This window comes from uncultured Mucilaginibacter sp. (genome assembly GCF_913773635.1).
GTDB lineage: Bacteria > Bacteroidota > Bacteroidia > Sphingobacteriales > Sphingobacteriaceae > Mucilaginibacter.
In genome coordinates, this window is the sequence record NZ_CAJYGQ010000006.1 from 1 (window position 1) to 230,686 (window position 230,686).

The 230,686-nt window shown below is 40.3% G+C and carries 211 protein-coding genes, 4 tRNA genes, 1 other RNA gene, 1 pseudogene and 1 riboswitch (1 of these 218 cut by a window edge); of the genes and pseudogenes, 117 read left to right on the top strand and 100 right to left on the bottom strand.

Annotated elements, in window-relative coordinates:
• Nucleotides 1–219: 219 nt before the first annotated feature.
• The 3 genes from QZ407_RS05345 to pdxH all read right to left on the bottom strand — a co-directional run bounded on the left by QZ407_RS05345 (nt 220) and on the right by pdxH (nt 2,613).
• On the bottom strand, nt 220–1,404 hold the full coding sequence (locus tag QZ407_RS05345; RefSeq protein WP_295768378.1) for an NADH-quinone oxidoreductase subunit D: 1,185 nt from the start codon (nt 1,402–1,404) through the stop codon (nt 220–222).
• A 67-nt stretch (nt 1,405–1,471) separates the two neighbouring features.
• Nucleotides 1,472–1,969: an NADH-quinone oxidoreductase subunit C gene (locus QZ407_RS05350; protein WP_295768380.1), complete on the bottom strand. Its 498-nt coding sequence runs from the start codon at nt 1,967–1,969 to the stop codon at nt 1,472–1,474.
• Entirely contained in the window at nt 1,966–2,613 is a 648-nt protein-coding gene (gene pdxH / locus QZ407_RS05355; protein WP_295768382.1) for a pyridoxamine 5'-phosphate oxidase, read from the bottom strand. Before pdxH ends, QZ407_RS05350 begins: the two co-directional genes overlap by 4 nt.
• A 97-nt stretch (nt 2,614–2,710) precedes the next feature.
• Here pdxH and QZ407_RS05360 point away from each other — a divergent pair, with 97 nt between their 5' ends.
• Nucleotides 2,711–3,274, top strand: a complete 564-nt coding sequence (locus QZ407_RS05360) for a YqgE/AlgH family protein (protein ID WP_295768386.1) — start codon at nt 2,711–2,713, stop codon at nt 3,272–3,274.
• Nucleotides 3,275–3,342: 68 nt separating this feature from the next.
• On the opposite strand, the gene purE is transcribed toward QZ407_RS05360, so the two are convergent.
• The gene (gene purE / locus QZ407_RS05365; RefSeq protein ID WP_295768389.1) at nt 3,343–3,864 is read right to left on the bottom strand and encodes a 5-(carboxyamino)imidazole ribonucleotide mutase; all 522 of its coding nucleotides are present in this window, start codon (nt 3,862–3,864) and stop codon (nt 3,343–3,345) included.
• A gap of 94 nt (nt 3,865–3,958) precedes the next feature.
• On the bottom strand, nt 3,959–5,098 hold the full coding sequence (locus tag QZ407_RS05370) for a 5-(carboxyamino)imidazole ribonucleotide synthase (RefSeq protein WP_295768391.1): 1,140 nt from the start codon (nt 5,096–5,098) through the stop codon (nt 3,959–3,961).
• Between the two features lie 122 nt (nt 5,099–5,220).
• On the opposite strand from QZ407_RS05370, the gene QZ407_RS05375 reads away from it, so the two are divergent.
• Nucleotides 5,221–6,681, top strand: coding sequence for an isocitrate/isopropylmalate family dehydrogenase (locus QZ407_RS05375; protein WP_295768393.1), 1,461 nt, complete (start codon nt 5,221–5,223; stop codon nt 6,679–6,681).
• A gap of 77 nt (nt 6,682–6,758) precedes the next feature.
• On the opposite strand, the gene QZ407_RS05380 is transcribed toward QZ407_RS05375, so the two are convergent.
• The 4 genes from QZ407_RS05380 to QZ407_RS05395 form a co-directional block, all read right to left on the bottom strand.
• Nucleotides 6,759–7,463 carry a DUF4932 domain-containing protein gene (locus QZ407_RS05380; protein ID WP_295768395.1) on the bottom strand — a complete coding sequence of 235 codons (705 nt, stop codon included), beginning with the start codon at nt 7,461–7,463 and terminating at the stop codon, nt 6,759–6,761.
• Nucleotides 7,464–7,646: 183 nt separating this feature from the next.
• A complete protein-coding gene (locus QZ407_RS05385) occupies nt 7,647–8,405 on the bottom strand; it encodes a DUF4932 domain-containing protein (RefSeq protein WP_295768400.1) in 759 nt (252 codons plus the stop codon).
• Nucleotides 8,406–8,551: 146 nt separating this feature from the next.
• A complete protein-coding gene (locus QZ407_RS05390) occupies nt 8,552–9,034 on the bottom strand; it encodes an NADH-quinone oxidoreductase subunit B family protein (protein ID WP_365334837.1) in 483 nt (160 codons plus the stop codon).
• A complete protein-coding gene (locus QZ407_RS05395; RefSeq protein WP_295768404.1) occupies nt 9,012–9,632 on the bottom strand; it encodes an NADH-quinone oxidoreductase subunit A in 621 nt (206 codons plus the stop codon). Before QZ407_RS05395 ends, QZ407_RS05390 begins: the two co-directional genes overlap by 23 nt.
• On the opposite strand from QZ407_RS05395, the gene QZ407_RS05400 reads away from it, so the two are divergent.
• Complete coding sequence (locus tag QZ407_RS05400; RefSeq protein WP_295768407.1) at nt 9,631–10,845, top strand: NAD(P)/FAD-dependent oxidoreductase; 1,215 nt, start codon at nt 9,631–9,633, stop codon at nt 10,843–10,845. The genes QZ407_RS05395 and QZ407_RS05400 overlap by 2 nt on opposite strands.
• 68 nt (nt 10,846–10,913) lie before the next feature.
• Nucleotides 10,914–12,122, top strand: a complete 1,209-nt coding sequence (locus QZ407_RS05405; protein ID WP_295768410.1) for a glycosyltransferase family 87 protein — start codon at nt 10,914–10,916, stop codon at nt 12,120–12,122.
• On the opposite strand, the gene QZ407_RS05410 is transcribed toward QZ407_RS05405, so the two are convergent.
• Nucleotides 12,123–12,812 (bottom strand): hypothetical protein, encoded by a 690-nt coding sequence (locus QZ407_RS05410; RefSeq protein ID WP_295768413.1) that lies wholly within the window; start codon nt 12,810–12,812, stop codon nt 12,123–12,125. It lies immediately after the preceding gene.
• A 38-nt stretch (nt 12,813–12,850) separates the two neighbouring features.
• On the opposite strand from QZ407_RS05410, the gene QZ407_RS05415 reads away from it, so the two are divergent.
• Together QZ407_RS05415 and QZ407_RS05420 are read left to right on the top strand one after the other, a co-directional pair.
• Nucleotides 12,851–13,864, top strand: a complete 1,014-nt coding sequence (locus QZ407_RS05415; protein ID WP_295768416.1) for a GntG family PLP-dependent aldolase — start codon at nt 12,851–12,853, stop codon at nt 13,862–13,864.
• Nucleotides 13,865–13,950: 86 nt separating this feature from the next.
• Nucleotides 13,951–15,036, top strand: a complete 1,086-nt coding sequence (locus tag QZ407_RS05420) for a DNA topoisomerase IB (RefSeq protein WP_295768419.1) — start codon at nt 13,951–13,953, stop codon at nt 15,034–15,036.
• A gap of 25 nt (nt 15,037–15,061) precedes the next feature.
• Here the strand turns inward: QZ407_RS05420 and QZ407_RS05425 are convergent, their stop codons facing one another.
• Both QZ407_RS05425 and QZ407_RS05430 read right to left on the bottom strand, forming a co-directional pair.
• Entirely contained in the window at nt 15,062–16,876 is a 1,815-nt protein-coding gene (locus tag QZ407_RS05425; protein WP_295768422.1) for a M56 family metallopeptidase, read from the bottom strand.
• Between the two features lie 5 nt (nt 16,877–16,881).
• Nucleotides 16,882–17,244 carry a BlaI/MecI/CopY family transcriptional regulator gene (locus tag QZ407_RS05430; protein WP_295768425.1) on the bottom strand — a complete coding sequence of 121 codons (363 nt, stop codon included), beginning with the start codon at nt 17,242–17,244 and terminating at the stop codon, nt 16,882–16,884.
• A 141-nt stretch (nt 17,245–17,385) separates the two neighbouring features.
• Between QZ407_RS05430 and QZ407_RS05435 the strand changes: the two genes are divergently transcribed.
• From QZ407_RS05435 to QZ407_RS05450, 4 genes are all read left to right on the top strand, one after another.
• Nucleotides 17,386–18,243 (top strand): SDR family oxidoreductase, encoded by an 858-nt coding sequence (locus QZ407_RS05435; RefSeq protein ID WP_295768427.1) that lies wholly within the window; start codon nt 17,386–17,388, stop codon nt 18,241–18,243.
• A 95-nt stretch (nt 18,244–18,338) separates the two neighbouring features.
• Nucleotides 18,339–18,830 (top strand): c-type cytochrome, encoded by a 492-nt coding sequence (locus QZ407_RS05440; protein ID WP_295768429.1) that lies wholly within the window; start codon nt 18,339–18,341, stop codon nt 18,828–18,830.
• 236 nt (nt 18,831–19,066) lie between these two features.
• The gene (locus QZ407_RS05445) at nt 19,067–21,700 is read left to right on the top strand and encodes a valine--tRNA ligase (RefSeq protein WP_295768431.1); all 2,634 of its coding nucleotides are present in this window, start codon (nt 19,067–19,069) and stop codon (nt 21,698–21,700) included.
• A gap of 61 nt (nt 21,701–21,761) precedes the next feature.
• A complete protein-coding gene (locus tag QZ407_RS05450) occupies nt 21,762–23,603 on the top strand; it encodes an ATP-binding protein (RefSeq protein WP_295768434.1) in 1,842 nt (613 codons plus the stop codon).
• On the opposite strand, the gene QZ407_RS05455 is transcribed toward QZ407_RS05450, so the two are convergent.
• Nucleotides 23,588–24,064, bottom strand: coding sequence for a type I restriction enzyme HsdR N-terminal domain-containing protein (locus QZ407_RS05455; RefSeq protein ID WP_295768436.1), 477 nt, complete (start codon nt 24,062–24,064; stop codon nt 23,588–23,590). The genes QZ407_RS05450 and QZ407_RS05455 overlap by 16 nt on opposite strands.
• A gap of 51 nt (nt 24,065–24,115) precedes the next feature.
• On the opposite strand from QZ407_RS05455, the gene holA reads away from it, so the two are divergent.
• On the top strand, nt 24,116–25,138 hold the full coding sequence (holA, locus tag QZ407_RS05460) for a DNA polymerase III subunit delta (RefSeq protein WP_295768438.1): 1,023 nt from the start codon (nt 24,116–24,118) through the stop codon (nt 25,136–25,138).
• Between the two features lie 21 nt (nt 25,139–25,159).
• Here the strand turns inward: holA and QZ407_RS05465 are convergent, their stop codons facing one another.
• Nucleotides 25,160–25,363: a hypothetical protein gene (locus tag QZ407_RS05465; protein WP_295768442.1), complete on the bottom strand. Its 204-nt coding sequence runs from the start codon at nt 25,361–25,363 to the stop codon at nt 25,160–25,162.
• A gap of 172 nt (nt 25,364–25,535) precedes the next feature.
• On the opposite strand from QZ407_RS05465, the gene QZ407_RS05470 reads away from it, so the two are divergent.
• Together QZ407_RS05470 and QZ407_RS05475 are read left to right on the top strand one after the other, a co-directional pair.
• The gene (locus QZ407_RS05470) at nt 25,536–27,305 is read left to right on the top strand and encodes a PAS domain-containing sensor histidine kinase (RefSeq protein ID WP_295768443.1); all 1,770 of its coding nucleotides are present in this window, start codon (nt 25,536–25,538) and stop codon (nt 27,303–27,305) included.
• Between the two features lie 86 nt (nt 27,306–27,391).
• On the top strand, nt 27,392–28,603 hold the full coding sequence (locus tag QZ407_RS05475) for a lipase family protein (protein ID WP_295768445.1): 1,212 nt from the start codon (nt 27,392–27,394) through the stop codon (nt 28,601–28,603).
• A gap of 50 nt (nt 28,604–28,653) precedes the next feature.
• Here the strand turns inward: QZ407_RS05475 and QZ407_RS05480 are convergent, their stop codons facing one another.
• From QZ407_RS05480 to QZ407_RS05500, 5 genes are all read right to left on the bottom strand, one after another.
• The gene (locus QZ407_RS05480) at nt 28,654–29,415 is read right to left on the bottom strand and encodes an SDR family oxidoreductase (RefSeq protein ID WP_295768447.1); all 762 of its coding nucleotides are present in this window, start codon (nt 29,413–29,415) and stop codon (nt 28,654–28,656) included.
• Between the two features lie 72 nt (nt 29,416–29,487).
• Nucleotides 29,488–29,874, bottom strand: coding sequence for a helix-turn-helix domain-containing protein (locus QZ407_RS05485; RefSeq protein WP_295768450.1), 387 nt, complete (start codon nt 29,872–29,874; stop codon nt 29,488–29,490).
• Between the two features lie 28 nt (nt 29,875–29,902).
• Entirely contained in the window at nt 29,903–30,331 is a 429-nt protein-coding gene (locus QZ407_RS05490; RefSeq protein ID WP_295768452.1) for a hypothetical protein, read from the bottom strand.
• Nucleotides 30,332–30,363: 32 nt separating this feature from the next.
• Complete coding sequence (locus QZ407_RS05495; RefSeq protein ID WP_295768454.1) at nt 30,364–30,783, bottom strand: response regulator; 420 nt, start codon at nt 30,781–30,783, stop codon at nt 30,364–30,366.
• Nucleotides 30,770–33,013, bottom strand: coding sequence for an ATP-binding protein (locus tag QZ407_RS05500; RefSeq protein ID WP_295768456.1), 2,244 nt, complete (start codon nt 33,011–33,013; stop codon nt 30,770–30,772). The genes QZ407_RS05495 and QZ407_RS05500 overlap by 14 nt, the downstream gene beginning before the upstream one ends.
• A 309-nt stretch (nt 33,014–33,322) precedes the next feature.
• Between QZ407_RS05500 and QZ407_RS05505 the strand changes: the two genes are divergently transcribed.
• On the top strand, nt 33,323–35,188 hold the full coding sequence (locus tag QZ407_RS05505) for a PAS domain-containing sensor histidine kinase (protein WP_295768458.1): 1,866 nt from the start codon (nt 33,323–33,325) through the stop codon (nt 35,186–35,188).
• A gap of 108 nt (nt 35,189–35,296) precedes the next feature.
• Complete coding sequence (locus QZ407_RS05510; protein ID WP_295768461.1) at nt 35,297–35,650, top strand: YtxH domain-containing protein; 354 nt, start codon at nt 35,297–35,299, stop codon at nt 35,648–35,650.
• 94 nt (nt 35,651–35,744) lie between these two features.
• Here QZ407_RS05510 and QZ407_RS05515 read toward each other — a convergent pair whose 3' ends face one another.
• Nucleotides 35,745–36,254, bottom strand: coding sequence for a DUF892 family protein (locus tag QZ407_RS05515; RefSeq protein ID WP_295768463.1), 510 nt, complete (start codon nt 36,252–36,254; stop codon nt 35,745–35,747).
• A 109-nt stretch (nt 36,255–36,363) separates the two neighbouring features.
• Between QZ407_RS05515 and QZ407_RS05520 the strand changes: the two genes are divergently transcribed.
• Nucleotides 36,364–36,648 (top strand): hypothetical protein, encoded by a 285-nt coding sequence (locus QZ407_RS05520; RefSeq protein WP_295768466.1) that lies wholly within the window; start codon nt 36,364–36,366, stop codon nt 36,646–36,648.
• A gap of 63 nt (nt 36,649–36,711) precedes the next feature.
• Here QZ407_RS05520 and QZ407_RS05525 read toward each other — a convergent pair whose 3' ends face one another.
• Together QZ407_RS05525 and sucC are read right to left on the bottom strand one after the other, a co-directional pair.
• Nucleotides 36,712–37,245, bottom strand: coding sequence for a YceI family protein (locus QZ407_RS05525; protein ID WP_295768468.1), 534 nt, complete (start codon nt 37,243–37,245; stop codon nt 36,712–36,714).
• A 247-nt stretch (nt 37,246–37,492) separates the two neighbouring features.
• A pseudogene (gene sucC, locus QZ407_RS05530) lies at nt 37,493–38,686 on the bottom strand (ADP-forming succinate--CoA ligase subunit beta); the annotation flags it as partial.
• Between the two features lie 238 nt (nt 38,687–38,924).
• Here sucC and QZ407_RS05535 point away from each other — a divergent pair.
• The 4 genes from QZ407_RS05535 to QZ407_RS05550 all read left to right on the top strand — a co-directional run bounded on the left by QZ407_RS05535 (nt 38,925) and on the right by QZ407_RS05550 (nt 42,055).
• Nucleotides 38,925–39,575 (top strand): ABC transporter ATP-binding protein, encoded by a 651-nt coding sequence (locus QZ407_RS05535; protein WP_295768470.1) that lies wholly within the window; start codon nt 38,925–38,927, stop codon nt 39,573–39,575.
• Nucleotides 39,576–39,583: 8 nt separating this feature from the next.
• Nucleotides 39,584–39,886 carry a hypothetical protein gene (locus tag QZ407_RS05540; RefSeq protein ID WP_295768472.1) on the top strand — a complete coding sequence of 101 codons (303 nt, stop codon included), beginning with the start codon at nt 39,584–39,586 and terminating at the stop codon, nt 39,884–39,886.
• On the top strand, nt 39,879–40,490 hold the full coding sequence (locus QZ407_RS05545; protein ID WP_295768475.1) for an HAD hydrolase-like protein: 612 nt from the start codon (nt 39,879–39,881) through the stop codon (nt 40,488–40,490). The genes QZ407_RS05540 and QZ407_RS05545 overlap by 8 nt, the downstream gene beginning before the upstream one ends.
• A gap of 65 nt (nt 40,491–40,555) precedes the next feature.
• Nucleotides 40,556–42,055 (top strand): S41 family peptidase, encoded by a 1,500-nt coding sequence (locus tag QZ407_RS05550; protein ID WP_295768477.1) that lies wholly within the window; start codon nt 40,556–40,558, stop codon nt 42,053–42,055.
• Between the two features lie 3 nt (nt 42,056–42,058).
• On the opposite strand, the gene smc is transcribed toward QZ407_RS05550, so the two are convergent.
• The 8 genes from smc to lpdA form a co-directional block, all read right to left on the bottom strand.
• Entirely contained in the window at nt 42,059–45,601 is a 3,543-nt protein-coding gene (smc, locus tag QZ407_RS05555; RefSeq protein WP_295768480.1) for a chromosome segregation protein SMC, read from the bottom strand.
• Between the two features lie 214 nt (nt 45,602–45,815).
• Complete coding sequence (locus tag QZ407_RS05560) at nt 45,816–46,601, bottom strand: PhzF family phenazine biosynthesis protein (protein ID WP_295768482.1); 786 nt, start codon at nt 46,599–46,601, stop codon at nt 45,816–45,818.
• A gap of 11 nt (nt 46,602–46,612) precedes the next feature.
• On the bottom strand, nt 46,613–47,263 hold the full coding sequence (locus tag QZ407_RS05565) for an ATP-binding cassette domain-containing protein (RefSeq protein ID WP_295768485.1): 651 nt from the start codon (nt 47,261–47,263) through the stop codon (nt 46,613–46,615).
• 2 nt (nt 47,264–47,265) lie between these two features.
• Nucleotides 47,266–47,571, bottom strand: a complete 306-nt coding sequence (locus tag QZ407_RS05570) for a hypothetical protein (protein ID WP_295768488.1) — start codon at nt 47,569–47,571, stop codon at nt 47,266–47,268.
• Between the two features lie 98 nt (nt 47,572–47,669).
• Complete coding sequence (gene nfi, locus QZ407_RS05575) at nt 47,670–48,374, bottom strand: deoxyribonuclease V (protein WP_295768491.1); 705 nt, start codon at nt 48,372–48,374, stop codon at nt 47,670–47,672.
• 63 nt (nt 48,375–48,437) lie between these two features.
• Nucleotides 48,438–49,298, bottom strand: a complete 861-nt coding sequence (locus tag QZ407_RS05580; protein ID WP_090466905.1) for an RNA polymerase sigma factor RpoD/SigA — start codon at nt 49,296–49,298, stop codon at nt 48,438–48,440.
• 173 nt (nt 49,299–49,471) lie between these two features.
• Nucleotides 49,472–50,362, bottom strand: a complete 891-nt coding sequence (locus QZ407_RS05585; protein WP_295768507.1) for an MBL fold metallo-hydrolase — start codon at nt 50,360–50,362, stop codon at nt 49,472–49,474.
• 73 nt (nt 50,363–50,435) lie between these two features.
• Nucleotides 50,436–51,827, bottom strand: a complete 1,392-nt coding sequence (lpdA, locus tag QZ407_RS05590) for a dihydrolipoyl dehydrogenase (protein ID WP_157540951.1) — start codon at nt 51,825–51,827, stop codon at nt 50,436–50,438.
• Nucleotides 51,828–52,192: 365 nt separating this feature from the next.
• Here lpdA and QZ407_RS05595 point away from each other — a divergent pair, with 365 nt between their 5' ends.
• Nucleotides 52,193–55,522: a carboxypeptidase regulatory-like domain-containing protein gene (locus tag QZ407_RS05595; RefSeq protein WP_295768510.1), complete on the top strand. Its 3,330-nt coding sequence runs from the start codon at nt 52,193–52,195 to the stop codon at nt 55,520–55,522.
• Nucleotides 55,523–55,685: 163 nt separating this feature from the next.
• Here the strand turns inward: QZ407_RS05595 and dnaJ are convergent, their stop codons facing one another.
• From dnaJ to QZ407_RS05620, 5 genes are all read right to left on the bottom strand, one after another.
• The gene (gene dnaJ / locus QZ407_RS05600; protein WP_295768512.1) at nt 55,686–56,855 is read right to left on the bottom strand and encodes a molecular chaperone DnaJ; all 1,170 of its coding nucleotides are present in this window, start codon (nt 56,853–56,855) and stop codon (nt 55,686–55,688) included.
• 95 nt (nt 56,856–56,950) lie between these two features.
• Nucleotides 56,951–57,574: a nucleotide exchange factor GrpE gene (locus QZ407_RS05605; RefSeq protein ID WP_295768514.1), complete on the bottom strand. Its 624-nt coding sequence runs from the start codon at nt 57,572–57,574 to the stop codon at nt 56,951–56,953.
• A gap of 166 nt (nt 57,575–57,740) precedes the next feature.
• Nucleotides 57,741–58,421 (bottom strand): ATP-binding cassette domain-containing protein, encoded by a 681-nt coding sequence (locus QZ407_RS05610; RefSeq protein WP_295768517.1) that lies wholly within the window; start codon nt 58,419–58,421, stop codon nt 57,741–57,743.
• Between the two features lie 6 nt (nt 58,422–58,427).
• Nucleotides 58,428–58,631: a fructose-6-phosphate aldolase gene (locus QZ407_RS05615; RefSeq protein WP_157540963.1), complete on the bottom strand. Its 204-nt coding sequence runs from the start codon at nt 58,629–58,631 to the stop codon at nt 58,428–58,430.
• A 21-nt stretch (nt 58,632–58,652) separates the two neighbouring features.
• Entirely contained in the window at nt 58,653–59,675 is a 1,023-nt protein-coding gene (locus tag QZ407_RS05620) for an acyl-CoA reductase (RefSeq protein ID WP_295768521.1), read from the bottom strand.
• Between the two features lie 108 nt (nt 59,676–59,783).
• Between QZ407_RS05620 and QZ407_RS05625 the strand changes: the two genes are divergently transcribed.
• From QZ407_RS05625 to QZ407_RS05635, 3 genes are all read left to right on the top strand, one after another.
• Nucleotides 59,784–60,137 carry a 4Fe-4S dicluster domain-containing protein gene (locus QZ407_RS05625; protein ID WP_295768523.1) on the top strand — a complete coding sequence of 118 codons (354 nt, stop codon included), beginning with the start codon at nt 59,784–59,786 and terminating at the stop codon, nt 60,135–60,137.
• A gap of 297 nt (nt 60,138–60,434) precedes the next feature.
• A complete protein-coding gene (locus QZ407_RS05630) occupies nt 60,435–60,845 on the top strand; it encodes a DUF3885 domain-containing protein (RefSeq protein ID WP_295768525.1) in 411 nt (136 codons plus the stop codon).
• A gap of 19 nt (nt 60,846–60,864) precedes the next feature.
• The gene (locus QZ407_RS05635) at nt 60,865–61,629 is read left to right on the top strand and encodes a C40 family peptidase (protein WP_295768527.1); all 765 of its coding nucleotides are present in this window, start codon (nt 60,865–60,867) and stop codon (nt 61,627–61,629) included.
• Between the two features lie 247 nt (nt 61,630–61,876).
• Here QZ407_RS05635 and QZ407_RS05640 read toward each other — a convergent pair whose 3' ends face one another.
• The 9 genes from QZ407_RS05640 to hisG form a co-directional block, all read right to left on the bottom strand.
• Nucleotides 61,877–62,779, bottom strand: coding sequence for a WD40 repeat domain-containing protein (locus QZ407_RS05640; RefSeq protein ID WP_295768529.1), 903 nt, complete (start codon nt 62,777–62,779; stop codon nt 61,877–61,879).
• Nucleotides 62,780–62,842: 63 nt separating this feature from the next.
• Nucleotides 62,843–63,460, bottom strand: a complete 618-nt coding sequence (gene hisIE, locus QZ407_RS05645) for a bifunctional phosphoribosyl-AMP cyclohydrolase/phosphoribosyl-ATP diphosphatase HisIE (protein ID WP_295768532.1) — start codon at nt 63,458–63,460, stop codon at nt 62,843–62,845.
• A gap of 172 nt (nt 63,461–63,632) precedes the next feature.
• Nucleotides 63,633–64,427, bottom strand: a complete 795-nt coding sequence (hisF, locus tag QZ407_RS05650) for an imidazole glycerol phosphate synthase subunit HisF (protein ID WP_295768534.1) — start codon at nt 64,425–64,427, stop codon at nt 63,633–63,635.
• Between the two features lie 142 nt (nt 64,428–64,569).
• The gene (locus tag QZ407_RS05655) at nt 64,570–65,319 is read right to left on the bottom strand and encodes a 1-(5-phosphoribosyl)-5-[(5-phosphoribosylamino)methylideneamino] imidazole-4-carboxamide isomerase (RefSeq protein ID WP_157540986.1); all 750 of its coding nucleotides are present in this window, start codon (nt 65,317–65,319) and stop codon (nt 64,570–64,572) included.
• 3 nt (nt 65,320–65,322) lie between these two features.
• Nucleotides 65,323–65,988 carry an imidazole glycerol phosphate synthase subunit HisH gene (hisH, locus tag QZ407_RS05660; RefSeq protein ID WP_295768537.1) on the bottom strand — a complete coding sequence of 222 codons (666 nt, stop codon included), beginning with the start codon at nt 65,986–65,988 and terminating at the stop codon, nt 65,323–65,325.
• Between the two features lie 36 nt (nt 65,989–66,024).
• Entirely contained in the window at nt 66,025–67,170 is a 1,146-nt protein-coding gene (gene hisB / locus QZ407_RS05665) for a bifunctional histidinol-phosphatase/imidazoleglycerol-phosphate dehydratase HisB (protein WP_295768539.1), read from the bottom strand.
• Nucleotides 67,167–68,213: a histidinol-phosphate transaminase gene (gene hisC / locus QZ407_RS05670; protein WP_295768541.1), complete on the bottom strand. Its 1,047-nt coding sequence runs from the start codon at nt 68,211–68,213 to the stop codon at nt 67,167–67,169. The genes hisB and hisC overlap by 4 nt, the downstream gene beginning before the upstream one ends.
• A 99-nt stretch (nt 68,214–68,312) precedes the next feature.
• On the bottom strand, nt 68,313–69,602 hold the full coding sequence (hisD, locus tag QZ407_RS05675) for a histidinol dehydrogenase (RefSeq protein ID WP_295768543.1): 1,290 nt from the start codon (nt 69,600–69,602) through the stop codon (nt 68,313–68,315).
• Between the two features lie 145 nt (nt 69,603–69,747).
• Nucleotides 69,748–70,599, bottom strand: coding sequence for an ATP phosphoribosyltransferase (gene hisG, locus QZ407_RS05680; RefSeq protein WP_295768545.1), 852 nt, complete (start codon nt 70,597–70,599; stop codon nt 69,748–69,750).
• 376 nt (nt 70,600–70,975) lie between these two features.
• On the opposite strand from hisG, the gene QZ407_RS05685 reads away from it, so the two are divergent.
• Nucleotides 70,976–73,330: a PAS domain S-box protein gene (locus QZ407_RS05685; RefSeq protein ID WP_295768548.1), complete on the top strand. Its 2,355-nt coding sequence runs from the start codon at nt 70,976–70,978 to the stop codon at nt 73,328–73,330.
• A gap of 3 nt (nt 73,331–73,333) precedes the next feature.
• Here QZ407_RS05685 and QZ407_RS05690 read toward each other — a convergent pair whose 3' ends face one another.
• Entirely contained in the window at nt 73,334–73,825 is a 492-nt protein-coding gene (locus QZ407_RS05690; RefSeq protein WP_295768550.1) for an HAD family hydrolase, read from the bottom strand.
• A gap of 238 nt (nt 73,826–74,063) precedes the next feature.
• Here QZ407_RS05690 and gltB point away from each other — a divergent pair, with 238 nt between their 5' ends.
• Nucleotides 74,064–78,587, top strand: a complete 4,524-nt coding sequence (gltB, locus tag QZ407_RS05695; protein ID WP_295768552.1) for a glutamate synthase large subunit — start codon at nt 74,064–74,066, stop codon at nt 78,585–78,587.
• 8 nt (nt 78,588–78,595) lie between these two features.
• The gene (locus tag QZ407_RS05700; protein ID WP_295768553.1) at nt 78,596–80,068 is read left to right on the top strand and encodes a glutamate synthase subunit beta; all 1,473 of its coding nucleotides are present in this window, start codon (nt 78,596–78,598) and stop codon (nt 80,066–80,068) included.
• A gap of 252 nt (nt 80,069–80,320) precedes the next feature.
• On the opposite strand, the gene ctlX is transcribed toward QZ407_RS05700, so the two are convergent.
• Together ctlX and QZ407_RS05710 are read right to left on the bottom strand one after the other, a co-directional pair.
• A complete protein-coding gene (gene ctlX, locus QZ407_RS05705) occupies nt 80,321–81,250 on the bottom strand; it encodes a citrulline utilization hydrolase CtlX (RefSeq protein ID WP_295768555.1) in 930 nt (309 codons plus the stop codon).
• Between the two features lie 74 nt (nt 81,251–81,324).
• Complete coding sequence (locus QZ407_RS05710) at nt 81,325–83,496, bottom strand: glutamine synthetase III (protein WP_295768557.1); 2,172 nt, start codon at nt 83,494–83,496, stop codon at nt 81,325–81,327.
• A 369-nt stretch (nt 83,497–83,865) separates the two neighbouring features.
• Here QZ407_RS05710 and QZ407_RS05715 point away from each other — a divergent pair, with 369 nt between their 5' ends.
• The 5 genes from QZ407_RS05715 (at nt 83,866) to QZ407_RS05735 (ending at nt 89,144) form a co-directional block, all read left to right on the top strand.
• Entirely contained in the window at nt 83,866–85,209 is a 1,344-nt protein-coding gene (locus QZ407_RS05715; RefSeq protein WP_157541013.1) for an ammonium transporter, read from the top strand.
• A gap of 184 nt (nt 85,210–85,393) precedes the next feature.
• Nucleotides 85,394–86,506: a porin gene (locus QZ407_RS05720; RefSeq protein WP_295768560.1), complete on the top strand. Its 1,113-nt coding sequence runs from the start codon at nt 85,394–85,396 to the stop codon at nt 86,504–86,506.
• A gap of 56 nt (nt 86,507–86,562) precedes the next feature.
• The gene (locus tag QZ407_RS05725; protein WP_295768563.1) at nt 86,563–87,144 is read left to right on the top strand and encodes a hypothetical protein; all 582 of its coding nucleotides are present in this window, start codon (nt 86,563–86,565) and stop codon (nt 87,142–87,144) included.
• Nucleotides 87,145–87,368: 224 nt separating this feature from the next.
• Nucleotides 87,369–88,229: an energy transducer TonB gene (locus QZ407_RS05730; protein WP_295768565.1), complete on the top strand. Its 861-nt coding sequence runs from the start codon at nt 87,369–87,371 to the stop codon at nt 88,227–88,229.
• A gap of 153 nt (nt 88,230–88,382) precedes the next feature.
• Nucleotides 88,383–89,144: a hypothetical protein gene (locus QZ407_RS05735; protein WP_295768567.1), complete on the top strand. Its 762-nt coding sequence runs from the start codon at nt 88,383–88,385 to the stop codon at nt 89,142–89,144.
• Between the two features lie 52 nt (nt 89,145–89,196).
• Here the strand turns inward: QZ407_RS05735 and QZ407_RS05740 are convergent, their stop codons facing one another.
• Entirely contained in the window at nt 89,197–90,003 is an 807-nt protein-coding gene (locus QZ407_RS05740; RefSeq protein WP_295768569.1) for a universal stress protein, read from the bottom strand.
• Nucleotides 90,004–90,461: 458 nt separating this feature from the next.
• Here QZ407_RS05740 and QZ407_RS05745 point away from each other — a divergent pair, with 458 nt between their 5' ends.
• Nucleotides 90,462–91,379, top strand: a complete 918-nt coding sequence (locus tag QZ407_RS05745; RefSeq protein WP_295768571.1) for a glutamate--tRNA ligase family protein — start codon at nt 90,462–90,464, stop codon at nt 91,377–91,379.
• A gap of 92 nt (nt 91,380–91,471) precedes the next feature.
• On the opposite strand, the gene QZ407_RS05750 is transcribed toward QZ407_RS05745, so the two are convergent.
• The 5 genes from QZ407_RS05750 to QZ407_RS05770 all read right to left on the bottom strand — a co-directional run bounded on the left by QZ407_RS05750 (nt 91,472) and on the right by QZ407_RS05770 (nt 99,000).
• Complete coding sequence (locus QZ407_RS05750; protein WP_295768573.1) at nt 91,472–92,257, bottom strand: TlpA disulfide reductase family protein; 786 nt, start codon at nt 92,255–92,257, stop codon at nt 91,472–91,474.
• Between the two features lie 332 nt (nt 92,258–92,589).
• The gene (locus QZ407_RS05755) at nt 92,590–93,651 is read right to left on the bottom strand and encodes a glycoside hydrolase family 43 protein (protein WP_295768575.1); all 1,062 of its coding nucleotides are present in this window, start codon (nt 93,649–93,651) and stop codon (nt 92,590–92,592) included.
• Between the two features lie 254 nt (nt 93,652–93,905).
• A complete protein-coding gene (locus QZ407_RS05760; protein WP_295768577.1) occupies nt 93,906–96,941 on the bottom strand; it encodes a GH92 family glycosyl hydrolase in 3,036 nt (1,011 codons plus the stop codon).
• Between the two features lie 85 nt (nt 96,942–97,026).
• On the bottom strand, nt 97,027–97,803 hold the full coding sequence (locus tag QZ407_RS05765) for an amidohydrolase (protein ID WP_295768579.1): 777 nt from the start codon (nt 97,801–97,803) through the stop codon (nt 97,027–97,029).
• Between the two features lie 54 nt (nt 97,804–97,857).
• Complete coding sequence (locus QZ407_RS05770; RefSeq protein WP_295768581.1) at nt 97,858–99,000, bottom strand: methionine aminotransferase; 1,143 nt, start codon at nt 98,998–99,000, stop codon at nt 97,858–97,860.
• Between the two features lie 91 nt (nt 99,001–99,091).
• On the opposite strand from QZ407_RS05770, the gene QZ407_RS05775 reads away from it, so the two are divergent.
• From QZ407_RS05775 to QZ407_RS05795, 5 genes are all read left to right on the top strand, one after another.
• On the top strand, nt 99,092–100,066 hold the full coding sequence (locus QZ407_RS05775) for an ABC transporter substrate-binding protein (RefSeq protein ID WP_295768583.1): 975 nt from the start codon (nt 99,092–99,094) through the stop codon (nt 100,064–100,066).
• Complete coding sequence (locus QZ407_RS05780; protein WP_295768585.1) at nt 100,066–100,938, top strand: ABC transporter permease; 873 nt, start codon at nt 100,066–100,068, stop codon at nt 100,936–100,938. The genes QZ407_RS05775 and QZ407_RS05780 overlap by 1 nt, the downstream gene beginning before the upstream one ends.
• Complete coding sequence (locus QZ407_RS05785; RefSeq protein ID WP_295768588.1) at nt 100,931–101,680, top strand: ATP-binding cassette domain-containing protein; 750 nt, start codon at nt 100,931–100,933, stop codon at nt 101,678–101,680. The genes QZ407_RS05780 and QZ407_RS05785 overlap by 8 nt, the downstream gene beginning before the upstream one ends.
• A 45-nt stretch (nt 101,681–101,725) precedes the next feature.
• Nucleotides 101,726–102,019, top strand: a complete 294-nt coding sequence (locus tag QZ407_RS05790; RefSeq protein ID WP_157541045.1) for a hypothetical protein — start codon at nt 101,726–101,728, stop codon at nt 102,017–102,019.
• A 207-nt stretch (nt 102,020–102,226) separates the two neighbouring features.
• Nucleotides 102,227–103,750 carry a choice-of-anchor I family protein gene (locus tag QZ407_RS05795; protein ID WP_295768591.1) on the top strand — a complete coding sequence of 508 codons (1,524 nt, stop codon included), beginning with the start codon at nt 102,227–102,229 and terminating at the stop codon, nt 103,748–103,750.
• A gap of 60 nt (nt 103,751–103,810) precedes the next feature.
• On the opposite strand, the gene uxuA is transcribed toward QZ407_RS05795, so the two are convergent.
• The gene (gene uxuA / locus QZ407_RS05800) at nt 103,811–104,998 is read right to left on the bottom strand and encodes a mannonate dehydratase (protein WP_295768593.1); all 1,188 of its coding nucleotides are present in this window, start codon (nt 104,996–104,998) and stop codon (nt 103,811–103,813) included.
• A 270-nt stretch (nt 104,999–105,268) separates the two neighbouring features.
• On the opposite strand from uxuA, the gene eat reads away from it, so the two are divergent.
• The 7 genes from eat (at nt 105,269) to QZ407_RS05835 (ending at nt 115,457) form a co-directional block, all read left to right on the top strand.
• A complete protein-coding gene (gene eat / locus QZ407_RS05805) occupies nt 105,269–106,591 on the top strand; it encodes an ethanolamine permease (RefSeq protein ID WP_295768596.1) in 1,323 nt (440 codons plus the stop codon).
• Nucleotides 106,592–106,671: 80 nt separating this feature from the next.
• Nucleotides 106,672–109,311: an alanine--tRNA ligase gene (gene alaS, locus QZ407_RS05810; RefSeq protein WP_295768598.1), complete on the top strand. Its 2,640-nt coding sequence runs from the start codon at nt 106,672–106,674 to the stop codon at nt 109,309–109,311.
• Between the two features lie 477 nt (nt 109,312–109,788).
• A complete protein-coding gene (gene mqnE / locus QZ407_RS05815; RefSeq protein WP_295768600.1) occupies nt 109,789–110,982 on the top strand; it encodes an aminofutalosine synthase MqnE in 1,194 nt (397 codons plus the stop codon).
• A gap of 5 nt (nt 110,983–110,987) precedes the next feature.
• Complete coding sequence (locus QZ407_RS05820; RefSeq protein ID WP_295768603.1) at nt 110,988–111,608, top strand: histidine phosphatase family protein; 621 nt, start codon at nt 110,988–110,990, stop codon at nt 111,606–111,608.
• Between the two features lie 8 nt (nt 111,609–111,616).
• Nucleotides 111,617–112,360: a menaquinone biosynthesis protein gene (locus QZ407_RS05825; protein ID WP_295768606.1), complete on the top strand. Its 744-nt coding sequence runs from the start codon at nt 111,617–111,619 to the stop codon at nt 112,358–112,360.
• 234 nt (nt 112,361–112,594) lie between these two features.
• The gene (locus QZ407_RS05830; protein WP_295768608.1) at nt 112,595–113,098 is read left to right on the top strand and encodes a hypothetical protein; all 504 of its coding nucleotides are present in this window, start codon (nt 112,595–112,597) and stop codon (nt 113,096–113,098) included.
• Between the two features lie 169 nt (nt 113,099–113,267).
• Complete coding sequence (locus QZ407_RS05835) at nt 113,268–115,457, top strand: bifunctional alpha,alpha-trehalose-phosphate synthase (UDP-forming)/trehalose-phosphatase (protein WP_295768611.1); 2,190 nt, start codon at nt 113,268–113,270, stop codon at nt 115,455–115,457.
• A gap of 112 nt (nt 115,458–115,569) precedes the next feature.
• Here the strand turns inward: QZ407_RS05835 and QZ407_RS05840 are convergent, their stop codons facing one another.
• Nucleotides 115,570–115,824: a helix-turn-helix transcriptional regulator gene (locus tag QZ407_RS05840; RefSeq protein WP_295768614.1), complete on the bottom strand. Its 255-nt coding sequence runs from the start codon at nt 115,822–115,824 to the stop codon at nt 115,570–115,572.
• Between the two features lie 191 nt (nt 115,825–116,015).
• A complete protein-coding gene (locus QZ407_RS05845) occupies nt 116,016–116,525 on the bottom strand; it encodes a DinB family protein (protein ID WP_295768617.1) in 510 nt (169 codons plus the stop codon).
• A gap of 203 nt (nt 116,526–116,728) precedes the next feature.
• Between QZ407_RS05845 and msrB the strand changes: the two genes are divergently transcribed.
• Nucleotides 116,729–117,250 carry a peptide-methionine (R)-S-oxide reductase MsrB gene (gene msrB / locus QZ407_RS05850; RefSeq protein ID WP_295768620.1) on the top strand — a complete coding sequence of 174 codons (522 nt, stop codon included), beginning with the start codon at nt 116,729–116,731 and terminating at the stop codon, nt 117,248–117,250.
• A gap of 55 nt (nt 117,251–117,305) precedes the next feature.
• Nucleotides 117,306–117,677: a DUF2200 domain-containing protein gene (locus tag QZ407_RS05855; RefSeq protein WP_365334703.1), complete on the top strand. Its 372-nt coding sequence runs from the start codon at nt 117,306–117,308 to the stop codon at nt 117,675–117,677.
• A 51-nt stretch (nt 117,678–117,728) separates the two neighbouring features.
• Here QZ407_RS05855 and QZ407_RS05860 read toward each other — a convergent pair whose 3' ends face one another.
• The 4 genes from QZ407_RS05860 to QZ407_RS05875 all read right to left on the bottom strand — a co-directional run bounded on the left by QZ407_RS05860 (nt 117,729) and on the right by QZ407_RS05875 (nt 122,019).
• The gene (locus tag QZ407_RS05860; protein ID WP_295768622.1) at nt 117,729–118,208 is read right to left on the bottom strand and encodes a DUF4625 domain-containing protein; all 480 of its coding nucleotides are present in this window, start codon (nt 118,206–118,208) and stop codon (nt 117,729–117,731) included.
• 82 nt (nt 118,209–118,290) lie between these two features.
• The gene (locus QZ407_RS05865; RefSeq protein WP_295768625.1) at nt 118,291–119,007 is read right to left on the bottom strand and encodes a DUF4625 domain-containing protein; all 717 of its coding nucleotides are present in this window, start codon (nt 119,005–119,007) and stop codon (nt 118,291–118,293) included.
• Between the two features lie 42 nt (nt 119,008–119,049).
• Entirely contained in the window at nt 119,050–121,485 is a 2,436-nt protein-coding gene (locus QZ407_RS05870; RefSeq protein WP_295768627.1) for a TonB-dependent receptor, read from the bottom strand.
• Between the two features lie 195 nt (nt 121,486–121,680).
• Nucleotides 121,681–122,019, bottom strand: coding sequence for a hypothetical protein (locus QZ407_RS05875; RefSeq protein WP_295768629.1), 339 nt, complete (start codon nt 122,017–122,019; stop codon nt 121,681–121,683).
• 233 nt (nt 122,020–122,252) lie between these two features.
• Here QZ407_RS05875 and QZ407_RS05880 point away from each other — a divergent pair, with 233 nt between their 5' ends.
• The 3 genes from QZ407_RS05880 to QZ407_RS05890 are packed head-to-tail and all read left to right on the top strand — an operon-like array spanning nt 122,253 to nt 123,720.
• A complete protein-coding gene (locus QZ407_RS05880; protein WP_295768631.1) occupies nt 122,253–122,846 on the top strand; it encodes a class I SAM-dependent methyltransferase in 594 nt (197 codons plus the stop codon).
• Nucleotides 122,843–123,346, top strand: a complete 504-nt coding sequence (locus tag QZ407_RS05885; protein WP_295768634.1) for a hypothetical protein — start codon at nt 122,843–122,845, stop codon at nt 123,344–123,346. The genes QZ407_RS05880 and QZ407_RS05885 overlap by 4 nt, the downstream gene beginning before the upstream one ends.
• A 14-nt stretch (nt 123,347–123,360) precedes the next feature.
• Complete coding sequence (locus tag QZ407_RS05890) at nt 123,361–123,720, top strand: diacylglycerol kinase family protein (protein ID WP_295768637.1); 360 nt, start codon at nt 123,361–123,363, stop codon at nt 123,718–123,720.
• A gap of 77 nt (nt 123,721–123,797) precedes the next feature.
• Here the strand turns inward: QZ407_RS05890 and QZ407_RS05895 are convergent.
• From QZ407_RS05895 to QZ407_RS05910, 4 genes are all read right to left on the bottom strand, one after another.
• A tRNA-Gly gene (locus tag QZ407_RS05895) sits at nt 123,798–123,870 on the bottom strand.
• 41 nt (nt 123,871–123,911) lie between these two features.
• Nucleotides 123,912–123,997 (bottom strand) — tRNA-Leu (locus QZ407_RS05900).
• A 49-nt stretch (nt 123,998–124,046) separates the two neighbouring features.
• Nucleotides 124,047–124,122: transfer RNA gene (locus tag QZ407_RS05905), tRNA-Gly, on the bottom strand.
• Between the two features lie 101 nt (nt 124,123–124,223).
• Complete coding sequence (locus tag QZ407_RS05910) at nt 124,224–124,715, bottom strand: regulatory protein RecX (RefSeq protein WP_295768639.1); 492 nt, start codon at nt 124,713–124,715, stop codon at nt 124,224–124,226.
• Nucleotides 124,716–124,836: 121 nt separating this feature from the next.
• Here QZ407_RS05910 and QZ407_RS05915 point away from each other — a divergent pair, with 121 nt between their 5' ends.
• Both QZ407_RS05915 and QZ407_RS05920 read left to right on the top strand, forming a co-directional pair.
• On the top strand, nt 124,837–127,305 hold the full coding sequence (locus QZ407_RS05915) for a bifunctional UDP-N-acetylmuramoyl-tripeptide:D-alanyl-D-alanine ligase/alanine racemase (protein WP_295768641.1): 2,469 nt from the start codon (nt 124,837–124,839) through the stop codon (nt 127,303–127,305).
• A 14-nt stretch (nt 127,306–127,319) separates the two neighbouring features.
• Complete coding sequence (locus QZ407_RS05920) at nt 127,320–127,916, top strand: DUF502 domain-containing protein (protein WP_295768643.1); 597 nt, start codon at nt 127,320–127,322, stop codon at nt 127,914–127,916.
• A gap of 115 nt (nt 127,917–128,031) precedes the next feature.
• Here QZ407_RS05920 and QZ407_RS05925 read toward each other — a convergent pair whose 3' ends face one another.
• The 8 genes from QZ407_RS05925 to QZ407_RS05960 all read right to left on the bottom strand — a co-directional run bounded on the left by QZ407_RS05925 (nt 128,032) and on the right by QZ407_RS05960 (nt 134,675).
• Nucleotides 128,032–128,448, bottom strand: coding sequence for a cytochrome c (locus QZ407_RS05925; protein WP_295768646.1), 417 nt, complete (start codon nt 128,446–128,448; stop codon nt 128,032–128,034).
• Nucleotides 128,445–129,101: an SCO family protein gene (locus QZ407_RS05930; protein ID WP_295768648.1), complete on the bottom strand. Its 657-nt coding sequence runs from the start codon at nt 129,099–129,101 to the stop codon at nt 128,445–128,447. Before QZ407_RS05930 ends, QZ407_RS05925 begins: the two co-directional genes overlap by 4 nt.
• Nucleotides 129,098–129,502: a hypothetical protein gene (locus QZ407_RS05935; protein ID WP_295768650.1), complete on the bottom strand. Its 405-nt coding sequence runs from the start codon at nt 129,500–129,502 to the stop codon at nt 129,098–129,100. Before QZ407_RS05935 ends, QZ407_RS05930 begins: the two co-directional genes overlap by 4 nt.
• A 14-nt stretch (nt 129,503–129,516) precedes the next feature.
• Nucleotides 129,517–129,714 (bottom strand): heavy metal-binding domain-containing protein, encoded by a 198-nt coding sequence (locus QZ407_RS05940; RefSeq protein ID WP_295768652.1) that lies wholly within the window; start codon nt 129,712–129,714, stop codon nt 129,517–129,519.
• Between the two features lies 1 nt (nt 129,715).
• A complete protein-coding gene (locus QZ407_RS05945) occupies nt 129,716–131,170 on the bottom strand; it encodes a PepSY-associated TM helix domain-containing protein (RefSeq protein WP_295768654.1) in 1,455 nt (484 codons plus the stop codon).
• A gap of 3 nt (nt 131,171–131,173) precedes the next feature.
• Nucleotides 131,174–133,504: a TonB-dependent receptor gene (locus tag QZ407_RS05950; protein WP_295768656.1), complete on the bottom strand. Its 2,331-nt coding sequence runs from the start codon at nt 133,502–133,504 to the stop codon at nt 131,174–131,176.
• Between the two features lie 294 nt (nt 133,505–133,798).
• Nucleotides 133,799–134,170 carry a hypothetical protein gene (locus QZ407_RS05955; protein WP_295768658.1) on the bottom strand — a complete coding sequence of 124 codons (372 nt, stop codon included), beginning with the start codon at nt 134,168–134,170 and terminating at the stop codon, nt 133,799–133,801.
• Between the two features lie 52 nt (nt 134,171–134,222).
• Entirely contained in the window at nt 134,223–134,675 is a 453-nt protein-coding gene (locus tag QZ407_RS05960) for a DinB family protein (protein WP_295768660.1), read from the bottom strand.
• A 112-nt stretch (nt 134,676–134,787) separates the two neighbouring features.
• Here QZ407_RS05960 and lysA point away from each other — a divergent pair, with 112 nt between their 5' ends.
• From lysA to folB, 3 genes are all read left to right on the top strand, one after another.
• Nucleotides 134,788–135,966 (top strand): diaminopimelate decarboxylase, encoded by a 1,179-nt coding sequence (lysA, locus tag QZ407_RS05965; protein ID WP_295768662.1) that lies wholly within the window; start codon nt 134,788–134,790, stop codon nt 135,964–135,966.
• Between the two features lie 233 nt (nt 135,967–136,199).
• Entirely contained in the window at nt 136,200–137,555 is a 1,356-nt protein-coding gene (locus QZ407_RS05970; RefSeq protein ID WP_295768663.1) for a GH1 family beta-glucosidase, read from the top strand.
• Nucleotides 137,556–137,602: 47 nt separating this feature from the next.
• The gene (gene folB / locus QZ407_RS05975) at nt 137,603–137,962 is read left to right on the top strand and encodes a dihydroneopterin aldolase (RefSeq protein WP_295768666.1); all 360 of its coding nucleotides are present in this window, start codon (nt 137,603–137,605) and stop codon (nt 137,960–137,962) included.
• On the opposite strand, the gene QZ407_RS05980 is transcribed toward folB, so the two are convergent.
• The gene (locus QZ407_RS05980; RefSeq protein ID WP_295768669.1) at nt 137,959–138,408 is read right to left on the bottom strand and encodes a thioesterase family protein; all 450 of its coding nucleotides are present in this window, start codon (nt 138,406–138,408) and stop codon (nt 137,959–137,961) included. The genes folB and QZ407_RS05980 overlap by 4 nt on opposite strands.
• 144 nt (nt 138,409–138,552) lie before the next feature.
• Between QZ407_RS05980 and QZ407_RS05985 the strand changes: the two genes are divergently transcribed.
• Entirely contained in the window at nt 138,553–138,993 is a 441-nt protein-coding gene (locus QZ407_RS05985; protein ID WP_295768671.1) for an Hsp20/alpha crystallin family protein, read from the top strand.
• A gap of 189 nt (nt 138,994–139,182) precedes the next feature.
• On the opposite strand, the gene QZ407_RS05990 is transcribed toward QZ407_RS05985, so the two are convergent.
• Complete coding sequence (locus QZ407_RS05990) at nt 139,183–139,674, bottom strand: YajQ family cyclic di-GMP-binding protein (protein WP_157541147.1); 492 nt, start codon at nt 139,672–139,674, stop codon at nt 139,183–139,185.
• A 151-nt stretch (nt 139,675–139,825) separates the two neighbouring features.
• Here QZ407_RS05990 and ppk1 point away from each other — a divergent pair, with 151 nt between their 5' ends.
• The 14 genes from ppk1 (at nt 139,826) to QZ407_RS06060 (ending at nt 153,421) form a co-directional block, all read left to right on the top strand.
• On the top strand, nt 139,826–141,883 hold the full coding sequence (gene ppk1 / locus QZ407_RS05995; RefSeq protein ID WP_295768676.1) for a polyphosphate kinase 1: 2,058 nt from the start codon (nt 139,826–139,828) through the stop codon (nt 141,881–141,883).
• Nucleotides 141,880–142,761 carry an ethanolamine ammonia-lyase reactivating factor EutA gene (locus QZ407_RS06000; protein ID WP_295768679.1) on the top strand — a complete coding sequence of 294 codons (882 nt, stop codon included), beginning with the start codon at nt 141,880–141,882 and terminating at the stop codon, nt 142,759–142,761. Before ppk1 ends, QZ407_RS06000 begins: the two co-directional genes overlap by 4 nt.
• Nucleotides 142,762–142,916: 155 nt before the next feature.
• On the top strand, nt 142,917–143,477 hold the full coding sequence (locus QZ407_RS06005) for a UbiX family flavin prenyltransferase (RefSeq protein ID WP_295768682.1): 561 nt from the start codon (nt 142,917–142,919) through the stop codon (nt 143,475–143,477).
• A gap of 212 nt (nt 143,478–143,689) precedes the next feature.
• Nucleotides 143,690–145,615, top strand: a complete 1,926-nt coding sequence (gene thrS, locus QZ407_RS06010) for a threonine--tRNA ligase (protein ID WP_157541159.1) — start codon at nt 143,690–143,692, stop codon at nt 145,613–145,615.
• A 1-nt stretch (nt 145,616) separates the two neighbouring features.
• Nucleotides 145,617–146,183: a translation initiation factor IF-3 gene (gene infC / locus QZ407_RS06015; RefSeq protein WP_157541162.1), complete on the top strand. Its 567-nt coding sequence runs from the start codon at nt 145,617–145,619 to the stop codon at nt 146,181–146,183.
• Nucleotides 146,184–146,256: 73 nt separating this feature from the next.
• Entirely contained in the window at nt 146,257–146,457 is a 201-nt protein-coding gene (gene rpmI, locus QZ407_RS06020) for a 50S ribosomal protein L35 (protein WP_295768686.1), read from the top strand.
• 77 nt (nt 146,458–146,534) lie between these two features.
• On the top strand, nt 146,535–146,882 hold the full coding sequence (gene rplT / locus QZ407_RS06025) for a 50S ribosomal protein L20 (protein WP_157541168.1): 348 nt from the start codon (nt 146,535–146,537) through the stop codon (nt 146,880–146,882).
• A gap of 123 nt (nt 146,883–147,005) precedes the next feature.
• Complete coding sequence (locus QZ407_RS06030) at nt 147,006–148,331, top strand: MFS transporter (RefSeq protein WP_295768689.1); 1,326 nt, start codon at nt 147,006–147,008, stop codon at nt 148,329–148,331.
• 13 nt (nt 148,332–148,344) lie between these two features.
• Nucleotides 148,345–149,073, top strand: a complete 729-nt coding sequence (locus QZ407_RS06035; protein WP_295768692.1) for a (Fe-S)-binding protein — start codon at nt 148,345–148,347, stop codon at nt 149,071–149,073.
• Between the two features lie 11 nt (nt 149,074–149,084).
• Nucleotides 149,085–149,579, top strand: a complete 495-nt coding sequence (locus tag QZ407_RS06040) for a DUF6265 family protein (RefSeq protein ID WP_295768694.1) — start codon at nt 149,085–149,087, stop codon at nt 149,577–149,579.
• 86 nt (nt 149,580–149,665) lie between these two features.
• Nucleotides 149,666–150,985 (top strand): tRNA (N(6)-L-threonylcarbamoyladenosine(37)-C(2))-methylthiotransferase MtaB, encoded by a 1,320-nt coding sequence (gene mtaB, locus QZ407_RS06045; protein ID WP_295768696.1) that lies wholly within the window; start codon nt 149,666–149,668, stop codon nt 150,983–150,985.
• A gap of 28 nt (nt 150,986–151,013) precedes the next feature.
• Entirely contained in the window at nt 151,014–152,186 is a 1,173-nt protein-coding gene (locus QZ407_RS06050; protein ID WP_295768698.1) for a prolipoprotein diacylglyceryl transferase family protein, read from the top strand.
• Nucleotide 152,187: 1 nt separating this feature from the next.
• Entirely contained in the window at nt 152,188–152,652 is a 465-nt protein-coding gene (locus QZ407_RS06055; protein WP_295768701.1) for a GtrA family protein, read from the top strand.
• Nucleotides 152,633–153,421, top strand: coding sequence for an inositol monophosphatase family protein (locus QZ407_RS06060; RefSeq protein WP_295768702.1), 789 nt, complete (start codon nt 152,633–152,635; stop codon nt 153,419–153,421). Before QZ407_RS06055 ends, QZ407_RS06060 begins: the two co-directional genes overlap by 20 nt.
• Nucleotides 153,422–153,538: 117 nt before the next feature.
• Here the strand turns inward: QZ407_RS06060 and QZ407_RS06065 are convergent, their stop codons facing one another.
• The 3 genes from QZ407_RS06065 to QZ407_RS06075 all read right to left on the bottom strand — a co-directional run bounded on the left by QZ407_RS06065 (nt 153,539) and on the right by QZ407_RS06075 (nt 156,642).
• Complete coding sequence (locus tag QZ407_RS06065; RefSeq protein WP_295768704.1) at nt 153,539–154,090, bottom strand: NifU family protein; 552 nt, start codon at nt 154,088–154,090, stop codon at nt 153,539–153,541.
• Nucleotides 154,091–154,175: 85 nt separating this feature from the next.
• The gene (gene purB, locus QZ407_RS06070) at nt 154,176–155,519 is read right to left on the bottom strand and encodes an adenylosuccinate lyase (protein ID WP_295768706.1); all 1,344 of its coding nucleotides are present in this window, start codon (nt 155,517–155,519) and stop codon (nt 154,176–154,178) included.
• Nucleotides 155,520–155,589: 70 nt separating this feature from the next.
• Nucleotides 155,590–156,642 (bottom strand): zinc-binding dehydrogenase, encoded by a 1,053-nt coding sequence (locus tag QZ407_RS06075; protein ID WP_295768708.1) that lies wholly within the window; start codon nt 156,640–156,642, stop codon nt 155,590–155,592.
• 320 nt (nt 156,643–156,962) lie between these two features.
• On the opposite strand from QZ407_RS06075, the gene QZ407_RS06080 reads away from it, so the two are divergent.
• Both QZ407_RS06080 and QZ407_RS06085 read left to right on the top strand, forming a co-directional pair.
• Nucleotides 156,963–159,176, top strand: a complete 2,214-nt coding sequence (locus QZ407_RS06080) for a hypothetical protein (protein WP_295768710.1) — start codon at nt 156,963–156,965, stop codon at nt 159,174–159,176.
• Nucleotides 159,177–159,188: 12 nt separating this feature from the next.
• On the top strand, nt 159,189–159,947 hold the full coding sequence (locus tag QZ407_RS06085; protein ID WP_295768712.1) for an OBAP family protein: 759 nt from the start codon (nt 159,189–159,191) through the stop codon (nt 159,945–159,947).
• A gap of 17 nt (nt 159,948–159,964) precedes the next feature.
• Here QZ407_RS06085 and QZ407_RS06090 read toward each other — a convergent pair whose 3' ends face one another.
• Genes QZ407_RS06090 through QZ407_RS06100 form a run of 3 tightly spaced genes read right to left on the bottom strand, consistent with a single transcriptional unit; the run spans nt 159,965 to nt 165,714 of the window.
• Nucleotides 159,965–161,029, bottom strand: coding sequence for a LamG domain-containing protein (locus tag QZ407_RS06090; RefSeq protein ID WP_295768713.1), 1,065 nt, complete (start codon nt 161,027–161,029; stop codon nt 159,965–159,967).
• A gap of 16 nt (nt 161,030–161,045) precedes the next feature.
• Nucleotides 161,046–162,506, bottom strand: a complete 1,461-nt coding sequence (locus QZ407_RS06095) for a RagB/SusD family nutrient uptake outer membrane protein (protein ID WP_295768715.1) — start codon at nt 162,504–162,506, stop codon at nt 161,046–161,048.
• 4 nt (nt 162,507–162,510) lie between these two features.
• The gene (locus QZ407_RS06100; protein WP_295768718.1) at nt 162,511–165,714 is read right to left on the bottom strand and encodes a TonB-dependent receptor; all 3,204 of its coding nucleotides are present in this window, start codon (nt 165,712–165,714) and stop codon (nt 162,511–162,513) included.
• Between the two features lie 816 nt (nt 165,715–166,530).
• On the opposite strand from QZ407_RS06100, the gene cls reads away from it, so the two are divergent.
• Entirely contained in the window at nt 166,531–167,988 is a 1,458-nt protein-coding gene (cls, locus tag QZ407_RS06105; RefSeq protein ID WP_295768721.1) for a cardiolipin synthase, read from the top strand.
• 3 nt (nt 167,989–167,991) lie between these two features.
• Here cls and QZ407_RS06110 read toward each other — a convergent pair whose 3' ends face one another.
• From QZ407_RS06110 to QZ407_RS06120, 3 genes are read right to left on the bottom strand one after another with little or no spacing between them, the layout of a single operon-like run.
• On the bottom strand, nt 167,992–168,582 hold the full coding sequence (locus tag QZ407_RS06110) for a hypothetical protein (protein ID WP_295768724.1): 591 nt from the start codon (nt 168,580–168,582) through the stop codon (nt 167,992–167,994).
• Nucleotides 168,569–169,066, bottom strand: a complete 498-nt coding sequence (locus QZ407_RS06115; protein WP_295768727.1) for an RNA polymerase sigma factor — start codon at nt 169,064–169,066, stop codon at nt 168,569–168,571. The genes QZ407_RS06110 and QZ407_RS06115 overlap by 14 nt, the downstream gene beginning before the upstream one ends.
• A 52-nt stretch (nt 169,067–169,118) precedes the next feature.
• A complete protein-coding gene (locus tag QZ407_RS06120; RefSeq protein ID WP_295768729.1) occupies nt 169,119–169,643 on the bottom strand; it encodes a hypothetical protein in 525 nt (174 codons plus the stop codon).
• A gap of 63 nt (nt 169,644–169,706) precedes the next feature.
• Here QZ407_RS06120 and QZ407_RS06125 point away from each other — a divergent pair, with 63 nt between their 5' ends.
• The 6 genes from QZ407_RS06125 (at nt 169,707) to QZ407_RS06150 (ending at nt 173,645) form a co-directional block, all read left to right on the top strand.
• Entirely contained in the window at nt 169,707–171,080 is a 1,374-nt protein-coding gene (locus tag QZ407_RS06125; protein WP_295768731.1) for a dicarboxylate/amino acid:cation symporter, read from the top strand.
• A gap of 65 nt (nt 171,081–171,145) precedes the next feature.
• Complete coding sequence (locus QZ407_RS06130) at nt 171,146–171,640, top strand: hypothetical protein (protein WP_295768734.1); 495 nt, start codon at nt 171,146–171,148, stop codon at nt 171,638–171,640.
• A 119-nt stretch (nt 171,641–171,759) separates the two neighbouring features.
• A complete protein-coding gene (rplU, locus tag QZ407_RS06135; protein WP_157541222.1) occupies nt 171,760–172,068 on the top strand; it encodes a 50S ribosomal protein L21 in 309 nt (102 codons plus the stop codon).
• 51 nt (nt 172,069–172,119) lie between these two features.
• On the top strand, nt 172,120–172,539 hold the full coding sequence (gene rpmA, locus QZ407_RS06140; protein WP_295768737.1) for a 50S ribosomal protein L27: 420 nt from the start codon (nt 172,120–172,122) through the stop codon (nt 172,537–172,539).
• Between the two features lie 68 nt (nt 172,540–172,607).
• Nucleotides 172,608–173,168, top strand: coding sequence for a Crp/Fnr family transcriptional regulator (locus QZ407_RS06145; protein WP_295768739.1), 561 nt, complete (start codon nt 172,608–172,610; stop codon nt 173,166–173,168).
• An 87-nt stretch (nt 173,169–173,255) separates the two neighbouring features.
• Nucleotides 173,256–173,645, top strand: coding sequence for a RidA family protein (locus tag QZ407_RS06150; protein WP_295768741.1), 390 nt, complete (start codon nt 173,256–173,258; stop codon nt 173,643–173,645).
• Nucleotides 173,646–173,703: 58 nt separating this feature from the next.
• On the opposite strand, the gene QZ407_RS06155 is transcribed toward QZ407_RS06150, so the two are convergent.
• Nucleotides 173,704–173,964, bottom strand: coding sequence for a hypothetical protein (locus QZ407_RS06155; RefSeq protein WP_295768743.1), 261 nt, complete (start codon nt 173,962–173,964; stop codon nt 173,704–173,706).
• A 139-nt stretch (nt 173,965–174,103) separates the two neighbouring features.
• On the opposite strand from QZ407_RS06155, the gene QZ407_RS06160 reads away from it, so the two are divergent.
• Together QZ407_RS06160 and QZ407_RS06165 are read left to right on the top strand one after the other, a co-directional pair.
• Nucleotides 174,104–175,039 (top strand): MBL fold metallo-hydrolase, encoded by a 936-nt coding sequence (locus QZ407_RS06160; RefSeq protein WP_295768746.1) that lies wholly within the window; start codon nt 174,104–174,106, stop codon nt 175,037–175,039.
• A gap of 14 nt (nt 175,040–175,053) precedes the next feature.
• Nucleotides 175,054–175,287 carry a DUF3820 family protein gene (locus QZ407_RS06165; RefSeq protein ID WP_295768748.1) on the top strand — a complete coding sequence of 78 codons (234 nt, stop codon included), beginning with the start codon at nt 175,054–175,056 and terminating at the stop codon, nt 175,285–175,287.
• An 8-nt stretch (nt 175,288–175,295) separates the two neighbouring features.
• Here the strand turns inward: QZ407_RS06165 and corA are convergent, their stop codons facing one another.
• Nucleotides 175,296–176,426: a magnesium/cobalt transporter CorA gene (corA, locus tag QZ407_RS06170; protein WP_295768751.1), complete on the bottom strand. Its 1,131-nt coding sequence runs from the start codon at nt 176,424–176,426 to the stop codon at nt 175,296–175,298.
• A gap of 5 nt (nt 176,427–176,431) precedes the next feature.
• A complete protein-coding gene (locus tag QZ407_RS06175) occupies nt 176,432–177,043 on the bottom strand; it encodes a WbqC family protein (protein WP_365334722.1) in 612 nt (203 codons plus the stop codon).
• A 38-nt stretch (nt 177,044–177,081) separates the two neighbouring features.
• On the opposite strand from QZ407_RS06175, the gene QZ407_RS06180 reads away from it, so the two are divergent.
• Together QZ407_RS06180 and QZ407_RS06185 are read left to right on the top strand one after the other, a co-directional pair.
• Nucleotides 177,082–177,975 carry a lysophospholipid acyltransferase family protein gene (locus tag QZ407_RS06180; RefSeq protein ID WP_295768754.1) on the top strand — a complete coding sequence of 298 codons (894 nt, stop codon included), beginning with the start codon at nt 177,082–177,084 and terminating at the stop codon, nt 177,973–177,975.
• Nucleotides 177,968–179,020, top strand: a complete 1,053-nt coding sequence (locus tag QZ407_RS06185; RefSeq protein WP_295768757.1) for a glycosyltransferase family 2 protein — start codon at nt 177,968–177,970, stop codon at nt 179,018–179,020. Before QZ407_RS06180 ends, QZ407_RS06185 begins: the two co-directional genes overlap by 8 nt.
• On the opposite strand, the gene QZ407_RS06190 is transcribed toward QZ407_RS06185, so the two are convergent.
• Nucleotides 178,989–181,487 (bottom strand): mechanosensitive ion channel domain-containing protein, encoded by a 2,499-nt coding sequence (locus tag QZ407_RS06190; protein WP_295768758.1) that lies wholly within the window; start codon nt 181,485–181,487, stop codon nt 178,989–178,991. The genes QZ407_RS06185 and QZ407_RS06190 overlap by 32 nt on opposite strands.
• 148 nt (nt 181,488–181,635) lie before the next feature.
• Nucleotides 181,636–182,055: a type II 3-dehydroquinate dehydratase gene (gene aroQ / locus QZ407_RS06195; protein ID WP_295768759.1), complete on the bottom strand. Its 420-nt coding sequence runs from the start codon at nt 182,053–182,055 to the stop codon at nt 181,636–181,638.
• Nucleotides 182,056–182,096: 41 nt separating this feature from the next.
• Here aroQ and xerD point away from each other — a divergent pair, with 41 nt between their 5' ends.
• On the top strand, nt 182,097–182,996 hold the full coding sequence (xerD, locus tag QZ407_RS06200) for a site-specific tyrosine recombinase XerD (RefSeq protein ID WP_295768760.1): 900 nt from the start codon (nt 182,097–182,099) through the stop codon (nt 182,994–182,996).
• Nucleotides 182,997–183,009: 13 nt separating this feature from the next.
• Here the strand turns inward: xerD and QZ407_RS06205 are convergent, their stop codons facing one another.
• Nucleotides 183,010–183,423 (bottom strand): OsmC family protein, encoded by a 414-nt coding sequence (locus tag QZ407_RS06205; protein ID WP_295768763.1) that lies wholly within the window; start codon nt 183,421–183,423, stop codon nt 183,010–183,012.
• Between the two features lie 170 nt (nt 183,424–183,593).
• Nucleotides 183,594–183,706, top strand: a riboswitch (SAM riboswitch).
• A gap of 89 nt (nt 183,707–183,795) precedes the next feature.
• Between QZ407_RS06205 and QZ407_RS06210 the strand changes: the two genes are divergently transcribed.
• The 4 genes from QZ407_RS06210 (at nt 183,796) to QZ407_RS06225 (ending at nt 186,347) form a co-directional block, all read left to right on the top strand.
• Entirely contained in the window at nt 183,796–184,932 is a 1,137-nt protein-coding gene (locus tag QZ407_RS06210) for a cysteine desulfurase family protein (protein ID WP_295768766.1), read from the top strand.
• Nucleotides 184,933–184,966: 34 nt separating this feature from the next.
• Nucleotides 184,967–185,602: a peroxiredoxin gene (locus tag QZ407_RS06215; protein ID WP_295768768.1), complete on the top strand. Its 636-nt coding sequence runs from the start codon at nt 184,967–184,969 to the stop codon at nt 185,600–185,602.
• Nucleotides 185,603–185,685: 83 nt separating this feature from the next.
• Complete coding sequence (locus tag QZ407_RS06220; RefSeq protein WP_295768770.1) at nt 185,686–186,021, top strand: DUF2185 domain-containing protein; 336 nt, start codon at nt 185,686–185,688, stop codon at nt 186,019–186,021.
• Nucleotides 186,022–186,155: 134 nt separating this feature from the next.
• The gene (locus QZ407_RS06225) at nt 186,156–186,347 is read left to right on the top strand and encodes a cold shock domain-containing protein (RefSeq protein ID WP_157541264.1); all 192 of its coding nucleotides are present in this window, start codon (nt 186,156–186,158) and stop codon (nt 186,345–186,347) included.
• 129 nt (nt 186,348–186,476) lie between these two features.
• On the opposite strand, the gene QZ407_RS06230 is transcribed toward QZ407_RS06225, so the two are convergent.
• A complete protein-coding gene (locus QZ407_RS06230) occupies nt 186,477–187,562 on the bottom strand; it encodes a mannose-1-phosphate guanylyltransferase (RefSeq protein WP_295768774.1) in 1,086 nt (361 codons plus the stop codon).
• 238 nt (nt 187,563–187,800) lie between these two features.
• Here QZ407_RS06230 and recQ point away from each other — a divergent pair, with 238 nt between their 5' ends.
• Nucleotides 187,801–189,993, top strand: coding sequence for a DNA helicase RecQ (gene recQ / locus QZ407_RS06235; protein ID WP_295769513.1), 2,193 nt, complete (start codon nt 187,801–187,803; stop codon nt 189,991–189,993).
• A gap of 153 nt (nt 189,994–190,146) precedes the next feature.
• Here the strand turns inward: recQ and gap are convergent, their stop codons facing one another.
• A complete protein-coding gene (gap, locus tag QZ407_RS06240; RefSeq protein ID WP_295768775.1) occupies nt 190,147–191,142 on the bottom strand; it encodes a type I glyceraldehyde-3-phosphate dehydrogenase in 996 nt (331 codons plus the stop codon).
• Between the two features lie 10 nt (nt 191,143–191,152).
• A complete protein-coding gene (locus QZ407_RS06245; RefSeq protein ID WP_295768777.1) occupies nt 191,153–192,001 on the bottom strand; it encodes a hypothetical protein in 849 nt (282 codons plus the stop codon).
• Between the two features lie 242 nt (nt 192,002–192,243).
• On the opposite strand from QZ407_RS06245, the gene QZ407_RS06250 reads away from it, so the two are divergent.
• Nucleotides 192,244–192,945: an NUDIX domain-containing protein gene (locus QZ407_RS06250; protein ID WP_157541278.1), complete on the top strand. Its 702-nt coding sequence runs from the start codon at nt 192,244–192,246 to the stop codon at nt 192,943–192,945.
• Between the two features lie 40 nt (nt 192,946–192,985).
• Here QZ407_RS06250 and QZ407_RS06255 read toward each other — a convergent pair whose 3' ends face one another.
• On the bottom strand, nt 192,986–193,837 hold the full coding sequence (locus QZ407_RS06255) for an N-acetylglucosamine kinase (RefSeq protein ID WP_295768780.1): 852 nt from the start codon (nt 193,835–193,837) through the stop codon (nt 192,986–192,988).
• Nucleotides 193,838–194,079: 242 nt separating this feature from the next.
• Here QZ407_RS06255 and QZ407_RS06260 point away from each other — a divergent pair, with 242 nt between their 5' ends.
• The 18 genes from QZ407_RS06260 to QZ407_RS06345 all read left to right on the top strand — a co-directional run bounded on the left by QZ407_RS06260 (nt 194,080) and on the right by QZ407_RS06345 (nt 214,645).
• A complete protein-coding gene (locus QZ407_RS06260) occupies nt 194,080–195,414 on the top strand; it encodes a nucleotide sugar dehydrogenase (protein ID WP_295768782.1) in 1,335 nt (444 codons plus the stop codon).
• 141 nt (nt 195,415–195,555) lie between these two features.
• Nucleotides 195,556–196,656: a UDP-galactopyranose mutase gene (gene glf, locus QZ407_RS06265; RefSeq protein ID WP_295768784.1), complete on the top strand. Its 1,101-nt coding sequence runs from the start codon at nt 195,556–195,558 to the stop codon at nt 196,654–196,656.
• Between the two features lie 63 nt (nt 196,657–196,719).
• Nucleotides 196,720–197,574 carry a polysaccharide biosynthesis/export family protein gene (locus QZ407_RS06270; RefSeq protein ID WP_295768786.1) on the top strand — a complete coding sequence of 285 codons (855 nt, stop codon included), beginning with the start codon at nt 196,720–196,722 and terminating at the stop codon, nt 197,572–197,574.
• A gap of 12 nt (nt 197,575–197,586) precedes the next feature.
• On the top strand, nt 197,587–199,959 hold the full coding sequence (locus QZ407_RS06275; protein ID WP_295768788.1) for a polysaccharide biosynthesis tyrosine autokinase: 2,373 nt from the start codon (nt 197,587–197,589) through the stop codon (nt 199,957–199,959).
• A gap of 41 nt (nt 199,960–200,000) precedes the next feature.
• Complete coding sequence (locus QZ407_RS06280; protein ID WP_295768790.1) at nt 200,001–201,044, top strand: FAD-binding oxidoreductase; 1,044 nt, start codon at nt 200,001–200,003, stop codon at nt 201,042–201,044.
• A gap of 9 nt (nt 201,045–201,053) precedes the next feature.
• Entirely contained in the window at nt 201,054–201,824 is a 771-nt protein-coding gene (rfbF, locus tag QZ407_RS06285; RefSeq protein WP_295768792.1) for a glucose-1-phosphate cytidylyltransferase, read from the top strand.
• A gap of 1 nt (nt 201,825) precedes the next feature.
• Complete coding sequence (rfbG, locus tag QZ407_RS06290) at nt 201,826–202,914, top strand: CDP-glucose 4,6-dehydratase (protein WP_295768794.1); 1,089 nt, start codon at nt 201,826–201,828, stop codon at nt 202,912–202,914.
• Nucleotides 202,902–203,804, top strand: coding sequence for an NAD-dependent epimerase/dehydratase family protein (locus QZ407_RS06295; protein WP_295768797.1), 903 nt, complete (start codon nt 202,902–202,904; stop codon nt 203,802–203,804). The genes rfbG and QZ407_RS06295 overlap by 13 nt, the downstream gene beginning before the upstream one ends.
• Nucleotides 203,785–205,035: a lipopolysaccharide biosynthesis protein RfbH gene (gene rfbH, locus QZ407_RS06300; protein WP_295768799.1), complete on the top strand. Its 1,251-nt coding sequence runs from the start codon at nt 203,785–203,787 to the stop codon at nt 205,033–205,035. Before QZ407_RS06295 ends, rfbH begins: the two co-directional genes overlap by 20 nt.
• Nucleotides 205,036–205,039: 4 nt before the next feature.
• Nucleotides 205,040–206,401, top strand: coding sequence for a hypothetical protein (locus tag QZ407_RS06305; RefSeq protein ID WP_295768801.1), 1,362 nt, complete (start codon nt 205,040–205,042; stop codon nt 206,399–206,401).
• A gap of 3 nt (nt 206,402–206,404) precedes the next feature.
• Nucleotides 206,405–207,427, top strand: coding sequence for a glycosyltransferase family 2 protein (locus QZ407_RS06310; RefSeq protein ID WP_295768803.1), 1,023 nt, complete (start codon nt 206,405–206,407; stop codon nt 207,425–207,427).
• Between the two features lie 24 nt (nt 207,428–207,451).
• On the top strand, nt 207,452–208,357 hold the full coding sequence (locus QZ407_RS06315; RefSeq protein WP_295768805.1) for a glycosyltransferase family 2 protein: 906 nt from the start codon (nt 207,452–207,454) through the stop codon (nt 208,355–208,357).
• A gap of 14 nt (nt 208,358–208,371) precedes the next feature.
• Entirely contained in the window at nt 208,372–209,526 is a 1,155-nt protein-coding gene (locus tag QZ407_RS06320; RefSeq protein ID WP_295768807.1) for a glycosyltransferase family 4 protein, read from the top strand.
• Nucleotides 209,527–209,531: 5 nt separating this feature from the next.
• Nucleotides 209,532–210,782 carry a hypothetical protein gene (locus QZ407_RS06325; protein ID WP_295768809.1) on the top strand — a complete coding sequence of 417 codons (1,251 nt, stop codon included), beginning with the start codon at nt 209,532–209,534 and terminating at the stop codon, nt 210,780–210,782.
• A 3-nt stretch (nt 210,783–210,785) separates the two neighbouring features.
• Nucleotides 210,786–211,856: a glycosyltransferase family 1 protein gene (locus QZ407_RS06330; RefSeq protein ID WP_295768811.1), complete on the top strand. Its 1,071-nt coding sequence runs from the start codon at nt 210,786–210,788 to the stop codon at nt 211,854–211,856.
• A 1-nt stretch (nt 211,857) separates the two neighbouring features.
• Nucleotides 211,858–212,397, top strand: a complete 540-nt coding sequence (locus tag QZ407_RS06335) for a serine acetyltransferase (protein WP_295768813.1) — start codon at nt 211,858–211,860, stop codon at nt 212,395–212,397.
• The gene (locus QZ407_RS06340; RefSeq protein ID WP_295768815.1) at nt 212,394–213,452 is read left to right on the top strand and encodes an acyltransferase; all 1,059 of its coding nucleotides are present in this window, start codon (nt 212,394–212,396) and stop codon (nt 213,450–213,452) included. The genes QZ407_RS06335 and QZ407_RS06340 overlap by 4 nt, the downstream gene beginning before the upstream one ends.
• Nucleotides 213,453–213,502: 50 nt before the next feature.
• A complete protein-coding gene (locus tag QZ407_RS06345) occupies nt 213,503–214,645 on the top strand; it encodes a glycosyltransferase (RefSeq protein WP_295768818.1) in 1,143 nt (380 codons plus the stop codon).
• On the opposite strand, the gene QZ407_RS06350 is transcribed toward QZ407_RS06345, so the two are convergent.
• Together QZ407_RS06350 and QZ407_RS06355 are read right to left on the bottom strand one after the other, a co-directional pair.
• The gene (locus tag QZ407_RS06350) at nt 214,635–215,528 is read right to left on the bottom strand and encodes a beta-1,6-N-acetylglucosaminyltransferase (protein ID WP_295768821.1); all 894 of its coding nucleotides are present in this window, start codon (nt 215,526–215,528) and stop codon (nt 214,635–214,637) included. The two genes, QZ407_RS06345 and QZ407_RS06350, sit on opposite strands and share 11 nt — an antisense overlap.
• 7 nt (nt 215,529–215,535) lie before the next feature.
• Nucleotides 215,536–217,224: a gliding motility protein RemB gene (locus QZ407_RS06355; RefSeq protein WP_295768823.1), complete on the bottom strand. Its 1,689-nt coding sequence runs from the start codon at nt 217,222–217,224 to the stop codon at nt 215,536–215,538.
• Nucleotides 217,225–217,411: 187 nt separating this feature from the next.
• Here QZ407_RS06355 and rfaE1 point away from each other — a divergent pair, with 187 nt between their 5' ends.
• The 5 genes from rfaE1 to QZ407_RS06380 all read left to right on the top strand — a co-directional run bounded on the left by rfaE1 (nt 217,412) and on the right by QZ407_RS06380 (nt 223,215).
• Nucleotides 217,412–218,359 carry a D-glycero-beta-D-manno-heptose-7-phosphate kinase gene (rfaE1, locus tag QZ407_RS06360; RefSeq protein WP_295768826.1) on the top strand — a complete coding sequence of 316 codons (948 nt, stop codon included), beginning with the start codon at nt 217,412–217,414 and terminating at the stop codon, nt 218,357–218,359.
• 12 nt (nt 218,360–218,371) lie between these two features.
• Complete coding sequence (gene gmhA / locus QZ407_RS06365) at nt 218,372–218,935, top strand: D-sedoheptulose 7-phosphate isomerase (protein WP_295768828.1); 564 nt, start codon at nt 218,372–218,374, stop codon at nt 218,933–218,935.
• Nucleotides 218,936–219,215: 280 nt separating this feature from the next.
• The gene (locus QZ407_RS06370) at nt 219,216–220,613 is read left to right on the top strand and encodes an undecaprenyl-phosphate glucose phosphotransferase (RefSeq protein ID WP_295768830.1); all 1,398 of its coding nucleotides are present in this window, start codon (nt 219,216–219,218) and stop codon (nt 220,611–220,613) included.
• Between the two features lie 103 nt (nt 220,614–220,716).
• A tRNA-Leu gene (locus tag QZ407_RS06375) sits at nt 220,717–220,798 on the top strand.
• A gap of 113 nt (nt 220,799–220,911) precedes the next feature.
• Nucleotides 220,912–223,215, top strand: coding sequence for a sialate O-acetylesterase (locus tag QZ407_RS06380; RefSeq protein WP_295768832.1), 2,304 nt, complete (start codon nt 220,912–220,914; stop codon nt 223,213–223,215).
• 67 nt (nt 223,216–223,282) lie between these two features.
• On the opposite strand, the gene QZ407_RS06385 is transcribed toward QZ407_RS06380, so the two are convergent.
• Nucleotides 223,283–224,020, bottom strand: coding sequence for an SRPBCC family protein (locus tag QZ407_RS06385; RefSeq protein ID WP_295768834.1), 738 nt, complete (start codon nt 224,018–224,020; stop codon nt 223,283–223,285).
• A gap of 168 nt (nt 224,021–224,188) precedes the next feature.
• On the opposite strand from QZ407_RS06385, the gene QZ407_RS06390 reads away from it, so the two are divergent.
• Nucleotides 224,189–224,779, top strand: a complete 591-nt coding sequence (locus QZ407_RS06390; protein ID WP_295768836.1) for a DUF6580 family putative transport protein — start codon at nt 224,189–224,191, stop codon at nt 224,777–224,779.
• On the opposite strand, the gene QZ407_RS06395 is transcribed toward QZ407_RS06390, so the two are convergent.
• From QZ407_RS06395 to QZ407_RS06410, 4 genes are all read right to left on the bottom strand, one after another.
• Complete coding sequence (locus QZ407_RS06395; protein ID WP_295768838.1) at nt 224,755–225,726, bottom strand: YpdA family putative bacillithiol disulfide reductase; 972 nt, start codon at nt 225,724–225,726, stop codon at nt 224,755–224,757. The two genes, QZ407_RS06390 and QZ407_RS06395, sit on opposite strands and share 25 nt — an antisense overlap.
• 16 nt (nt 225,727–225,742) lie before the next feature.
• Complete coding sequence (locus tag QZ407_RS06400; protein WP_295768840.1) at nt 225,743–226,024, bottom strand: GNAT family N-acetyltransferase; 282 nt, start codon at nt 226,022–226,024, stop codon at nt 225,743–225,745.
• 128 nt (nt 226,025–226,152) lie between these two features.
• Nucleotides 226,153–226,251: signal recognition particle sRNA small type (ffs, locus tag QZ407_RS06405), an RNA gene on the bottom strand.
• A gap of 88 nt (nt 226,252–226,339) precedes the next feature.
• Complete coding sequence (locus tag QZ407_RS06410; protein WP_295768843.1) at nt 226,340–226,894, bottom strand: 2'-5' RNA ligase family protein; 555 nt, start codon at nt 226,892–226,894, stop codon at nt 226,340–226,342.
• Between the two features lie 73 nt (nt 226,895–226,967).
• On the opposite strand from QZ407_RS06410, the gene dinB reads away from it, so the two are divergent.
• The 3 genes from dinB to QZ407_RS06425 form a co-directional block, all read left to right on the top strand.
• Nucleotides 226,968–228,155 (top strand): DNA polymerase IV, encoded by a 1,188-nt coding sequence (gene dinB / locus QZ407_RS06415; RefSeq protein WP_295768845.1) that lies wholly within the window; start codon nt 226,968–226,970, stop codon nt 228,153–228,155.
• Nucleotides 228,156–228,216: 61 nt separating this feature from the next.
• A complete protein-coding gene (locus QZ407_RS06420; RefSeq protein WP_295768848.1) occupies nt 228,217–229,122 on the top strand; it encodes a DUF1338 domain-containing protein in 906 nt (301 codons plus the stop codon).
• A gap of 5 nt (nt 229,123–229,127) precedes the next feature.
• Nucleotides 229,128–230,686: the 5' portion of an FAD-binding and (Fe-S)-binding domain-containing protein gene (locus QZ407_RS06425; RefSeq protein ID WP_295768851.1), read on the top strand. Its footprint extends 1,348 nt past the window's final position; only the first 1,559 of its 2,907 coding nucleotides appear in the window; the start codon lies at nt 229,128–229,130; the stop codon falls past the right edge of the window.

Genomic DNA, 230,686 nt, shown 5'->3' on the forward strand with positions numbered 1-230,686 from the left:
GGCATGAGCATCAAAGGCCATGCGTACACCGAGGGTGTGATCTTTGCAGGTATGCAACAACAATCAGCTCAAAGCACTCCTGCACAGGTACTGGCCAGCAGAGAATAAGCTGCAAGTAGCAAAGCCCCTGAATAGCTTATTAAATAGATTGTGAAGTAGGATAGGCCGCATCATTGATGTGGCCTGTGTTGTTTCAAAGCTTCAATAGTATTGTTTGAGTTACCTATCTAGCTCTCCTAATACAAAATCAATTGAACCAACTATTGCAATCAGGTCAGCAATCATTACACCTTTTGATATTTCTGAAATGACCGATAGGTTATTAAAGCTCGGTCCGCGTGCTTTAACCCTGAACGGAATCTCTGATTTACCTGTAGGATCGGTGATGAAATAAAATCCTAATTCGCCCTTTGAGCATTCGCCACGCATATAGTAGTCTTGAGCTTTAGGCGCCAGGCGGCGTGGAAGTTTGGCACGAGGATCAAATTCAGGCGTACGTTTTAACTCTTTTTGTAAGCGGTCGAGGCACTGTTCTATAATTTTTAGTGATTCCCCAATTTCATCAACCCTAACTTTGTTACGGTCCCAGCAATCACCTGTAGTACCCATAGCACCGGTGCCAATTGGTACCTCAAAATCAAGCTCACCGTAAACCGAATAATTATCAATACGTCTTAAATCCCACTTAAGGCCCGAACCGCGCAGCATTGGTCCTGAGCAACCGTAATTTATGGCAACATCCAATGGTAGTACACCAACGTTAGCTGTACGACTAATAAATATTTGATTGTTGGTTAAAAGCTCGTTGAGCTCGGTCATTTTGGGCTTAAAGTACTCAACAAATTCGCGGCAGCGTTCTTCAAAGCCAACCGGCAGGTCAAAGAACAGGCCACCAATCCAAATATAGTTATACAACATGCGCGAACCTGATGCCCATTCAAGCATCCCCATAATATGTTCACGATCGCGAAAGCACCATAAAAACGGCGTAAAGGCGCCAATGTCAATTCCGTATGTTCCTATAGATATCAAATGCGAAGCAATGCGGTTCAATTCACACACCAAAACACGTATATATTCCACACGTTTTGGTATATCCTTATCAATGCCCAGCATTCTTTCAACGCCCATTACCCAAATGTGGCTGTTGTTCATTGATGAAAGGTAATCAAGCCTGTCGGTAAACGGGATGGTTTGCTGGTAGGTTAGGTTTTCGGCGTGTTTGTCAAAACACCGGTGTAAATAACCCGCATGTGGAATCACCTCTTTAACTATTTCACCATCGGTAATTAATTCCAAACGCAAAACCCCATGGGTTGACGGGTGTTGTGGCCCCATATTCAGGATCATATCCTGAGTAGCTGCTTCAGCAATTTTTCTATGATATCTTTCTAATGGGGTCATTTTGAGGTTTGAGTGTTGGAATATTGAGTTTGATCTTTCCGGTTAAAGTCTATGAAATGGAAGTAAATCAATCAACCTTTATTCCTTTATAATATTCTGCCGCTTTGTAATCTTTTCTTAATGGGTAACCTTCCCAGTCGTCAGGTAATAAAATGCGCCTTAAATCGGGATGCCCTTCAAAGTAAATTCCTACCAGGTCATAAGCTTCCCGTTCGTGCCAATCGGCTGTACGATAAACGTTTGAAAGGGTAGGAAAGGAGGGTAAGTCGTTAATGTCTCGCGTATGTTCTTTATTTACTTTTAGCGTAAGCTGAGTTTGGTAGGGTATAGATGCTAAATGGTAAACTACCCCAAAGCGGTTAGAAGTTACACCATAATCAATACCCGATAAGCACGACAAAAAATCGAAATAAGTAGCCGGGTTGTCCCTAAGTTCAAGACAAACATCAGCAATTTGCTCCGGGTTGATTAATAGGGCAGGTTGCAAGCCTGAAGTTTCCTCCCCTATAATTACTCCATCGCCAAAGCGGGCACTTAGTATTTCTTTAACGCTGTCTAAAATCATGGCGCTAACCTTACTTTTTTCCAGTTGTTTTTATCAGCTTTTTTGTACAAAATACGATCATGTAAACGGCTGCTGCGGCCTTGCCAAAATTCAACAAGTTGTGGTTTAAGTACGTAGCCACCCCAATAAGCAGGTTTTGGAACTTCTTTGCCCTCATATTCTGCTTCCAGTTGCTGCCATTTTTTTTCAAGTGCATCACGGTTGGCAATTTCCTGGCTTTGCGGCGATGCGACAGCACCAATTTGGCTACCTACCGGTCTTGAATGAAAATACGCCTCCGACTGCTCTTTGCTTAACTTTTCAATGGTGCCTTCAATACGTACCTGTCTTTCTAAATCGCCCCAAAAAAATACTAACGCCGCATGCGGATTCTTAGCTATTTCCTTGCCTTTTCTGCTCAGGTAATTGGTGTAAAATATAAAGCCTTTTTCGTCAAACCCTTTTAATAAAACAACTCTTGCTGATGGCCGGCCATCATGTGTAGAGGTTGCCAGTGTCATGGCGTTAGGCTCATGTATCTCGGCTTTTACAGCTTCGTTAAACCAGGCCTCAAATTGTTTTACAGGGTTGGCGTGTGTGTCGGCTTCGTGAAGCGAACTGGCTTTGTAGTCCTGTCTTAAGTTTTGTATGTCTGTTGCATCCATTGTTGCAAACTTACTAATTGCTGTTATTAATTAACGTGGGTTTTACTCAAAATGAACATAATCGGACAGTTCACGTTATAATTATAAAAATATAACTATGCTAAGTACTATTGCACCTGCCGCCGGACGACTTTTAATTTCAGAACCGTTTATGATGGATCCGAATTTTAAGCGCTCGGTAATACTACTGGCCGAACATTCTGAAGATGGTACTTTAGGCTATGTATTAAATCATATTAGCGAATATAATATAAGTGACGTGTTGCCCGATGTGGCCTACTCAGAAATGCCGGTTTACATTGGAGGCCCCGTTGCCAACAACACACTGCATTTTATACATCGTTGTCCTGATAAAATTGAGGGTGGTGTTGAAATATGGGATGGTATACATTGGGGCGGAAATTTTGACCAGGTAAAAGAACTTATAAATACCTATCAGTTAACCGAAGATGAGATTCGCTTTTTCATGGGTTACTCAGGCTGGAATCCCGCTCAACTGGATATGGAAATAACTGAAGATACTTGGATTGTAGCTAATAAATTCAATCCCGAATTGCTCTTTATGCACGATGAACAAAATCTTTGGCGTGAAGTGGTAATTAGTCTTGGGCAGCGATATGCACACATCGCTAATTTTCCCGAAAATCCAACACTTAATTAAACAACAAACCCTTCCTGAAAGGGAAGGGTTTGTTGTTATGTTAAAACCTAAGTTATCAACTATAAATTTTAAGCACTGTAACCTATTGGTAAGCCCTCGGCCTGCATATCATTGGCCGAGTCTAATACTTTTTGCGCTAATTCCTGCTTATAATTAATTAACGCCTGGCATAAATTCTCATCGGCTGTTGATAGTATTTGTGCAGCCAGTAAACCTGCATTCTTTGAAGCATTGAGCGCTACAGTTGCAACAGGAATGCCGTTTGGCATTTGTAGTATGGATAATACAGAATCCCATCCATCAATAGAGTTGCTTGATTTTACAGGAACGCCTATAACAGGTAAATGAGTTAAAGAAGCAACCATGCCGGGTAAGTGAGCCGCACCTCCGGCACCCGCAATAATTACTTTCAATCCGCGGTTGGCAGCTGTTTTGGCATAATCAAAAAGCCTGTCGGGCGTGCGGTGGGCCGATACTACTGTTATTTCAAAGGCAACGCCTAATTCGGTGAGTATATCGGCAGCATCCTGCATTACAGGCAGATCTGATTTGCTGCCCATTATAATTCCTACTTTATATTCCTGGTTCATAGTTTATGGGTTATGGTTCATGGGCAAAAATCCATGGTTGCGTTTGTATAGCTAAAGAGCTGTTATGAACCATGAACTATCAGTTATGAACTGCTTAGCTAACTACCTTCAATGTGTTTTGCACGTAACGCGCTTTTTCAATTGCTTTTTCCCTGTCAACATCAACAATGGTAACATGACCCATTTTACGAAAAGGTTTAGTTAAAGCCTTGCCATAAAGGTGAACATAAACGCCCGGGCAATTTAAAACTTTTTCAATGCCTTGATAAACAGCCGGACCTTCGTGGCCCTGCTCGCCCAATACATTAATCATTATAGCGTTACTCAGGCTTTCTGTATTACCTAAAGGTTGGTTGAATATTGCGCGCAAGTGCTGCTCAAATTGTGATACCACGTTGCCCTCAATAGTTTGGTGACCACTGTTATGGGGGCGAGGAGCAAGTTCATTAACCAGTATTTTACCGCTTTTATCTAAAAACATCTCAACTGCCAGTAAGCCAACTATGCGCAGGCTTTCGGCAATTTTTTTGGCTATGGTTGCGGCCTCTTGCTGTACTTCAAATGAAAGGGTAGATGGAGAAATTAAAAACTCAACCAAATTAGCTTCAGGGTTGAACTCCATTTCAACCATTGGAAAAGTTTCAATATCGCCTTTTTCATTGCGGGCAACTATTACAGCTATTTCTTTTTCAAAATCAACCCAGCGTTCAATCAAGCTTGGCTCTGTAAAGGCATTTTCCAGGTAACTTTGGTCAACTACCTTATAAACGCCTTTGCCATCATAACCGTCGCGACGCAATTTTTGAATGTATGGAAAAGGCATTTGAGCCTGCTCTAAATCTTTTGCGTTGCTGATGATTTGAAATTCGGCTGTGGGTATTTCGTTTTCTTTAAAAAACTGTTTTTGTAAGCCTTTATCCTGTATAAGTCTTATAACGCGTGGCTGCGGATATACAATTACACCCTCACGCTCCAATTGCTCAAGCGCATCAACGTTAACCTTTTCAATTTCGATGGTAAGCAGGTCAACCTTTTTGCCAAAATTATATACGGTTTCATAATCGCTCAATGAGCCGGTTACAAACTCATCGCATAGCTTGCGACAGGGAGCGTCGCGGTCGGGGTCTAAAACTTTAACGGTTACGTTATAATTAATGGCTTGCTGTATAAGCATGCGGCCCAACTGCCCGCCGCCTAAAATTCCAAGCCTTAAATCGCCATAAAATGCCTTCATAATTTCAGTACGCAAATTAAGCCCAAATCTTTCAAAAAGCCTAAATCAAAATTTAACCAAATCAATTATGCATGTTTAGCTGTATATTTGCCGAAGGTTATTAACTAAATACATTACCCTTAATGAAGACAAGAATAGCAGTAGCCAAAGGCGATGGTATAGGTCCCGAAATTATGGAGGCCGTACTAAATATTTTTGAGGCGAACGAAGTACCTCTTGAGTATGAGTTTGTAGAAATGGGAAAATCTTATTTCGATGCAGGGCACTCAACCGGTATGACCGAAGCAGCAAAAGCCACCATCGAAAATTTGGGCATCTTGTTTAAAGGCCCTATGGAAACCCCTAAAGGCAAGGGTGTAAAAAGTATAAACGTTACCGCGCGTAAAGTTTGGAACACTTATGCTAACCAGCGCGATTTTCGTACCCTTAACGGCGTACAAACCGTGTTTTCAAAAGCAGGTATCCAAATCAATATGACCATCATTCGTGAAAATATTGAGGATACTTACGGTGGTATTGAGCACATGATTACTAATGACGTAGCGGTTGGTCGTCGTATAATTACACGTCCGGGTTCGGCACAGGTTATACGTTACGCATTTGAAATGGCCCGCCGTAAAGGTTTAAGAAAACTTGCCTGTGGCCACAAAGCCAACATCATGAAACTTACTGACGGTTTGTTCCTTGAAACGTTTTATGAGATAGCAAAAGATTATCCTGAAATACAAGCTTCAGATATTATTGTTGATGACCTTTGTATGAAACTGGTTAGTCATCCCGAAATGTTCCAGGCAATTGTATTAACCAACCTGCAGGGCGACATCGTATCTGACCTTTGTGCCGGTTTGGTTGGAGGCCTGGGTTTTGCACCATCAGCAAACATTGGTGATAACATTTCAATTTTTGAAGCTGTGCATGGTACCGCTCCTGATATTCAGGGCAAAAACATAGCTAACCCAACGGCGCTGTTATTATCAGGTATATCAATGCTACGTTTTCTTGGCTTAACAGGCCATGCCGCAACTATTGAAAATGCATTACTTTACACACTGGAGAAAGGTGTGCATACAGGTGATTTTGGCGACCGTGCAACCAAATCATCAAACACCACTGAATTTGCTGAGTATATCATTGCTAACTTAGGTAAACACCCATCAGTAGGTGGTGCTCATGGCCAGCCTAATTTCGAATGTAAAACCAACTCCGATTTTACTCCTGAAAAAAACAAGATAACCGTTACCGATCCTAACATTAAAGAGGAAATATTAGGTGCCGATATTTTTGTTGAGTTCACCGGTCAACCATCGGAGTTAGCTGAAATAGCAAAAAGCAAGTTGAACGACAAGTTTGAACTTATTATGATCTCAAACCGTGGCACACAGGTTTGGCCAACAGGTTCGGTTTATACCGAGTTGGTAAATCAGTTCCGCATACGTTATGAAAAGGTTGATAACAGCGAGCTAACGCAGCGCGATATTTTTGATTTAGCTGCTCAGGTATCTGATGCCGTAAAAGTTGGCTCGGTAGAGTTTTTGATGAAGTTTGGCGATAAGATAGGTTACTCTCTTGCCCAGGGCCAATAATACAATCTGTAGTAGAAACATAAAAAAAGGCTGTTCAAACTAAGTTTTGAACAGCCTTTTTTATTGAAGCGAATTTCTTATTTAGCTTGCTTGTAAACAAGGGATGATGGGGTAAGGTAAGGAAACACAACACATTCATTAAAATTCATTCCCTTAATATCCATTGTGCCGGCAAAGCCTTTCATTAACGGCGATACTACGATATGAAAGCTGTTTGCATCTTTATTTAAAGTACTTTTCAGGTTGTCAAAATTTACTAAGCCTTCTGCTTTTTGTCTCATTTGGCTATAAGTGCTTTGATGCGCACTGTAAAAACCTTCAAAATTGCTGTCGCGATAAAAATCTTCAAATAATATAGCATATCGTTTAAACTGTATTTTGCTATTGTCAATTCGGTAATTTTCATTAAGCGCAAAACGGCCATCTATAAGTCTGAAAGCAAATAACCCGTTGCGGAATTGCTCAACCATTTTAGCTGATGTTAAACCGGCATTGAGTTGAACAACTGCTTTGTGGCTTTTGTATTTATCAAAGTAGGCTTTAAAATTCCTGTAATAATCGGTATTGGTGTTAATTAATGATGTGTCGCGACCGGCAAGTTCGGTTAAGGCTAAAATAGATAGGCCCAGTTCGTAAGCTTCCGGCGTTACAACGGCAAGCTTACCGGTATTTGAAGCTATGTATCGCGGCGTATACCTCGATGTTACGTCATAACTTTTGCAGCCGCCAATAGTGATAAGTATGGCAAGGCCAATTAAGGTGTGGTAAAGTTTAATGTGCATGGTGTTGTTAGTGATGAGTGAAAGTTGCTTACTAAACATATAAAAGCAATACGTGTTTGTTGCAATATTAGTAATAATAAGGCACAAGAATTGTAATTTGCATACTTATCGTTCAACTCGAATTTTAAGCCACAAAAAAGCCCGGCTCAATGAACCGGGCTGAATATATTGTTGTAAACGCTACTATCTGTTTTCAGCAGTTTCGTTATTAGCAATTCTGTTTGCTGAAGCTAAAACCTTGTCGGCCGATTCGGCAAAAATCAGGCACTCGCTAAAGCCACGACCGCTAACGCTTAAAGTACTGGTTTCACCTTTCATTAAAGGCGACACAATTACCTGGTAGCTTTGAAACGGTTTAGTGTATTTTTTATTCTGACCTACCGAATTCCATGCAGCAGTCATTGTAAGATTTTGATTTTGAGCAGCTTCAATTTTGCTGTAAAAATCTTTATGCGCCGTATAGAACTCACGGAATTTTGAATCTTCCATAAAATCGTTCAGTGCGCTGGTATATCGTCTAAAGTCAACGCGGTTAAGATCTATACGGTAATCGGTTTTTAAAACCACCTTATCATGCTTATTAACCGTAAAGGCGTACAATCCATTACGGAAATGACTGAAAAACTCAGGGTTCTCCTTTAAGTCTTCATTAAGCATTTCAACAACCTTATGATTTTTAAAGGTGCTGAAGTGTTTAACCACCTCATCATAATAAGGGCTGTTAGTGTTTACGTAGTTACTTCCGGCTTCGGTAAGTGCCAGTACAATATAACCCAACTCTCCCGTTTCCGGAATTTGAGTTTTAACCAAATTTTTATTGGCTTTAATATGCTTTGAGCTGTAATGCGAGGCTATGTCGTCATAGCTTTTGCAACCGGTGTTAAATGTTACGGCACCCAGCAGCACACTTCCAATTAGAGGGGCTTTGTAAATTATTTTCATGTATATAATGTATTTAACTTTTAGACGAGATTGATCTACAAATAGTTACGATAAATATTAAATAATTTCAATAAAAATAAATAAGCGATTTGAACTTTGAAAAAAAATAAAAAGTTCAATCAATGGTTAAGAAAATCGTGATTTTTTTAAGCGTTGAGCAAGCTTTCCTGCTCAATTTTCTTTTGAAGCTCAATTATTGCCCCAATGAGAGCTTCCGGGCGGGGAGGGCAGCCTTGCACATACACATCTACAGGTATGATACGGTCAACACCTTTAACCACATGGTAGCCATGTTGCCAGTACGGACCGCCGCAATTTGAGCACGATCCCATAGAGATAACATAACGAGGTTCAGGCATTTGTTCGTATAAGCGTTTTATACGCTCTGCCATTTTAAAAGTTACGGTACCTGCAATAATAATAACATCAGCCTGCCTTGCCGATGGACGCGGAAATACACCCAGGCGGTCAACATCGTAAGTGGAAGCGTACATGCCCATCATTTCAATTGCACAACAGGCAATGCCAAAGCTTAACGGCCATAATGATGACAAGCGCGACCAGTTCAACAAATCGTTCAACTTGGTTACAATTACCCCCCCTTCTTCATTCATTCCCTGCATCGTCAGCTTGCTTTTTAAAAGATGGCTTAAACATGGGCTTACGCACTGGTTGTGCTGCAACAGCTGTTTGCTGGGTGGCCGTTACCGGCTCGTTATCATGTTTAATTGAAAATTCTTTAGGCTTAAACGCAGCCTGGCGGCTGTTTAGTATCTCATATGCCGAAAAAGGTATATTTACGCTGGTTTGAGGTATTGCCTGCTTAGGTTTTATCCATTCAAGGTCGCCTTTACGCCACACATATACCAGGCCTAGTATTAAAATGCCTGCAAATACAAACATCTCTGTAAGCGAGAAAATCCCCCAGCGGTTATCAGTAGCTATTAAACTGGAGTTGGCATAAACTGTTGCCCACGGAAAAATGAAAACCATTTCAACGTCAAACAACAAAAAAATAAGCGCAATTACGTAAAAGCGGGTATTGAAGGGAATCCAGGCGCTGCCTACGGGTTCTTCGCCACACTCGTATGAAGTAAGTTTTTCGGGGTTAGGTTTATTAGGTGATATGAGCTTGTTTAAGAAAACAGTAACGCCCACCATAACAAAGCCCACAATTAAGAAGATGAATATCTTTCCAAATTCCGATATTTGCGAAACTTCGTTCATGGATGCAAATCTAATAAAACAATCAAATTTTGATGCTATAATTATTGGCGGCGGTGCCTGCGGTTTAATGTGCGCCGTACAAGCCGGCTTCCTGGGTAAAAAAACACTTGTTATAGAGCGTAATAACCGTCTGGGCGCCAAAATATTAATTAGCGGCGGCGGACGATGTAATTACACCAACCTTCATACTTCGGCACATCAATTTCTATCGGGTAACACACATTTCAGCAAGTCGGCCTTATCACAATGGACGGTTGATGATACGATAAACTTCTTTGAAACATATGGTATTTACGGACAGGAAAAAACACTAGGCCAGCTATTTCCTACCACTAATAAGGCCAAAGATATTGTAGACGTATTTAGCAGCTTGTGCGATGATTTGCAGCAAAAAGTTTGGCTTGATACCGAAGTAACATCAATTCAAAAGGAAGGCGATCAGTTTATAGTTACTTACCAGGGTAATAGGGGTAAAGGTGCACTACGTGTACCAAAGGCAGTAATAGCCTCGGGTGGGTTACCGGTACAAAAGCTGGGAGCCAGCGATTTTGGTTTGCGTACCGGAAAAGCTTTTGGCTTGAACGTTGTAAAGCCTATGCCAGCCTTAGTGCCTTTAACAATTACAGGTAAAGATCAATCATGGTATGAGCAATTATCAGGAAACAGTATTTTTTGCCGCGTTTGGAACGACAGAATCAGCTTTGAAGAAAATATTTTGTTTACCCACTGGGGTTTAAGCGGTCCGGCCGTGTTGCAAATATCCTCATATTGGCAGGCAGGTGAGGTATTTTATATTGATTTGCTCCCGCAGCAAAGAATGAGTGATGTGATAGCTGCCGAAAAGGTAAGCAATCCTAAAAAAACGCTCTTAAATTTACTGGCCACACTATTTACTCGCAAGTTTGCCGAGGCATTATCAGGTAGCTTGCCTGTTCAAAAAAACATTTCATCGCTTAGTAAAGTTGATGCTGAATTGGTTGAGCAGCTTGTTCATCAATTTAAAGTTAAGCCTGCAGGAGACAAAGGCTACGACAAAGCCGAAGTAATGCGCGGCGGTGTTGACACAGCCGAATTATCATCAAAAACGTTAGAGGCAAAAAAAGTGCCCGGACTATATTTTGGAGGTGAATGTGTTGATGTTACAGGCTGGCTTGGTGGTTATAATTTTCAATGGGCTTGGGCGTGTGGTTTTGTAATTGCACAACAAATCTAACGCATATCTAATCTCCAATATTTTATAAGCGTTTAGAAAATATTATATTTGTAACCCCTTTGTTACAAATGAAACGCAGATTAAACCAATTATCGGCCTATACATTAGTTAGTGGTCTTTACTTTTTAGTATCCTTTTTTAGCTGGCTTTTTAAGTACTTTAACAACCGCTACAATAATTATTCAATTTTTAAGTACGTGTACTACCATACCGTACAGCAAAAAAATCTCTACAATTACTATCCTGCCGAATATGGTGACAGCAATCACTACGGCGTAGTTTTTAGTTTGATAATAGCTCCGTTTGCCTTGCTGCCCGATGGAGCTGGCTTTCTTCTTTTTTGTGTTTTAAACGCTGCACTTATTGTGTTAGCCATACGCATGTTGCCGTTGCCCAGCAAGCACAAAATGTTTATCATGTTGTTTAGTGTAATGGAGTTTGCCAATGCATCCCATTATATTCAATTTAACGCCGTAATTACAGCCATCATAATATTTAGCTTTTTACTGGTTGAGGACGAAAAGGATGAATGGGCAACGTTATTTATTGTACTTGGAACGTTAATCAAACTATATCCCATTGTTGGAATCACATTTTTCTTATTCTCGAAGCATAAGGTGAAGTTTGTGATTTGGGGTTTTATTTGGACGGGCGTTTTTCTGGCATTGCCAATGTTAATTTCGAGCAGGCAATTTGTTCTTCAATGTTATATTGACTGGTACGAATCACTACATGCTAAAAACATAGAAAACCTTGGGCTTAATAGTTCGCAAGACATATCGGTTATGGGAACGGCAAGGCATTTAACACGTAATATAAACATACCCAACTGGCCTTTTTTACTGTTAGGCGTAATGGGCTTTGGTTTACCGTTATTAAGGCTTAAACAGTATGCTTTTCAACGTTTCAGATACCAGGTGCTGGCTTCAGCATTAATGCTTATTGTATTGTTTAGTACCGGTTCAGAGCATCCCACTTATATAATTGCGGTAGTGGGCGCTACGCTGTGGATTTTTATGAAGGAGAAACCATTTACGCGTACAAATATTGTGTTACTGGTTTTGCTTGTATTAATAACCGGTTTAGGGCCTACTGATGCATTTCCTAAATATATAAGGCATGAATTCATTAATAAATATGTAATGAAAGCATGGCCTTGCATTGCCGTTTGGTGTATAATTACCTATGAATTGATGTTTAAGAATTTTGCCAATGCAGGTGCTTTAACGCAAAAGAAGCAGCAAATAAATACTGAACCCGAACTTGTTCTAGTATGATTATTGTTTAGACCTGGCGCTTTTTAAGGCATTGTAGTATTTAATAAGGCCTTCCATTTTTGTGATGTTGAATTTACCTTGTTGAATAGCTTCAACCGCTTGTGGCTCATCGGCCATTATATCGGTCATCACATCTACAAAATTCATGGGTGTAACCTGCGACATGCCTGATACGCTTTCGCCAAAATAGTAGGTTGCACCCTTTGAACCGCCACGGCCGCCACCACTACCTAAACTTATACCAACACCGCCGCCGCCATATCCTCCAAAACCACCAGTACCTATACCGCCCGAAAAGCTTGGTGAAACCTTAAAGCCACCGCCGCTGCCATTGCTTCCGCCATAATAAGTATACAGCTTAAGCGGCTCATCTAATTCAACCTTAACAAAGTCAATTTCTGCTTTGGGCCACGTTTCGTATGATGGTGGGTGAGCAACAATAAAGCTATCTCTGCCCATTACAAAATATTTTATATCGCTGGCGCTTAGCTTAATTTCATTGGCTTTAGCATTTTCTTTATAAAAAATAAATCCTTCATTTTTTATAGGCCCTTTGCCGCTTTGCCCGGGTTGTATAAAGCCAATAACTTTATTGCCTTTAGTGTCATAAAAATAGCCGGGTTGCCACTTTTGTGAAAAAGCCGATACATAACCAAGCATCAGGAATAAAATGATTAAAATTGAGCGCATAACTTTTATATAACAAATAACGCTATTTTATTGAATATATGATGACCGTTGATTTACGCAGCGATACTGTAACCAAACCAACTCCCGGCATGCTCGAAGCTATGTGGAGTGCAAAAATAGGCGATGATGTTTTTGGTGAAGATGAAAGCATAAATGAGTTAGAGGCTAAATGTGCAGCCATATTTGGTATGGAAGCGGCGTTGTTTTGTCCATCGGGCACCATGACAAATCAAATTGCCATCAAATGTTTCACACAGCCTTTGGATGAACTTATTGCCGATCAAACGGCGCACGTTTACCGTTACGAGGGTGGGGGCATAGCCTTTAACTCAGCCGTATCAACCCGCTTGCTTAACGGCGAACGCGGAATTTTGACGGCCGACATGATAGCACCGGAAATAAATGAAGAAAATATACATTATCCAAACACCAGTTTGGTTGTATTGGAAAATACTGTAAATAAAGGCGGCGGTAAATGCTACACGCTTGAGCAAATTGCGCCCATAGCCGAACTTTGTAAGCAACGCGGGCTTAAATTGCATTTAGACGGGGCCCGCATATTCAACGCTCTTACGTATACAAAAGATAAAGCTATTGATTACAGTAAATATTTTGATGGTATATCGATTTGTTTATCAAAAGGTTTGGGTGCACCGGTTGGCTCTGTGTTACTGGCTAATAAAGCAACTATTAAGTATGCACGTCGGCTGCGCAAGGTACTGGGTGGCGGTATGCGCCAGGCAGGTTTTTTAGCGGCTGCAGGTATTTATGCGTTGGATAACCATGTTGAGCGTTTAAGTATTGATCATAATCATGCCCGTACTTTAGCCGATGAGTTAAAGAGTTGTTCGTGGGTAAGTAAGGTGGTTGATGTTGAAACCAATATTGTATTGTTTGACACCGTGGATCCGGCCGAGTTGGTTGTGCAAAAACTTGCAGGCAGGGGAGTAAAATGTAACAGTACCGATGCCAACCGTGTACGTTTTGTTACGCATTTAGATGTAAGTGAATCACAGGTTGGATATACTTTGGAGGCTTTAAAAGGATTATAAATAAACCGGCTTCTTTTTATGCTATAAGGGTATTGTATGGCGTGCAAAAACTTAAACATTATTAAAATGTTGTAAGAAAAACGCCTATGAACCGCCTGCTTAAGAAACTTGAAAAAATTGGTCGCGATCCAAAAATAACCGCTAAGGCTGCCGGATTGCGCTACGTTGCTGATACCTCACCTGGCTACACGCGGAAGCCATCGGGTAAGGGATTTAGTTACTATGATGCAGATGGTAATCTTGTTAAAGACAAGGAGCTTATACAGCGCTTTAACAAAATGGTTATTCCGCCGGCTTATACCAACGTTTGGATATCGCCTATTGAAAATAGTCATCTTCAGTTTACCGGAACCGATGCTGCCGGGCGTAAACAGTACCGTTACCATGCCAACTGGAACAAATTGCGCAATCAGTCAAAGTATCACCGTTTGCAAGCATTTGCCGCACATTTGCCCGCAATACGTAAGAGGGTAGATGATGATTTGCAGCGCCGTAATCTTGATCATGATAAGGTGTTGGCGCTTGTGGTTCGTTTAATGGAACTTACCAGCATCCGTATTGGTAATGAGTCATACAAAAAGCTATATGGCTCATACGGGTTAACCACTATGCTGGATAAGCATGTTAAAATTGACGGCTCGAAGATTAATTTCGAATTTAAGGGTAAAAAAGGCGTTTACCATAAAATTGCATTACAAAGTAAAAAGCTGGCCCGTCTTGTAAAGCAGTGCCGTGATATACCAGGCAAAGAGCTTTTTCAGTTTTTTGATGATGATGGAAAACGTTGTACCGTTGACTCGGGCGATGTAAACGACTACCTGAAACAAATTACCGGCGAAGACTTTACCGCAAAGGATTTCCGCACCTGGGCTGGAAGTGTAAGTTCACTATATGCGTTTAAAGAGGCGGGTGAATACGAAAATCAATCGCAATGCAAAAAAAATATCATCAGCGTGCTTGATAACGTTGCTCTAACTTTAGGTAACACGCGTACGGTTTGCAAAAAATATTACGTGCACCCTACCATTATCAAAAGCTATGAAGATGGTACATTATCTAAATACATTGAAGACCTTGATGAGGATAAGGATATTACTGCGTCAGAACTGAACACCGCTGAAAAAGCATTGCTAAATATTCTTGAACACGAAAAGCTGGCAGAGGCCAGCTAATCGTGCTTTTTGAAAACTTGTAAACTCAATTAATTTTCTTTGGAGCGGCGGGCTTACCGGCTTTTTTGGTCTTAATGAATATAACGCCTCCAGCACCTTTATCGCCATAAGTTGTTGTTGCTTTGTCTTTGTGTACATCAATGCTTTCAATCAAATCAGGGTTTAATGCTTCGTAACCGCTTTGCGTTGAAGCTTTGCCGTCAATAATCCACAATGTTTCAGGGCCTTTTTCTTTTACCTTAATGGTGATCGGAACCTTGGTTTTTTCTTTTATTTCAATTTTGGGCAACGCTGCAACTTCATTTTTTATTTCATCGGTTATAACTTTATCGATACTGTCGCGCTTTTTTACTAATTCACTCACCCTTGGAGATGTGCTTCTCAAAGTACCCAATAACGCCAATACGTCGCCGTCATTATTATTTCCCTGAATGTTTTTACCAGTACCAATAGGAACGATGCTGATTTGTGCTTTATTTGATGCTGATTTATTTTCTGCACTTAGTTCCTTAAGCGCTTGCTGCAGTTGTTGAATTGTTCCGCCTTCTTTCAATTTTCTGGAATACATCACCACTGCCTGTTTATAAGCTCCGGCACCTATAGTTTTCAATGCATCAATATTCTTTAATATATCAATGCTTTCAATTTCAGACATATTGATGTTTTTGAAATCGGCATCAGTCCTTAAAGCAATGCCATCAAGTAGATATAATACCGTATCAGACTTTACAATATTGATTTTAGGGACAATTTTTATTTTAGGTGTATCAACACCCTTTACAGATGCGTTGCTCACAACGGTTGATTTCAATGCTAGCTGCTCAATGGGTTTAGTTGATGGAGCATTTTCTTTACTTGCAGTGTCAACTACTAGATATTTAGAAGCAGATTGATCAGCGCTAAAATCATTGAGTATATCGTTTGTATTACTTTGTACTTTCTCTATTGTTTTGCGTATAAAAGCAGCTTTGGTCGTGCCGAAGATTAACACAAGGCAAAGCGCAATAAGGCCAACAAACCCATAGCGGGCAAGACCAAACCTTGAAGATTTTTTTGAGTTCATCATCATAATTCGTTTTTTAATGGTTGATATATTAAAATGGTTAACTACGGCGTTGGGGGAGGAATTTAAACTTGCATACAATAGACTGTACTGATAGCTTTTTGCATCGGTGCCTTGTTGCAGTATACTTCGGTCGGTTATAAACTCAAGATTTTCGGCAACGGCTTTCTTCATCATCCAAACGCCTGGGTTAAACCAATGAAAAATTAAGCTTAGTTCGGCTAATAAAATATCAAGCGTATGCCATTGCTTAACGTGAATATGTTCATGAGCTACAATTGAATGAAGCTCTTCATCAGCATAATGGCGGGGATTGACATATATGCTTTGCCAAAATGAAAAAGGGTTAACTTTTACGTCAATTACACGCACTGGTATGCCAAAGATGTTTGCAGGCTTTGATTTGAAGTGTATGTTAAACAGCGACCAGAACTGGATAAGCAATCTTACACACATTACCGCAACTCCCACCCAAAACGTAGCTATAAGCCAATTCCAGTAATGATGTTCAACAGGGTTAGCAACATATATAACTGTATTGCTCATTCCGTTAACAACAGCCTTTAAGGGCTGCAATGGCACCGCAAGCTTTTCATTACCTTGTATAAGCCAATCAATATTTACAAATGGGTAAGCGGTAGAGAATAATATGGCCGCTACAAGGTATACACGGTTGAGCGTATAAAACGTGAGTTTACGTAGCACACCGTAGTAGCCAATGCAAAACAGCACCAGCGCCACATTTACTTTTAATAAGTATATTATTAAAGCCGGCATACAGGTTATGGTTTTTGGTTTTCAATCAGGTTAATTATTTCCTTCAATTCTTCGGCACTTATCTTCTTGTCTTTTGCAAAAAAGGTTACCAACTCTTTGTAAGAGTCCTGGAAATAGTTACTTACAAAGCCTTTCATAAAGCGCTTTTTATAGTCTTCCTCCTTAATTACCGGGAGGTACTTAAAGCTGTTACCCTGTTTAATGCTTTTAACAAATGCTTTGCGTTCTAAATTTTTTACCGTTGAGGCCAAAGTGGTATAGGGCGGTTTAGGTTCGGGTATTAAATCCAAAAAATCCTTAATAAAACCTTCGCCGGCCTGCCATACTGCCTGCATAGCATCTTCTTCTTGTTGTGATAATTTTTCCATTATTCTACGATAACTTCGTAAATCTACGAAAGTTTCGTAGATAGTAAAATTTATTTTATTTTTTCTGATATGGTTTTGACCTGACCTTAACAATACTCCGCGTTTAACTAAGTAAGTTTGTGATTATACATTAAACTGCTTATGCCCTTTAGAACAACTGTTATTACCGGAGCAACATCAGGAATTGGAAGAGAAACAGCTTTAGCGCTTGCCAAAATAGATCATGCACTGTATTTGCTTGTGCGTGATGTTGAAAAGGGGGAGGCGTTAAAAAGAGATTTAGTTGCTCAATCAGGTAACCGCAGCATATTTGTTATTTACTGCGATTTAAGTGATATGCAAACCGTAGTTGATGCTGCAAACGAACTTAAGGGCAAGCTCTTTGCGATTAACGTTCTCATTAATAATGCCGGTGGTGTAAACAATACCCGTAAAGAAACTAAAGACGGTATTGAACTTACATTTGGCATGAACCATCTAGGGCATTTTTTGCTTACTCAAAGCCTTATGCCGTTGCTACGCAAAGGGCAAGCACGTATCATTAACCTCAGTTCAGAGGCTCATAAGATGGCGAGGCCGCAGTTGTTGAATGATGTACAATTTAAATCAGATTATTCGGGTTGGAAGGCTTATGCACTGGCAAAGCTCTGCAATATATATTTCACCAAGGCGCTGACCGAGCGTTTTGCACAGGATGGAATTACATCATACGCGGTACACCCGGGAGTAGTCAAAACCGATTTTTGGGCGGGCATGAACGGCTTAAAGAAGTTTTTGCTCATGTTTATGAATCCTTTCATGATTTCAGCAGAGCAGGGTGCCAAAACATCCATTTACCTGGCCGGCGCAGCTAAATTGAGCCCTAAACTTAACGGGCAATACTTTAAGAAGGGCAAACCGGTAAAACCAACACTTGCAGCGCAGAATGCGTCGGCACGAAACAAATTGTGGCAAATAAGTGAAAGACTAACCGAAAAATTCACCCTCGGGGCTTATTAGTAACTGATAAGAAAGTGTTGTAACATTTTACTGTCATAATAATGTAATGTTGGCTGTTTGGTTTATATTTACATCAAAACCAATTTGCTATTGTTATGACCATCAAGAAAAATTTTGTTGTTGCTTTAGGAATGCTTGCCAGTGTCGTTTTTATTTCAACCACTGCAATGCGAGCCGAAAATGTTCAGGACGAGAAGAAGTTCAAGAACTTAAAAGTTCTTCCTAAAAATATTTCTGAAAAGCAGCTTGATGGTGTGATGGATGAGTGGGCGGCTGCTTTGGGGGTAAGATGTAATTTTTGTCATACCCGTAACGAGGAAACCAAACGCATAGATTTTGCTTTAGATAGCAAGCCGGAGAAAGAAATGGCTCGCAAAATGTATCGCATGACGGCCACTATCAACAAGAAGTATTTTGATGCAGGTAAAGATTCTATAGGCCGGGTGATGGAACTAGGTGTTAATTGCAACACCTGTCATAAAGGCTCATCGCACCCCGAACTTAAAGCAGCTTATGTACCGCGTGCCCGTAGGCCACAAACTCCGCCACCGGCACAGCAACCAGCCCAGGCGCCGGTTCAAAATTAGTGATAACAGTATTTGATACTAACACTCACAGCACGCTTTCAATTATAGGTAGCCCTTACATTCAACTGTTAAGGGCTTTTTTATTAATGTATAAACTGATTTAAACCATGTTTAAATACGCGTTCAAACTGAATAAAGTATTATGTTATAAGATGGGTAGCAATGCGCTGATTATCAAAATTTCGTTTATGCTTTAGTATGATGGTTATTGCCGCAAAACATTATTTTTGTAGGCTATGAGTATTTCAAAAACCTATCAGTTTAGTGAAGTTGAAGATAAATGGTATAGCTATTGGCTTGAGCACAAATTTTTTAAATCGGTGCCGGATGAACGCGAACCATACACTATAGTTATACCCCCGCCCAATGTTACAGGTGTGTTGCATATGGGCCACATGTTAAATAATACCATTCAGGATGTATTGATACGCCGCGCCCGTATGAAAGGCAAAAACGCCTGCTGGGTTCCTGGTACCGACCATGCCAGTATTGCCACCGAAGCTAAGGTGGTAAACATGCTTAAAGAACGTGGTATTGCCAAGGCAGATTTATCACGCGAAGACTTTTTAAAGTATGCCTGGGAATGGAAGGAAAAATACGGCGGTATAATACTTGAGCAACTCAAAAAATTAGGTGCATCATGTGACTGGGACCGTACCCGGTTTACCATGGAAGAGGATATGTCTGAAGCGGTAATTGACACGTTCATTCATCTTTATAAAAAAGGCTGGATTTACCGTGGCGTACGCATGATTAACTGGGATCCGAGAGGATTGACTGCCGTATCTGATGAAGAAGTAATTCGTAAAGAAGTAAACCAAAAGCTTTATTACATTAAGTATACCTTGACTGAGGCTGAAGGAGATGCTACGCATATAATGATAGCTACCACGCGCCCTGAAACCATAATGGCTGATAGTGCCGTATGTATAAATCCAAATGACGAGAGGTATACACATTTGCATGGCAAAACAGTTAAGGTTCCGCTTATTAACCGTGAGATACCTGTAATACTTGACGAGTACGTTACCATGGATTTTGGTACGGGTTGCTTAAAGGTTACGCCTGCGCATGATTTGAATGACTACGAGCTGGGGCAAAAACATAACCTGCCAGTAATTGACATTTTAAATGATGACGGTACACTTAACGATAAGGCCGAGATATTGATTGGTGAAGACCGTTTTACTGCCCGTAAAAAAATTACTGTGCTGCTTGAAGAGGCTGGTGCGCTAGAAAAGGTAGAAGAGTACCGTTCACAAGTTGGATTTTCTGAACGTACCGACGCGGTTATAGAACCTAAACTTTCAATGCAATGGTTTTGCAAAATGAAAGAAATGGCACAGCCAGCGTTAGATTACGTTTTAAATGGCGAGGTAAAGCTTATACCTGATAAATTTATTAATACTTACCGCCATTGGATGGAAAACGTGCGCGACTGGAATATTAGCCGCCAGTTGTGGTGGGGACAGCAAATACCTGCGTGGTACCTGCCAAATGGCCAGTTTGTAGTAGCAAAAACCTTGGAGGAGGCGCTTACCGAAGCAAAAAGCATTGATGCAACGCTTACCGCCGCCGATTTACGTCAGGATGAAGATGTGGTAGATACCTGGTTTTCATCGTGGTTGTGGCCTATATCGGTATTTGACGGTTTCAAAAATCCTGACAACGCCGATATTAATTACTACTACCCAACCAATGATCTGGTCACCGCACCCGAAATATTGTTCTTTTGGGTGGCGCGTATGATTATGGCCGGTCATGAATTTAAGGGTAAAGCCCCTTTTAAAAACGTTTACCTTACCGGTATAGTTCGTGACAAGTTAGGCCGGAAAATGTCTAAGTCGTTAGGTAATTCGCCTGACCCCATTGACCTGATAAAAAAATATGGCGCTGATGGTGTTCGTGTAGGTATGCTGCTTTGTTCGCCTGCCGGAAACGACCTTATGTTCGATGAAAGCTATTGTGAGCAGGGCCGTAATTTCGCCAACAAAATATGGAATGCTTTCCGTTTAGTAAAAGGATGGGAGGTTGATGCAACTTTGCCTGCAACCAATGCAATAGCTATAAATTGGTTTAACAGTCGTTTCAATGAAGCGCTTGCCGAAATTGAAGATTTGTTTGCACAATATCGCCTTTCGGAAGCCATTATGGCAGTTTACAAGCTGGTGTGGGATGATTTCTGCGCCTGGTTCCTTGAGATGGTAAAACCTGCCTACCAACACCCAATAGATGCCGAAAGCTTTAACGCTACTGTTAAGTTTTTTGAAAACATACTCAAGTTGTTGCATCCGTTTATGCCGTTTTTAAGCGAGGAGTTATGGCATGATGAGCTTTTTGGGGAGCGCAATGCGCAAGACTGTTGTATAGTTGCTCAATTACCCGAAATTGAGCAAACCAATACACAGTTGCTTGCTGATGTTGAAAAACTGAAACAAGTAATTACAGAAATACGTAATACGCGGAACACAAAACAATTATCACCTAAAGAAGCTTTAGAACTGCATGTAAAACAAAGTTCAGCTGTAGATTATCAATCGTTTGTGCCCGTTATAAGCAAGTTAGGAAACATCAGCTCAATTAACTTTGCTGATGATAAAATTGCAGGTGCAGCAAGCTTTATGGTATCAACAGATGAGTTTTTTATACCATTAGCCAATAATATTGATGCAGACGCAGAAATTGCTCGTTTACAAAAAGATAAAGAATATTTAGTAGGCTTTTTAAAGTCGGTAAATGCTAAGCTATCTAACGAGAAATTTGTGAATAATGCTAAACCTGAAATTATCGAAAATGAAAGGAAGAAGCAGGCAGACGCCGAGGCTAAGCTTCAGATCATTGAAGAGAACCTAAAGTTTTTGGCAATTTAATTGCAAGGTGTAAACCAGTTAATACCCGATACATTAGAATACTTTAACTTACCAATAAGTGATGAGCACAGCAGCAGGTTTTTTAAACCTCTCTATAAAGAATATCTTGTCTGACGAGCAAACGATGCTCGCTCAGGCACGTATTCGCTTATTGTATTACGGGTTAGGGTTGGTGTTTGTAGCGGTGTTTGCTGTCTTTTTAAGTGTTTTGTTTATCGACCAAACACCGCTCATTGTAATAGCTGGCGGGGTGCTGGTACTTATTGCAGGTTTGTTTAAATATCTTACCTGGAAAGCCGACTGGAAAACGGTTTCGCACGCACTGCTTGCTGTAGGAACCATTATTAATTTGGCTGATGCCTTCATTATATTCCAAAAGGTTGATATCCTGTCCATTCAATTAGTATTACTCTTCATCATCTTTGGTTTTTACATGTTAGGGCAAAATTGGGGTTTATTTTACTCCCTTGTTAATTTGCTGCCTATTGTACTGCTTATGATTTACTCATATAGTAATTTGTATATCATAGGCATACGCCCCGAAAAGTTAGACCAATCAACATTGATTATAAGTGTGCTCACCAATTTTATTATGATGGTGTACATTCATAATCACTTTTACAATGCATTTTTAAAGAACATAGTTCAGTTGAAGAAAACAGGTGAAGAACAATTCCGCCTGAACATAAACCTTGAACAAGCTATTGATAAGGCCGAAAAGTCTTCACATGCTAAGTCGGAGTTCTTGTCTACCATGTCCCATGAAATACGCACGCCTTTAAATGCGGTTATTGGTATGAGTAATTTGCTGATGATGGGCAACCCGCGGCCTGACCAGCAGGAGAATCTTGAGATACTAAAGTTTTCGGCTAATAACCTTTTGGCCATCGTTAATGATGTTCTCGACTTTAATAAAATTGAGTCGGGTAAAGTGGTTTTCGAAAACATACGGTTTAACCTGGCCGAATTGATGCACAACATTTGCGGCGGGCAAATTATTAAAGCGAACGAGAAAGGACTTATTTTTAAATTAAAGATTGACGACGTCTTTCGTAATAAGACCGTTATTGGAGACCCAACCCGTATAACCCAAATAATATTTAACCTGGTAAGTAATGCCATTAAGTTCACCAGGCAGGGTTATGTTGAAGTTAAAGTAAACTGCATTGAAGACAGGCACAATCAAGTAGTTGTACGCTTTTCTGTAAAGGACTCCGGCATTGGTATTGAAGGTGACAACCTCACCGCAATTTTTGAACCTTTTACACAAGAATCAGTAACTACAACCCGCCAGTATGGTGGCACAGGATTAGGCCTTGCTATTGTTAAACGCTTGTTAGAACTTAAAGGCGTTCAAATGGAGGTTAAAAGCAAGCCAGGACAGGGATCAGAGTTCTTGTTCAGCCTTGAGCTTCCTGTTGCGACAGATAAGCCCGAGGAACATGCCGATAAGCCAAGAATTGCTCCGCAGCACGATTCGGAGTTAAGTAATCTGCATATACTTGTTGCCGAAGACAATATGGTTAATACTATGCTGATGAAGAAATTCTTCAGTAAGTGGCAGGTACAATCTTCATTTGCCGAAAATGGAGAGCGAGCTGTGGAAATGATGCAGTATGGCAATTTTGATATTGTGTTAATGGACTTGCAAATGCCTGTAATGAATGGCTTTGAGGCCGCAATGGAAATAAGAAAGCTGCCAGACGGCGTAAAATCATCAGTGCCAATCATTGCCTTAACAGCATCGGCCCTTACCGATATAAGGGAAAAGGTATTCAGTGCCGGAATGAATGATTATGTATCTAAGCCATTTAAGCCCGATGAGTTGAAAGAAAAGATTGTTACTTTGGTTAAACGTAAAGCCTCGGTAACATCAGCAACTTTTAATCAACCTGCATTATAATCGGGCAAATCTTCAAGAAACGAGTGGGTGTTATCATCAAAATTTATACTGCAGTAGTAATGCTGTAGTCCATTAGTAACAACCAGTAATTTTATCCGATGAGTTATGTTGTACCGGGCTATCTGATCAAATACCTTCTGGTCAATTTTCACACCCGGGGCCTTGCACTCAACCATCAGTAATTTGCTTGCATTGGTGGAATATACCACAATGTCTGACCGCCGGGCCATTCCGTGTAGCTTTAACCCGCCTTCAAGTTTAATTAATCCTTTAGGATACTTTTTAACGTTTATTAAGTACTGCACAAAATGCTGGCGCACCCATTCTTCGGGTGTAAGCATAATTTTTCGTTTTCTTATTTCATCAAAAACGTACAGCTGATTATTTTCATCGGTTATTTTAAAAGGATAGGGAGGAAGGGCTAAGGGCTGTAACAAATCCATCGGGGCTAAATTCATCATTATATCTGCCAAATCCTAACCGCTTATTCGTAAATTTACGGCCTGTAATCAATGACTGCTAACGACATTATTAAAGACATAAAGAGCCGCAAGTTTAAGCCATTATATTTGCTTCATGGCGATGAACCTTATTTCATTGACCTTGTGGGCAATTATATGGAAAGCCATATACTGTCTGACGCTGAAAAAGGATTTAATCAAACAGTACTTTATGGAAAAGATACTGATATAATGACGGTGCTAAACGCTGCCAAGCGTTACCCTATGATGGCTGATTACCAGGTTATCATTATTAAAGAAGCTCAGGATATGAAATGGGGTAAGGAAGATGCTGATAAAAAAGGTATCAACCCAGTTTTGAGCTACTTCGAAAATCCGCTCAATACTACAATTCTTGTTTTCTGTTACAAGTATGGCAAATTTGATAAGCGTAAAAAGGCATACAAGTTTATCGAAAAAAACGGATTGGTATTTGAGTCGGCATCAATGTATGATAACAAAATACCAGGCTGGATAGAAAGCTACGTTACTGAAAAAAACTATCAAATTAGTGCGCAGGCAGCGGCTATGCTGTGCGAATATTTAGGTAATGATTTATCTAAAATTGCTAACGAGATAGATAAGTTGATGCTTAACATATCTGAAGGGCAGGAAATCAACCTTAAGCATATTCAAGATAATATTGGTATTAGTAAAGAGTACAATGTTTTTGAGCTGCAATCGGCTTTAATTAAAAAAGACGTATTGAAAGCCAATCAAATTGTTAATTACTTTGAAGCTAACCCCAAGGCCAATCCAATAGTGCTTATACTGGGAAACTTAAATAACTTTTTTTCAAAGGTGCTGATGTATCATTATGTGAAAGATAAAACGCCTAAAAGTGTGGCCAGCGAACTGGGTGTTAATCCATACTTCATTAAAGATTATGAAGCTGCTGCGCGAGGGTTTGACTATTACAAAACAACGCTTATTATAGGCTGGCTGAGAGAGTATGATTTGAAAAGCAAAGGAATGAACTCCAACGCTTCACATGGAGAGTTATTAAAAGAGCTGGTGTTTAAAATATTGCATTAATCACCAGCTTTCAATTTAAGTTTACAAGGTATCGTCAGCCGGTGGTTGCGGTGCGTAATCCTCATCAAACGCAAGTTCATCTTCGCTAAACATCCGTACTTCGCCAGATTGTAGCTCAACTTCAACCATACTGCCCTCTTCGGTTTGGTTAATGTTTACTGTACCTTTTTCGTCTGTTTCGTTAATAACAACCTGATCGCCGTATTCAAAAAGTCCGTTTCTCATAATCCAAGTTTATTTAATTAACTTTTAGTTTCGGCCTTTGTTTGTATGATAGATAAATGTTAGCTTGAAAAATATCGTATTAGCAAGCATTGCAACAAAATAGTATTTATTTCACATTGGATGCGATTTATAATTGTAACTTTCATGCTTTATTGTTACGCGTATTACATTAATGAACTTTCATCTACTGCTTGATGCTGAAGGACGGTTTGTACAGGTAAGCAAAGGTTTTGAAAATTGGTTAACATTACCATTTTCAAATCTTGAGGGAAGGTTTATTACGGAATTTATTCGCTCGGCTCATCTGCGCAATCTTAATAATCTTATAAGTCAAAATATTCCGGGTGACAGCCTTGAGTTAAACAAGGCAGTTTTTAAAGGCACCGGAGAAATACTTAAATGGGCTGATTTAACTTTTTCAATACTTCAACCCAATAGCACTACTACTAACATAATGGTTAGCGTGCGCCCTATTGATGATAGTGGTGCAGCTGCAATTGATAAGCTTAAGCAAGCTAATTCTAACTTTTTTAATGCCCATCCTCACGGTATTATCAATATTGATATTGATGGCAGCGTTTTACACAGCAATGCCCAGATAACACATGACACCGGATTTTCCATGGAAGTGTTGCAGCAACACGGTTTGTTAAACCTGGTGACCGCTAAAAATCGTATAGAAGCTATACGTGGTTTCATAGCAGCTACCAGGCAAGCAAAGTCATCGTCGTTAGACGTACAAGTATATACTGAGCGCCAGGAATTACTTTTTGTAAACTTAACAATTGTTCCGGTAGTGTTTGAGGGGCAAACGGTTGAACTGTATGCTATTGTAAAAAATATAGGTGAACATATAGCATTACAGCAAACACTTAAAAAGCTTTCTATAGTTGCCAATAAAGCTACCAATGGTGTAGCCGTATTAGATAGTGATTTCAGAATTGAACTTATTAATGACGTTTTTCTTAAAATGTGCGGACACCCACGCGATTACATTATAGGTAAGCGCCTGAGCGATTTAATAACCCGTGAGGAAGTTGATTATATAGTACTTGAAGAGGGGAGAGCAAACTTGCTGAACGGTGTGGCTATTGAACGTGAGCTTGAGTGCTTCCGGAGCGATGGATCAAGCTTTTGGAATTTCATCAAGCTTACGCCTATTATGAGCAGCGAAGGCAAAATGGAGATGTGCATAACTGTGCATACCGACATTACCGATAAAAAGAAGGCAGAATTGGAACTGCGCATGCTGGCAGACGATCTATATCGTCAAAATAAGGAGTTACACCAGTTTGCTTACATTGTGTCGCATAACATGCGTTCACCTGTGGCTAATATTGTTGGGTTGGCAAATTTGCTTGAATTATTTAAAGATGATCCTGAAACGCAGTCGCAAACACTTAAAGAGTTAACGAAATCGGTAAATAACCTCGATACTGTAATAAAGGATTTAAGTTATATACTTACCATCAACAACGCCAACAAGGAACTCCTTAAAGAACCTGTCATTCTGCAGGATTTGCTGCAGCAGGTAATGGTTGATTTGCAGCCCCAGATACTGGTAACCGATGCTGATATTTCAATTCAAACCAAACCACTGGTTTTACGCACAAATCGCGCTTATATTTACAGTATCTTTTATAACCTTATCAGCAACGCTATAAAGTATAAATCGCATCTACGACCATTTATCAAAATAGATTTTTACCAGACAGAATCACATACCGTGTTATATGTAGCTGATAACGGTAAGGGGATTGATATAGAAAAGCACGCGCACGATTTATTTAAGCCTTACAAACGTTTTGATTTCAAAGTTGAAGGTAAGGGCCTAGGCTTGTTTTTGGTGAAAAGTCATGTTGAGGCTTTGGGTGGCAGCCTAACAGTTAAGAGTGAGTTAAACAAAGGCTCCACATTCTACATCAAAATACCATTTGCTTAATGGATTGTAAACAATTGATTATTTGGTAGTTGCTTTTGAAAGAATTTAGTTTATTTTTAAGCAAAAAACCATTACCCATAAAAAAAATGAAAATTAATTTACGTGTTATAGGCGTTGTACTGATTGCATTATTTGTTGCCACCGGATGCAAAAAAGATAAGAAAGAAGAGCAAACCGAGGAAGATGCTGGCAAGGAGCTTTTTGTATCAGCTAACCCGTTGCAATCATTAACAAAAGTGCAATTGCAAACCGCCGCTTCCGTAATGGGATTTGGTTCTTTTTCATCAGCCCTGCAATATGATGTAGATTTTTATAGATTTATTTACAACACTACTTTTAAAGGCAGTAAAATACAGGCATCAGGTTTGCTTTGTGTACCTAAAGGAGTGAGTGGTACACCTGCAATCTTAAGCGCTCAGCACGGTACCATATTCGCGGATTTCCAGGCGCCATCAGCTTTTAACTTTCCGGGAAGCATGACCGGATTTGAATTGTTTGCCTCAACCGGTTACATAACCGTAATACCCGATTTTATAGGTTATGGTGTCTCTAAAGATATTATCCACCCTTATTATGATATGCAGTCATCAGGTCAGGCTGTAGTTGATATGATTAAGGCGGCTAAGTACTATTTAAAATCACAAAACAGAAGTATAAGTGAAAAGCTGTTTTTAATTGGATACTCAGAGGGTGGTTATGTAACTATGGCAGCCGAGCGCGAAATTGAAACCAACGCCAGCCATAAACTTACCGTAACCGCGGCTGCCGAAGGCGCCGGAGGTTATGACATCAGCGGTATGCTTACTACTGTGGCTACAAAAGCAAGCTACCCCGATCCGTCTTTCTTTGCCCTGTTCATCCAAAACTATAACACACTTTATGGTTTCAATCGCCCGTTAACTGATTATTTCAAAGAGCCTTTTGCAGGCAGAATAAATATGCTACTTGACGGAACCTTAAAAGGCGACCAGATTAACGCTCAGCTAACAACCAGTTTAAGAGACTTATTTAATACTAACTTTTTTAACAGCCTTAACAACGCCGGGGCCGAAGCGGCTTTTAAAGCTAAGGTTGCCGAAAATAGTTTTCCTAACTGGGCTCCAAAAAGTGCTACACGTTTATATCATGGCACTGCAGATGAGAATGTTTACTACCAAACATCTGAGAGTACATATAACCGCTTTTTACCGGTAACGGGTTCTGCCAAATTATCATTAATACCTATTCCAGGAGGAAATCACGGGTCAAGCGTAGTACCAATGATGGGAGATGCTTTGCAGTGGTTCAGCACATTTTAAACGCAAAAAAGCCCGGTATTCAATGCCGGGCTTTTTTGTGTTTGCTTGTTTTATAAATGTATACCGCCAGATACCTCAATGCGTTGTGCGTTTACCCATTTGGCATCATCCGTACATAAGAAAGCTACTACGCTGCCAATATCATCAGCTTTGCCAACCCGACCTAGTGCTGTTTGTGAAGCAATCATTTTATTTAACTGCTCATTATCACGCACAGCGCCACCGCCAAAATCAGTTTCTATTGCACCCGGGGCAATAACATTTACCCTTATCTGGCGCGAACCCAATTCAAGTGCCTGGTAGCTTGTAAGCGTTTCAATAGCACCTTTCATAGCCGCGTAAGCACCATAACCTGCAAGACTAAAACGTGCTAAGCCGGTGGATATATTTACTATGCCACCGCCATCGTTCATTAGCTTTAGTGCTTTTTGAGTTAAGAAGAATGTGCCTTTAAACTGAATGTTTAATAAATCATCAAACTGTTGCTCGGTTGTTTCGGCGAAAGGGGCGTATAGGCCAACACCGGCATTATTTATCAAGTAATCCAGCTTATCGGTACCAAATGTGTTTTTGAGTGCTGATGTTACCTCTTCAAAAAAACTGTCCAAACTACCGGTTTTTCCTACATTGAGTTGTAGTGCAGCGGCCTGTTGCCCTAAGTTTTCAATCTCTTTAACCGTTTGGTCTGCTTCTTCTTTTTTGCTGTTATAGGTTAATATAACGTTCAAACCCTTTTTCGCAAGATTGATGGCCATGTCTTTACCTAAGCCGCGGCTGCCGCCGGTTACAAGTGCAATTTTTGATCGTGTCATAGATGTTTGTTGTTTGCTATAACACAAAATTATGCGAGGTGCAGCTCTAAAAAAGGTGTACACTTCAGAATTTTACAGAGCCGATGATAATTTTTGCTTTCGGTACTGCCTTGGCGTAATACCCGTCATTCCCTTAAAGAATTTTGTGAAGTTGGTTGGATCATCATACGCAAATTTGTAACCTATTTGCGCAACCGATAAGTCAGACTCAGCAAGCAGCTTTTTTGCTTCGTTAACAATGCGCTGCTCCATGTAATCACAAGGCGACCTGCCCGTTGTAAGTTTAAGCGTATTGGTCAAATGTCTCGAATCGATAAACAGCAAATTGGCGAAGGTTTTAGCCGCATAGCGTTTACGGTGTTCACCGCTCATCAACTTGCTTACATGGTCTTCATACAAAGCGAGGAAATCACGGGTAATTTCGTCTTTACGTGTGAGGATGGTTTGAGGTAAATCCATCACCAAAGCTAATTAACAGGTTGTGTTTTTACAACCTGTCTATATCTATCTGGTCGGGGCCGTTAAGCTTGGCTACATGGCAGGCACATTTTCCGCCTGATATTTTATAGTTTACCTTCACTACTTTACCATCATTACGGGTAATTTGTAGCTGTATATCAGTACCTTTCTCCGAAAAATTTCGTCGTTGGCTGTCGTCGGCTACAATCAGCGTTTTTGCATTATCAGGGGTGTTGGGTAAATCATTGCTTAGCTTTATTTCTTTGCCGCCCGCAACATCCATAATTTTGTATGATTTAAATTCAGCTTCGGTACCTGAGGTTGATATAATCTTTACAGGTATCATCTTAAATTCTTCGGTACACATTACAGTAGGGCAACCTGAAGCTGAACCAGGTTGTTGTGACTTACACGCGGCTGTTAGCAGTAAAACAGCAAGTATGGGCTTTAAATTCATAATGTTGTTAACTGTTATTAAACAGGTATGTTTTACGCTACTGATATGGTATTTAGCCAAAAGTCTGAGATAGAGTTGAGGCACTTAACCACGTTGTTATAACCCATAGGTTTGGTAACAAACGCATTTGCTCCATATTCTAACGATGTCCGTATATCAACAGGGTTGTCAGAAGTTGAAAATATTAGGGCAGGTACGTAGCGCAACGCAGGTGTTTCCTTTATCTTTCTTAACAAATCTAATCCTGACAGGCCCGGTAAGTTCAAGTCAATAAGTATCAAACGCGGTTTAACTTTGTTTTCAACCAGCGTATCTAATGTATTCAATGCCAACGTGCCATCTTCAATTACATGAAGTTTGGTTTTGCCACCATTTATTTGGCCAATGGCACGCTCAACAACGTCAATAAAATCTTCGTTGTCTTCAATATATAATATATCAGGCGCTCCCATTTCCACTCTTTCTAAATGCTACATAAAATATCGTGCCAACCCCCAGTTCGCTTTCCACCCAAATGCGGGCGTTATGCTTTTCAATAATCCTTTTTACTATAGCTAGGCCAACCCCCGTACCTTCGTAAGTACGCACATTGTCCATGCGTTTAAATAAATCAAAAATACGATTATAGTAGTTTAGGTCAATGCCAACGCCGTTATCCGAAACTTCGTATACAATTTCATTATTTACCTCTTTGCCACTTACTTTTACCGTTGGCGGATTTGATTTTGCAGAATACTTAACTGCATTATTTAATAGGTTAGCAAATACCTGCGCAATCATGGTGCGGTCTCCTAAGAGGGGAGGCGTGTCACCTAAAGAAAATTCTAAATTTGGTACATTAAGAGCTACAACCAGGTCACTTTTTATATCCTTTAGCAGCTTTCCCATATCAATTTGGGTATACTCCATCTCTGCGCGACCAACGCGCGAGTAGTTCAAAACCTCTTTAATCAGGAAATTGAGTTTATCCGCTCCGCCTATCACCTTTTTCAATATACGGCGGGCATCATCGTCAAGGCTGGTATTTGACTCCAACAACAGCTCCGAATAGTTTTTGATAGTTGATAGTGGTGTACGTAAATCGTGCGAGATGGTAAAGCTGAAAGTATCAAGCTCCTCATAAGCTTGTTTAAGTTTTTCGTTCAGCGTGCGTATCTCGTTAGCCTGACGGTTTATAGCATAAACAACATCCTCGCGCAATTTCAATACGGTTGCAATCTCTTCGCGGGTCCAGCGGTCTGATGTGTTTTTGACCGTTTGTGACCACACATCAAATGATTTGCGTGGCGACAGGATTAATTGCCCGTGCTCATCAATTTCAGCGGGCTTGTCGGGGTTGCCAGCCCAATTAATGGTAGTAATTTGCTCAGGCTTAAACCACATCATCAGTTCGCCCATTTCTTTCGATAAAGTACAGGCAAGCAGGCCACTGGCTACATCACTGTATTCTTTGGCCTGGCTGTGTAGCTCAGGAAGTTGATGTGTATGAAATACCCTGTCTTGCATGTTGCGTTTTAACCACGCATTTAGCTCCTTCAACTGTTCATCGTTGGGCGTTTGGCCAAGCTTAATCACTTGGTCTTCAAAAACAAGAACGGCACCGGTTGCGTCACAAACATCAAGTATAGTTGAATTTTGCTCAGTAATTATAGATGATACGCTGCCGCTTTTGCGCAGTTGCCGTGATAGCGAATCGTATGCTGCTTTATAATCTTCGCTGCGTGCAAGTAATTCTTCATCCTGCTTAAACTCAAGTGCAGAAGATATAATTTGTCCAATAAGCTTTGAAGCCTCGCGAGCTTTGTAATTTATGAAACGCGGACTATAATTATGGCATGCAATCAATCCCCAAAGCTCATCACGGTACATGAGCGAAATACTGAAGCTTGACGCAACCCCCATATTTTTTAAATATTGAATATGAATAGGGGATACAGCTCTTAAAGTTGAATGTGTTAGATCCAGCGCATGAGCTTCGCCATTATTAGGCAGCGTTAATATAGGAGAAGCCTCGGCATTAACATCTGCAATGATGCGGGTAAGGTTAATTTTATAAAGCTCACGGGCCTGTTTTGGTATGTCACTTGCAGGGTAATGCAAGCCCAAAAATGGGTCAAGATGGTCTTCCTTTACTTCGGCTACAACTTCACCATGGCCATCGTCAGAAAACTTGTAGATCATTACCCTATCATAACCAATCAAAGTTTTTATCTGCTCTGCAGCGTTATTAAGCAGGTGCTTTAGTTGCTTACCCGAAAGCATTTCCGTAACCGACCTTCCGATGGTTTTTTGTATGTCAATTTCGGTGGCACTACTTGTGGGCTCAAACTCCAACATGTAAAAGTTGGCAATCTGAGACATAATGAGGTTATAACTCAAATTTCCTACATCAATACGGTAAGGATTGATTGTCTCGAAGTTTTTGGCATGCTTACCCAATTGCAGCATTTGATTTATGAGGCCCGGTGTTTCACCTGGTAATAAAACCTGCTCAAGGACTTTTAAATCATTACCTAATAAATCTTTAGCTTTCAGCGGTAAAAAGCTGCTAATATTTTCGCTCAGATAGGTAATAATGCACTTACTATCAACAGCAACTAAAAATCCATGCGCTTGCACCTTGCCCGGTATATGGATAGGTTCTTTATCGCAGTTGGTTAAATCTACTTTATAATCACTCATTTATATGTTTTCACAGGTTGTTGACTGAGTAAACGGTAGAGTTTACTTAAACATGGCATCATTCAAGCGCTTTAACGTTTAATCAAAGTTAAAGTTATAGCTATGCCTGTCAGTCAATCGTCAACGTTAAGGTAAAAATATTAAATACATTAATAGGTTGGTTTAAATAGGTGCAAAAAATGTACCTGTAAAACCAGCTTGTTTGTTTTTCTTTATTTGGTATGGTTATAACTAGCGTTAGGCTAGTAAATGAAATAATTTTTGCTATTTGATTAATTAATGGTGAGATTAGTTTATAACATCTGTTTTATGCTACCATCAACTCATGAAAACGATTTTTCCGGCGGTTTTTATCAAACCGACGGGCAGTTGAAGAGTTTGTTTATGCAAACTCCCGGCTTAATAGCAATGTTGCGCTGGCGCGATGGCATATGCGAGTTGGTAAACCCTGTTTTCAGAAAGTTATGGCACAATCGCGATGTGTTAAACAAACCCATGAGGCAAGCCTGGCCTGAGTTGGGAAATGAGTTTTACCAAAAAGTTGAGCAGGTATACGATAGCTGTAAGGCTGCCAATAGTTATGATTACAACGTAACAATAGCGGGCGAGGATGGTCTCATAAGTGACTACTACTTCGACTTTGTTTACTCGCCATATTGTAATCATCAGGCCGAAATGGACGGTGTAATGATTATGGGCTTTGATGTAACGGCAAGAAACATTGCCCGCCAGGAGCTCGCAGAACAGCAGTTATTATTTAAGGATATTACTGATGCAGCTGCTACCGCTTTATGGACCGTTGATCAGCGTGGTAACATTACTTTTGTTAATCAAACCTGGATTGACTGGACCGGCCAACCTTACGAGGCTCACTTAGGCCGCGGGTGGATTGATTTTGTTGTTAACGATGATAGGGAACGTGTAATAAGTGACTACCTGCGAAGCATAGATAATAAAAGCCCTTTACATTCAGATTTCAGAATACAGCGTAACGATGGAAAGATGCAATGGGTAGCCGTTTCGGGTAAGCCACGCTATCATAGCAGCGGGGAATTTGCCGGTTATGTGGGTTCATGCATGGATATAACCGAGCGGAAGAAAACTGAGCAAATGCTGCAGGATAGTGAAGAGCGGTTTAGAAGTATAGCAGATTCGGCACCGGTACTTATTTGGATGACTGGTGCTGACAAACGTACCACATTTTTAAATCAAAGCTGGATGCAGTTTGCCAATGTTGTTGAGCTGCTATCAGATACCGGTTACCTGCAAAGCAACTTACTTCATCCTCAGGATGCTGAGGCAGTGCTTGATATTTATAACAGAGCTTTTGACAAACAAGAGGCCTTTTACGTTGAGTACCGCATGAAACGAACATACGATGGTGTGTACAGGTGGATTGGTATGAAGGGAGTGCCCAGGTTTGAAGGCGAGGATGATGTATTTGCCGGTTATATAGGTTCGGGGATGGATATTACCGAAATGAAAGAGCATGAGCAAATAAAGAATGACTTTATTGGTATGGCAAGTCATGAGCTTAAAACACCAATAACTTCTATAAAAGCTTATATACAACTGCTACTTACCATATATAGTAAACGCGAGCATGACGAATTCCTAATAAAATCTTTAACCACCGTAAATAAGCAAATTAACAAGCTAACGCGTTTAATAACCGATTTGCTCGACGTTTCAAAAATGGAAAGCGGGCGTTTAAGTTTGAATAGCGAAGAGTTTCTACTGCATGACCTCATTAAAGAAACGGTTGATGAAGTGCAGCATACCGCATCGCATCATGATATTGTATATACAGGTAAATCTGATGTGTCCATATACGCAGATCGCGACCGCATAGCGCAGGTTATTACTAATTTTTTAACCAACGCCATTAAATACTCACCCGAATCAGACCGTGTGGATATTAATGTTTCTTTGGGTGACACGGAGGTTGTAATAGCTGTACAGGATTACGGCATTGGTATAAACCAAGAAGAACAGGCTAAAATATTCAATCGCTTTTATCGTGTGGAAGGGCGTAACGAGCAAACGTTCTCTGGCTTTGGTATTGGCCTTTATGTAGCCGCCGAAATAATTAAAAGACATAACGGCCGTGTTTGGGTAGTAAGTGAAAAGGATAAAGGTGCTGCATTCCATTTCTCACTGCCACTGCTTAATTAAATAATTACACTGTTGTTTAACTGTATTAGTCTTTTTTGAAAATTATTTAAACAGTATGTGCATGTGAGTGTTAATCAATCATAAAACATCTGCTAAAAAGAAGTAAAAATGAAAGATCAAACTAAAATTATTGCAGCACTTTTAGTGGGTGCTGCTGCCGGTGCAGCTATTGGCTTACTACTTGCTCCAGAGAGTGGTTCGGAATTAAGAGAAGATATTGCCGATTACGTAAATGACCTGGTAGACAAAACTAAAAGCAAAGCTCAAACTGCTGCTAACGACTTGAAAGAGTATGGCAATGATGTGGCCGATAAAGCTAAATCAAAATGGAATAGCGTTGTAGGTGCAGCATCAGACTATAAAGACCAGGCTGAAGAGTATGCCTCAGGTGCATATGATGAAGCAAAATCAAGAGTAAAAGGTGAGGCTGATGATTTAAATACTTCAATTCAAAACGCCTAATTTAGCATAGTATAAAAAAAAGCGGTCATTATTAAATGACCGCTTTTTTTGTGCTTATAATTTTCCTTACTGGTAGTAAAGGGTGAACGTACAATCAATTTGTTCTTAAATACTCATCAGCAATCATTTGAAAAAGCCTGTCGTCATCACGTGATTCATCAAAGCTTTCAATAAGTAATTGCTCGGCGTTTTTATATTGAAGTGCAGACGCTAGTATCTTCAACATACGGTATGATGTTATATTTATATGTTCCAGTAGTTGGAGGTAAAGAATAATGTCAATGTCGTTAAGTAAACAAGTTCCATCGCCATAATCGGGTGTTTCAAATGCATCCTTAAAAATAGCGATAATTGGAACGCAGTTTTCATGATCTGGCTGCGCATCAATATCATTATAAATTTGCTCAATACGGTTAACCTGGTTATTCACACTCTCAATTACCTCTTCAATTGCAAAACGTAATTTTTTGAAAGATGCTAATGATGTGAGGCCAGGCAAGTGTTGCTGCAAATATTTTTTACCAAAGTAAACGCGGTTTAAATGGTGTACAAAATGCTTTTTCATTACATCGGCGCTGGCCGAATATACCAGGGGAGATTCCATAAAGTGAAGATGTGTAGTGAGGATAATGTATGTTGGTAACAGGATGTTACAAAATTTGTTTAGGATTTATTTAAGCAAACCAAATTAACAACACGGTTGTAATAAATTTATGCAGCAAGACGAATTTGATTTTGATGAGTTTGATAACTCGGCCGATGAAGGCGCATTTCATATTGAACTGGATTTTTACGACAGTGACAACCTCATAAGCATGTTGGTAATTCCATGCAATGACGCTTACATAGTGGTATCCAACAATGAGCATTTATGCACCCTGGTGCATACCTGTAAAGAAATTGAATGCTGGGAACAGCAGGAAGGTACATTAGATGATGAACTGGTAGAAAAAGTAGGCGCGGCCATCCAAGGTGCCAGGCCTGAAGATTTTCGATAAAACACAAAAAGCTGCCTTATGTAAGGCAGCTTTTTATATTTAATGCTTGTAGCTATAAGCGTTTTACGCTTGCTTGGTAAATTGCGCGTTTATAATAAGCTTAACGTCTTCACCAACTACAATTGAGCCGGCTTCGGTAACGCCATTCCAGGTTAAACCGAAGTCTTTACGGTTTATTTTACCGGTAATTTCAAATCCGGCTTTAGTTTGACCGTAAAAGTCATCTGCCGAACCGCCGAATTCCACATCAAGGCTTACCGGTTTTGTCACGTCTTTTATAGTAAGATTGCCCTCAAGTTTATATTCGTCGCCACTAACTTTTTTCAGCGACGTTGACTTAAAACTGATCTTCGGATAAGTTTCAGCATCAAAAAACTCTGCTGATTTCAGGTGCTGATCGCGTGCTTCCTGCGTTGTGTCAATGCTGTCAACGTCAAGTGAAAAATCAATTTCTGAATCTGCAAAATCGTCGCTTTCGGTTACAACTTCACCTTCAAATTTGCGAAACGAACCTGTAACGGTCGAAATTACAAGGTGTTTTATTTTAAATTGTACTTCTGAGTGCATTGGGTCCATTACCCATTTTGTTGTTGCCATAATCTTATAATTGTTAATGTTGCTTTTACAAGTATAATCATTTAAATGTTTAAACATATAAATGATTATTTTAAAATTTTATAATACAAATGTAGTACGGCTGAAATAAATTGGTATTGATATTTATCAAGAAATGTAGACAATAATTATCAAACCATACAGGTATAAAAGCAAAAAAGCTGCATCGTTAAAATGCAGCTTTTGTATAACAAATCACCCTTTAAGTAGGGTGAGTTTTTTTCTAAAATTATGCTAATACTTCTTTAACGCGCTCAGCAGCTTCTTTTAATAGGATAGCAGAGAACACTTTCAAGCCTGAATTATCAATCAGTTCTTTAGCTTCTTTAGCATTAGTACCTTGTAAACGTACAATAATAGGCACCGGAATGTCACCAATTTCCTGGTAAGCATCAATAACACCCTGAGCAACACGATCACAACGAACAATACCACCAAAGATGTTAATAAGGATAGCTTTTACGTTAGGATCTTTTAAGATAATGTTAAAGGCAGCCTTAACAGTTTGAGCGTTAGCAGTACCACCTACGTCTAAAAAGTTTGCAGGCTCACCACCGGCAATCTTAATAATATCCATGGTAGCCATTGCTAAACCAGCACCGTTAACCATACAACCAACGTTACCGTCAAGTTTTACATAGTTAAGGTTTGATAAGCTTGCCTCAACCTCCATAGGGTCTTCCTCGTTGGTATCACGCATATCGGCATAATCTTTATGACGGTAAAGCGCGTTATCATCAAGGTTTACTTTAGCATCAACAGCTAAAATTTTGTTATCAGAAGTTTTTAATACCGGGTTTATTTCAAACTGAGATGAATCGGTAGCATCATAAGCTTTGTATAAAGCAGTGATGAATTTCACCATGTCTTTAAATGCATCGCCTGATACGCCCAGGTTAAAGGCAATTTTACGTGCCTGGAAACCTTGTAAACCAACTTTTGGATCAATTTCTTCTTTATGAATAAGGTGAGGAGTAGAGTGTGCTACCTCTTCAATATCCATACCGCCCTCAGTAGAGTACATGATAATGTTACGGCCAGTTGCACGGTCTAACAATACGCTCATGTAAAATTCTTTGGTTTCGCTTTCGCCAGGATAGTAAACATCTTGTGCAATTAACACTTTATGTACTTTTTTACCTTCTGGGCCGGTTTGCGGAGTTACCAGTTGCATACCTAAAATAGCGCCTGCTCTTTCCTTAACCTCATCAAGGTTTTTAGCAAGTTTAACACCACCGCCTTTACCACGGCCGCCGGCATGAATCTGGGCTTTTACAACCACCCAGTCCGAACCGAAATCTTCTTTCATTTTTTGGGCGGCTTCAACAGCCTGTTCTACAGTATCGGCTACAATGCCTTCCTGTACCCTTACGCCAAAGCTTTTTAGTATTGCTTTGCCCTGATATTCGTGAATATTCATGTCTTGTGAAGAATTTGCGGTAAATCTACAATTTCAGTTGGAGTATTAAAACTTGAACGGCTTTTTTATGAAATAATTGAGGTTTTTAAGTGTAACACGCATTGCTAAACATGCAAAAACTTTAGCATCAATTTATAGAAAACTGCTATGTGATACAATTGTTATTCAACCTCATCTGTGGTAACAGGTTTCAGGGGCAATTGCTCCGCAGCTAAATCAACTAATTCAATTACATTTGTACATGCTTAAAGCGCTCGATATAAAAAAAACGTACGGTAGTCTTCAAATACTGAAAGGCGTAAACCTTAATGTTAATAAAGGCGAAATTGTTACTATCGTAGGCGCATCAGGAGCGGGTAAAAGTTCATTGCTTAATATAATAGGCACTTTAGACAAGCCCGACTCGGGACGCTTGTATTTAAATGATACTGAAATTAGTAAATTGAACAGTAAGCAGCTAAGTCATTTTCGTAATACCCAAATTGGTTTCATTTTTCAGTTCCATCACTTGCTTGCCGAATTTAATGCACTCGAAAATGTTTGCATCCCTGCATTTATAGCGGGTAAGCCCAAAGCACAGGCCGAAAAACGTGCCGCAAGCTTACTGGAAATGCTCGGTTTAAGCAGCCGAATTCATCATAAGCCAAGCCAGCTATCGGGCGGTGAGCAGCAACGTGTGGCAGTAGCGCGTGCGCTCATAAATGAACCTGCACTTATTTTAGCTGATGAACCTTCAGGTAATCTTGACTCGGCAAATGCGCGCGATTTACATGAGTTGTTTATCAATCTGCGTAACAACTTTAATCAAACCTTTATCATCGTAACTCACAATGAAGACCTTGCCGATCTCAGCGACCGTAAGGTGACCATGAAAGACGGCTTAATAGTTTAATAATATACGTGTATACGCTAATAACTGCTGCAAGCTCAGCAAAGGCTTACCAGCTGAAAAATCAAAAAGGGGGGGAGCATGTACTTTTGGGTGATTACCTCGAATTACCCGAAATTATGTTGAAGAACGGTTCAATGATCAAATTGCCCCGCCCCGAAAGTGAAACTTATCCTCATCAAATGCTGGCCTTGTGCCTTGATCACAGCATTAGTACCGTGTATTTGCTCAATACACAGGAAAACAATGCACTCAGCCCGGCTTTGCAATTATTTGAGGAATATGGTATAACCTTGATAAACGTGCATGATTAAGTATTCAGATATTGATAAGCACATCAATGCATTTGTTTTTGAGCTTGATAATGTGCTTTACCCTGAAAAGGATTACTTATACCAGGTATATTACTTGTTTGCAGGGTTTTTAGAATACACAGAGCTGCTTGATGCCCAGGTACTGGTAAAGCTTATGGTGCAAACTCATGAGGAGCAGGGTGCCGATGCTGTATTTAACGTGGTGCAAGAACGTTTTAAGCTCGATGAAAAGTATAGGTTCAACTTTGCTCATTTACTTATAAATGCGCAGGTACCGTTAAAGCTATTACTTTATCCGGAAATGCTTTCGATGCTGCAGGAAATTGTAGTAGACAGGAAGCAAATTTTCATTGTTACCAACGGAAACCCGCAACAGCAGCTTAATAAAATAAAGCATGCCGACTGGCAGGAGCTGGAAAAATACTTGACCTGTTACTTTGCAGAGGAAATTGTGGCCAAACCTGAGCCTGATATGGTAGATATGCTCATTAAAAAACATAACCTTCAACGGCGAGAAATAGTAATGATCGGTGCATCAGAAACTGACCAGCTTTGTGCCCAGGCATGTGGCATTGATTATATTGATGCACACAAAAACTATTGATTAATTTATTACGTAATAAAATAAAATATTTGTACGTTAATTGCCTGATTTAGAACCGTGAAGGAATGAGAAAAAACTTACTTTATTTGCTATTGCTGGCAGTAGCATTTACATCCTGCAAAAAGGATAAAAACAAAGATGGCGACAATCTAGATTTGTTGCGCGATTCGGTTTACATGTATGCCAAGGAGGTTTACTTATGGAACGATGGTTTGCCGTCTACAGAGGCATTTAATCCCCGAAGATTTACGGGCAGTTCAGACCGAGCTGCACTGCAGGCAGAAGTAGATGCGCTGTCACAAATTAAAATAAACACATCAACAGGAAAGCCTTATGAGTATGATATTAACGATCCGGGAACGGCCAAGTATTCATACGTTGATGAGGGACAGGCGGCAACCTCAATTGGCGGAACCGGCGGTGATTTTGGTTTTGCCTTAACTTACACTGCAGCCGATGATTTACGTATAAGATATGTATATCCTGGTTCCTCAGCATCTCAACAAGGCCTTACCCGGGGCGACCGTGTTACAGCCATTAATGATCAATCAGTAACGTTAACTACCGGTACCAATTCCGACCCAGCATTCCAGCGCGTTTCATCTGCCTTGGGTAGCAGTTCGGTTAAGCTGAACCTTACTCGCCGCAATGGTACAACTTATACCGCAACTGTAGCCAAAACATCATATACTATCAATCCTGTTGCTAAGTTCACTACCATTACAACCAATACGGGTAAAAAGGTAGGTTATTTTGCATTCAGCCGTTTTACGGTAATGAGTAACGCCAAGGCAAAAATTGATGAAGCGTTTAACAAATTCACTGCCGACGGTATAACTGAACTTGTAGTTGATTTGCGTTACAACGGAGGCGGTGCCGTTGAAACTTCGCAATACTTGGCAAACTATTTAGTGCCATCAAGCCGCAATGGTGGCTTAATGTTTAATGAGTACTTTAATACTAAACTGCAAAGCAACATTTATCCATTGCTGGCCCGTAAATTTAAAATTGATCCGGGTGATTTTACTACAGCTAATAACACGTTCAATTTCAGTAAAGTTGGTAGTTTAAACCTAAACCGAGTGTTTTTCCTGGTTACAGGTAGCACAGCATCGGCAAGTGAATTGCTGATAAACAACCTGCAACCAGTATTACCGCAGGGTGTACAATTGGTTGGAAAAACATCATACGGCAAACCGGTTGGCTTTTTTGCCATTCCGTTGGGTAATGCATCTCAGTTTGATTTATACCTGGCCGAGTTTGAAAGCCGGAACGCAGCAGGTAAAGCCGATTTTTATCAGGGTATGATTCCCGGCGGTAACTTTCCGGGTGTTATTGTGGAAGATGATGTAACCAAAGATTTTGGAGATCCTACCGAAGCAATGTTTGCACGTGCATTAAATTTTATAGATAAAGGCACTTACACTGTAGCAGGGCTTACTAGTACGTTTTCTGAAAAAACTCAGGAAAATCAAATGCTACGTAAAGCCAACCAATTGATTGATGTTAAACAACAATTCAATGGCGCTATACACGAGGGACGTTTAAAGCGCCTTAAACACTAAAATCTAGTCGGCCAGTTGGCGAAGGTCAACCGGAACCACACGGGATATTCCCTGCTCAACCATAGTCACACCATACACAACATCGGTGCTGGCTATGGTTCTTTTGTTATGTGATACAATGATAAATTGCGAGTCGGAAGAAAATTTGCGAATAATATTGTTGAATTTATCAATGTTCGTATCATCCAGCGGCGCATCAACCTCATCAAAAATACAGAAAGGCGCAGGTTTCAACAGGTAAAGCGAAAACAGTATAGCCGTAGCCGTTAATGTTTTTTCACCTCCGGAAAGCTGGTTAATTGATAGCGGGCGCTTGCCCTTAGGTTTGGCAATAATGTCAATATCCGATTCCAGGGGACGGTCAGGGTCGGTCAAGACAAGGTCGCATGAATCTTCCTCGTTAAATAATGAACGAAAAACTTTGATAAAGTTCTCACGCACCATCATAAACGAACCCATAAACTTATCTTTAGCCGTATCATCAATTTCCTGAATGGTTGAAAGCAAAGAGGCCTTAGCTTCCATAAGATCCTTTTTTTGGCTTTGAATAAATTCGTAACGCTCATTCATTTCCTTAAATGCTTCTAAAGCCATTGGGTTAATGGCTCCAAATTCATCTAACTGGCGTTTAAGCTTCTCTGTTTTATCACGCAAGTCTTCTTCATTTTCTTCTGCCGGCACTTCTGTTTCCAGCAAGTCGTTTATATCAAGGTTAAACTCCACAGACAGGCGCTCTTTTAAGGCATTAAGCTCAAGCTTTAAATTAGTACGCTTGTCCTTTAGTTCATTTTCAATAAGGTCGGCCTGGTCTTTTTGCCGGCGTAGCTGTGTAACTGCGGCTTCCGTTTCGGTTATATGCCCACGCATTTCATAGTACTCCTGTTCGGCTGCCTTGGTGGCTTTTTCCAATTCCTCGCGCTGGCTGTACATCTCCAGTAACTCGTCGTCTGAAAAATCAGTATGCTTAAGCGTTTCCAGCAATGCCACCTGAACCTTTTCCATTTCGGCGTTATTGTTTCGAATGCGGGTTTCAAGGCTTTCCTGCTGTGTTTCCCGGTATTCCAAATCTTTCAGTAAACCCGATACTTTGTTTTGCTGCTGATGAAAGCGAATATTCTCCTGGTTATACGCGTTACTTTGAACAGTAGTATACTCATTCAACTCATTAAAAGCTTGCTGTTTATCAAGCAGCAAATCGCTTTGTATTTCCTTTTGTGTTTTAAGTTCGGCAATCTGAGGAATCAGCTTGTGTTCATCCTCTTGTATAGTAGCAATTTTGCGCGCTATATCCTCCTTACGGTTACGACTGTTAGTAATAAAGGTTTGATATTGCTCGCGGCGCGTAGTAACGGTTACCAGCTCGGTGTTGAGGCGGTTAAGCTCCAGTTGTTTTTGCTGTATTTCGGCTGCTTTACCTGATGCTTTTAAGGCAACATGCTTGCTTTGCATGGTTTCCTGATGGGCTTTAAGTGCAGCAATTTCCTGTTCGCTTTGCTTTATTTCTTTTGCCAGGTTTTCGAGGTTTTTAGCCCGGCCAATACGCTTGCCTTCAAATAACCCTACCGAGCCACCGGCCATGCTTAATACTGATTTGCTAAACTTACCACTTTTACCTAACAGCACAACACCCTCGGGAACCACTGAGTTGTTAAGCGATGCCTCTGAAGTATCATCAATTAAATAAACATTACGTAACAGGTAATTACACAAAGGGCGGTAGCGTGTATCAACCTCAATTACGTCAAGTGCAGGTACCCATCCTGTATTAAAATCATCAGTTTGAATGGATGTTAACGAAGTATAGTGATTTAAAATGAAGAACTGAGCTCGCCCACGTGACGCATTACGTAACAGGTTTATTGCCTTGATAGCATTATCATAATCTTCCACCACAAAATAATTCATTAGTGGTTCGAGGTAATTTTCAATGGCAATACGGAACTCCTCACGACAGAAAAGAATGTCGCTGAATAGAGTTATGCTTTTTGCCCAATCAGTATGTTTTTTTAAGAACCGTATTGACTCGGGAAAGCCTTCAAGATTATCAACCATGCTTTTGGTAAGGTTGTACTCATTTTGTTTGGCATCGAGTTGCCTGCCCAGGCGAGATATGCGGTCTTTACTGTCATTAATTGCCGCCTCGGTATCTTTAATTTGTTCCTGTAACTGAGTTTCAAACTCCACAGCCGCACGTTGTTCAGCTTCGGCCGTTTCCGTACGGTTTTGCAGCTCGGCTACTAATTGGTTAAAGTGCGACAGCTCCACCTCACGGCTTGCTGTGTCTTCCATATTACGCTGGCTTTCCTGTTCCAAAGCTTGTTGCTGTATGCGTAATATGTCAAGGTCTTTTTCGGTTTGATAGATTTGATTTTGCAGCCGGTTATTAATACTGGTAAGCTCATTCAATTCAGCCCGCGCAGCTGTTTGGTCCTGACGTAGTTCGTCAACAGCCTGTTTTAAATCGGCTACTTTATTAAGTACGCTTTCAAGATTTTCATCTTCCTGTACCTTTTCTTCGCTCAGGCGTTTAATGTTATACAGTACGTGGTTAAGTTGATTTTTATCCCGTTCCAACTCTTCTTTTAAACGGGCTTCCTTATCACGCTGAAACTTTAGCTGCTCGTTCTTGATTTTCTTTTCGCTTTCGTAAGCACGTATTTTGCTTACATACTCGTTGGTGGCTTTTTGCTGAATAGACAGGTTCTTCTCCTTGGTAATGTTATCAAGTTTCTGCTGCTGTAAGGCGGCTTCAAGGGTATCAATCTTTGTGGTAATGCCCGAGCGTTCTTCCCTGTGCTTTTGTTCTTGTTCCTCAATACGCTGCAATGAATCACTGAATGATACAATACGGAAGGACGCCAGCATAACACTCAGCGTTTTGTACTGTTCTTTTAAACGATAGTAACGTTCAGTTTTTTTTGCCTGATTTTCGAGTGTTTTTAGATTCTTTTCAATTTCAAAAAGCAAATCCTGTACACGTTCTAAATCAGCTTCGGTATCTTTCAGCTTATTGAAGGTTTGCTTTTTGCGCAGTTTGTATTTGGAAATGCCTGAAGCTTCCTCAAACAAGTTGCGCCGCGAACCTTCTTTATTGGTAATGATTTCATCTATCATCTTTAATTCGATGATAGAGTAGGAGTCGGATCCTATGCCCGTGTCTAAGAAAAGGTCGGTTATATCTTTCAGGCGGCACTGTACATCATTCAGTCGGTATTCGCTTTCACCTGTACGGTATAGCTTACGGGTAAGCGTTACCTGCGAAAACTCGGTAGGAAGTACATTTTTAGTATTATCAAACGTTAACGAAACTTCGGCCAGGTTGGCGGGCTTACGGCTGCGGGTGCCATTGAAAATGATGTTTTCCATTTTCTCTGACCGTAGAGCCCTGGTACTTTGCTCCCCTAAAACCCAACGTATGGAATCAACAACGTTTGATTTGCCGCAACCATTAGGGCCAACGATAGCGGTAACCCCTTCGTTAAAATTAATGCTTATTTTATCGCCAAAGCTTTTAAATCCTTTGACCTCTAATTTAGTTAACTGCATTTGCCAGCCAGCGTACCTTCAATAGTTTTAATCTTCAAAGTAACGAAAAATATAGAAGATTTATGTTGCCTGGCATTTGCAGATCGGATAGTGACTCAATTGTAAGAGAAACCTGTATTTGAGCAGATTTCATTTGGTCACCCGATTGCGGACCTTCACTTTTTATCTAATCACAAACAGCTAATCTTACAATTAGCAATAAGGCTTACACAACTTAAATATAAATCTCCCCCTTTAAATAAGTCACGGCATTGCCGCTCATCAGCACTCTTTCACCCTTATGCTCGCACCAAAGCTCGCCTTTGCGGGCTGATAGCTGGTATGCGTGCAGTTGAGTTTTGCCTAAACGCTCGGCCCAATAGGGTATAAGGTTGCAATGTGCCGAACCGGTCACCGGGTCTTCAGGCACACCTGCGCCCGGAGCAAAAAAGCGTGAAACAAAATCTACATCCTTACCCGGTGCGGTTACAATAACACCAATGGTGTCAACCTTTGCAAGTGCCAGGTGATCAGGTTGCATCTCAATAATATCCTGCTCGTTTTCATATACCAAAAAGTAATCGCGTGACCGTAAAACAGCTTTGGGAATTTTTCCATTTACACCTTCCAATAATCCATCAGGCATTTCGGCAGGGTGGGGCGGGCGCGAAGGGAAATCAAGCGTATAACGTTCACCATTTTTTGAAACTGTAAGTATGCCTGCTTTTTCTGTTTCAAAATGTATCAAGCTCTCGGTGTAATTTAATTGAGTGAAAATGATATGAGCTGCAGCAAGCGTTGCATGTCCGCACAAATCAATTTCCAACTCGGGTGTAAACCAGCGTAAGTGATAGCCATTTGGTGTTTTAACAAAAAATGCTGTTTCGGCCAGGTTATTTTCTGCTGCAATATTTTGCATTGTTGCGTCGGGTAACCATCCATGCAGCGGGCAAACAGCTGCGGGGTTACCGCCAAACAAATCGCTGGTAAAGGCATCAACCTGGTAAATAAGTATTTTCATAATGTAGGTATTTAAAGGCTGCTAAGATATCCGTAGGTAACTAATTCATCGTTACTGGTAATTACCTTGGTAGTGCCATTGCTCAATAATACAATTTTATCGCTTACTTCTAATATATTTCGGTATTGATGATCGGTGATTATTATACCTTTAAAAGTTGACCGTTTCCTGATAATGGCTTTAATTTCATCGGCTTGTATAGGCGATATGTGGGTAAAAGGCTCGTCGAGTAAGATATAATCTGCCTTGCTGTATAATATAATTAAGGTTTCTAGTTTGCGGAGCTGACCACCTGAAAGCTCACTTGGTTTTTTGTTACTGTTTTCTTGAAAAATGTCGTACGCAGCAAACTCGTCCCAGTCTTCTTTACTAATTAGTGATTTTGCCAGTTCAATAATTTTAATGTGTTTGGGTAAATAATTGTGCTGTGGCAAGTAAGCAATTTTGCCGGTTGAGTAACCATTGCTTATATAATTGCCATTAACATTGATGTACTTGTAGGCAGGCTTCAACACACCGAATATGATGCGCAGCAAGCTCGACTTGCCGCAGCCATTACGCCCTAATAAGCCGGTTACCTCACCGGGCCTGCAATCAATGTATATGTCCTGAAGGATTTTGCGGTTATCAAACTCAAGTAATACGCTGTCAACTTTAAGCATGACTAGTTTTTTAAGCCTAAATAAAATGTAACAGCGGTGATAAACAATAGCATATCAATTGCAAAAGTAAGCATAAACAAACTTCGTATAGTAACACCCGCATTGCGATAATAAAAGAACTCTTGTGAGGCAAAGAACGTTTGGTAGGCAAACATACCAAGGTAGCCGGCAAGCTTAAGTGGTATTGCAAGTATTAACGCAACCAAACCACCACCAACTATAATATACAAACCAAGAACAGTAAAAATGAAGTGGTAAAGCCAGAAAGGCTTTGTAAAATGTATAAAAAGCCTGAGGAGGTTTTGCATTGAAGTGAATAGTAATAAAGGTTAATTACTTAACTCATGCGCCAGGTTTTTAGTATAAGCAGATCAATTTAAGAAAATTTGTATAAGAAGGTTTTTTGTTAAAACATGCTTAACTGTGCATTTGCATTATCTTTATGGGCCAGTCGTACTTGGTTCACAAAGTTGTGGGCGTGCCGGGTTGGCTCGGGTATACGGTAACCACGTATGCAGTGCTTTATAATATCTATGCTTTGCTGCATATCAACCTTGTGTCCCGGCGATACAAAGATGGGTTTGCAGTTTTTCTTGCTGCGTAATGCTACACCAATCACATCATTTTGATCATACAGATAGCTTTGAGCAAAGTGTTCATTTGCTGGTTCATCGTATTTGCCATTAAGCCGGTTTTTAGCACTTCCTATTGATGGTACATCAGTTAGTAAGCCAAAATGTGTTGCCAGGCCCATGCGCTGCTCGTGAGCTATTCCCTGGCCGTCAAGTATCATCAAGTCTGGTTTAATTTCAAGCTTATTCCAGGCTTCAAGCAAGGCTGGCACTTCACGAAAAGCTAGCAGTCCCGGTATGTATGGGAAAGATGTACGCCATACAGCTGATGTTTGGCTGATAATCTTTAACTCTGGATAGCTAAATAATACGATGCCAGCGTACTGTGTTTCTTCGTGCTTATTTGTTGATATATCTGCACCGCCAATAATGCTTATTGGCTTATTGAGATGACTAATATTGATATGCTTGCGCATATCCTGATGACAAGCAATGGCCTGGGCAGGTGTGAGGCGTTCATAATCGGCAGGAAGCAGCATAAAAGCATAAAACAAAAAAGCCTCCAATTGTTCATTGAAGGCTCTGTATGCATCAGGTGTTTATTAACCTAAGTATGATTTTAATATTTTGCTACGTGAAGTGTGACGTAAGCGCTGCAATGCTTTGTCTTTAATTTGACGTACACGCTCGCGGGTTAAGTTGAACTTCTCGCCAATTTCTTCTAACGAAAGCGGATGATTTGTGCCTAAGCCAAAGAATAGAACAATGATTTCTCTCTCGCGTTCGGTTAAAGTAGAAAGTGAACGTTTAATTTCTTCAGATAAAGACTCGTTGATCAGGATTGAGTCGGTATTTGGCTCCTGATTTTCAAGCACGTCTAACAATGTGTTCTCTTCACCTTGTACAAACGGCGCATCCATTGATACATGACGACCTGAGTTGCTCAGCGTATCAGATATTTTGTCAACGGTGGTTTCCAAAATGTCAGCCAATTCCTCAGGTGATGGCTCGCGCTCGTACTCTTGCTCTAATTTAGAGAAAGCCTTGCTTATCTTACTTAACGAACCTACCTGGTTTAACGGTAAACGCACAATACGAGATTGCTCGGCAATAGCCTGCAAAATTGATTGACGAATCCACCAAACGGCGTATGAAATAAATTTGAAACCTTTGGTTTCGTCAAAACGTTTAGCTGCTTTAATTAAACCCAGGTTACCTTCGTTAATTAAATCGCCCAGCGTTAAACCTTGATTTTGATATTGTTTGGCTACCGATACCACAAAACGCAGGTTGGTTTTGGTTAGGCGCTCTAGAGCAGCCTGGTCGCCTTCGCGTATTTTTTGTGCTAGTATTACTTCTTCTTCGGCAGTTATCAGGTCAACCTTACCAATTTCGTGTAAGTATTTGTCTAACGACTGCGACTCACGGTTGGTAATGGATTGGGTTATTTTGAGTTGTCTCATTAATTATTACCTCGATTCTTGTTTTAGAATTGAACGTGCAAAGGTACACAATGTTGCTGAAATTTACTACTCTTATTTGATAATTACAAAATTATTACTATCGCAACATTTCCAGCACATGTTCAATATTTATAATAACTTATCATAAGTTATACCAAACTGCTGATATCCACTTAAATATCTGTCAGTTTAAATACATCTTTCACACGTATTCCTTTTTCTGATTCTTTTACGGTACAGCATTCATTAACTGCATCGTGTTCCAGAAACAATACGTAATTGTTTACTAAAGCCTGCTGCAAAAATGTCTTTTTTTCTGCCATAGCCTGCAACGGAAACATGTCATAAGATGCCACATAGGCTACAGGCAGGTGACCGGCGGTAGGTACTAAATCGGCAATGAATAACACTTCGCGATTTTTGTAATTTACAAGAGGCAGCATCATGGCTTTGGTGTGGCCCGACACAATAAACAATTTTATGTTACGGCTGAATTGTACACCATCACATACCTCAATAAATTTTAGTCTGCCACTGTTTTTTAAAGGCTCTAAGTTATCCTTAAGGAAGGATGCTTTTTCGCGCTCATTAGGATTGATGGTTGCCCAGTTCCAATGCTCCTCATTTGTCCAGTAGGTAGCATTTTTAAACGCCGGGGCTAAGGCGCCGTTGTCATAGTCAACAGCACCGCCTACATGGTCTAGATGTAAATGGGTGAGGAGTACATCCGTAACGTCATCACAAGTGAAGCCATGCTTGGCTAAGGAATGATGTAGCGTATCAGTGCCGTGCAGGTGGTAATAAGGTTTTACCTTTTCGCTTAACTTGTTGCCAATGCCGGTATCAATCAGAATAACACGGTCTTCATCTACAACAAGCAGGCAACGCATAGCCAGCGTACACAAATTGTTTTCATCTGCCGGATTGGTTTTGCTCCATATGGCTTTTGGTACAACGCCGAACATTGCACCGCCGTCAAGCTTGAAAAAACCGGTATCAATAGTGAAAAGTTTTGCCCCGATGCTTTTTGATGATTGCATAGGGTTTAACAGGTTGGTAGACATTAGAGCAAATATAAAAGCCCTTCCGGCTTTTTTGTAGCAGAAGGGCTTTTTATTTTAAGCGTTGTTATGTGTATTATAAGTGAATTACTTCGCCATAAGCTTCAGCAGCGGCTTCCATAATTGCTTCGCTCATGGTAGGGTGAGGGTGTACCGATTTAATGATCTCATGACCGGTAGTCTCTAGTTTGCGAGCAACTACTACTTCTGCAATCATTTCAGTAACGTTGTTACCTATCATGTGCGCACCCAAAAACTCGCCATACTTAGCATCAAAGATAACTTTGACAAAGCCGTCTTTAGCGCCTGCTGCACTGGCCTTACCTGACGCAGAGAATGGGAAACGACCAATTTTTAATTCGTAACCAGCCTCACGTGCGGCTTTTTCAGTGTAACCTACAGATGCAACTTCAGGAGAGCAGTAAGTACAACCAGGGATGTTGTTATAGTTTAAAGGTTCAACATGCTGGCCTGCGATTTTCTCAACGCAAATAATACCTTCTGCTGATGCTACGTGTGCCAAGGCTTGTCCTTTAACAATATCACCTATGGCATAAACACCCTCAACATTGGTTTTGTAAAAATCATCAACCAATACTTTGCCTTTATCGGTTTTCACACCTGCTTCTTCAAGGCCTATACCCTCAAGGTTAGTAGTTACACCAACAGCCGAAAGCACAATTTCAGCTTCAAGTGTTTCAGTGCCCTTAGCTGTTTTAACGCTTACTTTACAAAGATCGCCGCTGGTATCAACAGACTCAACGGTTGAGCTGGTCATGATGTTGATGCCTTGTTTCTTTAAAGTACGGTTAAGTGCTTTTGACACTTCTTCATCCTCCAAAGGAACAATGTTATCTAAAAACTCAACTACGGTTACTTTGGTACCCATAGCATTATAGAAGTAAGCAAACTCAATACCTATAGCGCCTGAACCTACAACCACCATTGATTTTGGTTGCTGAGGTAAAGCCATAGCCTGGCGGTAACCAATAATTTTTTTACCGTCCTGCTTAAGGTTTGGTAACTCGCGTGAACGGCCACCGGTAGCTACTATAATATGTTTAGCTGTGTGCTCGGCTTTTTTACCATCGGCAGCAGTAACCTCAACAGTACCTTTGCCTTTAAGCTTGCCAAAGCCCATTATAACGTCAATTTTATTTTTCTTCATTAAAAACTGAACGCCTTTGCTCATGCCTTCGGCTACGCCACGGCTGCGTTTAACCACAGCGCCAAAATCAGGCTCACCTTTAACGTCAACGTTAATACCGTAATCGGCAGCATGTTTAATATATTCAAAAACCTGGGCACTTTTTAATAAAGCTTTAGTAGGTATACAGCCCCAGTTAAGGCAAATACCGCCTAATGATTCTTTTTCGATGATGGCTGTTTTCATTCCAAGCTGTGAAGCGCGGATTGCAGCTACATAACCACCCGGACCAGATCCGATAACAATTAAGTCGTAGTTCATTATGTTATGTTTTACTTTTTCAGATTTTGGTGCCAAAGCTAACTAAAAAGCGTGATAGTAAAAACAGATGGAGGGTGTGGTGCAGACCATTTTAAAAACTGGTTTACACTAACTTAACATTAATTTGGAAAATTTATTAATAACAGAATTAAATATTGCAACAAATTGGCTTGTTTATCAGCTTATTTTAAAAAATTGAAGCAATTATTCGCCTAATTCTTAATGAAATTTAAAAAATGAGAGAAAATGTTAAAAAAATCTAATATTTATTAACACTGACTTAACATTGATATGGAAGGCAGTATTTATCTTTGTGCCGATTATTTAAAAACTATTTTAAACGTTCATTAAACAAAACAAAAAGTATGAGGAAATTTCTACTTCTCAGCATGACATTTTTGTTAGCTACAGTGGCTGCCTTTGCACAGGTAACCACCAGTAGTATGACAGGATTGGTCAAAGACTCAAAGGAACCTTTAGTGGGTGCCACTATTAAAGCCACATTTGTTCCGGCGGGTACTGTTTATTCTACTTCAACCCGTGCTGATGGCCGATTCAGTATCCCAAACATGCGTGCGGGCGGTCCTTACACCATTGAAGTTACTTACATTGGCTTCGAGCCTCAAAAATTCACCGACGTTACATTGAAATTAGGTGAGCCTTTTGTTCTTAACGCAGTACTTGCGCAAACAGGTACTCAGCTTGCAGCAGTTAATATTGTTGCTTCAAACCCACGTTCGGTATTAAACTCTGACCGCTCAGGTTCAACAACCAACATCAGCAAAAGAGACATTTTAAACCTTCCAAGCGTACGTCGTAATATCAACGACCTTGTGCGCGTAACCCCTCAGGCAAGTGCCGATGGTCAGTCAATTGGTGGTGGTAACTATCGTCAAAACAACATTACAATTGACGGTGGTAACTTTAACAACCAATTTGGTATTGGTACTAACTTACCAGGTAATGGTAACCCAATTCCATTAGATGCGTTAGATGAGATTACTGTTAACGTAAACCCAACAGACGTTAGACAATCAGGCTTCATTGGTAGTGCTATTAACGCTACTACCCGTTCTGGTACTAACGAATTCAGCGGTTCTGCTTACACCTATTTCCGTAGCGAAAAACAACAAGGTACTAAAGTTAGGAACTACCCTGAACTTGTTCCGGCTGATTTAAACATCAAGATTTACGGTGCACGCGTTGGTGGTCCAATTATTAAAAACAAATTATTCTTCTTCGCAAACTTTGAGAAAGCTGAAGAGCCAGGTATAAACTCACGTTTCAGAGCTTCTTCTGCATCTGAGCCTTTCCCGGCAACTCCAAACGTTAACCGTCCAACGGTTACAGAAATGGATGCTATCAAAGATTATTTGGTACAAAAATATGGATACAACCCCGGCGATTACCAAAACTATGGTTACAAAAGCACCCGTACCAATATTGTTGGTAGGATTGACTGGAACATAAGCGACAAACATCGCTTCAACGTTCGTTACAGCCGTTTGGAAAGCCAGGTGCCTTCTTTTGTAAGTACCTCTACAAACCCACTTACAAGCTCTGTAATTTATCCTAATGGTGGAAATCGTAGTGATAATAATTCACTTACTTTCAGTAATTCAAACTACTACACCAACTACAATTTTTATTCATTGTCAGCTGAGTTGAACTCTACGTTCTTTTCAAGGTTAGCAAATACTTTCCGTTTTACTTATAACAATCAAAACGAGCCAAGAAGCTCAACAGGAGGTTCTGCTTTCCCGTTTGTTGACATATTAAAAGATGGTCGTCCGTTTGCATCATTTGGTTCAGAACCGTTTACAACCGGAAACTTGCGTGACGTTAACTCATTGTCATTTGTAGATTATGTTCAATACAGCTTTGGTAAACACAATCTTTTAGGCGGTGTTCAAGCTGATATCAGCACTACTAAAAATGGTTTCCAACGTTTTGCAACCGGTTACTATGTATTCAATAGCTTTGATGATTTTAAAAATAATGTGAACCCTCGTGCTTTTGCCCGTACCTTCTCATTAAATAACGATTACTCGCAAGCATTCCCAACATTTAAAAATCAAACTTACTCTATCTACGCTCAGGATGATTATAACGTAAACGAAAAACTACGTTTATCATTTGGTGTAAGAGCATCTTTATACAGATACAGCCAGGACGCTATAACTCATCCATTGGTAGCAGGTTTAACATTTGCAAATGGCGAAAGACTTAATACCGGATCTTTACCAAAGTCTGCGTTTTTAGTATCTCCGCGTGCCAGCTTCAATTATGATGTTAAAGGTGATCGTAGCCTTCAGTTAAGAGGTAGTGCAGGTATTTTCTCAGGCGGTATTCCAAATGTTTGGATAGTTAGCCAGGTTGGCGATGCAGGTATGATTCAATTTACCCAAACTGCAGTTACTCCATCTGAAGTTTCAGCTATTGCTGGTCCGTTTGATCCAAACCCAAGAGCATATTTACCAGCTACTCCTCCTGCAGCAGGTACAACAATTCCTACGGCTCTTTCTTTCATCGATCCAAAGATTAAAGCTCCTCAAACGTTCAAATCTAACTTAGCTTTAGACGCAAGATTGCCTTTCGGCTTTACTGCAACAGTTGAGGCTATTTACAACCGCGATTTCAGAACAGTATTATTCAGAAATCCAAACTTAGTAGAAGGACAGCCATTAAACGTTGCAGGTTATCCTGACAACCGTTTAATTTATCCTTCAACAAATGGTGCTAAATACTACAACGTTTTAAGCGCAGCCGGCTTACCTGTTGCCAACAACACGTCAGGAGCTGCAGGTTTAAATACATATGTATTAGATAACGGAACAAAAGGTCACTACTTCTCAATTGCAGGGACCATCCAAAAGCAATTCAGCAAAGGTCTGTCTGCATCGTTATCTTACATTCATAGCCAAGCAAGAACACAATTTGATGGCAACGGAGATCAGCCATCAGGATCATGGCAAAATACTTACTCTGTGAACGGTTCAAACAATCCGGAGATGGGTTATGCTGGTTACGTATTGCCTAACCGTATAGTTGCTAGCTTCACATACCGTAAAGAGTATTTGAAACACTTAGCAAGTCAACTTACCTTATTCTACAACGGTTCTAACCAAGGTCGTATATCTTATACTTACAGTACCGATCTTAACCGTGATGGTGGTAACTCAGACTTGATTTATGTACCTAAAGACCCAAGCGAAATTACATTTACACCGTTTACTATAGGTACTGGTGCTAACGCTGTAACTTACACTGCACAGCAACAAAGCGATATATTCTTCCGCTTTATTGAGCAAGATCAGTACTTGCAAAGCCGTAAAGGTAAATATGCTGAACGTAATGGCGGTTTGTCTCCTTGGTTTAACCAGGTTGATTTACAATTCCAACAAGATTTGTTCCAGAACATAGGTGGTAAACGCAACACTTTGCAGTTTAACCTTACCATATCAAACTTTGCAAACTTTGTAAACAAAAACTGGGGTGTTCGTCAGGTTATTACACAGTCAAACGTGTTAGTGCCAACCAATGCAAACAACCTTACACCAGGTGGAACAACACGTCCTACTTTCAGATTGCAATTTGACGGCAACTTGCCAACAAATGCAGTTAGAACCCGTGACGATGTGAGCTTTGCCTCAACTTACACTATGCAATTCGGTTTACGTTACATCTTCAACTAAGATATTCGTAACTTAATCATAAAGCCGGTTGCAAATAATGGAACCGGCTTTTTTGTTGATGTTAAGTTATTCCTTCAATCTACCCAAAGCAACACTACGTAAAAACAACAAAGGCTGCCTCATAGTTAATGAGGCAGCCTTTGTAATAATATTTAAAGCTTGCTTATTCGAAGTATTCTTTCATACGCTCAAAAAAGCTTTTCTCGTTTTTACCCGGACTTGGTTTAAAGTTGGGTGAGTTTTGCAGCTTTTCTAAAAGGTCGCGCTCTTCGCGGCTTAATGCCTTAGGAGTCCATATATTAATGTGTACCAATTGATCGCCGCGGTGGTATGAATTAACCTCAGGCACGCCTTTGCCTTTAAGGCGTAGTATTTTACCGCCCTGGGTACCTGGTTCAATTTTAATCTTTGCTTTACCGTCAATAGTTGGCACTTCAACGCTGGTACCTAATGCCGCATCAACAAAGTTAATGTGCATATCGTAAATAACGTTGTTACCATCGCGTTTCAGGGTCTCATGTGGGACTTCTTCAATAAGAATAATCAAATCGCCCGGAACGCCACCACGCGGGGCTGCATTACCCTTACCGCTCATGCTTAACTGCATACCTTCGCTTACGCCGGCAGGTATATTAATGCTTATAGTTTCTTCACCGCGCACAACACCATCACCATGGCATACGTTACATTTTGACGTAACGGTACTGCCTTCGCCATTACAGGTAGGGCAGGTACTGGTAGTTTGCATTTGGCCCAAAATTGTATTGGTTACCCTGCGTACTGCTCCAGAGCCTCCACATGTTTTACAGGTTTGTACCGATGTTTTATCTTTAGCACCGCTACCATCACAAGTGCCGCATGGTACCTGCTTATTTACCTTTATTTTCTTTTCAACGCCGTTGGCAATTTCCTCTAAGGTAAGGCGTACTTTGATACGAAGGTTGCTGCCACGGGCCACTCTGCGACCACCGCCTTGCTGCCTGCCGCCACCGCCGCCACCAAAAAATCCCTCAAACGGACTACCGCCGCCAAATATATCACCAAACTGACTGAATATGTCATCCATATTCATGCCGCCACCGCCGTAGCCGCCGCCGTTGGCCGATTGTGCGTTAGCGGCATGACCGAATTGGTCATAACGTTGGCGCTTATCAGGTTTGCTTAACACCTCGTAAGCCTCAGCAGCTTCTTTAAAAGCTTCCTCAGCGGCCTTATCGCCAGGATTTTTATCCGGGTGATATTTGATGGCCATTTTACGGTATGCCTTTTTTACCTCGTCTTCACTCGCCCCGCGCTGTACGCCTAATACGTCGTAATAATCTCTTTTTGACATGTTTGTATGTTAAGGAGTAGATGACTGAATGAGCGAATAAGTGATTTATACATTCACTCATTCGCTCATTCAAACATTACTCATTCTCTTTCAAATTACGCTCCAACAATAACTTTAGCATAGCGAACAACCTTGTCGCCCAAGTAGTAACCTTTTTCAAGCTCATCAACTACTTTGCCTTTAAGATCATCAGTAGGAGCCGGGATATTGGTGATAGCTTCATGAATGTCAGCATCAAAGGTTGTTCCTTTGGCTTCCATTTCTTTAAGGCCTTTTTGTGTTAAAATATTTTTAAGCTTTGACTGTACCAGTGCAATTCCTTCTTTAACTGCACTTACATCAGTAGCTGTTTCAGTAGCTTTAATGGCACGCTCAAAATCATCAAGCACAGGTAGTAATGATACAATCACCTCTTTACCGGCAGTTTGTAACAGCTCAACCCTTTCTTTGGTAGTGCGACGTTTAAAATTATCAAACTCAGCATACAGACGTAAGTATTTATCATTAGCCTGAGCCAAATCATCTTTTAATTTAGCTTCTGCGCTTATTTCAGTTTTTACTTCTTCGCTGCTTACGTTAAGTTCGTCTGCCAATGGATTTTCAGCTTGTTCGGCAGCAGCTGCGTTTTCTTCTGGAGTAGTATTTTCAGTATTCACGTCGTTTAATTCTTCGGGTGTATCCTGTTTGTTTTTTTTATTAAACATGTCTTTAAAGTTCATGATGATTGTGCAAAACAAGTACCTTGCCATAGCCGCAAAGCGGTCAGGCTGTCAGTTAGTTGTTAATTCGATGAGTAAAATTGTCAATAGTGTGTTGTCAGCTGTCAGACATCAGGGGTCGAATATTTCTATCTTTAACTGATGGCTTGAAGTTTTGACAGTTACACTAAATAGCTACATCCTGTAAAACCTTACCCGATTCGCATTTTACTATGCGCGATGGGAACTGGCGGATGATATGATAATCATGCGTTGCGCATACTACTGCGGTTCCCGATAGGCTGATCTGTTTCAATAGCATAACAATCTCTTCTGAGGTATCAGGGTCAAGATTACCGGTAGGTTCGTCAGCCAGTATAATTTCAGGATCATTAAGCAGGGCACGTGCAATTACTACACGTTGCTGTTCACCACCCGAAAGTTCATGCGGCATTTTCTTGATTTTCGAGCGCAAACCAACTTTCTCCAGTACATCGCGGATGCGTTCGGCAATCAGATTTTTGTCTTTCCAACCTGTGGCCTTCATTACAAACTGCAGGTTTTGCTCAATGGTACGATCGGTAAGTAACTGAAAATCCTGGAAAACAATGCCCAGTTTACGTCTTAAATATGGCACATCCCTGCTGGCAAGTTTGCGCAAATCATAACCACCTGCATGGCCTTCACCGTTTGTAATGTTGAGGTCTCCGTAAATAACCTTCAGCAAACTGCTTTTGCCTGAACCTGTGAGGCCAATCAGCCAAACAAAGTCGCCTTTGTCAATATGCAGGTTTACGTCAGATAGTACGAGGTGCTTTTGCTGAAATATATCAACACCTTGCAGTTTTATAATGGAGTTTCCTATCATTTTTAGTTACAGTTCGAGTTTTAAAATCTGGCCAAAAGGCAGGTCTTTAATCAGACCCATAATATAATCGGCCTTATCGGCCAGTCCTACCTTGTCAAGCGATTTGTCGGGCCTGTCAACCCTAAAATAAGCTAGTAGGGTAAACTGCTCATCGCGCAGCTGCACATAGTCAGGTATTTTGGCAACGCCTTTTACTTTAATAATATACATGCCCTTCAAAAGTACGTAAAATTAAAGATTTGCCAAGAAACGCAACGTGTCAATTCCATCAGCGTAATCCCAAAGTGCCGGGCACTGGCTTTGTCCGAAATCAACTACCTGGTTGTTGGCTTTAATGTTGGCTGATGTAACAATACACTGTATGTTTTCGCTTTGTTTGCTTAAGTTGTCTTGTGCCAACGTCAAATCAGCGTATTCTTCATAGAAAATCACAGCAAGGGGAGAAGCCAGGCGCTCGTCTTGCTTCAATAGCAAAAATCCGTTGTCTAAATGCTTGTCGCGGTTAACAAGGTATATGGCTTTATTATAGTCGTAATTATTATGATACTTGCTATGCTGAATAACAGGGTAGTAATCTTCAATGGCTTCAAAAAAAGGTACAAAATCATACCCTGTAGGAACTAGTAGTTTTGAAACGTTCCGGCATCCAAGACCGAAGTATTCAAATATATCTTTGCCAAGGTCATGCAGTTGTTCTTTGCTTTCATTGCCGGTAAGCAGGGCCACGCTGTTTCGGTTTTTGCGTATGATGTTTGGTACTTTGCCAAAGTAATAGTCAAAATAGCGAGATGTATTGTTGCTTCCTGTTGCTATGATGGCGTCAAACCCTTCCAGCTTATCAGTAAAAATAAAGTATTGTGCCAGCCCCGGTTCAATATCAGTTAGCAATTTGAGCACATATTTTATAAGGCGGGCATCTTGCGATGACGCTTTAATGAGTGCAATGTTGCCGCTCAGCAATACACATAGTACATCATGAAAGCCAACCAACGGAATATTACCTGCCAGTATCAGACCTACTTTCTTAGGCTCGTGATCGGCAAATTGATAGGCTGAAAGCCATTGCTCCAAATTCTCTTGCGTAAGTGATTGTGCTATTGCATCAAGAGCTTGATTTACACTTTGGGGAGTAAACCAGGCATTGTAATGATGTTCGGTTTGTATAATTTGCTGCAGGTTATCATCCCGAGTAGCTAATTGTCTACCTAATTGAGTGATTATCTGGATTAAATATGAATTGCTGAATTTTGACATACGTATAGTATCAACTGAAACCCAAAAGCGATTTTTTTGTTATATTTGTGGGCTTTTTAAAACGAGGCAAAGTTAAACAAGAATATAAGATTTTAGCGATACAGATATATGGCAATTATAATCACCGACGAATGTATTAATTGCGGAGCTTGCGAACCCGAATGCCCGAATAACGCTATTTACGATGCGGGAGCATCTTGGCGCTTTTCGGACGGTACCGAGTTGCGCGGCGTTATCGACTTTGGCGATGGCAACACCCTGAATGCTGAAGAAGCACAGGCTGCAATTTCAGATGATATTTACTACATCGTTCCTGATAAGTGTACCGAGTGTGTTGGTTTTCATGATGAACCGCAATGTGCTGCTGTTTGTCCGGTGGATTGCTGCGTTGATGATGAAAACGTACGCGAAACCGAAGATGAATTGATAGCCAAAAAGGAATGGCTGCACATGGAAGGATAGTATCCATTTAAAATATTTCAAAAAGGGGCACCCAAAAGGTGCCCCTTTTTGTTTATATTGTAACGTGGCTCTTTTTAAACAACTTGAAGATATTCTTTCAAATTTTTTCAATGGGTTGAAGTTAATTCGACCTTTATTCCAAAATGAAGTTCCGGCAATTAGGTTCGAACTACACTCCGGAAAGTTTGATATTGGAAACAATGAATATATGCTGGAGGTTGCGGAGCGTATAAACAAAGTAAGCTCCTTGGTAATGAGTAATGATGATCAAATATATCTTTACTACAACCTTTATTCTTGGAAAAGAGAAAGATAAGAAAGCGGGGATATCTATTTAATCAGCTTCGACATAGTACAAAACTTGAATACGAATTTCGTAAACGTAAGTATACCTCATACAATCACGCTTTTAGTAAAGCGGAGGGGGCTTGCCAGTTAATTGTCAAGGATAAGGCTTGTAATATAAATTTCAAAAACATTTTCACAAGTATTGCTAATAACGACTTCTTTATAATACCAAGAATTGAAGGAGAACTCTATATTGTTAATGAATCAAAAAAATGCATCCTATTAATGTACGATGATAGGGGATGCGACTTAACTTCTTATGATATACCTTTTCTGCAAAATGTTTATACTGAATGTTCTCAAATTGTATTAGAAGCAAATAGAGAAGAAATTAAAAGGCGCTTGTTAACAAATGGATGATTAAGATTACATTAGCAGCATGGAATACGGTATTTCACAGTTAGCCATAATACCCGTTAGGGGAGAAGCAAGCGAGCGGGCCGAAATGGTAACGCAACTTTTATTCGGCGAAACATTTCAGATTTTAGAGACGCAAGAGAAATGGGTTAAAATTAAAACTGCATACGATGATTATGAAGGCTGGATTAGCAAAGTGCAGCTAACCACGTGTGCTATGCTGGATTACGAAGTTTTTGAGGAGCAGATAGCATTACCGTTGACCAGTAAGCCGCTAACCGAAGCTGTGAAGGTGTCTGATCAAAGCAAAATATACCTGCCGGCCTGTAGTGCCTTGCCATACTGGAATACCAACACCTGTAAAATAAATACCGAGCTATACGAGGTAGCCGATCATGACTTTACCGTTGCTGATTTAATGACAACTGCCAAAAGCTATCTAAACACACCATACCTGTGGGGTGGTCGTACACATTTCGGTATTGATTGTTCCGGATTTACGCAGGCTGTTTTAAAACTGCATGGCATCAAAATAAAACGTGATGCGAGTCAGCAAGCAGAGCAAGGTAGCGTTGTAGATTTTTTACCTGCCGCACAACCCGGCGACCTGGCTTTTTTTGATAATGACGAAGGCCGTATTGTACACGTTGGCATTATGCTCAGTACCGATCAAATTATTCACGCCTCAGGCCGCGTAAAAATTGATAAGATAGACGGACAAGGGATATATTCGGAAGAATTGAAGAAACATACCCATAAATTGAGGATAGTGAAGCGGTATGTATAGTTAATTTCGTGTGTAACCTCTAACAAACGTGAGAGATCTTAAATACTTTTCTTGTAACAGAATCGGTCTAAATTTCTAGAGAATTATAGAAATAAGTATTAATAGCTAACTCTGTGAATAGTTAAAACCGTGTAATTCAGTTTTTATTCGTTGGGGCGTTGCCTCCGGCCGGGCTATCCGCTGCAAGTCCTCACTTCGCTATGCTGCATTGCGGGCTTTACGCTACTATCCCTAACGCAAACTGCCACTAAAATTCAACATCCCAAGCAATAATGAGCTTATCGTCACCTGTCGATAGCAGTTGGTTGCCATTCCATGCCAATTTATTTATTGATAGTTGGTGTGAAGCATAGCCCTTTTCGCGACTAATGATTTTATAAAGTTTAAAATCATCGGCACCCCAAATTTTAATGCTTTTATCCATACTGGCCGATGCAAAGTAAGGCTGAGTAGGGTGGAATAAAACGTGGTTTACGGCAAACATGTGCGCCGGTACACTTTGCTTTAGTGATTGGGTAGCAATATCCCAAACCTTAATTTGAGCATCGCGTGCGCCCGAAAGTAGGTGTTGCCCATCTGGCGAGTATTGAACCGTGAAAACGGCCATAGTATGGTCTTTCAAAGCACCCGCATAACTGTAGTCAGAAAGGTTATAAAGCTGCACTGAATTGTCGCGACAGCCGAAAGCCACCTGCTTTTCATCAGGCGAAATGCTGATACTGCGAACCGTATCGTGTGATACCTGTATGGAATGAAGCAGCTGCAATGTATCTAAGTTCCAAACGCTTACTTTACCATCTTCCGATGCTATTAGCAACTCCTTTTTGCCAGGTACCGATTTTATATCAAATATGGGCTTACCATGTTGTTTAAGCGTATGGGTTACCCTTTGCTCAATAAAGTTGAACACCAGTACGTCACCATTACGCATACCCGTAAACATTAAAGGATAACCTACCGGGCAATGAACTGCATAAACTGAAGCGGCAACCGGAAACATAACTTTGATAAATGCCCGTTTTTCCAGGCTCCATTCCACAACGCCCTTATCGTTACCTGCACTGAACAATATACCCGGCTTTTGAGAAAGTTCCAACGCAAAAATAGGGTTGCCGTGCCCGGTAAGTTCAAATGATTTTCTTACTTCCATAAGTCCCATTTTCCTGAGTGGAGTTTGTATTTAATAGTTACAGGGATTTAGTGCAATCATCCTCTAAGATACTGTATCATCTGAGGGCTTCGGAGCATGCCTGCCTTCCAGGTTTTTTGCTATTGTTTCAATACTTAAACCTTTTTCCTTGAGTAACACTAACAGGTGGAATACAAGGTCTGATGCTTCATTAATAAGATCTGTTTCCGTTTCAGCAAGGGCAGCAATAACAGTTTCAACGCCTTCTTCTCCAACCTTTTGGGCTATTTTGTTTAATCCTTTATTGCGAAGCTTATTAATATAAGATCCTTCTTGCGGATTGGTATAACGATCTTCAATTATACTTTCCAGTTCCAATATGAAATTTTGGTTGTAAGTGGTTTTAAAGCAGCTACGTTCACCGGTATGGCAGGTTGGACCATCGGGTTTGGCTTTTATTAAAACGGTATCGTTATCACAATCAATATGAATGCTTTTTACGTGCAAAAAGTTGTTGCTGGTTTCGCCCTTGGTCCACAAGCGGTTTTTAGAACGCGAGTAAAAAGTAACAACGTTGTCTTGTACTGTTTTATCATAAGCCTCCTGGTTCATGTAGCCCAGCATGAGCACCTCTAAAGTTTGCTCGTCCTGAATTACTACAGGTACCAAGCCATCCGGAGATTTGGTGAAATCTATTTGCATTTCAGTGTATATTTTACCATGTTAAAGTCTCGCGACTACAACATTAAACTGTTCAAATTATCATTTTTGGGCGTTGCCCTTGGCCCGGACTATGTGCTGCAAGTTCTTACTTCGCTAGGCTTCGTCCCGGGCTTTTCGCTTCTATACCTAACGCAAACTGCGAATGGCAATATTATCTAACCTCTATATTATTCGCCCGCAATACATTCTTTAAATCAGGTATCAATATTTCCCCATAATGAAATACCGAAGCTGCCAATGCGGCGTCAACATTGGTTTGCTCAAACACATCTACAAAGTGCTCCACGCTACCTGCACCTCCTGATGCTATAACCGGGATATGCACAGCATTATTAACCGTTTTGAGCAAAGTATTATCAAACCCTGCCTTGGTGCCGTCATGATCCATGGAGGTAAGCAGTATTTCGCCCGCGCCGCGGCTTTCGGCTTCTTTAATCCAACTCAGCGTTTCTAGTTCGGTAGCTATGCGGCCGCCGTTGAGGTGGACGATATTTTTATCGTCAATACGGCGGGTGTCAACCGCTACTATAACAAATTGTACTCCAAATGCTTTTGCTAACTCGTCAATTAATTCAGGGTTACGAACTGCTGCAGAATTAATGCTGATCTTGTCGGCACCAGCATTTAATAGCGCATCGGCATCGCCAATTTCGTTAATGCCTCCTCCAATAGTAAACGGTATGTTAATTTGCCTCGCTACTGATTTAACCAGCTCAACCATGGTTTTACGGCGTTCGTGCGTGGCAGTAATGTCCAAAAACACCAGCTCGTCGGCACCTTGCTGCGAGTAATTCCAGGCCAGTTCAACCGGGTCGCCGGCATCACGCAAATCAACAAAGTTTACGCCTTTAACCGTGCGGCCATCTTTAACGTCGAGGCAGGGAACGATGCGTTTGGCGAGGCCCGAGCCGGGGAAAGGTAATGTAGTGTTATGCAATTGTTCCAAAGCTTTTTGTGCTTTATAAAAATAGAAATGTCATTTCGAACGATAGTGAGAAATCTTGTTCATACTGCAAAGATGTTCGCTATAACAAGATTTCTCGTTCCTCGAAATGACAGGTTGGGTATTACTGCCCCTTCGGGACCATTTATATCGAAATCAAAGATTTTAAATTCCAGTTCTTAACATCCTCAATAGTAATGCGATCCTCATAGATGGCTTTACCAACTACGCAGCTTTCAACCTTAATTTTGCGTAACTCTTCAATATCGTTCATTGAACTTACACCACCTGAGGCAATAAGTTTAATGAAAGGGGAGTGGTCAAGCAGCTTTTGATAAAGTTCTACTCCTGCGCCGCCAAGTTTACCGTCTTTATTGATATCTGTACATAAAAAGCGGTAGAAACCTAAGTGCAGGCAACGGTCAACGTAGTCGATAAGTTTTATAGGAGAGCTTTCCATCCAGCCCGAGTATTTAATAACCTCGTCAAGCACATCAATGGCTACCACAATTTTGTCGGCACATTTGGTGCTTCCGCACATGGCTTTGCTCAATTCATCTAAAAAAGTAGGATTGCTGATGGCCTGTGTACCAACAATAACGCGGGCAATACCGGCATCGGTCAATTCCTGAACCTTTTCAATACTGCGGATACCTCCGCCATACTGAATTTTCATATCGGTTTTTTTGATTACATCAAACAGGTATTGCTGGTTGCTGAAATCGCCTTTGGCGCCGTTCAGGTCAATAATGTGAATAAGTTCGGTACCTATCGACTGGTACTTATCGATCATTTCTTCCAAACTTACCTCGTAATTGGTAACCTGGTTATAGTCGCCCTCGCGAAGACGGACAACCTTTTTGTTCAGAATATCGATAGCAGGAATAATATACATGCTTTAAATTTTTGAAAAATTAGCTAAAAGTGTTTCGCCATACACGCCCGATTTTTCGGGGTGAAACTGAACACCGTAAAAGTTATTATGCCAAATTGATGCCGAATATGGCAAACTGTAATTCGTTGAGGCTAAAGTATATAATTCGTTATACTCTATGTAATAGGAATGCACAAAATAAAAGTGTGCATCATTAGGTATACCGTTAAACAGAGGGTTTTCCTTTTGCTGGCTAACCCGGTTCCAGCCGGTGTGTGGCACTTTATAGTGCTCGCTGTCTTTAAACCGCAGCGTTTTATTCGGGAAAATGTTCAATAAGTTGGCATCACCCTCTTCAGAATATGCTGTCATTAATTGCATACCCACGCAAATGCCTAAGGTGGGCTTTTTTAACGCCTTAATGGCAGGTACCAATCCGGTTTGCTCCAGTTTGTTCATGGCAGCACCGGCATGCCCAACACCCGGAATAATATAACGGTCGAACCTGGCCAAATCTTCTTCGGTATGCACCATGCCATAGGCAATGCCCAACCTGTCTAACGCCGAGGTAAGCGAAAATATGTTGCCTGCACCGTAACGGATAATTCCTAACTCCCCAGCCCCCTGAAGGGGGAGTTCATTGTCTTGGGGGAGGGCTTGTGTATTATCTTTTGTATCGTTTCCTTCCATTTTGTATAGCAGCTCCCCCTTCAGGAGGTCGGGGGGTTAAAGTACTCCCTTAGTACTTGGTAAAACCATATTATTTACATCGCGCCTTACGGCCATTTTTATGGCTTTGGCAAAGGCTTTAAATATAGCTTCTATTTTGTGATGTTCGTTATAGCCTTCCGCTTTTATGTTAAGGTTGCTTTTTGATGCATCGGTAAACGACTTGAAAAAGTGGTAAAACATCTCTGTTGGCATATCGCCCACCTTTTCGCGTGTAAAATCGGCTTCCCAAACTATCCAGTTGCGACCGCCGAAGTCGATGGCTGCCTGGGCCAGGCAATCATCCATAGGCAGGCAAAAACCGTAACGCTCAATGCCACGTTTGTTGCCTAATGCTGTAGACATAGCTTCGCCCAGTGCAATGCCGGTGTCTTCAATGGTGTGATGTTCGTCAATATGTAAATCGCCTTTGGCAATAACTTCAAGGTCAATACTGCCGTGACGGGCTATCTGATCGAGCATATGATCGAAGAAATGCAGGCCTGTGTTTACCTTTGCTTCACCGGTGCCATCAAGGTCTATTTTTATAAAAATATCGGTTTCTTTAGTGGTACGGCGGTGTTCTATAACACGCTTGCCCACTTTTAAAAACTCATATATTTTTTTCCACTCGGTGGTTTTTATAGCAACTGTGGCGTTTATGGCTTCCAACTGCTCGGCTGTAAATTCGCCCGCACCCATGCCTAAGCCGCTGTTAAGCCAAATGGCTTTAGCACCTAAGTTTTTAGCCAGCAATACGTCGTTCAGGCGGTCGCCAATTACAAATGAGTTCTTGAGGTCGTATTTTTCGGTGTCAAAATACTCCGTTAACATGGCTGTGCCCGGTTTGCGGGTAGGAGCACCGTCTATAGCAAAAGTGCGGTCGATGAAGGATGCGACGAAGCTTACACCCTCGCCTGCAAAGGTTTTTATCACCAGCTCGTGTACCGGGAAAAAATTTTCTTCGGGATGAGAAATGGTACCTAAACCGTCCTGGTTGGTTACTAGTACAAGTTCATAATCCAGTTCTTTTGCTATGCGTGGTAGGTAGGTGAGTGCGCCGGGATAAAACTCAAGCTTGTTGAACGAGTCTATCTGCTCATCGGCACACTCTTTAATCATGGTGCCGTCGCGGTCTATAAATAAAACTTTTTTTGCGCTCATTTAAAGTTAGTTAACGTATTAATGAGGGTGATATTTTCTTGAGGTGTACCAATAGTTACGCGCAAAGCACCTTCACATAGCTCAACCTTGCTACGGTCGCGCACTATTATCCCATGTTCAACCAGGTAATTGTAAATGCCTTTCGCATCAGTGGTTTTAACTAATATAAAGTTAGCGTCAGATGGGTAAATGTCAACCACAAAATCAAATTCCTTAAGCTTGAGTACTAAATTATCACGTTCGGTAAGGGTTTCTTTTATCCAGCCATTTACCTGCTCAACGTTTTGTAAGGCTTCTAAAGCCAGTTGTTGAGAGGCTTCGTTAATGTTATATGGCGGCTTAACCTTATTCATTACTTCAATGATCTCCTCGCTGGCAAAGGCCATGCCTACACGTAAAGCCGCAAGTCCCCATGCTTTAGAAAGGGTTTGCAGTACTACCAAATTGGCGTATTCGGTAAGTTCCTGAATGAAAGTCTTTTGACGGCTGTAATTAATATAAGCTTCATCAACCACTACTAAACCTTTAAAATTTGCCAGCAACGTTTCAATATCATCACGATTGATGGAGTTCCCGGTTGGGTTATTTGGCGAACAAACAAAAATGAGCTTTGTGTTCTTATCAATAGCTTCGGCAATGCCTTCCAAATTAAGTTGATATTCGTCGGTTAGGTTTACGCGCTTAATGGCTATATCATTTATATTGGCCGATACCTCGTACATGCCGTAAGTTGGCGGCACTAATATCACATTATCGACTCCAGGGTTACAAAAAGAGCGAAATAGGATATCAATAGCTTCATCGCTGCCATTACCCAGGAATATGTTACGCGCCGGTACACCCTTAATTTCGCTTAAACGCATTTTAACGGCGTATTGAAGCGGGTCGGGGTAGCGGTTGTAATCTTTATTTAAAGGTGAGCCAAATGCGTTCTCATTAGCATCGAGGTAAACGCTGGCATCACCCTTAAACTCATCACGCGCCGATGAGTAAGGCTTTAAGTTTTTTATGTTTTCCCGAAGGATGTTGTTGATATTAAACATTGTCTTTACTTTTTTCTCACTGCAAATACTAAGTGAACTTTTATTACTAAAAGTAAAGTTTGAATAGCAATTGCTTATTCTTTGCAATGATTTCTTAAACTATTGTTGAGTTCTCACGCTAACTGCATTTCTGTGTGCATGTAAACCTTCCAAATCGGCCAATATCTCCACATGCGGACCAATATTCTGAATTCCTTCTTTAGTTAGATGCTGAAACGTAATCTTCTTTACAAAAGAATCTACAGATACACCCGAATAGGCCTTGGCATAGGCACTGGTTGGTAGGGTATGGTTAGTGCCCGATGCATAATCGCCCACACTTTCGGGGGTTTGATTGCCCAGGAATACAGAGCCTGCATTGATAATGCTGCCGGTAATTTGTTGCCAGTTTTCGGTGGCCAGTATTAAATGTTCGGGAGCGTAATGGTTGCTGAACTGCATAGCCTCGTCCAAACTGTTCACGACCACGGCATATGAATGTTCAATAGCTTTAGCGGCAATTTCTGCCCTTGGGAGTACGGGTAATTGCTTCTGGAGCTGAGAGATGGTTTGTTCAACCAATGTAGCCGATGTGGCTACCAGTATCGCCTGGCTATCAATGCCATGTTCAGCCTGTGCCAGCAAATCGGCGGCTATGTAGGCGGGGTTAGCTGTTTCGTCGGCAATAACCAATACTTCTGATGGGCCTGCAGGCATATCAATAGCCGTAATAGTTGTGCTTTGAATAATGGTTTTGGCCTTTGTTACAAACTGGTTGCCCGGACCAAATATTTTGTCAACCTTGGTGATGCTTTCGGTACCGTAAGCCATAGCGGCTATGGCTTGGGCGCCGCCAACAAGGCAAATGCGGTCAACATCAAGCAACTGGGCAACGTATGCTATAAAGGCGTTTATCTTACCATTTTTACCCGGAGGCGAGCATACTACAATTTCTTTACAGCCTGCAATGCGGGCAGGAATACCCAGCATTAAAAATGTGCTTGGTAAAACGGCCGTCCCACCCGGAATGTATAAGCCAACTTTTTCAATAGGCCGTAACTCGCGCCAGCAGGTAACGCCGGGCATAGTTTCAACCTTATCTTCGGTTTTAAGCTGGCTCTCGTGAAACTTCCAGATGTTTTTGTAAGCTATCTCAAGGGCCGTCTTCTGTTCGGGTAAAAGGGCGGTGGCAATTTGTGACAGTTCGGCCTTATCCAAATAAAGCTTATCAAGCTGTACCTGGTCAAACCGCTGGGCAAAATCAAAAAGGGCACGGTCGCCTTGTTGTTGCACAGTGTCAATAATAGTTTCAACAACTGTACGTATTTCGTTGGCCGCATCAACATTGCGCTGCACAAGGTTGTTTACCTCGGCAACAGATAAATTGGCGTAATTATAGGTTTTAAGCATATTATAATTATTAATGCCTGATAATCCCAAACCACTTCGTCATTTCGACCATCGGGAGAAATCTTGTTCATCGTGCAAAATTGAACGCCTAGAACAGGATTTCTCGTTCCTCGAAATGACACGGGTTTATCAAATAGGCCCTGCTTTACAATATAATCTTCTCAATAGGCATTACAACAATGCCCTGTGCACCGGCTTGTTTAAGCTGGCTTATGCGGCTCCAAAAGTCGCGCTCGGGTATTACTGTATGTACCGCCACCCAATCTTGCTCCGCTAGTGGCACTACTGATGGGCTTTTAACACCCGGCAAAAGTTCAAGTATCTTTGGTAAATTCGCACGCTCGGCATTTAATACAACGTATTTAGTCTCTTTAGCACGTAATACCGATTGTATACGCTGAATTAACTCCTGAATCAAATCATCATTTTCTGATCCAGGTCTGCCTATCATCACCGCCTCGCTCGACATTACATCGGCAAACGGTCTCAGTCCGTTACTTTTTAACGTTCCACCGGTTGATACCAAATCGCAAATAGCATCACTCAATCCTAAGCCCGGCGAAATTTCAACCGAACCTGATATGGTTCGAATTTCGGCGTTAATATTAAGGTTTTTTAAGTATTTGCTGAGGATGGCAGGGTAGGTGGTGGCTATGGAGCGGCCGTTGAGGTCGGTAACACTTTCGATGCTGGTATTGTTGGGTACTGCTATTTTAAGCGAGCATTTACCAAAACCCAGGCGTTGCAAGTAACTTACTTCAACTTCTGTTTCCTGTATTACGTTTTCGCCCACTATGCCCAGGTCGGCAATGCCATCCTGTACGTATTCGGGTATATCATCGTCGCGCAAAAACAGAATTTCCAGCGGGAAGTTAGATACCGGCGATATTAACGAGCTTTTATAATTTTCGAAGTTAAGGCCGCAATTCTTCAGCAGCTCTACAGATTTTTCATTGAGCCTTCCAGACTTCTGGATAGCAATTTTAAGTGTTTTCACAAAGTTGGGGGTATTAAACTATAAAATAAACGGAGGTTTGTTATTTCACGTAGAAACATACATCAATATTATCGCCACAGGGGGCGATGGATATGCAGATGATGTTTGTTGAAACCGTTCATTTTTTATAGCTAACGTTTTGATGAGCTGGCGCAAATATAAATAGTTATTTAAAATTTCAAAATGAAAGTTTAAATGTTGATGCATTTTAAGGCATTACAGCTTTACTCGCCTGCGTAAAGCGTTGGGCCATTGTGTGGAAATAAAATCGTTAGCAGCTGTGATATTTATCAAATTTTAATATTTAATACACTATCTTAGGCATCCAAGCCCATAGCCTAAAATTAATTAATTGCCGTTAACCAAACCTTTACCTATGAAATTAGGAGCAATACGTATAGCCATTATTTATATAGTGCTTGGCATAATTTGGATAGCCGTAAGCGATAGATTGCTCTCTGTATTTCAGGATGACTTTTCTCCGGCTGCATATCATTTTATAAACTTAGTAAAGGGGATACTTTATGTTTTGATAACAGGTGTATTGCTTTGGAAACTCATTAAAAACGATGACCAACGTTTAACCGAGAGCGAAAAGCAATACAGGGAAATTTATGCAGGAAATCCGTTACCGATGTGGATTTATGATATTGAGACATTCAAATTTGTGTCAGTAAACAAAGCGGCCGTACTTAACTATGGTTACTCTGCACAAGAGTTTTTGAATATGACCATCTTTGATATTCGCCCACCTGAAGAACGGGATAAAGTTCTGCAATCGGTTAAGAAGGTTTCAAAAGAGATCAGGCATTCAGGTACATGGATACATAAAAAGGCGAATGGCGAACTAATTTACGTAAATATCACTTCGCAGCAGGTGACCTTTAGCGGCAAAATGCACGTTATAGTTATAGCGCAAGATGTGAATAAGCATGTTTTATATGAGCAGCATCTTAGCCGTTTAAACGCCGAATTGCTAAATAAGCAAGGTAAACTCACCGAAACACAGTTGATTGCAAAGGTGGCGGGGTGGGAGTACTATCTGAAAGAAAAACAGATGGTTTGGAGCGATGAACTTTTTGTTTTGACAGAAAGGACGCCATTGCCCAACCAAAATTTATGGGAAACGTATTTGAATTTAATACACGCGGAAGACCGGGATAAGTTGAGCCAGGCAATTGAAAAGCTCATTGATACAGGAGAGGAGATAAATATTACATTTCGCATTACACCGGTTGATAATAAAATATGTTATGTACGGCAACAGGCTAAGCTGGAATTTTTAAACGGTGAAGCGCATAAAATAACAGGCACCATGCAGGATATAACTGAATATAAGGTGCTGGAAATTGAACGCAATAAATATCAGTTTAATCTTGAAGATACCCTCAATTCTATGAGCGAAAGCTTTTTTGCTTTGGATGCTGAACTTAAGTTTGTGAAGGTTAACGCAAAGTTTGAGGAAGAAACAGGATTTACTTCTGCAGAGGTTGCCGGAAGGTATTTGCTTGATGTATTTCATGAAGATAAGGAGGAAAGTGCCTGCAAGCAATTCAAAGATGTTTTAGCTAATAAGCAATCGCGCCGGTTTGAAGATTATGTAGAAAGTTTAAAAAAGTGGTTGTTCTTTTCCGTTTACCCAACAGAAGACGGACTTGCCGTATATTTTCAGGATATCACAACTCAAAAAAAGAAAGACATTCAACTCAAGCAGGCCTTGGAGCGTTATCACATAGTGCTTAAAGCCACCAATGATGTTATTTATGATTATGACATGGTTCATAACAACATCATTTACAACACAAGTTTAACCCACCTGATAAAGTGCGATCTGCGTAAAATAAACTATGACTTGCACTGGTGGCGTTCGCTCATTCACCCTGATGATTTACCTTCAGTTGTAAGCAGTCAGAACAAGGTGCTCAAAAACAAGGAGACCAACTGGTGGTGTGAATACCGCATTGATTGCGGCAACGGTGAATACAAGTATGTTTACGATCAGGGATATTTTGTATATAACGATGGAGCGCCCGTAAGGCTGATAGGCGCCGTAAAAGATATTGATGAGTTAAAACGATCGAACGAGGAAAACAAACGCCTAGCCGATATTATCACTAAAGTTAACAACATGGTGATAGTAATGGATGCCGATAACCGCATTGGCTGGGTAAACAAGGCCTTTGAAGATTATGCAAACCTGCCTGTGGAGAAGCTCCTTAATAACAATGCCGATGATGTGCTGAATGCCTTAGGAGTATCACGCGATACTATCACAATGATTAATGATCGGAAAGCAAAACTTGAATCTTTTTTTGTTGAAATAGCCCATTATTTGCCTGGTGCAGGCAATCAATGGCTGGAAATCGAATACACGCCTTTGTTTGATCATACGCAAAAGCACAAAGGTTATATTGCCGTGCAGCAAAACATTACCAGCCGTAAGGAAAAAGAAGAACGTGTAAGCAAACAGAATAAAATATTGCAGGAGATTGCCTGGCTTAGCTCGCATGAGGTGAGGAGGCCTGTTGCCTCCATACTAGGATTAGCTTATCTGGCAAAAGATGCGCTCAGTAAGGAAGAGCGCGACGAGATTATTAACATGATAAACCAATGTGCCGGCGAACTGGACAGCATTGTTCACGTAATTTCTGCAAGGGTAAACGAGGATGCCGACCTTACCTCCGCCGCCGGCGCTTCCTCTGGTGGTGGCGAAACAAATTCGCTCAAATAGTTTCTACTTTATAAGATTTAAAACTTCGCTTAGGGGCTGGTCGCTGTTTATTAATATACCTGTAACGCCCGCTGCTGTTCCTGCTTCAACATCGCGCTCGCGGTCGCCAATAAAGTAAGATAGGGAAGGATCAATATTATATTGCTCAATGCCTCGCAGCAGCATACCAGGCTGTGGTTTGCGGCAATCGCAGGCACCCGTAAAGTTTGGATGATGCGGGCAGTAATAAATATCAGTAAACTTAACGCCATGCGGGGCATAAGTGTCTTTAAGGCGTTGGTGCATTTGCGATAAGGTGTCTTCACTATACCAACCCTTGGCAAGTCCGCCCTGGTTAGTTGCAACAATAAGTAAATAACCACGATCTTGCAGTTCTTTAAGCGCTGCAAAGTTATCAAGCACTTTAAAGTCTTCGAGGCGGCAAACGTAATCGCCCAACTCTTTATTCAACACCCCGTCACGGTCTAAAAATACTGCCTTGTTTTTAGTGTTCATTATAATATTGTGTATTTATCAGCAAATATAAGCCTTTAGCACCGGTTTGCCTTTTTGTTTATGATTTAGGCAATGGAATATGCCTATTAGCTATAAAAACGTTATGAATATGGTAATTACGGACTATCAGGAGTTATAAAATTTTGAAAATTCTAAAAAAAGCAATTTTTATTTCGTAAAAAAATCAAAAACAGTATATTCGTAATCCAAGCCCTACTTTATACTATATTAAACAAACATGAATCAAACAGAAAGTGAACAGCAAGGCCTTTACAGGTCTGAATTTGAGCACGACTCTTGTGGTACCGGCTTTATCGTAAATATTAACGGTATTAAGTCAAACCAAAACATTCATGATGCCCTTACAATGCTCGAAAACATGGAGCATAGAGGTGCCTGCGGATGTGATCCCGACTCTGGCGATGGCGCAGGTATATTGATACAATTGCCTCATGAATTTTTAATGGAAGAGTGCTCAGATATTGAGGTGAGTCTGCCCCAGTTAGGTGAGTATGGAGTGGGTATGATCTTTTTCCCTAAAGATTCTACCCTGAAGAAAGCATGCCGCAACGTGATTGTTGCCGCCACTGAAAAGCTGGGCATTACCCTGCTCGGTTTCCGTAAAGTGCCGGTAAATCCATCGGTAATAGGCGAAACTGCCCGCAGTGCCGAACCTGATGTTGAACAGGTTTTTGTACTGCGCCCTTCAAACGTTACCAACGCTGATGATTTTGAACGTAAGCTGTATGTTCTACGTCGTTATATTAATAAAACGGTAAACGAAAACTTAGCAGCCGTTGGCGACAACTTTTACTTTACTTCGTTTTCTTGCAAAACCATCATTTATAAAGGACAGGTTACAACCTTCCAGTTACGTCAGTATTACAGTGATCTGGCTGATCCGCGTTTGGTATCATCTTTCGCACTTATACACTCGCGTTTCTCCACCAATACATTTCCTTCATGGAAACTTGCTCAGCCGTTCCGCTTAATAGCTCACAACGGTGAAATTAACACCCTTACCGGTAACCTTAACTGGTTTTTCGCAGGTGTAAAATCACTGGCTTCAAGCTATTTCAGCAGTGAGGAAATGGAAATGCTGTTGCCGGTTATTGACAATAACCAGTCCGACTCGGCGTGTTTAGATAACATCATTGAAATCTTGCTTCACTCGGGGCGTTCATTACCGCACGTAATGATGATGCTGGTGCCTGAAGCCTGGGATGGTAACGAGCAAATGGATCCTATTAAAAAGGCATTCTACGAGTATCATGCCACCATTATGCAGCCATGGGATGGTCCGGCAGCAATTAGCTTTACCGATGGTAAACTGGTTGGTGCGGTATTAGACCGTAATGGTTTACGTCCTTTGCGTTACACCGTAACTAAAGACGGCCGTGTAATCGCCGCTTCAGAAACCGGTGTTTTAGCCATTGATGAAAAGTTAGTGGAAAGCAAAGGTCGCCTGCAGCCGGGTAAAATGCTGTTAATTGATACCGAGCAGCATAAAATTATTACCGACGAAGAAATTAAGCAAAAGATAACAACCCAGCAGCCCTATGACCGCTGGTTGGAAAATTATAAAATTAAGCTTGAAGACCTAGCCGAGCCTCGTGTGGCTTTTACCAGCCTTGCGCCCGAGTCGGTTTTTCGTTACCAGCAGGTGTTTGGTTACACCCGCGAGGATGTTGACGGAATTATCAAACCAATGGCTACCGATGCCATGGAGCCAATAGGTTCAATGGGTACAGATGTGCCGCTGGCTGTATTGTCTGACAAGCCTCAACACCTTTCAAGCTACTTCAAGCAATTTTTTGCCCAGGTAACTAATCCGCCAATTGACCCTATACGCGAGCGTTTGGTAATGAGCTTAGCTACCTTCATAGGCAGCAATGGTAACCTGTTGGATGAAGATAAGATGCACTGCCATTGCGTGGCATTGAAACACCCCATACTGCGTAACCACCAGTTAGAAAAGTTACGTAGTATTGATACCGGTTTATTCCATGCAAAAACGCTGCAAACGTACTTTAAGGCCGATGGTCAGCCGGGTTCACTACAAAAAGGTATCGAACGCCTTTGCCGCTATGCCGAGGATGCCGTTGAGGATGGTTTTGAAGTAGTAATACTAAGCGACCGTGCACTGGATTCGGAACATGCTGCCATACCATCTTTGTTAGCTGTATCAGCAGTTCACCATCACTTGGTAAAAATTGGCCGTCGTGGTTCTGTAGGGCTGGTTGTTGAGGCAGGCGATGTTTGGGAAGTTCATCACTTTGCTTGTTTGCTTGCTTTTGGTGCCACTGCCATCAACCCTTACCTGGCGCTTTCAACTATCGAAACGTTGAAAAATGCTGGCAGCATTGATAGTCCGTTGGATATTAAGTCGCTGCAAAAAAATTATGTAAAGGCTGTTAATTACGGTTTGTTGAAGATATTTTCTAAAATGGGTATCTCAACTTTACAGTCATATCATGGCTCACAACAGTTTGAAATACTTGGACTTAACAAAAGTGTAGTAGATCGTTACTTTGCAGGTGCAGTTAGCCGCATAGGTGGTTTAGGTTTAGATGAGATAGCCCGCGAAGCATTAACCAAGCACAACTTTGGTTTTGCCACTTCAAAAGCTGATGTTAAACTATTACCAGAGGGTGGTATCTATCAGTGGAAACGCCGTGGCGAGGCTCACTTGTTTAACCCGCAAACAGTGCACTTATTACAGCACGCAACCAAAACTAATAATTACGACGTTTACAAAAGCTACGCCAAGCTTATTAACGAGCAAACCGAAAAGCACTTTACTATACGTGGTTTGTTAGATTTTACACATCACCGTGAGGCTATATCAATTGATGAGGTTGAATCGGTTGAAAGCATCATGAAGCGTTTTGCTACCGGTGCAATGTCGTTTGGTTCAATATCGCACGAGGCCCACAGTACATTGGCTATTGCCATGAACCGTATTGGTGCTAAGAGTAATACTGGTGAAGGTGGTGAAGACGAGATGCGTTACGAGCGACTGCCTAATGGTGATTCGATGCGTTCGGCTATCAAGCAAATTGCATCGGCACGCTTTGGGGTTACGTCGAACTATCTAACCAACGCCGATGAGTTGCAGATAAAAATGGCGCAAGGCGCAAAACCTGGTGAAGGTGGTCAGCTGCCGGGCCACAAGGTTGATGCCTGGATTGCTAAAACCCGTCACTCAACACCGGGTGTGGGTTTAATTTCGCCTCCTCCTCACCACGATATTTACTCTATTGAGGATTTGGCCCAGTTAATTTTCGATTTAAAGAATGCTAACCGCGCTGCACGTATCAACGTTAAGCTGGTATCAAAAGCAGGTGTGGGCACTATAGCCGCCGGTGTGGCTAAGGCACATGCAGATGTTGTTTTGATTGCGGGGTACGATGGTGGTACAGGTGCATCGCCAATAAGTTCTATTAAACACGCCGGTTTACCTTGGGAACTTGGTTTGGCCGAAGCTCATCAAACACTGGTACGCAGTAAATTGCGCAGCCGCGTGGTTGTACAGGCCGATGGCCAGATGAAAACCGGACGTGACTTGGTTATTGCGGCCCTTTTAGGTGCCGAGGAATGGGGGGTAGCTACTGCTGCACTTGTTGCCAGCGGTTGTATCATGATGCGTAAATGTCATTTAAACACTTGCCCGGTGGGTGTGGCAACGCAGGATCCTGATCTGCGCAAGCTATTTAGCGGCGATCCGCAGCATGTAGTTAACCTGTTCCGTTTCCTTGCCGAGGATATGCGCGAAATTATGGCCGAGTTAGGATTCCGTACCATTAATGAAATGGTTGGCCGCGTACAGTTTCTGCGTGTGAAAGATGGAATTGAAAACTGGAAGGCCAAAAAAGTTGATCTTTCAGGCATTCTTCACCCGGTTACCAATGCCAAAGGCAACACGCTTTACAACAGCGAAAAGCAGGATCATGGTATGGATAATATCATTGATTGGCAATTACTTGAAGCCGCTCAGCCAGCACTTGCCGATAAAACGCCGGTATTTGCATCATTCGATTTAAAAAATACCGACCGTACCGTTGGTACCATGTTATCAAACGAAATTTCAAAGAAGTATGGCTCGGCCGGTTTGCCCGAAAATACCATCAACTTTAAGTTTACCGGTTCGGCAGGTCAAAGCTTTGGCGCATTCTCAACCAAAGGTGTAGCCTTTGAGTTAGAAGGCGAGGCTAATGACTACGTTGGAAAGGGCTTATCAGGTGCGCAACTGGCTATTTATCCAAAACCTGATGCAAGCTTTGTTCCTGAAGATAACATCATTATTGGTAACGTAGCTATGTACGGCGCTACCTCGGGCGAATTATTTGTACGCGGTATGGCAGGCGAACGTTTTGCCGTGCGTAACTCAGGTGCAACGGTTGTAGTAGAAGGTATTGGCGACCATGGTTGCGAGTACATGACCGGTGGACGTGCGCTTATACTAGGTAAAACAGGCCGCAACTTTGCAGCCGGTATGAGCGGTGGTATTGCCTGGGTTTATGATGCCGAAAGCGAATTTGCACGCAACTGCAACGTTGAAATGGTAGACCTTGATCCGTTAAGCAAGGAAGACGAAGAACAAATTACAGCCCTGCTTAAAAAGCATGTGCATTTAACCAACAGTAAGGTTGCACAGCAATTGCTCGCTAATTGGGCCGAGGCATCTGCCAGGTTCATTAAAGTATTTCCTAAGGAGTATAAAAGAGTATTGTCAAAATCAGCTTTACAAACTGTTAGCTAAAAAAGAAAATGGGAAAACCTACCGGATTTCAGGAGTTTAATAGAGAGCTCCCATCAAAAATAGCACCCGAGGAAAGGGTAAAGAACTATAACGAATTTGTTGGTTTGTATAATGAAGACAAGCTTAACCAGCAATCGGCACGTTGCATGAACTGTGGTATTCCTTTTTGCCATTCGGGTTGCCCGCTTGGTAACGTCATACCTGAATTTAACGATGCCGTTTATCGTAAAAGCTGGGAAGAAGCATACGAAATACTATCAACCACCAATAACTTCCCTGAGTTTACCGGTCGCATTTGCCCGGCTCCTTGTGAGTCAGCCTGTGTGTTGGGCATAAATAAGCCGCCGGTAGCTATTGAGGAAATCGAAAAGCATATTATTGAAATTGCTTACGCTAAAAACCTGGTTAAACCTACAGCTCCGTTAATTAAAAGCGGTAAAAAGGTTGCTGTGGTTGGTTCAGGTCCTGCAGGTATGGCGGCAGCAGCTCAGCTGAGCAAGGCTGGTCATTCGGTAACGGTTTACGAGCGCGATGACCGTCCGGGTGGACTGTTGCGTTACGGCATTCCTGATTTTAAACTGGAGAAGTGGGTAATTGACCGTCGGGTTAAAGTTATGGAAGAGGACGGCGTTGTATTTCAATGCAATACCGAAATTGGTAAAGATATTAGCATGGAAGATTTGAGCCGTAACAACGATGCTATTGTATTAGCAGGTGGCTCAACTATTCCGCGCAACCTTCCAATCCCAGGGCGTGAGTTTAATGGTGTTTACTTCGCCATGGAATTTTTGAAACAACAAAATAAGCGTGTTGGCGAAAGCCCGATCACTACAGCTGAGATTTTCGTTGAAGGTAAAGATGTAGTGGTAATAGGCGGTGGCGATACAGGTTCAGACTGTGTTGGAACATCAAACCGTCAGGGTGCGCGTTCGGTAAGGCAGTTTGAAGTTATGGTGCAGCCGCCGCAGCAGCGTACACAAAATATGCCTTGGCCAAGCTACCCTATGTTGTTGAAAACAACAAGCTCACACGAGGAGGGTTGCGAACGCTTTTGGGGTGTAAATACTAGAGAATTTTTAGGTGACGAAAACGGAAATCTGCGTGCGCTTAAGGTAACTGATGTTACTTGGGAAACCGACGTTTTAGGCAGACCAATAAAGTTTTCGGAAGTTGAAGGTTCAGAGCGGGAACTTCCTTGCCAGGCGGTGTTTTTAGCCATGGGCTTTGTTCATCCGCAACACACGGGAATGATTGAGCAGGCCGGAGTTGAGCTGGATGAACGTAAAAACGTTAAAGCTAAAGAAGGCGTTTACCGCACTAATGTAAGTAAAGTATTTGCCTGCGGTGACATGCGCCGTGGACAATCACTGGTAGTTTGGGCTATATCAGAAGGCCGCGAAACTGCACGTAAGGTTGATGAGTTTTTAATGGGCCATTCTTTACTTGAAAGTAAAGATGCTGTTAGTGCGTTTGCGTACTAATTAGGGTTTAATAAGGTTAGTGAGGCTGGGTTTATACTGGCAGCGCGAGCCGGCTTACAGTTAATTTGAGTTTAAACGATATGTTTCATAAACTCAAATAAGCCCGGCAAAATAGGTGCAATTGGCCTTGCAAACCTTAACTACAAATTTGAAAGTTTCTCTTTATGGGGCTTTTTGCTAACCAGTTTAATTATAGTAGTAGTTTTTAACCAGCAACGCAGGTTTTTGCAACGGCAAAACCTGCGTTTGCTTTTATGCTAAAGCTGGTAAATGAATTTCGGCCAGCATACACCTGGCACTTCCACCGCCAATGGTTTCAATAGTTGTTATATCTGTTGAAACTATTTCAGTACATTTTTCAAGGGTGTTTACCTGCTCTTCGGTTAACGACCTGTGGGCACTTGCCGACATTACGAGCAAGCTTTTACCGCTGGTAGTTTTTACCTCGAGCATATTGCCCGCAAACTGATTCATTTGCTCATAGCTAATAGCCACAATTTCTTTTTCAGTAGCTTGCAATGACGTTATTACCGCCTGCTTTTCAACGGTATCGGTTATTGAATCAAGGCAAATTACTGCAAACTTGCTACCAATGCACATCATAACGTTGGTGTGGTAAATGGCTTTGCCATTACCATCGGCAGCGTTAAACGCAACAGGTCTAAAACCCAGGTGATGACAAAATGTAAGCAACACTTCGGCATTGGTGCGTGGAGACAGGCAAGCGTAAGCCAGCTTATTTTCCCGGTCAAGCACCATGCTTCCGGTACCTTCTAAAAATTTATCATCAAGTTCAAAACGGCTTAAATCAATTATGTGCTTAACTGTAAATTGGCTTTCCAGTTTGCGTATTATACCTTCGTTACGTTCATAACGGCGGTTTTCGGCCTGCATGGGGTACAATAATACATCCCCATTGTCATGAAATGACACCCAATTATTCGGGAAAATAGCATCCGGTTTATGCGGTTCTGTAGTATCCTCAATAACAATCACGTCAACATCCTTACTTCTCAACAGGTGAACAAAAGCATCAAACTCTTTCAGCGCACTTTGTTCAATTCCGTTTAAACTGTGAGCTTTTTGCTGGAAAGCGTTGCTGCCGGCGGTTTGCTCGTTATAGCCAAAGCTGGCAGGGCGTATCATTAGTAAAGTTGATGTAGTTTGAGATGATGTAGTCATGGCACAATATAGATTAATACCTTATTATATTGTTAAACGTAAAAACCCCCGCTTTAGAGCGAGGGTTTTGATAATTATTTTATGAATAGTAATTCTCTGAATTTTGGTAATGGCCAAAGCTGGTCGTCAACCAGTTGCTCAAGCTTATCAACATGATAGCGAATAGGCTCAAAAAATGCCTTAACCTTTTCGTCGTATGAAACAGCTCTTTCGCGGGCATCATCAATTGCGTTAGCTTTTTTACGTTGCTCTACCATCTGCTCAACATTGCTTTTAATAAAGTTAATGTGTTCTGATAACTTTTTTATGATGTCAATTTGTGCACTGTAGGTAGCTTCGTCCAGGCCAATTTCTTTTAAACCGCGCACGTTTTCAACCAACTTGCTTTGGTAGCTGATGGCAGCCGGAAGAATGGTGGTGTTCACCAAATCACCAATTACACGGGCTTCAATCTGAAGTTTCTTATAAAAATCTTCAAGTAGTATTTCATGACGGGCATGAGCCTCGCGGCGGGTAAATACACCTGTGTTTTCAAATATGTATTCCGCTTTTTCAGTAACAAGTGCATCAAGCGCCTTAGGGGTTGTTTTAATGTTGGCCAGGCCGCGTTTCTCGGCTTCAAGTTCCCACTCATCGCTGTAACCGTTACCCTCAAAACGAATTGACTTGGTTTCCTTAATGTACTTCTTAATTACAGTAAGGAGAGCCACATCTTTCTTTTCGCCTTTCTTCAAAATCTTATCTACGTCAGTCTTGAATTTCTTAAGCTGATCGGCCACAATAAGATTTAAGATAGTCATCGGATTGGCTGAGTTTGCCGATGAACCTACCGCACGCAATTCAAACTTATTGCCGGTGAAGGCAAAAGGCGAAGTGCGGTTACGGTCGGTATTGTCTTGCAAAATTTGTGGAATTTTTGGAATGCCTTGCCAAAGCAACGCATCTTCCTTAGCTTTTTTGCTGATGCGTGATGTTTCAATTTCATCTAACACCTCACTCAACTGGCTTCCAAGGAAAATAGAGATAATAGCGGGTGGAGCTTCATTAGCGCCAAGGCGATGATCATTGTTAACCGATGCAATTGAAGCGCGAAGCATATCGGCATGATCATAAACAGCTTTGATGGTGTTTACAAAAAACGTTAAGAACATCAAATTGCTCTTGGGCGTTTTGCCCGGCGATAACAGGTTTTTACCGGTATTGGTAATCATCGACCAGTTATTGTGCTTACCCGAACCATTCATGCCGGCAAAAGGCTTTTCATGCAATAATACTTTCAGATTATGACGTTTGCCCACCCTGTCCATGATATCCATAAGCAACTGGTTATGATCAATTGCCAGATTTATCTCTTCATATATAGGGGCGCATTCAAATTGTGACGGCGCAACCTCGTTATGACGGGTTTTTAAAGGTATACCTAATAGTAAAGCTTCGGCTTCAAAATCCTGCATAAAGGCATAAACACGCGATGGGATAGAGCCGAAGTAATGATCTTCAAGCTGCTGGTTTTTTGCAGATTCATGCCCGAATAAGGTGCGGCCTGTCAAATACAAATCAGGGCGTGCATTATATAAGGCCAAATCAACTAAAAAGTATTCCTGCTCAATTCCTAATGATGCGTTTACTTTTTCTACGCTTTTATCAAAATACTGGCAAACATCAACAGCGGCTTTATCAAGCGCATGTAATGCCTTTAGTAAAGGCACCTTATAATCTAAAGCTTCGCCTGTGTATGAAACAAACACGGTAGGTATACAAAGAGTACGGCCCATAATAAATGCAGGCGATGACGGATCCCAGGCGGTATAGCCACGCGCTTCAAAAGTGTTACGAATACCGCCGTTGGGAAAGCTTGAGGCATCAGGCTCTTGCTGAGATAAGGCATCACCGCTGAATTTTTCCATGGCGCCATCAGCAGTTGGTTCAAAAAAAGCGTCATGCTTTTCGGCAGTGGTGCCGGTTAAAGGTTGAAACCAGTGGGTGTAATGTGTTGCGTCTTTGCCAATAGCCCAGGCCTTCATTGCCGAAGCCACTTGGTCGGCCATATCGCGTTCTACCGGTTCGCCTTTGTCAATTGAATTTATAATGCTTTGATAAGCTTCTTTTGAAAGGTACTCTCTCATTTTCTTTTTATCGAAAACATTGGTACCATAATAATCAGAAATTTTATTTGCGGGGGCTTTTATCTCCGGAATTGTGCGTGTTAGTACAGTTTGGAGAGCCTGAAAACGAATATTTGACATTATTTTTTGGGTGTTTTAAGCTTTTCGGTTCAAATATAGAGGTATGCGTTATATATATAATGGCATTTAATGTAAAAAAGTATTAAAAAATTCAAAAACACCTTTATTTATTACATAGAGCATGTTTGCGCAAATATTTTGTTTGAGAAAAAATATAACTTATTGTAAATTAACAATATATGGATTTTACAGCTTTAAGAATATTATTACACCGGCGTTAAAAACAAAATATAAAATTGTGTAAAACGCATGTTTTGCAAAATTTTATTAAAAAATGTTTATGATTATGTGATATTTATTGATAATTTTAGAAAAACTTAATTAAATATTCACTTAATGATCAAAATCTAACCCAAAAAGTAAAAAAGCATGGAAAATTCATTCAAAAGGTATCTGCCTTTCATTGTTTTGTTAGTAATTGCGGTATTTTCAATATTTATTCCCGCTGTTCCCGACTTTGCTGATACATCTAAGTACAATTCTGCTGATATTGCATGGGTACTTGTGTCTGCAGCACTTGTATTTTTAATGACTCCAGGTTTAGCCTTCTTTTACGGAGGCATGGTAACCCGTAAAAACGTTTTATCAACCATGATTAAAAGCGTTGTTGCCGCCGGTGTTGTAACAGTATTATGGATTGTTGTAGGTTTCAGTCTTTGCTTTGGAGATGACATCGGTGGGTTCATCGGTAGCCCGTCAACTTATCTTTTCTTTAAGGGTGTAAACTCGGGTGCTCCATGGGCAGCCGCTCCAACAATCCCTAAATCATTATTTGCGGTATTTCAGCTTATGTTTGCCATCATTACTCCAGGTTTGGTTGTAGGTGCAATTGCCGAGCGTATCCGTTTTACATCGTACATATTATTTACCTGCCTTTTCAGCTTGCTGGTATATGCGCCACTTGCTCACTGGAGCTGGCACCCTGAAGGTTTTCTTGCTAAATTAGGTGTATGGGATTTTGCCGGTGGTACAGTTGTGCACATCTCTGCAGGTTGTGCTGCACTTGCTGGTGCTATTGTGTTAAAACGTCGTAAAGCACATATTGAAGGTTTGGCAATTCCTCCTGCTAATATTCCTTATGTATTAATAGGAACCGGTTTACTGTGGTTCGGTTGGTTTGGTTTCAACGCCGGTTCGGCAGTTGGTGCAAGCTCAGTTGCGGTATCTGCATTTTTAACAACTAACACTGCTGCCGGAGCTGCAGGGTTATCATGGATGTTCTTTGACGTAATCCGCGGAAAAAAACCTTCAGTTTTAGGTTTTTGTATAGGTGCCGTAGTTGGTTTAGTAGCTATAACCCCTGGTGCCGGTTACGTTGCTATACCACAAAGTATATTTATTGGCTTTATTGCTGCTATCATATCTAACCTTGTTGCACACTGGAAAACAAAAACCAGCCTTGATGATATGCTTGACGTATTTCCTTGCCATGGTGTTGGTGGTATAGTTGGTATGATTTTAACCGGTATTTTTGCTACCGATACTGTATATGCAAACGGCCCGGTTGGTTTACTATATGGCAAAACCGAATTTTTCTTTGCTCAGTTAAAAGGTTTAGCTATAGTGATTCCATTTAGCTTTATCGTATCATTCCTTATTTTCAAACTGGTTAACCTTATTGAACCACTTCGCGTAACTTCAGAAGAAGAAGAAGTTGGTTTGGATTACAGCCAGCATGATGAGCGCTACACATCGCAGCGTTTAACTGTATAATTTAGTAAAGCGCTGCGGCCGGTTCTGTTCCGCAGCGCTTATACTACTGCTCTTTTATTTCACATCACCTTTAATGACATTTTAAGCTGCCGCCGCATCAATATGCTACGGACGGCCATACTTATGTCCCTACATTAACTATTTGAATCAAAAATAACTTACTCAACATCAAACTAAATCACTCATGACTAAGAAATTTTTACTTGCCGGTGCATTGTTTGCAGCCGCCACAACATTTGTAAAGGCGCAAGACACATCAAAAGTAACACCGGTTCCTGCCGATCCGGGACTGACTATTTTTGGTTCGGTAGACACCTATTATAAGATGGATTTTGCCGGAAAGAAAAACTCGCGCATTGCTACCAGTTTTGCCAACGAAGCTAACTCAGTTTCAATTGGTATGATTGATTTGGGCGTAAAGAAAAAATATAACAAAGCACTTTTTGTAGGTGAGTTGTCTTTTGGTCCGCGTGGTCAGGGTCAGTCAATTCCTAACGCTGATTTTACAGGAGGCGTAGTGCTGGATGATAATGGAAACGAAATTGCGCCAGTAGTAGGTACACAAAGCTTCCACATACAAAACCTTTATGTTGGTTACGATCTTACCGACAAATTGAATGTAACGGCTGGTTATATGAGTACTTTTGTTGGTTACGAGGTAATTTCTCCTGTAGGTAACTTCAATTATTCAACTTCATATTTATTTACCAACGGTCCGTTCCAAAACGCCGGCTTAAAATTCACTTACGCTTTTACTGATAAGGTTAGCTTAATGGCTGGTATATTTAATGATTCATGGAACAATTACACCTCAAGCCGTGAAGTATCAACTTTTGGTGGACAATTGATGGTGAGCCCGGTAAAAGGTTGGACTGCTTACCTGAACGTTTTAAGCGGTAAGTTTTCAGGTACTGAATTTGATTTGACTACTTCATATCAAGTTAGTGATGCTTTCAAATTGGGTTTAAACGCTGCCACATTCTCTGCTCCTAACGATGGAGGAGGCTTCTCTGGTGCTGCCCTATATCCGCAGTACGCAGTGTCAAACGCGGTAACACTTGGTTTACGTGCCGAGTATTTTAAAAACAAAGGTAAAACAGGCTTCAACTATTCAAGCATCATGCCGGGTGATGATGTAAAGGCTTTCACCCTTACCGCCAATGTTAAAGCAGGTGGTTTAACATTCATACCTGAGGTACGCCTGGACAATGGCAAAACCGGAACTTTCCAAAAACTTAACGGACAAGTAACTAAAAATGCGGGACAGTTTGTGTTAGCAGCTGTATATGCATTTTAATTAAAGTAACTTAAATTTGAAGGCCGTCGAATTAAAGCGACGGCCTTTTTTGTAAGATGAAAAATTTACTCCTTATATACTTCGTGTTGTGTATGCCTGTTGCTGCCTGTTATGCACAAAAAGACTCTATAGTTTTAAATGAAAACAATAAGTATACTTATTTTAAGGTAGGCAGTTCTTTGCCTGGCATAAATTTATCTGCCCTTGCCGCCTACTTAAAAAAGAACTTAACAGGGCTACAGGAAATTAAAGCTGCAACACAGGAAACTGAGGTGAGCGGCCGCGGTGGCATTTTAGTATTTAAGAAGGGTTTGTTAACAGGGCAAGAAGAAGGCCGTTTAGATTATACTGTTAAAATAGATTTTAAAGAAAGTAAATATCGCTTAATTGTAACAAATTTTGAATTTATCCCTTACCAACGCAACCGCTTTGGAACGTTTACGGCGATAGATGGCGTTACAGTTCCCCTTGAAAAGAAAGACAGCCGTATTGGCGAAAAGCAACTATCTTTATATCTTGAAAGGGCTGGAAGCCTAGGTATTAAAGCTAATGAACTAGTGCAAGACTTCGTGAATAATAAGACATCTATAAAGCCGGGAAATTCGGAAATTAAAAAGGTAGATACGCAAAAGTGGTAATTTACGCCGAATTGACAGTATAAGCACTGAAAATGAGGGCTATATTGGTCGGCTGCCAACTGTTAAATAGTTGTTAAATGCTTTGTTGCTTTGCAATAAAATCAAATTAATAGTGCTTTTTATTGCATGGAGATAATGAGCGGATACGATATTAGTAATTATTCTAAATAGTGAAATTTTTGCTTGTGGTTGGTGTTATATTAGAAAATATAATTTCAAACACTATGCTGAACTCAAAATTTGATTTGTACAAGAGCGAGTGGCTCGACCTTGTATTTACCGACCGTAACAAAAACTACGGTGCTTACGAATTGCGCGTAAACTACAGCGACACCATGATGAAGGCACTCGCCATTACGGTAGTTGCCTTTGGTTTAGCCGCAACTACATTAACCATTGTGATGAAGCACAACAAGGCAAAAAATATTGAATTGCCAATGGTTGAAAAAGGGCCCATTATTGTAGACTTAACGAAAATAAAACCACCGGTTGACAAGCCTTTGGAGCCGTTGAAAAAAGATGCCACAAAGCCGTCTGCCGTTAAGCCTGATGCTTCTCCAAAATCAAATACTAAAACCCAACGCTTTGTAGAGCCAAGGCCAACCAATGATCCTATAGAGGCGGTTGATCCAAAACCTGTTGACATAAATGTGGCTATAGGCAGCCAGGAGATAAAAGGTAATGATAATACACCTGTTGGTAACGCATTAAAACCCGCGGGAACGGGTGGAAACGGTACATCTACAGTAGGGATAGATGGTGGAAGTAATGAACCTGTTGGTATTGGCGGGCTTGATGTGATGCCCGAACCAATCGGTGGTGCATCGGCCTGGTCTCGTTTCCTGCAAAAAACGTTGCGTTATCCTGAGACTGAATTGCAGGGCAGGGTAGTGCTAAGCTTTGTAATAGAAAAGGATGGCAAGCTTACTGATATACAGGTTATCAAAGGCGTTTCGCCCGAATTAGACCGCGAAGCGTTGCGTGTATTAAAACTCGCACCAGCATGGAAACCCGGCCAACAAAACGGACACCCCGTAAGAGTGAAATTCACCGTGCCTATTGTATTTCAGATGTCGGAAAACTAAATAATGCTTTAATGAAAAGCGCACTATCACCAGGTGCGCTTTTTTAATGATTAGGCGATGGCTTTATTGTATCAGGCTTATGTTAATGTTTGTTAAACAAACTTAGCGGTGGGCAAAATTCACGTACTTTAGCAGCATTGTTTAAGGTATAAAATGAGGTTTTTATTATTTATTTTACTTACAATTATTACTGCGTTTGCCGCTGTTGCACAACGGGTAAACGGTGTAGTAATTGACCGGCTCACCAAGCTACCTGTATATAGCGCAAAGGTAACAACACCTCATTCTGTTGCATTTACAGATGCGCAAGGCTCGTTTACTTTAAGCAAGGCCACTAATGGAGATAGCTGCATCGTTAATGCGCCCGGATACAAATTGCATAAAGCTGTTTTGAAAGGCATTGCGACTACTGACACCTTAAAGATTTTATTAGACAAGCCATCCATCATACTGCGAGATGTAAACGTAACAGCCAGGCGCGATTTGAAAGCAGATTCTGTACGTAACAGACAATTGTTTAGTGAAGTGTATAATTATAAGCGCTCGGGTGTAAAGGAACTCATGGCTAACAAGGTTTCCCTTGTTGATAAGCCACGAAATTATATTGACAATCCGGCCAATACAACTTCAATAGGTGGTTTTAATGTGCTATCGGCTATTGGTTTGTTCAGTAAGAATAAACAGCAAACCAGCAAGCTACAAAAAACGCTGTTGGAAGATGAACAGGAAGGTTTTATTGATCGAAGCTTTACCAAACGTAAGGTAATTGCGCTTACAGCGCTCAAGGGCGATTCGTTAACCAACTTTATGATCAAGTACCGGCCTACAGCTTATCAAATTAAAACCATGACTGATTATGAACTGGCTATGTATATTAAAGCCAGTTACAATGAGTTTAAAAAATTACTGCACTAAACAAAAAAAGCTCCACTGAAGGAGCTTTTTTTGTTTAAAATTATAATTCAGCTTATGATGGGAATACCATTAATGGTACGTTTAAATCATGTGCTGCATTCAGCAACGGACCTTTACTGGTAAGCATGCTAAAATGATATTTATTGTAAGTCATTACAAGCAAATCATTTTTCATTACATGAATTAGCACGTCGGCAGCCTTACGTACATTCCGTTCCTTAATTTGATTAAACGATAGGCTTATGTTATTTGGATTTGGCCCAATTGCCTTTTTATAAAGCTCCATTGCATAATTTACCTCCGGCTCCGGAATGCTTGCTACGGAAATATGAGCTATTGAAAGATTTGCATTCACCTCATGTGCAACTTCTTTCAAATAGCTGTTGATATTATTGCGGCAGTAACGCAAATCGGCCAGGTAGGCTATTTGTTTAAACAAATTTAACGGTGCTTGTTTGGGTACCAATAATAACGGACAGCAGCTTTTAGTGACAACCTTTAAAGCATGTTGCTCAATTTTGTCTTCAATACTTCTAACGCCTTTAATAACTAACTGAATGTTATTGTTACAGGCAATTTCATGCACGGTGCGGTTGATGGTATCTTTATCATCCAAAACATTTATTAGTGGATGATCGGCCAAATTGTTTAAGGCCTCCTGTTCGGTGGGTCTAACAACTTGCTGTTGTCCATTCTTCAACACGTAAACCAATTCTCTTTTAACAGCAGTTTTTGTAGCCTGATGACTTACATTCCAAACAAGAACACGCGCTTTGAGTGCCGTTGCCAGCATAGTGGCGTAGCTTATAGCGTGTTCAGCTTCGGGTGTAAAATCATTAAGCAATAAGATGTTTTTCATACGGCCAGGATTTATTCTATACAGTTTTTATATGCGAAATAGCGTCAGGAAATAATGATGTTGCAGTAACAGAAATTACATCAAGAGCATCTGATTGTATTGATAACATTAAGTATGCTGCAATAGTTTTACTTAGTGTAATAAAAAATTAAATAAATTGTGTGCGGCATATTTACATATTAGGAACTAATTAAAATTCACCTACACGTCTTTAGTGCGCCGCTAACCTATAAATGAAACGTCATTTTTTATAAAACAGCTATAATATACCAAGCATCTACTCAATAAGTGCGTCTATATGGAAAACAACGTATCTTTGAGAATTATTGATAATTTCTTATTAGTTAATAGTGTTTCACTGTAAAGTTGAGGCTTAGTGTAATTAATACGCTATTAATTGTAAATTACGGAAATTCTAAGTTTTATATTTTGTTGGTTGATAATTACCTTGCAAGACTATGTTTTTAGAAGTTGCTGATCCAACAATTGCTAAAACCCGAATTGCACCGACACCTAGCGGGTATTTGCACCTCGGTAATGCATTGTCTTTTGTACTTACGGCAACTTTGGCTAAACAGAGTGGCGCCGGTATTTTGCTGCGTATTGATGACATGGATAAGGAGCGTGTGCGTGACGAATATATTCAGGACGTGTTTGATACACTCGATTTTTTAGAAATAGCTTACACAGAAGGTCCGCTAAATTTGCACGATTTTAAAAGCAACTGGTCGCAGCAACAACGAATGTATTTATACAACGATGCGTTAAAACAGTTGGAGGAGGAGGGTAATGTATTTGCTTGTACATGTTCGAGGTTGCAACTGCAAAATTATCAAACATATCCGGGTACGTGTGAACCACTTAACGCTTCTTTAAGTTCACTCAATGCTGCGTGGAGACTTAAAACTGAAAACAGCGAACCGGTATTGATGCTAACTTGGCCAAGCGGCAAGGTTGTTTGTTACCTGCCACCTGAAATGCAAAGCTTTGTTGTACGTAAGAAAGATGAAAGACCATCATATCAGTTGAGCAGTTTATGCGATGATATTCATTTTGGCGTTGACCTGATTGTACGCGGTCAGGATTTATTCGCATCTACGGTTGCGCAGCAATACCTTGCTCAACAATTAGGCTATAGTTTATTTAAAGAAAGTGTTTTTTACCACCATCCGCTTATCAACGAGGCCAACGGAAACAAGCTGTCAAAGTCAGCAGGAGCGACGTCTGTTAAGTACTTACGAGAAAACGGCTACAAAAAAAATGACGTATTGAATCAAATGGGTGAATACCTTAAACTAAATGGCAATTATAGTTCATGGCAACAACTGGGTGAAAGCTGGCTGGCAAATCTTAAAGATAAAAAAGACAATGCTTAGAGTTTAGCACTCACAATGTAAAGTACTTAACGCAAAAAGGCCGGCATTACGCCGGCCTTTTTATATTTCATTTACACTTAGCTACCTCAATTTTATTTCACGCTTGCCAACACCTGCTCAGTCATCGGAATTACCGGAGTATGTTGTAGCTCGGCAACTGTCTTGCTTATCCAGTAGCTGCCAGCAATATTGTAGCCGGTGGTGTGGTATTGTATTACTCCATTTTGATCAATGATTACATCAGTTGGATGATTTAGTATACCCAGTTTGTCACTTAATTTTTTGCCATTTTCAAGGTGAACATAATTAAGCGGATTGGTATTCAAGTATTCTTCAGCAACTTTTTTATCGTCCATAGGCACTGAAATGAATATCACGTTAGGATCGTTTTTGAAAGATGCAACCATTTCATTCATATCAGTAATTTGCTGGCGGCATTGTACGTTGTTTACATACCAAAAGCTCATCACCACAATTTTACCTTTTAAGCCTTTCTTATCCCAGCTTGCGCCTTTAAAATCTTTTTCTTTGAAGTTCTTGTCAAAGTTTTGGCCTGTGGTGAAAAACGGGCTATCCATAGGTTTTGGCATCTGGGCTATCTTTGCATCGCGCTCTGTTTTGGTAAGCTTGGTAAGGCGTAAGGCGCCTTTACCATTAGCGAGCATTACTACCTTTATATTGTAGCGGCCGGTATTCACTAGGGTAGTCCATGCGGTGTAATCAATTCTTTTTCCGGTTGAATCGGTAATAACAGAATGTTCATCAAGGCGCGGAAGTTTATAAACTTTTTGAGGACCAGTTGTGCTAACCTGGGCTTTAACTGAAAAGCTTAAAACTGAGAATAATAAAATTGCTAAGGTGTAAATAGTTGATTTCATTTTGGGTTATTGTTTTATATATGAGTATAGGCAAACCCTATTCCTGCAAACCAATATTTACGACAATGAAACCAAAATTTGCCTTTTTGTTAGTGAAGTACATGGTAAACGACTTAAAACCGCTAATTAACTATTGCTTTATTGAAAAGTTTGTAATTGTTAATTTAGATGTAAATATTGTCGCCGTGGGTAAATTTCCCCAATCACGGTATTACCTATTGAATATTGGCAATACTCTTCCCCATCTTAAAAAGCAAAAGCCCGGCGTATCGCACTCCGGGCCCTGCAAACCAAACTGTATGAGGAAGAATTCTTATAAACTTATAAGCAGATTATTTTGATGAAGGTACTGTTAACGCAACACCGGTACTTACCGGAATACCAAAATCAGGTATGCCATCTTTAGTCCAGGTAAATTGCTGCATCCGCGGAGAACGCTGTCCGCCGCATCCACAACCGGGTGAAGGATTTGCGTGGTAAAGAATCCAGTCTTGCTTACCATCAGGTGATTTAAAGAATGAATTATGCCCGGGAGCGTAAACACTATTTTGCTTGCTGCCTTCAAAAACAGGTTTCGGTGATTTTTTCCAGGATGCCGGATCCATTACATTGGACGATGCGGATGCGGTGAGCATTCCTAGTGCATAGTGATCTGTCCAGCAACCGCTGGCAGAATAAATTAAAAACAGCTTGTTGTTGTGTACAAGCACTTCTGGTCCCTCGTTTACATTTACATGAGGAGGGTTGCTTGGGTCATTTAAGTCACCATGCTTTTCCCAGTCATAATCTGATGATGATAGCTTTACCCTTTTTCCTTCAAGTGTATAAGGGTTTTTCATTTTACAGATGTAAATGTTTTGTTGCACGTTAACATCGCCTTCCCAGCCCGACCAAATCAAATATAATTGACCTTTGAAGTTAAAAACAGATCCATCAATAGCCCATTTATCGTCACCTTCAACGGCAAGTTTTCCTTTAAAGGTCCATTCACCTTTTAACGGATCGGGATTGGCATTTTCAAGCACATATAAGCGGTGGTTTTCGTTCTTGCCATCATCTGCGGCAAAATACATGTACCACTTATTTTGTAAAAAGTGCAATTCAGGTGCCCATATATTTCTTGAATACAACGTACCGGCAGTAGGAGTCCAAACCGTTTTTTTTTCGGCGTTAGCTAAATCGGCGATGTTTTTGGTTTTCCAAATGCTTAACCTGTTGCCCTGCGTGTTAGTATAGTAATAGTGACCATCTTTGTGAATTATCCACGGATCGGCCCCACTTGGTAAAATGGGATTTGTAAACGTTTTTGGAGGAACGCTTTGAGCGTGAAGCGTTGTAGTTGCATTGAGCAACAAAACGGTGATAACGGCAAGTGGCTTAAAAAATTTAAACACGGTTATGATATTAATTTGATATGCTTATTAACCCTTGTTGCCTGTTTTAATGGCACGGTTAAGCAAGTACAATTGGTTGTTTGTAAAACAAAGCAAGAGTAGTAATTAATATCAAGGCATTTGTATCAACCTTTATTCAATCCGTCTCAATTTGTGTGATCAAATTAAGGTATGTACAGTGCGGCAGAAACATCATATAGTATACTGAATTAAGATTACAAATAAAGCAGCAAGAAAGTAATTTCCAGTTACTATTATCGGATGGTTATTTCATCAGCAAAAATGTACGACGGACTTCCTTTGCTTTCGTGCCACTCAGGCAAGGGGCCATATTGTTTGGCTAATACCTTAATGTAGCGTGTTTTGCGGTTAATGTTTGCCTTAAATGACTGTGTTTTAGAGTCCGTATTGTCAACAGGTATTTTGGTTTTTACGCTTACAGGTGGTCCAAATTTTTTACCATCATCAGATAGTGAATATTGCACCCATTGGGGGAATACAATCCACGACTGCGTGTCTTGCAGGGTATTTAAGCTAACTTCAGTTATCGGTTTCAAAGATCCTAAATCAATTATGGCTTCAAAATCCGCCTTTTGAAATCCCTGCCAGGCGTTGCCTGTGCGCCAATTATCAACGCCCATAATTCCATCAATAAGTGCTTCATCGCCGGTAGAGGCGTAGTTTGGCTCGTATTTATTAATGAGCTTAATTTTGGTGTTGCTTGTAATTTGGCTAAATGTGCCGGTGTTTACCATGCTCCACTTGCCATTTTTAAAGGCCGTTGCTTTAATAGTAGTGGTAGCGCTTATAGTTAAAGGCTTTACATACAGGTTTGACGAAGCGTTTGGTGTGCTGCCATCAAGCGTGTAATAAATTTTTGCATTAACATCGGCACAGTTTATGGCAACTGTTATAGGCGTTTTAAAAGTTCGCATAGAACTTATAAAACCCGGTACTGGCACAATAACAGAGTCAGTAATGCGCGATGTTGGCCTCTCTAATTCCTGAACAAATATTTGGTTAGGCAGCTTACCGGTGAAAATTTCAAATTCTCCGCCTTTGCTTATATCATCATAATCGATATAAAGCTTGCTGTAGGGCTTCTTATTAAAGTTCATACCCTGCAGGTAAGTATTATTAAGGCTTACTGATGTTCCGGAATTCGATACCGTGAACTTTTTGCCATTTTCAAGATTTACAACCGCTTTTTCGAACTGCGGCAAACCAATTAAAAACTGTTGCTGCCCAGGAGCCACATTGTATATACCCAGCGCGCTCATTACATACCATGCCGACATTTGTCCGCAGTCTTCATTACCTGCTAAGCCGTCGGGCTGGGCGGTGTATTGAGTTCTGAATATGTCTTTCAAACGCATTTGCGTTTTCTCGGGGTTAGCCGTAAAGTTATACAGGTAAGCCATATGATGACTTGGCTCATTGCCATGCGCATACTGACCAATAAGGCCGGTAACATCAGACTGCTCACGTCCGCTTAGCTTTGCAGTTGTAGTAAATAATTCATCAAGCTTTGCTTCAAGCTTTTCCTTTCCACCCATGGCAGTAGCCAGTCCCTCAACATCCTGTGGTGCAAAAAAACTATAATGCCAGGCATTGCCCTCAGTATAATTATTATTAATATCAGTTGGATTAAATGGAGTAAACCACGTGCCGTTTACACGTGCCTGCATAAAGCCCGTTTGATTATTGTAAACGTTTTTCCAGTTTTGTGCGCGCTTTATATAGGTGTTGTAATCCTCAGGCTTGTTCATCATTTTAGCCATTTGAGCAATACACCAGTCATCGTAGGCATACTCTAAAGTTTTTGATACCGATTCATTTTCTTTATCGCCCAACACGTAGCCGTACTGTGCATACAGATTGAGGCCAACACGGTTGGCGTTAGCAGATGCTTTCATGGCTTCCAATGCTTTGCCGGCATCAAAGTCACGTATGCCTTTACTATAGGCATCAGCAATAACCGGTATGGCGTGGTTGCCAATCATGCAAAAGGTTTCGTTTGATGCAAGCGGCCATACAGGTAATAAGCCGCCCTGCTCATACATTGCTAAAAACGTTTTAATAAAGTCGAGGGTGCGCTTTTTGTCAATCAAAGTAAGCAGCGGGTGCTCAGCCCTGAAGGTATCCCATAACGAAAATACCGTGTAATAATTAAAGCCATCAGCTTTATGCACTTTGCCATCCAAACCGCGGTATTGTCCGTCAACATCATTATAAATGTTTGGGGCAATCATACAGTGGTACAAAGCGGTATAAAATATAGTCTGTTTAATTTTTGAATAATCAGGAAATGACTGTTTTTTTTGTTGTTGCGGAAATCCACCATAGCCGTAACCGTATGACGATGACATGCTTTGCTGCTGGGGTATAGGCGGGCCACCGCCTTCAATTTCAATTTTTGATAATTCAGTGCTCCATGCAGCGCGGGCCTGCTTTGCTGTCTTTTTGAAGTCAAAATCTTTTAGTTCCGCATCAAGGTTTTTAAGGGCACCTTCTGCGCTTACAGGAGAGATGCCAACTTTTACCAATACATCCTTCGGGTCATCAAACTGCACATACATTTTGATGTTATTTCCCTCCAGCTTTTGTTTGCCTTGCTCCAGTACATCATTTTGGGCTATGCCGTAGGTTTTAAACGGTTTGGAAAATTTGGCATAAAAATATACATATTGATCATTTGCCCACGATTTAGACTGCCTGAAACCTCTTATTTCATGATCGTTCACAACCTCAATCCAGGAATTCAAAACCTTATCGCGGTGGCTTAAATCAATGATGATGTTTGCCTGATTTGTTGATGGATATTCATAATGGTGTAAACCAACGCGTTGGGTTGCCGTAAGCTCAACTTCAACGTTATATTTATCTAATAGTGTTTTGTAGTAACCCGGCGATGCCTGTTCATTTGCTTTCTTAAATCCCGAGCGGTACTCGGTATTTTTAAATTTAGGCAAACCCGTGGTAGGCATAAAAAGCACATCGCAATAATCGGGGATGCCGGTGCCGCTAAGGTGAGTGTGTGAAAAACCGTAAACCGTGGTATCAGTATAGTGATAGCCCGAGCAGCCATCCCAACCTTCAAGCCGTGTATCAGGACTTAGCTGAACCATGCCAAACGGAACTGTAGCTCCCGGAAAAGTATGTCCATGTCCGCCGGTGCCAATGAAAGGATTTACCAGCGGTGTATAATCTTTCTTTTTTTGTGCCGATGCAGTGAAAATAAATAACAGGCAGCATGAAAGTACAGGGAGTACTTGTTTTACCATTCTCATTAAAATGCGTTTATAATGTACTTGATTTAACGCAAAATAGGGAGATTAGTGTTAACCCGCAAAAATACTTTGGCCTGGCTAAAGCCTACTCAATGTTGAAACTATCAGCATCCTTTAAAAATGGAAGAGCCCTGCGGGTTTTTAAAAGCTCCTCGGCGTTGATACTGAACGTGTAAATATCTTCCTCATTAGGCTTATAGTAAATTACCTTGCCATTTGGGTCAATACACATCGAATCACCTGAGTGGTATACTTCGTTGCCATCATAACCAAAACGGTTTACGCCAATAACATAAGCTTGGTTTTCAACTGCGCGGGCCGGTATAAGTGTGCGCCAGTGCAGTGAGCGGCGCTCTGGCCAGTTTGCAACAATAATCATTAGGTCGTACTCGGCTTTTACATTACGCAGCCAAACCGGAAAGCGCAGATCATAGCATATAACCGGGCAAATTTTCCAACCTAGCAGCTCAACAATAAGCTTTTTATTGCCGGCAGTGTATTTTTCATCTTCCTTGCCAAGTCCAAATAAATGGCGTTTGTCGTAATGTTCATAAGTACCATCCGGGCGCATCCATATAAGCCGGTTGTAATATTTTTCACCCTCACTTATTATAAGACTGCCCGTTACAACACAATTCATTTTTTGAGCAGTGTCTTTCATCCATTGCATGGTTTTACCATCCATAGGTTCGGCAAGCTTTTCGGCATTCATGGTAAAGCCGGTATTGAACATCTCGGGCAAAATTACCAAATCAGTTGAGGTGCGTACGCCAGACAATCGCAATGATATGTTCTGCAAGTTCTTATCAATGTTTTCCCAGAAAAGATAACCTTGATAGGTAGTGATTTTTAAGTTATTCATTGGCAACGGCAAAATAACTGGTGTATAATTGGATTAATACAAGTACCAAACAATTTATAGTTTTATTAAACGCTCAATAGCCCGTTCAAGTGTTTCCTGTTTTTTGGCAAAGCAAAAGCGAAGAATCTTATGGTCGGTGCCCTTACTGTAAAAGGCCGAAACGGGTATTGAAGCTACGCCATACTCATGTGTAATTTGTATAGCGTAATCGGTATCCTTAACATCAGTGATATGCTCATAACTTACCGATTGAAAGTAAGAGCCCGAACAAGGCAGTAACCCGAAGCGGGTTTGCGATAACCCATCTCTGAAAAAATCGCGTTTTTGCTGGAAGAAACCGGCTAGTTCATTATAAACATTTTCGTTTTTAAGGTACTCCGCAACCCCAACCTGCATGGGTGTGTTTACACTGAATACCGTATATTGATGTAGTTTCCTGAATTCGGCAGTTAATGCAGCAGGAGCAAGGCAGTAGCCTAATTTCCAGCCGGTTGTATGAAACATTTTTCCAAACGATCCCACTATAAAGCTGCGTTCGCGTAATTCAGGGTATCGTGCCATGCTGTGATGTGTTTGCCCGTCAAACACCAAATGTTCGTAAACTTCATCGCTTAAAATCAGGATATCGCGATTTTTAACAATGGCAGCTAACTCCTCAATGTCACTTTCACTAAGTATGGTTGCAGTAGGATTATGGGGCGAATTGAGTATAATCATTCGCGTGCGGTTGCTTATTAACCGTTTCACCATATCCCAGGCAATGCGGTAATCAGGCGGTTCAAGTTCTAATGACTTAACGGTTCCACCCATTAGTTTAATGGCAGGTGCATATGAATCATAAGCCGGTTCAAAAACAATTACCTCATCATTTGGATGTATGGCAGCACAAATTGCGGTAAATATTGCCTGCGTGCCGCCCGATGTGATAGTGATTTCTGTATCAGGGTGGTAAACCGCGTCATATAACTTTTCGGTTTTGCGGGCAATTTCTTCACGTAACGGTAGCCAGCCGGCCATAGGCGCATATTGGTTGTAACCGCTTTTCATGGCATCGTTCACTAATGACACAAGTTGCGGGTCGCAGTCATAATCAGGAAAGCCCTGAGATAAATTAATGGCGCCGAGGTCATTAGCCAACGCCGACATTACGGTAAATATAGTTGTTCCGGTATGCGGAAGTTTTGATCCGGTTATCATTAAGGGCTAAATTAGTTAATTAAGCGTAAAAATTGCCTGCTGTTCGTAAAACTTCTGTAGCGGTATACCCGCAAATGTTTACTTTAGTACAATGATGCGCAATCTACACCTGTTGTTATTAATTGGAACGTTTTTTTTGCTCGCTGCTTGTACATCATCTAAAAAAAGTAATGTACCGGTAGTGGGTTTTGTTGATGCCTTTGAAGATGCTACCATAGCACAGGCTAAAAATGGCTTTACCGATGCACTTGCCAAAAACGGCTTTAGCGAGGCAAAAGGGACAGTTAAAATCGAGTATCAAAATGCGCAGGGCAGTATTCCGACACTCACCCAAATTGTAAATCAGTTTGTAACTGAACCGGTTGATTTACTTGCTACAAGTACAACGCTGTCATCTGTAACGGCCGCGCAAAAAACCAGGACTATACCTATATTTATGATGGTATCACCAACACCTGAGCGCGCTCACCTTACCAATGCGCAGGGGAAAGCGCCTACCAATCTTTTTGGTACGGTTGAAGATTTAAATTATATTGATACCTCTTTTAGTATCATTCCACGTTTATTGAAGCCACGGGGAAATAAGCTTGTTGTTGGCATGATTTACAATCAGTCTGAGCCGCAATCGGCCGATGCTATGCAGCGTATAAATGACCTTGCCGGTAAATTAAATATAACGCTGGTAGCGCTTCCGTTAAACTCATCAGCAGAAGCACAGCTAGTTACTCAGTCGCTGCTCGACAAAAATATCGACGCCTTCTTTGCTAATCCTGATAATACAGTTTTTGCAGCGTTTGAAACCATTTTAAAAAGCTGCAACCAAAAAAAGGTGCCGGTTTTTACCAGTGAAGCGGGTTTAGTACAACGCGGCGCTGTTGCCGCTTTTGGGGCCGATATTTATCAATGGGGATATCAAACAGGCTTGCAAGCGGCGCAGTATCTAAAAACACATAGCACCAACGGCCTCAAGCCCGAAATGGTGAAAGTGAGAAAACGTGTTTACAATGCCGAGGCCTCCAAAAAGTATAATATTAGTGTACCTTCAAATTACGAAGCTATACAGTAATGGAATTTTACTTAACAGCCTTGTTGCAAGGGTTATGTTTTGCGGGTATTGCCGTTGGTATATATATATCTATGAAGATATTTAATATACCCGACATTACTACCGACGGCAGCTATACCCTTGGCGGTATGCTTACCGGTACTCTCCTTACCCACGCTTTTCCGTGGTACTTGGGTGGCGCAGCTGCGATATTGGCTGGGGCTATTGCCGGCGCTATTACCGGCGTTATACATACTAAACTTAAAATACACGCTTTGCTTGCAGGTATTTTGGTATCAACTGCGCTTTACTCAATAAACATCATTGTTGCCGGCCGGTCAAACTTGCCTTTAATAAATCTATCGTCGGTATTCAGCATGGTAACGTTTACAAATGATTTCAACTTGAATTCGTTGTTCATTCTACTACTTTTAGTAGGTGCTGTTATTGCAATAACGGGCTATTTACTAAAAACCGATTTTGGTATAGCTATGCGAGCCACAGGTAACAGCGAAACTATGATCAGGGCACTTGGAGTAAACACCGATCGCATGAAGATAATAGGGCTGGCTATAGCTAATTCACTTACTGCATTAAGCGGTTTTCTAATGACGCAGCAGCAAGGCTACGCAGATATAAGTATGGGCATAGGCATTGTCATCATAGGTTTAGGCTCAGTAATTATCGGTGATACGCTTATTAACCGTTTTAATGTAACATCGGTATGGAAAACTTTGATACTAGTAGTTGCAGGAGCCGTAGTTTTCCAGCTGTTGCTGGCGGTAACTTTGTCATTAGGTGTAAATGCTAACTTACTTAAATTAGTCACTGCAGTTTTGGTATTGCTTTTTGTAAGCTTACCACGTTTAACCTTATCAAGGCAAAATGATTAAGCTGAGTAACATTTCGAAAACATTTAACGCTGGCAAGCCAAATGAGGTAAAAGCGGTACAAAATCTTAACCTCGAGATTGCTCCGCAAGATTACCTGGTAATTGTTGGTGCAAACGGATCAGGGAAAAGTACACTTCTTAACCTGGTTGCAGGAAGTCTGCTACCATCAGCCGGAACAATTGATATAGACGGGCAGTTAGTAACCAGCTTCAAAGACTTTGAACGTAGTAAATGGATTGCGCGTGTGTTTCAAAACCCCCTGAGCGGTACTGCTCCTGATCTTAGTATACTTGACAACTTCAGGCTGGCTGCATTGCGTACCAAAAACAAGGTCTTACGTATTGGAACCACTAATCAGTTTAAAGCCGACGTGAAAGATAAAGTTGCTTTGCTGGGTATGGGATTGGAAAACAAGCTCGATCAGGATATGGGTACACTATCTGGCGGACAGCGCCAGGCTCTTACGTTAATAATGAGTGTTATGGACGAGTGCAAAATTTTGCTTTTAGATGAGCCCACCGCCGCGCTTGATCCGCGCTCGGCCGATTTGGTGATGAAAACTGCCGACAGACTGATTAAAGATTTTAAACTGACTGCTATTTTAATCACTCACAATCTTAAAGATGCACATTTTTACGGAAATAGGCTTGTTTTGATGGGTGAGGGTCAAATTTTTAAAGATTTTAGTTGTGAAAGTAAATTAAGTCTAACTCAAAATGATTTATTTTCATGGTTTAGTTAATTAACTGCAAATGCTGGCAAAGTAATTGTATAGGTTCGTGCATCTATGAAAAACACACAATTTGCACCAATTAAAGATGCTTACCAGTTAGTGCAAGGCGCTAAAGTCAAAGGCATAAAATATGAAGAGGTTTTTGAGTTAGGAACTTATGACCCCAACAAAAGAGGTTACACTATCTATCCGTTTGAAGACGGTGTAAAATTCAATGACTTTAGCATAATTGTTAGTGAAAAAGAACTTAAAACTCATTATGTAATTGAAGATGTTAACGTAAACATCCCGATTATTGAAAGCGCCCGCCAGGCAAATCCATTAAGCGACCTGGGGATGGCAAGCTAAAATTAATTAATCCATCATATAAAAAACAGCAGTAATTAAAGGTTGAATTAAACCGGCAATTACTGCTGTTTTTGTTTTTAGCGTATTTATCAATAAGTATTTGCAGGTGAGTTTATGAATTTTCAATTAACAAACACTTAATATTAGTAGTAAAGACGCTTAATAGTACAGTAATAGTTTTGAGGTTTCATAACACTCACACTCATCATGAAGAAACTATTACTAATGCTTTTATTGGCATCAGGCCTTGTAAGTTGTAAAAAGGACAATAACACTCAAACGCCTGAAGACGAATTTTTTGTAAACGAAGATGCGTCAACATTTTCTGAAATTGCCTCTTTTAAGGTAGGTGGCGCGGGTGCCGCCGAAATCTCGGCGTTCGACCCATCTACCAACCGGTTATTTGTGGTTAATAACAATTCAACCGAAAACCGTATAGATGTAATTGATTTTAAAGACCCAGCCAATATGTCGGTTATTAAATCAATACCAATGTTGCCTTATGGTGGTGCCGTTAACAGCTTATCTGTATCAGGCGGAAACGTTGCAGCAGCCATCGAATCAGTTAATAAACAGGCTAATGGTAAGGTGGTGGTATTTAAATCCAGCGATTATACCAAAGTTGCAGAGGCCACAGTAGGCGCCCTTCCGGATATGGTGACTTACACGCCCGATGGCAAATTCATCCTTACGGCAAACGAAGGAGAGCCCAGTGCCGACTACATTAACGACCCTGAAGGTTCAATATCAATAATATCAGTAGAGAATAATTACGCTGTAAAAACTATCACTTTCGGTGCGTTTGCAGGTCAGAAAGATGCTCTGGCAGTAAAGGGATTTCGGGTGTTTGGACCTAGTAATGATTTTGTAAAAGACATTGAGCCGGAATACATTACCGTGTCTGAAGACTCAAAAACGGCGTGGGTAACTTTACAGGAAAATAATGGTATAGCTAAAGTTGATCTGGCTACACAAACAATCACTCAAATATTTCCGCTAGGCTTTAAAGATTACAGTGTTGATGGAAACGAAATTGACCCAAGCGACCGTGATAGTAAAGTAGGTGTTCCATCTAAGTGGCCGGTAAAAGGCATTTACATGCCCGATGCCATAGCTGTATTTACTAATAACAATACGCCTTACTTGTTTACGGCTAATGAAGGCGATGCCCGCGAATACAGCAATGTTTTTGTAGAAGCAAAACGCGTTAAAGACATTGTACTTAATCCGGCTGTGTTCCCTAATGCTACCGACTTAAGGAAAGATGAACAATTAGGACGCCTTAACATTACATCAACGTTAGGTATGAATGCAGAGGGTAAATATGATGCACTATATTCATTTGGTGCACGGTCATTCAGTGTTTGGAACGGTAACACCGGTGCCCAGGTATTTGATAGCAAAAACGAGCTTGATGCAAAAGCAGTTGCTGCCGGTATATATGATGATAGTCGTAGCGATGATAAATCAATAGAGCCTGAAGGCCTTACTATAGGTAAAATTGGACGTAAAACTGTAGCGTTTGTAGGTATGGAGCGTATTGATGCGGTTGCTATTTATGATGTGACTGACCCTGCAAAGCCTTCATTTTTGCAAATGATAAAGTGCGGTGATGCTCCCGAAGGTGTATTGATTATCCCGGCTTCTAAAAGCCCGACCAAGAAAAGCTTGCTGGTTGTAAGCAGTGAAGATGATGGCGTAGTAAAGGTATTTACGCCAAAGACTATCTAATTGCTGGTGTGTATTTAAACCAATAGCCGCCTTTTGTAAAAGGCGGCTATTGGTTTAAAGTTACTGTGCTAAAAAGCGTCTGATACCTAATTCGAGCCCCCTTAGTTCGGCCAGGCCTCGTAATCGGCCTATAGCTGAATAGCCAGGGTTTGTTTTTTTATGTAGGTCGTCGAGCATCTTGTGCCCGTGGTCGGGCCTGAAAGGCATACGCAGATGCTTCTCATCGGCTGCTTTTCGTTTTTCCTGCTCCAGTACAAGCGCTTTCATCACGGCAAACATGTCTACATCACCATCCAAATGGTCGGCCTCATAAAAATTGCCAGCTGCATCGCGTTTGGTTGCACGTAAATGTATAAAGTGAATACGATGGCCAAGGCGCTCTACCATTCCGGCTAAATCGTTGTCGGCCCTTACACCAAAGGAACCTGTGCAAAATGTCAATCCGTTATTATAGCTATCAACTGCGTCATAAATCTGCTTAATATCAGCTTCGGTGCTTACTACGCGGGGCAAGCCAAGGATAGGATATGGCGGGTCATCAGGATGTATGCACATCAATACGCCGGCTTGTTCGGCTGCAGGTATAACCTGTTGTAAAAAGTAATATAAGTTTGCTTTAAGGCTTTCATCATCAATATGATTGTATGAAGAAAGCACATCTAAAAACTGCTCAACCGTATAGCCTTCTTCAGACCCTGGCAGGCCGGCAATAATATTTTTTATAAGTAAAGACTTTTCCTCGTCACTTATACTATCCAGGTATTGTTTAGCTTCTTCCTGCTGCTGTTGGGTGTAAACTGATTCGGCACCGGGGCGTTTAAGCAGGTAAAGTTCAAAGGCGGCAAAGGCGGTGACATCAAATCTCAAGGCGGTCGATCCGTCGGCTAATTGGTAGTCAAGGTCAGTACGCGTCCAGTCCAAAACCGGCATAAAGTTGTAGCATACAATATCAATTCCGCACTGCCCAAGGTTGAGCAGCGTTTGTTTATAGTTTTCTATATACTGCTCAAAACTTCCGGTACGTTTTTTTATATCTTCATGCACCGGAACGCTTTCCACTACCGACCAGGTTAAACCATCTGCCTCAATTAATGCTTTGCGCTGCATTATTTCTGTAACAGGCCAAACCTCACCATTGGGTATATGATGTAATGCGGAAACTATACCGGTAGCACCTGCCTGCCTTACATCAGCCAGCGAAACCGGATCATTAGGACCATACCAGCGCCATGTTTGTTCTAAACTCATTTTTAAAAAATAAATGGTTATTTGATGCCGCCTAAATTAATAAATGCCGTTGGTAATAGGTTGAGGTTTCAAACTTAAAAATTGGTTTACACTATGGGGTTTGATGCAATTTAATTTGCGGCCGTTGTAAACCTGTGTTCTCTTTAAACCGGTACTATATCCAATGTTGTACATCATCAAATTATCTGCAACAATCCTAATTAAGACAATGCCGGCAGAAAATTGGCTAAAGATGTATGTTTTGTTATTTTGATAGCCCAATAGCAACATATGGAAAACCACCAAACTCTAAAACGCATGCTGAAACCGGTTCACCTTTGGGCGCTGGGTGTTGGCTTGGTTATTTCAGGTGAATACTTTGGTTGGAACTATGGCTGGGGCGTGGCTGGCACTGTAGGCTTCTTAATAGCCACTTTAATAGTTACCTTAATGTTTGTAACCTTTGTATTCAGTTATACAGAGCTTACAACCTCCATACCAAATGCCGGTGGCGCATTTGCATATGCACAAAGGGCTTTGGGACCTTACGGTGCAGTGGTTGCCGGGTACGCTACATTAATTGATTTTTTACTTGCCACGCCTGCCATTGCTTTCGCGCTAGGCAGTTATTTGCATTTTTTGCATCCCGCCTTGCCGGTTTTGCATTGTGCAATTTTCTTCAACATAGTATTTATGTTAATTAACGCTGCAGGTGTAAAAGAGTCGGCTAATTTCTCAATATTGGTTACGGTACTTGCCATCGCCGAATTGCTATTGTTTATGGGAATAATTGCGCCTCATTTTAAATCAAGCAACTTTTCGACTAATGCAATGCCAGCCGGCTGGAGCGGAGTATTTGCCGCGTTGCCGTATGCCATTTGGTTTTATTTAGCAATTGAAGGCATAACGGCTGTAGCCGAAGAAGTTAAGGAACCGCATAAGAATATTCCCAAAGGTTATTTGAGTGCATTATTTACACTTGCCATATTGGCGTTGGGCGTTATGGTGTTAACAGGCGGGATAACCAACTGGCAAAGGCTTGCCAATATTGATTATCCATTACCCGATGCTATAGCTGTGGTATTAGGTAAGCAGCATAGTTTAACCAAGCTTTTCGCTGGTATTGGGCTTTTCGGCTTAGTAGCATCATTTAATGGAACCATACTGGCGTCTTCAAGGCAAATATATGCCTTGGCACGTGCAGGTTATTTGCCAAAAGCACTATCAAAGCTCAATCAGCGATACAGAACGCCGCAACGTTCGGTTGTTGCGGGAGGTGTAGTAAGTTTTGCTGCACTTATAACCGGAACCACAAGTCAGGTAATTATTTGCTCGGTACTCGGCGCCGTTGTAATGTACATCATCAGCATGGTTAGCCTGTTTGTTCTGCGCACTAAAGAGCCCGGTTTAACGCGACCGTTTAAAGCACCATTCTATCCCATTTTTCCTTTTGTAGCTTTAATGTTATCGGTGGTATGTCTTGCGGCCATAGTTTGGTATAATGTTTTAATAAGCTTACTGTTTGCAGCGGGTCTATTGTTTTGCCTGCTCCTATTTTATATTAACCGCAACAGTATTCAACTGCAAAATGACGAAGCTGATGAAACAGATTAAGATTATAAATGCTCACTGTTAAAACCTTTTGTGCTTATTGGTAATATAATATCTTTGCACACCTATATATAATTGCACTCATGACGGCTCAACAAATACGCCAGGCTTTTCTGGATTTCTTTGCTTCAAAACAACATGCCATTGTTCCATCGGCGCCTATTGTGGTTAAAAACGACCCCACGCTGATGTTTACCAACGCGGGTATGAACCAGTTTAAAGACATTTTTTTGGGCGAAGCCGAGCCTAAAGCCCCCCGTGTTGCCGATACCCAGCGTTGTTTGCGCGTATCGGGGAAGCATAATGATTTGGAGGAGGTAGGGGTAGACACCTATCACCATACTATGTTTGAAATGCTGGGCAACTGGAGCTTTGGCGATTATTTCAAGAAAGAAGCCATTGACTGGAGCTGGGAACTATTGACCAGCGTTTATAAACTCGATAAAGACCGCCTGTACGTTACGTATTTTGAAGGCGACCAAAATGAAGGCTTAGCCAAAGACCAGGAAGCTTATGACTTTTGGAAGCAATATGTAGCCGAAGACCATATTTTACCCGGCAACAAGAAAGACAACTTTTGGGAAATGGGTGAAACCGGCCCGTGCGGACCATGTTCGGAAATCCACTTTGACGGCCGTACTGATGAGGAACGCGCCAAAGTTAGCGGTGCAACACTGGTAAATGCCGACGACCCGAACGTTATTGAAATATGGAATAACGTATTCATGCAGTTTAACCGTTTAAAAGACGGGTCGTTACAGCCATTGCCTAATAAACACGTAGATACCGGTATGGGCTATGAGCGTTTGGTGCGTGTGTTGCAAGGAAAAACATCTAATTATGATACTGATGTATTTATGCCGCTTATTCAGTTTATAGCTGAAAAAAGTGGTAAAACATATAAGGCAGAAGCTACGCCCGGAGCAGATGGCTGGAATGAAGCCGTAGCAATGCGCGTAATGGCCGATCATATTCGTGCCATTAGCTTCGCCATTGCTGATGGACAGTTGCCATCTAACAATAAAGCGGGTTATGTAATCCGTCGTATACTGCGTAGAGCAGTGCGTTACTCATACCAGTATTTAGGTTTTAAAGAACCGTTTTTGAATCAACTGGTGCCTTTATTAGCCGAGCAGTTTAAAGGCGTGTTTGATGAATTATACAGCCAAAAAGATTTCGTACAAAAGGTTGTTTTGGAGGAAGAAGTTGCTTTCTTGAGAACACTGCAAAACGGAATCACTCAGTTTGAGCAAGTGGTTAGTGCGGCTAATAATAACGTGATTGCTGGGCATTTTGCATTTGAACTGTCAGACACGTTTGGCTTTCCGTTAGATTTAACCGAATTGATGGCTCGTGAAAGAGGATTTACAGTTGATACCGAAGGTTTCAACCAAGCCCTTCAACAACAAAAAGACCGTTCGCGCGCAGCCACCGCCATTGATACTGGCGACTGGGTTGTTTTAAAAGACAATGACAGCGTTGAGTTTACCGGGTATGATGAAATTGAAACCATTGCCCATGTAATCAAATATCGCAAGGTAAAGGCTAAAGGGAAGGAGCAATACCAATTGGTGTTGGATAAAACTCCTTTCTATGCCGAAAGCGGCGGCCAGGTTGGCGATACCGGCGACTTGATTTTCCCTGATGGCGAGATTGTAAAAGTAACTGATACTAAAAAGGAGAACGGCCTTATTGTGCATTTTACCGATGTACTGCCGCAATCTGTTGACGATGCCTTAACCGCTTATGTTGACCGCGACCGTCGTTTAAATATTGAAAGTAATCATTCAGCTACCCACTTGCTGCATGCAGCCATGAAGCAGGTGTTGGGTACCCACGTAAACCAAAAAGGCTCGTTGGTAAGTGCCGATTACCTGCGTTTCGATTTTTCGCACTTCAGCAAGGTAACTGATGATGAAATAGCTCAGATTGAGTTAATTGTTAACGAAAAAATACGCGAGAACATTGGCCTTAAAGAGGAGCGAAGCGTAGCTTATGCTGAAGCCATTACGAGCGGCGTAACCGCACTATTTGGCGAAAAATACGGTGAGTATGTGCGCGTGATTACCTTTGATGATGATTTTTCAAAAGAGCTTTGCGGTGGTACGCACGTAAAAGCTACGGGTCAAATCGCTTTCTTTAAAATTACTGCCGAAAGTGCCGTAGCGGCCGGTGTGCGCCGTATTGAGGCCATTACCGGTGTAGCCGTAGAGAAATATGTGCACGAGCAAACGTTATTGGTTCAGCAGTTAAAAGAGCTGTTAAAGAACCCTAAAGATATTGCCAAAAGCATTGAAAGCCTACTGGAGGAAAATACCCGCCTGAAAAAGGAAATCGAAAAATCAGTATTGGAAAAAGCATCCGGCCTTAAAACTGAGCTTGCGGCAAAAGCCGAGAGCATAAACGGCATTAACTTCATCGCCCAAAAAGTGGCTCTACCTAATGCCGAAGCCATTAAGGCGCTGGCCTACCAGTTGAAAGATATTGTAGCTAATCTTTACCTTGTATTGGTAGCCGATATTGACGGCAAGCCAAACATCACCGTTATGATTGCCGAAAACCTGGTTAAAGACAAAGGCCTTAACGCGGGAAGCATTGTGCGCGAATTGGCTAAAGAAGTACAAGGCGGCGGCGGCGGTCAGCCGTTTTTTGCCACTGCAGGCGGTAAAGATGTAAACGGGTTAGACCGTGCACTGGAAAAAGCACGTGGGTTTATAGGGTAGTAAGTCTTTATTAAAAATGTTTTTGCCATGTTGATTTTGCCTCAACGTGGCTTTTTTTATTGAAAAACGTGTCATTTTGAGTGATAACGAGAAATCTTGTTCATGTTACAAAGCTTGTTCGTTCTAACGAGATTTCTCCTAGCGTCGAAATGACAGGGTTGTGAAGACGACACGCATTCTGCAAATTCTGTAACTCTGAAAATTCTGATTCAGACCAATTGCGGCTTGCGGTAGGGATAGAAGTGAAAACCCTGTTACGAAGCGTAGCAAAGTGAGGACTTGAAACGGATAGCCCGGGCCGCAGGCAACGCCCAAATTAGTGGTTATTTAAAGTTCAAAATAATTGAACTGAATAAAACATAGAATTTCAATAATTCCTTAATCAAACAATCAGCCCAACCCCTTAGGCCAATTGTTACAAACAAGTGATACGCCCCAACTGTCAAATTAGTACATTTGCCGGGTAAACTTTTATACATGGATGCTGAACAACAACTAAGGGTGTTACTCAATGATGCCCGTTTAGCTGAAGATCTGAAATATATCGCCCAAAAAGTATTGGACCATGAGCGTATTACTTTTGACGAGGGCGTTACCTTATATCAAAAAGGCGAACTCAGCTACCTTGGCATATTAGCCAATTACATACGCGAAAAGCGTCACGGTAATAAAACGTATTTCAACCGCAATTTTCATATCGAGCCCACCAACCTTTGTGTGTACGATTGTAAGTTTTGTTCATACTCCCGTTTAATAAAACAACGAGGTGAAGGCTGGGAGTATACGATGGACGAGATGCTGGACATTGTAAAAAAATATGATAATGAGCCGGTAACCGAAGTGCACATTGTAGGCGGAGTATTGCCGCAGTACGACATGGCCTTCTATCAGCAGCTATTTAGTACTATAAAAGCTCATAGGCCTAATCTGCATGTAAAAGCATTGACTCCCGTTGAGTATCATTACATCTTTAAAAAAGCCAAAATTGATTACGCCAACGGTATGCGCCTGATGAAGGAATCGGGATTGGAATCGATGCCAGGCGGTGGAGCTGAAATCTTTCATCCGGAGGTGCGCGACCAGATAGCTAAAGACAAGTGTACCGGCGAACAATGGCTGCAAATACACGAGGAGTGGCACAAGCTGGGTATGCGTTCAAATGCTACAATGCTTTACGGTCATATTGAAGAGTACTGGCACCGGGTTGATCATATGGAGCAACTGCGCCAGCTGCAGGATCGTACGGGCGGCTTTCAAACTTTTATACCGCTTAAGTTCCGTAACAAAGACAACCAAATGTCAAACGTTAAGGAGTCATCAGTAGTTGAAGATTTACGCAATTACGCCATTGCACGTATTTATTTAGACAATTTTGACCACATTAAAGCCTATTGGGCTATGATAAGCCGCACTACCGCGCAGCTTTCATTAAGCTTTGGCGTTGATGATATTGATGGTACACTTGATGATACTACCAAAATTTACTCTATGGCGGGCGCCGAAGAGCAAAACCCGGGTATGAGTACCAAGCAGTTGGTAGAGTTAATTAAAAATGTAGGCAGGCACCCTATTGAGCGTGATACCTTATATAATGTAATTACGGATTACCAGGATTACGAATTTGCCGACGAGCCAAAGCCTCAGTTTTATAAGCTGCCGGTTATTAATTAAGCTAAATGATTGAAAAAACATTATATATTGTTCGCCATGGGCAAACTGATTTAAATAAGCAAGGCATTGTACAGGGCCGGGGCATGAATACTGATTTGAACGCCGAAGGCCGTGCACAGGCAAATATGTTTTTTAATGCCTATAAAGATGTGGCATTTGATAAAATATATATATCGGAGTTAAAACGTACTCAACAGAGCATACAGCAATTTATTGACCTAGGCATACCTTATGAAAAGCTTTCGGGCCTTGATGAGCTGGCCTGGGGTAAACTGGAAGGTGCACGCAGTACCCCCGAAACCAAAGCTGCATTTTTACAAATGATGCGTGATTGGAAGGCCGGTATGCTTGATGTTAAGTTTGAAGGTGGAGAAAGTCCCAATGAAGTTCAAGCGCGGCAAAAAGAGGCCCTTGCAACTATCATGAGTCATCCCGAAGAAAAAACAGTGCTGGTTTGCATGCACGGTCGCGCCATGCGTTTGCTGTTATGCCTGCTTACTGAAAAGTCGCTTATTCATATGGATGAATTCCCGCATCAAAACCTGGTACTGTATAAGGTAACTTATGATGGCAGTCGGTTTGAAATAGCCGAATTTAACAACGCCATCCATTTACAAATTCATTAATTGCTCTTTTGGAAAAAATAAGAATATCGGCTGTTAGTTATACCAATACTAAGCCGTTCCTTTACGGTATCCAGCATACCGATATCATTAATCAGATTGATTTAAGTTTAGATATTCCGGCTGAGTGTGCGCAAAAGCTAATAGACAACAAAGTTGATATTGGCCTTATACCTGTTGCTGCTACCTTAAGTTTGCCCGAGTGGCATTTAATATCTGACTACTGCATTGGTGCGGTAGGTGCGGTAAATTCTGTTTTTATTTTTAGTAACTGCCCTATTGAAGGGGTTAAGCTGTTGCAGTTGGATCCGCATTCGCGTTCGTCAAACAACCTGGCTAAGGTTCTTTTAAAAAATTATTGGAAGCTACAGCCGCATATGGTTGAGGGCGCGAGTAATTACGGCGAGTCTGAAGATGCAAACACCGCCTTTGTGCAAATTGGCGACCGTACTTTTGGTAAAACCGGTAATTATGCCTACGTATATGATTTGGCCGAAGAATGGGCTAAGTTTACGGGCTTACCATTTACCTTCGCTGCCTGGATTGCCAACAAACCCATACCTGAAACCTTCATTCAGGAATTTAACAAGGCACTACAATATGGCCTTGACCACCGCGAAGAATTATTTAATAAGATGGAGATGCGCAAAGACTTTGATTTGCGTGATTACCTGTTGCACAAAATTGATTATCCGCTTACTGATAAAAAGCGTGAAGCATTACACCTTTTTCTAAAGCTTATTAAGGAGCTTTAATTTGAAATTGGCAATTGTTGGTTGTTTTGATTGACGATATGATTACAAATGCTTTTTTTAATTATCAATTTGTAAAAATTGAATTGGTGCAATCGGTTTAATTTGACAATCATAAAATGAATATGGGTATTTTATAATTTTTTCATAAAAATTTAATTTTATTTATTAAAATGATATTGCTGTTGTAAATTTGTTGCGGATTTAAAATTTAAGACAAATAATATTTACAACATTATGAAAAAGTTAACCTTACTGAGCGCAATATTTGCAATATTAAGTTTAAGCGCTATAGCTGCTGATGGTGGCAAAAAAAATGATGATGTTAACAAAGTATCAAGCTTTGTGATCCGTCAGTTTGAGTCGGAGTTTTACAATGCTAAAGACGTAAGCTGGACGGTATCTGAAGGGTACGAGAAAGCTGAGTTCTTTGTAGATAATGTTAAAATGGCCGCTTTTTTTGACACTAACGGCAAATACTTAGGTCATACTGAAGCAGTAACTTACAATGTGTTGCCATCGCACGCAAAAAAACAAATTGCCCGCGAGTATGAAGGTTTCCATGTAAAGGAGCTTATTCGTTTTCAATACGCCGAAACTCCTACATCAGCTTTAACCCGTTTAACCGCTACTAACGTTTTTGATGATGAGGTTTACCTGCTTACTTTATATAAAGCCGATAAACAAGCAACGCTACGCATAACACCATCAGCAGCAGTTGAATTGCTAAGCAAAAACTAAAACATACCTATTACATTTTTAAAAGCCGTACCCATTTTGGGTGCGGCTTTTTTGCGTTTATTTAACTCTAATGTAGCCTTTTAAACTCTTGGGTAAGAAATCGTACAAACAATAACGCTCATTTGGTTTTAATATTAGTACAAATATTTGTTGAATACAATTTATAATTATGTCTAAAACTATAATTGTTGCTAACCGATTACCTGTGAAAATACAGGAGAACAACAACGAGTTTAACCTTATGCCCAGCGAAGGAGGCTTGGCAACTGGTTTGGGCTCGGTGTATAAAACGGATAGCAACATTTGGATAGGATGGCCGGGCCAGGTAATTGCAGAGGAGCAACAGCCCGAGGTTACTGAAAACCTCAGGGAGTTAAGCTTGGTACCTGTTTACCTCACGCAGGATGAAGTGCTGGAGTTTTACGAAGGCTTTTCAAACGACGTGCTTTGGCCGGTTTTTCATTACTATGCATCAACCTATACTACTTACAAACCATCTAATTGGGATTATTACCAAAGCGTTAATGAAAAATTTGCCCGCGTAATATTACAGCATTGCGATTACGGCGATACCATTTGGATACATGACTATCAACTGTTATTGCTGCCGGCATTGATACGGAAAGAACGTCCCGACCTTTCAATCGGGTTTTTCCTGCATATTCCGTTTCCATCGCATGAAATGTTCAGGCTTATACCATGGCGTGCCGAATTGCTGCGCGGAATGCTTGGTGCCGATCTGATAGGCTTTCATACATTTGATGATGTAAGGCACTTCCTGAGTTCGGTATCTCGTATTTTACCCATGCCGGTTTCATCCAACGTCATTACGTGCGATGAGCGCTCAGTGGTAGTTGAGTCTTTCCCTATGGGTATTGATGAGCAAAAATATGCAGGGCTAACAAGCCTGCCAGAGGTAATAGAACAGGCAAATCAAATTAAAGACATTTATAAAAATAACAGGCTCATTTTATCAATTGACCGTCTTGATTATAGCAAAGGCATATTGCAGCGCTTGCAAGCTTTGGAGCTGTTATTTGAGGAACATCCTGAATACATAGGCCAAATAACCTTGTACATGGTTGTTGTTCCATCAAGAGATACGGTGCCGCAATACATGCACCTGCACGATCAGATTGACAAAAAGGTCGGGAACATCAATGCCAAGTACCGCACCATCGACTGGACGCCCGTTAGCTATTATTACCGCTCATTAAGTATTGAAACTTTATCAGCACTGTACAGTACTGCTGACGTTTGCTTGGTAAACCCTATGCGCGATGGTATGAACCTGGTTAGTAAAGAGTATGTTGCCAGCCGTACCAATAATGATGGCGTTTTAGTTTTAAGCGAAATGGCCGGTGCATCGCGCGAGTTAATTGATGCTATAATAGTAAATCCAAACAATGTCATTCAGGTGAAAGATGCCATAATTGAGGCGCTGAACATGCCATTGGAAGAGCAACGCCGCCGCATGAAGCAAATGCGTTCGCTGGTAGCAAAGTTTAACGTAAATCATTGGGTGCATATATTTATGGAGCGTCTTAATGAGGTAAAGCTACTACAACGTTCAATGCAAACGCGGCACGTACAATCGGCAACGGCACAATCTATCGTTAATCGCTATCATAATACCTCAAAGCGACTTATATTTTTGGATTATGACGGAACTCTTGTTGACTTTAAAACTAATGTAGATCAGGCTAGTCCGGACCGAGATTTATATGCATTACTTGATCAGCTTGCTGCCGATCCATTAAACCAGGTAGTTATTATAAGCGGCCGTAAGCACGAAAATCTTGATAACTGGTTTGGTGACCGTAACATATATCTTGTTGCAGAGCATGGCGCTTGGTTTAAGCAACAGGGTATGGAGTGGCACAAAATCAATGGCCTTTCTACCTCGTGGAAAAAGGACATTTGCGATACCCTCGAAAAATACGTTGACCGTACACCCGGATCTTTTATAGAGGAAAAAACATATTCGTTAGTATGGCATTACCGTAAAGCTCAACGCGGTTTAGGCGAGCTACGTGCCAATGAGCTAATGAATACGCTTAAGTTTTTAGCTACAGACAAGGGCTTGCAATTGCTGCCCGGAGACAAGGTAGTTGAGGTTAAAAACATGGAAATTAATAAAGGTAAAGCAGCGTTGAGCCTGGTTGACCAGGGCGAGTATGACTTTATTCTTGCTTTAGGCGATGATTTTACTGACGAAGATTTATTTCGTGCCTTACCCGAAAGTTCTGTAACAATTAAAGTTGGGTCGGGAGCATCAGTAGCTAAATTTTACGTACGTAACCCCAAAGAGGTGAGAGGCCTGTTGCGCTCACTAACGGTTGCAGAGACGGTACATTAAAATATAAATGACATACTGTTACAAAAATCCCTTGTTAATTTAACAAGGGATTTTTTATTTGGCGGTGACTGCTTCAATAGATAGCACCAAACCATTGTCAAAGACATCGACTTTAAACAGCCGCCTTTCTAAGTTGGTTGCTGTGATCAATACTAAGCAATTCAGCAACATCTATTTCCAGTATATCTGCTATACATAGTAAGCGGTTAAGAGTGATATTACTATAGCCCAACTCAATTTTGCTGTAGGCGTTTTGAGATATACTGAGTTTTGCAGCCAGGTAATCCTGAGTGTAGTTTCTTATCTCCCGTGTTCTTCTAATATTAGCGGCAACCGCTTTGGTTCTTGCATCGCACAAGGCTTTCATAAAAGCTATAAGACTTAAAGTATGTTCAAATAAAATGAGGCAGCGGCTCGGTTAATTGGTCTCTTAAAAATAATTGAAAAGATAACGATACATTACACATATTGTGTTTAAGAAAACATTCCGGGTAGTTTTATAAAGCAAAAAGTCCTTACATTTTATTGTAAGGACTTAAATATTTGTTTAGGAGTGCATTAAAAGCGCTCCCAGAACGGCGGCGGAGCAATACCTAATGAGCGTAAGTAAACGGTTGCCTGCGCCCGGTGATGTATTTCATTGTCAATTATGTACATCAACGTTGAGTGTATCTTATCCTCATACATGCCAAATGCCGCTTCGGTATCCTGCAGGCGGGCATAGGTTACCAATGGTGCTAATTGGTTCAAAATGTCTGTGGTTGCATCCCATTGTGCCAACAAACCTTCTTTAGTTTTAGGATAGTTGCCGGTTGTATGAGCCAGCTCTTCCATACCTTTCCATTTGCGGGTTACAATTCCCTCTATGCCAGGGCCGGTAAGGTCAAGTATTTCTACAACTAACAAGGCAAACGGGCGCATTCCACCAACCGAATAGTTAAACAAATTATCTTCGCTAAAAGCTTCAATTGTTTTGCGGGTTAAATTACGATGACCTTGCCAGTGAGCAAACAATTGCTCAATTGTTAAAGCGGTTGCTGTTTGTTGATCTAATTGTGCAGTTTCCATGATTGTTTTCGTTTTTAATTTGATACAAAGTAACCGCGCGTTAGTGACAACAGTATGTCAGCAGTGTTTACTGAACTTTTTTTATTTTTCGTTAATTGTCATAGGTGTGTTTTAAATGCAATCAAGTATTTTTTTAACATCTCAAGGCAATACTATTTCGTAATTAAAGCGTTAGCAAATCATACAAGCAGTTGACTAAGCAAATGAAAAAGACGTTGATATTTATGGCATTTATGCTGGCAACTATAACCGCCACGTATGCACAACAAATTAAAGGAACAGGCAAACACGCCAATAACCCTTATTATTCAAACACCGACACGCGCAAGCTTAACGTAAGTAACGCTGAGTGGAAAAAGATTTTACCTGCAGCACTATACGCGGTAGCCAGAGAGCAGGCAACGGAGCGTCCGTTTACAGGTAAGTATTGGAATGCTAATGCTAAAGGTGCTTACTATTGCGCGGTATGCGGCAATAAGTTGTTTTTGAGCGATGCTAAGTTTTCCAGTGAATGCGGCTGGCCCAGCTTTTTTGAGGCTATACGCAAGGATGCGGTTATTTATAAAACTGATAAGTCACTAGGAATGGAGCGCACCGAGGTTATTTGCGCGCGTTGTAACTCGCATTTAGGACACATATTTGATGATGGTCCGGCACCTACTTACAAGCGTTTTTGTATGAATTCCGTATCGTTGGAATTTGAGCCGCTTGCATCGCTGAAGTAAATTATTGAAGCAATTTAAAAATCTGTTGCCTTAAATTTATTAGTTTTAATAAAAATTGATTGATTTGAAAGCAACTGATAACCACAATCAGCGTATTGCCAGCCTCACATTTGCCTCAGTTTACCCGGCTTACGTAATCAAAGTTCAAAAAAAGGGCCGTACCGAAGATGAGTTAATTGAAGTAATAACATGGCTCACTGGCTATACCAGGCAAGAGTTGAATGAACTGATAGAAAAAAGAGTAACCTTTGAAGAGTTTTTCGCTGAAGCCAAGCTTAACCAAAATGCACACCTGATAACCGGTACAATTTGCGGTTACCGTATTGAGGATATAGAAAATCCATTAACGCAAAAGGTTAGGTATCTTGATAAGCTGGTTGACGAACTGGCGAAAGGCAAGAAAATGGACAAAATACTACGTAGTTAAATAAACCCCTTGATGTATACCATCAAGGGGTTTTTATTTGAAAACAGCTGATTATTCTACCTTAATGCTAATACCTTTAATAGTTTGCCAGCCTGCTTTATCAACCAGGCGAATTAAAAAATGATAATCGCCAGCATCGGCGTTTGCGGGTACATCAATACTTTGAACCACATTATAAGTTTTGAGGCCTGTAGGAATGGAAAAGCTTTTAATGAGCAAGAGCGGATTCACCGGCGTTTTTACAGCACCTATTTGGCACGTTTGCACCTCAGTACTATGTGAGTGATGATCAAAGTTATGATGTATGTCAACACTCACCGATCCCAGCTCGGCATTATCGGTAACGCGGGCCCTAAAGGTAAATGTCTGCCCACGCTTTACTATGCCGCATTGCTGAGGGAATGCATCAGCCGCCGAAAGGTCAATTACCGGATATTCCGTGTCTTTGGTTTCTTCGTTGTTTTTACTACACCCACCGGCTAAAATAATGGTTGCTAAAAGGCACGTACTTAATTTAAAAATCTGTTTCATAATAAAGCAATAATGGGGAAGCCGCTTCCAGCAGCCTCCCCGGTTAACTATTTAATAAAAATCTGGAATGGTTGGTGAACGATCAGGGCTTGTCAAAGTGCTCTTCAAACTCGTTTTCTTTACCGGCCTGGTCAACAACTTTTAAGTGCACATGGTAATGACCTTTTGGTGAGCCAGTGACATCAACATGCTTGTGCAGGTTGTAAGTAACTTTACCAACCATGGCAGCGTCGGTATAAGTAACCTCCTTTTCCCAACCAGCTCCATGAACTTCCAAAACAACTTTCGCAATTTTGTTCGGTGCATTAATTGTGGCTTCGGCATGTAAATCATTACCTGCTGTGTTCAGTCCAACCTCAAAACCTGTTACAGATGGCAGCGTAGGGTCAGCAGTGACTTTCAGGTCAAAATCAGCTTCGGTAACCTTACCGTTTTCATCAGTAACCTTAATGTGGCCATGATAATCGCCAACGGCAGTTGTAGCCGGTACATCAATATGTTCATGAAATTCAGCATTTTTTTGTCCGGCAAGGTTCTCGGTATAAGTGGTATTTACCTTCCAACCGTCACCACTTTCAGGATGAATTTCAAGTACTACATCTTTGATAGTGCCCGGCGCGGTTATCTGTGCCTCAATGTGCAGGTCATTTCCCGGATGCGCTGTTTTGTTGTTGCTGGTTCCTACCTCCAGGCCATCAATTGATGGGGCAGGTGAATCATTGTCATTGTCCTTTTTACAGGCGGTGAAAAGGCTTGCGCTTAACAGCATAAGGCAAATCAGTTGTTTTGTTGTTTTCATGTTATTGTATTTAAATGGTGAATAAATGCATTTAAGAATCTATCATCTGCCAAATGGAATTTTAGCTGATAAAATGATGTTGCGCCCGGCTTCGGGCAGTTGAATAAGACGGTAAAAACTGGTATGATTTAAATAGCGGGTGTCAAATACATTTTGCACCTGCAGGCTCAGCATCAGCGGGCGATTGTGAAAATTTATTTTAGTGCCCGCCTGTATATTCATTACCCGGTAACCCTGCGTTTCACGCTCGGGAGGTACAATGTTATTTTGCGCAGCCGTTAAACGGTAGTCAACCGATAGGTATGCATCCTTAAGTGCTTTTATTTGAACAGGCTGGTACGTTACGTTAAGGAGCAGAGACGGCGGTGGTGAAAATGGTAGCGTAAATCCTTTTTTATCACCTGATAGTTGCTCGGAGTATAAGTATTCACCCAATGCTTCGGTGCTTAGCCAGTTATTTATATGATACTTAACCTGTAACTCGCCGCCATAACGCATTACGCGGCTTTGAGAGTAATTAAACACCTGATTACCGGCTCCGTATAGTATGTCGTGTTCGCCGGTTGGATTAAGGTATATGTAATTAGGAAAGTAATTATAGAAGGGGCTAAGTTGTATTTGCCACTTGTTGGTGTTCCAGCCCAGTGTAACATCAGCCTGGTATGACTGCTCGGGGTTTAAACTTTGATTGCCCCGCTCATAACTAAAGTAGTGATAGTTTACGCCGTTTGCGGCCAGTTCTTTGGCAATTGGCATTCTGAAACTTTTACCCAAATTGGCCTTTAAACTGAAGTTTCCTGCAGGTGTGTAATTTATACCTGCCGACCAAACAATGCTGTTAAAGCTGCGGGTAAATGCGTTGGCTCTGGTTACAAATTCGCCTTCAGATGGGAACCAGTCATTATAATGGAAGATTTGCAGCCGCCCATAGTCATAGCGCAAAGCACCATGCAGCAATACTGTTTCACTAAGGGCAAACTTATCATATATAAAAATTCCAGAAGTACTTTGCTTAAAAGCCGGTACCAGAAAACTCCAGCCGTTAATTTGATTATCCTGATGCTCGGCATTAAAGCCAAACGTTAATTGATGGTGGTTTAGTTGCAATACATCACGTGCATTAACAGAATATACCTGCTTATCAAATTCGCGTTCGAGGTTTTGTGGAATGTTCAAAGTAGTAGGATATACCGGCGGCATGAAGCCGTGATTTACGTACATACTAAATTCCTGCCTGAAGTTACGCTGATATCCTATGTCTGCCTGCAGGAGGTGCTTACCAGTATGATACTGGCTGCGATTAATGAGTTTAAAATGGTTGACCTCCTGATACGGCATTTGTATGTCACGGCGCGATTGATCATGCAGCAATGTGTCAACCTGCCTGGGTTCTAACCCGTGCGCATTGGCAAAAAAGCCGCTGCGTGAGTATACGTTTGACAGATAAAAGGTAGATCGGAAGTGCTCCCCAACGTATCCGGTGTTAAAATGTAATCCGCTTTCGCGCCCGGCGGTATTACGCAAGTACCGGTTTGGCAGCCTAGCCGCAAAATCATATACATACACCGTATCTGTAGGTACTTTATAATCGCCGTAATTTTGATAAGTCAGGCGCGAATCAAAGAACCAGTTTTTCTTGCGACCATAAACATTCACCGATGTTCCGTATAGGCTGTTATTTGTTTTGCCAATCAGGTCAACCGATCCGCCAAATGTTCCCGGCATTGGAGGCAAACTTGGTTTTACATCAATCACTCCTGCAATAGCATCTGAGCCGTATATAAAGGATGCGGCACCCTTTAAAATTTCTACTTCGCTGGCGGCAAATTGGTCAAGCTCAAGACCATGATCGGCGCCCCATTGTTGTCCTTCGTGCTTTATTCCCTTATCGGTAACTACAACACGGTTAAAGCCAAGGCCGCGTATTAATGGTTTTGATTGCCCCGAACCTATACCAATTGTTTTTACACCTGGTAAGCGCGATAAAGTAGTCATCAAGCTGCCGCCAAGGTTACGTTGTATAAAGTCTTTGCCAACAACCTCCACATTCATCGACTCTGACTGCTTACGGTTTAGCGCCCGGTTATCTTGTATATGCACCTCTTCTAGCTCGTGATTAAGAGGGTGAAGCACAAACGTTACCGATTTCGAACCGCCTGTATAGCTCACCGTTTTGCTTTGGTTTTTATAGCCTACATGTGATGCTGTTACGGTATATGTGATTTGTTGGCTAACAGGTAGCGTAAAGCTACCTGTCGAATCGGTAATGACTTGTGTTACATAACCGGCAAGGCTAACAACAACGCCACTTAACGGATGCCCATGGTGACTGCTAACCCGGCCTTTAATAACATTTTGCTGAGCCGACACGTTGGTTGTGGTTAATACAACAACAATAAAAAGTATGGCAGTTGCGCACAATAAGCGATAAACGCTTTGTACATACCGGCCATGATAAAAGGCGGTTTGCTTTTCCAAAAAACAATAAGTTGAGCTGCCTTACGGCAATCAGTTAAAAATGTAAAACAGGGATTGAATCAGCTAAATAATGTGCTGATGAACGGGAGACAAAGCGGAAGAGATTACCGTAAGGCGTAATAAACCTTTGCGCATAAATGTACTTATGCAACAACAAATTAAAACAATATAAAATAGGAATAACTGCCGCTTTGATTAAGCAACAGCAGGAGGACCTTTATTAGTAAAGCCCTGTAACGTGAACTTGTAAATACCTGCATAGCTTTTAGTAAGCAGGGTAACAGCTTTGGTTACCGGCACAGCCACAACAGGAGGATGGTGTAAGTGTGCAAAGTTGCTTTGCTTGTGAACTACATAATCACAAATACTACATTTTTCAGCTGCGTAAACATATTCTGTTTCATCAGAGTCGTTTTTAGCCGATGTATAGTTGTGCTTGTGAAACGCTTGCACAGCAGTAATGAAAAGGAAGGCCAATGCCAGCATCAGCGACAATGCGCCGCTAATTAGTTTTGCTGTCTTTTTGGTTTTCATTTTCACTACAGGTGCAAAAATGTGCGTTTTGTATTAAAATATCAACATTAAATTAAATAAAATTCAAAAATGTACCGCCTTTGTTACTTAACTCATATGTGGATAGCGTAAATAAGATTTAAGTATATTAATTATAAAAGTACTTTCAAAAAAAAAGTAAATGCCTATTTTTGTTTTTGGTGAAGATAACGACTCACCCAGAAGCAATGTTAATTTAAGTTATGCTACTACAAATGAAACACTCATCTGAAGCCTTCTATAACAATTTTTCATTTCTCTATCCTTTGGTTGATTGGTTTCTACAACCTCAAAAGAGGACGCTTTTTAAAGAAGTCAACCAGCAGCCTCCGGGTAACTTACTGGAAGTAGGGGTGGGTAATGGATCGCACCTGGCATTTTACCAGGAGCATGACGTTACAGGTATTGATACCAGTGAGGGTATGCTCAAAACGGCACGTAAAATGAGCACAAGTAAACCTGTACAACTGTTGAATATGGATGGAGAAGCAATTGTGTTTGCCGATGCTTCTTTTGATTACGTTGTTCTATCACATGTGATTGCTGTTGTTACCAACCCTCATAATTTGCTTAATGAAGTTACCAGAGTATTAAAGCCTGCGGGGAAGTTATTTGTACTGAACCATTTTACGCCGGCTAATCATCTTTCCATAATTGATAGGTTGTTTTCTCCGATAGCACGTCTTTTTTCTTTCCGTTCGGTTTTTTATGTAAGTGAATTAAAAACCGCTGGGCAACTGCATTTACTCAAGCAAATTGAATTTAAGCCTGCTTCATATTTCAAATTACTAATATTCGAAAAATTATGAACAAGAGCGTTGTATTAGTCAGCCTGTCGTTAGCTGTCAGCCTATTCATTTACCTGTTTTACCGCACGGAACGTACATTGGTGAATGAAATAGCTATTCATTTAATAACGCTCAATGGTTACAGGAGTCTGAAATCTGCCGTCGTACACTTACTGCCCCTCCATGATATTATTGTTTACTCGTTACCCGAAGGCTTATGGGTATTTTGTATCACCATTGCATCGTTGCCTTATTATGTTAATATGGGTACATGGCGGTTTCGGTGTTTATTTCTGCCGCTCATTTTCTGTGTGGGGTTGGAGTTTTTACAACTCGTGGGCGTTACTAACGGGCGTTTTGACTTAATTGATATAGGCGCAGTTGTTGTGTTTTGGATGGCGGGTATTTTAACGGCAGAACATGTAAGGCCACAAATTGACCTTTTCCATAGGCCGGATTTTAAAACTGTTATGTGTGTTACAAGCTATTGCATTGTATATTTAGCCCATGTGTTTAAATAAACAGTATGGGGGCAATGAATAAGGTTCAAAAGCATTTAGCAAGCTACAAGTTTTCGGTAAAAGGCATATGGTTGGCGTTCAGATATGAAAGCAACATGCTTTTTCACTTGCTTGCAGCCATCGCTGTGATTGCAGTAAATATGTTGTTTGCGGTAACCAAAACCGAATGGCTTATTACGCTTATGCTTATTGGCCTGGCCTGGATGGCTGAAATTTTTAATACAGCAATTGAAAAATTAGCCGACCGTGTTACCAAACAGCATGATCCTTTAATTGGGCAGGTTAAAGATTTGGCCGCAGGCGCCGTGCTAATTATCTGTCTGTTTGCTGCTATTTGTGCTGTGATCATTTATGTGCCGTATATACTAAAATAAACCGGGGCGCAAAAAGAGGAGGGATTTGTATAAAACAAAAAAGCTTTGCCGTAAATGACAAAGCTTTTTATTTTGTGAGCGAAAGACGAGATTCGAACTCGCGACCCCGACCTTGGCAAGGTCGTGCTCTACCAACTGAGCTACTTTCGCATTGAGATAATAAAAGCTCCTCTTTGCAGAGAAGCTTTTTGTACTCGGGGCGGGAATCGAACCCGCACTCGCTTTAAGGCGAACAGGATTTTAAGTCCTGCGTGTCTACCAGTTCCACCACCCGAGCAGGTGATTAACCTTTTAAACAAATTCCTGCTATGGTAGCAGCAGAAACCTGGAGCGAAAGACGAGATTCGAACTCGCGACCCCGACCTTGGCAAGGTCGTGCTCTACCAACTGAGCTACTTTCGCATTTAACTTAAGAGGCTTTTCTTTCGATAACCCCTTTCGTTTTTGGTGATGCAAATATAGGCCAAAAAGCATATTCCGCAAATAATTATTTTAAAAGTTTTTTAACTTTTTGCTAACTCACTGTTTTTCAAAACATCATTTATCAAATCAGCTTCAAATCCGCGGCTCATTGCGTATTGCATAAGCTTGTATCGGCGTTTAAAAGTGTCCTTTTCGTTAGTTTGCCGGGCCTTTTTTTCAATAAGATCATTTAATGCGGCCATGTAGTCGTCAGGGTTAATGCTTAAAAGGGCTTTTGCAATGAGCTTATCAGGTACACGCTTTAGTTTCAATCCTTGTTTTATTTTAATGCGCCCCCAGGCTTTTTGATTAAATTTCCCTTGTACATAGGCTTGCGCAAAGCGTTGTTCATTTAAAAAATTGTCTTCAATAAGGCGGCTTATTATGCGTTCAACAGCGTCAGGGTACAAACCCAGGTCATATAGCTTGTTGCGTACCTCTTGTTGTGAACGCTCCTGGTAAGCACAATAGTGTTCAGCCTTGGCAAGGCCGGTTTTTTCGTCGGTTACCCGTTGTTTTTTGGGTTCGTCCATTTTGTAAAATTACTAAAAATTTTGGCTAAATATGCTATGGGTAGGGCGTGCATAGGGTTTTCATATTGTCAAATTACCTTTATCATTTTTCTGTTTACATAAATATCTTCACTTTCGTAGTATGTCCAGCAGTCAATACACCATTACTCATGTGCAGCAAATTATTAATGCAACCGGCACCCTCGTGCGGGAAGGTTCTATTAGCACTTTGGTTACTGATAGCAGGCAAATAAGCAATCCGGCAGAGAGTTTATTTTTTGCTTTAAATGGCAGAAGAAACGGTCATGCCTTCATTAAAGAGGCTTACGAGCATGGCATACGCAACTTTGCAGCAACACACATACCCGATGGCGATTTTCAGGCCGCCAATTTTTTAATCGTTGATGATGTGTTGAAAGCTCTTCAAAGTTTGGCAGCATACCACCGGCGTCAGTTTAATTTACCAATTATAGGAGTTACGGGCAGCAATGGTAAAACTATAGTTAAAGAATGGTTGTACCAGCTTATGGCTGCCGATAACAATATTGTTCGTAACCCTAAAAGCTATAATTCGCAAATAGGTGTACCGCTTTCGGTATGGCAAATACGCGCCGAAAACACCTTGGGCATTTTTGAGGCAGGCATATCCACAATAAACGAAATGGATGCGCTGCAGGCTGTCATCCAGCCAACCATTGGTGTGCTTACCCACTTAGGTTCGGCACATGATGAAGGCTTTGAAAGCACTGCTCAAAAAATTACGGAAAAGCTTAAGTTATTTAAAAGCTGTAATCTTGTTGTTTGCAATTACGATCAATTGACTGGCTATGCAGCACAATTGCCTGCAAGTGCCAAACAATTTACATGGAGTTTTTCATATAACAAGGCCGATTTATATGTCTTCAGCGAAACCGTTATATCAAAGCGGCACTATTTACGTGCTGTATACAACGGCCAGGAAATTGAATGTTTGATTCCTTTTTTAGATGAGGCTTCTATTGAGAATGCCGTTAGCTGCTGGGCCGTATTACTTGCTATGGGATATAGCCCGGCCGAGGCTGATAAACGGCTGGAGCATTTGGCGCCGGTAAGTATGCGTTTGGAGATGAAAACGGGCAGTAACGATTGCTCGGTGATTGACGATTCTTACAATTCTGATGTACAATCACTTGCCATAGCACTTAATTTCTTACAACAGCAAAACCAACATAAAACAAAAACGCTTATTCTTTCTGATATCTATCAATCCGGACTAAGGCAGCACGAGCTCTATGGCCAGGTTGCCGAAATGGTAAAAAGCAGGAATATAGACAGGTTTATTGCTGTAGGTGCTGATTTGCTGAATAATCAACAGCAGTTTGCGGGTATTAACCAAAGTTACTTTTTTAAAGACACCGCAGACCTACTTTCGCATATCAAGGAACTCAACTTCAATAATGAAGCAATACTTATAAAAGGTTCGCGTAGTTTTGAGTTTGAGAGGGTAAGTAAGGCGCTGTCACAAAAGGCGCATGAAACCATGCTCGAAATTAACCTTAATGCTTTGCTCGGCAATCTTAACTTTTACAAATCAAAGCTAAAGCCAGGGGTAAAGTTAATGGCAATGGTTAAAGCCTTTTCGTACGGCAGCGGAACGTTTGAAGTTGCAAATATACTGCAGTACAATAAAGTTGATTACCTGGCCGTAGCCTACATTGATGAGGGCGTAGCACTGCGAGAGGCCGGAATTACCTTACCTGTAATGGTGTTGAACCCTGAGCCATCAGCGTTTGACAAAGTGATTGAATTTAAGCTGGAGCCCGAAATTTATAGTTTTGGCTTGCTTGATAAGTTTATAAAGTATGTTCAAAACAACGGCAATGATCACTATCCGGTTCACATTAAAATTGATACGGGTATGCATCGCCTTGGTTTTGAAGGGTATGAGTTGGATAACCTTTGTGACTTGTTGAGCGGTAATCCATTCATCCATGTAGTATCGGTGTTTTCGCATTTGGTTGCCAGTGATGCCGAGGCGCATGATGATTTTACGCGCAAACAAATTTATAGATTTGAGAAAGCATCGGCCAGGATAGAAGCCGCGCTCGGCTATAAGGTTATTAGGCATCTTTCAAATACATCGGGTATTACACGCTGGCCCGAGGCTCATTTTGATATGGTGCGCCTGGGCATTGGCCTGTATGGTATTGACGGTGCCGTTCCGCCTCATTTAAAAGGCTTACAGCCTATAGCAAAGCTAAAAACAAGTATATCACAAATACGGAGCATCAAAGCCGGAGAAACAGTTGGTTACAACCGTAATGGCAGTTTGCAAAGTGACGGACGTATTGCAACAGTAAGAATTGGCTACGCTGATGGATATTTACGGGCGTTTGGTAACGGGGTAGGCAAGATGCTGGTAAAAGGCGTGCTGGTGCCAACGGTAGGTAATATTGCAATGGATATGTGCATGATTGACGTAAGCGATGTAGACGTGGCCGAAGGCGATGAAGTGTACGTATTTAATGAGCAGCAAACCATTGAAGACCTGGCCCGGCAGATTGGAACAATTCCTTATGAAATTTTAACCAATATATCGCAGCGGGTTAAAAGAGTGTATTTTTATGAGTAAAATTGCACTTTCTTATGAACAGGTTTGCACGCGCTTTATTTAATTACTTTATAAAAGGGATGCTGGTAGTGGTGCCCTTGGGCGTTGCTATTTTTTTGATTATTTGGGCGGTTGCTAAATTAGATAGCGCACTTAACCTGAGCGATGTTTTATGGGTTAACCCGAAAACTGGTAAAGGCATTTACGTGCCCGGTTTAGGCATTTTGACTGTATTAACCCTCATTATGGTAGCCGGAGTGCTGGTTACTAACGTTATAACCGACCCTATAAAGCATTGGTTTGCCCGCTGGCTAAATCACATACCGCTTTTTAAATTCCTCTACTCATCTATCAAAGATTTTACGGAGGCCTTTGTTGGTGAGGAGAAAAAATTCAACGAACCTGTACTGGTTGAAGTTGGCACTTCGGGTGTCAAAAAGATTGGCTTTTTAACCCGTAAAGACATGGGCGCAATTGGTTTGCCAGGTGAAGTTGCTGTATACTTTCCGTATTCTTACTCATTTGCCGGTCAGGTAGTTATAGTTCCAGCCAGCAAGGTAAAACATATTGATAAAAGTGCCGCCGATGTAATGAAGTTTGTAATATCTGGCGGTGTAACCGAGTTAGATTAGTCTTTTTTATTTCATTTAAAAGATTGCCATCCCGAACATACAATGGTTAACAGTCGGGTTAAATTTAGCTGCTAAGCTTTTTATGGCCGGAATGACAATCGGGTAAATATTTCGCTTAATTACAGGCCTCTAATTCTTTATTCACTTGCTCAACACTATGCAGTCCTGAGTGATTACCGAAGTTATTTTGCACATAGGTAAGTACCTGTGCTATTTCTACCGGTGCAAGGCCCGAAGGAGGCATTTCGCCATTAAACGGCTTTCCGTTTACCAGTATAGGTAACTTTAAGCCATTTTTGATATAGCAAGCCAGTTTATTGCTGTTGGTCTTTAAATAAACCGAATCCGTTAGCGGTGGTATAAGCGCTGCCAGACCTTCGCCCTGCGCTCCATGGCAATTTTGGCACCGGGTTTTGTAAAGTTCCTGCCCGGTAGTGTAGTATCGCATATACTCCAGCTTTTCATCGCTTTGGCATGAGTAAACAACTGTTATAACCGCAATAAAGAAAATGGCAATTATTGTGAACTTCATTGTGCTATCATGCTTTGAGGTTCAGTTTGCAGCAGCTTCATGTCTTCAATAAGTTTTGCTACCTGCTCGGGGTTGGTACCATCGTAACTACCGCGTATACGCTTTTGCTTGTCAATCAAAACAAAGTAACCTTGATGTACATAACCGCCAGGAGCTTTGTTGTCTTCCATCACTGCTACAAGGTAACTTTCGGCCAGTTTGTAAATGGCTTGCTTGTCACCTTGTAAAAACCACCAGTTATTTCCGGTAATTCCCATTTTATCAGCATAGTTTTTCAAAACAGCTACGCTATCATGCCGCGGATCAATACTATAGGAAACAATTTTAACATTGCCTGATTTTTTAAATTCATCATATACCTTAAGCATATTACGGTGCATAATAGGACATATTGAAGGGCAGCTTGTAAAGAAGAAATCGGCCACGTAAATACTACCGTCTAATGATTTCCGGGTAACTTTTTTACCATATTGATTAACGGTTTCAAAATCAGGGATGGTATGATAAATGGTATCAGCAACTGTTTTGCCGTTTACGGTTTTAGTAACCGCTTCGCGGTTTCCGTATATGGGTAGCAAGGTATCGCTTTTGTTGGAGGTATTGCATGCCGCTAAGCCAAGTAGGCAACATGCACTTAAAATCAAAGCTTTCATTTCTTTTGAGTTGATAAGTATTGGTTTGACTGATTAATTGCAGCATCTAATTGCTTGTTCACCTTTTCAATCTGTGTTTTTTGGTCGGCCATGTACTGCATAACCTCATCGTGCGATTTTCCTTCATGCTCCACCTCAAACTGGTGCATCCAGTCTTCCATTGCCTTATCGGCTGCGCTAAGGTTTCGGGTTACGGAAGATGCTGTTGCACTATCAACGGCCTTGGTTTTAATAAGGCTATCGAGCAATATATTGTTTTTAACCACCTGTTCGCTTTTTTCCATGGCAACATCATGAACTTTTATTACCTCGTTCATAGCATCCTTTTCCTGCGCTTTATGGTCACTGCATGAGGCTAATAATGAACCAGCGAGTGTTATAATCAAATATTGTTGTTTCATTGCTTGTTATTTAATCAGTCTTCCTTTGCAACCAGGTCCATGCCGCATTTAGGGCAAGTGCCGGGCCTTAGTTCAGCTACTTTGGGATGCATAGGGCAGGTGTAAACCGTTTTATCTGCAGTATTTTCAATTGGTGTCTTCTCTTGTTTTTGTGCAGGTTGTTTGCATGCGGCAAATGCAGCCATAATGCAAATGATCATTGTTTTTTTCATGTTATTTGTTTTTAATAAAGGCTGCAAAACCGAACAAAGATACAACTAATACACCCGCTGCCGCCAGCATACTAACTATATCACGTACATTCTTACCTGCCCATGTCATGCCAAAATACTTGTGCAAAAATATAAATGATAAAGCTTCCAGGCGATCAATGCCTGCAACCTTACTTGCCAGCTTAGCCGATGAGGTTTCTATGTACCAATCCTCATGTTGAGGATAGCTGATTTTTATAACAGGCAATCGCTTGTTGATAAAGCCATACTCGGGTGTAAATTGTTTAATTAACTCTGTGCTAGCTTTATAAGTCGTGTTGTGTTCTGTATCACTTCCACGATAGTAGTTGCTTAAATAAAGCGCAAATTTCCTATCACCGTCTAGAATTTCGGTGACGGATTGCGTGTCAAAATATTTCACCAATTTTTTTGTATCAGTTACCTGGTAAAACGTGATGTCTTTGTATTTTATTAAAGAGGTGCGTTTAATAAGACTATCGGCAATAGGAAAGTTAAGATTGCTTACCTGAAGATCGGTGCGGTTAATCAACTGCTCAAACGGTTGTTTGGTATCCGTCCTACCTGTTAGTTTCACCCACAGATGGAAGCCGCCGCTTATTGTAAAGGTTAACATCACAAATGACACCACTAGTCCTAATTGGCGGTGATACCGGTGAACAAAACGTTTTTCTTTTTTGCCCTCAATTTTTTGTTTTTCCTGTATCTGCTTAAAACGTTTCCAAAACAAACCATAAACAATGATGCCCGAAAAGAGCGACAGTGTCATTATTGCAACCACAATTAGCAATGTAACCTGCCTGAAGGTTTCGCCAAAAGCATCAGCTAAAAACTGCCAGCTGTGAAACTGCCTGAAAATCCATAATAAAGTTTTACGCGTATTGTTGTTGAAAGTGCCTAACCGACTTTGATTCGTTTCTACATAAACGTCCATTCCATCTGCGCGGTTAAAAGCTATTTTCCAAACAGGCAGCAAACGGTTTATGGGTTGGTAAGTAGCATCAAAAGTTGTTTGTAAGTTGATGCTTTTGATTGATGATACTGAATCCTGCGTAAAATAGCGGGCCAAGTAGACAGCATATTGCTTATCGCCGTTCGGTAGTAATACGCCGTCAATTGCTGAATAGTAACGGTAACTACTATCAGGCATTAATGCCTGATAGTAAGTTTGTTTATTGAAATTAACTAAACTAAAATTGCGGATAGTTAAAATTTTGTTTTGGTCCATTACCTGCTGTAATGAAAGTACCGGGGCCATCTGCTGTTGAGTCCTTGGCTTAAATAACTCCTGCGGAATAAACGGCCTGAACCAGTTAGACATGAATGGGTGTGAAAGCCCGCTTATGCTCCAAAAAATAACCGGTATCAAGCTAATTAAACCTAATATGCGGTGCCATTTGTAAAACTGTTTTTTTGCTACTAATGATTGGTTTTGCATGGCTTAAGGTTTTGATAGTGAGTAACTTATACCAAGTGTATAAGTGCGTGGTGGCGCGGCATAGTAGGTGTCGCCATATTGGTTGCTGGTTACCGATGTTGCATAAAGTTTATCAGTTATGTTAAGTACATTGAACCACATACCTGCACCCTTTAAAAAAGGTCCTTTAAAATCATAACCTAACCTCATATTTACAAGGTTATAACCGCCATAGGTTTTGGTATTGGCAGGATTAGTATAGTATGAATTTATATGTTGCCATTCGGGCGCAATACGAAATCCTTTTGCAAACTGTGGCCTGTATGTCAGCTCAGCATTGGCAATCCAGGTTGGTGCGTTGGCCATGCGGTTGCCATCATAAATAAGGGTAGTTGTTTGTCCACCAGATGTGCGTACTTCACTATAATCTTTGTATGTATGCCACGCATTTGTTCCGCTGAAGCGAAAAGTGAGTTGTTGTACCGGCGCGTAAGTTACAGTATACTCAATGCCGCGATGACGGGTTGCCCCAGCATTTTGGTTTTGTGTAGTATTATCGGGTAGCAACTGACTGATAATTTCGTTTCTTCCATCAAGCTGATAAAGGCTCATTTCAGTATAAAGCCTTTTATCCAAAACAGCGAACCAGCCACCAACCTCATAGTTGTTAAATGTGGCCTGCTTTAATGGGGTTTGCTGCCGCGAGTTGAATAAATCTCCGGTTTCGGGAGGTTGAAAGCCAATACTGTAGTTTGCATACAGTCCTTTGTTATTACCCAGGTTATAGGTTAAACCTAGTTTAGGTGCTAAAACGTCAAAATTGTTACTTTGCTGCTGTTTGTATTTGGTGTTTGTTGATGGTAGTCGGTTACGAAAGTTGTAGTTGACCCTGTCATACCGCAAACCTGCTACAATGCGCAACTGCTCAATTGGCTTTAGCTCATATTGTGCATATGCTGCCGTGTTGAAAAGTTTGATGCGGTAATCGTCAATAAAAACACCTGTGTTAATGAAGCCGGTGTAGTAATTGCGGTTAACATCTTTTTGAATGTTTAATGATTGTGCGTAGAACGAGCTAGGACTGTTATCTAAATACACGCCGGCTATCAATCTCGAATGCAAAAAAGCAAAATCAACCCTGTGCTGTGCAAGTACCCCGTAGCTGTTAAAAGACTGATCGTTCACCTGTCCGTTTGAGCTTACATACTGTCCTTGCGCGTTGCGAACATCTGATATAAAATAGCTGGGCAGTTGTGCTGTGGAGTTGTTGCGATAATATAGGGTAACGAACGTATTGCTGGCTTGGCTCCAGGCATGTTCCAATTTAACGCTCGACCTGAATGCCTTAACCTTGCGATAAGTAAAACGCTGATTGCTGCTGTAGCTGCGATTATAAAAACGTGCGCTATCCAATGATCCGGGCGTTTGCGTATTTAGGAAATTGTATGTGGCTGATGCAGTTAAACGGGTGGACACATTAAAATTATAAGTAGCTTTCAACGTACCCGAGTACTTATCAAAATCGGTATAATCTTGCCATCCATTTTTTTGGTGTGCAATATAACCTCCGGCATATAAGCCAAATTTGCCGGATGTAAACCCACCATCGGCATCAACGCGGCGATAATGATAGTTGTCACCCTGCAATTGAACACGAGCTGCATAACCGCCCGGCGGATTAGGCGTAATGAAATTAACAGCGCCACCAACCGAATTACTGCCATATAATGATGAGGCAGGGCCTTTGATAACCTCAATATCTTTTACGCTGTTCATATTAATTTCGTAAAGTGAATTGTGATTAAATATGCCGGTGGGCCGAATGGGAAGGCCATCCTCCATATACAAGTAAAGTGCATTGTAGGTTATAGGCTGCCGTATGGCCATGGTATGCTGCTCGTTACCCAAATTTACCATATAAACACCAGCCACCTTGTTAAGTAACTGGTATAATGCCGTTGCTTTAGTTTCCTGCATTACAACGGAATTAATTTTACTTATGGCGACAGGCGCACTCGAACGCGACTGTCCTTCACGACTGGCCGAAACTATAACAGGCTGCAAATCAACAGCCGATGGAGATAAGCTAACATTTAGCGTTGTTTGACGGGTAGCCGGTTGGCTAACAGTGGCAGTGTATCCCATAATAAAAAAACGCAATTGGCCTGAGGCGTTGATGCTGTAATGGCCGTTGCGATCAGTTGTGGTGGCAACGGTTGGCTCACTTGAGGTTGTGATGCTAACGCCTGCTAATGGCTCGTGCGTAACAGCATCTGTTACCGTACCTGTAAGGCTGTTTTGGGCATAAACGCCCAGATGTATTGTGAAAAGTAATAACAATAAAATTTTACGCATAGTAAATGCTTAAGGCATTGCTGCCAGGTAATTAAAAGATTGATTTTTGTAGCACGGCTATTCCAAAGGGCTATGTTGGACGTGAGTCCATCAAATACCTCGAGGTTGTATCTCTGGCAACCAAAATTTTGACATTGCACGCAAATACAAGCAAGCAATATTCCCTGCTTGAGAGCGAATAAAAATGACGCTAATGAAGGCTTGTAAATTTCCCCGCACTGTCAGTCACAAAACTTCTACTGAGATGACATTAATGATTGAGGAATCAACCAATAACCGTAAAAAGAAAGAATACTATGCTTGCCGTGGAGGGCGAAGAAGGGATTGGCTTACTTGCTGCGGAACCATGGCCTGGTAACGCATAGGGAACGATTGCAGCAATTGGGCATGAAACTCAAACTCAAAGCTAACCGTAACGCAGGCATCCTGAAACAAGCTTTTTTGAATCTGGCGTTCGGCACTGCGTTCTTTTTCCTCGGCCTGTTTAATCTTTTTCATTAAAAAACAGCGGCCGTTACAATGCATCCAGGGCTTATCGCGGTTTTCGCAAAGCTTTTCGGCAATGTATTTTTGGTTAGCTTCGTAACCTGCGTAAATAAACAGCCGCGAAAAATTGGCTGTTACCGTTAGGCAGATGAGCAGTAAGGCTACAAAGCGTTTTAACATTGCCGCAAAACTAAGGCTTATGCGGTAGCCTTGCAAACCAATTTTGCTTTTATTACCGGGTATAAAATATGTAATCGGTTGATGGAAGCTCCTTTATACCGGCTTTTTTAAGTTCCTGCCCAACTTGCGCACGGTGATGAGTGCCATGATTAATTACATGCGTTAGGATATCAATAAGTTTGTTTGTGTATTGCACACCCTTGGTTGTTGTATAAGTGATAGGTTTTTCAAAGTCTTCGGTACTTAAGTTTTCAATATAGTTAATCCATTGTGTATGGTTTTCTTCCATAATGTACTTCAACTGCACCGCCTGCCAATCGGGCCAAACTGTTAAACCGGCGGCATCGTCTTTACGGCACCTTGATAGCCATACTTGTTGTGCGCCTAGAATATGCGCAGTAAGTTTTACAGCTTTGTCGGGTTCATTGCTTTGAAATAAAAGATCGAGCATTTGCAAGTTGCTATGCAAATCGTAATTAAACAGGTTGATGAAATGGGTTTTCATATCAAAATGTAGGTTGTACCGGCAATAGTATGAATTTATTTGTAGTCATTTGTCCGTTTTTATTATCTTAAATATTACTTTTAGCGCTCTTAATCAAGGTAATTTAAACAGCATGTTCTCAGCACAGCATATAAACCAGTTTAATCAGCTGGAAACTCCTTTTTACTATTACGACCTTAACCTGTTGCAACAAACTGTAACGGCTTGTACCCAGGCAGCGGCGCAGTACAACTACCATGTGCATTATGCGCTTAAGGCAAACTTTAACCCTAAAGTATTACAAACCATGCAGGCTGCAGGTATTGGCGCCGATTGTGTGAGCGGTAATGAAGTCAAAGCTGCCATTGAACATGGCTTTAGTAATAACAAAGTAGTATTTGCCGGTGTAGGAAAATCTGACCGTGAAATAAATGCTGCATTGGATGCCGATATATTTTGCTTCAACGTCGAATCTGTTCAGGAATTGGTGGTTATTAATGATCTAGCTGCAGCTAAAGCAAAAACTGCACGCGTGGCTATTCGAATTAACCCTAATGTTGATGCGCATACTCATCATTATATTACTACAGGTTTGGAAGAAAACAAGTTTGGCATAAATACCTGGCAGCTGGACGATGTACTATTCACGCTTAAAAATTGCGCTAACCTGGAGTTTATTGGCGTGCATTTTCATGTTGGGTCGCAAATTACCAATCTTGAAGTGTTTAAAAACCTGTGTACACGCGTTAACGAGTTGCATGATTGGTTTGACAACCAGGGATTAGCTATCAAAGTATTGAATGTTGGTGGCGGTTTAGGTGTTGATTATTATAATCCAGATACCAATTCAATTTGCGACTTTGAGAGCTACTTTAAAGTCTTTAGCGAACACCTTAAGGTAAAAGAAGGGCAGGAGGTTCACTTTGAATTGGGGCGTGCATTGGTTGCTCAAAGCGCTTCATTAATATCCAAGGTGTTATATGTTAAAAACGGGCAAAAGAAGAACTTTTTGATTTTGGATGCGGGTATGACCGAGCTTATACGCCCAATGCTGTATCAGGCCTACCATCACATTGAAAATATTAGCAAGCAACACACAGCCTATAATACAATTAATTATGATGTAGTTGGGCCTATATGCGAAAGTACTGATTGTTTCCGTACAGATGTTGCTTTGCCCGAATCGCATCGTGGAGATTTGATAGCAATGCGTACAGCGGGAGCTTACGGTGAAGTAATGGCTTCGGGCTATAACCTACGCGATAGGGTACAAAGCGTATATTCACAACCTGAACAGGTTGAGGTAGTATAAGGTCATCAAAACTTAATGTGCCGTTAATATTTGCCTTCTTATCTTGGTATCAACAAATCACCGGGACACATGAAAGCATTACAATTCATTAAAGACGTGCTAATTAATCTGCAAGACCTTTTAATATTACGCAGCTTAAAATCGTCTTTTATTCATTAATGGTTATTTGCAAATATTTGCGTTATCCATTTAGTTCGAACAATTTTGCCCCTGCAATGGTTGGGGTTTGTTAAATGGATACTCATACTACTGCACAGTTGTTTACTAAACACTCGTTTGGCCCTGGCTTTAGCTGGGGCGTTTCTACGGCTGCTTTCCAAACCGAGGGAGCTTGCCTTGCCGATGGTAAGTCTGCTTCCATTTGGGATGAATTTACCGGCAGGAAAGGCAAGGTGCATGGTAATCAAAATGCTCAAACAGCTTGTGATTTTTACCATCGGTACAAGCAGGACATTGACGTTATAAAGCAGCTCAATATTCCTAATTTTCGTTTTTCTATTGCCTGGACACGCATTTTGCCTGATGGTACCGGCAAGGTGAACCAGGCGGGTATTGATTATTACAACAAGGTAATTGATTATTGCATTGAACAAGGTATTGAGCCATGGCTTACCGTATATCATTGGGATTTGCCGCTTTGCCTTGAGCTTAAAGGTGGCTGGACCAACCGCGAAAGCATAGAATGGTTCACAAACTTTGTAAGCGTTTGTGCCAAGGCATTTGGCAACCGTGTTAAACACTGGATGGTGATGAATGAGCCGGCCGTTTTTACAGGCGCAGGTTATTTTTTGGGTTTGCATGCGCCTGGGCGCACCGGATTAAAAAACTTTTTACCTGCCGTACACCATGTTACCATGAGCATTGCTTCAGGTGCCAACACGTTAAGAACATTACTTCCTCAAGCTATAATTGGCAACACATTTTCCTGCTCACATATTGAACCGCTAACTACTAAGCCGCGTGACGTAGCTGCCGCAAGCCGGGCTGATGTACTTATAAACCGGCTTTATATTGAGCCGTTGCTGGGCATGGGTTATCCTATAGCTGATTTGCCCGTGCTGCAGCGTATAGAAAAATATATAAAAGACGGTGATGAGCAAAAGCTATCATTTGATTTTGACTTTATAGGCATCCAAAACTATACGCGCGAGGTTGTTAAATACTCCATGTTTACGCCTTATATACAAGCCAAGTTGGTTGAGGCTAAAACCCGTAACGTGCCTTTGACTGAAATGGGCTGGGAGATTTACCCCCAGGCTATTTATGAAATGGTAAAGAAGTTTAGTGCCTATCAGAAGGTAAATAATATTATCATTACCGAGAATGGTTCGGCTTTTAAAGACACCGTTACCGGTGATACCATTGAAGATGTTTTACGCATACAATATTTGCATGATAACTTACAGCAGGTACTAAAGGCTAAGCAGGAAGGGTATCCGGTAAATGGTTATTTTGTGTGGACGCTTACTGATAACTTTGAGTGGGCGGAAGGTTACCGCCCGAGGTTTGGACTTGTGCACATTAACTTTGATACGCAGGAACGTATTATTAAAAATTCGGGTTATTGGTACCGGGATTTTTTAAAGTAGTAGAATTTTTCACTTACTTAAAGGCTACCTCAAACACCATTTGCATTATGATAAAGGTTGGATTATACGGCGCTGAGTTTTTTGCACGGCATGGCTACTACAGTGAAGAGCAAATTTTAGGTAACCGTTTTGTAGTTACCATTGAAGCCACCTTCAACCCTCAACATCCTGATATAAATGACGATTTAGAGAAAACGCTTAATTACGAGCAATTATGCCAAATTGCTCATGAATACATGAAGCACCCGCAAAAACTGCTCGAAACCGTTGCACAAGGTATGGCCAATACCATTATGGAGCAATTCCCTTATATTACTAACCTGCAGGTGGAGCTAAAGAAACTTAACCCGCCTTTAAAAGGGCAGGTAGCAGCATCGGGCGTTACGGTATACGTTAACAATAATTAATTTGTATTGGTAATCAGTCCAGGCTCGTCATAGTCAATCATACGCTGACGCTCATTTGCAGGAATTGGCACCGATTTCAAATTAGCGTAGTCGTAACTGATGCATACTGACTTTCCTGTAGTGCAGATTTCCTCTTCACCATCAGCATTGATTTTTACCAAAACATACATTACATCAAAGCTGCTGTTTCCTATGCGCGATGTGCGCAGGTAGCAAGCTATCTGATCATCAACCTTAATGGGTTTGAGATAATTTACCTCAGACCGTCCCAATATTACGCCGCAACTATTAAAGTCCCATTGAGCAATTTCCTTCCAATAACTCAGGCGGGCAATTTCAAAGAAGGTTAAGTAAATGGTATTACTTACGTTTCCATAAGCATCAATATCCGAAAAGCGGATAGGTATAGGAGCTTTAAATTTATAGTTTGCTAAATTTTCAGTCATTTTGTGTCAACTTGTCTTGTGAAAATATTTTAAAGCGACAAAAAGTCACGAAATATTTCCTTTTTAAATGTTTTTAAGCGTTGGTATACCGCTTGTATAGGTACCTACGAAATTAATAAAAAGAAACTTTTGGAGGATATAAAAATGACTTTAGTGAAATTTAACAACGGACACAGAAAACCAGCAGTTGCACCTCGTTTTATTGATGTGTTTGATTCAATTTTCAATGATCAGTTTTTGAACACGGCTAACATAGCGAAAATACCGGCAGTAAACATTACCGAATCAGAAGCTGCGTTTGATATTGAATTTGCGGTACCTGGTTTGCAAAAAGAAGATTTTAAAATAAACGTTGAGAAAAACGTTTTGACGGTAGCTGCCGAGGTAAAACAGGAAGAAGCTACAGAAAGTAAAAAATACAGCAAAAAGGAATTTAGCTATAACTCATTCAACCGTTCATTTACCCTGCCTGAAACTGTTGACCAAAACAACATTGAGGCAGCATATACCAACGGTATATTGAAGTTAACAATAGCTAAAAAAGAAGAAGCTAAGTTACAAGCACGCGAAATTGCAGTGAAGTAATCAAGCAAAGAATGTTTTCATAAGTTAAGTGTTGGTTTAGTTTAGATTAAAGCCGCCTCTGTTTACAGGGCGGCTTTTTTTATATTTCGAGCCGGAATTTTAAGAATTAATCGGATTGTAAGAGTTTATAACAGTAGATAAGTAAACCTGGCATTTATAAAATTTTTAAAATTCCGGCTTGAATATTTTCTAAGCTCTCATATTTATGTATTGTAAAGGCTGACCAAAATCTTCGCCGCGGCATACGCTTATTACGGCCTGCAGGTCGTCAATTTTTTTACCTTGAACGCGTACCTGGTCGTCCATAATAGAAGCCTGAACCTTTAAGCCGCTGTCTTTAATTTTTTTAACAATTTTTTTAGCAACCTCTTTATCAACGCCTTCTTTAATGCTGATCTCTTTTCTGATCATGTTGCCTGAGGCATATTCTTCTTTTCCAAAGTCAAGGGCCTTAGGGTCTAAACCTTGTTTTACCATACGGCTTATAATAGCATCCTGAATAGCTTTCAGGCGCATATCATTTTCAGTAACTACGGTTAGCTGGTTTGTTTTTTTATCATGGTCAACAGTGCTTTTTGAGTCGTTAAAGTCATAACGGTTTAAAATTTCTTTTTTAGCGTTATTTATGGCGTTATCAAGCGTTTGAGCATCTATTTTACTTACAATATCAAATGATGGCATAAGGCAGTGTGTTTAATATGTGAATCGCAAAGTTAATTTTAACAGTATCTATAAACAAAACAGCTTCAAAATATATTGAAGTTAATATTATGTTAACATTTAAATAGGCAGTTTTGCGTACGCACACGCAGAACCCCTGTGGTGTTTTTTTATGGCTGATAGAACAATTCCTTTAATTAACCGAGAAATAAGCTGGTTGTACTTTAACGACCGAGTTTTACAGGAAGCGGCCGATATAACGGTTCCGCTCATTGACCGTATAAAGTTCCTTGCTATTTTCTCGTCAAACCTGGATGAGTTTTACCGTGTGAGGGTAGCCACTCTGTCAAGGCTTACCAATCTCAACGAAAAATCGAAGGCATTGTTGGGTTATAATCCTAAAAAGGTGCTTAACCAAATCAAAAGCATTGTAATAAAGCAGGAAAAAAAGTTCCATAACCTTTACGAGAATATTATCATAAAACAGCTTGCCGAAGAAAAGATATTTATTCTTAACGAGAAGCAGTTGAACGTGTCTCGCGGGGCGTTCGTAAAAAAATACTTCCGCGAAAAGCTTTTGTCAACCCTGGTGCCCATTATGCTTGAAGACGACAGGCAACTGCCTATGCTGCATGATAGGGCCATTTATTTTCTCGTGAAACTTACCAAGGGTAAAAAAACAAGACTGGCACTTATTGAGCTGCCTAGCAACTTATCCCGCTTTCTTATACTCCCCGAAACCAATCAATTAAAATTTATCATACTGGTTGATGATATTATCAGATACAGCCTCGAAGACATATTCTTCATTTTTGAATATGATAGCATGGAGGCTTATTCTATACAGCTTACACGCGATGCTGAGCTTGATCTTGATAAAGAGGTAAGCGAAAAGTTTATTGATGCCCTTTCAAAAAGCCTGCAAAAACGTAAGAAGGGGCGGCCAATGCGTTTGCTGTACGATGCCGAAATGCCTGATGATATGCTTGCCCAGCTTAAACGTAAATTGGGCTTAAATACCGAAAATATGATACCGGGTAACCGCTATCAAAATTTTAAAGATTTTATTGCTTTCCCTAATGTAGGTGGCCCCGAATTAGAGTATAAGCGTAACCGCCCTTTGTCGGTTGATGGGCTGTCGTTTGGGAAGAGCCTGATGAGTTTGGTAGCCGTTAAAGATTATCTCATCAGCACACCTTATCAGTCATATGATTATGTAATTCATTTCCTGCGTGAAGCGGCTATTGATCCTAAAGTAGTTGAAATAAATATTTCGGTATACCGCCTTGCCGAGGATTCGCGTATTATGCACGCGCTTATTAACGCTGCCCAAAACGGTAAAAAAGTAAACTGCTTAATTGAACTGCGGGCACGTTTTGACGAGCAAAACAACATTCAGTGGACCCGTCGCCTTGAAGATGAAGGCATCAAGGTTATACATGGCGTTCCGGGTTACAAGGTGCATGCAAAAATATGCTTGGTTGTACGTATGGAGAAAGGTAAGCCCGCTTACTACGGTTGCCTTTCAACCGGCAACTTTAATGAGAAAACAGCTAATATTTATGCTGACCATACACTGCTAACCGCCAATAAAAAGCTAACGCTGGATATGCTTAGCGTATTCAGGGCTATTAACAAGGGTCAACTGGCGAAAGATATTAAGCACCTGGTAGTATCGCCGGTTGACTCACGGCCGGCTCTTTACAAGTTTATTGATACCGAGATTAATAACGCTAAGGCAGGTAAAGAGGCGTACATGATTTTAAAGATGAATAGTTTGGCTGATGAACAAATAATTGCCAAGCTATACGAAGCCAGTAACGCAGGTGTGAAAATTAGAATGCTGATACGTGGCATGTGCTGCCTCATTCCGGGGGTAGAGGGGTACAGTAAAAATATTAAAGTTTACAGCATTGTAGATAAATACCTTGAACATGCCCGGGTGCATGTATTTGCAAACGGGGGTAAAGAGCTGATTTATTTGACCTCGGCCGATTTTATGACCCGCAATATTGACAATAGGGTGGAAGTAGGGTTTCCTATTTACGATGAAGATATAAAACAGGAAATTAAGGATATACTTGAAATCCAACTGCGCGACAATACCAAGTCGCGCGAGATTAACAAGAGTAATACCAACAGATACCATCGCACCCGTACCGACACTCATCACCGTGCACAGGTGGAGATCTATGAATATTTGAAACAACTTAATACTTTAACAACTTGAGATACGCCGCAATTGATACCGGCTCAAACGCAGTACGCCTGCTTATAGCCGACATTATACAGAACGACGGAAAAATTACATTCAAAAAAAACACGCTTGTACGCGTACCCCTGCGTTTAGGTGACGATGCCTTTTTGGATAAAAATATATCAGACCGTAAGGCCGAAGATTTGGTTAAAACCATGTCGGCATTTAAAAACCTGATGGACGTTTACAAGGTAAGTGATTATATGGCCTGTGCAACATCGGCCATGCGCGAAGCTAAAAACGGCCCCGAGCTAATAAAGCGTATTAAGCAGGAAGCTAACCTCGACCTTGAAATAATCCATGGTGATAAAGAGGCAGGCATAATTTACGCCAGCCACAAGGGTGTTGATCTGGATGAAAGTAAAACATATTTGTATATTGATGTTGGCGGCGGTAGTACTGAGCTTTCATTGTTTGCCAATGGGGAATTGGTTGCCTCTCAATCATTTAACATTGGTACTATCCGTATATTAGATAACCAGGATAAAGAAGAAACCTGGCGCGAGATGCAGGACTTTGTACGCAAACATACTAAAGCATATAAGTTAATATACGGCGTAGGTACCGGGGGTAATATTAACAAATTGTTTAAGCTAAGCGATGAGAAGGATGGTGAGGCATTAAGCTACACAAAGCTTAAATCGTTATATAGCTACCTTTCGTCTTATTCGTTGAAAGATCGCATTAACGTGCTGAAGCTCAACCAAGACCGTGCAGATGTTATTATACCGGCTTGCGAAATTTATACTACAGTAATGAAGTGGGCAAACATTAAATCTATATACGTTCCAACCGTTGGTATGGCCGATGGCATCATTCAAACTTTGATCGAAAAGAATTTGTTGAAATAAATTTAATTAAATTTTAATATACAGATTATAGTTTCTATATTTGTAATGCCCTCTCATAGGGCATGTTTTTCATAGGTAGATGTAGGGTCGAGTAGTAATATTCGACCCTTTTTTATGCTTTCAACTTTTCTACCTTTGCCCTGTTTAGTTTTGTGATGAAAAGGAAAATTGTAGTTGCTATTACCGGCGCAAGCGGTGCTATTTACGCTAAATTATTACTGCAAAAGCTTCAGGAGCTGGCTACCCAGGTAGCAGACGTAGGCATCATTATGTCAACTAATGCCAAACAGGTTTGGGAAACCGAGCTTGATAATACCGACTACCAGAACTTACCTTTCAAGTTTTACGATAAGCATGATTTTATGGCCCCCTTTGCATCGGGCTCGGCACGTTATGATACCATGGTGGTTATTCCATGCTCTATGGGTACACTTGGTCGTATAGCATCCGGTGTATCTGACGATTTAGTAACCCGTGCTGCCGATGTAATTTTAAAAGAGCGCAGAAAGCTTATCCTTGTTGCCCGCGATACGCCTTTAAATCTCATCCATATCCGCAACATGGCAACTGTAACCGAGGCGGGTGGTATTATTTGTCCGGCAGTGCCATCATTCTACAGTAAACCACAAACCATTGAAGAAGTAGCCTTAACAGTGGTAAACCGGGTAATTGATTTGATTGGTTTGGAGCATGATAGCTACCGCTGGAATGAATAACGAATGGCATCAAAAGATTTTAAGTCATAGCTTTCCGCGTTAGATGATTGTTTGAATTACTGCTATGAATGTCGTGAAGGCGCCTTAAAATCATGGCCGAATAATCAATGCAATCCTAATAAATATTCTAACTTTGGCACCCAATTAACAATCACTTCCGTAGGTGATTAAACAGTAATATTTTTTAAAAGAACAATAAATCATAGTTGTAGATGATTAACATTACACTTCCTGATGGTTCCGTTCGTCAGTACGATAAAGGAATCACTTCTATGCAAATTGCACAGTCAATTTCTGAAGGTTTAGCCCGTAACGTTTTAGCCGCCGAAGTAGATGGCGCAGTGTGGGATGCAAGTCGCCCAATTGAGCAAGATGCCAGTGTTAAATTATTAACCTGGACAAATGATGAAGGTAAAGCTACCTTTTGGCATTCGTCAGCTCACTTAATGGCAGAGGCTTTAGAAGCCTTGTATCCGGGTACCAAATTTGGCATTGGTCCGGCTATCGAAACCGGTTTTTATTACGACGTTGACTTTGGCGACCGTACCTTTGCTCAGGAAGATTTCAAGAAAATTGAAGATAAAATGCTCGAGCTTGCCAAAACCAAAGCCGAGTATATACGCAAGCCGGTAAGTAAAGATGAAGCTGTTGCCTACTTTACTGATAAAGGCGATGAATACAAACTTGATCTTATTAAAGATCTTCCTGATGGTTCAATAACCTTTTACTCACAAGGTAATTTTACCGATTTATGCCGTGGTCCGCATATTCCCAACACCGGTTTTATCAAGGCAGTAAAGTTGATGAATGTAGCGGGTGCATACTGGCGCGGTGATGAAAGCCGCAAACAGTTAACCCGTATTTACGCCGTAACTTTTCCAAAGGCCGGCGAACTTGCCGAGTATTTGAACATGCTGGAGGAGGCAAAAAAGCGTGATCACCGTAAGTTAGGTAAAGAGCTTGAGCTGTTTGCCTTTTCTGAAAAGGTAGGCATGGGTTTACCATTGTGGTTGCCGAAAGGCACCGCTTTGCGTGAGCGTTTGGTTAACTTTTTACAGCGTGCACAGGTTGCAGCTGGTTACGAGCAGGTAATTACGCCGCACATTGGTCATAAAAACCTATATGTAACTTCTGGCCATTACGAAAAATATGGTAAAGATAGCTTCCAGCCTATACAAACTCCGCAGGAGGGAGAGGAGTTTTTCCTGAAGCCGATGAACTGCCCGCACCATTGCGAAATCTATAAAACCAAACCACGTTCTTACAAAGATTTGCCTGTACGTTTCGCCGAATTTGGAACAGTATACCGTTACGAGCAAAGTGGAGAGCTTCACGGTTTAACCCGTGTGCGTGGCTTTACTCAGGATGATGCCCACTTGTTTTGCCGCCCCGACCAGGTTAAAGAAGAATTTAAAAAGGTAATTGACCTGGTTCTTTATGTATTCAACGCTCTTGGCTTCCAGGATTACGTTGCACAGGTTTCCCTACGCGACCCGGAAAACAAAGCCAAGTACATAGGTACCGACGAAAACTGGCAGCTTGCCGAAACTGCAATTATCGAAGCGGCAGAAGAGAAAGGCCTGCGTACAGTGATAGAATTGGGCGAGGCAGCGTTCTACGGTCCTAAGCTTGATTTTATGGTGAAGGATGCTTTAGGCCGTAAATGGCAGTTAGGAACCATTCAGGTAGATTATAACTTGCCCGAGCGTTTTGAGCTTGAGTATACTGGTAGCGATAATCAAAAGCATCGCCCGGTAATGATTCACCGTGCACCTTTTGGTTCTTTGGAGCGATTTGTGGCTGTTTTAATTGAGCACTGCGCCGGTAACTTCCCGTTATGGTTATCGCCCGAGCAGTATGTTATTTTGCCTATTTCAGAAAAGTATGAAGATTATGCAAAAAAACTTTCACAAATGCTTAATAATTCCGATATTCGCGGGCTAATTGACTTTAGAGATGAAAAAATCGGTCGCAAAATACGCGACGCCGAAGTCAAGAAAATCCCATATATGCTGATTGTGGGCGAAAAAGAAGCTGCCGAAGGCACGCTATCAGTTCGTAAACATGGCACCGGCGATTTGGGAAGCATGAGTATTGAAGATTTTAAACAACAATTAATTAAAGAAATAACCATATAACTTGGCATTAAATAAACCGAATTTCAGAGGTCCGCGTCCTCCTTTTAAGAAAAAGGAAGCAGAGCACAACATTAATAACTTCATTAAAGCTCCCGAAGTGCGTTTGGTGGGCGATAACGTGGAGCAGGGAATTTTCTCTACCCGCGATGCGTTGGCCATAGCACAGGAACAAGAGTTGGATCTGGTTGAAATATCTCCTAACGCTGTTCCTCCTGTTTGCCGTGTGATTGACTATAACAAGTTCATCTACGAGCAAAAGAAGAAGATGAAGGAGATTAAAAGTAATGCTAAGCAAACCATCATTAAGGAGATCCGTTTCGGGCCTAATACTGATGATCATGACTTTAACTTTAAGCTGAAGCATGCCATTGGTTTCCTTGAAGCAGGTGAAAAGGTGAGGGCTTACGTACACTTTAAAGGCCGTGCAATTGTTTACAAAGAGCAGGGTGAAATTTTATTGCTTAAGTTTGCACAGGCACTTGAAGAAGTGGGCAAGGTTGAGCAGTTACCCAAGCTTGAAGGTAAACGTATGTTTTTAATTGTTGGCCCTAAAGCCGCTAAAAAGTAGTAGTTAACAATCAGTAATATACTGATTAAAGATAATACGCTGTGGAAGCGTAGGAATAAAATAAATAAGTGTTATGCCAAAAATGAAAACCAATTCCAGTGCCAAAAAGCGCTTTAAGCTTACTGGAACCGGTAAAATTGCAAGAAAAAACGCATACAAAAGCCACATCTTAACCAAGATGTCAACAAAACGTAAGCGTGCCTTAGGTCAGACCAGCATGGTATCTGAAGCCGACATGGGTAACGTTAAACGTATGCTTTGTATCGGAAAGTAATTCATTAATTTTTAACCAGGTATTCGAGTTCGTAAAGTTTCCTTTAATGGAACACTCACTACCAAAAAAGCAAAAAAATGCCACGTTCAGTTAACGCAGTAGCGTCGAGAAGACGCCGGAAAAAAATCATGAACCTTGCAAAAGGTTATTATGGTTCACGCAGCAAGGTTTACACCATTGCAAAAAACACAGTTGAAAAAGGTTTACAGTACGCTTACCGCGACCGTAAAACCAAAAAAAGAGAGTTCCGCGCTTTATGGATCCAACGTATTAACGCTGGTGCCCGTCAGCATGGTATTTCTTACTCACAATTAATGGGTAAGTTAAACGCCAGCGAAATTGGCTTAAACCGCAAAGTATTAGCTGATTTGGCTATGAATCACCCAGAAGCTTTCAAGGCTGTGGTTGATGCTGTAGCAAAGTAAGCTACTCTTACATACAAGCAAACAAAACGCCTGCTAATTTTAGCGGGCGTTTCTTGTTTGTAGATGCTTAGTTAAGTGCTTATGCTTTTTTTCAAGCGTTCTTTATTTAACTTAGCTCAATCAATGGAAACCAAAAACAATCCTAAAACCATACGCGCGTGGGCAATGTTCGATTGGGCAAACTCGGCTTACAACCTGGTTATAACCTCTACCATTTTCCCGGCATATTACACGGCTATAACTACAACTAAAGAGCGGGGCGATAAGGTAAGCTTTTTAGGGTATCAGTTTGTCAATACCGCCTTGCAAGATTATGTGCTGGCTGCGGCTTATATGGTTGTTGTTTTGCTGCTTCCAATTTTAACTTCAATAGCCGATTACCGCGGCAATAAAAAGAGTTACATGCAACTCTTTACCTGGATGGGCGGGTTATCGTGCTGTGCCTTATTTTTCTTTAAACTGGAAACCCTTGAGATAAGCATGCTCTGGTTTGCATTAGCAGCCATAGGTTATTGCAGCGGTGCCGTGTTTTACAATTCATATTTACCGCAAATAGCATCTTTGGAACAGCAGGACAAGGTAAGTGCAAAAGGATTTACTTACGGCTACATTGGTAGCGTGGTTTTGCAAATAGTATGCTTTGTGTTCGTTTTGAAACCGGAACTATTTGGTATTACAGATGCAAGTTTACCGGCCCGACTTTCATTTTTACTGGTTGGTTTATGGTGGCTGGGCTTTGCACAAATTCCATTTTACAAATTACCAAAAGGACAGCCTAATAATGCAGGTAATCACAATCAAAATGTATTAATCGGAGGTTTTAAGGAGCTTGGGAACGTATTGCATAAAATAAAATCAATGCCTGTATTAAAGCAGTATTTGTCAGCTTTCTTTTTCTACTCTATGGGCGTACAAACCGTTATGCTGGTTGCAACCGGCTTTGCTGCTAAGGAACTGCATTTGCCTCAAGAAAGCTTAATTGCAACAATCTTGATAATTCAGTTGGTGGCTATTGCCGGTGCTGCATTAATGTCGAGGCTATCGGCAACTTATGGCAACGTAAAGGTACTTATAGGAGTAGTGATAATTTGGATTGGTATATGCTTTGCCGCCTATTTTACCCAAACCGAAATGCAATTTTATTTACTTGCGGTAGTGGTGGGCTTGGTGATGGGAGGTATTCAATCGCTTTCCAGGTCAACGTACTCCAAGTTTTTGCCGCAAAATATTACCGATACAGCATCTTTTTTTAGCTTTTATGATGTAACCGAAAAACTGGCAATTGTAATCGGATTGTTTACATTTGGCTTTGTTGAGTCGTTTACAGGAAGTATGCGTAACTCAACGTTGGTGCTGAGCCTGTTTTTTATTGCAGGTATGTTGCTGTTAATTTTATTGATGCGTACACAAAAACGTTCGTTACAAAACATTACAGCCGGCACTGTGTAAACGTACGTAAGAAATGAAAATTGAGTTATTTGTACCGTGTTTCGTTGACCAGTTATTTCCCGACACGGCCTTCAATACTGTGAAAGTACTGCAAAAGGCAGGGTGTGAAGTAAACTTTAATGCCGAGCAAACCTGCTGTGGCCAGCCTGCATTTAATGCCGGTTTTTGGGATGATGCCAAAGAAGTGGGCAGCAAGTTTTTAAATTCATTTGGAGATGATGACGTGATTGTAACGCCATCGGCTTCATGTACAGGTATGGTGCGCAACTATTATAATGATTTATTTACCAATACCACGGCCCACAATAAATGCCGCTCGGTACAAGGCAACATTTACGAGCTAAGCGACTTTTTAATAAATATACTTCAGATTGATGCTTTTGGTGCTGAGCTGGACGGTCGCGCAGTATTTCATGATAGCTGTGCCGGACTGCGAGAGTGTAAGATAAAGGATGAGCCGCGGCAACTATTATCCAAAGTATACGGCCTCGAACTGGTTGACTTACCCGCAGGTGAAACATGTTGCGGATTTGGTGGTACCTTTGCGGTGAAATTCGATGCAGTTTCAACCGCTATGGCGCAACAAAAGGTTGAAAACGCTCTAGCTGTTGATGCCGATTACATCATATCTACCGATGCATCTTGCTTGCTCCATTTGCAGGGTTATATTGATAAAAACAATCTGCCTATTAAAACCTATCATATTGCCGATGTATTGGCCAACGGGTGGGGTAACGTTTAGCAAATAAAACTATGTACAAATCGCTTTCGGCTTTAATTGTTGTATTATTCATCTTTGGTTTGCAGGCGTTTGCCCAGGTGAAAAATTTCAAGATAAACGATTTATCCTTTATGGCTGGAACATGGACATTAAAGCACCAATGGGGCGATATGGAAGAGTTTTGGGGACCGCCCATGGGTAATAATATGGTGAGCAGTTACCGTTGTGTAAAGGATGGTAAAGTGGTTTTCTATGAGTTTGTTGTTATAGAACAAACAAATGGTGATCCTGTTATGAAAATGCGGCACTTTAATCCAGGTAGCATAGCCTGGGAAGACAAAGATAAACCACACACGTATAAACTCATTGTCCTCACCAAATCAAAAGCTGTATTTGAAGATGATAAGAAGGAGGTTAAGTTAACCTATGAGCGCACATCTTCAACAAAGATGAATTGCATTTTGGAGGAGAAGGACAAGAAAGGTAAATTACAAAAGGATATATTTGCCTACACCCTTAAGCCATAAAATGGTCAAAACATAGCGATGGCTTAAACCAACCCAACCACTCACTTCTAACTAGTCATTAAATTATTTATCTTTGCGGCTTGATAATGAACAAGAAAGTCGCTTTTTATACACTGGGTTGCAAGCTCAACTACTCTGAAACGTCAACGTTAGGTAGATTACTTAATAATGCTGGTTTTGAAACAGTTGAATTCACCCAAACTCCTGATGTTTTTGTAATCAATACATGTTCGGTAACTGAGAATGCCGACAAAAAATGCAAGAAGATTGTAAAGGAAGCGCTTAAAATTTCTCCTAATGCCCATGTAACTATTGTGGGTTGTTACGCACAGCTTAAACCGCAGGAAATAGCCCAAATACCGGGCGTTGACTTAGTTTTAGGGGCGGCAGAGAAGTTTCAGTTGGTTGATCATTTAACAGATCTTACTAAAAAAGAAAAGACGGAAGTTTTTAATCAGCCGGTATCAGAAGCCAATCAATTTATTTCATCTTACTCGTTTGGTGATCGTACCCGTACTTTCCTGAAAGTGCAGGATGGGTGCGATTACTCTTGCACCTTTTGTACCATACCCATGGCCCGCGGCGCCAGTCGCAGCGATACCATTGAGAGCGCGGTTAAGCAAGCATATGAAATTGCCGCTTCGGGTGTCAAAGAAATTGTACTTACTGGTGTAAACCTTGGAGACTTTGGTATACGCGACGGTATTCGTCACGATAAATTTGTTGACTTGGTAAAAGCTTTAGATGAAGTGGAAGGCATTGATCGCATTCGTATTTCATCAATAGAACCAAACTTGCTTACCGATGAAATTATTGAATTTGTAGCTGGTTCCAAACGTTTTGTACCGCATTTCCATATTCCGCTGCAGTCGGGCTCTAATAAAATATTAGGCTTAATGCGTCGCCGCTACCGCAGAGAATTATATGTTGACCGTGTTGCCAAAATCAAAGAATTGATGCCCGATTGTTGTATTGGTGTTGATGTTATTGTAGGCTTCCCCGGTGAAACCCGTGAAGACTTTGTTGATACGTATAACTTCCTGAATGATCTTGATGTTTCTTACCTGCATGTATTCACCTACTCTGAGCGTGAAAACACCATGGCAGCCGAAATGAGCGGCGTTGTGCCAGGCTCAACACGAGCCGACAGGAGCAAGATGCTTCACATATTATCTGAAAAGAAACGTCGCGCATTTTATGAATCGCAACTCAATAAAAGCGACGAAGTACTGTTTGAGGGCGACAACAAAGACGGCTTTATGCATGGCTTTACGCGCAATTACGTAAAAGTGAAAGCCAAATTTGACCCCGTACTTGTTAACGAATTAAAGACGGTGAAACTCACCGCCATAAGCCCCGACGGCGACGTTGAAATAATCGAAAGCGAAGAAATATTGGTTCATTAACCTTATATTCGCTTCAAAATACTACCTCATGTTCCCATCTATTTCCGACCTTATTAACTATTTAACCGGTTGGCACCTACCAACTTTGCCTATCCAAACCTTTGGTTTTTTTGTGGCATTAGCGTTTATGTCGGCTTACTGGGCGTTTGTTCAGGAGTTTAAACGCAAAGAAAAATTGGGCTATGTTCACCCGCTTCAAAAAACGGTTACCGTTGGCGAGGCTGCATCAACTGGTGAGCTGGTGAGTAACGCCATATTTGGTTTTATTATAGGGTACAAGCTGCTTGATATCATACTCAATTACAATTTGATGGTTGAGGATACACAAGGCTTTTTACTATCAGGCAGGGGTAACATTTTTGGTGGTATAATTGGTGCAGCAGGCATTGCCTACTGGGCCTATTACGAAAAGAAGAAGGAACAGCTTGCCGAACCTGTTACCAAACAGGTGCTGGTTCATCCGCATGAGCTGATGGGTAATATATTGGTTTGGGCAGCCATTTTTGGTTTTGCCGGTGCAAAGCTTTTTAATGCGCTCGAAAACTGGGACGAATTCATGGCCGACCCTGTAGGTATGTTGATTGGCTTTAGCGGATTAACCTTTTACGGCGGGTTGATTTGCGGTGGAGCTGCGGTATTATACATAGCAAACAAGAATGGTGTCAAACCACTCACCATGTTAGATATTGGTGCTCCCGGAATGATGCTGGCTTACGGTGTTGGCCGCATTGGGTGCCAGATGGCAGGCGATGGCGACTGGGGTATACCTAACCTTGCAGCAAAACCAAACTGGCTAAGCTGGGCACCTGATTGGATGTGGTCATTCAGGTACCCGCATAACGTAAACATGGCCGATCATGACAACCCTATTGCGGGCTGTGTGGGCAAATATTGTTATGAACTTAAACTGCCTGTTTACCCTACACCTTTTTATGAGTGTGTAGTTTGTATTCTGCTTTTCCTTTTCCTTTGGAGTATCCGCAACAAAATCAAATCGCCGGGTGTAATGTTTGGTATCTACCTCATATTGGCCGGTGTTGAACGCTTTTTTGTTGAATTAATAAGGGTGAACACTAAGTATCATCTGTTCGGTATATCATTTACACAAGCCGAAATGATTTCATTGTTTATGGTTATTGGTGGTATTACGTTAATACTTGTGGGCCGCTCAAAGCATAAAATGCAAGTTACCAATGGCTGATATGCCATTTTTTAAACGCGCAAGCCAAAATAAATTCGCACGGTTTTTACTATCGGCAGGCAGTGGTTTCCTGGTTGATGTTCTGGCATTCCGTATACTTGAACGTTACATATTTACCCAAGACGTATATATATTATTAGGACACCGAACCAGCAATATTGCTTTAACGCTTATTGTGTCATTTACCTTGGGTGTGATGGTTAATTTCTTATTTACGCGCTACCTGGTGTTTAATGAGTCGAGGTTACCATTTATGCAACAGTTTATGCGTTTTGGCCTTGTAGCTTTCGTTGGCTATTTTGCCAACTTAGAAGTGCTTAAATTCTTTGTAAAGCATTTACAAATGGATCCCACTGTTGCGCGTATAACGGCTGCTTTAAGCTTATTCTTCGCAAGCTTTTTTATACATAAGGCATTCTCATTTAATCTCTCATTACGTAAAAAACATGCTTCAACAAATAACTGATCAGGTTACAGAGATAGCCCGCGAGGCAGGCGATTTTATACGCCAGGAACGCAAAAACTTCAGTGCCGACCGTATTGAGTTTAAAGGCTTAAACGACCTGGTATCGTACGTTGACAAAACAGCTGAGCAAAAAATTGTAGCTGCATTACAAAAGATTTTGCCTGAGGCCGGCTTTATCACAGAAGAAAAGACATCAACCAAGGTGGGTGAGCGTTATAATTGGATTATTGATCCGTTAGACGGAACCACAAATTTTATACATGGCTTGCCTGTATTTTCGGTTAGTATAGCATTGCAGGAATACGATAAGCTGGTAGCCGGTGTTGTTTACGAAGTCAATCAGGATGAATGCTTTTACGCCAGTGCTGATAGTGCGGCTTACCTTAATGGCAAAGAAATTAAAGTAAGTGCTGCACCTGCTATTGCTGATAGCTTATTAGCTACCGGTTTCCCTTACTATGATTTTACGAAGCAGACGCAATACATTAATTTATTTACTGAATTGATGAAAGGCTGCCATGGCATCCGTCGTATGGGTTCAGCAGCGGTAGATTTAGCATACACAGCATGTGGCCGTTTTGAAGCATTTTACGAATACAATTTAAATGCGTGGGATGTTGCAGCAGGCATTGTTATAGTGAAGCAAGCAGGGGGAGAGGTTGTTAACTTCAGCGGTGGAGAGGAAGTGATCAATACCCGCGAATTGTTAGCTACAAACTGCAGAATAACGAAGGAGATGCTGGAGATGATAAATAAATACTTCGTGTAAGTCATCCCCATCAGCTAGCAAATAGCCGGCGGTGTTGATTTTAAGTACATAAAAAATATTAAGGCCGGGTTAGAGTTACTAATCCGGCCTTAATATTTTAAATCTATCTGTAGAAACTTACAACGCTTCTGACACTACTTCCTGTACTTCGGGAACCATGCGTTTCAACAAGTTTTCGATACCCGATTTAAGAGTGATAGTTGATGATGGGCAACCACTGCATGAGCCGCGAAGCTCAACAGTAACCACACCTTCGTTAAATGATTTGTAGCTGATGGCACCACCATCCTGTTCAACCGCAGGACGCACATAATCATGTAAAATCTGCTGAATTTTTACTTCAGCTTCAGTACCTTCAAAATTAGGAGCTTCGTCTGTTTGAGCTTCCTGTACAGTAAGTTCTGACTCTACAGCGCCCTTAACAAACTCTTTCAGTATTGGCTCAATATCGGCCCATTCACTATCTTCAGTTTTGGTTACAGTAACAAAGTTGCTGGCGAAAAATACGCCGTTTACAAATGAAAACTTAAAAAGCTCCTTAGCAAAGGTTGATTTTTCGGCGCTCTCTTTTGTAGCATAATCTACACTGCCGTTAATAAGCAACTTGTTCACAATGAACTTCATGGTTGCCGGGTTTGGGGTAGATTCGGTATATACATTGATATTCATGACGATGCAGTTTTACAATAAGAACAAATTTAACCAGCTTTTTGATTTAACAATACGTTGTGCTTGTATTTGACCTCAACATGACTTATACACCGGTATAGTTTTGGGGTGTAATTTCTTTGAGTTCGGCTTTTACTTCAGCGCTTACGTCTAACCCTTCAACAAATTCGGCAATGCTTTGAGCGTTAATTTGTTGATTAGTACGGGTAAGGTCTTTTAAGGCCTCATATGGATTAGGATAATTTTCGCGGCGCAAAATAGTTTGGATAGCCTCGGCCACAACTGCCCAGTTATCTTCCAAATCCTGATTTATGGCAGCCTCGTTCAGCAGCAGTTTGTTCAAACCGCGAATCGTTGATTTAATGGCAATTAGTGTATGTGCTACAGGCACACCAATATTACGTAACACAGTTGAATCAGTCAGGTCGCGCTGCAGGCGTGATACCGGTAATTTAGCAGCCAGGTGCTCAAAAAGTGCGTTAGCTAACCCTATGTTACCTTCCGAATTTTCGAAATCAATAGGGTTTACCTTGTGCGGCATGGCCGATGAGCCTACTTCGCCTGCCTTTATTTTCTGTTTAAAGTAGTTCATGGATATATAGGTCCACATATCGCGGTCTAAATCCATAATGATATTGTTAATGCGTTTCAACGCATCGCAATGCGCGGCGAAATTGTCATAGTGTTCAATTTGCGTAGTGCGTTGCGAACGGCTTAAGCCCAGTACACTATTCACCAAATTATTGCCAAAATCAACCCAGTCAATAGCAGGATAGGCCACGTTATGTGCGTTAAAATTACCTGTAGCGCCACCAAACTTAGCCGAAAAAGGTATTGCTTTAGCAAGAGTTAACTGGCTTTCAATGCGCTCAACAAACACTTCAATTTCTTTACCTAAACGGGTTGGCGATGCCGGTTGACCGTGTGTATGTGCTAATAATGGCACAGCCTTCCAATCCTCAGCATAACCTTTTAGTACGCTTAGTAAATCCTCAATTGCAGGGTAGTAAACTTCATGCAATGCCAATTTAAATGAGTATGGTATTGCGGTGTTGTTAATGTCTTGCGAGGTTAAGCCAAAGTGAATAAACTCTTTATATTGCTGCAGGCTAAGCGCATCAAATTTTTGTTTAATGAAGTACTCAACTGCTTTAACGTCATGGTTGGTGGTTTTTTCAATGTCTTTAATGCTTTGCGCATCTGCTTGAGTAAACTGTTCATAAATACTGCGTAAGCTACCGTAAGTCGCTTTATCAAAACCGTTTAGCTGTGGCAGCGGATGCTCGCACAAAGCAATAAAATATTCAACCTCTACATAAACACGGTATTTAATTAAGGCATACTCTGAAAAATAAGCCGATAACGAAGCAGTAGCATGATTATAGCGGCCATCTACCGGAGATATAGCCGTAAGCGGGGTAAGCGACATAGAAACAGTTTTTTGCGCAAAGTTAACAAAGTAGCCGAAACTTGCTTAAACTGGTTTTACACGGTACTGCTCAAATTTTAAGCGCTACGAAAACTGCCCCTGTCTTAGCCTTGTCTTGGGCTGTTTCAAAAGCTTCATTGATGTTTTCCAGCTCATAAGTATGGGTAATTAGCATTTTTGCGTTCAACTTGCCTTTGGCTACCAGGTCCAAGCACATCTTCATTTCTGAATGTATACCCCAAAATGAATAACTTGCACTGGTAATAAGTTTTATTTCGGCCATTTGAATATGTTGCCATTCAAGTGGTATAGCTGTAAGCCCCGGGTCAAAGCCGCCAACAATAACAACTTTACCGCCAATACGGGTGCCTGATATTGCCTGGGGCAGCGTAACAGGCATTGATGGACCGCCTGCGCATTCAAATGCGATATCAACGCCTTTATTGTTTGTGAAATCCAATACGCGTTGCTTTACATCTTCCTTTTCACTATTGATTACCAGATCGGCGCCTAATTCTCTGGCAACTTGCAAAGATGATTCAACAACATCAGTTATAATTACATCAGCGCCGCTAAGTTTAGCCAGCTGTAATTGCCCTAAACCAATTGGTCCGGCCCCGGTGATTAAAACGGTATCGTTTAGTTTGATACCACTGAGTTGTATAGCGTGTAAGCAAACCGAAAACGTATCAAGTACGGTAGCCTCTTCAAAACTCACATGATCTGGCAGTAAATGAAACTTCTCTGCCGGGCCGGTAAGGAATTGCGCAAACGACCTTGATACGGTTTTCATGCGTACATTGTACAGGTTAGGGCAAAGGTTGTATTGCTGTACCCTGCACCAATCACATGTACCATCACCAAGTACGGTTTCTATTACCACACGGTCTCCCGGTTTAACGTTTTTTACGTTACTTCCAACTTCAACAACTTCACCGGCAACTTCATGTCCCATTATTTCATGCACCAGTTCAGGTTCTTCTTTCTTCCAATGCCTGAGATCTGTTCCGCATATGCCCGACATTCGTATACGTGCCAGCACCCAATCAGGGTGAGGTATTTCAGGACGGTCAACTTCTTCTACATTAAAATCACCTTGCTCGGTTTTGAGCGCAGCAGTCATTTTGCACATAATAATACAATTAAATCTATGGTTAATATTTATGGCCGTAAACGATGAGCAATTAAATGCGGCAGTAGTAGTTGTGTAACAGAAATTGTTGAGTATGGTTTTTGGGGTTTTTAATTACAAGTTAAAATAACCTGACTAAATGAAATATAAATCTTTAAAACTTAAAGTTGTGTGTTGCTGTTGTTCTTACACTTGCTAGTACTCAGGCAGCGTTCGTGCTGCTGTATGTTCGGATGATAAACTTGTATTGCTTCAAAGTAAAATGAGCGTAAAATCGAAAATTTAACCATAACAATTATTCACAATTAATTATGTCTAACCAAAGTTCAATATGGGCGGTAGCCTCGGCCAATAAAATTGCCCATTGTAAGAATGATCCCCTGTATCAATGCACAATTAAAGATTTCGGATTTGAGTTACAAAATCATGGTAACTCTTTATGGATTGTTATAACCAACAATAGTGATGTTAGGATTGGGTTTCGTACAGCGTTTTCATCCACTGATTTTACTAATGTTGATTTCCGTGCAGACGACGATAACACTCTGAAAATTAAGTGTAGTGCTGTTTTCGGTGACTATTCCATTGAAGTTGAATGGCCCAATACTGAAGAAACCATATTGCATTATAAAACTGAATTTATACCTGCTGAAGACATTGTTGTGCCTTTTTGGCCAAGGGATATTGTTATAACAGGCAAAAACGGAAGTACAAGTGATACCAAGGGCGATGTTTATATATCGCAAACCGGAACCCGGTCGGGCTTGATATATGCAGGAGTAACCAAGCCTAAAGGAGTTTCTTTTTTATATTTTCAAAACTTAACCTCACTTGGTGCTTACAATATAGATACTGAAACTTCGGCAGGCAACGTAGTAGGGGGGCAATGGCCCGAATTGGGTTTGAGCCTGCCCACAGCAACCGAAAAACCGATGAAGGCACAACAGATTTATACCCTGTCTGACGCCTATGTTTGCTTGTCAAATAAAACACCAATTGATCAGTTTGAGGTTGCCAAGGGGTTTATGAACTCATTGGCACAATTGTACCTGTTACTGCCACGTCCCGAAACAGAGTATCACAATTATCTTGATATATTGAATAGTGCCCTGCATGATTTGCAAACTAACAAGGGCTGCTGGTCGCACCGAAGCGGGCATCCGTATTTAAATGCGTATGTATCAGATTACGAAACTCCTCCCGAAATAATGGTACAACTTGCAGTATTGCTTCCGGTTACAGAGTACATCAAATGGAGCGAACGTGATTGCGCAATTGAGCAAGACATTAAGCAAGGTTTACCTGCGTTTTATAATGATGAGTTAAAAACAGTAATGCGTTGGTTACCCACCGAAGAACACATGCTTGATGAATCAGAAGAGCAAAAGGTGCCTATGGTTATGGATTCGTGGTATCTGCATCATCCGCTGCTTAACCTTGCCCGCCTTGCTTCGGCCGGTGATGAGGAGGCTAAGGATTTGTTGCTTAAATCGGTTGACTTTGCTATAAAAGTAGCTCATCATTTTAAATATGAGTGGCCTGTGTTTTACCGTATGGATACCCTTGAAACTGTAAAGGAGGAAGCAAAGCCCGGCGAAGGAGGTGAAAAGGATGTAGCTGGCCTTTATGCTCACGTAATGCTGCAGGTATGGGAAATTACCGGCGATAAAAAATATTTTGAAGAAGCCGAAAAAGCCGCTCAAACCATGACGCGCTATGGGTTTGATGTTTTTTATCAGGCTAACAATACCATGTTTGCTGCTAAAGCAATGATTTTACTATACAGGGAAACCAAAAAGGACCTTTACCGCGACCTGAGTTACCTGTTTCTGGCTAATGTATTTAAAAACGTGGCCCTTTGGGAATGTACTTACGGTTATGGAAAGCACTTCCCAAGCTTTTTTGAATTATTTCCGTTAAGTGATGCGCCTTACACAGCTGTCTATGAAGAACAGGAAGCTTACTCAGGCGTGCACGAATATTTAAGCTATGCCAACGGGTTGGACATATTGCCATCAGTAAATTTGCTATTAGCCGAATTTGTACGCTATATGGTTAACCGTGCTATTTACTACTATCCGCCTATGCTTCCTAAAGAAATGCTGTCTGAAGAAGTAAAAACCGGTGAGCTTGATCCGAATTTGTGGATTGCTTTAGAAGACATTCATGACGGCTGGGAAAAGTCGGGCAGTGTTGGACAGGAGGTGTACGGTGCAGGATTGGCGTTTGGCATTGTGCCGCGTCAATACATACGCCTTGCCGATGCGCACTTTATGATATTTGTGGACTATCCAATTGCAGAAAAAAAAGTTTCTAAAAATAAGGTGAAATTTAAGTTTTTGGGAGATGGACGCCTTACCTGCCGTTTATGCATAGTTCATGATGGAGATAATGTACTGCCTGCTATTAAAATTGAAAGTGTAATAGAAGGCAAAAAATCAGAGATTAAATGTATTAACACAACAGATAAGGAATTTGAATATAAAGTATCGGGTAATACTGATGTAGTAATTAGTTGGAGTTAAACAATGACAAGTATGAAAAAGATACTAATGATGATTTCGCTGGCACCACTGGCAATGTCATGTGGGGGCGATAACACTAATTCAAAAGTTGAAGCACCTGGTGCTGAAAAAAGCACTCACGAAAAAGTGTTAGAATCAGGTGCTGAAATCATGCAATCAGAAGGCCCGTTAAAAGCCTTCAGCACATATCTTGATGGGTTTCATTTTTATAACGGAAACCTTAAAGCACAAATGGAGGCCCATCATTACACCGCACAACTAAATGAGGATGTGTACCAAGCTATTATATTTGATGGTAACGGCAAAGATGCCAAAATAATGGGTATCGAATATATAATAACCGACAAGCTTTTCAAGCAACTTTCTGAAGAAGAAAAACGGTTATGGCACAGCCATGTTTATGAAGTGAAATTGGGCGAATTAATTGCGCCAGGCTTGCCTGAATTTGCTGAATTAGAGCTAATGAAAAAGCTGGTATCTACCTATGGTAAAACCATACATACGTGGCATACAGATCAGAATCGCACGTTGCCGTTAGGAAGCCCTATGTTAATGATGGGATTTACTAAGGCTGGCCAGCTAAATAGCCGGTTGGTTGCTGAAAGGGATGCCCGGTTTAAAATCTCAACTAAAGATAAGAAAGATGCACGAAAAAAAATACCACAACCAACCATCATTGCTGGTGCCAATGCTTGGGAACAAGGCCAAGTAAGACAGTTCACTTTATCGTCCAATGCCGATTCTGCGTTACAAAAACATCAGGTGCATTAGTGACCAAAAAAGCCGGATTAATCCGGCTTTTCATTGTTATATATGCGTCCAACTTCATCGGCGCTAAGTACTTTATTATAGTAGCGTATATCGTCTAGCGAGCCCTTGAAAAACGATCCGCCGTAAAAGTAATCAGGATTGCTACTGTCGGTAAAATTAAACTTGTCCTTAGGTAGTTGCTGACCAATAGCTAAGTTTACGGGCGATACCAGCTTAGCCAATGTACCCGAAAGGCTTTCTGTTTTCGTTTGAACGCCATCAACATAAAATGTTATTGCACCGTTACCAAATGTTACTACGGCATGATGCCATTGTCCTACAGTCATTTTACCCGGGTTACTATCGCGGTCGTAAGTGGCGGCAGTAGTTTTCATGGTCAGGAACAAAAAGTTATCGGTCTGTAATTGAAATTTGAAGCCATTCCACCTGTTTAACGAAAGCATGTAGTTGTCTCCAAAGGTTTCTTTAGGATTTACCCACAAGCTTATGCTCATTACCTCGGGATTGAGACTAGCGGTGTAAGGTACCTCAATGTAAGCACCGTTACTAAACTCATAAGCATTACCGGTTTGGCCAAACCTATCAGTAGTTAGTACAGGTAGTGTGCCGCCATCAACAGGGCTTTTTTCGGTTCCAACGATCCCACTTTTTAAAATTCCGTCATGCTTATTAGGTGTCGCATCAAGTGCATTACCCGCAAATAGCCATTTAGCTATCAGGTTTTCGGCAGCAACTTCGGCAATTGCCCGCTGGCTAAACGCTCTAACGGCACGCCTTAAGCTCGAGAAGGCGCTGTTAACCTCTTGTTGGGTGTACTCGCCATTGTTCACTGTATTTGCCATATCAATGGCCTTTTTTAATTCTGCGCGGGCCTGTTTAGGATACTGACCCACATCGCGGCCTTCCGGCGAGTTTGAATAAACGGTATTAACCGAATCTGTGAGCCTCTTAAGCTCAGCCTTATTAGAGTTTACATCGCGTTCATTATCATCCTTACCACATCCGGAAAATACAACAACAGTTGTAGCAAGGCCAATAGCAAAGTATGTAAGCGTATTTGATTTGTTTATTCTAAAAATCATAAGCCTGTTCAATTATTTAGTTTATTGCCGGATTAGTGTTGCGCTCATTTTGCGGAATAGGGAAAAACCTATTGGTAGTGTAATTGAAGTTAGGTGCACCTGGTTTTAAAGCGGCTTCAGCATACACCTGCCCGTAACGCATTACATCAAAAAAGCGCTGAAACTCCAGCGCAAGTTCACTGCGTCGTTCGCGTTGAATAAGTGTGCGCAATTGCGCCTGGTTTGTAGTTGTAACATTTGCAAGCAAACCTGCGGGCGCGGTGCCGCTATAGTTTTTGCGTGCCCGATCGCGCACCTTATTCAACGGTACCAGTGCTGCTGAACTTTGATTTTGTTCATTTAATGCTTCCGCTTTTACCAGTAAAATATCTGCCAGGCGGAGAGCTTCGTAATTAAGCGCCCCATCGTTTTTAGTTGTTGTTGGAACTTCACTTAAAGGCTGGATATGTTTTTTTGACAAATACCCTGTTGTTGACCATGCCGGTTTAAATTGCGAATCATAGTAAGGCTTTCCGGTACGTGCGATGGTCATGTCCAGGCGGGGGTCGTTTGCCTCAAAATTATCAACCAGGTTTTGGGTGGGGTAAAAAACGCCTGCACCATTCAAATCGCGCGGGGCAAACCAATAGTTTAAGCTGTTGCCCTGTAAGGGCTGGGCGTTACGTATATGCCACACTGAAAATATAACCTCACTATTATTTTTAGCCGATGCGCTAAAGTTATCCATAAAGTTGTCGGTAAGCGCATAGCCTAATGCTTCAACCTGGTTAGCATAGTTTACCGCTTCGGTATATTTTTTTTGAAATAAAGATGCTTTTGCCAAAAGGGCAAGTGCTGCACCTTTTGTAGCCCGGCCTGCATCATTAGTGGCGGCCCACTTTTCAGGTAGCGCAGCCGCAGCTTCGGTTAGGTCTTTCTCAATTTGAGTGTATACCTGCGTCTGCGTACTGGCAGGCATGGCTGCGTTTTGCTGCGTGGTAACGTTTAAGCGTAATGGTATGCTGCCATAAAAGTTGGTAAGATTAAAGTAATAATAAGCCCGTAAAAACTTTGCTTCGCCCAACAGTAGTTTACGCACCTCGGTTGAGGTGCCTGTGTTTTCGGTAGCCAAACCGTCCGTCACAATATTACAGCGGCCAATGCCATCATAGTAGCGCGACCATAGTGCCTGCACTGCCGCATTTGCAGGTAAAATGTTATAAAGGTCAACGCTGGTATAATCGGCTTGTTCGCCGGCGTTACCGCCTATAACAACATCATCAGTTGCTATATCGCCTAACACCCAAAGCGGGTTGGCAGCAGCATCACTGAAGGTTAAAGGTATATAAGCCGCATTAATGGCTGTGCGGGCGGTGGCATCGTTTGCAAAAAGGTCTTCATTAGAATAATAGCCTAAGGCTGGCTCATCCAAAAATTTTTTACAGCTTGTGGCAGCCATCAACCCAAGTATTACAGGTAAAATGTATCTTTTTTTCATGGGATTAAAAGTTAACGTTAACACCAACGGTATAAGTTCGGGCCGAAGGGTAGGTGCCCCAGTCAATACCCACTGCACGCACGCCATCACCTGCCGAATTGCTGTTGGTATAAAGCTCAGGGTCGAGGCCGGTGTATTTAGTAAACGTCAGTAAGTTTTGCGCACTAACATACACACGTAATGATGACATTTTAAGCTTTGACATCATAGCGCTGCCGAAGTTGTAACCCAATTGTACGTTTTTCAAGCGCAGGTAAGATCCATCTTCAAGGAAACGTGTAGACGGGCGTTTGTTGTTGGTTGATGACGCCGATTCCCAGGTTAAACGAGGAAACTCGTTAGTACTGCCCGGACCGGTCCAGCTGCCGGTTGCCACACGTTCAGTTACATTAAATGCACGGTAAAAGCCCTCAATATCAGTGCGGGCCTGATTGTAAAGTTTGTTGCCGTGTGCTCCCTGAAAAAATAAGCTTAAATCAAAATTCTTGAAACTTACATTGCCCGTAAAGCCATAAGTAAGATTTGGGATTGGGCTACCTGCAAACACACGGTCACGCTCATCAATAACGTTATCGCCATTGGTATCTTTATACTTTACGTCGCCCGGTTTAATTCCTGCCCCCTGGTAAGCATGGGTAAAAATATCCAGTTCGTTTTGAAAAATCCCGTCCATTGGCAGCAAATAAAATGCACCAATGGCCTGGCCAACGTTGGTCAATGTTGCGTAGTATTCATTATCAACACGTCCGCCAACAATTGGTGACCCTGCCAACGAAATGACTTTGTTGTTCAGCGTAGCCAGATTGCCTGATAGATCTATTTTCCAATCTTTTGATAGTTGTTTTCGGTAAGACACCTCCAGTTCAAAACCTTTATTTTGAACTTTACCGGCATTTACAAACGGACTTGCACCAGAGCCGGCACTTGGTGGCAGCGGGTTTGAAAATAATATATCCGTATTGTTTCGGATGAAGTATTCAGCCGTAACTTGCAGATCGTTGTTGAGGAAAGCGGCATCAATACCAAAGTTGCTTTGTGTACTTCTTTCCCAGGTAATGTTGCTATTGCCGCGTGAGGTAAGTGAATTGCCTATTACTGATGTGCCGCCAAAAGGGTAAAAGCCAACCAGGGAGTTCAACGAAGTATAGGCGTAATTGCTTATTTCCTGGTTACCCGTTTGGCCAATGCCTGCACGTAATTTTAATAACGAAAGCCATTTAATATCTTTCATAAAACTCTCCTGATCTAAACGCCAGCCAACCGAACCGGAGTAGAAGTTACCATAACGATTGTTAGGGTTAAGACGTGAGGAGCCATCACGACGAACGGTAAAGCTGGCCAGGTATTTATCGGCAAAGCCATAATCAACACGGCCAAACAACGAGAATAATGCCCAGCGCGATTCATTTTCGCCGTTTTGCTGCACGCCTATACCATTGTCGAGGTATTGAAAGTCGGGGTCTTGGTTAGGAAATATTGATCTTGATGCCGATAAGCCGTTAGTACGGCTTTTGATGGCCTCGCTTCCGGCCAGTATAGTGAAGTTGTGTTTGGCAACGTCAAATTTATAGGTTAGGGTGTTGGTCCAGTTATAATCGAACTGGTTGGCGTTTGAACGTGCTAAACTACCGGGCGAATTAATAGCCCTGTCAGATCCCCAAATTTTAAAGAACTGCTTAAAGTCAGTAATTACAAGGTTGCCGCCGAATGAGGTACGTGCCTTTAAGCCTTTAATTATATTGGCTTCGGCAAAAACATTACCAATTAAACCATAAGCATTAAAATTGCGGTCAAAATTATCGGCATAGCCTACAGGGTTTAATCCATCGCCAAAAAAAGCAGGATTTTCGGGCAGGTCAACATAGTCGCCGTTAGCTTTGTAAACAGGTGTAGCAGGTGTACGGAATAAGGCATAACGCAGCACACTGGCTCCTTGGTTACCTGCGCCAAAACCATCACCCGATGTACCTACCTGTTTGGTTTTTGAGTATGATAAGTTGATGTTGGTTCCTACGGTAAATACTTTTGACAGGTTGCTGTTGATACCTGTGCGCAGGTTTAACCTGTCGTATGCGCTATTTTTGATAAGGCCATCCTGCTTAAAGTAATTTGCAGATACAATGTAGCTGCTATTTTCGCTGCCACCGTTTATAGACAGATTGGTGTTGTTGATAATGGCAGGTTTTAAAATCTCTTTTTGCCAGTTAACATCTGGCAGGCCTGATGTAAACGACGCCGGAATTTGCGCACGGCCATCGGCCTGAGCCGCTGCATTGTATGCCGATACGTATTGCTGCGTGTTAGCCATTTTTATTAAATCGCCGTGGGTTTGCACGCCGGTATACTGCTGTATACTGAAACGGGGCGGTCCCTGGCGACCTTTTTTTGTGGTAACCACAACTACACCATTAGATGCCCGGGCGCCGTAAATTGAAGCTGCAGATGCATCTTTAAGTACATTTATGCTTTCAATATCTGCCGGGGCAATTTGGTTTATTCCTGTGGTAGATGGAACACCATCAATTACATAAAGCGGATTGTTATTATTTATTGTACCAACACCGCGTATACGTACAGCAATACCTTCGCCGGGTGCACCTGTAGCTTGCGTAACGGCTACGCCGGCTGCCTTACCTTGCAATATCTGGTCAACACCGCCAACAGGGAGGTTTTCAATATCGGCAGAGGTAACTACAGAAACGGCTCCGGTAAGATCGCGTTTGTTTTGGGTTGAATAGCCATTGACAATTACCTGGTTAAGCGTACGATTTTGCGGCTGAAGGGTTATGTTAAGTGGATTTTGCCCCTTGGCACGTGCCGACTGGGTGTTGTAGCCGACGAAGGCAAATTGTAAGGTACTGTTTGGATTTGCATTAATGCTAAAGCGGCCGTCGGCACCGGTTGTAGCTCCGGCATTACCACCCGTTACACGCACGGCAACACCGGGCAGGGGCTGTCCTTTTTCATCTTTTACAATTCCGGAAATGGTTTGCTTTTTAGTAGTGTCTTGCCTGGTAGCAGCAGGACTGGATGATGGTGTGGGCGTTTGATTAGCTGGTGATACGGTTACTGGCGGGGGCTTTATAGTAGTGTCATTTGGTGGAGGCTTAGGCTTCGTTACCGTATCAGGTATTTGCTGTGCATAAGCACCTGCTATATTTAATACAAGTGTTGTGCACAAAAAAAGTTTAGTACTAAAAAACTTCATAGGTGTTAAGTTGATAGATTGAGTGCCATCTCCTATAAAGGTTATTTTGCTTAAAAGTTTTTACTTTTTTCAGAAAAATTAATTTTTGTTTGAATGTCAGTGTATTAAATTGTGTTTTTTTAATACGCGTCTTCACGCTATGTAGTAGAAACATAAATGCAGTTTAAAGTGCTGCAACGGGCTATTTTCTTTATAAACCCGTGATAGACTTTACAACAATGGCTTTTAAAGAAAATAAAATAAAAAAAATATTTTATTTGGAAGGATTTGCCATTTCACATAATGATGGCACTCGTTGGCAACGATAATTGCTGGTTACGAAGTGAGTTAATCACCAATAGCGACTTAATCATAACGAAAATGATAATAATTGTTCCGAAAAACTCGTTTTGATGACTGAACGGCGCATCATTTTTGAGGATTTCAAAAATTGTTAATAGCTCGTATGACTTTTCAAATACACTAAGGAATTAGTTGGTTCAAAATATTATTTTGTTATTAATCTATTTTGCACTCTAAATGCGAGTTATAGAGTGTTAAGCATTTGTTAAATTTTGTTTTCAATGCAACTTTATGCGTATTATCGCATCATATTATAAACGCAGTCCCCTAAATATACTAGTAAAATACTGCTTCACGTTCTTTGTTTGAGTTAATAATAATAGTTTCAAAAAGAGCACCGCCCTTGAAGCAGCGGTGTTTTTTTATAAGCAAGATACGTGCGTTTTGAAATATTGATTAAACATACTCGTTGTTATCCGGTTAGTGTTTAAGTTTGACGGCGTGGAGCGTAATCTCCCAAAGTTTAAATAAAACATGCATCCCAACTGGATAACTTTAACCGAAATACTTTACATATTAGGCGTAACTGCAGTTTGCATTCGTATAATTTATGACACGCGGTCGTCATCCAAAACTCTTGCTTATCTTCTGCTTACTATCGTACTACCCATAGTGGGAGCAATCATCTATTTTTCTGTTGGTTTGAACTATCGAAAGCGTAAGCTTTACGACAAAAAAATAGTAAAGGACGCGCAACTTCAACTCGAGATACAGGATAGGATTACCCTTGCGTTTGAGAAACGGCTTCAAAATGCATCACCCGAGTTAAAGCAATTTGAGAGGCTTGCCCAATTATCACTCACTCACAGCTGGAGCCCATTAACCGGTGGCAATAAGGTAAAATTGCTTATTAATGGCGAAGAGAAATTTAAAGAGGTTTTACATGCCTTAAAGCAGGCCAAACATCATATCCATATTGAATACTATATTTATGAAGACGGCGACATAGGGGAGCAAATAAAAGAAGTGCTCATAGAAAAAGCGCGTGAAGGAGTTGAGGTTCGTTTTATTTATGATGATTTTGGCAGCAGATCTATCCGTAGCAGCCTGGTTGATGAAATTAAGCAGGCAGGCGTGGAAGCTTATCCCTTTTACAGGATATTGTTTCTAGCACTTGCAAACCGCCTGAATTACCGTAACCATCGTAAAATAATTGTTATAGATGGGCATACCGCTTTTACCGGTGGTATAAATGTAAGTGACAGGTATATTAATCCACCGGAACATACCGATAAATTATACTGGCGCGACACTCATTTACGAATAGATGGTCCGGGTTCGTACTTTTTGCAGTATTTGTTTATTGGCGACTGGAATTTTTGTTCGGGTAAATATCTGGAGCCAAATCCCGGTTATTTTAATCTTAACGCTGAAGGCGATAATGATGTAACGGTGCAGGTGGTTGGCAGCGGTCCTGACTCAGAGTTTTCTACCATATTGCTTTCTTTGCTGAGTGCCATAAGCCAGGCAAAAAGTAAAATATGCATTACCACGCCTTATTTTATACCCGGCGATAGCCTGATTGATGCATTAACCATGGCGGTACTTAGTGGCGTTGAAGTGACGTTGCTGGTGCCTCAACGCTCAGATAGTTTGTTTGTTGATTATGCCGCCAAGTCTTATTATGACGACCTATTGGACGCCGGTGTTAAAATTTATCAGTATACTAAAGGATTTATACACGCTAAAACCATGGTGGTTGATGGCAAGCTTTGTATTGTGGGTACAGCAAATATGGATTACCGCAGCTTTGACCTAAACTTTGAAGTAAATACTATAATTTACGACGAAACCACTGCCAGGCAACTGGAAGACGTATTTAAAGCCGACCTTAAAAACTCGGTACAAATTGACGCAGCTGTATGGGAGCAACGGCCATGGTATAAGCATTTGCCTGAGAGGCTAGCAAGATTGTTATCGCCGTTGTTATAGCATTTACTCAAACTGGCCTTCTAAGCGTTCCAAGCGTTCAATTAAATAACTTACCCGTTTCTGCTCTCGCTTTATAAATTTATCCTTTAAGTAAAATGTGGTAAACAAAATTGTAGCACCACAAAAGGTGTAATATAACACTTTGAAAAACAAAGGCTTATTTGCAAATACCTCAACCGTGTACAATGATACGCCTACACATATCATTAAAGCAAAAGCGTAGTAAAAGCGTCCGTTAAGGTAAGCGCGCCGTTGCTGATATTCTTTCAAGCTGTTTAAATAAGCCGCTGGATTGAGCGTTACATCATGCCGGGTTATAGTACGGTAATCGCCAACTTGCAGCACCAGGTATGAAATCATACCAAACAACATTACAAAAAGGCCTATGTAACTTAACCTGTTTTCAAAAATAGCGAACAACGTTAGTCCGCCCGTAAAAATGATGGCAACGGATATGGCAATAATTCCATAAAGTACGCCAATGCCCAGTTTATTAACTCCACGTTTAACCTGTTTCAGCACATCATCTACCGAAAGCCTGGGTTGCTTTGGTTGTTCTTGCCAAACCGATAGCAGGTGTTCAAAGTCTTTCATATTGATTATATAAATCGGTTAGCTTCTGTTTAATACGATGAATTTTAACTCTTAAATTGCCCTCAGATATACCTGAGATATCTGCAATTTCGGGGTAAGGCAGTTCATCAAGCACCATTGTAATAATAATTCTTTCTGATTCTTCAAGCTTGGCTATACACTTGTACAGCAAGGCAACCTGTTCATTTTTTTCTGATAATTCTTCCCTGTGAGTTTCGGCAAATTGTGGAGTGAGCTCTTCCTTAGCTTGTCGTTTTTCTGAACGCAGGTAAGTTAAACAGGTATTTACGGCAATGCGGTAAATCCACGTTGAAATCATGGCCGTGTTACGAAACTTATCAAGGTTTTGCCAAACCTTTACAAAAGTCTCTTGTAGTAGGTCATGCGCCGCATCCTCGTCGCCGGTATAACCGTAGCACAAGCGGAATATCTTTTTTGAATTTGACTCGAATATCTGCCTGAAAGCAGCATCTTTATCTGCCACTGATTAGTTGATTTTTAGTTTATATGTGTTAGAGAGTCGAAAATAGCAATTGTTACAGATAATCCTGCTTATTAATCCAGGCATATTGTGCATCAGCTTGTGATGCCGTATTTTCAAGTTCTGTTTTATAATCGTATTGCAAATCCTCGTGAAGGCCGCCTATTAATTTTGCTGTCTTTTCAAGCTGGCGGTGTAATAGCAATTTTAAGGGCTTATATGAAATTTTCTTATCTACCTTGTTTATGTATTGTTTACAAAAGTGCAGCAGTAGTTCTATTTCGGCAGGTTTTGATACCATAAATTTTGCATGCTTGGTAATAAGCCGTAAAACTTTGCGCATACCTTTTGCCTGGTAAAAATAATGGCTGTTCATTTGAGCAAAAAGTTCATCCATCTCTTCTTTCACACCTTCAACGTATGCCGACTCATTGTGCGCTTCAAAAAGTAAGAATGATAATAGTTCCTTATTTTCTTTCTTGTATTTGGTGAGCCTTAAGCATAAATCGGTCAGCTGACTGCTGTTTAAATGCTGCAGTTCTTTTTTTATGGATTGTAAATTATAAGTGATGATACCCATGGTAACACTTTAAATTTTAGCAAAATATTAAATTATCGTAGTTTTATCCCTTCAAATTGTTTCATGAAGCAGAGCAAACTTACCCTTTTTATTTTTTTAGCGCTTGTTTTGGGCGTTGTTACCGGTTATTTATACAATGTTAATGTTATTAATGAGTATAATGACAAGATAATTGCCTCCGAAACCCGTATCAAAGCTATTGACACAAGAGTTGTGCAGCTTAAAGATACCACCGTTGCTGAATTTGGTACGCTTAAAGCCGAACGTGCAACCATGGTTAAAGAGCGTAAGGATGCCGATACAACCCGCGAAGATAAATTAGTTGGCTTCAGCATACTAAGCGACATCTTTTTAAGATTGATTAAAATGATTGTAGCGCCATTGGTGTTTACAACGTTAGTAGTAGGCGTAGCTAAAGTGGGCGACATTGGTGCCGTGGGCCGTATAGGCGGTAAGACCATGTTATGGTTTTTAAGTGCCACGCTGGTATCGTTGCTTTTGGGTATGTTGCTGGTTAATTTCTTCCGTCCGGGCGAAACCATGCACCTGTCATTGCCAGATAGTCATTTAAGTACAGGAATACAAAAAACAGCTTTATCACTGCGCGATTTTATAAGCCATGTTGTACCAAAAAGCTTTGTTGAAGCCATGGCCAATAATGAAATATTGCAAATTGTTGTTTTTGCCTTGTTTTTTGGCGTGGCTACCGGTGCAATAGGTGAAAAAGGAGAGATAGTTGTTAAAGCTATGGACGCCATAGCTCATGTAATTTTAAAAATTACCGGTTATGTAATGTACGTAGCTCCGTTGGCCGTTTTTGGTGCAATTACAGCTGTAATAGCGCGCCAGGGTTTAGGCATATTATCAACCTATGCCATTTTTATAGGTGAGTTTTATTTTTCGCTTATAGTGCTGTGGCTAGTAATTTTACTGGCAGGTATTGTAGTATTGGGTAAACGTGCGCTCACCTTACTTAATCGTATCAAAGACGCTATGCTGGTTGCATTCAGTACATCAACAAGTGAAGCAGCTTACCCGCGCATTTTGATGGAATTGGAACGCTTTGGTTGCAACAATAAAATTGTAAGCTTTGTACTTCCGCTGGGGTATTCTTTTAATCTCGATGGCTCGATGATGTACATGACCTTTGCGTCCTTGTTTTTGGCTCAATCATACGGTATTCATTTAGCCTTTGGCCAGCAGTTATCCATGCTATTGGTATTAATGTTAACCAGTAAGGGTATTGCCGGTGTTCCGCGTGCTTCATTGGTAGTAATTGCAGGCACTATAGCAATGTTTAACATACCCGAAGCCGGACTGGCTTTGCTTATAGGTATTGATCCGCTGTTGGATATGGGCCGTTCGGCTACTAACGTTTTAGGAAACGCTATGGCTACGGCGGTGGTAAGCAAATGGGAGGGAGAGCTTAAGAATTAATTTCGGATTCAGATGTCGCATCCGCTTTATACCTTTGCACCCCGAAAACTCACTTAATACATTCCATGACAGATAAAACAAGAAAAATATTCTTTGGCATCACTATAGTTGTTCCCATTCTTTTATACTGTGGTTACTACTATGGTATGATGGTTAAAAATGCACCGTATAGGTTTACAGATTTTCAATACTTCAGGTTAGAGTACGGCTTAAATGACAGCCTTGTTAACAAGTACAACTCTAAAACAGGTAACTACCAGTATGAAACTACAGGAGGGCATATTAAACAGCTTAATATGAAACTGAGCAAAGATAATTTGCTTTACCTGCACCGAAAAGCTGCAGACTTAGGTTTCTGGAATTTTCCCGAACAGGAAAAAGGTGACAGTAAAAAGCCGGCACCAAAGTATTTGATTGAATTTGTTTATAAAGAGAAAAGCAAGAAAGTATACTTTGATCAGAACTATGATGGCGACCCATCATTGAAAGATGCCAACATGCGCCTTATCAAAGAAATCCAGAAAGTACTTGACGAAAGAGAAGAGAGTTTAGTCAAATAAATATGCCCTTAAGAAAGCTGTTTATTGCACAAAAATATATTTAAATGATGCATTGCTACTTCATGTAAGAATGCTTATATTTGCACCTCAAAATTTTAAACAATTAATTATTAACAACAATGTACGCAATAGTAGATATAGCCGGACAGCAATTTAAAGTTGCAAAAGACCAGCAGATCTTTGTACACCGCTTACAGGGAGATGAAGGCGCTAGTATTGAATTTGACAAAGTATTGTTAGCAGAAAACGAAGGTAAATTTTCCTTAGGCAGCGCTTTAAGTGGTGCTAAAGTTTCAGCTACGATCCTGTCTCATGTAAAAGGTGAAAAAGTTTTAGTATTCAAAAAGAAACGCAGAAAAGGTTACAAAAAGAAAAACGGTCACCGTCAGCAATTCACTAAAATTGCCATCACTGGTATCACATTATAATTGAAGGTTTAACTTGGTGCGGTTTATGCCGTACTGATAAAATATTATAAAATGGCTCATAAAAAAGGTGCGGGTAGTTCCAAAAACGGCCGCGAATCGCATAGTAAACGTCTAGGTATCAAAATTTTTGGTGGTCAGCCAGCTATCGCAGGTAACATCATCGTTCGTCAGCGTGGTACCCGTCATAACCCAGGTTTGAATGTAGGTATCGGTCGTGACCATACTTTATTTGCTTTGATTGACGGTCAGGTTGTTTTCAAAAAGAAAGCTGATAACCGTTCATACGTTTCAGTTTTACCTTACGAAACTGCTGATGTTGCCGTTGCTGTTGCTCCTGTTGTAAACGTAGCTGCAGAAACTGAAGTAGTTCCTGCTAACGGTAAAGCAAAAAAAGCTCCTAAAGCCCAAGTTGAAGAAGAGGCTCCTAAAGCTGAAACTGCAACTGAAGGTGAAGAAGTTGTTGCTGAGTAATCAGTATTAAATAAATAAACAAAAGGCTTACATCAACCGATGTAAGCCTTTTGTTGTTATACGCCATTATGTACGCAGCACTAAGGCAACATATTGAAAAGGTAGTTGCACTCACTGATGAGGAGTTTGACTTTGTTTCCGCACAGTTTGTGATCAAAAAATTCAGCAGGCGACAATATCTCTTTCAGGAAGATGAGCCAGTGCACTACACCTACTTTGTAGTAAAAGGACTGCTTAAATTAACTTTAAATGACGAGACAGGTAATGAGCATATACTTGCATTTGCCATGGAAGACTGGTGGGAAAGTGACTTTCAGGCGTTTTACCGGCAAAGCAAAGCAACAATGGCCTTGCAATGTTTGGAAAATACCGAGGTGCTTTGCCTGTCGCTTGCGGGATATAACAATTTATGCAGTAAGTTGCCAGCCATGGTATACTTCTTTTTAGTTAAGGCAAACGGTGGTCACGTATCAGCTCAGCAGCGCATTCTATCGCTTTTAAAGGGAAATGCAACCCAGCGCTACGAAGAATTTGTTAAACGGTATCCATCCTTAGTTCAACGTGTGCCAAAGCGTTTACTTGCTTCTTACCTTGGCGTATCACGAGAAACTTTAAGTAGATTATACTAATTAGATTATGATTGACTTCAAAATTGTGATATAAGTCACCGTTTTAAGTTTTACTTGCTGCTCACCTTTGTATAAAACTTAATACAAATGGAAAAGAGAATAATAAATCCGTGGACCTGGCAAAACGAGCGTAATTACGTACAGGCCGTTGAGGTTAGCAATGTGCAAAGCACCTTATACGTATCAGGTCAAACCGCCATAAGTGCCGATGGTGTTTCAAGCGATGCCGATATGGAAACGCAGCTTAAGCTGGCTTTAAAAAATCTGGAGCAGGTTATAACCGAAGCGGGATTTGAGTGTGGCAACATTGTGCGCCTTAACATTTATACCACAGCTACACATGAACTTTGGCCGCACTTTCCAATTTTTCAGGAATGGATTGTAAAGCACGGTATACAGCAAGCTTTAACATTATTAGAAGTGAAAAGTTTGTTTGAAACCTTAAAGGTGGAGTTGGAAGCAACGGTTGTAAAGTAACCGACTTAAATAATTAAGGCTACCAATCATTAATTGATCTGCTAGCCTTAATTATTTATTATTCTTGTATAGGCGACTGCGCTGAGTTGGCAAAGCCTATCTGCTCGGCTAGTTCGTCAACCCATCCGCTAAAATACGGGTCAGTACCACCAATTCGTTCCCAGTTTCCATCCTCGTTACGCGCAATTATGAGGTGAAGACTATCATCCAATGATTTAAATTCATAAGCCTGAACGCCGGCATCACCTGCTATTAAATCAACAACGCCTTCTATCTTACTGTCTGATCCGGTTAAAACAGCATCAAATTGATGTTCCATATATTATTTGTTAAAGTATCATTAGTTTTCATACATAATAGCTTTGTTGATTGAATTGTTTGGAGGCTTGCTTACTACTTTTAGTTAGTTTAAAAAACTAATAGTTACAAATAGGCGTTATAATTGCTCAAGCACTATTATGATTTTTAAAAAGAGCGCAGATTATTTTCAGGTAGCCCAGGGAGTTTGGGGTACACGTATATTATTTGTTAATGTTTATTTTATAGCTAATCGTCGCGGATTTCCTAAAGGATGGGTGTTGGTAGATGCGGGTATACAGGGTTCCGCATCACACATAATATCAGTAGCTGAGAGTATTTTTGGTACCGGTGCCAAGCCATCGGCAATCATCCTTACTCACGCACATTCAGATCATACCGGCGCGCTGGAGGAATTGCTTAAGCAATGGGATGTTCCGGTGTATGCACATGAATATGAGGTTCCGTATATTACAGGCAAGTCATCTTATCCGCCATCCGATCCTACAGTAGGTGAGGGTATTATGTCAATTATGTCATTACTTTTCAGGAAAAAGCCGCTTGATATAAGCAGGAATGTAAGGATTATTGATATGGAGAACGGCGTAGCCGAACTGCCCGAATGGCGTATAATTCATACACCGGGCCATACGCCAGGGCACATATCATTGTTTTTGCCGTTAAACACGACGTTGATAGTCGGCGATGCCTTTGTAGCTACCAAGCAGGAATCGGCTATATACAGCATCAGTAATATCAAAAGAATATCAGGTCCGCCAAGGTACATGACAACTGACTGGGTTGCTGCAGAAGCGTCGGTTAAAATTTTATCATCAATGGAACCCCGTATTGCGGGTACCGGGCATGGCCCTGTTTTACGTGGTCGTGAGCTGCAGGAAGGGTTGCGAAACCTGGCCGAAAACTTTGTTGAGTTAGCTGTTCCGGCTGGAGGGCGTTATGCCGAAACACCTGCTGAAGCCGATGAGACGGGTACATATTACATTCCTCCGTTCCGATCAACAACCAAATTTAAGGCTGTTGCCGGTCTTGCGGGTGCGTTAGCAGGCTTTGCTATTATAAAAGCATTTGTAAAATAGCTTAACTTTGCCGGGTGGAGCCCATACAACCCGACTACAGAGTTTTAATAGATATTGTTAAGATGCCAATGCCATTTGGCAAGTATAAAGGCACTTTGCTGTGCGATTTACCGGTAAGTTACCTGGAGTGGATGCACAGCAAAGGCATGCCTGCCGGCAAGTTGGGGATGATGCTGTCAACCGTTTACGAAATTAAGATCAATGGCCTTACGCCATTGCTGCAAAAAGTTAAATCAAAGGTTGGTTAAACTGGCAATCAGAGCCGGTTAAACCAACCCTTTTTCCAAAAAAACAATACTTGAATAAGGCCGATGAATACCATGATGCCCACGCAATATAAATAGCCGTGAGGCTCATATAACTCGGGCATATTTAGCGGAAGACGCTTATTGGTATCAGGATCGGAAGGGGCGAAGTTCATACCATAAACGCCCGCCACAAAAGTAAGGGGTATAAATATAACCGAAATGATGGTGAGCACCTTCATGATTTCATTCATGCGGTTGCTTACCATTGATAAATACAAATCAATGTTGCTGGCGCTTATTTCCTTATAGCTTTCAATTAAATCTATTATTTGTATGCAATGGTCATATGCATCGCGTAAATAAGTTTTTGTTTCTTTGGTAATAAGCGGGCTTTCGGTTCTGATCATGTCATTAATCTTGTCACGCTCGGGCCAGCTTGCCCTTCGCAAAACAATAAGTGTACGCTTAAGGTGCTGCGTATCATACATAATGCTTTTATCGGCCTTCTCGTAAATACGATCTTCAATTGCCTCAAGCTCTTCGCCAATTTGATTTAATACCACAAAGTACCAGTCAATAACGGTATCAAATAAAGCATAACAAATAAAGCCCGGCCCCAGCTTATGTATAGGGCTTTTAGGAGCATTTAACCTGCTTTCTAAACCGTCAAAATTGTCTTCGTAGGTTTCTTCAAAACTTATTATCAGATTGTCTTTAACAATTACAGATAGTTGCGTATTACTTAGCTCGCAATTTTCATTGCAGGTAATCAATCGGCCAGTAGCAAATACATATTCATCATACTCATCAAACTTGGGCCGTTGATGATTGTTCATGATGTCTTCAAGCACCAGGTCATTGATATCCAGCCTGTCACCAATCTCTTCAATAAGCTTGGCATCGCCCATGCCGTTTATTTTAATCCAGTGCGTATGCTTGTCGCATTCGTTCAACTGATCAAGCACCGTATGAATATTATCACCTTCAGAGGTCACCAGTTCATCAGTGTTGTAGGAGTACATCTTAATGCGTGGCTTTAAAGCGCCATCGGGTACTCTTATCATACCCGGCCTGTCGCCCACGTTACCCGCACGCTTGTGCATGCGTGATGATATACGCTTATACTGTTTACTGGTCATGTAAATTAAAGATAACTTATTGCCTGTGGCCCCTGGTTAAACAGAAGATCAACGATGCTCAGATTCTTCAAGAATCCTTTACGTTCTTCAAAAACCTGAAAGTATGGCTTTTGTTCAAACGCCGCATCTTTTTTAGGATGTATGCTGTTCCTGTAATCGGCCAGGTCATCATAGGCGCGGTGGTATTCTTCGGTATAGGTAAGCTTTGCCGGTAATTTTAAGAATTTTAAAATCATACTCAGCAATTGCTCATTGTAATCAAACAGGTAGTCAAACTTGTCTTCATAAAACCTTGCAAAATCATCTTCATAAAATTCAAAATATGCCGACCGGCGGTAGCAGGCTTGCAAACTCATCCAATGCAACCGTTGCCAGTTAAAGTCATAGCTTATTTTTACATCTTTAACAGCCGTATGTACTTTAGAACCTTTAATTACAGGCACTACCAGGCTCAGTAACCCGTCGGGCGTGTAAACATGAGCCCTGTTACGATATGTTTGTTTCGGAAAGTGTTCGTGCTTTTCAATAAGCACATTACTTTTGTTGTTGTTAAGTACGGTAAAGTACTCAACAGGTGGTAAATAAAACATGGGCAGCACGGCTCCGTTTTCCATCATTATCTCTTATGTTTGTAGCTTAATATTTTGCGAAAATAATGATAAAGAAAGGTTTTTCCAGATTGGGTGTAGGTTTGCTATACCTGATTTCGTTATTACCTTATCCTGTACTGTTTTTTATAGCCGATATACTTTTTGTTTTGCTATACCATTTAACAGGGTACCGCCGCAAGGTAGTACAGCAAAATCTTGCCAACGCCTTTCCCGAAAAATCTATAAATGAGCGTTTGGCTATAGAAAAGAAATATTATCGTTTCTTAGCCGATCTTATAATGGAAACTATTAAATTATATTCCATATCTGCCGATGAAACAATTAAAAGAGTTGATTTTCGCGACCATTTATTAAAGGATAATGAAGCCTTCAAAAGCGGAAAAAGTATAATAGCAGCAGTAGGCCATTATGGTAACTGGGAGAGCGGTTGCCTGCGCATGGGATTGGTTGAAGAAAGAAAGTGTATCATTGCTTACAAGCCATTATCCAACAATATATTCGATAAGTTTTTCTATGATCTGCGTTCGCGTTTCGGAACGCTGATGGTTCCAATGAAAAATACTTTTCGCACTGTTGTGGCTCACCGCAGGCAGCATACCTTAACCGTGTTAGCAGGCGATCAAACGCCGTCGCGCGATGAGGTAACTTATTTCACTAATTTCCTTAACCAACCTACAGCCGTATTTTTGGGCGTTGAGAAGTTAGCCAAGGCTACAGATAGCCTGGTTGTATTTTGTGATGTAAGGCGTGTAGGGCGTGGCTATTACACGTGTACATTTGTACCTTTGTTTGATAATCCAAAAGATACTGCCGAATACGAGATAACCAACGCACATGTGCAGTATCTGGAAAACGTAATACGAGAAGAACCCGAATTTTGGCTTTGGTCTCACCGCAGGTGGAAATTTAAGCCGGAAGATTTAAACAAGCATGAATAAACCTAAAGTTGCTGTTGTAATATTAAACTGGAACGGCCTCAAATTTTTACAGCAATTTTTACCGTCTGTTTTGCAATCAACTTATCCAAACATGGAAGTGGTGGTAGGCGATAACGGCTCGACAGATGGATCAGTTGAGTTTTTAAAATCGCGCTACACCAACGAAGTTACCGTTTTGCAAAATGATGAGAATTATGGTTATACCGGTGGCTACAATCGCGTTATAAGCCGTGTTAGCGCCGATTATTTGATTTTGCTTAATTCAGATATTGAAGTTATACCTGGCTGGATAGAACCTATCATTGAACTGATGGAAGCTGACGAACGCATAGCTGCCGCAGCTCCAAAAATACTTGCTTATCATAACAAAAATCACTTTGAGCACGCAGGTGCGGCAGGCGGATTTATTGATAAATTAGGCTATCCGTTTTGCCGCGGCCGTTTGTTTTATGAGATAGAGCAGGATAACGGACAGTACGATCAGTCGGGTGAGATATTTTGGGCTTCGGGTGCGGCATTGTTTATCCGCAGCAAATGCTGGAAGGAAACCGGCGGGTTTGATGAGCGCTTTTTTGCCCACATGGAAGAAATTGATTTGTGCTGGCGATTAAAAAATATGGGTTACAAAATTATGTATTGCGCACAATCGGTAGTTTACCATGTTGGTGGTGGCACCCTAAATGTCGAAAACCCTTTTAAAACATACCTTAACTTCAGAAACAACCTTTGGCTAATTCAAAAAAACATGCCGTTTTTAAAGGCGTCGTGGGTGATAAGTGTGCGCATGTGGCTTGACCTGGTTGCACTTATACGCTTTGTGGGCGAGGGTAAACGCAAAGATGCCTGGGCTGTAAGTAAGGCCCATCAAAGCTTTGTACTGAGCTTTTTAAGGAAAGGTAAAAGCAGGAACCCTGCATTAACCAACCTCAACACAGTTACAAAAAACCCTAACCTTAAAGGCATTTACAAGCGTAGCATTGTGACGGATTTTTTTGTGAAAAAGAAGAAAACGTTTACTGATTTAAACCCGAAGGATTTTCATTAGCTGGTGGCGTTGGTGGAGTGGGCGCTGAATCATTTTGCGGTACTCTAAGCACAACCTCCTGCGCGGGCTTAGGCATTTCAACACCTTCTTTATCAAATTCTTTATAAATAGATGTAAGCACCTGGCTTTTTAGTTGCTCCCACAAACTTATATCGGCCGCCCAAAACAACACCTTAAAGTCAATTGAGCCTGCACCAAGCTTATCTAAAAATACTACGGGCGCAGGGTTCAGCATAATATCATCACGGTTTGCGGTAATGTTGCGCAGTATATTTTTAACCTTATCAATGTCGCTTCCAAAAGCAACGCTTATAAGCAGTTCAACCTGGCGATTGCTGTCACTCAGCGTCCAGTTTATCACGTGTTGAGATATAAGATCGCCGTTGGGGATGATGATCTCAGCGCCATTACCAGTGGCAATCTTGCTCGACCGCATTCCAATGTCTTTAATGGTTCCGGTACGGTTCGCTACCTCGATAACGTCACCAACCTGTACAGGTTTTTCAAAAGCCAGTATTAACCCCGAAACTAAATTGTTTACAATGTTTTGCAAGCCAAAACCTACACCCACACCCAACGCACTTATAATAATGGTTACTTTATCTAACGGAAAGCCTGAAGCGCCTACAGCCAGCAAAAATCCTACGCTAAATACGGCTATCCTAACCAGTAATAATGAGGTCCGGGTTTTGCGTTCGAGGCTTGCGCTGCCCCGTTTCTGTTCAGCAAAGTCGTAAAAGTAAACTATAATGCGGGCAACAATTGCCGACAGCCATATAACCCCAACAAAAATTACAATGCTGCCAAAGGTGAATAATGTGCCGCCTAGGTTGCGTGATTGAGTAAGGAAGTTTCCTAAAAGCTCAAATACACCGTCTTCAACACTTAAATTCTGCAGCAGCGTTACACTCCACATTACTACCGCAACAATATAGAGTATGCTACGAAAACGGCTTTGAAGTAATTTAAAATCAAGGTAGGAGCTTATACTATCTTCATCATCTTTGTAGGTCTCCAATTGCAAAAACAAGCCTTGAACTAATATTTGCACAAAGTAGTATAAGCCAATGGCAAGCCAAAAGTTGTACAGTGCAGTTACACCTATAATCTTTGCAAGACTGAATCTTCCTGCTACGTTTAGTATAAACGAACCTGTTTCGGCAATAATCAATAACCAAAGTACAGTTTTGGCAAATGGTATGTGTGGTTCATAAACGGCTCCTATTTTACGTACATAATTGGCACTCAAGTAAACTGTAACCGCAGTTGCCAATAAAAGCGCAATCCGGTCAACATTCGAAACCTCCACAAACAAATTACTCACGCCAAATAAAAGCCCTAATAAGAAAAGCTTAAATAAAAATTTAAACTGAGGCGAAGGGCAGGTACGATAAACCAGGCGCAGCAGGCAAAGCGTGGTAATCATCAAAATTACCTGCAAGAAAACAACCGGGGGATGTGAATATAAGTAAGGTATAACAAGCGATGTAACCAGTAGAGCCGATGCGTAAGGCAAGCCTACCACATAAGTAGTTTGTTCAAACACCTCTCGCGCATTTCTGCGCTTTTTTACAATCTTGCGCCGGTTTACAACAATCCAGAGTATAAAGCCCGCTAAAATAAGTAAGGCTAAAACATGTATTACCAACTGATCATTAAGCAGCTTGAACAGTTTGAGGTTCATGGTTACCGTACGCTCAAGGGCCGAATTGAATGTAGCATCTTTTGGCGATTGCATATCCCATATGTAGCCGTACTCACAGTTGAAAGCCTTCATACTAAAGTTCCTGATTTTGTTGTCAATCAGTTCCTTTTGATCAATAATGGAGATATAAATAGAGGTAAGCTTATTTTGCAGTAAGCCAATGCGCAGCGTCGCTTTACGGTTTACCTTATCAAGCTTTTGGGCACGTGCTTCAATAGTGGAGCGTTGCTGCAAAAATGTAAGTCGTAAAGTACTATCGGCCGGAAAAATACGGAATACGGAATCTTTGGATATTTTGTTTATGTCTTCATCAATATCAGCCAGCTTATCGCTCATTTCCATGAGCTGATCTTGCCACACGTCAAGCCGGTGTTGTTGTTTGCTCAATACATCGCGTATGGCGTACAGGTAACGTAGCGTGCCTGAGCGGTCTTTTACAATAAGGCCGCGCATGGTTGTAATTGTCTTTTCCAATCGTGGTAAAGCAGCACTTATATCGGCAGTATCAAGCCCTTTTCCGAGTCGGTTGTTTATCTGGTTAAATGATAGGGTGTAAAACTCAATACGCTGCAGCAGGTTGTTGGTAGATGTATCAGACGTTTTGTAATAACGCATCATGGAATCGCGCCTGAGCATGGCTGCACGCAACGAATCAGTAACGGTACGCTTGTGTCGTTTTCGGGTTTGTGCAAGGGCATCAAATGAAAACGCAATTAACGATACAAGTAAAAATATAAAACCGAATTGTACGCTTTTACGCATGAGTAGCTGCTAAGAAACTATTATCGTGATAGTTACAGCTAATAACAAAAATCGTTTGCTGATTTATTAAATTTTTATGAGAAAGTAAGAACGCTTACCCTTAATAAACTGAGAACTGGGATTGAACTTATTAAGCTAATAAATCAACTCAAACGTTAGTAAGATTCTCTAACGCCAGGCGGTATGAGTCCATACCAAAGCCGGCTATAACACCTTTACAATTCGCAGCAAGCATTGATTTATGCCTGAACGTTTCGCGTTTGTAAACGTTTGACAAGTGAACTTCAACAACTGGAGTATTAATGGCAGCAATGGCATCGGCAATTGCAATTGAAGTATGCGTGTAAGCCCCTGCATTCAGGATAATACCATCAAACTCAAACCCAATTTCATGAAGTTTGTCAATTAATTCGCCTTCTATGTTGCTTTGAAAATAATGTAGATCATGATTGGCATAACGCTCACGCAGCGTTGTAAAATAGTTTTCAAAACTACTGTCGCCGTAAATAGATTTTTCTCTAACGCCAAGCAGATTTAAATTTGGGCCGTTGATGATCTGTATTTTCATTACCTTTCAAACATAACTATAAATCATTTAAAACAAAACAGGTGGATTGGCAGTGGGCAATAAAAGGTTTTAAAAACTATCTTAAACTTGAAAAATCGCTTTCGGCAAACTCAATTGAAGCTTACGGAAGAGATATTGAAAAGCTACGGCAATTTGCCGAGGCTCAGCCTATGCTTATAAAACCAAACCTGATAACGCTTGCTAACCTGCGCAGCTTTTTGCAGTGGATTAATGAGCTTGGAATGATTCCATCCAGCCAGGCGCGTATCATGTCGGGTATAAAGGCATTCTATAAGTACATGCTTATTGAAGACTTAATGTCGGTAGATCCATCAGAGTTACTTGAATCGCCTAAAGTACAGCGTAAGCTGCCCGATACACTGAGTTACGATGATATAAACAACTTGATTGGTGCCATTGATTTATCAAAGCCCGATGGTGCGCGCAATAAGGCCATGTTAGAGATGCTTTATAGTTGTGGTTTACGCGTGTCAGAAATGACTGAACTGAAAATGTCTAATTTGTACCTTGATATTGAATTCATTAAAGTTACAGGCAAAGGAAATAAGCAACGCCTTGTGCCCATAAGTAATGCCGCGATAAAAGCGCTTAACTTTTGGCTTGCCGACAGAAAGCTAAACTATGCTGTAAAAAAAGGAGAAGAAGACATTGTTTTTTTAAGCAGGAGAGGGAGCAGGCTTACACGCGTATTTGTTTTTATGCTTATTAAAAAGCTTGCGCAAACTATTTGTTTAAAGAAGAAGATAAGCCCGCACACCTTCAGGCATTCGTTTGCAACGCACTTAATTGAGGGAGGAGCCGATTTACGCGCAGTACAGGAAATGCTTGGGCACGAGAGTATAACAACAACCGAAATTTATACTCATCTGGATAGAGATTACCTAAAAAGCACCATCATTCAATATCACCCGCGGAGTTAGCAACGCTAGAAAATCATGCTAACCGGCTTTCCATTTTTACGTTACCGGCAAGTAACTTGTGTACAGGGCATTTATCGGCAATATCCAAAAGTCGTTCTGTTTGTTCGGCAGTCAAATCGCCTTTAAAGCTAATGGCAATTTCAATGAAGTGACCGTCTGGAACGGCAAATATTTCCAAATTGATATTTATTTCATCAACTATCCACATCTTACGATCAATGTACATGCGTAAAGTAATTGCCGTGCAGCTTCCCAGGCTTGATAATAGTAAGCCAAACGGCGTCATGCCGGTATCGGTGCCGCCAAGGTCGGCGGGCTCGTCAGCAACTATTGCGTGGTTCCCGCTGGTTACCACAGTTTGGTAATGTGCCCTGGCTATGCTTGCCTTTCCTTGTGCTATAGGCTTTTTATTTTCCTGGTTACTCATTTAGTAGTTATGTATTGGCACTAATTTAATTTGCCTGCCAATGTTAAATAAATAAGCCCGAAAATGTTTTCTTAACAGGCACAAAAAAAACTCTAAATAAATAATCTACTAAGTTGATAGATTTAATAATATATTCCTATATTTGTGAAGTTTAATGACCGTTCTTTGTAAACTTATCCAGAAAGACTGAGGGAAAGGCCCTGTGAAGTCTTAGCAACCTATACAGCTAATCATTGTAAAAGGTGCTAATTCCTGCTCTTGCTTTGCAAGAGGAAGATAAGGTGACAAGATTTACTCTTGTTAATGTATTGCTCCCGGCAGTGCTTTTTGGTATAAGTGAAATTTATTTTAACTAAAAACAAAAACAACGCCATGAGAATTTACCTTGACAATGCAGCCACAACCCCTATAGATACGGAAGTATTTAACGCCATGACTCCTTATTTGCTTAATCATTTCGGCAATCCATCATCGCTTCATCAGCAGGGTAGGGAGGCGCGTAAGGCAATTGAGGATTGCAGGGCAAATATTGCAGATTTGTTGAATGCATCACCCCAGGAAATTATATTTACTTCGGGCGGGACAGAAGCCGACAACACTGCTATCTTTTCGGCTGTTTACAGTGAAGGCGTAAAACATGTGATTACCACACGGTTTGAACATCATGCGGTGCTTCACACGCTTGAAGCCTTACACGCTAAAGGGATTATTACGGTAAGCTTCATAAAGCATGATGACAAGGGCGTATTGGATATTGCGCACCTGGTTGAGTTGCTACAAGTGAGCCCACGTAGCTTGGTATCAGTAATGCATGCCAATAATGAAATAGGCAACTTAAATGATATTGAGGTTATAGGCGAACTATGCGAGCGTTACAATGCCTTGTTTCATACCGACACAGTTCAAACAATGGGCCATTATCGGCATGATCTGCAAAAATTAAAAATCCATTTTTTAGCAGCGTCGGCTCATAAGTTTCACGGACCTAAAGGCGTTGGTTTTTTGTTTTGTCGTAAAGGGGTGAAGCTTTCGCAACTTATACATGGCGGCGGGCAAGAGGGCAGGCTACGTGCCGGTACCGAAAACATACATGGCATAATAGGGCTTACAAAAGCGTTGCAAATTGCCTATAAGAATATAAACCAGCATCAGCAGCATATACAAAGCCTTAAAACTTATATGATTGAACGCCTGATGAGCGAGGTGCCCGGAGTAATTTTTAACGGCAACTCTGCTAATATCAATGGCAGTCTTTACACGGTGTTAAATGTTGGATTGCCGTCTGTTGGCTACTCACGTGGCTTGCTGGAGTGTTTTGATGAACATGGAATATCGGTATCGGGAGGCAGTGCATGTTCTGCCGGTGCAGCGTCGCATGTGCTGCAGGCCATAGCCACCGATGTTACTAAAGACAATATCAGGTTTTCATTCAGTAAATTAAATACCCGTGCCGAAATTGACCAGGTAATTGATGCTTTGAACAACATCTATCAAACTATTGCGGCATAATTTTATTATACATAACACAATTAAAATTAAAAACATGAGCTTAAGATTAGGCGATAAAGCACCAAACTTTAAAGCGCAGACTTCGGTAGGCGAAATTGACTTTTATGAGTTTTTGGGCGATAGCTGGGGCGTGCTATTTTCACACCCGGCAGATTATACACCGGTTTGTACTACTGAGTTAGGAAGAACAGCAGCACTTAAAGACGAGTTTGAAAAACGCAACGTTAAAGTGGCAGCACTGAGTGTGGACTCGGTAGAATCACATTACGGTTGGATAAGCGACATTAACGAAACGCAAAATGTAGAGGTGAGCTTCCCGATAATTGCTGATGAAAACCGCGAGATTGCAGAGGCTTATGATATGATTCACCCTAATGCATCATTAACGGCTACTGTACGCTCGTTATTTATCATAGCACCCGATAAATCAATTAAATTGATAATTACCTACCCTGCATCTACCGGGCGCAATTTTCAGGAAATTTTAAGGGTTATTGATTCACTTCAGCTTACAGCCAATTACAGTGTGGCCACACCGGCCGATTGGAAAGAAGGTGAAGACGTAGTAATCACTCCGGCTGTTAAAGATGAAGAAATTGAAGCACGTTTTCCTAAAGGTCATACCCGCGTTAAGCCTTATTTACGCTTAACTCCACAACCCAACAAGTAGGGTTAGCATTTGAATGTTGAAATAAGAAAGGTTCTTTTATTGGTTTAAAAGAACCTTTCTTACGTTTATGCAGTTAGTAATTCATGATCAAGAACTTCAAACTCAAGGCAAACGATATTAAACAATTGATTGAACCTATGGGTGGATGCCTGGCAACGGATGAAATTACTGTAAACGGCGAACCTGTAGGTTATATGTACCGCGAGGAGCCGGATAACGATATTGATAGCGGGTGGCGTTTTTTTGCAGGAACAGAAACTGACGAATACGCAAATAACGTTGACAATGTAATGGTGTATGATGTAAACACCATTGTTAACTATGACCAGGCAATTGTACCTTATTTGCACTTGCCTGCCGGTACCCAATTAGAGCGAAACGCTGACAATACGTTTGACTTAATTGATGAGGAGTTGTAGGTAAACCAGGCATCAAAACCTTCCTTAAATTGATGATTTATATTATCACAATTGTGTTAACAAACGTCTTTATTTAAATTAAGTTAACAATACGCCGATTATTATAGCTATCTTGCCCGCTTATTAATAATATAATGCAAAAAGAAGGAACAGTAAAATTTTTCAACACCGAAAAAGGTTTTGGATTCATTTCACAGAATGGCGGAGACGACGTTTTCGTACATTCAACCGGCCTTATCGATCAGGTTCGTGAAAACGACCAGGTTACTTTCGAGGTTGAGCAGGGCCGTAAAGGTCCTAATGCGGTAAATGTAAGAGTAGTATAACACACTATAAAAATTTAATCGTTAAAGCACTTGTCGTTTCGGCAGGTGCTTTTTTGTTAGGCGTTTAAACAGCAAAAAGCCCTGCCAACTTACATTGGCAGGGCTTTTAGTTAGCTTTAAAAGCGGTAATTATATATACTTTGTACCAAACTTTTGTTTTACATCGGCAACAACCTGTTTTACGTTTTGCTCATCCTCTTTAGGGCAAATAAGCAATGTATTGTTTGATTCAACAACAATGTAGTCATGCAGGCCTTTTAAAATTACTAGCTTATCATCAGGTACGTTAACCATACAGTTTGATGAATCGTACATGATAACTTTCTCTGCCGGTATAACAGCATTTCCAACATAGTCTTTCTCAACAAGCTGATAAACTGATGCCCATGTACCTAAATCGCTCCAGCCAAACTCTGAAGGCAATACGTAAACATTATCAGCTTTTTCCATAATTCCGTAATCAATAGAGATATTGGTGCAGCGCTGGTAAGCATTATGTACGTGAGGTTTCTCGTTATCACTGTTATATACACTGCGGGCTTCAGCAAAAATTTCGTGCATATCAGGCAGGTACTTGTCAAATGCGCTTACAATTGCCTTGGCCGACCATATGAATATACCTGCATTCCACAAAAAGTCGCCGCTTTGAATGAAGGTTTTAGCAATCTCAAGTGTTGGTTTCTCTGTAAAGGTTTTAACCTTATGAAACTTATCATCAATTACTTCCTCATTATATTGGATATAACCGTAACCGGTATCAGGGCGCGATGGCATAATACCAAGTGTTACCAGGCATTTATGCTCTTCTGCAGTTTTCAATGATGCCTCAATGCTTTCAATAAAGCCGGCTTCATTAAGTATCAGGTGATCTGACGGCGCTACCACAATTACGGCATCAGGGTTAAGGCTTTCAATTTTGTAGCAACCATATGCTACACAAGGTGCAGTGTTGCGCATAACCGGCTCAGTCAAAATTTGCGAGTCGGTCATATCTGGTAATTGCGTTTTAACCAGATCTGTATAAATTTCGTTGGTTACAACGTAAATATTTTCCTTAGGACAAATCTTTAAGAAACGCTCGTAAGTGTTTTGAATTAAGGTTTTTCCGGTTCCTAAAATGTCTATAAACTGTTTAGGGTGTGAGGTACGGCTAATAGGCCAAAAACGGCTACCTATACCACCTGCCATAATGATGGCATAATAGTTTTTATTCATGGTGATGCAGAATGTGATTAAGTGGTGACACTGCGGTCAAATTTGTAAAAAATATTCGGTTTTAATAATAAAAAACCGTTATATTTAGTTATTGATTATTGAAGGTACAAACACAAAAAAATCATAGAAGTTTAATATTTTATTAAAGTTCCGTAGCCCTTGTGCAATTTTTTGTTATTTTGTATTACTTAAGTTATATAATTAAGAAAAAACTTCATCTTTTCTCTAATATAAAATGATCGAAACAAAGAAGTCTCTTTTTGATAACCTGCAAAATTTTTTCGGATTCGATAATTTTAAAGGTGAGCAAGAAGCGATCATAACCAACATCATGGCCGGTAATGACACCTTCGTTATTATGCCAACCGGCGGCGGTAAATCTATGTGTTATCAACTTCCGGCCTTAATGACGGAAGGAACTGCAATTGTAATTTCTCCACTTATAGCCCTGATGAAAAATCAGGTTGACCAGTTAAGAGCTTTTTGTAACTCAGACAGTGTTGCCCATTTCCTTAATTCATCTTTAACAAAAACCGAAACAGCAAAAGTTAAAGAGGATGTGTTAGCCGGCAAAACCAAACTTTTATACGTAGCCCCCGAATCATTAACCAAACAAGACAATATTGATTTTTTACGCCTCAACAAACTCTCATTCGTAGCAGTTGATGAAGCGCACTGTATTTCTGAATGGGGTCATGACTTCAGGCCTGAATACCGTAAGATAAGGCAGGTAATTGCCAACCTTGGCGAAAATATTCCTATCATCGCCCTTACAGCTACGGCTACGCCAAAGGTTCAGCATGATATTCAAAAGAACCTGCAAATGAACAATGCAACGGTGTATAAATCATCGTTCAACCGTTCAAACTTATATTACGAGGTGCGGGCAAAGCGCAACGTTTTAAAAGAGATCATTAAATTTATTAAGCAGCATCAGGGTAAATCAGGTATTGTTTATTGCCTTAGCCGTAAAAAGGTTGAGGAGGTTGCCGAAGCGTTAAAGCTAAACGGTATTAAAGCATTACCCTACCATGCCGGCCTGGATGCCAAGGTACGTGCCGAAACGCAGGATAAGTTTTTGATGGAAGATGCCGATGTTATTGTAGCTACAATTGCATTTGGTATGGGCATTGATAAACCTGATGTGCGTTATGTTATACACCACGATGTGCCAAAAAGTATGGAAGGTTATTATCAGGAAACCGGCCGTGCAGGGCGCGATGGAGGCGAAGGTATATGCGTAGCTTTCTATTCAGAAAAGGATGTAGATAAGCTGCAGAAATTTATGAAGGATAAACCGGTTTCAGAACGTGAAATTGGTACGCAGATACTTAAAGAAGTTATTGATTACGCCGAATCGGCGGTTTGCCGCCGTAAGCAAATATTGCATTACTTTGGTGAGGATTTTGACGCTGGTAAATGCAATTGCATGTGTGATAATTGCAGTTCTGATCGTCAGTTTTTTGATGGTGAAGCACAACTGCACCGTGCACTAAGCATGATTAAGCAATTGGGCGAAAAGTTTGATGACCATCACATCACCAGTGTGTTGATGGGTACTGATGGCCCGCATGTGCATCATTATGAGCACCACTTGCTTGATATATTCGGTTCGGGCAAGGAAGATGGTGAAAATCTATGGCGGTCACTTATACGCCAGGCCATGCTTGATAACTTTTTATCAAAAGATATTGATAATTACGGTTTGCTGCGTCTTACCGAAAAAGGTCATAACTTTTTGGAGAACCCTTACAGCATTCGCTTTGTGCTTAACAAGCCTATGGAAGCTGCTGACGAAGATGACTCGGAAGATGGGCCTAAACAGGGTGGAGGAGCGCTTGATTCGCAATTATTGCAAATGCTCAAGGATCTTCGTAAAAAAATAGCAAAGCAAAAAAATCTCCCTCCGTTTGTCATTTTCCAGGATCCATCATTAGAGGAGATGTGCACGCACTACCCGGTCTCAACTGATGAGCTTAAGCAAATATCAGGTGTAGGTGCAGGTAAGGCGGCCAAATTTGGCACACCTTTTATTGAAGTCATCAAAAAATATGTAGAAGATAATGATATTGACCGTCCGGTTGATATGGTTATTAAAAGTGCGGCTAATAAATCTGCACTCAAAGTTTACATCATTCAAAACATTGATCGTCATCTTGATCTGGAAGATATTGCTGCATCAAAAGGACTCACTTACGAAGAAATTTTGCGTGAAATTGAATCGATAGTGAACTCGGGTACAAAGCTTAACCTTAATTACTACATTGATGAAGTAATTGATGAAGACAAGCAGGATGAAGTTTATGATTACTTCCGTAGCGCCGAAATAGATTCAATTGATCATGCATTGCTTGATTTGGGAATAAACGATTATACGCGCGAAGAAATTCAATTGATGCGTATTAAGTTCATGTCTGAATTAGGAAACTAAACTCACTTTCATAAAATAAAAAAGGAATTCATTTATGAATTCCTTTTTTTTGTGTTTAATAGTTCGATATGCAAATAATTGACTCTCCTATAAAGTTTCACAAAAAAAAGGCTGCAATAACTATTGCAGCCTTTTTCAATCTATTTGCTAAGATTATAACTTACCGATTTCCTGAACCAGGTCGATAATTTTGTTTGAATAACCCCACTCGTTATCGTACCATGATACTACTTTAACAAAGTTGTCATTCAAAGCAATACCTGCTTTGGCATCAAAAATTGAAGTACGAGCGTCGCCTTTGAAATCTTCAGAAACAACTTCATCTTCAGTATAGCCTAAAATACCTTTAAGTTCGCCTTCAGAAGCTTCTTTCATAGCAGCTTTAACTTCTTCATAAGTAGCTTTGTTTTTTAAGCGAACGGTTAAGTCAACAACTGATACGTCGGCAACTGGTACGCGGAATGACATACCGGTTAATTTACCTTTCAATTCAGGTAATACCAAACCTACAGCTTTAGCAGCACCTGTTGAAGAAGGGATGATGTTTTGGTAAGCACCACGGCCACCTCTCCAATCTTTAGCCGATGGGCCGTCAACTGTTTTTTGAGTGGCAGTTACTGCGTGGATAGTGCTCATCAAACCTTCTTCGATACCAAATTTATCGTTAAGGATTTTAGCGATTGGTGCTAAACAGTTGGTAGTACATGAAGCGTTTGATACAATACGCTGATCAGCTTTCAGTTCTTTATGGTTAACACCCATTACAAAGGTAGGGGTATCATCTTTTGCAGGGGCAGACATAACCACTTTTTTAGCACCAGCATCAATGTGTTTTTGAGCGGTTTCCTGAGTTAAGAACAAGCCGGTTGACTCAATTACAACTTCAGCACCAACTTCATTCCATTTTAAGTTTGCAGGATCTTTTTCTGCAGTAACACGGATGGTTTGACCGTTAACAACCAGGTTGCCGTCTTTCACTTCAATAGTGCCTTCAAATTTACCATGAGTTGAATCGTATTTTAACATGTAAGCCATGTAATCAGGCTCAACAAGGTCATTAATACCAACAACTTCTATATCTGGTCTTTGAATAGCAGCTCTGAAAGCTAAACGGCCAATACGGCCAAATCCGTTAATTCCTATTTTCATCTTGTTTTCTTTAATTTTTACTTGAATAGTAGGTTAATAAATTGTTTATAGGTTCTTTTAAAATAAGTGATATTGTAATACCGGTTTCATCAGCTGCTTGCTGTACATAAGTCTTAAAACCGGCAGCAACCGACCCTGCGAAGTAAATTTCTTCATCAGGGTGTTGACGCTTTAAGGGAGCAACATAAGTATTGATAAGCAGTTTGAATCCTTCAACCAACACGTTTTGTATATATGGGTCGGTTTGATTGTCAGCGTAGAATTCTGTAAGTGAACTTAAATACAATGCCGGCTGACGTTGATGGTAAACCTTCTCCAATAAGGTACGCCTGTCAGCATCATAATGTTTAATAAAGCGCTTTCTTAAGTTTTCAGGTAGTGTTTCGTTAAGGTAGGACTTAATTAGTTGCCTACCTAACCAATTGCCCGATCCTTCGTCTGCAAGCACATAGCCGAGGCCGTAGTTGTTGTCTTTGATTTTTTTGCCATCAAAATATGCTGCGTTTGATCCGCTGCCGCATATACAAACAATGCCGGATTTATTTTTACAACAGGCTATTGCAGCACCAAGCATGTCATGATCAACAGAAACACGCGCATACTTAAAAAATGATGCAAAGCTTTCGCTCACCGCATCTCTAAGCGGATCGTTCAAAACACCGGCACCAAAAAAATAAATGCGTTTAATTTCCTCGGCATGGTGTATGAGGTTTATGTTTTTATTAAGTAGTTGCGTAATATGCTTTCTGTCGTTAAAAAACGGATTTATGCTGCTTGTTTTAAATGAAGCCACAGTGCGGCCCTTGTCGGCTAGCCGCCAGTCTGCATAATTAGAACCGCTATATATAACTGCAACCATGTATTGTATAGCTTTGGTAGGCGCGCAAATATAACAACTTTGACGGCTTATCAATCTATAAATTCATCTCAATTGTGTAATTTTTACACCATTATTTATTATCAAATAACAGCTACTTATATTAACTCTATTTTTCGTAAAAATTGTATAACAATATGTATAAAAATGTATACTTGCATATAACTATACTAAGAAAAGCATTTAGGCGTAAGCGGCCTTTCACTAAAAACCTTTAAGTAGTCTTGGAAGAAAAATTGGTTAAGTTTGAATCGGCATTCTCGATTGATTGTGTAATATTCGGGTTTGAGGCCGGTGAATTGAAGATTTTGCTTATTGAACGGAAAGATAATCCATTCAAAGACTGGCTGGCCTTGCCCGGCGACCTTGTGAAAAATCATGAAGGGATAGAGGAATCAGCCGAACGTATATTATATGAACTTACCGGTTTGCGTGATTTACATATGGAGCAGTTCCATACGTTTGGCGATGTAAACAGGCACCCGCGCGGGCGGATTATCACTGTTGCGTATTACGCTTTAATACGCATTGATGGGCAGCGTGAACTTAAGCCTGGTAATTTTGCAAAAAAGGCACTTTGGCACAGCGTGAATGATTTACCTAAGCTAGCCTATGACCACACTGAAATTTTTAAAACCGGTTTTACCAAGTTAAGAAGACGCTTAAGTTACCAGCCTATTGCTTACGAGTTGCTGCCCGAAAAATTTACGCTCACGCAGCTTCAGCAGTTGTATGAAGCTATTTTGAACAAAAAACTTGACAAGCGGAATTTCCGAAAAAAAATGTTGAGCTACGGATTTTTAAAGGAGCTTGATGAAAAGCAAAAGAACGTATCATTCAGAGCAGCCAAGTTATATAAATTTGATCGCAGGAAATACAGCAAAATTTTCCAGAACGAACTCGGAGTTGATATCGATAACCCATAAAAAAAGCGCTTAAAAAGCGCTTTTTTTATGGATAGTCTCATTATTCGTTTTCAAGGTGGAATTTCACCAGGTTATCTATAGGCGAGCGAATGATGTTCCCCATCTGCATGCCGTTTTCTAAAACTACTTCTTCTAACACGTTGCGGAAATTGTATCCTACCGAACCAATGCAGTTAAACGTATAATTTTTATAGTTTGGATAGTGGGTAACCAGGTTGCGGAAAAAATCGTCAAACGATGATTTAACCAAATTGCGCATGTATTCTAAATGAACGTTGCTGTTATCATAAACAAATTTACTGAAGCCGGCACAAAACCTGTTAGCCAGGGGCTGCGAGTAAACTCTGTCGTTTACGTCATCGGGTGTTAAATGGTAAGTTTCCCAAAAAACCTTACGTACGCTTTCGGGCATATAACCACGTAGGTAATCAACCAGCAATTTTTTGCCAATGTAGCAGCCACTGCCTTCATCACCTAATATATAAGCTCCCGAATCAATGTTGTGTGCAACGTCATACCCATCATAAATACATGAGTTTGTTCCGGTACCTAATATTGCGGCAAACCCTTCTTTGCGACCTAACAAAGCGCGGGCCGCAGCAAGTAAGTCATGACCTATGTTGATCTTAGCTTGCGTAAAAACGCGGCTCATGCCATCTTTTACAATGTCGCGTTTCTCATCGGTTGAACAACCTGCACCGTAGTAATTAACTTCGGTGAGTTTGTCTTTATCTAAATCGGCAGGTAGGTTATCGGTTAACGACTTGACTATATAGTCGCTGCTTACAAAGTAAGGATTGTAACCTTCAGTATTAAAGTAGGATTTTTTTCCCTCGTCGTTAACAAGGCACCAGTTTGTTTTTGTTGAGCCGCCGTCGGCAATTAATTTCATAAGGCTTTTATAATTAAGTCGGGATAAATGTAAAACATCCCAATGTTTAAAAAAAATTAAATGATGTAAAAAATACACTATGTACCATATTTTCTTTTAAAATCGATTTAAAATCAATTAAGAGAAAATTGTAGCTTTTTTAAAAACCTTTTTTTGTCATCAATGTTTTTCGTGCATTAATTAAGGTAGTAAATAAATACCTCTATATTTGCAACATCTACCTTACGTGCTCCTGTGTTAGAATGAACGAACAAAACGATTCTCTGCCTTTACTTAAATCGGTTAATTTTGATAATGTATTAATAGCTGTTATTGGCTTAGGATACGTTGGTTTACCCTTAGCAGTTGAATTTGCAAGCAAGTTTCCTGTTACAGGTTTTGATCATTCCGCATTTAGGGTGAACGAGCTGTTAAGTGGTTTTGACAAAACTCAGGAGATACAAAGCCAGCAACTTAAAGCCGTTATCACTGATAATATAAATGCTAATGGCTTATATGTAACCTCAAAAGCAGACAGCCTGGCAGAAAGCAATATTTATATAATTGCAGTACCTACACCTACAGATAAGCACAACCGCCCTGATTTACGATTAATAAGGGAGGCAAGTGAGACCGTTGGTAGATATTTAAAGCCTGGCGACTTGGTTATATATGAATCGACAGTTTATCCGGGTGTTACAGAGGAAATTTGTGTGCCGATACTTGAGGCGGCATCAGGTTTAAAATTCAATATTGATTTTTTTGCCGGTTATTCGCCCGAACGGATAAATCCGGGAGACAAGGTACATACGCTTACCAACATTATTAAAGTAACATCAGGATCAACGCCTCAAGTTGCCGAATTTGTAGATCAACTTTACAAAACAATAGTGCAGGCCGGTACTCATAAAGCACCCAGTATAAAAGTTGCCGAGGCCTGTAAAGTTATCGAAAATTCGCAACGGGATATTAACATTGCCTTTGTAAACGAAATAGCAAAAATATTTAACATCTTAGATATTGACACGCAGGCCGTTTTGGAAGCCGCAGGTACCAAATGGAACTTCCTTAAATTCCAACCAGGACTAGTAGGAGGGCACTGTACCGGTGTTGACCCATACTACCTGGCACAAAAGGCGCAGGAGGTAGGTTATCATCCAGAAATTATTTTAGCCGGCCGCCGTATCAATGATGGAATGGGCACTTATGTGGCTCAGGAAGTGATTAAGTTGATGATAAAAAACAACATTGGCGTTAAGCATGCCAATGTGTTGGTACTTGGGTTTACATTTAAAGAGAACTGCCCAGATGTACGTAACACCCGGGTTATTGATATTATACGTACCTTAGAAGAGTACGATACACGTTGCGAAGTTTATGATCCCTGGGCTAACCCTATTGAGGTAGAAGCAGAATATAGCTTAGCAATTCATAATAAAATAGATAGTTTAAGCGGAAGTTATGATGCTATAGTCTTAGCTGTTGCACATCAAGAATTTCTATCTTTAAATATCAGTAATTTAAAGCGATTACAACATGCGGTTGTTTATGATATTAAGAGTATTTTGCCGGCAAGTATAAGTTCGGGCAGACTATAGGCAATATCTTATTAACATTACGCTTCTGCAATTTTGCCATAACTAAATACAAATTACTTTTGAATAGCATACAGTTAGGTCCTAAATTCAGTAAAATAACTGTTTTAAATAACTAGCATAGAATTTAATATAAACTACTTAATGAACAAACCATACGATTATTTAATAGTAGGATCTGGATTGTTTGGAGCCGTGTTTGCGCATGAAGCCAAAAAAAGAGGTAAACGATGTTTGGTAATTGACAAGCGTAATCATTCGGGTGGCAATATTCAATGTGAAATCGTTGAAGGTATAAATGTGCACAAGTACGGCGCACATATATTTCATACTAACGATAAACTAATTTGGGATTATGTAAATTCATTCGTTGAGTTTAACAGATATACCAATAGCCCGTTGGCGGTTTTTGAAAATGAAATGTATAATCTGCCGTTCAATATGAACACCTTTTATCAATTATGGAAGGTAAGAACGCCTAACGAGGTAAAAGCTATTATTCAAGCTCAGATTGACGAGTCTGGTACTAAAGATCCACAAAATTTAGAGGAACAGGCTATATCGTTAGTAGGCACTGACATTTATTACAAACTTATTAAAGGTTATACCGAAAAGCAATGGGGCAGGGATGCTAATGACTTGCCTGCATTTATCATCAAGAGATTACCCGTACGCTTTACTTATGACAATAATTACTTCAATGATAAGTATCAGGGTATACCAATTGGTGGCTATAATAAACTTACCGAAGGCTTATTGAATGGTATTGACGTTAAATTGAACGTTGATTACTTTGCAAACAGAACCGAATGGGATGCACAAGCAGAAAATATTGTTTTTACAGGAAAAATTGATGAGTTTTATGGTTACCGCTTTGGTCAGTTGCAGTACCGAAGCCTTAGGTTTGAACATACAACTCTGGATATTGACAACTACCAGGGGAATGCTGTTGTGAATTACACAGAGCGCCATATACCATATACGCGTATTATAGAGCATAAGCATTTTGAATTTGGCACTCAACCAAAAACGGTTATTACAAAGGAATATCCCGAAGAATGGAACATTGAAAAAGAACCATATTATCCAATTAATGATGTTTATAATACGGAAATTTATAAAAAATATGAAGCCTTGGCCAAGGCCGATAACCATATTGTATTTGGTGGCCGATTGGCTGAATACAAGTACTATGATATGCACCAAGTAATAGGTTCGGCCTTAAAAAAATGCCAGTTAATTTAAAAACTACATTAAAAACAAATAAAAGGTGTTAAAACCTTTATTTGTTTTTCTATTACAAAAAACATGTTATTTTTGGAATATATATTTAAAACCTCTACTGTGCCTTTGAAAAAGTTGACTATTAAATTGAGGTGGCATTTTATGTTAATAATACTTATAATGTCATCTTGTTCTTCAATTAAAAACGTTAAATACTTCAGTAATATTCCTGACACGCAAACTATTAGTGGTCTAGCAAATGTAGAATTTGTAAATCCTAAGATTTTACCTGATGATATTCTTTTTATAAATATTCAAACTGTTGATCCGAACGCTACCCAAGTTCTTTCTATGGGTAACGTACAAAATGCAGCAATTGGCGCAACTTCAACTGGCAGCACTGGCGGTCAAACGGTTGCTGGTTATCATGTAGACCATAGCGGTTATGTTGAATTACCGGTACTTGGTAAGTTAAAAGTGAGCGGCCTGACCACCGAACAAGCCCGTGAAATAATTAGGGTGAAGGCTGCGAAATTATATAAAGATCCAACAGTGAATTTGAAGTATGCTAATTTCAAAATTACTGTTTTAGGTGAAGTTGCTAAGCCTGGTACTTACGTGGTATCTAATGAAAAAGTCAACATATTAGATGCATTGGGCTTGGCTGGAGACCTGACAATTTATGGCAAGCGGGAAAACATTGTTTTGATTAGGCAAGAGGAAGACGGGAGTCGAAAACTAATCAAATTAGATATTACAAATAGTGAAATCTTAAATTCACCATATTATTATCTCCGCCAGAACGATTACTTATATATTGAGCCAAGTAAATCCAAAGCTGCATCATCCGATGCCATACAAAATCGTAATATTTCAATTATTTCTGCTATTGGTGCATCTTTAATATCAGTTATTGCAATTCTAGTTAGCACCAATTAAGAACCTTCTATCATGTCTGAAAATTTACTTAGTACTAAAAATAACACAACTCATACAGATGGTGATGACATCATAGACGTAAAAAAGATAGTAAACAAAGTAGTACATCAATGGCCGCTTTATTTAGCTTCTATTTTATTATGTACTGCATTGGCGGTTGTGTACGCTTATTTTTCAAATCCTACATGGCGTATTACAAGTAAAATTTTAGTTAAGGACGAAAAAGGGACTTCTCCAAGAGCTTTAAGTGGTTCAATCAGTAGCGAGTTTAGTTCAATCTTTAACGCTGGCAGTACTGCGGACAATGAGATTCAAGTTTTAAAATCTCGAACCATTATGCAAAAAAGTGTTCAGGCAATGCAATTGAATGTCAGAACATATGTCAAAACTGGTTTAAAGTGGAAAGAAATTTTTAAACAAATACCCTTCGTACTTAACCTCGACTACAAAGTAGATACAATAGCCAAGCGTGAGTACTTAATAGAGTTTATAAATGACGAAAGTTATAAAATTTCAAATAACAGTGAAGATATTAGCATTACTGCAAATTTTAAAAACCCTGTTCAGCTAGGTCAATATAATCTGAGTTTGACGTATATAGCTGGAATTAAATATTCAAAAAATTACAAGATTGTAATAGAGGATATAGATGCCACAATTGCAAACTTTTCTCAAAATTTCACTGTAAGTTTAGCTGACAAACAAGCTTCAGCAATAGATCTTTCGCTGAATTATCAACAACCTGAAAAGGGAGAGGCTATCCTCAACAAAATAATGCAATTGTATTTATCAACTAATTTGCAGAATGAAATGCAAATTGCCGATAGCACAATGGCATTCATTAATACAAGAATAAATTTAGTGTCTAAAGAGCTAAATGATATAGAACAACACTTCGAACAGTATAAAACTCGGAATAATCTGGCCAACATCAATGAACAGTCAAAAGCCTTGGTTACAAGCGCTAGCGGCTACTATGACAAACTTACACAACAAGATATCCAACTCTCAATTATACAAGATTTGGAAAGGTATCTTAATAATTCGCAAAACAAAAAAGTCATACCCAGTTCATTAATTAACCCGGCTGATCAGTCATTCGGACAGGCCATTAATTCTTATAATGAATTATTGTTAACCAGAGATAAAGCGAGTCTATCTTACACAGAAGATAATCCTATAATACAAAATATAGATAAACAAATAAATAATGCCAGAGTTAATTTAATTCAAAATCTTGAAACCTACAAAAAGAGTTTACAAGTAGGAAAGTCTCAATTAGAAAAACAAAACGTTGAGTTTGCAGACGAATTACGAAAAATGCCTAATAAAGAGCGTAACTACCTTGATTTTGCTCGTCAACAAAACTTAAAACAGGAACTGTATTTATTTCTTTTGCAAAAGCGAGAAGAGACAGCCATCTCAAGAAACTCTACAATATCAAATTCGCGAATTTTAGATCCGGCTAAAAGTGATTTTTTACCTGAGAAGCCAAAAAAGTCTGTTTTATATATAATTGGTTTTGTTTTAGGTATAGTATTGCCATCTGCTTACATTTTTGTTAAAGAATTATTTAACGTGCGAATCACTTCCCGATCAGATATTGATGCAGTTACAAAAATTCCAATACTCGGTGAAATTGGACACAATAGCGACAAACAGAGTTTAGTTGCAGGTACAAATTCCAGATCAGTAATTTCTGAGCAGTTCAGAAGTTTAAGAACAAATCTTCAATTTGTTTTGGATTCTTCGAAGTCTAACGTATTGCTTTTTACATCAAGCATGAGTGGTGAAGGCAAATCATTTTTGTCCTTAAATATTGGTAGTGCACTAGCTCTAACAGGTAAGAAAGTTGTTTTTTTGGAAATGGATTTAAGAAAGCCCAAGTTATCAGCTAGTGTAGGGCTTGCAAACGATAATGGATTTACAAATTACGCTATATCAGATGATCCAAATTATGATATAAAAAAGCTGCTAAAACCATTAAGTTTTAACCCAAATTGTTATTTGGTTTCATCCGGACCAATTCCTCCGAATCCTGCCGAGTTATTGTTAAGCGACAGGCTTACACAATTAATCGACTATTTAAAAGCTGAATTTGACTATATCATTATTGATTGTGCTCCTGTCGGATTAGTTACAGATGCCTTAATGTTTGAAAAATTTGCCAACCTTACTTTTTATGTTGCGCGTCAAGGCTTTACTTACAAGGCGCAGTTAGAGATTGCCAACGACTTGATAAATACTAACAAAATAAAAAACCTGTATTTAATTATTAATGATATTAAGGCACATAAGGCTGGATATACAACTTATAAGCAGGCTTATGGCTACAGCGTAGAAGAAGATAACAGCCGATGGAATAGATGGAAGTTTTGGAAGTAACATTTAATTGATGTATTAAACATTTTAAAAGTTGCATTTTTATGAGAACTTACACGTTAAAAGTTATTGGACTTAAGCAAGAAACTGTTGATACACTCACTGTTGTATTTAAACAACCCGGTCTAAAAAAAATAAAATATAAAGCCGGACAATATTTAACGCTGATTATCAAAGTAAATAACAGACGATATATTCGTCCATACTCTTTCTCATCAGCGCCCGGTGTAGAAAAGGATTTGGAAATTACTGTTAAACGCGTTCAGGGCGGGGTGGTATCTAATCATATTTTAGATAAAGTACAAATCGGGGATATAATTGAAGTTATTGAACCAATGGGCAAGTTTGTATTGCCAGAGGAGTTTTCAATTCTTCGTCCTCATATTGTATTGTGGGGAGCTGGAAGCGGTATTACACCTTTAATATCAATAGCTAAATACGCATTACATGCTTTTGGCACTTATAAGGTTACTTTAGTATATGGAAATCGCAATTCAGAATCAGTGATATTTGCCGATAAACTTGCGGAGTTATCAAGGCTATTTCCGGATAGATTAAAAATTTGGAATTTTCACACACAGCTTATTGTTGAAGATAGTAATCCTTATGTAGTTCAAGGACGAATTAACCCTCAGATAGTGCTTGATATGATGAATAATCATGAGGTCTTAACCGATGCATTCCACTACATATGCGGCCCGATAGGTTTGAAACAATCTGTAAAGACAGAGTTAAGCAAGTTTAATATTGATGAACGGTTGATTCATTCTGAAGACTTTGAACTACAAATTGATCCCGAACAACTAAGCGAAGTTCGAACGCAAAAGGTCATTATAGAAAAAGATGGAATTCAAAATCTGATAGAAGTTGTAAAAGGAAAAAGTTTATTAGAGGCTGGACTAGACAGTTCGTTAGACTTACCCTATTCATGCCAAACCGGTAGTTGTTTTATTTGTAAAGGAAGACTAAAGGGAGGCAAAGTAAAAACGATATCTTCTGATGAGGGTATTGCAGACTTAAATGAAGATGAATTACTTTTATGCTGCAGTTTTCCAGTAAGTGATGACGTATATATAATTTCACAATAATATAATTAAATGAAAGTTGTGCTTTTAGCCGGCGGTTTAGGTACCCGCCTTTCTGAAGAAACTGTTACTAGGCCTAAACCAATGGTGGAAATCGGGGGTATGCCGATACTTTGGCACATTATGAAAATTTATTCTTCTTATGGATATAATGATTTTGTAGTATGCTTAGGTTATAAAGGATATGTGGTAAAAGAATACTTTGCAAATTATTTTTTACACAAATCTGATGTCACTATAGATTTAAGTGATAATTCAATAAAAGTACATGATTCACAGGCAGAACCATGGCGTATAACGTTAGTTGATACAGGAAACGAATCGATGACTGGTGGTCGTATAAAAAGAATTCAATCTCATATCGGTAATGAAACTTTTATGCTTACCTATGGTGATGGTGTAAGCAATGTTAATGTTGAGCAACTTGTGGAGTTCCATAAACGTAACGGCAAAATGTGTACAGTTACCTCAGTACAGCCATCTGGTCGTTTTGGGGCATTAAACATAACCAATAATTTCACTGTAGAATCATTCATGGAAAAGCCTAAAGGTGATGGTGCTTGGATTAATGGAGGTTTTTTTGTCTGCGAACCACAAGTGTTCGATTTTATAGAAGGGGATGCCACAATATGGGAGCGTGAACCAATGGAAAAAATAGCTGCAATTGGTGAAATGGGTGCTTATAAACACGACGGTTATTGGAAACCAATGGATACGCTAAGAGACAAACACGAACTTGAACAAGATTGGTTAGCCAACAAAGCACAATGGAAAGTTTGGTAATATGAGCTTTAGAAATATTTATAAAGGCAAAAAGGTATTAGTTACTGGAGATACTGGATTTAAAGGTTCTTGGCTGTCAATATGGCTCCAAGAATTAGGAGCGGATGTTTATGGCTATGCATTAGACCCTGTTTCAGCAGATGATAATTTTGTTACATCAAATCTCGCAAATTATATAAAACATGAAACCGGTGACATTAGAAATCTGGCAAATTTGGTAACGTTTTTTGAAGATGTTCAACCAGATATTGCGTTTCATTTAGCGGCACAGCCATTGGTGTTATTATCATATTCTGATCCGGTAAATACTTTTGAGTCGAATTTAATGGGTGTTGTGAATTTTTTTGAAGCAGTTAGAAAAACAGCGTCAGTAAAAGTTGCAGTTAATGTTACCAGTGATAAATGTTATGACAATAAAGAGTGGGTATGGGGATATCGTGAAAATGACCCAATGGGAGGTAAAGACCCATACAGTGCCTCTAAAGGTTGTGCAGAGCTAATTACAAATTCATACATATCATCTTTTTTCAATACAGACAGTAGTTGTTCTGTTGCATCAGCAAGGGCTGGTAATGTAATTGGAGGAGGTGACTGGGCTGCTGACCGTATAATACCTGACTACTTTAGATCTGTTAAAGCTGGTCATAAACTCATGGTAAGAAACCCATATGCAACGCGGCCGTGGCAACATGTACTGGAGCCCTTGAGCGGGTATTTGAGTTTAGCATCAAAGTTATTCATGGAAGGGAAAAAATATGTTGGGGGCTGGAATTTTGGGCCGGAAGACACAGCAAATTATTCAGTAAAAGATCTCATAGATTCAATACTTACTGAATTTCCTGAAGGAGGTTATTATACTCCACAAGATTTGCAACGTCCGCACGAGGCTAATTTTCTTAAATTAGATATTTCAAAAGCAGTTAATCAATTGCACTGGCGCCCTGTATTAACTTTTCAAGAAACTGTAAAGTTCACTGTTGACGGTTATAAAGCTGATTTAAATAATAGTGATATTCTTCAGAACCGTAAAAGTCAAATAAGGCAGTATACTGAATACGCTATAACCAGAAACATTGAATGGGCAATATAAACAGCATATTGTTAACGGGTGCTACGGGCTTTGTAGGTAGCCATATTTTGAGAAAATTAGTTAAGCTTAATTTTAAGGTTTCAATAGTTATAAGGCATTCTTCATCATTATGGCGTATTGAAGATTTGAAAAATGATGTATCCGTTTATTATACCGACGAGGTTAGCGACTTATTTCAGAAAAATAGAATAGGTGCCATAATACATACTGCTACAGAATATGGAAAAAATGCCTCATATCATGATATAATTAAAAGTAACGTGCTCTTCCCTCTAGATTTGCTTGAAACAGGTTTGAAGCATGGGCTTAAAGCGTTTGTTAATACAGACACTTTCTTTTCTAAAACTGATGATTATTTATATCTGAACAGATATAGTAAATCAAAAAAGATTTTTAAAGATATTTTAAAAAACTTTACGGGAGAAACTCGCATTATAAATATGCAATTGGAGCATGTATTTGGGGAGAATGATGCGGAGGATAAATTTATTCCCTATATTATAAATCGATTACTGAGCAATGATGAAAGAATTGACCTAACCGTAGGTACCCAAGAAAGAGATTTTATATATGTTGCTGATGTAGTAGACGCTTATATAAGTATAATTAATAACATCAGCATTTTTGATGATTTTGAAGACTTCGAAATTGGTACTAGCCAATCATTAAGTTTAAGAGGGCTTGTAGAAAAAATTCACCATTTAACAAAATCGAAAGCTATTTTAAATTTTGGTGCAATCCCTATTCGATCGGGAGAAATCAAGCAATCAATAGCTAACAACAAATTATTTTTTAAAACCGGCTGGAAATCTGCAATAGATACACAAACAGCTATTATAAATGTGATTGAAGCATATCAACAAAAAAAAGATGCAGTTAAAAACCTTTAAAAGATCTATACCTGGTAAAGAGTATATACCAGTAACTGGAAAAATAATAGAAGAAGATGATTTGCTTCTTTGTATGGAATCTGTAGCTGATGGCTGGTTAACAGCAGGAAGATTTGCAAACCAGTTTGAACTCAATTTTGCAAAATATTTTAATGCACCTAAATGTTTATTAGTCAATTCCGGTTCTTCAGCCAATTTAGTTGCTTTTTACACGTTGACATCATCAAAATTAGGTAATAGAGCTATTAAGCCAGGTGACGAAGTTATCACCGTGGCAGCCGGATTTCCAACTACTGTTAATCCAATCATTCAATTTGGTGCGATTCCTGTGTTTGTTGATGTAGATATTGCTACTCATAACGTTCAGGCTGAAATGATAGAGGCTGCGGTATCAGAGCGAACTAAAGCTATTATGATAGCACATTCTTTAGGTAATCCATTCAACCTTGATGAAGTGATGCGCGTAGCTGAAAAATACAATTTGTGGGTTGTAGAAGATGATTGTGACTCTTTAGGAGCAACTTACAATGGCAAAAAAACAGGTACTTTTGGCGATATATCAACCTTTTCTTTTTATCCAGCACACCACATTACCATGGGTGAGGGAGGCGCTGTGTTAATTAACAACCCAGAACTGTCTAAAATAGCAGAGAGTTTTCGTGACTGGGGCAGGGATTGTTATTGTGAACCAGGAAAAGATAATACTTGCGGATGCAGGTTTTCTCAACAGTTAGGATCATTACCTTATGGCTATGATCATAAGTACACTTATTCTCACATAGGTTTTAATTTAAAAGTTACGGATATGCAAGCTGCTATAGGCGTATCTCAATTTAATAAAATAGACCGTTTTGTAGAAAAGCGCCGTCAAAATTATAAAGCTTTATATGAAAGGATGCAGCAATTTGAAGATATATTTATTTTGCCCGAAGCTACTCCAAACAGCAATCCCTCGTGGTTTGGTTTTTTGATGACCTTACGGGATGGGGATGCCGCCGACAGGCATATGCTAGTTCAGCATCTTGAACAGAATAAAATCGGTACACGTTTACTTTTTGCTGGAAACTTATTAAGACAGCCTGCTTATGTAGATGTCAAACATCGTATTGTTGGTGATCTTAGGAATACAGATATTATAATGAACCAATCCTTTTGGTTGGGTGTATGGCCAGGGTTGGATGAAGAGCACTATGACTATATAGAAGATATAATAAAATCATATTTACAGTAGCAAGGTGCTTCAATTTATACGTAAATTATCTCTTAAGATTGGTATTGATGGTGCTATAGCTTATACTCTGTTAAGTCGTGTATTACAGGCAGGAGGCGGAGTAATATCCATCTTGTTTATTACAAGATTTTTATCTGCTGAGGAGCAAGGATACTATTACACCTTTGCAAGTATACTGGCAATACATGTTTTTTTTGAGTTAGGACTCAGTGGTATAATTACCCAGTATGCTGCACATGAATTCGCCCACTTAAACTGGACGGATGACAACACCCTTGAAGGGGAGGATTATTATAAATCCCGATTGTCATCCTTGTTACATTTTTGTGTAAAGTGGTTTGCATTGATAAGTGTGATTCTTTTTTTTTCTCTTACTGCCATAGGTTTATATTTTTTTAAAAGTTACAACCATAATATAAATGTTAACTGGCAGGGACCATGGATTATTTTAAGTTTATCGACCGGTTTAAATTTGTTTATAGATCCATTATTAGCATATTTTGAAGGCATAGGTGCTGTAAAAGACATATCTAAGGTAAGATTTATACAAAAGGCTGCTTATATAGGCCTATTGTTTTTGTTTTTCTTTTTAGGCTTAAAGTTGTATTCCACAGCATTGGCTTCATTATGTGCTATCTTGATCAACTACATTCAAATACTGTTATCTAAACGATTTTATCTTCTTAAACATATTTGGCATTTAAAGACTCAGTGGATAATTAACTATACCAAAGAAATACTTCCTTATCAATGGCGTATAGCTTTAAGCTGGATAAGCGGTTACTTCATGTTTCAGCTGTTTAATCCTGTATTATTTGCAACTGAGGGTGCCAAAGTGGCTGGTCAAATGGGAATGTCACTACAAGTGTTAAATGGTATTTCTGCACTGTCAATGAGCTGGATTAACACCAAGATACCATTGTTCTCTAATTTAATAGCTAAAGAACAATATATTAAATTAGATCAAATGTTCAATGAAACCTTGCGAAGTCTAATGTCAATAAATGGTTTAATGAGCTTAGTGTTTGTTTTAATAATCATTGTATTAAAACTTTATAACATATTTTACAATGACAGATTTTTGGATATAATTCCAACAATAGCACTTACTTCGGCAATGTTTTTATACCAATTAATTTTTTCTTGGGCTGCCTATTTACGATGTCATAAAACAGAGCCACTACTCATTTATTCTATAGGCATGGGGATATTAACATCCTTATCGACTTTTATTTTCGGGCATTTATACGGAGTTTTAGGAATTACAATTGGCTATTGTCTAATTACAATATTAATTAGCTTACCTTGGGTTGCCTATGTATTCTATACAAAAAAACGCGAGTGGCATGTAATTATTCAAGAATAAATTATGATTTTAACAATTGCAATACCTACTTATAATAGGCCTGATGAAATATTGGCTACAGTATCAACCATTATTCCACAACTTAATGATAAAGTTTCTGTAATAATATTAGATAATAGTTCAGACGTTAACGTAGTTGATCATTTATTAAATGAAATAGAAAACTTCGATAAATACAATATTACAGTACATCGTAATAAAGTTAATATTGGGCCTGATGCTAACTTCGCAAGATCTTTTGAATATAGTACAGCACAATATACTTGGGTTTTAGGTGATGATGATGAGGTTGATTCAAATGCTGTAGAAAAAATATTATCAGATATTGAATATTATAAAGATCAGGATTTGATAGGTTTCAATTTTAATTCAAATTGTAATTTGGTTGAACGCACTGTTCCTATAATTGTTGATAGTACAGCCAGCCTAGTTTCAAAAATGGATTTTTTTGGTAATTGGTTATTCCTATCAACATCTGTTTATCATACACAATCGTACCTAAAGTATATAAGGTATGCTTACTGGTCAGCATACAGCATGGCATCGCAAATTAGCCCTGCCTTGGTTGCCATTAGCAATAATAAAGTATTTGTTTTTTCTGAAAAGTATATTGTAACTAATAAACCTATTTATGATGTTGAACAAAAATGGTCTAATGTTAAGATCACTTTAACTCTAACATCTTTGCTTGAATTGCCACTGAACTGGAGTAATAAAGAATATTTAACATTTGGTATAAAAATGAATACGTTATTCGTAACATTTACCCATATACTTGTTTCAATATTAAAGAGCGTGAAATTAAATGTAGATTTAATTGACGAATATCATCTTTATATTTTAAACCAAATATATTCTCGCACGATAGAGTTTAGGAGTAATAGAACAAAAGAGAAGGTAATGTATAATATAGTAAAGCGTTTACTTAAAAATAAAGCTTTGCTTAAATTGGCATTAAGGACTAATGCTATGCAAAAAAAAGCACATTCGAAAGATGTAGCCTCGTTCAATCTTTTCATTAGATAGCTTTTCAATCAACATTTTAGGTCAATGAATATGCAAAATGTAGCTGTTGTATTAGTTACCTACAACAGGTTAAACTTGTTGAAGGAAGCGATTGAAGCATTACGGTCTCAAACACACTTCATCTTCAGGATAGTTGTGGTAGATAATGGTAGTACCGATGGCACAAGTGAATGGCTTGGTCTTCAAACCGATTTATATGTAATTAAGCAAGCTAATTCGGGCGGAGCGGGCGGATTCTACACAGGAGTAAAATTCTCTGCTTCTTTAAATGTTGATTGGGTGTGGTTAATGGATGATGACACAATTTGCAACAGTAATTCATTAGAAAAGCTTGTCGAAAAAGTGTCAACTTTACCGAATGAAAAAATAGGTTTCGTTGGTAGTAAGTGCGTTTGGTCGGATGGAAATCCGCATTATATGAACATTGTGGATATTAAACCATACTTTAATAACACTGTTCCATTTACAAAATACGATAATTATAATTTACTACTTACTGAAGCGTGTTCATTTGTTTCAGTATTAATCAATATTGCCGCTATTAAAAAGATCGGTTTACCCTATAAAGATTTTTTTATATGGGGGGATGACTTAGAATACACTCAGCGTATCACGAAGGCTGGATATTTAGGGTTTTATTGTCAAGATAGCATAGTCGTTCATAAAACCCCTCAAAACTACCGCCCAAATTTTTATACTGAATCGGCTTCAAATATTTGGAAATATAAATATGGCCTTAGAAACGAACTTTTCATGATAAAACGAGATAAAGGTCTACTTTACTATACTATATGGCTGTTTGTTAAAATATTATATACGTCTTTTAAAATACTAGTAAAAAGGCGAGACAGCAAATTTGTTTTTATTAAAGCTGTGTTTCAGTCAGGGTTTAATAGTATGTTTTTCAATCCCAAAATTGAGCGGCTTTAAGTATTTATCACAAAATGCCTAAAAAATCTATTTTATATATATTCGGCGGAGAAAAAGCATCTGGTGCAGAGATTGTGATAGAAAGACTTATTGATTCAAATGCGGTACATATTGATAGTCATCTTTTTATATCTCCCGGAGATTTTGCACACAAATTAATCAAGTTAAACAAGCCTTACTCTATACATTTAATAGATAGATTACGTAAACTAAACAGAAGCAATTCCTCAAGTTTCGGCTTCTACTTAAAAGCAATCGGTAATTACTTTTCTGTTTCTTATCGAGTTTATAAGTACATCAAAAGAAATAACATTGATGTTGTTCATGCAAATACCGTCGTACCGGCCTCATATTTATTGCCATTAATAATTATATTGAAACCGTTTCTTAACGTTACCTGGATTTGGAGTGATCATGATTTGTCATATTACTCTAAAGTAGATACTTTGATGTCAAAACTGAGCGTTAAATTTTACGATCATACCTTGGCTGTATCACAAGCGGTCAAACTGAAGTATGTTGACAATCCTAAATTAACGGTTTTGCATAATGGATTAGATATTGAGAAATTTACCCCTAATCAAAATCTTCGTGATACCTTCAGGCGTTCTAACTTTTTTGATTGTGATACAGTGGTTATTGGTATAGCTGCTACAATTGCTCCACGTAAAGGGCAGTTAGAGCTTATAGAAGCTTTTAAAGATATATACAAATCTAACAAGAATTCGATATTAATTTTAGCAGGTGGATTCTCCGACGATTATCCGGAATACTGTATAAAAGTCAAAAATGCTGTTAGACAACCGGGCATAAAATACATTGGGCATATCAGCAATATTACAGAGTTTTATAACGGTTGTGATGTAATTATAAGTAACAGTAACATTGAAGGCAGCGAACCTTTGGGCACAACAATATATGAAGCAATGGCATGCGAAAAAATTGTATTAGCATCAGCTACAGGTGGAACGCCTGAAATAATAGACGACTGTATTAACGGTTTTTTGTTTGAAGCCGAAAATAAAGTCGATCTTCAAAAAAAGCTGTCATACATAATTAATAACTATCACCAACTTGTTCAAATCAAACTGGCAGCGAGAAGTCAGGTGATAAATAAGTTTAACATAAAAAATATGATTAAACAGTATAATATACTATTAGCTAATTGATACAAGTGACCGGAATTTTTATTTTTATTTCACTTACCATATTTGGAGCAGGCTATTATATTGTTTGGCCCAGTAGATTTAATGTAGTTACACATCTAACTGTAGGTGCAGTATTCATATCCTCTTTTGTGCCGGCCATTATACTGGAGGTTTATAAGAATTATCCGGATAGCATAGTAACTTTATATGTAAAAATATTAGTTACGGGCGCTATATGCTATTTAATGGGCATATTATTAGGCTTTAACCGAAAAGTTAAAAGAACCAAACTTTCTTTTGATGTTTTAAGTACAGAAGATTATGAAAAAAGGGCAATACAATTAACTAAATTTTTACTTATTACTGGCATAATATGCCTTGCATTAAGTTATGCAGGTATGGGTTTCGTGCCAATGTTTGCTTCCGATCCAATCTCAGCTAAATTTTTTAGGGGCGCTTATCAAGAACCATATTTGAGGGTAGCAAGTTTATTTCGTGCATCATTTTATATTTTGTCTACTATAATTCCTATTTCTTCAATTATTTGGTATAATAAGCGTATTCCATTTTTTTTGCATGCCACTTTGGTAGCCATAGGGCTTATGTTTCTATCCTTGTCTAGAAGTCCGGCATTTACAGGTTTGGTAATGGCAATTGCATTGGTCTTGTCATTCAAAAGCAAGTTTCATTTCAAAATTTTATTAGGGGTAATTGTAAGCATTTATTTATTCAGTTCCATATTTTACTATTTGATTGGTGTTAGGCAGTTTGAAAACATTGATTCAAAGAGTGAAAACGGATATTGGCAAGTAATAGGCGAAAGCGCACCAGATATAAATGATCAGTTGCAGTTTTTAGATATGTTCACAAAGCATCCCAAGTGGACATATGGACGTACTATGTATGGTGGTTTGATACCTGGGCACTATGAATGGAATCCGACAGTGTATACATTAAATGTAATTGCTCCAGACATGAATATAAATGAGATTGCCTCTGGAGGATTAAGGTTGCCCACACCTCTATGGGGATATGTATCTTTTCAATGGCCGGGAGTTATTATGTTTTGCTTGATATCCGGTTTCCTATCAGGTTTTTTTCTTAAATACACAAAATTTTGGTTAACAGAACATAACTCAATGGTTATTAAGTCTGTTGTAGTAGTATTATTTGTTAGTGTATTTATCACTATAATAAATTTCTTTACTCTCTCAATCTTCTCTATACCACCTATGCTGGTTTTACTATTTTACATGTATAGATTTAAAATTAGTTGATTAATGATTATTATAAATGGGCGTTTTCTAAAGCAACGCATAACTGGTGTGCAGAGATTTGCGTATGAGATAACTAAGGAATTAATTGCTAATGATAGTAATGTAAAAATAATTGTTCCTAAGTCCTACAAAGATACACTGCCTAAAGAAACAGAAAACTTATTTAAAGAATATTTTATTTTTGAGGGAGCAGGTGAAGGTTTGGTTTGGGAACAGTTTGTATTACCTTTGTGCCTTAAGCAAAACATGCTTCTGCTAAATTTCTGTAATAGCGCACCTATTTTATGGCGCAATAAGCTTACGTGCGTACACGACATGTCTTACAAATCTAATCCACAATGGTTTTCTAGAAAAGTCAGATTGTATTATTCCGTTTTGATACCGTCTATTTTGCGTACTTCAAAATATATAATCACAGTGAGTGAATTTGCGAAAGCCGAAATATTTAAATATGTCAAAGGGATAGGGACAAACACTATTGAAGTTATTTACAATGCTTGTGCGGAAGTATTTAGAAATGACAGCTTCCCTGATAATAAAAATTTTAACAGCAAAATTCTGTTATTTGTAGGTTCAATTGAACCCAGAAAAAACCTGGATAATCTGTTAGCTGCATTTGCAAAAATTGAAGATCCTGAAGCAAGATTAATAATTGTTGGTAAGCAAAACACCAAAATGTTTAATCATGTAAATTTAAAGTTGGATTCAGATAATAGGATTTTATGGAAACATTCGTGCAAAGATGAGGAATTAAAAGAATTATATATTTCGGCTAAAGCATTGGTAAATCCATCACTATACGAAGGTTTTGGAGTGCCTTTAATTGAAGCTGCCAGTAATGCATGCCTGCTTTTACTTTCAAAAATACCTGTATTTATAGAAGTAGCGAATGGTGATGCTTGCTTTTTTGACCCGTATGATACTAACAATATCGCTGACACGTTAAAAGGCCTGCTTAATTTAAGCCCAGTTGAAGCAAATAAAATGGCTCAGAAAGCCTATCTTAATATTGCAAAAAGTTTTAGCTGGAAAAACTCAGCTGATAAACTTTATAAGTTAATTAAGGGCAATTAATATGGCAACGTTAAAATTAATTAAACAGGACTTAAATTATTTAAAAGATAGATTTAATGTTTCTTTTGTTTCTGCCATATTAACTAACCGGGGGTTTCACGCAGTCTTGCTTTACAGAATTTCTCATAGCTTGTTTCATAAACGCATTCCGATTATTCCACTTGTATTGACACGTATAGTACAAATTACGTACGCTATTGATATTGATTTCAAGGCAACATTACACGGTGGAATCATTATAATTCATGGGGTTGGATTAGTTATCGGTCAAGGCGCTGTAATACACGAAAGATGTATACTTTATCATGGAGTCACATTAGGTAGAAGAAAGCAAATAGTTGAACTTACAAACGATGATGGTTTCCCAACTGTAGGGGCAGATTGTGTGTTGGGAGCTGGCTGTAAGATTATAGGCAAGGTTAATGTAGGGCATAATTCCTTGATTGGGCCAAATGTAGTACTAACTCATGATGCACCGATAAACTCTATAGTTAAATGCCATGAGCCTTTAATAACGGTTAAAACTACTAAAACCTTATGACAAAACGTGTAGAATGGCTAGACTCATTAAGAGGAGTGGCTGCTATAATGGTAATGATAATGCACATTTGGGAAACTTTGATTGTTACATTTCCAGCAGAAATAAATGGTAATATAAAAACGACACTGAACTATTTGATACTTGACTTTTTAAATTTTGGTAAAATTGGAGTTGGTGCTTTTTTCTTTGTTAGTGGTTATGTAATTCCTTATAGTTTAATAGGAAAAAACTTACAGACATTTGCTATTTCAAGGTTATTCAGGCTTTATCCGGCGTACTGGTTTTCATTATTACTATTCGTTTTCGTTGCAGGTATGCCGCCATTAATACAGTTGTTGGGTAATTTGACTATGTTGCAAAAGTTTTTGGGTATTGAAGATTTAATCGGCGTATATTGGACATTACAGATCGAGCTGATATTCTATGCGGTTTGTGCTATGATGTTTTACTTTAACAAACTGGAAAAGCCTGTATTTATATATAATGCAACGATTTTCTTACTTATCGTATCATTGATAATGGCTGCATTAAGGTATTACATGGATAAAAAGCTTCCTGTAGCTTTACCACTTGGTTTATCAATAATGTTCATTGGGTTGATAATCAGAAATTTGCATACTCACAACAACAATAACAAAGCAATATTTAAGGTGGTAACACTCTTTATTGGTTTTTTGTTACCAATATGTTTTCTAGCTTATAACAAGGATTATGGATTTAATGAAAAGTGGTATAAGTATTTTACATCCTATGTACTTGCTTTAGAGATGTTTTTGATTTTTAATTATAAAAACTGGTTCAATACAATTCTTTTGTTTTTTGGTCGAATAAGTTATTCATTATATTTATTGCATCCAATTGCTGCTTTGATGATTACTCCTTGGATTTTAAAAAAAATTCCAATAATTTCAAGCCCAATATCTTTTGCATTAATTGGCATACTTATTTCTATATTATTTGCATTTCTGTGCTTCATCACTATTGAAAATGCGTTTGTACGTTTAGGTAAAAAAGCCGCCAGGTATTATAACAATAACTTTATTGCAAAGTTATAATTACATCGCATGAATTATTCCTGCTTATATTGTAAAATATATTTTTATAAATGAAATTAGCAATAGTACAAGATGAACTTATACGTAAGGGTGGGGCTGAGCAAGTCGTATTAAGTTTTCATAAAGCATTTCCGGAAGCGCCTATTTACACATTAGCTTACAATCGTGATAAAACTTACGCAGAGTTTAAAAACTGTAATATAATAACCTCTTGGTTCAATAAATTTGTGCACGATGCCCATAATTTAAAACGTTTTTTTTTTCCATTCGGAATTATGGCTATGCAACAGTTAAAAGTTAAAGGATATGATGTCATACTTCAATCTACTACACATTGCGCTAAGTATGTTGATACAGAACCGAATGCTTTAATTATTACCTATTGCCATACACCTTTCAGGTTAGCATGGAGACCAAATTCGTATGGGGAGATATCAAGTTCTAAGGGACTTAAGCGGCAACTTTACAGCCTGGTAGTAAATATTTTAAAAAAAATTGACAAGAAAAGCGCTCTTAAAACCGATTGGTTTATAACAAATGCTAAAGAAGTTGTACCACGTATTGAAGAAGCGTATCAACCGCAAAACCCCATAACTATTATTAATCCTCCTGTTAAATGCAGCAATTTTTATATATCAGACAAAATTCCTGAATATTATTTAGTGGTAAGCAGATTAGAGTCTTATAAAAAAGTTGATTTGGTTATAGAGGCTTTTAATAAAATGCCAGAAAAGAAATTGCTTGTTGTAGGTAAGGGGTCCATGAAAAAACAGCTCAGGGCATTGGCAAACACAAATATTACCTTTGCCGAAGGCCTCAATGCAGAAGAGTTATCAAAAGCCTACGCAGAAAGTAAGGCGTTGATCTTTCCTCAACATGAGGATTATGGCATAACTCCATTAGAGGCAAACGCATCTGGAAGGCCAGTTATTGCTTATGGTAAAGGTGGTGTTATTGATACCATGATTCCTTATAATAATAATGCTATGCAAGCAACGGCCCTATTTTTTGAAAATCAACATGTTGATGACATAAGCTCGGCAATAACACAATTTGAAGAATTAAGCTTTGATCCAGAATTCATAAGAGAGCATGCAAAAAGGTTCGATGAAATTCACTTTGTAAAACACATACAAGAGTTTGTAAAGAGGAAATTCAATGAATCAAAAAGCATTAAAACAGCTAATCATTAGATGATGAAAGGTGCTGCTTAAAGTCTTGTAATAGCTTTTGAGATGATGAAGTGCCAAATTTACGGGCAAAAATTTTGTTTGAACTCATGATGGGCTCATAGTCTGAATCATCTAAATTTGCTGGCCTACTTCCGTTACGGAGCTCCCAAATTATATATCTTAAATCATCATTAACCACATTTTCTCGGAAAGGTGAGTTCAACACTATAGTGTGAAAGAAAATTTCCTCCGAACAAAAGGTGTAATTAAAAGCTTTTAGATACTGTGGATGCTGTTCTAAATAATCAAATACATATTCCAAACATGGTTTTGATAAAGTCCACCATGTGCCACCTCCATAAAGTTTAGGAGATCCTGCTGGTAAGGCCCTTTTGATGTTTAATTTTTCTTGAACAAGGGATATAAGCTTTATAATTTTTCTCTGAAAACGTGATGATGCATCAAACGTATCATATAAATTATAATGCACTACCCTATTAATGCCTCCCCCCGGCCAATCATGGAATGGTAGCTCAAAGTTCACAATGAATTCTTTACCCTTGTTATTAGTTAAATAAGAAGTAATTTCCGTCCCGGTTTTTACGGGAAAATCTTGTCCGCTAACCGCATGAACATATTCTATGCGTTTATCTTTGATCGCTTCGTTAGCTAACAATAGGATTGCTTTTAAGTGATTAATTCCTCCCCAGTTTACTACATATTCCCTTGATATAAGTTTAATATTATTACAAGCGTTTAAGTTGTGTATCTCTGATTGATCAATATCACTTTTTTTATCGATATGAATGTAAAAGTGGAAGTTGTCATAAGACCTGAAAATGTTTACAAAATCAATCAGATGGCTGATGTTTTTATAAGCAGTAATTAGTATTGCTTGGTGCATAAATAAATTATTGTGCCCTATTACTGGCTAAATCTTCGTAAATGTTTCTAAAAGAGCTACGTAGTCCAAATGTAATCATTGTGGTTTCAACTTTTAACCTATTATTAGTTTCTTTTCTGTAAATACCTCCTAACTCCAGCCTTAGATTATATTTAGGGTTCAATAGAAAAGCGATTTTTCCTTGTGCCAAATGCATATTTGTTGTTAGGCCTTGCCCAATGAAATTGCCAACTGTTGTACCGCTGGATCGCGTTCCAAAGTCTTCAAGCGGACCATCATACCTAGCCGGTTTCAAATAATTTTGAAAAGGATCTTTACCCCAATTTAATCCATCAGCATCAAGGCCATAATGGCCATAGGTAAGCTGCCCCGAAAAATCAAAGCGCTTATAGCTGTAATTTAACATTCCAACAACCTCTTTGAAATTAGCTCCCCAAGGGTGAGCAAGTGGCTCGTTATTTTGCCCGTAATTATTGATAGATTTTTCCTGTGCATATGTATACGGCTTGGCTCCGTTGTACTCAATTAAATAATTTAAGCGATTAATATTAAAAACATTAGTACCACGTACACCAATTTGCCAGCCGTATTTATTACGTGAACTACCTTTGTTTGAAAAAAAATTACTGGCTTCAAATTCATCTAAGGCAAATTGCCCATATGCTATTAATTGGTTTGAAAATTCATATTTACCGTTGAAGCCAATCAATGCATTATCCGGCGAGCCGTTATCAGCTTCTAATGGTCTCAAAAATATAATCGGGTTACCATAGGTTAAGTCAAATCCACGTTTGTTGCCTGCGTCATCTGTGTCTCCCCAAATAATGGAATCAAAAAAACCTAATGATAAACCGTCAGTTACATTCCAGTCTAAGTAATGAAACACACCCCATTTCTTCCTGTTGCCAGTTTCATAGCTTAATTTAGCGGAACGTGGGTCTTGCATATAACTCCACATGGTCATGTAGCGTACGTTACCTAACGTGCCAGTCAATTTTAGAAATGTGTAAGGCGAGCTAAAGTCAGACAATAACATTGACCGGTAACCATCACCTATAAAGTTCTTATCATGGCCGAAGGCAATGTTGATGTATTTTGATGGTGTAAAAGACATCAATGCCGTTACATACGACCAATCTTTTGTGCGGTTCTGGCCATACTTCCTATCATATGCCTGGCCCGATACTATACCCGTTTGATTTACATAAGTGTCATAGTAATTGGCAAAAACTGCCTGGTTTTCATAACCACTGGAATAGAAATAGAACTTTTTACCGATGGTTCCGCCTACCTGATAGCCTCGTGTGTTAAGCCATGTAGTTTTTGAATTACTGAAATCGCGGCCAATGGTTAAATCAGGTAAATAATCAGCAAAGAAGGTGTAATCTTCATGTTTAATATCAATTAGGTGCTCATAAAAAAGTTTACGATGAACCCAACTATGTTTCACAGTTGTATCAACACCATAATCCATTAACGATTTGTATTTTGAATATAGCGTAGGCTCAGATATAATGTAGGGCTTTATTGAACTGTGAAACTTACTGTTGGTAGAATATACCGAATCGCTTAATTTTTGATAAAACTGATAACTGTATGGTTGATATTCTGCCTGTGCCCAAACGTCTTTTGCATTAAAAGTGAACGCAGTGGCAACAAAAAACTTTGCTAATAAGATAAATCTGTGTTTTTTCATAGTTAAGGATGCGGGGCAAATATAGCCAACATTGTTCATACCTCAGGTAGTGCCAGTGCACATAAGTAATTAATGGAGGTATCAGTAAACCAAATTTAATTTGTAATGTTAAGCTCACACATAAACATGTAACTTGTGCGGCTGTTTTAATTAAATAGTCGAACCTCGCTTGGCTTACTTATTTTAAATGTATAAAATTAACACCTCGGTAAAAATTCTCGTAATTGGCGATTTAATGATCGACCATTATATTTATGGCGATTGCAATCGCATATCTCCCGAAGCACCAATCCCTGTTGTGGAGATTACCCATGAAACACATACTCTGGGAGGCGCCGGAAACGTAATCAAAAATATAAATGCACTCCAGTGTAACTCTGAGATACTATCAGTTGTGGGCAACGATGCAGATGCGCAACGCGTTAAACAACTGCTTAAAGAAGCAGGCAGCGAAAGCGAAGGACTTGTACATGATGATAGTCGGTGTACAACCATTAAATCACGTGTTTTAGCCGTAAAGCATCAGCTAATAAGATTAGACAGAGAGGTAACCGATGGCATTAGTGAAGTGGTGGAGCAGGCCATTATAAATAAGCTGAAAGCCGTTGTAGATGATTATGACATTATACTGGTATCTGATTACAATAAAGGCTTGCTAACACCAGCATTGCTTTCGCAAATTATGCTTATTGGCAAACAGGCCGGTAAAAAAATCTTGGTAGACCCAAAGGGGATAGATTTTTCAAAATACAAAGGAGCTACGCTTATTAAGCCCAACCGTAAAGAAGCGGGTTTAGCCACCGGTATCAAAATAAAAGATCAGGAAAGCCTTGAACATGCTTGTCGTAAAATAAAGGACATAACAGATTGTGAAAGTGTAATAGTTACTTTATCTGAAGATGGAATTGCATTGTTTACAGATAATACACTAACGGTTATTGCAACCAAGGCTTTAGGTGTTATTGATGTTACTGGGGCAGGAGATACGGTACTGGCATCATTAGGCGTTGCACTTGCATCGGGTTACTCATTACCTGAAGCTTGCGAGTTTGCCAACTTTGGAGCGGCAGTGGTTGTAAGTAAAGTTGGAAGCGCAACGGCCACTATTAATGAAATTAATGCACAAATTAATTAAGCACCATTGCTTATGAAACAAGTTATACAAGATATATTCAATAGCCATATAAATGTAGCGCAGCAAACACAAGGTGTATTGACAGATAAAATCAGCGACGCCTGCCAGGTAGTAATCGATTGTTTGAACAATGGCAAAAAAGTTTTACTGTTTGGTAATGGTGGCAGTGCTGCGGATGCACAACACATTGCAGCTGAATTTACTGGACGGTTTGTTAAAAACAGGCGTTCGTATCCGGCCATTGCTTTGACAACAGACACCTCAGCTTTAACGGCAATAGGTAACGATTTTGGCTTCGATCGAATATTTGAACGCCAGGTTGAAGGTTTGGCCGTTGCGGGCGACGTGTTGATAGGCATATCAACAAGCGGAAATAGTCCGAATGTTTTGAAAGCTTTAGAACTAGGAAGGCAAATGGGTTGCTCGACTATAGGTCTGTCTGGTAATGATGGGGGAAAGATGAACGAATGTTGTGATTTAAACCTGATAGTACCATCTAAAATAACAGCCCGTATACAGGAAATGCATATCACCATAGGCCACATTATTTGCGAGGGAATAGATCTCAACAGCTAAGTTGCTGACTTAATTTATGGTTATATTATTAATAAGGTTAATTCAATTCAATATTACCATAAGTGGCTTGCACGAGCCTGAGCCGTTCTAATAGCTACCTTAATCAAGCGTATTTTGAGATTTTTAATTTGAGATATTTTTATTTAAAATAAATCTTAATAATACGCTATTTAATTATTAATTACATAAGAAAGTTTATTGCCCGAAGCTGATAATACAATTTAATGTACTAATTTAGCGAACTGCTTGTTCGGCAATCGGATGTTTTCACAATATTTATATGAGTCACAGATACGCTACCTTTATCAAAGCCATTAATCTTTCTGTTGATTATGTGATTTTGAATGTAAGCATGATACTGGCTTATATCATCGTTGACAAATCATACATTATTTGGATTAATAACAAAAATTACTTACCCATCGTACTGGTTTTCAATTTAATATGGTTACTATCTGCTAACATTACCCGCTTTTACGAGCAGGTTTTGAATAAAGACTCCATTAAAACATTCAGAGGGGTTTTTAAAACATACCTGTTATTTGTAAGCTTAATATGCTTTACAGTTTTAATCATCATCGGTACTAAAGCGTATTCAATAACAAGGCAGTACCTATTTTATTCACTCGCACTATTTGGGTTCTTGCTTGGTGTTTGGAAACTTGTTTTCCTGGCAATACGTCGTAGCGATAGGGCCATGCTAACCGATTTCAGGCAAGTGGTTATTGTTGGCGGTGGGCGCATAGGTAACGATTTATACAACTTCATTACTCAAAATCCTGAAAGAGGGTATAAAATTGTTGGATTTTTTGAAGACAGGGTAAATGAAATAGACCCCGATTTGTATTTAGGCGGTGTTGATGAATGTATTCAATACGTAAAGGATAACCGGGTTGATGAGATTTTTTGTACGCTTCCCAACAGCGAGGCAACCAAGATAGAACGCTTGATGATGGATGCCGATAAGAACCTCATCAGGTTTAAACTTATACCTGAGTTTTACTATACGCACAAACCTACCTTTGTACAAAACTTCGGTCACATACCTGTTATTTCAATCAGGCCCGAGCCTTTAGAAAACATGCTTAACCGCTTTTTTAAACGCCTGTTTGATATTGCGTTTTCGGTATTCATCATTGTGTTTGTATTTAGCTGGTTGATGCCAATACTGGCTATCATCATTAAAGTAACTTCACCAGGGCCGGTATTTTTTGTTCAGCGCCGGTCTGGCCGCGACAATGAGGCCTTTAACTGCTACAAGTTCCGAAGCATGCAGGTCAATATTGATTCCGACTCAAAACAAGCAACTCGGGGCGATGCACGTATTACTAAAATTGGTGCGTTTATGCGTAAAACCAATCTTGATGAGTTGCCGCAATTCTTCAACGTGCTCTTGGGTAATATGACGGTTGTTGGTCCTCGTCCGCATATGTTAAAGCATACCGAAGAATATTCAAGCCTTATTGATCAGTTTATGGTGAGGCACTTTTTAAAGCCCGGAATAACAGGTTGGGCACAGGTCAACGGCCTGCGTGGAGAAACTAAAACTACCGAAGATATGCTGCAACGCGTACAGGCAGATGTTTGGTACTTGGAAAATTGGTCGTTTTTACTCGATTTAAAAATTATTTTCCTTACTTTCTATGGAACAATAAAAGGGGATAAAAATGCTTTTTAGGCGCATTAAAAAAAATAATTAGCTATAAATCAGCATCATCCATCAAAGTGTAAAAAATAGTTTTAAGTTTTATAAGATAACACTATATTTGCACCTCAATAACGCGGAAGTGGCGTAATTGGTAGCCGCACCAGACTTAGGATCTGGCGCCGCGAGGCGTGGGGGTTCGAGTCCCTTCTTCCGCACAAGCCGTTAACTGATAAGTTAACGGCTTTCTTTTTTTCTTAGCCACCCCAATAATTCTTATTTGTTTTACTGTATTTTGCGTTATGACTAAGCGTTTAATGGCTTGACCCTTATGAAACCTCATATAAAGTTTTATGTAGCTCTACTGATATTTTTTTGTGCAGCAAATAACACAGTGTGCGTTGCTCAAAATGTGTTCAATATCAAAAGTTATGGTGCAGTTGAAAGCGAATTTATTGATAATGCCAAGGCAATTCAAAAAGCTATTGACGTTTGCGCATCAAAGGGCGGGGGAGATGTACTCATACCTGATGGCAAGTTTTTGAGTGGGACTATCTTTCTTAAATCAAATGTCACTCTTTTCCTTTCTCCGCTTGCTGTTTTAAAAGGAAGTGCAAAAATGGTTGATTACGATGCCAGCAATGCACTTGGGCGTCGTGGTTTTATTTGTGCATTTAACCAGCAAAATATTGGTATTGCCGGCACGGGTAGTATAAATGGACAAGGCGAAGCTGACACTTTTTACAGTGCCGACATGAAAAATGGTTTACCAGGCCGACCCAATTGCATTGTGTTCAATAATTGCACAAATGTGGTTCTTAAAGATTTTACATTGCGTAACAGCGCACATTGGAGTATAGATATTAAGAATTGCGACTCCATTAAGGCAGAAAGCATAAAGGTGTTTAGCAACGTTGTGGCCAATAATGATGGAATTGATTTAACCGATTGTCATACAGCTACTATTTTAAACTGCGAATTTATTTGTGGAGATGACGCAATTTGCCTGAAGAGTGACAGTAAAAGAGGCGTAAATGATGTCATCATTAAAAATTGCAGGGTGAGCAGCCAGTCAAACGCAATTAAGTTTGGCACTAAAAGCGTTGGTGGCTTCGCCAACGTTAATATATCCGATTGCAAGCTTTATGATACACGCTTATCAGGTTTGGCGTTAGAGGTAGTAGATGGCGGAACGCTGAACAATATAAGGATAAGTAACATCACGATGAATAAGGTGAATGGTGCAATTTTTATGAAACTTGGTAAGCGCAGCGGAAACAAAAGCGGTTCGCTGTATAATGTTGAGCTAAGCAATATTACTGCTGATAGCATTGGCTATTGGAAGCCTGATAGACGTGCCCGCTATTTTAAAGATGCAGCGGATGAACGGATTGGCGTAGTGCTATCAGGAATGCCGATGAACCCAATAACTGGTATCAGTTTAAATAATATAAAACTTCGCTTTGCGGGTGGCGGACTGCCTGTCGATGCAGCAGTGGTGATGCCCGAGGTTCCCGCAGTTTATCCTGAATATTCTAATTGGGGCGTAACATCGGCATACGGCATAAATTTGCGACATGCCAAAAACGTAAATATTAAGGGGTTGGTATTGAGTAGCATAAATACTGATGCCCGGCCGGCAATATTAACAGAAGATGTTGACGGGATCCGCATTCAAAAGCTTGATGCGAAAGTGACGGACGCAAAATCGGTAATTAAAATGAGCGACACCAAAAACGTGTTTATAAGCCAATCAGTTGTTCAACCGAGCGTTGCTGCGTACCTGTCATTAAGCGGCAACATTAAACAGGTGAATTTGTATGGTAATGATTTCAAGGGGTTGGGTAAAGTATATACCCTAAGTAATAGCGTCAGCGAAAACGAAATAACAGGATTGAAAAGTAAGCCAACCTTACCAATTAGGCAGAGTAAACCACTTGAAATTTATTTGTTGATGGGCCAGTCTAACATGGCGGGCCGTGGTGTGGTAAACGGAACACTCGCGCAAGAACATAACGACAGTGTGCTGGTATTAAACAAAGATGGCGATTGGGTTGTAGCTCATCATCCCTTGCATTACGACAAGCCTTCAATGGCAGGAGCGGGGCCCGGGCTTATGTTTGGTATAGAAATGAAGAAAGCTTATCCTGGTGTAACCATAGGATTGGTGCCATGCGCTGTTGGCGGCACGTCAATTGAAAAATGGATGCCCGGCGCTTATGACGAAGTTACTAAAACACATCCTTACGATGATGCGGTTGCCAGAATTGAAGCAGCAATGAAGCAAGGCACCATAAAAGGCGTTATCTGGCATCAGGGCGAAGCTAACTCCAGTCCGCAAAGCGTTGGAACTTATCTTGCCCAGCTGAGCGAACTAATTGGCCGTATAAGAAAATTAGTTAAAAATCCTGAATTGCCTTTTGTGGCGGGTAAATTAGGACTATTCAATAATAAGTTTTACGATTTTAATATGGAGATTGTGAAGTTACCTCAGGTAGTATCTAACACAGCAGTAGTATTATCAGACGGCTTGGATCATAAAGGTGATGGTTTGCATTTCAGTGGTCCATCGGCCGATGAATTGGGAAGAAGATATGCTGAAAAAATGCTTGAACTAGAAGGTAAAGACCGTTAAAAAGTAAAAAAGAGGGCTGCACGATACCTTATCCGCAGACCTCTTTTTTTTTAATGAGAATGCCTGACTATACAACAGCGCTGTGCAGCTGACTGGTTATAGCTGATGGGTTTTCATCTATATCAATATACTGCTTAAAGTTGCGTACATCATCGTCTACCATCTTTTTAAATAACGGGTTTAATACATGGCCTAACGCTGTACCAACACCACCTGCTGGTGGCAAATAGCTTATTACAACATCTATTAGTGTACCTTTGCCATCTTCAGCATCGCGAAAACGTACTTTGCCGGCATTATCAATAGTAGAACCTGGTAGTGAACTCCAACCAATAGCGTAGCCCGGTTCGTCATTAACTATTTCTGCATCCCAGCTAACGGTAGCTACATTAGCCGGTAGTTTTAACACCCAGTGCGAGCGTTTGCTATCAAGTACCTCAACGCTTTCAAGGTGCTTCATAAACTTAGGCAGGTTATCTAACTGGCGCCAAAACTCGTACACCTCCTGGCGAGGTTTGTTCACCGTGAATGATGTGCGTATATTTACGTTAACCGGTTCGGTGCTGTTTTTACCAACGCGCGAGTAAACCTCGCAATGGCCCGTAATGCCTCTGTTAATTAAATATCCACCTGCACCTATCTTTAGTATGCTGGTAAACGGACTATTGAAAATATTGGCAAGGCCCGATAACGAAAACTTCAAGCCTGCTGCTATTGAAACATAGCGTTCAGGCCATTCTAAATTTATTGGGGCTTCGGTCCAGCCTTCTATCAACGGTTTTTTTTCTGTTGCTGTAGTTGCCATAACATTGTTTTTTATAGGTACTTATGTAAACATGGCGCAAATATTTAAGTTTTCGTTAACTGAAATTTAATTTCCTTTAACGGGTTTTGTAGCCTATTTGATGCAATTATAGCCAATAAGCAGGTATTTGATTTTTTTGATAACTTTGCCTCCATATACAACAAGCACATGTCATCAATACAAAAAATTAAACTTAGCATACCCCAACTGTTATGGATTATTTTAGCTTCGGTATTAACCACCGGTGCTATGCGCTTGCTAAGCTTTTATGTGCCTTTGTTGAGTAATTTTACGCCAATGGGTGCTATGGCCATTTTTGGCGGCGCTTACTTTGCCGATAAGTGGAAGGCGGGTTTAGTATCAATAGTTACACTTTTTGTTACCGACGTATTTGTAAACTACCTTTACATGAATAAGGTTGTTTTGTGGTATGGAAACAGTGCACTTTGGCTGTACGGTAGCTTAATTGCCATGATATTTATAGGAAGCTTAATTAAAAAAGCTAACGTTACAAATGTGCTGTTGGCATCATTAGCAAGCGTGGCAATACATTGGTTATTAACCGATATTGAGCCATGGTTGTATAGTTCTTATTATGATAAAGGCCTGTTAGGTTACGGTGAATCGTTATTAATGGCTATACCATTTGAACGCAACATGCTATTAGCCGATGCATTTTTTGGCGCTGTTCTGTTTGGTGGGTATGCTTTAATTAAAAATAGGTTTACCTCTGCTCAGGTTAGTGGCGCACAAATATGATCAATAATCATTTTGGCATGAATCCTTGAGTTTTCAATAAACCACAGGTGCGTGTCCATACCGCCGCAAACTACTCCGGCAAGATAAACGCCAGGTAAATTGGTTTCCATGGTTTGAGGATTGTATTGCGGTATATATCTACCATCGGCAGACAAGTTGACTCCAATGTTTCTTAGAAAGTCAAAGTTAGGTTTGTAACCAGTCATGGCCATTACAAAGTCATTGGGAATGGTTACAATACCGGTTGGTGTTTCAATATCAACCTCACGTTCCCGTATTGCTTTTAAATTGGAGTTAAAATAAGCTTTAATACTTCCTTCCTCAATTCGATTCAAAATGTCAGGTCGTACCCAATATTTTACGCGGTTGCTTATCTGGCTATCGCGTACCACCATGGTTACGTCTGCACCCTTGCGGTAAGTTTCTAAAGCTACATCAACAGATGAATTACTTGCGCCAACCACTACCACTTTCTGTAAGGTGTAAAAGTGCGGATCCTTATAGTAGTGTTTAACCTTAGGTAAATTTTCGCCGGGTATATCGAGGTTTACGGCAATATCATAAAAACCTGTAGCAATTATAATGTGCTTTGCCTGGTAACTGCCTTTGGAAGTATGAATGGTATAGGCGGGGTTCTCATGGTCTGCTTTATTTACCGTCAAAACTTCTTCAAATAAATTTAAAGGCAAGTTATTAGCTAATGCTACACGGCGGTAATATTCAAGTGCATCGGCCCGGTTAGGCTTTACATGCGTTGTTGAAAAGGGAAAGTCACCAATTTCTAACTTTTCTGATGTTGAAAAGAAAGTCATGGTAGATGGATAATTGTAAAGCGAATTAACCAACGTTCCTTTCTCAATAATAACAAAGCTTAATCCCGCCTTTTGTGCCGTGAGTCCGCAAGCCAGGCCAATGGGGCCACCGCCTATAATAACAATATCAAGCATACTATAATTTTACCAGCTACACCAGCACATCCTTGAATTGGTCATTACCGGTAAGTACTGATTTGGCAAATGTACAAGAAGGAATGATTTTGAAATGTTTTTGGCGTGCATAATTTATTCCGGCTTCAATAAGCTGTTTACCCAGGCTTTTGCCTTCGTAGGCAGCATCAACCTCTGTATGGTAGATGTCCATTTCAGTGCTATTCACCAGCATATAACGCATATCGCCCAGGCGTTTACCCTGCTCATCAATATAAAAAATTCCGTCGTCGCCTGTGGTATGATGTTTTATTTCCATTGCGTGTAAGTTAAAACATAACAACGCTTAAATAAGCAAAATCGCTGTGGCTAAATTTTATAATGATATTGGAATGATAGTAGGGCGGTAAACAAGCTGTGCAGAAAACGCAAAAGAGAGAAAATAAAAATGGGTAAGCTACTTCTATCGCACCGCTCAACTCTCTACCCTTGCTGCGTTCCCACCCTGGGGGAGTTCAAGAGGAGCTGGTCGTAAAAGACTTACCCGTCACAAAAGTAGAAATTTTTACGTGTTTTAAGTAAATAATTGTAAAGTTGTTGTTAAGCAATTGATGCTCAATCTGTAAAAATAAAATCAATAGGTCAATTGGTTCTTAAAGTCAAGGCGTTCATAAATTTCATACCTGGCATTAGGTCTAAAAGTTTCGCGTGCCAATATGGTAAGCTTATCAACCACAAAGCTATCCTTGTAGTCTACAGAGCGAATATGTGGCCACAGCTTATAAAAATCATTAACAGGAATACCTTTCGTAATAGTAATGTGCGGCGTAATGGCAGCCTTTACATTTAGCTGTTTGTACAAAAGGGTAAACCAATTATCGGTTTTTTGAGTGGGCTTAATTGCTGCGTAAATAGTAGCGCTGTTGTTGCCGTGTAAGAAAAAGTTAAAGCCCTCAACCTGCAATTTAACCGGCGGCATGCCGTATACCTTGTTCCTGAAAGTATTGATAGCTGTATTAACGATGTGCGGTTTCTGTCTCTCGATATAGCATAAACTTACATGTGCAGTACCCTTTACTCCCGGATACGTACCGATATATTCACATGCTTTAAGCTTATAGTGTTTAATCTGATTTTTTACATTTTCTGAGGGTTCTAAGAGAAACAGATAATCTTTGTAATCGGTCATAGCCATGAATTTTGATGCTCAAAAATGCTAACTTTTTTAGCAAATAGTCAAATTATTTTTTCAACTTTGTTTTGTGGAAAACCTCAGGCATATAGTACACATCGACCTTGATTCGTTTTTTGTTTCTGTTGAGCGTCGCTTAAACCCGGCACTTATTGGAAAGCCTGTCATTATCGGCGGTTCAAAAGATAGAGGAGTGGTTGCCTCTTGTAGTTATGAAGCGCGGCAGTTTGGCATACATTCGGGAATGCCCAGCAGTAAAGCATATCGTTTATGCCCGCATGCTATATTTTTGAAAGGTAGCCACGGCAGATATTCAGAAGCATCGCGCGAGGTCACAAAAATTATTCATGATTCGGTTCCATTATATCAAAAAACATCAGTTGATGAATTTTATATCGACCTAACCGGCATGGATCGTTTTTACGATCCTTATCAACTGGCAACTGATCTTCGTCAAAGGGTAATTAGTGATACGGGTTTACCCATTTCATTTGGTATGGCATCGTGTAAAACGGTTGCCAAAATGGCTACAAATCAGGCTAAGCCAAACGGACAGCTCAGGGTGCCTCATGGTGGTGAGGTTGACTTTATGGCGCCTTTAAACATCAGCAAGATACCTATGCTGGGTAAAAAGACCTGCGAAAAGCTTTACACTTATGGTATCGAAAAAATAGGCGATTTGCAAAAAACTAATGTTCGCTTCCTTGAAAGCCTGTTTGGGAAGGCGGGCAAATACATTTGGGACAAAGCCCATGGTATTGATGACAGCGAGATTATTCCGCACAGCGACAGGAAATCTATTTCAACAGAGCATACCTTTCATGAAGATACAGCCAATCGTCGTCAATTAGAAACAATATTAGTTTCGATGACTGAAGAGCTTGCATTTAAGCTGCGAAGCGAGAATAAGTTAGCTTCATGCCTGGCTATTAAAATACGCTATGCAAACTTTGAAACGCATACCCTGCAAGAGAAAATTGCGCTAACATCTGCCGAGCATGTTTTAATACCAGGAATTAAAAACTTACTAAAACGCGCCTGGAACCAGCATAGACCTATACGATTGATTGGCGTGAAACTAAGTCAGCTATGTTCGGGCAGCTATCAAATAAATCTATTTGAAGATAATGAGGAGCAGATAAAGCTATATAAGGCAATGGACAGTATTAACTTTAAATTTGGAAATAAAACCGTTTGCAGGGCTGCCGGTATGGAAATTACACAGCGCAACTTTAATCCCTTTCATTCAACCGTGTAGCGTGGTGTTATGAGGTACTTGATGTAAATGATGCTATATTAGCTCTATAAATCTACACGAGATGAAGTTTAGCCATAAAACCCCGTTAGATGTGTTCCTGAACGTGCTTTTTGAACGTTATCAGGATAAAGTGCCCGCGGTAAAAAAAATAACACAAGCCCTTGTAGGTCAATGTGTGGTATCTTCACAGGATGAAATAGTAAATGATCATATTGCATTCCGTACACTTGGAGTTCCTCATTTAGGTATTCAATCTTTCGAAAAGATCTTTTTACATCACGGCTATCAAAAGCGCGACTATTATTATTTTGAAGGAAAGAAGCTCAATGCATTTTGGTATGCACCTCCAAGTGAGCAATATCCTCGCATATTTATCAGTGAGTTAATTGTGGATCAGCTTTCATCTGCTGCGCAGGACATTATAAGTAAGTATACCTACCACATAACGGCAGACCCGGTTGCAAACCTTAATCTTGACAATGGCGAGGAGGTAGGCAAATTTTTTCATACATCCTTATGGACATTACCCACAAAGCAAGATTATGAAACGCTATTAATTGAAAGCGAATATGCTGCCTGGGTAATTTATAATCGCTATTACTTAAACCATTATACTATAAGCGTACATGCTCTTAAGGCGGGGTATAACACATTGGAAGAGTTTGACGCCTTTGTTGAAGGTTTAGGTATAAAGCTGAATAATGCTGGTGGAGTAGTTAAAATAAGCGCAGACGGTTTGCTGAAACAAAGCAGCACCGTAGCCGAAATGCAAAGTGCCACTTTTGCCGACGGAGAGACCATGCTTATTGCCGGCAGCTACGTGGAGTTTGCCGAACGTTTAATTTTGCCACAATATAAAAATTTGCCTGTTGACGATATTAAGGCTACCCACCGCCGTGACGGATTTGAAACAAACAACGCCGACAAAATTTTTGAAAGTACCTATACAGGGCAAACCAAATTGTAGTTTTAATGCAGCAAAAACTTAATGAGTTAGGTGCCGCGCTTGAAGGAGAGTTTTACGCTGATGACGCGATGCGCATATTGTACGCTACCGATGCATCTGCTTATGCAGAAATGCCGTTAGCTGTAGCTGTACCGCGTACAGTTAAAGATATAGCCAGGCTTATAAGTTTTGCCCGTGACAATCACACTTCGCTTATACCGCGTACAGCGGGCACATCCCTTGCCGGGCAGGTAGTTGGCCGGGGTATTGTGGTAGATGTATCAAAGCATTTTACCAAAATACTTGAACTTAATGTTAATGAACATTGGGTTACGGTGCAGCCGGGTGTAGTGCGCGATGAACTTAATTTATTTCTTAAACCGCATGGACTGTTTTTTGGTCCCGAAACTTCGACAGCTAACCGCGCTATGATAGGTGGAATGGTTGGAAATAATTCATGTGGTTCAAATTCAATTTTTTATAAGAGTACGCGCGAACATTTACTTGAAGTTAAGGCCTTGCTAAGCGATGGAAGTGAAGTTGAATTTAAGGGCTTGAGCTTTGATGATTTTATTGCCAAATGCAATGGCGAAACGCTCGAAGCAGCAATATACCGCAACATTCGTGCACAACTAAGTGATTATAACAACCAGGTTGAAATAAGACGCGAGTTTCCAAAGCGGGATATTGAACGAAGGAATACCGGCTATGCAATTGATTTGCTGCTTGAAAGCGATCCGTTTACGGCAGGAGGTAAGGCCTTCAACTTCTGTAAGCTTATTGCAGGCTCAGAAGGTACGCTTGCCTTTATAACCGAAATCAAGCTTAATTTGTCACCTTTACCGCCGCCCGTGAGCGGTTTGCTGTGCATTCACTTTAATTCCGTTGATGAGGCCTTACGTGCCAATCTTATTGCCCTTAAATATAGTCCGGTTGCCAGCGAGTTAATTGACCGTTACATATTGGAATGTACCAAGGACAACATTGAACAGCGCGAGAACAGATTTTTTGTAAGTGGCAATCCCGGAGCCATACTCGTGGTTGAATTTGCTGGCAATAATCAAAGTGAGGTAAAAGCAACAGCTTTAAAAGTTGAAGCCGAAATGCGGGAAGCCAAGTTAGGCTACCATTTTCCTCTTTTATTTGGCAATGACACCAGGCGCATATGGGCCTTACGGAAGGCAGGCTTAGGTTTGTTAAGCAACTTGCCGGGCGATGCCAAACCTGTTGCAGTCATCGAGGATACTGCCGTTGCTGTAGAAGATTTACCAGCCTATATTGCCGAATTTAATATCATATTACAAAAGTTCGGGCTTAACGCTGTTCATTATGCGCACGCCGGCTCGGGCGAAATTCATTTGCGGCCAATACTCAACTTAAAGACTGATGAAGGCAATCGTCTATTCCGTGTTATTGCCCAAGAAATTGCATTGCTGGTTAAAAAATATAAGGGGTCATTAAGCGGCGAGCATGGTGATGGCAGGTTGCGAGGGGAGTTTGTTGAGCAAATGATAGGGGCTAAAAACTTTAAACTTATAAAAGAAATCAAAGCCACCTGGGATCCTCATAATATTTTTAACCCCGG

Excerpts from the sequence above, each read along its gene's own strand:
- QZ407_RS05730 (WP_295768565.1), top strand. The coding sequence starts at position 87,369 with ATGCTGAACTCAAAATTTGATTTGTACAAGAGCGAGTGGCTCGACCTT.
- QZ407_RS06385 (WP_295768834.1), bottom strand. The coding sequence starts at position 224,020 with ATGGCAACTACAGCAACAGAAAAAAAACCGTTGATAGAAGGCTGGACC.
- lpdA (WP_157540951.1), bottom strand. The coding sequence starts at position 51,827 with ATGAACTACGACTTAATTGTTATCGGATCTGGTCCGGGTGGTTATGTA.
- QZ407_RS05360 (WP_295768386.1), top strand. The coding sequence starts at position 2,711 with ATGCTAAGTACTATTGCACCTGCCGCCGGACGACTTTTAATTTCAGAA.
- QZ407_RS06125 (WP_295768731.1), top strand. The coding sequence starts at position 169,707 with ATGAAGCAGAGCAAACTTACCCTTTTTATTTTTTTAGCGCTTGTTTTG.
- QZ407_RS05950 (WP_295768656.1), bottom strand. The coding sequence starts at position 133,504 with ATGCGTAAAATTTTATTGTTATTACTTTTCACAATACATCTGGGCGTT.
- QZ407_RS06065 (WP_295768704.1), bottom strand. The coding sequence starts at position 154,090 with ATGAATATCAATGTATATACCGAATCTACCCCAAACCCGGCAACCATG.
- QZ407_RS05715 (WP_157541013.1), top strand. The coding sequence starts at position 83,866 with ATGGAAAATTCATTCAAAAGGTATCTGCCTTTCATTGTTTTGTTAGTA.
- QZ407_RS06400 (WP_295768840.1), bottom strand. The coding sequence starts at position 226,024 with ATGGAAATAAAACATCATACCACAGGCGACGACGGAATTTTTTATATT.
- QZ407_RS05380 (WP_295768395.1), bottom strand. The coding sequence starts at position 7,463 with ATGCACATTAAACTTTACCACACCTTAATTGGCCTTGCCATACTTATC.
- QZ407_RS05515 (WP_295768463.1), bottom strand. The coding sequence starts at position 36,254 with ATGGAATCTCCCCTGGTATATTCGGCCAGCGCCGATGTAATGAAAAAG.
- aroQ (WP_295768759.1), bottom strand. The coding sequence starts at position 182,055 with ATGAAAATACAGATCATCAACGGCCCAAATTTAAATCTGCTTGGCGTT.
- nfi (WP_295768491.1), bottom strand. The coding sequence starts at position 48,374 with ATGCTGCTTCCTGCCGATTATGAACGCCTCACACCTGCCCAGGCCATT.
- QZ407_RS06355 (WP_295768823.1), bottom strand. The coding sequence starts at position 217,224 with ATGAAAAAACACAGATTTATCTTATTAGCAAAGTTTTTTGTTGCCACT.
- QZ407_RS06120 (WP_295768729.1), bottom strand. The coding sequence starts at position 169,643 with ATGGGTATCATCACTTATAATTTACAATCCATAAAAAAAGAACTGCAG.
- rpmA (WP_295768737.1), top strand. The coding sequence starts at position 172,120 with ATGGCTCATAAAAAAGGTGCGGGTAGTTCCAAAAACGGCCGCGAATCG.
- QZ407_RS05845 (WP_295768617.1), bottom strand. The coding sequence starts at position 116,525 with ATGGAAACTGCACAATTAGATCAACAAACAGCAACCGCTTTAACAATT.
- smc (WP_295768480.1), bottom strand. The coding sequence starts at position 45,601 with ATGCAGTTAACTAAATTAGAGGTCAAAGGATTTAAAAGCTTTGGCGAT.
- purE (WP_295768389.1), bottom strand. The coding sequence starts at position 3,864 with ATGAACCAGGAATATAAAGTAGGAATTATAATGGGCAGCAAATCAGAT.
- gap (WP_295768775.1), bottom strand. The coding sequence starts at position 191,142 with ATGAAAATAGGAATTAACGGATTTGGCCGTATTGGCCGTTTAGCTTTC.
- QZ407_RS05830 (WP_295768608.1), top strand. The coding sequence starts at position 112,595 with ATGAAAAAGTTAACCTTACTGAGCGCAATATTTGCAATATTAAGTTTA.
- QZ407_RS05640 (WP_295768529.1), bottom strand. The coding sequence starts at position 62,779 with ATGGAAGTAAGAAAATCATTTGAACTTACCGGGCACGGCAACCCTATT.
- QZ407_RS06350 (WP_295768821.1), bottom strand. The coding sequence starts at position 215,528 with ATGCACCAAGCAATACTAATTACTGCTTATAAAAACATCAGCCATCTG.
- QZ407_RS06180 (WP_295768754.1), top strand. The coding sequence starts at position 177,082 with ATGATAAAGAAAGGTTTTTCCAGATTGGGTGTAGGTTTGCTATACCTG.
- eat (WP_295768596.1), top strand. The coding sequence starts at position 105,269 with ATGGAAAACCACCAAACTCTAAAACGCATGCTGAAACCGGTTCACCTT.
- QZ407_RS06345 (WP_295768818.1), top strand. The coding sequence starts at position 213,503 with ATGAAATTAGCAATAGTACAAGATGAACTTATACGTAAGGGTGGGGCT.
- QZ407_RS06330 (WP_295768811.1), top strand. The coding sequence starts at position 210,786 with ATGATTATTATAAATGGGCGTTTTCTAAAGCAACGCATAACTGGTGTG.
- QZ407_RS05485 (WP_295768450.1), bottom strand. The coding sequence starts at position 29,874 with ATGGATTTACCTCAAACCATCCTCACACGTAAAGACGAAATTACCCGT.
- hisB (WP_295768539.1), bottom strand. The coding sequence starts at position 67,170 with ATGAGCGCAAAAAAAGTTTTATTTATAGACCGCGACGGCACCATGATT.
- QZ407_RS05835 (WP_295768611.1), top strand. The coding sequence starts at position 113,268 with ATGTCTAAAACTATAATTGTTGCTAACCGATTACCTGTGAAAATACAG.
- QZ407_RS05860 (WP_295768622.1), bottom strand. The coding sequence starts at position 118,208 with ATGAAACAGATTTTTAAATTAAGTACGTGCCTTTTAGCAACCATTATT.
- QZ407_RS06315 (WP_295768805.1), top strand. The coding sequence starts at position 207,452 with ATGAATATGCAAAATGTAGCTGTTGTATTAGTTACCTACAACAGGTTA.
- QZ407_RS06310 (WP_295768803.1), top strand. The coding sequence starts at position 206,405 with ATGATTTTAACAATTGCAATACCTACTTATAATAGGCCTGATGAAATA.
- QZ407_RS05710 (WP_295768557.1), bottom strand. The coding sequence starts at position 83,496 with ATGTCAAATATTCGTTTTCAGGCTCTCCAAACTGTACTAACACGCACA.
- QZ407_RS05910 (WP_295768639.1), bottom strand. The coding sequence starts at position 124,715 with ATGGACGAACCCAAAAAACAACGGGTAACCGACGAAAAAACCGGCCTT.
- QZ407_RS06050 (WP_295768698.1), top strand. The coding sequence starts at position 151,014 with ATGTTCCCATCTATTTCCGACCTTATTAACTATTTAACCGGTTGGCAC.
- QZ407_RS05350 (WP_295768380.1), bottom strand. The coding sequence starts at position 1,969 with ATGATTTTAGACAGCGTTAAAGAAATACTAAGTGCCCGCTTTGGCGAT.
- QZ407_RS06175 (WP_365334722.1), bottom strand. The coding sequence starts at position 177,043 with ATGATGGAAAACGGAGCCGTGCTGCCCATGTTTTATTTACCACCTGTT.
- QZ407_RS05620 (WP_295768521.1), bottom strand. The coding sequence starts at position 59,675 with ATGTCAAAATTCAGCAATTCATATTTAATCCAGATAATCACTCAATTA.
- rfaE1 (WP_295768826.1), top strand. The coding sequence starts at position 217,412 with ATGTATAAAATTAACACCTCGGTAAAAATTCTCGTAATTGGCGATTTA.
- QZ407_RS05430 (WP_295768425.1), bottom strand. The coding sequence starts at position 17,244 with ATGGAAAAATTATCACAACAAGAAGAAGATGCTATGCAGGCAGTATGG.
- QZ407_RS05465 (WP_295768442.1), bottom strand. The coding sequence starts at position 25,363 with ATGAGAAACGGACTTTTTGAATACGGCGATCAGGTTGTTATTAACGAA.
- QZ407_RS05370 (WP_295768391.1), bottom strand. The coding sequence starts at position 5,098 with ATGAAGGCATTTTATGGCGATTTAAGGCTTGGAATTTTAGGCGGCGGG.
- QZ407_RS05520 (WP_295768466.1), top strand. The coding sequence starts at position 36,364 with ATGCAGCAAGACGAATTTGATTTTGATGAGTTTGATAACTCGGCCGAT.
- QZ407_RS05790 (WP_157541045.1), top strand. The coding sequence starts at position 101,726 with ATGAAAAACACACAATTTGCACCAATTAAAGATGCTTACCAGTTAGTG.
- QZ407_RS05720 (WP_295768560.1), top strand. The coding sequence starts at position 85,394 with ATGACTAAGAAATTTTTACTTGCCGGTGCATTGTTTGCAGCCGCCACA.
- ppk1 (WP_295768676.1), top strand. The coding sequence starts at position 139,826 with ATGGCTGATAGAACAATTCCTTTAATTAACCGAGAAATAAGCTGGTTG.
- QZ407_RS05495 (WP_295768454.1), bottom strand. The coding sequence starts at position 30,783 with ATGGGAGCGCCTGATATATTATATATTGAAGACAACGAAGATTTTATT.
- QZ407_RS05445 (WP_295768431.1), top strand. The coding sequence starts at position 19,067 with ATGAGTATTTCAAAAACCTATCAGTTTAGTGAAGTTGAAGATAAATGG.
- QZ407_RS05580 (WP_090466905.1), bottom strand. The coding sequence starts at position 49,298 with ATGAGACAACTCAAAATAACCCAATCCATTACCAACCGTGAGTCGCAG.
- QZ407_RS06260 (WP_295768782.1), top strand. The coding sequence starts at position 194,080 with ATGAACGAACAAAACGATTCTCTGCCTTTACTTAAATCGGTTAATTTT.
- QZ407_RS05685 (WP_295768548.1), top strand. The coding sequence starts at position 70,976 with ATGAAATTAGGAGCAATACGTATAGCCATTATTTATATAGTGCTTGGC.
- cls (WP_295768721.1), top strand. The coding sequence starts at position 166,531 with ATGCATCCCAACTGGATAACTTTAACCGAAATACTTTACATATTAGGC.
- QZ407_RS06395 (WP_295768838.1), bottom strand. The coding sequence starts at position 225,726 with ATGCTTGATATTGTTATTATAGGCGGTGGCCCCATTGGCCTGGCTTGC.
- QZ407_RS06110 (WP_295768724.1), bottom strand. The coding sequence starts at position 168,582 with ATGAAAGACTTTGAACACCTGCTATCGGTTTGGCAAGAACAACCAAAG.
- QZ407_RS05980 (WP_295768669.1), bottom strand. The coding sequence starts at position 138,408 with ATGACTGAAAATTTAGCAAACTATAAATTTAAAGCTCCTATACCTATC.
- hisIE (WP_295768532.1), bottom strand. The coding sequence starts at position 63,460 with ATGCAAATAGATTTCACCAAATCTCCGGATGGCTTGGTACCTGTAGTA.
- QZ407_RS06370 (WP_295768830.1), top strand. The coding sequence starts at position 219,216 with ATGAGTCACAGATACGCTACCTTTATCAAAGCCATTAATCTTTCTGTT.
- QZ407_RS05605 (WP_295768514.1), bottom strand. The coding sequence starts at position 57,574 with ATGAACTTTAAAGACATGTTTAATAAAAAAAACAAACAGGATACACCC.
- QZ407_RS06075 (WP_295768708.1), bottom strand. The coding sequence starts at position 156,642 with ATGACTGCTGCGCTCAAAACCGAGCAAGGTGATTTTAATGTAGAAGAA.
- QZ407_RS05535 (WP_295768470.1), top strand. The coding sequence starts at position 38,925 with ATGCTTAAAGCGCTCGATATAAAAAAAACGTACGGTAGTCTTCAAATA.
- QZ407_RS05405 (WP_295768410.1), top strand. The coding sequence starts at position 10,914 with ATGAAACGCAGATTAAACCAATTATCGGCCTATACATTAGTTAGTGGT.
- QZ407_RS06150 (WP_295768741.1), top strand. The coding sequence starts at position 173,256 with ATGGAAAAGAGAATAATAAATCCGTGGACCTGGCAAAACGAGCGTAAT.
- QZ407_RS05960 (WP_295768660.1), bottom strand. The coding sequence starts at position 134,675 with ATGAAAACCCATTTCATCAACCTGTTTAATTACGATTTGCATAGCAAC.
- gltB (WP_295768552.1), top strand. The coding sequence starts at position 74,064 with ATGAATCAAACAGAAAGTGAACAGCAAGGCCTTTACAGGTCTGAATTT.
- pdxH (WP_295768382.1), bottom strand. The coding sequence starts at position 2,613 with ATGGATGCAACAGACATACAAAACTTAAGACAGGACTACAAAGCCAGT.
- QZ407_RS05500 (WP_295768456.1), bottom strand. The coding sequence starts at position 33,013 with ATGAGTGATTATAAAGTAGATTTAACCAACTGCGATAAAGAACCTATC.
- QZ407_RS05935 (WP_295768650.1), bottom strand. The coding sequence starts at position 129,502 with ATGAAACAACAATATTTGATTATAACACTCGCTGGTTCATTATTAGCC.
- QZ407_RS05945 (WP_295768654.1), bottom strand. The coding sequence starts at position 131,170 with ATGCAAAACCAATCATTAGTAGCAAAAAAACAGTTTTACAAATGGCAC.
- QZ407_RS05375 (WP_295768393.1), top strand. The coding sequence starts at position 5,221 with ATGAAGACAAGAATAGCAGTAGCCAAAGGCGATGGTATAGGTCCCGAA.
- QZ407_RS05780 (WP_295768585.1), top strand. The coding sequence starts at position 100,066 with ATGGAATTTTACTTAACAGCCTTGTTGCAAGGGTTATGTTTTGCGGGT.
- QZ407_RS05925 (WP_295768646.1), bottom strand. The coding sequence starts at position 128,448 with ATGAAGTTCACAATAATTGCCATTTTCTTTATTGCGGTTATAACAGTT.
- QZ407_RS05740 (WP_295768569.1), bottom strand. The coding sequence starts at position 90,003 with ATGAAAAACATCTTATTGCTTAATGATTTTACACCCGAAGCTGAACAC.
- QZ407_RS05735 (WP_295768567.1), top strand. The coding sequence starts at position 88,383 with ATGAGGTTTTTATTATTTATTTTACTTACAATTATTACTGCGTTTGCC.
- QZ407_RS05885 (WP_295768634.1), top strand. The coding sequence starts at position 122,843 with ATGAACAAGAGCGTTGTATTAGTCAGCCTGTCGTTAGCTGTCAGCCTA.
- QZ407_RS06155 (WP_295768743.1), bottom strand. The coding sequence starts at position 173,964 with ATGGAACATCAATTTGATGCTGTTTTAACCGGATCAGACAGTAAGATA.
- QZ407_RS06255 (WP_295768780.1), bottom strand. The coding sequence starts at position 193,837 with ATGAAATTAATTGCCGACGGCGGCTCAACAAAAACAAACTGGTGCCTT.
- QZ407_RS06225 (WP_157541264.1), top strand. The coding sequence starts at position 186,156 with ATGCAAAAAGAAGGAACAGTAAAATTTTTCAACACCGAAAAAGGTTTT.
- QZ407_RS05595 (WP_295768510.1), top strand. The coding sequence starts at position 52,193 with ATGAGGAAATTTCTACTTCTCAGCATGACATTTTTGTTAGCTACAGTG.
- QZ407_RS05940 (WP_295768652.1), bottom strand. The coding sequence starts at position 129,714 with ATGAAAAAAACAATGATCATTTGCATTATGGCTGCATTTGCCGCATGC.
- QZ407_RS05930 (WP_295768648.1), bottom strand. The coding sequence starts at position 129,101 with ATGAAAGCTTTGATTTTAAGTGCATGTTGCCTACTTGGCTTAGCGGCA.
- dnaJ (WP_295768512.1), bottom strand. The coding sequence starts at position 56,855 with ATGTCAAAAAGAGATTATTACGACGTATTAGGCGTACAGCGCGGGGCG.
- QZ407_RS06035 (WP_295768692.1), top strand. The coding sequence starts at position 148,345 with ATGAAAATTGAGTTATTTGTACCGTGTTTCGTTGACCAGTTATTTCCC.
- QZ407_RS05420 (WP_295768419.1), top strand. The coding sequence starts at position 13,951 with ATGAACCGCCTGCTTAAGAAACTTGAAAAAATTGGTCGCGATCCAAAA.
- mqnE (WP_295768600.1), top strand. The coding sequence starts at position 109,789 with ATGGATGCTGAACAACAACTAAGGGTGTTACTCAATGATGCCCGTTTA.
- QZ407_RS06390 (WP_295768836.1), top strand. The coding sequence starts at position 224,189 with ATGTCATCAATACAAAAAATTAAACTTAGCATACCCCAACTGTTATGG.
- QZ407_RS05475 (WP_295768445.1), top strand. The coding sequence starts at position 27,392 with ATGAAAATTAATTTACGTGTTATAGGCGTTGTACTGATTGCATTATTT.
- hisD (WP_295768543.1), bottom strand. The coding sequence starts at position 69,602 with ATGCTTAAAACCTATAATTACGCCAATTTATCTGTTGCCGAGGTAAAC.
- QZ407_RS06095 (WP_295768715.1), bottom strand. The coding sequence starts at position 162,506 with ATGAAAAAAAGATACATTTTACCTGTAATACTTGGGTTGATGGCTGCC.
- uxuA (WP_295768593.1), bottom strand. The coding sequence starts at position 104,998 with ATGAGTTTAGAACAAACATGGCGCTGGTATGGTCCTAATGATCCGGTT.
- QZ407_RS05890 (WP_295768637.1), top strand. The coding sequence starts at position 123,361 with ATGAATAAGGTTCAAAAGCATTTAGCAAGCTACAAGTTTTCGGTAAAA.
- QZ407_RS05395 (WP_295768404.1), bottom strand. The coding sequence starts at position 9,632 with ATGAACGAAGTTTCGCAAATATCGGAATTTGGAAAGATATTCATCTTC.
- QZ407_RS06205 (WP_295768763.1), bottom strand. The coding sequence starts at position 183,423 with ATGAGTAACCAGGAAAATAAAAAGCCTATAGCACAAGGAAAGGCAAGC.
- QZ407_RS05610 (WP_295768517.1), bottom strand. The coding sequence starts at position 58,421 with ATGATAGGAAACTCCATTATAAAACTGCAAGGTGTTGATATATTTCAG.
- QZ407_RS06080 (WP_295768710.1), top strand. The coding sequence starts at position 156,963 with ATGTCTAACCAAAGTTCAATATGGGCGGTAGCCTCGGCCAATAAAATT.
- glf (WP_295768784.1), top strand. The coding sequence starts at position 195,556 with ATGAACAAACCATACGATTATTTAATAGTAGGATCTGGATTGTTTGGA.
- QZ407_RS06320 (WP_295768807.1), top strand. The coding sequence starts at position 208,372 with ATGCCTAAAAAATCTATTTTATATATATTCGGCGGAGAAAAAGCATCT.
- QZ407_RS05725 (WP_295768563.1), top strand. The coding sequence starts at position 86,563 with ATGAAAAATTTACTCCTTATATACTTCGTGTTGTGTATGCCTGTTGCT.
- QZ407_RS06160 (WP_295768746.1), top strand. The coding sequence starts at position 174,104 with ATGATTTTTAAAAAGAGCGCAGATTATTTTCAGGTAGCCCAGGGAGTT.
- QZ407_RS05760 (WP_295768577.1), bottom strand. The coding sequence starts at position 96,941 with ATGAGAATGGTAAAACAAGTACTCCCTGTACTTTCATGCTGCCTGTTA.
- QZ407_RS05565 (WP_295768485.1), bottom strand. The coding sequence starts at position 47,263 with ATGCTTAAAGTTGACAGCGTATTACTTGAGTTTGATAACCGCAAAATC.
- QZ407_RS05920 (WP_295768643.1), top strand. The coding sequence starts at position 127,320 with ATGAACAGGTTTGCACGCGCTTTATTTAATTACTTTATAAAAGGGATG.
- rfbH (WP_295768799.1), top strand. The coding sequence starts at position 203,785 with ATGCAGTTAAAAACCTTTAAAAGATCTATACCTGGTAAAGAGTATATA.
- QZ407_RS05615 (WP_157540963.1), bottom strand. The coding sequence starts at position 58,631 with ATGTATATTATTAAAGTAAAAGGCGTTGCCAAAATACCTGACTATGTG.
- QZ407_RS05480 (WP_295768447.1), bottom strand. The coding sequence starts at position 29,415 with ATGACACGATCAAAAATTGCACTTGTAACCGGCGGCAGCCGCGGCTTA.
- QZ407_RS05425 (WP_295768422.1), bottom strand. The coding sequence starts at position 16,876 with ATGCCGGCTTTAATAATATACTTATTAAAAGTAAATGTGGCGCTGGTG.
- QZ407_RS05635 (WP_295768527.1), top strand. The coding sequence starts at position 60,865 with ATGGAATACGGTATTTCACAGTTAGCCATAATACCCGTTAGGGGAGAA.
- QZ407_RS06145 (WP_295768739.1), top strand. The coding sequence starts at position 172,608 with ATGTACGCAGCACTAAGGCAACATATTGAAAAGGTAGTTGCACTCACT.
- QZ407_RS05550 (WP_295768477.1), top strand. The coding sequence starts at position 40,556 with ATGAGAAAAAACTTACTTTATTTGCTATTGCTGGCAGTAGCATTTACA.
- QZ407_RS05560 (WP_295768482.1), bottom strand. The coding sequence starts at position 46,601 with ATGAAAATACTTATTTACCAGGTTGATGCCTTTACCAGCGATTTGTTT.
- QZ407_RS05955 (WP_295768658.1), bottom strand. The coding sequence starts at position 134,170 with ATGTTAAAACGCTTTGTAGCCTTACTGCTCATCTGCCTAACGGTAACA.
- QZ407_RS06270 (WP_295768786.1), top strand. The coding sequence starts at position 196,720 with ATGTTATTTTTGGAATATATATTTAAAACCTCTACTGTGCCTTTGAAA.
- QZ407_RS05745 (WP_295768571.1), top strand. The coding sequence starts at position 90,462 with ATGTTTTTAGAAGTTGCTGATCCAACAATTGCTAAAACCCGAATTGCA.
- QZ407_RS05880 (WP_295768631.1), top strand. The coding sequence starts at position 122,253 with ATGAAACACTCATCTGAAGCCTTCTATAACAATTTTTCATTTCTCTAT.
- QZ407_RS06005 (WP_295768682.1), top strand. The coding sequence starts at position 142,917 with ATGAAAAGGAAAATTGTAGTTGCTATTACCGGCGCAAGCGGTGCTATT.
- lysA (WP_295768662.1), top strand. The coding sequence starts at position 134,788 with ATGTTCTCAGCACAGCATATAAACCAGTTTAATCAGCTGGAAACTCCT.
- QZ407_RS05545 (WP_295768475.1), top strand. The coding sequence starts at position 39,879 with ATGATTAAGTATTCAGATATTGATAAGCACATCAATGCATTTGTTTTT.
- QZ407_RS05525 (WP_295768468.1), bottom strand. The coding sequence starts at position 37,245 with ATGGCAACAACAAAATGGGTAATGGACCCAATGCACTCAGAAGTACAA.
- gmhA (WP_295768828.1), top strand. The coding sequence starts at position 218,372 with ATGAAACAAGTTATACAAGATATATTCAATAGCCATATAAATGTAGCG.
- holA (WP_295768438.1), top strand. The coding sequence starts at position 24,116 with ATGACTGCTAACGACATTATTAAAGACATAAAGAGCCGCAAGTTTAAG.
- QZ407_RS06410 (WP_295768843.1), bottom strand. The coding sequence starts at position 226,894 with ATGACCGATTACAAAGATTATCTGTTTCTCTTAGAACCCTCAGAAAAT.
- QZ407_RS05700 (WP_295768553.1), top strand. The coding sequence starts at position 78,596 with ATGGGAAAACCTACCGGATTTCAGGAGTTTAATAGAGAGCTCCCATCA.
- QZ407_RS05770 (WP_295768581.1), bottom strand. The coding sequence starts at position 99,000 with ATGATAACCGGATCAAAACTTCCGCATACCGGAACAACTATATTTACC.
- QZ407_RS05585 (WP_295768507.1), bottom strand. The coding sequence starts at position 50,362 with ATGTCTACCAACCTGTTAAACCCTATGCAATCATCAAAAAGCATCGGG.
- rpmI (WP_295768686.1), top strand. The coding sequence starts at position 146,257 with ATGCCAAAAATGAAAACCAATTCCAGTGCCAAAAAGCGCTTTAAGCTT.
- QZ407_RS06230 (WP_295768774.1), bottom strand. The coding sequence starts at position 187,562 with ATGAATAAAAACTATTATGCCATCATTATGGCAGGTGGTATAGGTAGC.
- QZ407_RS06215 (WP_295768768.1), top strand. The coding sequence starts at position 184,967 with ATGAGCTTAAGATTAGGCGATAAAGCACCAAACTTTAAAGCGCAGACT.
- QZ407_RS05915 (WP_295768641.1), top strand. The coding sequence starts at position 124,837 with ATGTCCAGCAGTCAATACACCATTACTCATGTGCAGCAAATTATTAAT.
- QZ407_RS05985 (WP_295768671.1), top strand. The coding sequence starts at position 138,553 with ATGACTTTAGTGAAATTTAACAACGGACACAGAAAACCAGCAGTTGCA.
- thrS (WP_157541159.1), top strand. The coding sequence starts at position 143,690 with ATGATTAACATTACACTTCCTGATGGTTCCGTTCGTCAGTACGATAAA.
- QZ407_RS06340 (WP_295768815.1), top strand. The coding sequence starts at position 212,394 with ATGACAAAACGTGTAGAATGGCTAGACTCATTAAGAGGAGTGGCTGCT.
- QZ407_RS05570 (WP_295768488.1), bottom strand. The coding sequence starts at position 47,571 with ATGCAAAACCTCCTCAGGCTTTTTATACATTTTACAAAGCCTTTCTGG.
- QZ407_RS05990 (WP_157541147.1), bottom strand. The coding sequence starts at position 139,674 with ATGCCATCATTTGATATTGTAAGTAAAATAGATGCTCAAACGCTTGAT.
- mtaB (WP_295768696.1), top strand. The coding sequence starts at position 149,666 with ATGAACAAGAAAGTCGCTTTTTATACACTGGGTTGCAAGCTCAACTAC.
- QZ407_RS05490 (WP_295768452.1), bottom strand. The coding sequence starts at position 30,331 with ATGAATTTAAAGCCCATACTTGCTGTTTTACTGCTAACAGCCGCGTGT.
- ctlX (WP_295768555.1), bottom strand. The coding sequence starts at position 81,250 with ATGACTACATCATCTCAAACTACATCAACTTTACTAATGATACGCCCT.
- QZ407_RS06210 (WP_295768766.1), top strand. The coding sequence starts at position 183,796 with ATGAGAATTTACCTTGACAATGCAGCCACAACCCCTATAGATACGGAA.
- QZ407_RS06335 (WP_295768813.1), top strand. The coding sequence starts at position 211,858 with ATGGCAACGTTAAAATTAATTAAACAGGACTTAAATTATTTAAAAGAT.
- corA (WP_295768751.1), bottom strand. The coding sequence starts at position 176,426 with ATGACCAGTAAACAGTATAAGCGTATATCATCACGCATGCACAAGCGT.
- QZ407_RS05840 (WP_295768614.1), bottom strand. The coding sequence starts at position 115,824 with ATGAAAGCCTTGTGCGATGCAAGAACCAAAGCGGTTGCCGCTAATATT.
- QZ407_RS05400 (WP_295768407.1), top strand. The coding sequence starts at position 9,631 with ATGGATGCAAATCTAATAAAACAATCAAATTTTGATGCTATAATTATT.
- QZ407_RS06380 (WP_295768832.1), top strand. The coding sequence starts at position 220,912 with ATGAAACCTCATATAAAGTTTTATGTAGCTCTACTGATATTTTTTTGT.
- QZ407_RS06085 (WP_295768712.1), top strand. The coding sequence starts at position 159,189 with ATGAAAAAGATACTAATGATGATTTCGCTGGCACCACTGGCAATGTCA.
- QZ407_RS06040 (WP_295768694.1), top strand. The coding sequence starts at position 149,085 with ATGTACAAATCGCTTTCGGCTTTAATTGTTGTATTATTCATCTTTGGT.
- QZ407_RS06030 (WP_295768689.1), top strand. The coding sequence starts at position 147,006 with ATGGAAACCAAAAACAATCCTAAAACCATACGCGCGTGGGCAATGTTC.
- msrB (WP_295768620.1), top strand. The coding sequence starts at position 116,729 with ATGAAAAAGACGTTGATATTTATGGCATTTATGCTGGCAACTATAACC.
- QZ407_RS06220 (WP_295768770.1), top strand. The coding sequence starts at position 185,686 with ATGATCAAGAACTTCAAACTCAAGGCAAACGATATTAAACAATTGATT.
- QZ407_RS06100 (WP_295768718.1), bottom strand. The coding sequence starts at position 165,714 with ATGAAGTTTTTTAGTACTAAACTTTTTTTGTGCACAACACTTGTATTA.
- QZ407_RS05410 (WP_295768413.1), bottom strand. The coding sequence starts at position 12,812 with ATGCGCTCAATTTTAATCATTTTATTCCTGATGCTTGGTTATGTATCG.
- QZ407_RS05385 (WP_295768400.1), bottom strand. The coding sequence starts at position 8,405 with ATGAAAATAATTTACAAAGCCCCTCTAATTGGAAGTGTGCTGCTGGGT.
- QZ407_RS05765 (WP_295768579.1), bottom strand. The coding sequence starts at position 97,803 with ATGAATAACTTAAAAATCACTACCTATCAAGGTTATCTTTTCTGGGAA.
- QZ407_RS06275 (WP_295768788.1), top strand. The coding sequence starts at position 197,587 with ATGTCTGAAAATTTACTTAGTACTAAAAATAACACAACTCATACAGAT.
- QZ407_RS05795 (WP_295768591.1), top strand. The coding sequence starts at position 102,227 with ATGAAGAAACTATTACTAATGCTTTTATTGGCATCAGGCCTTGTAAGT.
- QZ407_RS05655 (WP_157540986.1), bottom strand. The coding sequence starts at position 65,319 with ATGTATATTATTCCTGCTATCGATATTCTGAACAAAAAGGTTGTCCGT.
- rfbF (WP_295768792.1), top strand. The coding sequence starts at position 201,054 with ATGAAAGTTGTGCTTTTAGCCGGCGGTTTAGGTACCCGCCTTTCTGAA.
- QZ407_RS06190 (WP_295768758.1), bottom strand. The coding sequence starts at position 181,487 with ATGCGTAAAAGCGTACAATTCGGTTTTATATTTTTACTTGTATCGTTA.
- QZ407_RS06055 (WP_295768701.1), top strand. The coding sequence starts at position 152,188 with ATGCCATTTTTTAAACGCGCAAGCCAAAATAAATTCGCACGGTTTTTA.
- rplU (WP_157541222.1), top strand. The coding sequence starts at position 171,760 with ATGTACGCAATAGTAGATATAGCCGGACAGCAATTTAAAGTTGCAAAA.
- QZ407_RS05690 (WP_295768550.1), bottom strand. The coding sequence starts at position 73,825 with ATGAACACTAAAAACAAGGCAGTATTTTTAGACCGTGACGGGGTGTTG.
- rplT (WP_157541168.1), top strand. The coding sequence starts at position 146,535 with ATGCCACGTTCAGTTAACGCAGTAGCGTCGAGAAGACGCCGGAAAAAA.
- QZ407_RS06060 (WP_295768702.1), top strand. The coding sequence starts at position 152,633 with ATGCTTCAACAAATAACTGATCAGGTTACAGAGATAGCCCGCGAGGCA.
- QZ407_RS05865 (WP_295768625.1), bottom strand. The coding sequence starts at position 119,007 with ATGAAAACAACAAAACAACTGATTTGCCTTATGCTGTTAAGCGCAAGC.
- QZ407_RS06185 (WP_295768757.1), top strand. The coding sequence starts at position 177,968 with ATGAATAAACCTAAAGTTGCTGTTGTAATATTAAACTGGAACGGCCTC.
- rfbG (WP_295768794.1), top strand. The coding sequence starts at position 201,826 with ATGAGCTTTAGAAATATTTATAAAGGCAAAAAGGTATTAGTTACTGGA.
- QZ407_RS06295 (WP_295768797.1), top strand. The coding sequence starts at position 202,902 with ATGGGCAATATAAACAGCATATTGTTAACGGGTGCTACGGGCTTTGTA.
- QZ407_RS06280 (WP_295768790.1), top strand. The coding sequence starts at position 200,001 with ATGAGAACTTACACGTTAAAAGTTATTGGACTTAAGCAAGAAACTGTT.
- hisC (WP_295768541.1), bottom strand. The coding sequence starts at position 68,213 with ATGTTTAATATCAACAACATCCTTCGGGAAAACATAAAAAACTTAAAG.
- QZ407_RS06420 (WP_295768848.1), top strand. The coding sequence starts at position 228,217 with ATGAAGTTTAGCCATAAAACCCCGTTAGATGTGTTCCTGAACGTGCTT.
- QZ407_RS05625 (WP_295768523.1), top strand. The coding sequence starts at position 59,784 with ATGGCAATTATAATCACCGACGAATGTATTAATTGCGGAGCTTGCGAA.
- QZ407_RS05820 (WP_295768603.1), top strand. The coding sequence starts at position 110,988 with ATGATTGAAAAAACATTATATATTGTTCGCCATGGGCAAACTGATTTA.
- QZ407_RS05875 (WP_295768629.1), bottom strand. The coding sequence starts at position 122,019 with ATGAAAACCAAAAAGACAGCAAAACTAATTAGCGGCGCATTGTCGCTG.
- QZ407_RS05345 (WP_295768378.1), bottom strand. The coding sequence starts at position 1,404 with ATGACCCCATTAGAAAGATATCATAGAAAAATTGCTGAAGCAGCTACT.
- QZ407_RS05440 (WP_295768429.1), top strand. The coding sequence starts at position 18,339 with ATGACCATCAAGAAAAATTTTGTTGTTGCTTTAGGAATGCTTGCCAGT.
- QZ407_RS06245 (WP_295768777.1), bottom strand. The coding sequence starts at position 192,001 with ATGGTTGCAGTTATATATAGCGGTTCTAATTATGCAGACTGGCGGCTA.
- QZ407_RS05505 (WP_295768458.1), top strand. The coding sequence starts at position 33,323 with ATGCTACCATCAACTCATGAAAACGATTTTTCCGGCGGTTTTTATCAA.
- purB (WP_295768706.1), bottom strand. The coding sequence starts at position 155,519 with ATGTCGCTTACCCCGCTTACGGCTATATCTCCGGTAGATGGCCGCTAT.
- alaS (WP_295768598.1), top strand. The coding sequence starts at position 106,672 with ATGACGGCTCAACAAATACGCCAGGCTTTTCTGGATTTCTTTGCTTCA.
- QZ407_RS05455 (WP_295768436.1), bottom strand. The coding sequence starts at position 24,064 with ATGATGAATTTAGCCCCGATGGATTTGTTACAGCCCTTAGCCCTTCCT.
- QZ407_RS05970 (WP_295768663.1), top strand. The coding sequence starts at position 136,200 with ATGGATACTCATACTACTGCACAGTTGTTTACTAAACACTCGTTTGGC.
- QZ407_RS05450 (WP_295768434.1), top strand. The coding sequence starts at position 21,762 with ATGAGCACAGCAGCAGGTTTTTTAAACCTCTCTATAAAGAATATCTTG.
- folB (WP_295768666.1), top strand. The coding sequence starts at position 137,603 with ATGATAAAGGTTGGATTATACGGCGCTGAGTTTTTTGCACGGCATGGC.
- QZ407_RS05750 (WP_295768573.1), bottom strand. The coding sequence starts at position 92,257 with ATGAAATCAACTATTTACACCTTAGCAATTTTATTATTCTCAGTTTTA.
- QZ407_RS06090 (WP_295768713.1), bottom strand. The coding sequence starts at position 161,029 with ATGATTTTTAGAATAAACAAATCAAATACGCTTACATACTTTGCTATT.
- hisH (WP_295768537.1), bottom strand. The coding sequence starts at position 65,988 with ATGGAAGGAAACGATACAAAAGATAATACACAAGCCCTCCCCCAAGAC.
- QZ407_RS05470 (WP_295768443.1), top strand. The coding sequence starts at position 25,536 with ATGAACTTTCATCTACTGCTTGATGCTGAAGGACGGTTTGTACAGGTA.
- QZ407_RS05510 (WP_295768461.1), top strand. The coding sequence starts at position 35,297 with ATGAAAGATCAAACTAAAATTATTGCAGCACTTTTAGTGGGTGCTGCT.
- QZ407_RS06130 (WP_295768734.1), top strand. The coding sequence starts at position 171,146 with ATGACAGATAAAACAAGAAAAATATTCTTTGGCATCACTATAGTTGTT.
- QZ407_RS05785 (WP_295768588.1), top strand. The coding sequence starts at position 100,931 with ATGATTAAGCTGAGTAACATTTCGAAAACATTTAACGCTGGCAAGCCA.
- QZ407_RS05415 (WP_295768416.1), top strand. The coding sequence starts at position 12,851 with ATGATGACCGTTGATTTACGCAGCGATACTGTAACCAAACCAACTCCC.
- QZ407_RS05435 (WP_295768427.1), top strand. The coding sequence starts at position 17,386 with ATGCCCTTTAGAACAACTGTTATTACCGGAGCAACATCAGGAATTGGA.
- QZ407_RS05775 (WP_295768583.1), top strand. The coding sequence starts at position 99,092 with ATGATGCGCAATCTACACCTGTTGTTATTAATTGGAACGTTTTTTTTG.